The organism is Nocardia sp. NPDC058640 (genome assembly GCF_042716995.1).
In the GTDB taxonomy this organism is placed as follows: domain Bacteria; phylum Actinomycetota; class Actinomycetes; order Mycobacteriales; family Mycobacteriaceae; genus Nocardia.
In genome coordinates this window covers 55628-218163 of sequence record NZ_JBHXRG010000007.1, presented here as the reverse complement: position 1 = coordinate 218163, position 162536 = coordinate 55628, and the positions used below count along the sequence as shown (strand labels likewise).

170 protein-coding genes, 1 tRNA gene, 2 pseudogenes and 1 riboswitch (1 of these 174 cut by a window edge) are annotated in these 162536 nt (G+C 66.9%); of the genes and pseudogenes, 117 read left to right on the top strand and 56 right to left on the bottom strand.

Going from position 1 to position 162536, the window contains the following annotated elements; all coding sequences use genetic code 11:
* Nucleotides 1–570 (top strand): SRPBCC domain-containing protein (locus ACFWU5_RS12760; protein WP_379267246.1); only part of this gene is annotated, 570 nt, incomplete at its 5' end.
* A gap of 10 nt (nt 571–580) precedes the next feature.
* Here the strand turns inward: ACFWU5_RS12760 and ACFWU5_RS12755 are convergent.
* Genes ACFWU5_RS12755 through ACFWU5_RS12745 form a run of 3 tightly spaced genes read right to left on the bottom strand, consistent with a single transcriptional unit; the run spans nt 581 to nt 3605 of the window.
* The gene (locus ACFWU5_RS12755; RefSeq protein WP_379267252.1) at nt 581–1612 is read right to left on the bottom strand and encodes an ABC transporter substrate-binding protein; all 1032 of its coding nucleotides are present in this window, start codon (nt 1610–1612) and stop codon (nt 581–583) included.
* Nucleotides 1612–2577: an ABC transporter ATP-binding protein gene (locus ACFWU5_RS12750; protein ID WP_379267245.1), complete on the bottom strand. Its 966-nt coding sequence runs from the start codon at nt 2575–2577 to the stop codon at nt 1612–1614. Before ACFWU5_RS12750 ends, ACFWU5_RS12755 begins: the two co-directional genes overlap by 1 nt.
* The gene (locus ACFWU5_RS12745) at nt 2574–3605 is read right to left on the bottom strand and encodes a FecCD family ABC transporter permease (protein ID WP_379267244.1); all 1032 of its coding nucleotides are present in this window, start codon (nt 3603–3605) and stop codon (nt 2574–2576) included. Before ACFWU5_RS12745 ends, ACFWU5_RS12750 begins: the two co-directional genes overlap by 4 nt.
* Before the next feature lie 55 nt (nt 3606–3660).
* A riboswitch (cobalamin riboswitch) is annotated at nt 3661–3724 on the bottom strand.
* A 160-nt stretch (nt 3725–3884) separates the two neighbouring features.
* Between ACFWU5_RS12745 and ACFWU5_RS12740 the strand changes: the two genes are divergently transcribed.
* The 6 genes from ACFWU5_RS12740 (at nt 3885) to ACFWU5_RS12715 (ending at nt 9658) form a co-directional block, all read left to right on the top strand.
* Entirely contained in the window at nt 3885–4016 is a 132-nt protein-coding gene (locus ACFWU5_RS12740; RefSeq protein WP_379244355.1) for a hypothetical protein, read from the top strand.
* A gap of 124 nt (nt 4017–4140) precedes the next feature.
* A complete protein-coding gene (locus tag ACFWU5_RS12735; RefSeq protein ID WP_379267243.1) occupies nt 4141–5232 on the top strand; it encodes an ABC transporter substrate-binding protein in 1092 nt (363 codons plus the stop codon).
* A complete protein-coding gene (locus tag ACFWU5_RS12730; protein ID WP_379267242.1) occupies nt 5232–6092 on the top strand; it encodes an ABC transporter permease in 861 nt (286 codons plus the stop codon). Before ACFWU5_RS12735 ends, ACFWU5_RS12730 begins: the two co-directional genes overlap by 1 nt.
* Nucleotides 6068–6832 carry an ABC transporter ATP-binding protein gene (locus tag ACFWU5_RS12725; protein ID WP_379267241.1) on the top strand — a complete coding sequence of 255 codons (765 nt, stop codon included), beginning with the start codon at nt 6068–6070 and terminating at the stop codon, nt 6830–6832. Before ACFWU5_RS12730 ends, ACFWU5_RS12725 begins: the two co-directional genes overlap by 25 nt.
* Nucleotides 6829–8178 (top strand): LLM class flavin-dependent oxidoreductase, encoded by a 1350-nt coding sequence (locus ACFWU5_RS12720; RefSeq protein ID WP_379267240.1) that lies wholly within the window; start codon nt 6829–6831, stop codon nt 8176–8178. The genes ACFWU5_RS12725 and ACFWU5_RS12720 overlap by 4 nt, the downstream gene beginning before the upstream one ends.
* A 253-nt stretch (nt 8179–8431) precedes the next feature.
* Nucleotides 8432–9658: an MFS transporter gene (locus tag ACFWU5_RS12715; protein ID WP_379267239.1), complete on the top strand. Its 1227-nt coding sequence runs from the start codon at nt 8432–8434 to the stop codon at nt 9656–9658.
* A gap of 29 nt (nt 9659–9687) precedes the next feature.
* Here the strand turns inward: ACFWU5_RS12715 and ACFWU5_RS12710 are convergent, their stop codons facing one another.
* Nucleotides 9688–10260 (bottom strand): TIGR03086 family metal-binding protein, encoded by a 573-nt coding sequence (locus ACFWU5_RS12710; protein WP_379267238.1) that lies wholly within the window; start codon nt 10258–10260, stop codon nt 9688–9690.
* A gap of 61 nt (nt 10261–10321) precedes the next feature.
* Between ACFWU5_RS12710 and ACFWU5_RS12705 the strand changes: the two genes are divergently transcribed.
* On the top strand, nt 10322–11071 hold the full coding sequence (locus ACFWU5_RS12705) for a DUF6597 domain-containing transcriptional factor (RefSeq protein ID WP_379267237.1): 750 nt from the start codon (nt 10322–10324) through the stop codon (nt 11069–11071).
* Nucleotides 11072–11122: 51 nt separating this feature from the next.
* Nucleotides 11123–12259 carry an alpha/beta fold hydrolase gene (locus tag ACFWU5_RS12700; protein WP_379267251.1) on the top strand — a complete coding sequence of 379 codons (1137 nt, stop codon included), beginning with the start codon at nt 11123–11125 and terminating at the stop codon, nt 12257–12259.
* Here ACFWU5_RS12700 and ACFWU5_RS12695 read toward each other — a convergent pair whose 3' ends face one another.
* Nucleotides 12260–12844 (bottom strand): TetR/AcrR family transcriptional regulator C-terminal domain-containing protein, encoded by a 585-nt coding sequence (locus tag ACFWU5_RS12695; RefSeq protein WP_379267236.1) that lies wholly within the window; start codon nt 12842–12844, stop codon nt 12260–12262.
* A gap of 151 nt (nt 12845–12995) precedes the next feature.
* Between ACFWU5_RS12695 and bioB the strand changes: the two genes are divergently transcribed.
* From bioB to ACFWU5_RS12665, 6 genes are all read left to right on the top strand, one after another.
* Complete coding sequence (bioB, locus tag ACFWU5_RS12690) at nt 12996–14009, top strand: biotin synthase BioB (RefSeq protein WP_379267235.1); 1014 nt, start codon at nt 12996–12998, stop codon at nt 14007–14009.
* An 81-nt stretch (nt 14010–14090) separates the two neighbouring features.
* On the top strand, nt 14091–14321 hold the full coding sequence (locus tag ACFWU5_RS12685) for a hypothetical protein (RefSeq protein WP_379267234.1): 231 nt from the start codon (nt 14091–14093) through the stop codon (nt 14319–14321).
* An 11-nt stretch (nt 14322–14332) separates the two neighbouring features.
* On the top strand, nt 14333–14971 hold the full coding sequence (locus ACFWU5_RS12680; RefSeq protein WP_379267233.1) for a DUF2567 domain-containing protein: 639 nt from the start codon (nt 14333–14335) through the stop codon (nt 14969–14971).
* A gap of 70 nt (nt 14972–15041) precedes the next feature.
* The gene (locus tag ACFWU5_RS12675; RefSeq protein WP_379244377.1) at nt 15042–15575 is read left to right on the top strand and encodes a DUF1353 domain-containing protein; all 534 of its coding nucleotides are present in this window, start codon (nt 15042–15044) and stop codon (nt 15573–15575) included.
* Nucleotides 15576–15659: 84 nt separating this feature from the next.
* Nucleotides 15660–16757 (top strand): AI-2E family transporter, encoded by a 1098-nt coding sequence (locus tag ACFWU5_RS12670; protein WP_379267232.1) that lies wholly within the window; start codon nt 15660–15662, stop codon nt 16755–16757.
* A gap of 97 nt (nt 16758–16854) precedes the next feature.
* On the top strand, nt 16855–17010 hold the full coding sequence (locus tag ACFWU5_RS12665; RefSeq protein WP_379267231.1) for a hypothetical protein: 156 nt from the start codon (nt 16855–16857) through the stop codon (nt 17008–17010).
* 6 nt (nt 17011–17016) lie between these two features.
* Here ACFWU5_RS12665 and ACFWU5_RS12660 read toward each other — a convergent pair whose 3' ends face one another.
* Nucleotides 17017–17505, bottom strand: coding sequence for a nitroreductase/quinone reductase family protein (locus ACFWU5_RS12660; protein WP_379267230.1), 489 nt, complete (start codon nt 17503–17505; stop codon nt 17017–17019).
* Nucleotides 17506–17552: 47 nt separating this feature from the next.
* The gene (locus tag ACFWU5_RS12655; RefSeq protein ID WP_379267229.1) at nt 17553–17948 is read right to left on the bottom strand and encodes a hypothetical protein; all 396 of its coding nucleotides are present in this window, start codon (nt 17946–17948) and stop codon (nt 17553–17555) included.
* Nucleotides 17949–18163: 215 nt separating this feature from the next.
* Between ACFWU5_RS12655 and ACFWU5_RS12650 the strand changes: the two genes are divergently transcribed.
* Nucleotides 18164–18616 carry a helix-turn-helix domain-containing protein gene (locus tag ACFWU5_RS12650; protein ID WP_379267228.1) on the top strand — a complete coding sequence of 151 codons (453 nt, stop codon included), beginning with the start codon at nt 18164–18166 and terminating at the stop codon, nt 18614–18616.
* A gap of 42 nt (nt 18617–18658) precedes the next feature.
* Nucleotides 18659–19135 (top strand): hypothetical protein, encoded by a 477-nt coding sequence (locus tag ACFWU5_RS12645; protein ID WP_379267227.1) that lies wholly within the window; start codon nt 18659–18661, stop codon nt 19133–19135.
* Nucleotides 19136–19174: 39 nt separating this feature from the next.
* Here the strand turns inward: ACFWU5_RS12645 and ACFWU5_RS12640 are convergent, their stop codons facing one another.
* Nucleotides 19175–19891, bottom strand: a complete 717-nt coding sequence (locus ACFWU5_RS12640; RefSeq protein ID WP_379244391.1) for an NUDIX domain-containing protein — start codon at nt 19889–19891, stop codon at nt 19175–19177.
* 77 nt (nt 19892–19968) lie between these two features.
* Here ACFWU5_RS12640 and nadA point away from each other — a divergent pair, with 77 nt between their 5' ends.
* The 4 genes from nadA to ACFWU5_RS12620 are packed head-to-tail and all read left to right on the top strand — an operon-like array spanning nt 19969 to nt 24712.
* Complete coding sequence (nadA, locus tag ACFWU5_RS12635) at nt 19969–21006, top strand: quinolinate synthase NadA (protein ID WP_379244393.1); 1038 nt, start codon at nt 19969–19971, stop codon at nt 21004–21006.
* A 31-nt stretch (nt 21007–21037) separates the two neighbouring features.
* Nucleotides 21038–22660 (top strand): L-aspartate oxidase, encoded by a 1623-nt coding sequence (locus tag ACFWU5_RS12630; protein ID WP_379267226.1) that lies wholly within the window; start codon nt 21038–21040, stop codon nt 22658–22660.
* Nucleotides 22660–23520, top strand: a complete 861-nt coding sequence (gene nadC, locus ACFWU5_RS12625) for a carboxylating nicotinate-nucleotide diphosphorylase (RefSeq protein WP_379267225.1) — start codon at nt 22660–22662, stop codon at nt 23518–23520. The genes ACFWU5_RS12630 and nadC overlap by 1 nt, the downstream gene beginning before the upstream one ends.
* 58 nt (nt 23521–23578) lie before the next feature.
* Complete coding sequence (locus tag ACFWU5_RS12620; RefSeq protein ID WP_379267224.1) at nt 23579–24712, top strand: hypothetical protein; 1134 nt, start codon at nt 23579–23581, stop codon at nt 24710–24712.
* Nucleotides 24713–24759: 47 nt separating this feature from the next.
* Here ACFWU5_RS12620 and ACFWU5_RS12615 read toward each other — a convergent pair whose 3' ends face one another.
* From ACFWU5_RS12615 to ACFWU5_RS12605, 3 genes are all read right to left on the bottom strand, one after another.
* On the bottom strand, nt 24760–25953 hold the full coding sequence (locus tag ACFWU5_RS12615) for a type II toxin-antitoxin system HipA family toxin (RefSeq protein WP_379267222.1): 1194 nt from the start codon (nt 25951–25953) through the stop codon (nt 24760–24762).
* Nucleotides 25950–26150, bottom strand: a complete 201-nt coding sequence (locus ACFWU5_RS12610; RefSeq protein WP_379244403.1) for a helix-turn-helix domain-containing protein — start codon at nt 26148–26150, stop codon at nt 25950–25952. Before ACFWU5_RS12610 ends, ACFWU5_RS12615 begins: the two co-directional genes overlap by 4 nt.
* 165 nt (nt 26151–26315) lie before the next feature.
* Entirely contained in the window at nt 26316–27494 is a 1179-nt protein-coding gene (locus ACFWU5_RS12605) for a winged helix DNA-binding domain-containing protein (protein WP_379267221.1), read from the bottom strand.
* A 119-nt stretch (nt 27495–27613) separates the two neighbouring features.
* Here ACFWU5_RS12605 and ACFWU5_RS12600 point away from each other — a divergent pair, with 119 nt between their 5' ends.
* From ACFWU5_RS12600 to ACFWU5_RS12545, 12 genes are all read left to right on the top strand, one after another.
* Nucleotides 27614–29689, top strand: a complete 2076-nt coding sequence (locus ACFWU5_RS12600; RefSeq protein ID WP_379267220.1) for a TRAP transporter permease — start codon at nt 27614–27616, stop codon at nt 29687–29689.
* A 47-nt stretch (nt 29690–29736) separates the two neighbouring features.
* Nucleotides 29737–30720: a TAXI family TRAP transporter solute-binding subunit gene (locus tag ACFWU5_RS12595; protein ID WP_379267219.1), complete on the top strand. Its 984-nt coding sequence runs from the start codon at nt 29737–29739 to the stop codon at nt 30718–30720.
* Between the two features lie 176 nt (nt 30721–30896).
* Complete coding sequence (locus ACFWU5_RS12590; RefSeq protein ID WP_379267217.1) at nt 30897–31745, top strand: arylamine N-acetyltransferase; 849 nt, start codon at nt 30897–30899, stop codon at nt 31743–31745.
* A 139-nt stretch (nt 31746–31884) separates the two neighbouring features.
* Nucleotides 31885–33912 carry an acyltransferase family protein gene (locus ACFWU5_RS12585; RefSeq protein ID WP_379267216.1) on the top strand — a complete coding sequence of 676 codons (2028 nt, stop codon included), beginning with the start codon at nt 31885–31887 and terminating at the stop codon, nt 33910–33912.
* 67 nt (nt 33913–33979) lie between these two features.
* Nucleotides 33980–35722: a penicillin-binding transpeptidase domain-containing protein gene (locus ACFWU5_RS12580; RefSeq protein ID WP_379267214.1), complete on the top strand. Its 1743-nt coding sequence runs from the start codon at nt 33980–33982 to the stop codon at nt 35720–35722.
* A gap of 88 nt (nt 35723–35810) precedes the next feature.
* Nucleotides 35811–37409 carry a serine/threonine-protein kinase gene (locus tag ACFWU5_RS12575; RefSeq protein ID WP_379244417.1) on the top strand — a complete coding sequence of 533 codons (1599 nt, stop codon included), beginning with the start codon at nt 35811–35813 and terminating at the stop codon, nt 37407–37409.
* Between the two features lie 143 nt (nt 37410–37552).
* A complete protein-coding gene (gene hisD, locus ACFWU5_RS12570) occupies nt 37553–38890 on the top strand; it encodes a histidinol dehydrogenase (protein ID WP_379244419.1) in 1338 nt (445 codons plus the stop codon).
* Nucleotides 38887–40008 (top strand): histidinol-phosphate transaminase, encoded by a 1122-nt coding sequence (locus ACFWU5_RS12565; protein ID WP_379267213.1) that lies wholly within the window; start codon nt 38887–38889, stop codon nt 40006–40008. Before hisD ends, ACFWU5_RS12565 begins: the two co-directional genes overlap by 4 nt.
* Before the next feature lie 23 nt (nt 40009–40031).
* Nucleotides 40032–40646, top strand: coding sequence for an imidazoleglycerol-phosphate dehydratase HisB (gene hisB / locus ACFWU5_RS12560; protein ID WP_056824871.1), 615 nt, complete (start codon nt 40032–40034; stop codon nt 40644–40646).
* On the top strand, nt 40643–41272 hold the full coding sequence (hisH, locus tag ACFWU5_RS12555) for an imidazole glycerol phosphate synthase subunit HisH (RefSeq protein WP_379267212.1): 630 nt from the start codon (nt 40643–40645) through the stop codon (nt 41270–41272). Before hisB ends, hisH begins: the two co-directional genes overlap by 4 nt.
* Before the next feature lie 58 nt (nt 41273–41330).
* On the top strand, nt 41331–41600 hold the full coding sequence (locus ACFWU5_RS12550) for a DUF1778 domain-containing protein (RefSeq protein ID WP_379244425.1): 270 nt from the start codon (nt 41331–41333) through the stop codon (nt 41598–41600).
* Nucleotides 41601–41603: 3 nt separating this feature from the next.
* Nucleotides 41604–42116, top strand: coding sequence for a GNAT family N-acetyltransferase (locus ACFWU5_RS12545; RefSeq protein ID WP_379267211.1), 513 nt, complete (start codon nt 41604–41606; stop codon nt 42114–42116).
* 62 nt (nt 42117–42178) lie between these two features.
* Here ACFWU5_RS12545 and ACFWU5_RS12540 read toward each other — a convergent pair whose 3' ends face one another.
* From ACFWU5_RS12540 to ACFWU5_RS12530, 3 genes are all read right to left on the bottom strand, one after another.
* Nucleotides 42179–42541, bottom strand: a complete 363-nt coding sequence (locus ACFWU5_RS12540; protein WP_379267210.1) for a VOC family protein — start codon at nt 42539–42541, stop codon at nt 42179–42181.
* 194 nt (nt 42542–42735) lie between these two features.
* Nucleotides 42736–43668, bottom strand: coding sequence for an alpha/beta fold hydrolase (locus tag ACFWU5_RS12535; protein WP_379267209.1), 933 nt, complete (start codon nt 43666–43668; stop codon nt 42736–42738).
* A gap of 52 nt (nt 43669–43720) precedes the next feature.
* On the bottom strand, nt 43721–44353 hold the full coding sequence (locus ACFWU5_RS12530) for a helix-turn-helix domain-containing protein (RefSeq protein WP_379267208.1): 633 nt from the start codon (nt 44351–44353) through the stop codon (nt 43721–43723).
* 309 nt (nt 44354–44662) lie between these two features.
* Here ACFWU5_RS12530 and ACFWU5_RS12525 point away from each other — a divergent pair, with 309 nt between their 5' ends.
* From ACFWU5_RS12525 to ACFWU5_RS12495, 7 genes are all read left to right on the top strand, one after another.
* The gene (locus ACFWU5_RS12525; protein WP_379267207.1) at nt 44663–45220 is read left to right on the top strand and encodes a TetR/AcrR family transcriptional regulator; all 558 of its coding nucleotides are present in this window, start codon (nt 44663–44665) and stop codon (nt 45218–45220) included.
* Nucleotides 45217–46047: an SDR family oxidoreductase gene (locus ACFWU5_RS12520; RefSeq protein ID WP_379267206.1), complete on the top strand. Its 831-nt coding sequence runs from the start codon at nt 45217–45219 to the stop codon at nt 46045–46047. Before ACFWU5_RS12525 ends, ACFWU5_RS12520 begins: the two co-directional genes overlap by 4 nt.
* The gene (locus tag ACFWU5_RS12515; RefSeq protein WP_379267205.1) at nt 46044–46625 is read left to right on the top strand and encodes a hypothetical protein; all 582 of its coding nucleotides are present in this window, start codon (nt 46044–46046) and stop codon (nt 46623–46625) included. The genes ACFWU5_RS12520 and ACFWU5_RS12515 overlap by 4 nt, the downstream gene beginning before the upstream one ends.
* Nucleotides 46626–46858: 233 nt before the next feature.
* Nucleotides 46859–47719 carry a DUF3137 domain-containing protein gene (locus tag ACFWU5_RS12510; protein ID WP_379267204.1) on the top strand — a complete coding sequence of 287 codons (861 nt, stop codon included), beginning with the start codon at nt 46859–46861 and terminating at the stop codon, nt 47717–47719.
* The gene (locus ACFWU5_RS12505) at nt 47716–48330 is read left to right on the top strand and encodes a LemA family protein (RefSeq protein WP_379267203.1); all 615 of its coding nucleotides are present in this window, start codon (nt 47716–47718) and stop codon (nt 48328–48330) included. The genes ACFWU5_RS12510 and ACFWU5_RS12505 overlap by 4 nt, the downstream gene beginning before the upstream one ends.
* Nucleotides 48331–48400: 70 nt before the next feature.
* Nucleotides 48401–48646 carry an AbrB/MazE/SpoVT family DNA-binding domain-containing protein gene (locus ACFWU5_RS12500; RefSeq protein WP_379267202.1) on the top strand — a complete coding sequence of 82 codons (246 nt, stop codon included), beginning with the start codon at nt 48401–48403 and terminating at the stop codon, nt 48644–48646.
* On the top strand, nt 48643–49071 hold the full coding sequence (locus ACFWU5_RS12495; RefSeq protein WP_379267201.1) for a PIN domain-containing protein: 429 nt from the start codon (nt 48643–48645) through the stop codon (nt 49069–49071). Before ACFWU5_RS12500 ends, ACFWU5_RS12495 begins: the two co-directional genes overlap by 4 nt.
* 35 nt (nt 49072–49106) lie before the next feature.
* Here ACFWU5_RS12495 and ACFWU5_RS12490 read toward each other — a convergent pair whose 3' ends face one another.
* The gene (locus ACFWU5_RS12490) at nt 49107–50339 is read right to left on the bottom strand and encodes a DUF2786 domain-containing protein (protein WP_379267200.1); all 1233 of its coding nucleotides are present in this window, start codon (nt 50337–50339) and stop codon (nt 49107–49109) included.
* 212 nt (nt 50340–50551) lie between these two features.
* Here ACFWU5_RS12490 and ACFWU5_RS12485 point away from each other — a divergent pair, with 212 nt between their 5' ends.
* Nucleotides 50552–51154, top strand: coding sequence for a maleylpyruvate isomerase family mycothiol-dependent enzyme (locus ACFWU5_RS12485; protein WP_379267199.1), 603 nt, complete (start codon nt 50552–50554; stop codon nt 51152–51154).
* Here the strand turns inward: ACFWU5_RS12485 and ACFWU5_RS12480 are convergent.
* From ACFWU5_RS12480 to ACFWU5_RS12470, 3 genes and pseudogenes are all read right to left on the bottom strand, one after another.
* Nucleotides 51147–51476: a hypothetical protein gene (locus ACFWU5_RS12480; protein ID WP_379267253.1), complete on the bottom strand. Its 330-nt coding sequence runs from the start codon at nt 51474–51476 to the stop codon at nt 51147–51149. The genes ACFWU5_RS12485 and ACFWU5_RS12480 overlap by 8 nt on opposite strands.
* 101 nt (nt 51477–51577) lie before the next feature.
* Nucleotides 51578–51799: pseudogene (locus tag ACFWU5_RS12475) on the bottom strand (methyltransferase domain-containing protein); the annotation flags it as partial.
* 19 nt (nt 51800–51818) lie between these two features.
* Nucleotides 51819–52709, bottom strand: a complete 891-nt coding sequence (locus tag ACFWU5_RS12470) for an RNA polymerase sigma-70 factor (protein WP_379267198.1) — start codon at nt 52707–52709, stop codon at nt 51819–51821.
* Nucleotides 52710–52875: 166 nt separating this feature from the next.
* On the opposite strand from ACFWU5_RS12470, the gene ACFWU5_RS12465 reads away from it, so the two are divergent.
* The gene (locus ACFWU5_RS12465) at nt 52876–53361 is read left to right on the top strand and encodes a carboxymuconolactone decarboxylase family protein (RefSeq protein WP_379267197.1); all 486 of its coding nucleotides are present in this window, start codon (nt 52876–52878) and stop codon (nt 53359–53361) included.
* A 40-nt stretch (nt 53362–53401) separates the two neighbouring features.
* On the opposite strand, the gene ACFWU5_RS12460 is transcribed toward ACFWU5_RS12465, so the two are convergent.
* The gene (locus ACFWU5_RS12460; RefSeq protein WP_379267195.1) at nt 53402–54322 is read right to left on the bottom strand and encodes a LysR family transcriptional regulator; all 921 of its coding nucleotides are present in this window, start codon (nt 54320–54322) and stop codon (nt 53402–53404) included.
* Nucleotides 54319–55212, bottom strand: a complete 894-nt coding sequence (locus ACFWU5_RS12455) for a LysR family transcriptional regulator (RefSeq protein WP_379267194.1) — start codon at nt 55210–55212, stop codon at nt 54319–54321. The genes ACFWU5_RS12460 and ACFWU5_RS12455 overlap by 4 nt, the downstream gene beginning before the upstream one ends.
* 191 nt (nt 55213–55403) lie before the next feature.
* Here ACFWU5_RS12455 and ACFWU5_RS12450 point away from each other — a divergent pair, with 191 nt between their 5' ends.
* The 4 genes from ACFWU5_RS12450 (at nt 55404) to hisF (ending at nt 59336) form a co-directional block, all read left to right on the top strand.
* Entirely contained in the window at nt 55404–56864 is a 1461-nt protein-coding gene (locus ACFWU5_RS12450) for an MFS transporter (protein ID WP_379267193.1), read from the top strand.
* Nucleotides 56865–56977: 113 nt separating this feature from the next.
* Entirely contained in the window at nt 56978–57709 is a 732-nt protein-coding gene (priA, locus tag ACFWU5_RS12445) for a bifunctional 1-(5-phosphoribosyl)-5-((5-phosphoribosylamino)methylideneamino)imidazole-4-carboxamide isomerase/phosphoribosylanthranilate isomerase PriA (protein ID WP_379244445.1), read from the top strand.
* 8 nt (nt 57710–57717) lie between these two features.
* On the top strand, nt 57718–58548 hold the full coding sequence (locus tag ACFWU5_RS12440) for an inositol monophosphatase family protein (protein ID WP_379244447.1): 831 nt from the start codon (nt 57718–57720) through the stop codon (nt 58546–58548).
* Nucleotides 58545–59336: an imidazole glycerol phosphate synthase subunit HisF gene (gene hisF, locus ACFWU5_RS12435; RefSeq protein WP_379244449.1), complete on the top strand. Its 792-nt coding sequence runs from the start codon at nt 58545–58547 to the stop codon at nt 59334–59336. Before ACFWU5_RS12440 ends, hisF begins: the two co-directional genes overlap by 4 nt.
* A 1-nt stretch (nt 59337) precedes the next feature.
* On the opposite strand, the gene ACFWU5_RS12430 is transcribed toward hisF, so the two are convergent.
* The 6 genes from ACFWU5_RS12430 to ACFWU5_RS12405 form a co-directional block, all read right to left on the bottom strand.
* Nucleotides 59338–60483, bottom strand: a complete 1146-nt coding sequence (locus ACFWU5_RS12430; RefSeq protein WP_379267192.1) for an acyl-CoA dehydrogenase family protein — start codon at nt 60481–60483, stop codon at nt 59338–59340.
* A gap of 138 nt (nt 60484–60621) precedes the next feature.
* Nucleotides 60622–61878 (bottom strand): ABC transporter substrate-binding protein, encoded by a 1257-nt coding sequence (locus ACFWU5_RS12425; RefSeq protein ID WP_379267191.1) that lies wholly within the window; start codon nt 61876–61878, stop codon nt 60622–60624.
* On the bottom strand, nt 61868–62914 hold the full coding sequence (locus ACFWU5_RS12420) for a branched-chain amino acid ABC transporter permease (RefSeq protein ID WP_379267189.1): 1047 nt from the start codon (nt 62912–62914) through the stop codon (nt 61868–61870). The genes ACFWU5_RS12425 and ACFWU5_RS12420 overlap by 11 nt, the downstream gene beginning before the upstream one ends.
* Nucleotides 62911–63789, bottom strand: coding sequence for a branched-chain amino acid ABC transporter permease (locus ACFWU5_RS12415; protein ID WP_379244457.1), 879 nt, complete (start codon nt 63787–63789; stop codon nt 62911–62913). The genes ACFWU5_RS12420 and ACFWU5_RS12415 overlap by 4 nt, the downstream gene beginning before the upstream one ends.
* Nucleotides 63786–64511 carry an ABC transporter ATP-binding protein gene (locus tag ACFWU5_RS12410; protein WP_379267188.1) on the bottom strand — a complete coding sequence of 242 codons (726 nt, stop codon included), beginning with the start codon at nt 64509–64511 and terminating at the stop codon, nt 63786–63788. Before ACFWU5_RS12410 ends, ACFWU5_RS12415 begins: the two co-directional genes overlap by 4 nt.
* Nucleotides 64508–65266: an ABC transporter ATP-binding protein gene (locus ACFWU5_RS12405; RefSeq protein ID WP_379244461.1), complete on the bottom strand. Its 759-nt coding sequence runs from the start codon at nt 65264–65266 to the stop codon at nt 64508–64510. Before ACFWU5_RS12405 ends, ACFWU5_RS12410 begins: the two co-directional genes overlap by 4 nt.
* Nucleotides 65267–65425: 159 nt before the next feature.
* Between ACFWU5_RS12405 and ACFWU5_RS12400 the strand changes: the two genes are divergently transcribed.
* A complete protein-coding gene (locus ACFWU5_RS12400; RefSeq protein WP_379244463.1) occupies nt 65426–66697 on the top strand; it encodes a PucR family transcriptional regulator in 1272 nt (423 codons plus the stop codon).
* Nucleotides 66694–67038, top strand: a complete 345-nt coding sequence (hisI, locus tag ACFWU5_RS12395; RefSeq protein WP_379244465.1) for a phosphoribosyl-AMP cyclohydrolase — start codon at nt 66694–66696, stop codon at nt 67036–67038. Before ACFWU5_RS12400 ends, hisI begins: the two co-directional genes overlap by 4 nt.
* Here hisI and ACFWU5_RS12390 read toward each other — a convergent pair.
* From ACFWU5_RS12390 to ACFWU5_RS12375, 4 genes are all read right to left on the bottom strand, one after another.
* Entirely contained in the window at nt 67035–67499 is a 465-nt protein-coding gene (locus ACFWU5_RS12390) for a MarR family winged helix-turn-helix transcriptional regulator (protein WP_379267187.1), read from the bottom strand. The two genes, hisI and ACFWU5_RS12390, sit on opposite strands and share 4 nt — an antisense overlap.
* Before the next feature lie 144 nt (nt 67500–67643).
* Nucleotides 67644–68225 carry a permease gene (locus ACFWU5_RS12385; protein ID WP_379267186.1) on the bottom strand — a complete coding sequence of 194 codons (582 nt, stop codon included), beginning with the start codon at nt 68223–68225 and terminating at the stop codon, nt 67644–67646.
* A gap of 66 nt (nt 68226–68291) precedes the next feature.
* The gene (locus tag ACFWU5_RS12380; RefSeq protein ID WP_379267185.1) at nt 68292–68762 is read right to left on the bottom strand and encodes a peroxiredoxin; all 471 of its coding nucleotides are present in this window, start codon (nt 68760–68762) and stop codon (nt 68292–68294) included.
* A gap of 65 nt (nt 68763–68827) precedes the next feature.
* The gene (locus ACFWU5_RS12375; protein WP_379244473.1) at nt 68828–69103 is read right to left on the bottom strand and encodes a hypothetical protein; all 276 of its coding nucleotides are present in this window, start codon (nt 69101–69103) and stop codon (nt 68828–68830) included.
* 132 nt (nt 69104–69235) lie between these two features.
* Here ACFWU5_RS12375 and ACFWU5_RS12370 point away from each other — a divergent pair, with 132 nt between their 5' ends.
* The 11 genes from ACFWU5_RS12370 to ACFWU5_RS12320 all read left to right on the top strand — a co-directional run bounded on the left by ACFWU5_RS12370 (nt 69236) and on the right by ACFWU5_RS12320 (nt 80584).
* Nucleotides 69236–70774, top strand: coding sequence for an anthranilate synthase component I (locus ACFWU5_RS12370; RefSeq protein ID WP_379244475.1), 1539 nt, complete (start codon nt 69236–69238; stop codon nt 70772–70774).
* Entirely contained in the window at nt 70771–71445 is a 675-nt protein-coding gene (locus ACFWU5_RS12365) for a TIGR02234 family membrane protein (protein WP_379244477.1), read from the top strand. The genes ACFWU5_RS12370 and ACFWU5_RS12365 overlap by 4 nt, the downstream gene beginning before the upstream one ends.
* Nucleotides 71446–71583: 138 nt before the next feature.
* Complete coding sequence (trpC, locus tag ACFWU5_RS12360; RefSeq protein WP_379244479.1) at nt 71584–72405, top strand: indole-3-glycerol phosphate synthase TrpC; 822 nt, start codon at nt 71584–71586, stop codon at nt 72403–72405.
* The gene (gene trpB / locus ACFWU5_RS12355) at nt 72402–73667 is read left to right on the top strand and encodes a tryptophan synthase subunit beta (protein WP_379267184.1); all 1266 of its coding nucleotides are present in this window, start codon (nt 72402–72404) and stop codon (nt 73665–73667) included. Before trpC ends, trpB begins: the two co-directional genes overlap by 4 nt.
* Nucleotides 73664–74464 (top strand): tryptophan synthase subunit alpha, encoded by an 801-nt coding sequence (gene trpA, locus ACFWU5_RS12350; RefSeq protein WP_379244483.1) that lies wholly within the window; start codon nt 73664–73666, stop codon nt 74462–74464. Before trpB ends, trpA begins: the two co-directional genes overlap by 4 nt.
* A 222-nt stretch (nt 74465–74686) precedes the next feature.
* Complete coding sequence (gene lgt, locus ACFWU5_RS12345; RefSeq protein WP_379267182.1) at nt 74687–75808, top strand: prolipoprotein diacylglyceryl transferase; 1122 nt, start codon at nt 74687–74689, stop codon at nt 75806–75808.
* Nucleotides 75809–76012: 204 nt separating this feature from the next.
* Nucleotides 76013–76573, top strand: coding sequence for an NINE protein (locus ACFWU5_RS12340; RefSeq protein WP_379267181.1), 561 nt, complete (start codon nt 76013–76015; stop codon nt 76571–76573).
* Nucleotides 76574–76747: 174 nt separating this feature from the next.
* A complete protein-coding gene (locus ACFWU5_RS12335; protein WP_379244512.1) occupies nt 76748–77500 on the top strand; it encodes an amino acid ABC transporter substrate-binding protein in 753 nt (250 codons plus the stop codon).
* Between the two features lie 3 nt (nt 77501–77503).
* A complete protein-coding gene (locus ACFWU5_RS12330; RefSeq protein WP_379244514.1) occupies nt 77504–78175 on the top strand; it encodes an amino acid ABC transporter permease in 672 nt (223 codons plus the stop codon).
* Between the two features lie 88 nt (nt 78176–78263).
* A complete protein-coding gene (gene pyk / locus ACFWU5_RS12325; RefSeq protein WP_379244516.1) occupies nt 78264–79682 on the top strand; it encodes a pyruvate kinase in 1419 nt (472 codons plus the stop codon).
* Between the two features lie 2 nt (nt 79683–79684).
* Entirely contained in the window at nt 79685–80584 is a 900-nt protein-coding gene (locus tag ACFWU5_RS12320) for an acyl-CoA thioesterase (protein ID WP_379267180.1), read from the top strand.
* A 31-nt stretch (nt 80585–80615) separates the two neighbouring features.
* Here ACFWU5_RS12320 and ACFWU5_RS12315 read toward each other — a convergent pair whose 3' ends face one another.
* A complete protein-coding gene (locus ACFWU5_RS12315; RefSeq protein ID WP_379267178.1) occupies nt 80616–81038 on the bottom strand; it encodes a hypothetical protein in 423 nt (140 codons plus the stop codon).
* A gap of 105 nt (nt 81039–81143) precedes the next feature.
* Nucleotides 81144–81764 carry a low molecular weight phosphatase family protein gene (locus ACFWU5_RS12310; RefSeq protein ID WP_379244522.1) on the bottom strand — a complete coding sequence of 207 codons (621 nt, stop codon included), beginning with the start codon at nt 81762–81764 and terminating at the stop codon, nt 81144–81146.
* A gap of 361 nt (nt 81765–82125) precedes the next feature.
* Here ACFWU5_RS12310 and ACFWU5_RS12305 point away from each other — a divergent pair.
* The 11 genes and pseudogenes from ACFWU5_RS12305 (at nt 82126) to polA (ending at nt 93030) form a co-directional block, all read left to right on the top strand.
* Nucleotides 82126–82212, top strand: a tRNA-Leu gene (locus tag ACFWU5_RS12305).
* A 168-nt stretch (nt 82213–82380) separates the two neighbouring features.
* On the top strand, nt 82381–82992 hold the full coding sequence (locus ACFWU5_RS12300) for an ANTAR domain-containing response regulator (protein WP_379267177.1): 612 nt from the start codon (nt 82381–82383) through the stop codon (nt 82990–82992).
* Nucleotides 82993–83198: 206 nt separating this feature from the next.
* On the top strand, nt 83199–84422 hold the full coding sequence (locus tag ACFWU5_RS12295) for a branched-chain amino acid ABC transporter substrate-binding protein (protein WP_379267176.1): 1224 nt from the start codon (nt 83199–83201) through the stop codon (nt 84420–84422).
* A gap of 72 nt (nt 84423–84494) precedes the next feature.
* Nucleotides 84495–85532, top strand: a complete 1038-nt coding sequence (locus ACFWU5_RS12290; RefSeq protein WP_379267175.1) for a branched-chain amino acid ABC transporter permease — start codon at nt 84495–84497, stop codon at nt 85530–85532.
* Nucleotides 85529–86974: a branched-chain amino acid ABC transporter permease gene (locus ACFWU5_RS12285; protein WP_379267174.1), complete on the top strand. Its 1446-nt coding sequence runs from the start codon at nt 85529–85531 to the stop codon at nt 86972–86974. The genes ACFWU5_RS12290 and ACFWU5_RS12285 overlap by 4 nt, the downstream gene beginning before the upstream one ends.
* A gap of 107 nt (nt 86975–87081) precedes the next feature.
* Nucleotides 87082–87921 (top strand): annotated as a pseudogene (locus ACFWU5_RS12280) (ABC transporter ATP-binding protein); the annotation flags it as partial.
* A gap of 144 nt (nt 87922–88065) precedes the next feature.
* Complete coding sequence (locus ACFWU5_RS12275; RefSeq protein ID WP_379244757.1) at nt 88066–88761, top strand: ABC transporter ATP-binding protein; 696 nt, start codon at nt 88066–88068, stop codon at nt 88759–88761.
* Between the two features lie 144 nt (nt 88762–88905).
* Nucleotides 88906–89349, top strand: coding sequence for a MarR family winged helix-turn-helix transcriptional regulator (locus tag ACFWU5_RS12270; protein WP_379267173.1), 444 nt, complete (start codon nt 88906–88908; stop codon nt 89347–89349).
* 78 nt (nt 89350–89427) lie between these two features.
* Complete coding sequence (locus ACFWU5_RS12265) at nt 89428–89748, top strand: DMT family transporter (protein WP_379244531.1); 321 nt, start codon at nt 89428–89430, stop codon at nt 89746–89748.
* A 42-nt stretch (nt 89749–89790) separates the two neighbouring features.
* Nucleotides 89791–90189 (top strand): DMT family transporter, encoded by a 399-nt coding sequence (locus ACFWU5_RS12260; protein ID WP_379267172.1) that lies wholly within the window; start codon nt 89791–89793, stop codon nt 90187–90189.
* A gap of 108 nt (nt 90190–90297) precedes the next feature.
* Nucleotides 90298–93030, top strand: a complete 2733-nt coding sequence (gene polA, locus ACFWU5_RS12255; RefSeq protein WP_379267171.1) for a DNA polymerase I — start codon at nt 90298–90300, stop codon at nt 93028–93030.
* A gap of 66 nt (nt 93031–93096) precedes the next feature.
* On the opposite strand, the gene ACFWU5_RS12250 is transcribed toward polA, so the two are convergent.
* Complete coding sequence (locus ACFWU5_RS12250) at nt 93097–93441, bottom strand: LGFP repeat-containing protein (protein ID WP_379244537.1); 345 nt, start codon at nt 93439–93441, stop codon at nt 93097–93099.
* 192 nt (nt 93442–93633) lie between these two features.
* A complete protein-coding gene (locus ACFWU5_RS12245) occupies nt 93634–93999 on the bottom strand; it encodes a group 1 truncated hemoglobin (protein ID WP_379267170.1) in 366 nt (121 codons plus the stop codon).
* 251 nt (nt 94000–94250) lie between these two features.
* Between ACFWU5_RS12245 and ACFWU5_RS12240 the strand changes: the two genes are divergently transcribed.
* Both ACFWU5_RS12240 and ACFWU5_RS12235 read left to right on the top strand, forming a co-directional pair.
* Entirely contained in the window at nt 94251–95009 is a 759-nt protein-coding gene (locus ACFWU5_RS12240) for an acyl-[acyl-carrier-protein] thioesterase (RefSeq protein ID WP_379267169.1), read from the top strand.
* Nucleotides 95010–95342: 333 nt separating this feature from the next.
* On the top strand, nt 95343–95762 hold the full coding sequence (locus ACFWU5_RS12235) for a 2-keto-3-deoxygluconate kinase (RefSeq protein ID WP_379267168.1): 420 nt from the start codon (nt 95343–95345) through the stop codon (nt 95760–95762).
* A 69-nt stretch (nt 95763–95831) separates the two neighbouring features.
* On the opposite strand, the gene trxA is transcribed toward ACFWU5_RS12235, so the two are convergent.
* Nucleotides 95832–96209 (bottom strand): thioredoxin, encoded by a 378-nt coding sequence (gene trxA, locus ACFWU5_RS12230; protein WP_379244545.1) that lies wholly within the window; start codon nt 96207–96209, stop codon nt 95832–95834.
* Between the two features lie 196 nt (nt 96210–96405).
* Between trxA and ACFWU5_RS12225 the strand changes: the two genes are divergently transcribed.
* The 4 genes from ACFWU5_RS12225 (at nt 96406) to ACFWU5_RS12210 (ending at nt 100230) form a co-directional block, all read left to right on the top strand.
* A complete protein-coding gene (locus ACFWU5_RS12225; protein ID WP_379267167.1) occupies nt 96406–97479 on the top strand; it encodes an isocitrate/isopropylmalate dehydrogenase family protein in 1074 nt (357 codons plus the stop codon).
* 168 nt (nt 97480–97647) lie between these two features.
* On the top strand, nt 97648–98511 hold the full coding sequence (locus ACFWU5_RS12220) for an ABC transporter substrate-binding protein (protein ID WP_379267250.1): 864 nt from the start codon (nt 97648–97650) through the stop codon (nt 98509–98511).
* Between the two features lies 1 nt (nt 98512).
* Entirely contained in the window at nt 98513–99451 is a 939-nt protein-coding gene (locus ACFWU5_RS12215; RefSeq protein WP_379244551.1) for an ABC transporter permease subunit, read from the top strand.
* 26 nt (nt 99452–99477) lie between these two features.
* The gene (locus ACFWU5_RS12210; protein ID WP_379244759.1) at nt 99478–100230 is read left to right on the top strand and encodes an amino acid ABC transporter ATP-binding protein; all 753 of its coding nucleotides are present in this window, start codon (nt 99478–99480) and stop codon (nt 100228–100230) included.
* Between the two features lie 52 nt (nt 100231–100282).
* Here the strand turns inward: ACFWU5_RS12210 and ACFWU5_RS12205 are convergent, their stop codons facing one another.
* Complete coding sequence (locus tag ACFWU5_RS12205; protein WP_379267166.1) at nt 100283–100903, bottom strand: MerR family transcriptional regulator; 621 nt, start codon at nt 100901–100903, stop codon at nt 100283–100285.
* 119 nt (nt 100904–101022) lie between these two features.
* On the opposite strand from ACFWU5_RS12205, the gene ACFWU5_RS12200 reads away from it, so the two are divergent.
* Both ACFWU5_RS12200 and ACFWU5_RS12195 read left to right on the top strand, forming a co-directional pair.
* Entirely contained in the window at nt 101023–101973 is a 951-nt protein-coding gene (locus ACFWU5_RS12200) for a hypothetical protein (RefSeq protein WP_379267165.1), read from the top strand.
* Nucleotides 101970–102428 carry an ABA4-like family protein gene (locus ACFWU5_RS12195; protein WP_379267164.1) on the top strand — a complete coding sequence of 153 codons (459 nt, stop codon included), beginning with the start codon at nt 101970–101972 and terminating at the stop codon, nt 102426–102428. Before ACFWU5_RS12200 ends, ACFWU5_RS12195 begins: the two co-directional genes overlap by 4 nt.
* Nucleotides 102429–102504: 76 nt before the next feature.
* Here the strand turns inward: ACFWU5_RS12195 and ACFWU5_RS12190 are convergent, their stop codons facing one another.
* A complete protein-coding gene (locus ACFWU5_RS12190) occupies nt 102505–103347 on the bottom strand; it encodes an oxidoreductase (RefSeq protein ID WP_379267163.1) in 843 nt (280 codons plus the stop codon).
* Between the two features lie 90 nt (nt 103348–103437).
* Between ACFWU5_RS12190 and ACFWU5_RS12185 the strand changes: the two genes are divergently transcribed.
* Nucleotides 103438–104346, top strand: coding sequence for a LysR family transcriptional regulator (locus tag ACFWU5_RS12185; protein WP_379267161.1), 909 nt, complete (start codon nt 103438–103440; stop codon nt 104344–104346).
* Here the strand turns inward: ACFWU5_RS12185 and ACFWU5_RS12180 are convergent.
* Both ACFWU5_RS12180 and ACFWU5_RS12175 read right to left on the bottom strand, forming a co-directional pair.
* Nucleotides 104333–105880, bottom strand: coding sequence for an acyl-CoA carboxylase subunit beta (locus tag ACFWU5_RS12180; protein ID WP_379244761.1), 1548 nt, complete (start codon nt 105878–105880; stop codon nt 104333–104335). The two genes, ACFWU5_RS12185 and ACFWU5_RS12180, sit on opposite strands and share 14 nt — an antisense overlap.
* Before the next feature lie 112 nt (nt 105881–105992).
* On the bottom strand, nt 105993–106925 hold the full coding sequence (locus tag ACFWU5_RS12175) for a LysR family transcriptional regulator (RefSeq protein WP_379267160.1): 933 nt from the start codon (nt 106923–106925) through the stop codon (nt 105993–105995).
* Between the two features lie 71 nt (nt 106926–106996).
* On the opposite strand from ACFWU5_RS12175, the gene ACFWU5_RS12170 reads away from it, so the two are divergent.
* From ACFWU5_RS12170 to ACFWU5_RS12160, 3 genes are all read left to right on the top strand, one after another.
* On the top strand, nt 106997–108346 hold the full coding sequence (locus tag ACFWU5_RS12170) for an FAD-binding oxidoreductase (protein ID WP_379267159.1): 1350 nt from the start codon (nt 106997–106999) through the stop codon (nt 108344–108346).
* A 65-nt stretch (nt 108347–108411) separates the two neighbouring features.
* Nucleotides 108412–109299: an SPFH domain-containing protein gene (locus ACFWU5_RS12165; protein ID WP_379244567.1), complete on the top strand. Its 888-nt coding sequence runs from the start codon at nt 108412–108414 to the stop codon at nt 109297–109299.
* 8 nt (nt 109300–109307) lie between these two features.
* Nucleotides 109308–109478, top strand: coding sequence for a toxin-antitoxin system HicB family antitoxin (locus ACFWU5_RS12160; protein ID WP_379244569.1), 171 nt, complete (start codon nt 109308–109310; stop codon nt 109476–109478).
* A gap of 4 nt (nt 109479–109482) precedes the next feature.
* On the opposite strand, the gene ACFWU5_RS12155 is transcribed toward ACFWU5_RS12160, so the two are convergent.
* Nucleotides 109483–109977: a LuxR C-terminal-related transcriptional regulator gene (locus ACFWU5_RS12155; RefSeq protein WP_379267158.1), complete on the bottom strand. Its 495-nt coding sequence runs from the start codon at nt 109975–109977 to the stop codon at nt 109483–109485.
* 295 nt (nt 109978–110272) lie between these two features.
* Here ACFWU5_RS12155 and ACFWU5_RS12150 point away from each other — a divergent pair, with 295 nt between their 5' ends.
* Nucleotides 110273–110566 carry a hypothetical protein gene (locus tag ACFWU5_RS12150; protein ID WP_379244572.1) on the top strand — a complete coding sequence of 98 codons (294 nt, stop codon included), beginning with the start codon at nt 110273–110275 and terminating at the stop codon, nt 110564–110566.
* A 60-nt stretch (nt 110567–110626) separates the two neighbouring features.
* Nucleotides 110627–111208 (top strand): hypothetical protein, encoded by a 582-nt coding sequence (locus ACFWU5_RS12145; RefSeq protein WP_379267157.1) that lies wholly within the window; start codon nt 110627–110629, stop codon nt 111206–111208.
* Here the strand turns inward: ACFWU5_RS12145 and ACFWU5_RS12140 are convergent.
* Complete coding sequence (locus tag ACFWU5_RS12140) at nt 111205–112053, bottom strand: class I SAM-dependent methyltransferase (protein ID WP_379267156.1); 849 nt, start codon at nt 112051–112053, stop codon at nt 111205–111207. The two genes, ACFWU5_RS12145 and ACFWU5_RS12140, sit on opposite strands and share 4 nt — an antisense overlap.
* 101 nt (nt 112054–112154) lie before the next feature.
* Here ACFWU5_RS12140 and ACFWU5_RS12135 point away from each other — a divergent pair, with 101 nt between their 5' ends.
* Nucleotides 112155–112949 (top strand): DUF6585 family protein, encoded by a 795-nt coding sequence (locus ACFWU5_RS12135; RefSeq protein WP_379267155.1) that lies wholly within the window; start codon nt 112155–112157, stop codon nt 112947–112949.
* Nucleotides 112950–113166: 217 nt separating this feature from the next.
* A complete protein-coding gene (gene rpsA / locus ACFWU5_RS12130; protein WP_379235224.1) occupies nt 113167–114645 on the top strand; it encodes a 30S ribosomal protein S1 in 1479 nt (492 codons plus the stop codon).
* Between the two features lie 83 nt (nt 114646–114728).
* Here rpsA and ACFWU5_RS12125 read toward each other — a convergent pair whose 3' ends face one another.
* The gene (locus ACFWU5_RS12125) at nt 114729–114944 is read right to left on the bottom strand and encodes a hypothetical protein (protein ID WP_379267154.1); all 216 of its coding nucleotides are present in this window, start codon (nt 114942–114944) and stop codon (nt 114729–114731) included.
* 149 nt (nt 114945–115093) lie between these two features.
* On the opposite strand from ACFWU5_RS12125, the gene coaE reads away from it, so the two are divergent.
* Both coaE and ACFWU5_RS12115 read left to right on the top strand, forming a co-directional pair.
* Nucleotides 115094–116296: a dephospho-CoA kinase gene (gene coaE / locus ACFWU5_RS12120; protein ID WP_379267153.1), complete on the top strand. Its 1203-nt coding sequence runs from the start codon at nt 115094–115096 to the stop codon at nt 116294–116296.
* Nucleotides 116297–116416: 120 nt separating this feature from the next.
* The gene (locus ACFWU5_RS12115) at nt 116417–116842 is read left to right on the top strand and encodes a hypothetical protein (RefSeq protein WP_379244583.1); all 426 of its coding nucleotides are present in this window, start codon (nt 116417–116419) and stop codon (nt 116840–116842) included.
* A 53-nt stretch (nt 116843–116895) separates the two neighbouring features.
* On the opposite strand, the gene ACFWU5_RS12110 is transcribed toward ACFWU5_RS12115, so the two are convergent.
* Complete coding sequence (locus ACFWU5_RS12110) at nt 116896–117414, bottom strand: DUF402 domain-containing protein (protein WP_379244585.1); 519 nt, start codon at nt 117412–117414, stop codon at nt 116896–116898.
* Between the two features lie 103 nt (nt 117415–117517).
* On the opposite strand from ACFWU5_RS12110, the gene uvrB reads away from it, so the two are divergent.
* The 4 genes from uvrB (at nt 117518) to ACFWU5_RS12090 (ending at nt 121146) form a co-directional block, all read left to right on the top strand.
* On the top strand, nt 117518–119695 hold the full coding sequence (uvrB, locus tag ACFWU5_RS12105) for an excinuclease ABC subunit UvrB (protein WP_379244587.1): 2178 nt from the start codon (nt 117518–117520) through the stop codon (nt 119693–119695).
* Nucleotides 119696–119701: 6 nt separating this feature from the next.
* Nucleotides 119702–119911 (top strand): hypothetical protein, encoded by a 210-nt coding sequence (locus tag ACFWU5_RS12100; RefSeq protein WP_379267152.1) that lies wholly within the window; start codon nt 119702–119704, stop codon nt 119909–119911.
* Nucleotides 119912–119998: 87 nt separating this feature from the next.
* Complete coding sequence (locus ACFWU5_RS12095; RefSeq protein WP_379267151.1) at nt 119999–120427, top strand: hypothetical protein; 429 nt, start codon at nt 119999–120001, stop codon at nt 120425–120427.
* Nucleotides 120428–120693: 266 nt separating this feature from the next.
* Entirely contained in the window at nt 120694–121146 is a 453-nt protein-coding gene (locus tag ACFWU5_RS12090) for a universal stress protein (RefSeq protein ID WP_379244593.1), read from the top strand.
* A gap of 173 nt (nt 121147–121319) precedes the next feature.
* Here ACFWU5_RS12090 and ACFWU5_RS12085 read toward each other — a convergent pair whose 3' ends face one another.
* Genes ACFWU5_RS12085 through ACFWU5_RS12075 form a run of 3 tightly spaced genes read right to left on the bottom strand, consistent with a single transcriptional unit; the run spans nt 121320 to nt 125354 of the window.
* Nucleotides 121320–123623 carry a HelD family protein gene (locus ACFWU5_RS12085; protein ID WP_379267149.1) on the bottom strand — a complete coding sequence of 768 codons (2304 nt, stop codon included), beginning with the start codon at nt 123621–123623 and terminating at the stop codon, nt 121320–121322.
* A 56-nt stretch (nt 123624–123679) separates the two neighbouring features.
* On the bottom strand, nt 123680–124015 hold the full coding sequence (locus tag ACFWU5_RS12080) for an antibiotic biosynthesis monooxygenase family protein (RefSeq protein WP_379267147.1): 336 nt from the start codon (nt 124013–124015) through the stop codon (nt 123680–123682).
* Nucleotides 124016–124028: 13 nt separating this feature from the next.
* Complete coding sequence (locus ACFWU5_RS12075) at nt 124029–125354, bottom strand: diguanylate cyclase domain-containing protein (RefSeq protein WP_379244599.1); 1326 nt, start codon at nt 125352–125354, stop codon at nt 124029–124031.
* A gap of 98 nt (nt 125355–125452) precedes the next feature.
* Here ACFWU5_RS12075 and ACFWU5_RS12070 point away from each other — a divergent pair, with 98 nt between their 5' ends.
* Nucleotides 125453–126646 carry a beta-ketoacyl synthase N-terminal-like domain-containing protein gene (locus ACFWU5_RS12070; protein ID WP_379244601.1) on the top strand — a complete coding sequence of 398 codons (1194 nt, stop codon included), beginning with the start codon at nt 125453–125455 and terminating at the stop codon, nt 126644–126646.
* 45 nt (nt 126647–126691) lie between these two features.
* Here ACFWU5_RS12070 and ACFWU5_RS12065 read toward each other — a convergent pair whose 3' ends face one another.
* Complete coding sequence (locus ACFWU5_RS12065; protein WP_379244603.1) at nt 126692–128515, bottom strand: GAF domain-containing protein; 1824 nt, start codon at nt 128513–128515, stop codon at nt 126692–126694.
* 187 nt (nt 128516–128702) lie between these two features.
* Here ACFWU5_RS12065 and ACFWU5_RS12060 point away from each other — a divergent pair, with 187 nt between their 5' ends.
* Nucleotides 128703–129485, top strand: a complete 783-nt coding sequence (locus ACFWU5_RS12060) for a sigma 54 modulation/S30EA ribosomal C-terminal domain-containing protein (RefSeq protein ID WP_379244605.1) — start codon at nt 128703–128705, stop codon at nt 129483–129485.
* Between the two features lies 1 nt (nt 129486).
* On the opposite strand, the gene ACFWU5_RS12055 is transcribed toward ACFWU5_RS12060, so the two are convergent.
* Nucleotides 129487–130119 (bottom strand): response regulator, encoded by a 633-nt coding sequence (locus ACFWU5_RS12055; protein WP_379244607.1) that lies wholly within the window; start codon nt 130117–130119, stop codon nt 129487–129489.
* Between the two features lie 228 nt (nt 130120–130347).
* Here ACFWU5_RS12055 and uvrA point away from each other — a divergent pair, with 228 nt between their 5' ends.
* Together uvrA and ACFWU5_RS12045 are read left to right on the top strand one after the other, a co-directional pair.
* On the top strand, nt 130348–133323 hold the full coding sequence (uvrA, locus tag ACFWU5_RS12050; RefSeq protein ID WP_379267145.1) for an excinuclease ABC subunit UvrA: 2976 nt from the start codon (nt 130348–130350) through the stop codon (nt 133321–133323).
* A 270-nt stretch (nt 133324–133593) separates the two neighbouring features.
* Nucleotides 133594–133716, top strand: a complete 123-nt coding sequence (locus ACFWU5_RS12045) for a hypothetical protein (RefSeq protein WP_379267144.1) — start codon at nt 133594–133596, stop codon at nt 133714–133716.
* 76 nt (nt 133717–133792) lie between these two features.
* Here the strand turns inward: ACFWU5_RS12045 and ACFWU5_RS12040 are convergent, their stop codons facing one another.
* Nucleotides 133793–134134 (bottom strand): DUF1844 domain-containing protein, encoded by a 342-nt coding sequence (locus ACFWU5_RS12040; protein WP_379244611.1) that lies wholly within the window; start codon nt 134132–134134, stop codon nt 133793–133795.
* 334 nt (nt 134135–134468) lie between these two features.
* On the opposite strand from ACFWU5_RS12040, the gene infC reads away from it, so the two are divergent.
* The 4 genes from infC (at nt 134469) to ACFWU5_RS12020 (ending at nt 136758) form a co-directional block, all read left to right on the top strand.
* Nucleotides 134469–135197: a translation initiation factor IF-3 gene (gene infC, locus ACFWU5_RS12035; protein ID WP_379244763.1), complete on the top strand. Its 729-nt coding sequence runs from the start codon at nt 134469–134471 to the stop codon at nt 135195–135197.
* Between the two features lie 30 nt (nt 135198–135227).
* The gene (rpmI, locus tag ACFWU5_RS12030; RefSeq protein ID WP_056824456.1) at nt 135228–135425 is read left to right on the top strand and encodes a 50S ribosomal protein L35; all 198 of its coding nucleotides are present in this window, start codon (nt 135228–135230) and stop codon (nt 135423–135425) included.
* A gap of 113 nt (nt 135426–135538) precedes the next feature.
* Nucleotides 135539–135925, top strand: coding sequence for a 50S ribosomal protein L20 (gene rplT / locus ACFWU5_RS12025; protein WP_019046423.1), 387 nt, complete (start codon nt 135539–135541; stop codon nt 135923–135925).
* Nucleotides 135926–135960: 35 nt separating this feature from the next.
* Complete coding sequence (locus tag ACFWU5_RS12020; RefSeq protein ID WP_379244613.1) at nt 135961–136758, top strand: TrmH family RNA methyltransferase; 798 nt, start codon at nt 135961–135963, stop codon at nt 136756–136758.
* 21 nt (nt 136759–136779) lie between these two features.
* Here the strand turns inward: ACFWU5_RS12020 and ACFWU5_RS12015 are convergent, their stop codons facing one another.
* Nucleotides 136780–137349 (bottom strand): TetR/AcrR family transcriptional regulator, encoded by a 570-nt coding sequence (locus ACFWU5_RS12015; protein ID WP_379244615.1) that lies wholly within the window; start codon nt 137347–137349, stop codon nt 136780–136782.
* A gap of 101 nt (nt 137350–137450) precedes the next feature.
* Here ACFWU5_RS12015 and ACFWU5_RS12010 point away from each other — a divergent pair, with 101 nt between their 5' ends.
* From ACFWU5_RS12010 to pheT, 4 genes are all read left to right on the top strand, one after another.
* Entirely contained in the window at nt 137451–138878 is a 1428-nt protein-coding gene (locus tag ACFWU5_RS12010; protein WP_379267143.1) for a DHA2 family efflux MFS transporter permease subunit, read from the top strand.
* A gap of 922 nt (nt 138879–139800) precedes the next feature.
* A complete protein-coding gene (locus ACFWU5_RS12005) occupies nt 139801–140373 on the top strand; it encodes a Uma2 family endonuclease (RefSeq protein ID WP_379267142.1) in 573 nt (190 codons plus the stop codon).
* A gap of 211 nt (nt 140374–140584) precedes the next feature.
* Complete coding sequence (gene pheS / locus ACFWU5_RS12000) at nt 140585–141646, top strand: phenylalanine--tRNA ligase subunit alpha (RefSeq protein ID WP_379244623.1); 1062 nt, start codon at nt 140585–140587, stop codon at nt 141644–141646.
* Nucleotides 141647–141665: 19 nt separating this feature from the next.
* On the top strand, nt 141666–144167 hold the full coding sequence (gene pheT / locus ACFWU5_RS11995; RefSeq protein ID WP_379267141.1) for a phenylalanine--tRNA ligase subunit beta: 2502 nt from the start codon (nt 141666–141668) through the stop codon (nt 144165–144167).
* A gap of 106 nt (nt 144168–144273) precedes the next feature.
* On the opposite strand, the gene ACFWU5_RS11990 is transcribed toward pheT, so the two are convergent.
* On the bottom strand, nt 144274–145227 hold the full coding sequence (locus ACFWU5_RS11990) for a nucleotidyl transferase AbiEii/AbiGii toxin family protein (RefSeq protein WP_379244627.1): 954 nt from the start codon (nt 145225–145227) through the stop codon (nt 144274–144276).
* Nucleotides 145217–145786: a type IV toxin-antitoxin system AbiEi family antitoxin domain-containing protein gene (locus ACFWU5_RS11985; RefSeq protein ID WP_379244629.1), complete on the bottom strand. Its 570-nt coding sequence runs from the start codon at nt 145784–145786 to the stop codon at nt 145217–145219. Before ACFWU5_RS11985 ends, ACFWU5_RS11990 begins: the two co-directional genes overlap by 11 nt.
* A 209-nt stretch (nt 145787–145995) precedes the next feature.
* Here ACFWU5_RS11985 and ACFWU5_RS11980 point away from each other — a divergent pair, with 209 nt between their 5' ends.
* From ACFWU5_RS11980 to ACFWU5_RS11945, 8 genes are all read left to right on the top strand, one after another.
* The gene (locus ACFWU5_RS11980) at nt 145996–147309 is read left to right on the top strand and encodes a TerD family protein (RefSeq protein ID WP_379267249.1); all 1314 of its coding nucleotides are present in this window, start codon (nt 145996–145998) and stop codon (nt 147307–147309) included.
* Nucleotides 147306–148070: an alpha/beta hydrolase gene (locus ACFWU5_RS11975; protein ID WP_379267140.1), complete on the top strand. Its 765-nt coding sequence runs from the start codon at nt 147306–147308 to the stop codon at nt 148068–148070. The genes ACFWU5_RS11980 and ACFWU5_RS11975 overlap by 4 nt, the downstream gene beginning before the upstream one ends.
* Nucleotides 148071–148165: 95 nt before the next feature.
* On the top strand, nt 148166–148663 hold the full coding sequence (locus tag ACFWU5_RS11970; RefSeq protein ID WP_379267139.1) for a PspA/IM30 family protein: 498 nt from the start codon (nt 148166–148168) through the stop codon (nt 148661–148663).
* Between the two features lie 50 nt (nt 148664–148713).
* Nucleotides 148714–149739, top strand: coding sequence for a hypothetical protein (locus ACFWU5_RS11965; protein ID WP_379267138.1), 1026 nt, complete (start codon nt 148714–148716; stop codon nt 149737–149739).
* 363 nt (nt 149740–150102) lie between these two features.
* Nucleotides 150103–152652: a nitrate- and nitrite sensing domain-containing protein gene (locus ACFWU5_RS11960; protein WP_379244637.1), complete on the top strand. Its 2550-nt coding sequence runs from the start codon at nt 150103–150105 to the stop codon at nt 152650–152652.
* Between the two features lie 41 nt (nt 152653–152693).
* Nucleotides 152694–153077, top strand: a complete 384-nt coding sequence (locus ACFWU5_RS11955; RefSeq protein ID WP_379244766.1) for a roadblock/LC7 domain-containing protein — start codon at nt 152694–152696, stop codon at nt 153075–153077.
* Nucleotides 153074–153508 (top strand): DUF742 domain-containing protein, encoded by a 435-nt coding sequence (locus tag ACFWU5_RS11950; RefSeq protein ID WP_379267137.1) that lies wholly within the window; start codon nt 153074–153076, stop codon nt 153506–153508. Before ACFWU5_RS11955 ends, ACFWU5_RS11950 begins: the two co-directional genes overlap by 4 nt.
* Before the next feature lie 31 nt (nt 153509–153539).
* Nucleotides 153540–154085 (top strand): ATP/GTP-binding protein, encoded by a 546-nt coding sequence (locus ACFWU5_RS11945; protein WP_379244768.1) that lies wholly within the window; start codon nt 153540–153542, stop codon nt 154083–154085.
* A 164-nt stretch (nt 154086–154249) separates the two neighbouring features.
* Here ACFWU5_RS11945 and ACFWU5_RS11940 read toward each other — a convergent pair whose 3' ends face one another.
* Together ACFWU5_RS11940 and ACFWU5_RS11935 are read right to left on the bottom strand one after the other, a co-directional pair.
* Nucleotides 154250–154897 carry a DJ-1/PfpI family protein gene (locus tag ACFWU5_RS11940; protein WP_379267136.1) on the bottom strand — a complete coding sequence of 216 codons (648 nt, stop codon included), beginning with the start codon at nt 154895–154897 and terminating at the stop codon, nt 154250–154252.
* A 173-nt stretch (nt 154898–155070) separates the two neighbouring features.
* Nucleotides 155071–155994 (bottom strand): LysR family transcriptional regulator, encoded by a 924-nt coding sequence (locus tag ACFWU5_RS11935; protein WP_379267135.1) that lies wholly within the window; start codon nt 155992–155994, stop codon nt 155071–155073.
* A 163-nt stretch (nt 155995–156157) separates the two neighbouring features.
* Here ACFWU5_RS11935 and ACFWU5_RS11930 point away from each other — a divergent pair, with 163 nt between their 5' ends.
* Entirely contained in the window at nt 156158–157924 is a 1767-nt protein-coding gene (locus ACFWU5_RS11930) for an adenine deaminase C-terminal domain-containing protein (RefSeq protein ID WP_379267134.1), read from the top strand.
* A gap of 31 nt (nt 157925–157955) precedes the next feature.
* A complete protein-coding gene (locus ACFWU5_RS11925; protein WP_379244645.1) occupies nt 157956–158645 on the top strand; it encodes a DUF6198 family protein in 690 nt (229 codons plus the stop codon).
* A 56-nt stretch (nt 158646–158701) separates the two neighbouring features.
* Here ACFWU5_RS11925 and ACFWU5_RS11920 read toward each other — a convergent pair whose 3' ends face one another.
* Both ACFWU5_RS11920 and ACFWU5_RS11915 read right to left on the bottom strand, forming a co-directional pair.
* Nucleotides 158702–160087: a lipase family protein gene (locus ACFWU5_RS11920; RefSeq protein WP_379267133.1), complete on the bottom strand. Its 1386-nt coding sequence runs from the start codon at nt 160085–160087 to the stop codon at nt 158702–158704.
* A 78-nt stretch (nt 160088–160165) separates the two neighbouring features.
* Entirely contained in the window at nt 160166–160801 is a 636-nt protein-coding gene (locus ACFWU5_RS11915; protein WP_379267132.1) for a TetR/AcrR family transcriptional regulator, read from the bottom strand.
* A gap of 44 nt (nt 160802–160845) precedes the next feature.
* Here ACFWU5_RS11915 and ACFWU5_RS11910 point away from each other — a divergent pair, with 44 nt between their 5' ends.
* The 3 genes from ACFWU5_RS11910 to ppc form a co-directional block, all read left to right on the top strand.
* On the top strand, nt 160846–161403 hold the full coding sequence (locus ACFWU5_RS11910; RefSeq protein WP_379267131.1) for a sugar O-acetyltransferase: 558 nt from the start codon (nt 160846–160848) through the stop codon (nt 161401–161403).
* Between the two features lie 65 nt (nt 161404–161468).
* Complete coding sequence (locus ACFWU5_RS11905; protein WP_379244651.1) at nt 161469–161897, top strand: VOC family protein; 429 nt, start codon at nt 161469–161471, stop codon at nt 161895–161897.
* A 68-nt stretch (nt 161898–161965) separates the two neighbouring features.
* Nucleotides 161966–162536 carry the start of a phosphoenolpyruvate carboxylase gene (gene ppc / locus ACFWU5_RS11900; RefSeq protein ID WP_379267130.1) on the top strand. 2201 nt of this gene lie beyond the right edge of the window, so only the first 571 of its 2772 coding nucleotides appear in the window; the start codon lies at nt 161966–161968; its stop codon lies beyond the right edge, outside the window.

The following is a 162536-nucleotide window of genomic DNA, read 5'->3' as shown; positions in this document are numbered from 1 at the left end:
ACTGCACTCGACAGGGTGTGGGAGAGTAGGACACTGCCGGAACATCATTGCGAAAGGCCCCCAGCATTGCTGGGGGCCTTTTTGCGTTCCCTGTACTGTGAATCCATGGCGACGACCAGGATCGGCACGCACATCAACGCGCCTCGTTCGACCGTCTATCGACTGCTGATGGATGGCGATTCGGTGGCTGCCTGGATGATGCCTGACGGAATGTCCATCGAGGTGCATCGGTTCGAGCCGGTGGAGGGCGGATCGTTCTCCCTGACGCTCACCTATGACCAGCCCACCGAGGCGGGAATCACGCAGCAGCACGATGCGTACTTCGGGAAGTTCCGCTCGTTGGTCCCGGACGAGCAGGTGGTCGAGGTGCTGGAATTCGTGACCGAGAAGCCGGATATGACCGGGGCGCAGACCATTACCTTCACCCTGGCCGACGCCGACGGCGGAACCGCGCTCGATATCGTGCACGAAGACGTTCCGGCGGGTCTCAGCGCCGCCGACAACGAAGCGAGCTGGCAGATGGCATTGACGAAGTTGGGGGCCATGGCCGAGCGGAGCGCGCTCGACTGAGCGCACTCGATCAGCGCACGGCGTCGTCCGCGCGGGGCGTGATGCCCGAGGCGGGGACGAGCTGCCAGGCTTCTAGCTGCCGGCGAATCTGTTCCGCGGCATCGATATTGAGCGGTCCGCTGGTCCACAGCGCGTACGGCAGGGTGAAGAATCGGCTGTCGCGGACCGCGCGCAGCGTGTTGATGCCCGGCTTCGAACGCAGTAGGTCGACCTTCTGAGCGTAGGTCTGGCCGGGGTAGTCCACGAACATGATCGCGTCCGGGTCGGCGGCCGCGAGGCGCTCCCAGGAGACCTTGGTCCAGGTGTCGTCGACGTCGTCGAGGACATTGCGCGCGCCCGCTGCTTCCAGGATTGCCTGCGGCGCACCGTATTTGCCGCTGGAGAAGATCGTGTCGGTGCCGCTGTCGAACAGGAACACCGTCGGGTCCGTGGCCGGTTTCGGGGCGGCGGTCAGGGCGGCGAGTCTACGGTCGAGGTCGGCGGTGACCTCGGTGGCGCGGTCCTGTCTGCCGGTGATCGTGCCGAGGTCGGTGAGGTCGGTGCGCAGGGCGGTCCACGGTTCGACAGTGCCGCGGGCGGGCGCGCCGTCTTGCTGGCGGCAGCTTTCGGTGAGGACGTAGGCGGCGATGCCGTCCTTGCGCAGGGTCGCGGGGGTGAGGTTGCTCGCCTCGTCGTAGCCGTAGCTCCAGCCGGCGACCATGACGTCGGGGCGTTGGGCCAGCACGGTTTCGCGTGAAGGATATTCGGGGGCAACAGAGTTCAGGCTGTCGACGATCTCGGCGCCGTAGTGGGCGCGCAGGGTGTCCGCGTCGCGCTGGATGCTCGAGACCGCGGCGACCTGGTCCTGTGCGCCCAGTGCCAGCACCATCGAGATGAGGTTGCCGTCGTTGGCGAACAGCCGCTGCGCGGGGGAGGGGAACGGGGATTGCTTGCCGCAGTTGGTGATCGGGATCGTGGACGCGGATGGCGGGGTGCTGCCGGTGCAGGCGGTGAGCACGACCGCGAGTGCGGTGCTGGCCAGGATCGGGCCGGTCGTCTTCATCATCGAGCCTCTCGCGCAGTGATCAACAGGTGGTGGTCGCCGGTCACGGGATGCCGCACGCGGGTCGCGTCGACGCCGAACACCTCGGCGACGAGCTCGGGTGCCAGGGCCTGCGACGGCGGTGCGGGTGGTCGGGCGGAACCGTTGTGCAGCACGATGATTCGGTCGCAGTATCGGTCGGCCAGTGCGAGATCGTGCAGGGCGGCGACGACGGTTCGGTTCAGGGTTCGCATCAGCGTGAGCAGTTCGAGTTGATGGGTGACGTCGAGATGGTTCGTCGGCTCGTCGAGCAGCAGGACCGGAGTGTCCTGAAGCAGCGCCCTGGCCAGCAGAACCCGCCGCCGTTCGCCACCGGACAACTGATGCACCTGCCTGCCCGCGAAACCGGCGAGATCGACCGTCGCCAAAGCCTGTGCCATCCGATGTTGTTCACGCGGGCCACCCAGACCCCACGGCGGCAGATAGGGCGTCAGGCCGAGCGCGACCACTTCGCCGACCAGCATGTCGGCGGGCGGAGTCTCGTCCTGCGCCACCAGTGCCACGGCCGAAGCCCGTCGCCGAGGGCGCAGCGCGTGCAGCACCTGCCCGTCGACGAGGACCTGGCCGTGTTTCGGCTTGTCGACCCCGGCGAGCACCCGCAGCAAGGTCGACTTGCCGCTGCCATTGGGCCCGACGATGCCGACGACCTCGCCGGGCCTGATCGAGAACTCGGCATCGACGACGATATTTCGATGCCCGATCGCGCAGGTGAGTGCGACGGCTCGCAGTTCGCCAGGTCGCCCCGCCGTGCCTGTGTGCGCCGGTGCCTCCTCTGTTCGGGAATCGGCGTTGCCTGCGGTGCCGTCCGTCGCCGTCTTGTCGACATCGCAGTCGGGCGCGTTCGGTGCGAGAAGGGGTCGTGGTGTGGCGTCACCTGCTGCGCGGTTCGCAGCTGGTCGATCGAACACGCGCAGCCAGCCGCTCATGAGGTCCCGAACTGGTAGCGGCGCCTGCCCATCAGCAGCAGGAAGATCGGGGCGCCGATGAGGCCGGTCAAAACGCCGACGGGTATTTCGGTGGGACGCACCAGGATTCGGGTGGCCGCATCGGCGATCACCAGGAACAGCGCACCGCCGAGTGCGCAGGCAGGCAGCAGGTTGCGGTGGCGGGGGCCCACGATCATGCGCGCGGCGTGCGGGACGACCAGGCCGACGAAGCCGATGCCGCCCGATACCGCGACCAGAACCCCGACGAGCACTGCCAGCAGCACGAACAGGCCGATCCGAAGGTGCCGCACCGGCACTCCGACCGAGGACGCGGTATCGGCGCCGAGGGTGAGCGCGTCGAGCCAGCCGGTGATCGCCATCAGAATGGCACCGCATGTCACGACGACGGTGAAAGGCAGGGCCAGGGTCGTCCAATCGGCACCGGCGAGACTGCCCAGCAACCAGAACAGCACCGACTCCGCCGCGGCGGGATCGGTGCTGCGAAACACCAGGAAGCTGCTGAACCCGGCGAAGGCGGATCCGAGCACGGTGCCGGTGAGAACCAGTCGCAGCGGGGTGAGCCCGCCCTGCGCGAGCGCGATCAGGAAGACCAGGGACGCCGCACCGAGCGCGCCCAGTAGCGCACCACCCGACAACGCCCAGATGCCCGCGCCCGCGAACAACCCGGAGGTGATCACCGCGGCCGCGCCGACCCCGGCACCCGAGGAGACGCCGAGCAGGAAGGGGTCGGCCAGTGGATTGCGCACCAGCGTCTGCATCGCCGCGCCCGCCAGTGCCAATCCGGCGCCGACGATCGCGGCCAGCAGGGTGCGTGGCACCCGGAGCTGCCAGACGATGGTGTCGATGCCGAGGTCGGTCGGTGTCGCGCCGGTGAGCCGGGCGGTGAGGGCGTCCAGCACCGCGGACACAGGAACGATCTCCGCACCGAAGCCGGTGGCGGCGATCATCGCTGCCGACAGCAACGCCCCGAGCAGGGGTAAGGCGAGCGAGACCCGCGCACGGGTCATCGCGAAATCTCCACAGGCAAGGCGCGGCCCTTTCAGAGGGTGTCCCGGCGAGGGAGGTCTGACTTTCGCCGTGAGGCGATCACAGTGGCGCGACCGTTCCGGAGTTACACCGGATTCCCGCACCCGCCGGGGATGACACCGTGACTGTACAAGGCACGCGGTGCCACCTGGAAGCGGGACGGGACCAGTCGTTCCGAGGAATTTCGTGAGCGAGGTTAACGTTGCTGGGGGCGAACACGATTCACGCTTGTCCGACAATTCGTACGAAGGAGAACGCTCATGGGTTCCACTGACCTGATGGCTTGGATCAGCGAGGGAATGCTCGCCGGGGACCCGGTGCGATCGGCGCTGTTCAGGGTGCTCTACCTGCCGATCATGATGTTGGGTCTGCTCAGCGGGCAGCCCTTCTGAGTTCAGGGTCTCGGCCTTCCCGCGAGCGGACGCCACGCGCGTCCGCCGCGGGAAGCCGCCCGTGGTTCGAATCACGGGAAAGCTAAAGGTATTCGGCGCGGGGCGTGGTTGATTCAATCCCTGTATGTACCGACCGAACACCTTCCTGCCCGGCCTGCGAGGCCGCACCACCGCCGCACTGCTCGCGGTGGCAACCGTTGCGACGTTGGGCCTGAGCGGCTGTGCCAGTGGCAAGGACGCACCGGTCGGCACGCCTGATGTCGCCCTGCCGACCGAGGTTCCGCCGGGGACCACGCTGATCGTGGCCGATCAGCAGGAGCGGCTGCAATCGGCGCTGCGACTGTCCGGTGAGCTGGACAAGTTGCCGTTCAAGATCGAGTTCGCGAACTTCGTCGGTGGCCCGGCCATTCTCGAGGCGTTCCGGGCCGGCGCGGCCGATGTCGGGCAGGTCGGCGATGTGCCGCCGATTCACGCGTTGGCGGCGGGGCAGGACGTGCCGATCATCGGCTCTTATCAGGTCAACCCTCAGGCGATGAAACTCGCTGTCGCACCGGGCCGTTCGATCACCAAGCTCGCAGACCTGAAGGGCAAGAAGATCGCCTATGCCGAGGGGACGGCCCAGCAGGCCTCGGTGTTGAAGGCGCTCACGAAGGCCGGTTTGAAACCCGCTGATGTGCAACTGATTCGGTTGCAATTGGGCGAGTTTCCCGACGCGGTGCGCACCGGTCAGGTCGATGTGGCGCCGCTGATCGAACCGAACGTGACCCGGTTCCTGCGAACCCAGGGCGCCTCACTGATCCCGGATTCGGAAACCACGGGCATCTACAGCGGCCTCGCCTACCTGTACGCGCGTCGCGCGGTGGTCCAGGATCCGGCGAAGGCCGCGGCCACTCGTGCCCTGGTCGGCGCGTTCGTGCGGGCCTGGCAGTGGACCAACACCCACCGCGAGGAATGGGCGACCCGCTATTACGTCGACAGCCAGAAGGTCAGTGCCGACGACGCCAAGCGGATCGTCGAATCGCTGGGCACCTACACGTTCCCGCACCTGGACCAGCAGCTGATCGCCCGTCAGCAGTCCACCATCGACGCGATCGACGCCGTGGGTGAACTGCCGAAGAAGATCAAGGCCGTCGACGGGTTCGACCTGCGGTTCGACGCCGCGGTCACCGAGGCCGTCACTACCAGCGGGGCGGCGTTCGCGCCGGCGGCGAGCTGATGGCCACCCTCGACGCCGGGGTTCTGCGGCGTATCCAGTCCAGCACCGCACCCGTCGAGGTGCTCGCACCGCGCGGGCGCGGCAAGCGCCGACTCGGACCTGGCAAGCCGATCCCGTTCGGCTTCGCGATCGGTCCGGCCCTGCTCATCGGCGGCTGGGTGCTCGGATCACTGTCGGGCGCAATAGATCCCGAGACACTGCCCGCGCCGTGGACAGTCGCGGCGACCGCGGGGGAGCTGATCGCCGACGGCCGGTTGCAGTCCAACCTGCTCACCTCCTTGCAGCGTGCGGTGATCGGACTCGTGCTCGGTGTGGCGATCGGTGTGGTGTTGGCGCTGGTGTCCGGGTTGAGTCGGCTCGGTGAGGCAGTGGTCGATGGTCCCGTGCAGATCAAACGGGCCATTCCGACGCTGGCGCTGATCCCGCTGTTCATCGTCTGGTTCGGCATCGGCGAGGAAATGAAGCTGATCGTCATCACCACCAGCGTGCTCATTCCGATCTACCTCAATACCCACGCCTACCTGCGCAGTGTCGACGCGCGCTACGTGGAACTGGCCGAGACCGTCGGACTGTCGCGGTGGGGATTTCTGCGGCGGATCGCGTTGCCGGGTGCGCTGCCGGGCTTCTTTTTGGGATTACGGCTGGCGGTGACCATTTCGTGGCTGGCGCTGGTGGTGGTCGAACAGGTCAACGCGACCAGCGGCATCGGCTACCTGATGACGCAGGCGCGCACCTACGGCCAGATCGACGTGATCGTGGTCGGACTGGTGATCTACGGACTGCTCGGACTGTTCGGCGACCTCGCCGTGCGGGCAACGGAACGAAAGGTGCTGGCATGGCGACAGACACTGGGCGACTGAGCCCCGACGAGCGGGTCGTCGTGCGCACCCGCGCGCTGACTCGCGGCTTCGGCAAGCGAATCGTGTTGAACGGCATCGACATCGAGATCCGGCGCGGTGAGTTCGTCGCGCTGCTGGGTCGCAGCGGTTCGGGCAAGAGCACGCTGCTGCGGGCGTTGGCCGAATTGGATTCGGAGGTACCGGGTTCCGGTGAACTGACGGTGCCCGAGCAGCGTGCGGTGGTGTTCCAGGATTCGCGGCTGCTGCCGTGGGCGCGGGTGCTGGACAATGTGGTGCTCGGGTTGACCGGGCGTGACGCGCAGCAGCGGGGACGATCGGCGCTGGCTGAGGTCGGGTTGGCCGGGCGTGAGAAAGCTTGGCCGCGTGAGCTTTCCGGTGGCGAGCAGCAGCGGGTGGCGTTGGCCAGGTCGCTGGTGCGTGAGCCGGAACTGTTGCTGGCCGACGAACCGTTCGGTGCGCTGGACGCGCTGACCCGGATTCGGATGCACGCGCTGTTGCAGGCGCTGTGCCGGCGACACCGGCCCGCGGTGCTGCTGGTGACCCACGATGTGGACGAGGCGGTGCTGCTCGCCGATCGGGTGCTGGTGCTCGACGAAGGCGTGATCACGATCGACCAGCGGATCGACACGCCCCGCCCGCGCAGGCACGCGCATCCCGAGTTCGTCCGGTTGCGTGAGGTGCTGCTGGCCGGACTCGGTGTGGACACAACGGAATTCGAGAAAGTGAAGCAGGCGTCATGAGTGCACCGCGGCAACTGAGTCTCAACGCGTTCATCTATCCCTCCGGGCATCACGAGGCGGCGTGGCGGCATCCCGACAGCAGCCCCGACCGCATCTACGACGTGTCCTACTACCAGGAGATCGGGCGCACGGCGGAGGCGGCGAAACTGGACGCGGTGTTCTTCGCCGACGGTCCCGCCCTGCGCACCGACGTGCGGCACAATGCGGCGCCCGGCCTCGAACCGATCACCCTGCTCACCGCGATCGCCTCGGCGACAACACATCTGGGTCTGATCGCGACCGCGTCGACCACCTACTACGAGCCCTACAACCTGGCGCGACTGTTCTCGTCGCTCGACCACATCTCCGGCGGTCGGGCGGGGTGGAACATCGTCACCACCGGAACCGACCTGGCCGCAGCCAATTTCGGGCTTGCCGCCCATCCCGATCATGCCGAGCGGTATGCCCGCGCACGGGAGTTCGTGGATGCGGTGGTGGGGCTGTGGGACAGCTGGGAGGACGACGCGATCGTGCTCGACCGCGCCGCCGGTGTCTACGCCGACCCCGACAAGATCCATCCGATCGACTTCGTCGGCGAACATCTCAGCGTGCGTGGACCTTTCAACGCCGCGAGAACACCGCAGGGACGTCCGGTGCTCGTGCAGGCGGGTGCCTCGAACGAGGGTCGCGCGTTCGCCGGCAAGTACGCGGAGGCAATCTTCACAGCGCACCAACGACTTTCGGACGCGCAGATCTTCTATGCCGATATCAAGTCCAAGGCAGCCGAGTTCGGGCGCACCGCCGACGAGGTGAAGATCCTGCCGGGGATCAGCCCGTTCATCGCCGACACCGAGGCTGCCGCACAGCGTTTGGAGCGCGAGTTCAATGAACTGACCGTGCCCGAATACGGCATCAAGCAGCTGGAATCGATCACCGGGACCTCGCTGCGCACGCTCGCGCTGGACGAGCCGGTGCCCGTGGAGGTGTTCGCGGGGGCGGGCGATGTCACCGATAACGCGCGCAGCAGGTTGCAGGTGGTGGCGGGGATCGTCGAACGGGAACGGCCGACCCTGCGCGGGTTGCTGCATCGGTTGGCGGGGGCGCGGGGTCACCGGGTGTTCGCGGGGACACCCGAGCAGGTGGCTGACACGATCGAGCAGTGGTTCACCCAGGGCGCGGCCGACGGATTCAACGTGATGCCGCCGTATTACCCCGGCGGGCTGGAGGTCTTCACCGAGACGGTGGTGCCGATCCTGCAGGAACGCGGTCTGTTCCGCACCGAATACACCGGCACCACGCTGCGCGACCACTTCGGACTCGCTCGGCCGCAGAGTCAGTACGCGCAGACGCCCGCTGCTGTCGGATGAGTGCTGGATCCGGCGAATGTTGTTGTCGCGGCGGCGAGAATTGCGGCCGACCGCATCACGTTGACGCTCCGCTGACCGATCGATCGGGGTGCAGTAGGCCACGGCGGCAGAGTGGGTTAGCGCGACCCGTTGTCAGCAGGGCGTCAGAGTCGCAGGGAGATAGCGAAAAGGACGTAGGCGCCGAGGGTTTCGGTACACGCGCGACACCGGAGACTTCACGGCATCTGGTCTTCTGCCGCGCGGGTGGCCGACGATGAGCGCAGGCACCCTCGACACCGAACCCCTGCAGTTACGTTCGCTGATCTGGCCGGTGTTCGCACCAATGGCCTTGTACGGCACCGGAGCTGGTGCGGCAGCGCCGATGTATGCCTGGCGTGCACTGGATCTCGGTGCGTCGGCGGGCATGGCCGGGCTGATCGTGGCACTGGGCGGGCTCGGGATGGTGCTCGCCGACCTGCCCGCGGGACGGATCGTCGCCCGGATCGGCGAGCGGGCGGCGATCGGGGTCGGCAGTGTGCTGGGCACCGTCGGAGTGCTCGCGGCGATCTTCGCACCGAATCTTGTTGTCCTGGCAGTGGGTTTGCTGCTCAACGGCGCGGCGGGTGCGGTGTGGGGGTTGGCGCGGCAGACCTATCTGGTGTCGGTGGTCGCGCCCGATCAACGCGGGCGCGCCATGTCGACGCTGGCCGGTTCGCACCGGCTCGGGTTCTTCTGCGGGCCCTTCCTCGGCGCGGCACTGGTGCACGGAATGGGGCCGGTCGGCGCGCTGTGGCTGCAGTTGGTCACCACACTGGCGGCCGCGGCGGCGATGGTGGCGATCCGTTCCAGCGAGATCGGTGACCCGGCGGCGCTGCGACCTGTGCACACAGTGCTGTCCGAAAACCGCAGGGTCTTAGGAACTCTCGGACTCGCCGCGGTCGCGGTCGGTGCCGCGCGAGCATCTCGCACAGCCCTGCTGCCGCTGTGGGCCGCGCACCTCGGAATCGACGCCGCGACAACGAGTTTGCTGTTCGGCCTGGCAGGCGCGGTCGACGTGCTCATGTCCTATCCGGCCGGCGTATGGCTGGACCGCGCGGGCAGCCGCGTCACCGGCACCGCCTGCGGAATCTGCTTCGCCCTTGGCTACGCGGTCCTGCCGTTCACCGGTTCGGTGCTCACCATGGGTGCCGCGACCATGCTGCTGGGCCTGGCCAACGGCCTGAGCAACGGCCTGATCATGACCGTCGGCGCGTACGCCGCACCACCGGACCGCCGCGCGGAATTCCTCGGCGCCTGGCGCCTGACCCACGACGTCGGTGCCTTCGCGGGCCCGGTCGCGGTCGGTCTGGTCGGTGCGCTGGCCGGGCTTGCCGCCGCGGGCGCACTGATGGCCTTCGGTATCGGTCTCGGCGCGCTGGCGATGTACCGCTGGTTCCCCGCACGCCCGGTTGTGGTGCCACCGGGCCTGATCAAACCCCGAGATCCGGTGGACAGCAACTGAATCGGCGCCACGCGTGCACCTGCGAGAGCTCAGACCGGGTCGCGTCCGGTGAGTCCGAGGATGCGATCCAGCAGGGGCGCGGTGGTGGGGACCGGGACGTCCGGGCCGTAGATGCCCATCGCACGTCCCTGTTCGGCGGTGGCGGCGGTGTCGTCATAGGTCTGGCGCAGCAGGTCGTCGTCCCAGTGCACGGTGGTGCGCAGGGCGCGAGCCAGGTCCCAGCCGTGGACGATCAGCTCGCCCACGACCATGCCGCCGACCAGCGACGCGGGCAGTTCCATGGGGCCGCCCATGTGGGTGGTGCCCTGCCACGCGGCGGGGTCACGCCAGGCGGTGGCGAGGGCGTCCAGGTGCGAATCCAGGGCGGCGGCCCAGTCGCCCGCGGTGAGATCGACCTCGGATTCGGTGGCTGCCGGGGGTGCGACGGCCTCCTTGCGCGCCGCGCCGACCAGCGACGGACCCCAGAACAGCAGGTGGTTGAGCAGAGCGGCGACATCGAACTCCACGCAGGGCGTCGGAGCCGACAACTGCGCGGGATCGATCGTGCGGATGAGCTCGGCCAGCGGCGCCGCGGCGCGCGCCACGCGTTCGGTTTCGGACATGCACCGAGGTAACCACCGCGACGCGGCGTTGTCTTGAACAAACGCGACATAGACTCACCGGGTGCAACGCGATCCGCGCGAACTGGGCGGTGCCTGGCAGTCGTCGCAGCGTCACACGTTCAACGCGCCGTCGGGTGAGCTGGCGCGGTATGTCGACCGGTACTGGGCCGTGACCTGGGACTATGAGCGGCCGTATCGGCAGTTGATCGTGCCGCTGCCGAACGTGCACCTGACCTTTCGCAACGGTAGCGCCGAACTGCACGGCCCCTCGTCTTCACACGTCTACCGGGAGCTTGCGGGCTCGGGTTCGGTGTTCGGTGTCGCCTTCCGGCCTGGTGTCTTCCGCCCGTTTCTCGACGGTCCGGTCGCGCGCCTGCGGGATCGAAAGGTCGACGCGACAACAGTTTTCGGCCCGGAGATTCCTGATCGGGCTGACGTCGCCTCGGTCGAAGGGTTGCTGCGTGCGCACCTTCCCGAAGCCGACCCGGAATCCGAGAGCGCGGCGCGGATCGTGGCGATGATCGCCCAGGACACCAGCATCCTCACCGTCGACGCGCTCGCGCGGCGATGCGACAGCAGCGTCCGGCGCGTACAGCGGTTGTTCGCCGAGCACGTCGGCATCGGGCCGAAATGGGTGATCCGCCGCTACCGCCTGCGCGAGGTCACCGAGCGGCTCGCCGCGGGCCACGACATCGACTGGGCAGCACTGGCCGCCGACCTCGGTTACGCCGACCAACCGCATCTCAGTCGCGACTTCCGCAAGATCTTCGGCGAACCACCGACCAGCTACGCACAGCGGTACGCGCGGTAGCGGTAGCCGAGGGCACTCGGCCCGCGCCCCTACAGTGGGGGAATGTCGTCAATGGATCGGCATCCGTCTACCGTCGCGGACTTCGACGATGTTCGTCGGCGGGAACGGTTGCGGGAAACGCGGGTCGGGCACGGGTGGCGTCGGTGGCGCCGGACCAGGCTGGCGGTGTTGCGGGTTGTCGGGGTGCTGGTGGTGGCGCTGATGGTGTTCGGGCAGTACTGGGTGCACGATGTCGCGCCTGAGCGGGAGCGGTTGGCGCGCACCGCGCCGGAGTTGCTGCCCGCGCACCTGCCCGCCGACTCGCGGGACTGGGATACCGCGGTGGTCGACATGGTGGGTCTGGGAGGCGTCAACGCGGTGCCCACCGCCTCGGCGTTGCCGGTGCTGAACCAGATCGGGGTGGTGTGGGCGGTGCGGTACGACAACGCGGGTATCGACACCAAGGTCATCGCCGACATGATCGTGCGGGCGGCCACCTACGGCGGGGTGCGCAATATCGTGCTGGTCGGGCACAGCATGGGTGGGGTGATCGCGCTCGAGGTGGCCCAGCACATCCACTTGCACAGCGATCGGCGGTTGGTGGCGGTGGTGTTGGATTGCACGCCGTTGGACCTGGATGCGGTGCGGCCCGAAAGTCGCAGTCGGGGAACCGATCTGGTGCGGTGGTTGCGCTGGCTGCCCGGTGCCAGGGAGAGTCGGCTGCTGCGCTTCACTGTCGAGATGTCCGCTCGGCGTGAACGTTTCCAGCTGTGGCACGGCTTGTTGCCCGACATCGACCTGGACGCTTTTCGTGACGTGGCCTCAGAAGTGCTGCGGGACAAGATCTTCTCCCGCGACGCCGCCAGCAACGGGTTGATCGAAGCGCAGTTCATGGCGATCGTCGCCAGTGGCGGCACCGGCGACCTGGACGCGCTCGGCGAACCCCATCCGAAGAAGCGAAACCCGGCGATCGTATTCATCCGGCCGCGCGACGCCAGCCGCGATTCCGTTGTCGACGTGGAGTATTCGCACCGGATGCTGATCGAACACTCCGGCGGTGTCGACGGATCACTGCTGGTGGTGCGGCCCAGTCGGATCGAGCACGCCAACCCGATTCAGCGCCCGCACGAATACAACGCGGTCATCGAATCGCAGGTGCTGCCGTTCATCGCGCGATACCAGGACGCCAACCGCAACGACCCGCCCTGATCAGCGCACCCGCGCACCGAGAATGGTGCGCACGCCCGCGATGAACAACTGCAGACCGAAGTCGAAACGGGCTGTGGGATCGGGGGTTTCGAGCAAGGGGGTATCGTCCTGCGGCAGCGCGCCGACCGAATCCATCTGCATCCGCGACTGCTCGTCGACGGTCTGGCCGAGTACGTAGTAGAGCAGGGTGTAGGCCGTGAGATCGGCTTCCTCCCTGGTCATTCCGGCGCGAATGACAATGCCGGCCAGGCGTTCCCGCGCCTTGCTCGTGGTCAGTCGGGAGGCGTAGGTGGCCGAAACCAGTTCTGCGCCATCGCGATAGGCCAGCAGGCAGTCGCGCAGGCGATGCGCCAACTCGGTGAGCTGGGCAGGCCACTCGGTGGCCGTGATCGGCTGGTCCATCGGGGCGAGAATCCGGTCGGCCACCGCGCCCAGCAGTGACTGCTTGTCCTTCACGTGCCAGTACAGCGCGCCCGGCTGCACCTGCAGCGAACCCGCCAGGCGGCGCATCGTCAGATCGGCGAGCCCGTACTGATCCAGGATCGCGATGGCGGCATCGACCACATCCGTCTTCCGCAGTTGCACGCGCGTCCTTCCGAACAGATTTTCCGACCCGAGTGTCGTGACTCACTTATAGCCGCTACCCTATCCTGAACACCGTTCAAGTCGCACGGCCACGCCGGGTGGATCACACCCACGGCTCGTGCGCACACCCCCGTCGAAGGGACATCACGACGTGACGCAGGCACCCGTCCAGACCGATATTCTGGCCATCGCCCGTGAGCAGGTACTCGAGCGCGGCGAAGGCCTCACCGAGCAGCAGGCCGTGGAGGTCCTTCGGCTGGGCGACGACCGCCTGGAAGCATTGCTCGAGCTCGCCCACGAGGTGCGGATGAAGTGGTGCGGCCCGGAGGTCGAGGTCGAGGGCATCATCAGCCTCAAGACCGGCGGCTGCCCCGAGGACTGTCACTTCTGCTCGCAGTCGGGCCTGTTCCAGTCGCCCGTGCGCGCGGCCTGGCTCGACATCCCCAGCCTGGTCGAGGCGGCCAAGCAGACCGCCAAGACCGGCGCCACCGAGTTCTGCATCGTCGCCGCCGTGCGCGGGCCCGACGAGCGGCTGATGGCGCAGGTCGCCGCGGGCGTGGAGGCCATTCGCAACGAGGTCGACATCCAGGTCGCCTGCTCGCTGGGCATGCTCAACCAGGAACAGGTCGACCAGCTCGCCGCCATGGGCGTGCACCGCTACAACCACAACCTCGAGACCGCCAAGTCGCACTTCCCGAAGGTCGTCACCACCCACTCCTACGAGGAGCGGTTCGAGACCCTGCGAATGGTCCGCGAAGCGGGCATGGAGGTGTGCTGCGGCGGCATCCTCGGCATGGGCGAGACCATCGAGCAGCGCGCCGAGTTCGCCACGCAGCTGGCCGCGTTGAGCCCCGACGAGGTTCCGCTGAACTTCCTCAACCCGCGTCCCGGCACCCCGTTCGGTGACCTCGAGGTGCTGCCCGCCGCCGACGCGCTGCGTGCGATCGCCACCTTCCGTCTCGCGATGCCGCGCACCATCCTGCGTTTCGCCGGCGGTCGCGAGATCACCCTCGGTGATCTGGGCGCCAAGCAGGGCATGCTGGGCGGCATCAACGCCGTCATCGTGGGCAACTACCTGACCACGCTCGGCCGTCCCGCGGAGTCCGATCTGGATCTGCTCGGCGAGCTGAGCATGCCGATCAAAGCGTTCAACGACACGCTGTAAAGCGCTGTGTACGATCGAGAATCGACCCAGGTCGAAGCACCCGCGACGGTTCGGTCGCACTTCACGGAGGCGGTAACTGCGTTGGACGAGCACGACGCCCGGTTCGCCGAGCGCTACAACCCGTTCACCGGCAAACGGATCGTGCCGGGAATCGACGACCCGACGCCCGCCTCGGCCGCGCTGGGGCTGGAACCGCCGCGATTCTGCGAACAGTGCGGTCGCCGGATGGTCGTGCAGATCAGCCCCGACGGGTGGTGGGCCAAGTGCTCGCGGCACGGTGTCATCGAATCGGCACAGTTGGAACGCCGGTAGTGCTGGGCAGCGTGCAGCGCCCAGAAGTGTTGCGGCGCGAGGTGATCGGTGTCGGCGTCGTCATGGCGGTGGTGCTGGCGGCCAGTGCCGTGGCCGGGGTGGTGTGGGGTGTGCTCGCGCCCACCGAGCGGTTGCGGGTGACCCAGCCCGGTCGCGCCGCGGTGCTCACCGGCGAGAGCCTGCACCTGTTCGACGCGGTCGGGATGTTTCTGTGCATCGGCGCGGTGGTGGCGGTGTTGAGCGCGGTCGGGGCGTGGCGGGTGCGCGTCGCGCGCGGGCCCGCTCTCGTGCTCGGCGTGCTGTTCGCCTCCGGCCTTGGTGCCGCGGTGATGATGTGGATCGGGGAATGGGTTGCCGGCGTTGCCCATCCGCGACCCGACGATCCGGTGGTCGGCCAGATCGTCGCGCTGCCCGCCGAAGTCGGCACCTCGCTCGCGCTGGTGGTTCAGCCGTTCCTGGCCGCGCTGGTGCTGCTGTTCCTCGCCGCGCTGCACCCGCGGATCGATCTGGGATCCGGTGCGATGGGGCTGCTGGGCGACCTGCGGCCCGCGGAGTACGCCGACGATCTCGAGGTCTATCGCGTGCCCTACGGTGCCGAACAGTCTCGGCCCAGCGGCGATGTCGACCAGAGTTCGCAACCGCATGGTTGAATCGTCCACTCGCGCTATCCTGTGTCATAGCAGCAGGTAGGGGGCTTCTTGCGGCGCGAGAGGAACGGTCGTGGCATTCATCGGTGGTGGTCCGGTCGTCGAGGAACTCGACGCGAAATTCTGGCGCCTGGTGCAACCGCTGACCTATCAGGGCGCGGTCGAAATATTCACCGTCCCTGAGGGATTCCGCACCGACTTCGCCTCGGTTCCCCGCGCGCTGGTGTGGTTGATTCCGCGCTACGGCGACTACACGCGCGCCGCGATCCTGCACGACTACCTGTGTCGCACAGGCGAAGTCGGGCCCGCCGACGCGGACGGGTTGTTCCGGCGCAGTCTGCACGAGGCCGGGGTGTCGGTGCCGCGGCGCTGGATGATGTGGGCGGCGGTGCGGTTGGGCAGTCGGTTACGTGGGGCGCGGGCGGTCGACGTGCTCGGCTGGTTGTTGATCGCGGTGCCGTCGCTGATCTTTCTCGCCGTGCCGGTGATCGTGGTGACGGTGGCGCTGGTGGTGTTCTGGGTGGTCGAGTTGATGTTCTGGGCGGTGCGACGGCTGACTCGGCGCACCGCGGCACCGCCGCCGAAGCCGCAGATGAAAACCGCCTGATCTGGTCCCGAACTCGCCCGGTCGAAGGCGCGGCAGACGGTATAGCGGCAGGTAGCGTCGAAATCCTCGAGCTGAGGAGCGCCGATGGACACGTCACGTCACGACACCGAGGGTCGCGCCACCGAGGACTGGTCGATTCCGCGCGGACTGATCGTGCTGCTGGCGGTGGCCGCCGCGGTGGTCGCCATCGCCGGAATGAAAGCGTTCGCCGGGGTGATCGGGCCGGTCTTCCTCGCGCTCATGCTCACCATCGCGGTGCAGCCGATTCAAGGATGGGCCCAACGACGCGGATGGCCTGCCTGGATCGGGATGTTCGGCGCGCTGATCTCGGTGGTGGCGATCCTGGTCGGGATCGGCGGTGCGTTGGTGCTGTCGGCAGCGCAATTGGTGACCCTGCTGCCCGAATACGACGACAAGCTCAACGACCTGCTCGACAGCGGCCGCGGGTGGCTGTCGGACCAGGGCGTGGGCGACGAGCAGATCCAGAAGGCGCTCGACGGAATCGACGTCGGCCAGGCGGCAGGCGTCGTCGAGCAGGTGCTGGGTGGGGTGCTCGGTCTGTTCTCCAATCTGTTCTTCGTGTTGGCGCTGCTGCTGTTCATGGCGTTCGACGGGATGAGCATGGGGCAGCGGATGCAGGTGGTCAGCCGGGATCGGCCCGCCATCGCGCAGGCGCTGCGCTCTTTCGCGGCGGGCACGCGGCAGTATCTGGTGGTGTCGACGGTGTTCGGTGCGATCGTGGCGGTGCTCGACGGTGGGGCGCTGTGGGCGATGGGGGTGCCGTTGCCGGTGCTGTGGGCGGTGCTGTCGTTCATCACCAACTACATCCCCAATGTCGGGTTCATCATCGGGGTGATCCCACCCGCGTTACTGGCCCTGCTCGACAGCGGGCCGGTGCTGATGATCTGGGTGATCGTGGTCTATTCGGTGATCAACTTCGTGATCCAGTCGATCATTCAACCCAAGTTCGTCGGTGACGCTGTGGGGCTGGGGATCACGGTCACGTTCTTGTCGCTGGTGTTCTGGGGGTGGGTGATCGGGGCGCTGGGTGCGTTGCTGGCGATTCCGTTGACGTTGCTGGTGAAGGCGTTGCTGTTGGATATGGATCCGTCGACGCGGTGGGCGGATGTGTTGATCGGGGCGCCGTTGAAGAAGTCCGATCCGCAGCCGACCGCGGAATAGTGGCTCGCGCGCAACGGTTCACACTCGAAAACCAGTGGAACGTGGGTGTGCCCGTTCCTTATCCTGGGAGCATCGCGTTTCGGGGGAGGACCTGATCATGAAAACCGAGAACAAGCAGGCAGTGGAGCGGCCCGATCTGGTCGCCTGGCGCCGCCGCCATGCCCTGCGCAGCTCGTCCGCGGCCACCGCGGTACCCAGCGGACGCACCTACCGGCGCACACCCAAGCACCGCGATCGCCGCCACGAATCCTGAGTCCGGTCACGGGGTTCGAGTCAGCACCACCAACGGCAACGGCTTGTCGACCTTGGCCTGATACTCGGCCAGCAACGAGTTCTCCGCGAGCGCCCACGCCGCGAACTCGTCATACCGCTCGCCGGTCAGCACCTCGGCCTTCGCCGCGAATTTCTCGCCGCCCAACTCGATCGTGACCTGCGGGTCAGCCTTGGCATTGTGGTACCAGGCCGGGTACTGCCCTTCGATGAACGAACTCACATACAGGGTGTCGCCCCGATACAGCGCCCCCAACGGAACCACATGCGGCTTACCGCTTTTGGCTCCGGTCGTGGTCAGCAACAACAACGTCGCCCCCGCGTAGTCACCGCCGACCTGCCCGTCGTTACCCCGGAACTCGGCAATGACCCCGTCGTTCCACCCGGCCATCTCATCGGCCGAGTACTCCCGGTTCCACGGTGCATCCGGGTCATCGTAGGAGATGGTCTCTTTCGCGTCCGCTGCGTTGTTGTCCATGCCATGCAGTGTGACACCGGCCACCGACAACTTTCGGTGCGCGCGCGTCACTGCGTGGGGTCGGGTGGTGTCGAGGCGCGCTGTTCGGCGATCCGGCGCTGGATCTCGTCCCAGGGCAGGGGCAACTCGTCGGCCGGTGCCGTGAAGAACACGAAAGTCGCGTCCCGCATGACTTTTCGCTTGCGCTCGACGGTGGACTTGTGGGGTTCGGCGCTCGCGTAGGCGTAGATGGACGCTTTGTTCTCCCACGCCGAATACGTCCAGAACGTGCGCTTCGACAGCTGCGCCTTCAAGGTCACGCCGAGCGCTCCCGGCGAACGTCGCGCCTGCCGCCACAGCGCCAGCGACGCGATCAGGAAACCGGGCGCGTCACGCAAGGACTTCACCTCGAGCCGCGAGGCCATGCACTGCACCTCGGGCGTGGTGGGCGTGCCGACGGTCATCCACGGAATCGTGGGCAAGGGCCGCTCTTTTCGATCAGAAGGATGTCGGCGAACTCACCGACCGATCCCACCATGTTCCACTGTGGGATATACGTTGTCAACAGTATTCGGCACCGCATACGCCTTTCGCTTGTAACTGTAAAGTTGTTGTAGTTATAAGTGGAGCAAGCTAGGCTTTTGGTGTCTATCAGCGACGCAGTCGAATCGGAGGAGCCATGGACCCCCTGCTACGTGGTGATCGCGCAACCGTGTCGGTCACTGCGCGCGAGGTCGAGCAGGCCGGGAATATTCGCGAATTCCTTGGCGATGAGCGGCCGACGCTCTCGATCCGGGGCGCAGGAAGCCCCGAGACATCTCTGACGGTTCCCGCCGAGCTGACCTCTGTGATTCTGCAGTTGGTCGACTTGGTCGGGCGGGGCTGCACTGTCACAGTGGGCAGTATTCCGGCGGAGGTGACGACAACGGTGGCCGCGCAGATGCTGAACATCTCCCGGCCGACGCTGATGAAACTCGTACGCGAACAGCGGATCCCGTCTCACAAGGTGGGCGCGCATACCCGGCTGTCCAGCCGGGACGTGATCGACTACCGACGCGCTCAATTGGCCCGCCAGAGCAAGGCTTTCGACGAACTGCGAGCGCTGGAGGAGCAATGGGACATTACGGATTGAGTAGGCAGCGGGATGTTCCAGATATACTGGACCGAAGACATCATGGCGGAGGCGCTGTACAACCTGCGGAGGAAGAACCCGTTCCTCGCTGAGCAGCAGGTCGGTGGAATCCGGCGCTCGATCATCGAGACGTTCGGCGACAACAGTCAAATCCTCGGGTATGCGGTCGATCGCAACGTCGCGTATCCCGATGTCTTCGATGCGCATGTCCATTGCGCCGCAGTCCATGGGGACGTCGACATAGTACTGACGGCCAACCATGAAGATTTCGAATTCGACGGCATCGACGACCTGACCTACGAGGTCTACGGTGCCGACGCCTTCTTCGAACTTGTCGATGACTCCAAGCCCGCGCTTGTGCGCGCGGTGGTGCGTGAACAACTCGTCTATTGGGTCGGCCGCAAGGGCAAAGCCCTGCCGGAGGCCTTACGTTCGGCCGGGGCCGACAATTTCGCCGAGCGGGTTCGTTTGCATCTGCAAACGCTGGATGTCGGCGAGATCTTTTCGCCCAGTCCGTGATTCGGGGAGGCGGGCCGCGAATCGGTTCGGGGGCACATTTCAGTTCGGGGGGCGTAGGGCGGCGAATTCGTCGGTGACTCGTAGGCCTGAGTCGGTGAAGCGGTAGAGGGCGGCGGGGCGGCCTCCGGTTCGGCCGGAGGGGGCGGTGGCGCCGGTGGGGGTGATTACCTTGCGGCGGGACAGGACTCGTTGGAGGTTGGTGGTGTCCACGTCGTAGCCCAGTGCTGCGCAGTAGATTTCGCGCAACGTCGACATGGTGAAGGTGTCGGGGGTCAGGGCGTAGGCGATGTTGGTGTAGGAGAGTTTGGCGGCCAGGCGGGTGCGGGCGTGGTCGACGACGGTGCGGTGGTCGAAGGACATGTCGGGCAGGTTCGACACGGGGTGCCAGGTGGTGTCGGGAGGGAGTTCGGGCTCGGTGGTCAGCGGGACCAGGCCGAGGTAGGCCGAGGCGATGCGGCGGGGGGCGGGCACGCGGTCGGGGTTGCTGAACACCGACAGCTGTTCGAGGTGGTGCAGGTCGCGCACGTCGACCTTTTCGGCGAGTTGGCGGCGGGCGGAGGTGTCCAGGTCCTCGTCGTCGCGCAGTCGGCCGCCGGGCAGCGACCATGTGCCTTTCTGCGGATCGAGCGCGCGTTCCCACAGCAAAACGGCCAGCTCGGGGTGCTTGGCGCCTCTACCTGCGGAAATGCTGGCAGGGAAGTGGCGAACCTGGAACACCGCGGTGAGCGATTCGTGGATGGTGTTACTATGAGGCACGTTTTCGATTGTAAGTCGAAAACCTGGTTGGTGCGAATCACGGCGATGCGGCCGCTCGCACGAGAAAGGGAGCCACCATGGCGACGACGACTGCACAGCAGGCGCTGATGGGTGCGGTATTCGACGGACCCACGGGCTACGCGGGTGTCGAGGCGACGCCGGAATGGGCGCAGGAGGTGCGCCGCCTGGCGCGCGAACGCAATGCGACCATCCTCGCGCACAACTACCAGCTGCCCGAGATCCAGGACGTGGCCGACCACGTCGGTGACTCGCTCGCGCTGTCGCGTATCGCGGCCGAGGCCGAAGAGGACACGATCGTGTTCTGCGGCGTGCACTTCATGGCCGAGACCGCCAAGATCCTGAGCCCGGCCAAGACCGTGCTCATCCCGGACCAGCGCGCGGGCTGCTCGCTGGCCGACTCGATCTCCGCCGACGAGCTGCGCGCCTGGAAGGCCGAGCACCCCGACGCGATGGTGGTGTCGTACGTGAACACCACCGCCGAGGTGAAGGCGCTCACCGACATCTGCTGCACCTCCTCCAACGCCGTCGACGTGGTCGACTCGATCGACCCCGACCGTGAGGTGCTGTTCCTGCCGGACCAGTTCCTCGGCGCGCACGTGAAGCGCGAGACCGGCCGCGAGAACATGCACATCTGGGCGGGTGAGTGCCACGTGCACGCCGGTATCAACGGCGACGAGCTCACCGAGCAGGCCCGCACCCACCCCGACGCCGAGCTGTACGTGCACCCGGAGTGCGGTTGCGCCACCTCGGCGCTGTACCTGGCCGGCGAGGGCGCGTTCCCGGCCGAGCGGGTACACATCCTGTCCACCGGCGGCATGATCGACGCGGCGAAGGCGTCGACCTCGAACCAGGTGCTGGTCGCCACCGAGGTCGGGATGCTGCACCAGCTGCGCAAGGCCGCGCCCGGAATCGACTTCCAGGCCGTCAACGATCGTGCCTCCTGCAAGTACATGAAGATGATCACCCCGGCCGCACTGCTGCGCTGCCTGGTCGAAGGCGCCGACGAGGTGCACGTGGACCTGGCGATGGCCGAGGCCGGTCGCGCGTCGGTGCAGCGGATGATCGCCATCGGCAACTCCGGCGGTGGCGAGTGACCGGCGCCGTTACGGCGAGCCGGTAACGACCATGACGGTGTCCTGGGAGGCCGAGGTCGACCTGGTGATCATCGGCGGTGGCGTCGCGGGACTCACCGCGGCGCGCACCGCGTCATTGCGTGGGCTGCGGGTGCTCATCCTGAGCAAGGGTGGGCCGACCGACACCTCCACGCAGTACGCGCAGGGTGGCATCGCTGTTGTTGCGCCGCAAGGCGATTCGGTCGACTCGCATGTGCGTGACACTGTTGAAGCCGGGGCCGGACTCTGCGAGGTCGACGCGGTGCGTTCGATCGTCGAGGGTGGACAGGCCGCGGTTGCGGCGCTGACCGATCTCGGTGCGGTGTTCGATCACGGTCGCGACGGACAGATCTCGCGGACTCGCGAGGGCGGGCACAGCACGCGCCGCATCATTCACGCCGGCGGGGACGCCACCGGCGCCGAGGTGCAGCGGGCGCTCAACGCGGCGGGCTTGCCGGTGATGTTCGGTGCCGCCGCCCTGCAGGTGGTCACCGGGCGTGACGGTGTGCAGGGCGTTGTCGCGGTGTCGGACAACGGTTTCGGTGTCGTGCACACTCCTTCGGTGCTGCTGGCCACCGGCGGGCTCGGGCAGCTCTACGCGCTCAGCACCAATCCGCCCGGAGCGACCGGTGACGGTGTGGCGCTGGCCTTGTGGGCCGGAGCGGCCGTCGCCGATCTCGAATTCGTGCAGTTCCATCCGACAGTGCTCTACACGCCCGGTGGAGTGGGACGACGACCGTTGATCAGCGAAGCCGTGCGCGGCGAGGGTGCCGTTCTCGTTGACTCCCAAGGGAACTCGGTGACCGCAGGTGTGCATCCGCGCGGTGACCTGGCACCACGCGATGTGGTGTCGCGGGCGATCGCGGAGCGGATGCGGGCGCTGGACACCGACCATGTCTTCCTCGACGCGCGTGCTGTCGACGGGTTCGCCCGGCGGTTCCCGACGATCACCGCCTCCTGCCTCGCCGCGGGGATCGACCCTGTGACGCAACTGATTCCGGTCGCGCCCGCCGCGCACTATCAGTGCGGTGGAGTGCTCACCGATACCCACGGGCGCACCGGTGTCGCGGGGCTCTACGCGGCCGGCGAGGTCGCCAGGACCGGTCTGCACGGTGCGAATCGGTTGGCGTCCAACAGTTTGCTGGAAGGGCTTGTCGTGGGCGAGCGGGCCGGTGCGGCAGCTGTCGAGCGGGTCGGCGTGCGTGCTCGGATCGACGAGTTCCCCTCTTGGACACTGGAACGCGCCGATCGTGCGGTGGTACAGCAGGCGATGACCGAGCACGCTTCGGTCGTGCGCGACGGTGCCGGGCTTGCCGGCGCGATGAAGCGGATCGACGCTGAAACATCGGAAGTGCCTGTGCCACGCGCTGATTCAGCGGCACGGCACCTTCGCGAGATCGAAGACGCGGCACTGACCTTGACCGCGCGTGTGCTGCTGACGGCGGCGGCCGCGCGGACCGAGAGCCGCGGATGTCACACCCGCGCGGAGTACCCGAACCCGGTCGACGACCGACAACACAGCACGGCCATTCGACTGCTGCCCGACGGCGCGCTCGAAATGTCCACCGTGCCAGACGATTCCCGTGAAGAAGAAGCGACCCGGCGCACCTCGCGCCCGAGAACAGGAGTGCAGTGATGGCACTGGACGCCACCCTGGACCGCGATGAGCTGCTCACGCTGATCCGTACCGCCCTCGACGAGGACCTGCGCTACGGACCCGACGTCACCACGGTCGCCACCGTCCCCGAAGACGCGGTGAGCAAGGCCTCGGTGGTCTCGCGCCAGGACGGGACCGTCGCGGGTATCGATGTCGGGCTGCTCGTGCTCGACGAGGTTCTGGGCGCGGGCAACTACGAGATCGCCGCGCGCGTCGCCGACGGCACCCGGGTGGAGCCGGGCACCTCGGTGCTGAGCATCGTCGCCCCCACCCGCGGGCTGCTCACCGCCGAACGCACGATGCTCAATCTCGTGTGCCACCTGTCCGGCATCGCGACCGCGACCGCCGCGTGGGTCGACGCCGTCGAAGGCACCGACTGCAAGATCCGCGACAGCCGGAAAACCCTGCCAGGCCTGCGCGCGCTGCAGAAGTACGCGGTTCGCGTCGGTGGTGGCGTCAACCATCGCATGGGTCTGGGCGATGCCGCGCTGATCAAGGACAACCACGTCGTGGCCGCGGGTTCTGTCGTCAACGCCCTGCGTGCGGTGCGTGAACTGGCACCCGATATCGCGTGCGAGGTCGAGGTCGACAGCCTCGAACAACTCGACGCGGTCCTCGCCGAGAACGTCGAACTGGTGCTGCTGGACAACTTCCCGCTGTGGCAGACCCAAGCCGCGGTACAGCGTCGCGACAACACCGCTCCCGACACGAAACTCGAGTCCTCCGGCGGACTCTCGCTGGAACAGGCCGCGGAGTACGCGGGCACCGGCGTGGACTACCTCGCCATCGGCGCACTCACCCACTCGGTGCGGGTGCTGGATCTGGGCCTGGATATGTGAGAGGACATGCGGATCGGCCCTGCGCTGATCGGTGGTAGCTGACCGGTAACCTCGGCGAATGAGTCGCTGGCATCAGTACGGACTGCCGGTTCTGCTGGCGCTGTGCTCGACGCTGCTGGTCACCGTGATGGGGCTGGTCGCCGAGGATCTGCTGCCCGCAGCGGTGCTGCAGATCGTGGTGTTCTTCGCCCTGCTGGTGTTGTTCCTGCTGGCATCGGTGATGCAGTTGCGGTACCTGTGGCGGCGGAACACGTCGGGCACGCTGTACTACCTGCGCGCCGACAGCAGTCGGGTGCCGTCGCTGCACCGCGCGGCCATTACCGCGGCGGCCACCGAGACGCAGGACCTGTGCGCGGTGCGACGAACCTTCTCGACCGCCACACCGGACGGGGTCGTGGATCTACGCGGCACGGTCGGCGAGGTTCGCGCGGCGTTCGATGCCGCGCTCAACGCCGACAGCAGTGACTCCGGGTACTCGGTGGTGCCCGATTTCGCCTGGCCCGTAGCGGTTTCCATCGGCTACGACTGGTTGCCGCGACCGGGCACCAGGATCCTCGCTGTTGATGACGACGGACCGCCCGCGGCGTTCTCGTACCCCGCATCCGACCCGCGACACGCGAATTCCTTTGCGCCGCTTCCCGTTCTGCGTCACGCCGCGATCATCGACGGCGCACCGATCTTGCTTCCCGACGGACCTGCCGAAGATGCTGCCGCCCAACGTATCCGGGTCCTGATCGCGGTCTCCCGAGGCGACATGGCCGACGTAGTCGACCTGACAGCCCACGCCGGCCGACGCCTCGGCGCCACCGAACTGGCCGACACCGGCGGCCGCACTCCCGTCTTCGCCGTCGGCTACGGCACAGTCGACCAGGAACAATCCCTCGACCTGCGCGGCGACGGCAACGGCGGCCACGACCTACGCGCCGCCGCCGACCAACTCACCGCCGCCATCCGCGGCTACCTCGACCGCTTCCCCCACGCCCACATCGAACTGGTTCTCGACGCCCCCGACGTAGTCTCCCTCGCCGTCGGCTGGCGCCTGGCCAACCCACCCGACGCGGGAATGCGCTCCCGAATCTGGGAATTCTGGGACCGGGTGGTGCCCCTGTACGGCGACGTCGGACCCGGCGGCGAACCCCGCGTCGTCGCACTCTGGGTCCACCAGGCCCAGGCCGAGCCGACGCTGCGCTGAGTGCCCGCAGCCCAGATCTGGGTTCGCTCTATTCGCCCGGTCATTGTTCACGAGTCCAGTGCCTGTGCCAACTCACCACGGCGTAAGCGCAGCTCACGTTGTGTTCTGTGCAGCGGTGAACCGGTGAACGGTAGCTGGTCGAAATCGACCGTCGCGGATGCTCGGAGTGCGAGTTTCTGAGCGGAGGTCGCGGCTTTGGCGGGCAGGCCGATTTCCGCGGCGAAGGCAGCCCAGTGTCTTGCTCGGAGCCCTTTGGTGCGTCCGGCGATCGGCAGCGCCATCGAATCATCGTCGTAGACCAGGGTGCAGGGAATGTCGTAGAGGGGGGCGATGTTCCAGCGGTTCTCGCTGTCGCGGAGCACGCCGATGTTCTTACCGTGTAGGTCGCCGTTGCCGGTCAGCCATGCGAACAGGAACTGCAAGTAGAGATTTCGTGCCGCTACCGCAGGTGCGCGAACCATGCCGGTGAGTGCTTGGACGACCTCGACCGCGTCGACGTTGTACTTCGCGGACGGCGGCAATCCGAGCACCTGGGTGGCATCTTCGAACGCGAGACGACGCCACGTATCGCCCACCCGGACACGGTCGAAGCGGCGGACGAGCAAGCCGGGCTTTCCGGACTTGTCGTGCACGAGATCCGAACCGGCGACCGGAAGCTTCAACGTCCGGGCCGCGGCCAGATGCGCGGCTTCGTTCTCGATCAGGTGGGGATATCCCGACTGAGACAGCTTCAGAATGAATCGACCGAAGCCGGCGGCGATCGGGGTGCTGATCATCGACGCGCTCGCCTTGTTCTGGACCCCCGGGATCGCCTGTCGATCGACATCGTCTATCAGACGGTCGAATTCGAGCTCGTCTGCGGATTCGCAGTCGACGAGCGTGGGAACGTCAACAGGGGCCGTGCCGCCGGGAAACACCTGGACGTCGCCCGGTGCGTCCGCTCCTACTGCGAGAAGCAGGCTGAGTTCGTCATCAGCGCTGGTCTTCACCGCACGACGGAGCACCGTCAAGCGGTGCCCTTCCGGCAGCAGGCCCGCGAAGAACGGCGGGACAGACCCCGACCCGCCGGTGACCGGTTCGACGCCGAGCGGCAGGGTGGAAGCGACGGGATCACCGGAATACCCTGGTACGTAACGAAATTCGGTCCCGCCATCCGTGGTCCTGCTGATCGTGGCAGCGATGCGTCCGGCCTTGTAGACGTCCGCTTCGTCGACTCGCCGAAACAGCTCGAAGTCTGTCACGGTGCCACGATCAGGGTCAGGCCCAGCACGTCGGCCACGGCGGCGACCGTCGCGATACTGGTCGAACCTCGGCCGTGCTCGATATCGCGGACCGTGCGTGTGGAAGTGTCGGCAACTTCGGCAAGCTGCTCCTGGGTCAGTCGATGGCGGCGTCTTTCCGCGCGAACCTTTGCGCCGATGTCTTTCAGGACATCCACCACCGCACCTCCGATCGGCAGGATCTTGCCGAATTGACCTCTTTGGTCACCAGGCTACGCCCGAATTGAGCTAATCGGCAATATTCTGCCGATCTATGCAATTTCGGTCCCATTCAAGGTCGTCATGCGATGAAAACGGCAGGATATTGCCGAAATTGCAGTTGGTCAGGTGGTGAGTTCGCGTTGTAAGGGGGTTCGGAAGCGGGGGATGGCGCGGGTGTCGCCGAACCAGGTTGTGGTGCGGGCTGTTTCGGTGTCGATGAGTTTTTGGGTGTCGGGGGTTACGGGTTCGAGGAGGCGGGTGACTACTTCGCCGTCGGGGCGTTGGGCCCAGCCGCCGACTATGTGGCCGTTCGCCCAGATGGTGGGGCCGATGTTGCCGTTGGTGTCGAACAGGGCGGGGGCGTGGGGGCCGAGGAACCAGTCTCGGGATTTCCAGCCCATGGGGGTGGGGTCCAGTGCTGGGAGCAGCGCTGCCCAGGGTTCGGGGGTGGGGACGGGGGTGAGGTCGTCGGCGAGGATTATTCCGGGGGTGCCGTCCAGGTCTACTTCGGTGATGTCCAGTTCTGCCAAGGCTTTTCGGACTTCGCCGAGGGTCCAGCCGGTCCACCATTTCAGGTCGGTGATCGGGGCCGGGCCGAAGGCGTACAGCCATTGACGTACCAGCTCTACGCGGGCTTCTGCCGCAGGAAGTGGTGAAAACCCTTCGGGTAGCCAGGTTTCCACGGGTGCCCAGGTGTACTGGCTGCTGGCCCAGCTGCCGTTCGGGCGGCCGCGCACGATCCGACCCTCGGCGCCGAGTACGACCAGCACCCAGGTGGTGATGCTGGTGGGTTTGGAATAGGGCTTGCCGGGGGCGGTGTCGATCTGGGTGCGCAGGCGCGGCACGTCTTTGCTCAGCTGAGCACCGGTTGCCGCGCCGCGGGTCAGCAAGGCCGCGTGGGTTTCCGCTTCGACCTCGGCAAGCCACGTCTCGATATCACCGTCGACCACGTCGGCCTGCTCGATGTAGCGGCCGTAGGTGCGACGCTGCTTGTGGGCCAGCGCATCACAGGTGGAAGCCTGCAGCACGGGCAGTAATTCGGTCGGCGCGACGAACATCGTGCGGCGCATGGCCAGCATTCGCAGCAGCGTGCGGTCGTCGTAGAGCGCCTTCTCGACATCGCCCGGAGTCAGATCCACACCACGAGCGCCGACCGAGAGAAACACTGTCGCGGGGTCGGTGGCGTGCAGGACCACCATCGAACGCGCGATGTCGACAGGGTCGTTCGAGCGAGCCGACGGCGCGAGTCGATGCCGGGTGGCCAGCCGGGCGCGACGCTGCGCAGTATCGATCGAGATCATGCACGGATCGTAGGCATAGCCACCGACAAACTCGACGCGGCGATACTGACCATTTTGTGCACACCGCGCGGTTGCCGGTTTCGCTCCCAGGGCGCGAATCCCGTTGCTATCGTCCGCTCATGAGCGCTGCACCACCGGTTGTTACTGCGGCTGAGCTGGGGGTGGATGACGAGGAGCGGCCTGCTCGGGTGCTGTCGGGGTTCCCTGCGCGGATGGTGGGGATCGTCGCGCTGGCGTTGGCGTTGTTGTCGGTGTGGCAGGTGTTTCGGCCGTTGGCGCAAGGTAGTCAGTACTACCTGGTGGTCTTTCTCGCGGTCGCGTTGCCGCTGGTGTTTCTGAGTTATCGGTCGTGGTGGGGGCCGTTGGATCGGGCCGATGGGCCGTCGGTGCTGGACTGGGTGTTGGCGGCGGTCACGCTGGTGGTGTGTTTGTATCCGGTGCTGCCGTTTGTGATCGGTGACGCGGGTGGGGGATACGACGCGTTTCTGGACCGGCAGGGGATGTTGGCGCCGCTGGATGTGGTGATGGGTGGGTTGCTGTTGGTGTTGGTGCTCGAGGCGTGTCGGCGGACCACCGGGGTGATCTTGCCGGTGGTGTGTCTGGTGTTTCTGGGCTACGGGTACTACGGCGGGCTGTTGCCGCAGGATTGGTCGATCGCGCACGCTGGTCTGGATATCGATCAGATCGTGGACGCGCTGTACAACTCGGGCAGTGGGTTCTACGGGACGCCGTTGGACGTGGCTGCCAGCTACATCGTGCTGTTCACGCTGTACGGGGCAGTACTCGAATTCTCCGGTGCCGCACGGTTCTTCGTAGATCTGTCGGTGTCGTTGTTCCGACGCTCGCACAGTGCGGCGGGGCGCACGGCGGTGGCGTCGGGGTTCCTGCTCGGCACGGTCTCGGGGTCGGGAACCGCGACCGCGGTCAGTACCGGTGCGGTGACCTGGCCGATCTTGCGCAAGGCGGGCTATCGGCCCGAGCAGGCGGGCGGGATGCTCGCCGCGGCGGGTGTCGGTGCGATCCTGTCGCCGCCGACATTGGGCGTCGCTGCGTTCATTGTTGCTGAGTACCTTGATGTTTCGTATGTGACGGTGTTGGGCTGGGCGTTGATCCCGACGATGCTGTACTACCTCGGGATCCTGCTCTCGGTCGAAATCGATGCGCGGCGGATTCATGCCGAGGGGCGTGCGCCGGTCGATCTGGCCGATGGCCCGCTGCCGACGCCGTGGTGGAAACTGCTGGGGCGCTTCGGCTATCACTTCTCGTCGCTGATCGTGATCGTGGTGCTGTTGTTGGCGGGGATGAGTGCCACGCGTGCGGTCGTGTATGCCACCGTACTGGCGCTGCTGCTGGCCATCCCGGATCGAATGCTGCGCACGTCAGCGGAGACCGACGCGCATCGCTGGACGCGAAAGACCGTGATGCGGTTCGTGATCGAAGCGCTGCGTTCACTGTCGCTGGGAATGCGGTCGGCGCTGCCGGTTGTCGCGGTGTGTGCGGCCGCGGGCGTGATCACCGCGATGACCACCAAGACCGGCCTCGGCGCGCAACTGGCCGCGCTGCTGGTCAAGGCGGGTTCGGCGCTGTCGGACAACCCGGCCGTCATCCTGGCGACCACCGCCGTGCTGGCGGCGATCGCGTTGTCGCTGCTGGGTCTTGCGGTCCCGGTGACCGCGTCGTTCGTGATCGGCTGGGTGATCATCGGCCCCGCGCTGCTGGACCTGCATGTCGCCGCGCCCGCCGCCGCCATGTTCGTCTTCTACTTCTCGGTGCTGTCGGAAGTGACGCCGCCGACCGCGCTGGCGGCGGTCGGCGCGGCCGCGGTGACCGGCGCGAAAGCCATGCCGACGATGTGGCACGCCCTGCGTTACGCGCTGCCCGCCTTCCTGGTGCCGTTGATGTTCGTGCTCACCGATTCGGGTCAGCACCTGCTCGGACGCGGACCGCTGCTCGACGTGCTGTGGGTCAGTGCCGCCGCGTGTGTGGGTGTGGCGGCGTTGGCGGCGGCGACGGGCGGGTGGCTGTTCGGGATCGGGGCGATCGGACCGATTCCGCGTGTACTGGCCGCCGCGGCGGGTTTGACTCTGCTGTACCCGAATCCGGTCGCCACCGGGATCGGGCTCGGATTGCTGGTCGTGGCCGCGGTCGCGGGCCTGGTCGACCGGGCCAACAGAACTTCCACGGACACACCGTGATTCGCGGAAATCGGCAGGCGGCGTGGCCGTCGACGAAAGGGAACCTCATGGTCAGAACACTTGTCGCCGTGGTCGCGGCCGCGGCACTGCTCACCGGCTGCGGTGGCGGCAGACAGGACACGCCCACCGCCGACGCGGGTGGTGAGGTGACCTGTGAAGTGAAGCAGGACACCAGGATCGGCATCGCCACCGGCAACGCGACCGGCGTGTACTTCGCGCTGGGCAACGCCTACGCCGAGCAGATCTCGGCCGCCACCAACGGCACCGTCAAGGCCACCGCCGCCGAAACCGGCGCCTCGGTGCAGAACATCCAGCAGGTCGTGGGCGGCACCTACCAGGTCGGCTTCTCGCTGGCCGATTCCGCGGCCGACGCGGTCGCGGGCAAGGGCAGCTTCACCACCGCGCAGCCGATCCGCGCGCTGGCCCGGCTCTACGACAACTACACCCAGGTCATCGTGCGCACCGACGCCGGCATCAACTCGCTGGCCGACCTGCGCGGCAAACGCGTCTCCACCGGTTCGCCCAAATCGGGCACCGAGGTGATCGCCCAGCGCGTGCTGCAAGCCGCCGGGCTCAACCCCGACAGCGACGTGTCCGCCCAGCGCCTGGACCTGACCAAGACCGTCGACGGGCTCAAAGACGGCTCCATCGACGCCATGTTCTGGTCCGGCGGCCTGCCCACACCGGGCATCACCGACCTGTTCACCACCGCAAAGGACAAGGTCCGCTTCCTCGACATCACCTCGGTGCTGCCGAAACTGAAGGAGATCAACCCGGTCTACGAAACGGGTTCGATCCCGGCCGCCACCTACGGCCTGTCCGCCGACGCTCCGACCATCGTGGTGCCCAACCTGCTCGTGGTCCGCGAGGACCTCGACGCGAACCTGGCCTGCGTGCTCACCAAGACCCTGATGGATCGCAAACCCCAACTGGAACAGGCGAACCCGGCCGCCAAGGGGATCAAGCCCGACACCGCCGGCAAGACCGCGCCGGTGCCGCTGCATCGCGGGTCCGAGGTCGCGCTGCGCTGATCCCACCTCGATAAGAACGCCCCGCGCCGACACGCGGGTTGTCACGGTCCCCGCACACCTGCTCGTAGGGTGGCGGGGACCGCGGCATGTGCGGGCTGTGTTCGGGTGCGGGAACAACGGTCGCGATGACGCGGTTGTGCGAAGCAGATTCAGTAGGCGACCGAAAAGAGGACGAGATGACCGACGATCACGGCTGGCTGGGAGCCGAGCTCGACCTCGACGCCTACCTGGCGCGCATCGGCTACGACGGCCCGCGCACCGCATCGGTGGACACCCTGCGCGCCCTGGTCCACGCCCACACCACCACGATCCCGTTCGAAAACCTGGAGATCATCCTCGGCCGCGGCATCCCGCTGGACCTGAACACCCTGCAGGACAAGATGGTCCGACACCGCCGCGGCGGCTACTGCCACGAAAACGTCGGCCTGTTCGCCGCCGCCCTCGAACGGTTCGGATTCGGCGTCACCGGCCTCGGCGCACGCGTCACCTACGGCATCGTCGACACCGGGGCCCTGCGACCCGCGACCCACGCCTTGCTGCGCGTGACCACCCCCGACGACGACCGCGTCTGGATCTGCGACGCCGGTTTCGGCTTCGGACCCCTCGAGCCGTTCGAATTGGTCGACAGCGCAGGAGAATTCGCGTTGGGCGACTGGCGGTACCGGTTGGAGCGCCGACCCGACGACCTGTGGGTGCTGTTCCAGTTCGACCGCGACGGCTGGCTCGACCGCTACACCTTCACCGAGAACCCGCAGTTCCGCATCGACTACGCGGTCGGCAACCACTTCGTGTCGACGTCACCGCGCTCGCCGTTCGTCACCCGACCTTTCGTCCAACGCTTCCTGCCCGATGCCCACCACGTGCTCGACGATCTCACCCTGACCACGGAATATCCCGACGGCACTTCCACTTCGCGCGAACTCGAACCCACCGAACTGACCAAAATTCTGACCGAAGTGTTCGATATCGAACTGGACGACACCGACGCGGCCGCCCTCACCACAACCCCCTGGCGAACCCGATAGTTCACCTGCCCCCACGGCATGGCAGTTTGCTTCCTGAGTGTCGCTACGGCAAATTAATGGTTACTTGCCGGGAAACAAAGACACCGTGGGGGCCGATTCTGTGGGTTTGTTGCTGCCGAATACTCGGTCCGCATCACGGGTGCAACCGGATGCGGTGGTCGGCGGCACTGTCTCCAGACGGAACGACCTGGACGGGCTACGCGGCGTAGCGATCGCGTTGGTGGTGGCGTTCCACGTGTGGGCGGGACGCGTTTCCGGCGGTGTGGACGTGTTCCTGGTGCTGTCGGGGTTCTTCTTCACCGGCGCGGTGGTGCGCGGGGTCGAGCGCAGCGGGTGGGTGTGCGCGAAGGAAACCGCGCGGCGGACCGTGCGCAGGCTGATGCCCTCGCTGGTCATTGTGTTAGCGGCGGTTCTGCTCGCCACGGTGGTGTTGCGGCCCTACACCCAACTGGGCGAAGCGGCCTCGCAGACCCTGGCCTCGATGTTCTACAGCCAGAACTGGTACCTGGCCAACGCCGAACTGGACTACCTGTCACCCGATGCCTCGGTGAGTCCGCTGCAACACCTGTGGTCGATGTCGGTGCAGGGGCAGTTCTATCTGGCGATTCTCGCGCTGCTGGCGGGCTGGGCCTGGTTGCGCAGGCGTGGTCACGCCGGGCGGTTCACGCTGGTGATCGTGCTGGTCGGGCTGGGAACGCTGTCGTTCTGGTACGCCGCGTCCGGGCACGCACAGCATCAAGCCTGGACCTATTACGACAGCATCGCGCGCGGCTGGGAACTCCTGGCGGGCGCGGTGCTGGCGGTCGCGGCGCCGTGGCTTCGGATACCGAACCGGTTGCGCTGGCTCGCCGCCGCGGTCGGCGTGGCGATGGTCCTGTCCTGTGGGCCACTGTTCGACGGCGCGAATCAGTTCCCCGGCGTGGCCGCGCTGTGGCCGGTGGCGGCCGCCTGCCTGGTGATCGCCTCGGGTTTCGGGGGAGCGCGGGCATGGCCGAATCGGGCATTGGCCGGGCGGTTCTGTACCGAACTCGGCACGCTGGCCTACCCGCTGTACCTGTGGCACTGGCCGATCCTGATCTTCTATCTCGGGGAGACCGGACGCGCGCACGCCGGCATCGTCGATGGGCTGGTGGTGATCGGGGCCTCGCTGACCCTGGCCTACGCGACCACCCGGTTGATCGAGACGCCGCTGCGAATGCCCCCGCGCGGACAGAAGGCCGAAAACCACCGGGGGACAGGGGTGTTGGTGTTGGCCACGGCTGTCGTCGTGGTGGTCGCCTCGCTGGGCTGGCAGGTGGTGTTGCGCACGATTCCCACCGAACCGTTGCAGGCCTTGGACACCCGCCTGTATCCCGGTGCCGCCGCGCTGGTCTCCGGCGCCGAATTCTGGCCGGAACCCATGCGCCCCACCATCTTCGAAGGACCGTCGGATACACCGGCCGCGACCTCCGACGGCTGTATCACGCCCAATCGTGAAGTGCGAGTGTGTACTTACGGCGATCAGGCCGCCACCCGCTCGATCGCGCTGGTCGGCGGTTCACACTCCGAACACTGGCTGCCCGCCCTGGAAGTTCTCGGTGCCGAGCGCGGGTTCCGGGTGGTGTCGTACTTGAAGGAAGGGTGCCCGGTCGTGCTCGCCGACCAGCCCTCGTACGCCGAGTTCCCGTTCCCCGAATGCCACGAATGGTCCGTGGAGGTGCTGGACCGGCTGGCCGCGGAATCGCCGGACTGGGTGCTGACGCTGTCCACCCGCTACCGCATGAACGGCCTGGGCGACGAGGTGCCCGCGGAGTACCTCGAGGTGTGGTCGGCGCTGCAGGACCGCGGACTCAACGTGCTCGCGCTGCGTGACACCCCTCGGCTGCGCCGCGACGGCGTGCTCTACCGGGCCACGGACTGCCTGGCTCACCGCGGCGATCCCGACAGCTGCGGACTGGATCGCAACGACGCCCTCGACGCCCACAACCCGGCCGAGGAACCGGCGTCGAGCTACCCGAACGTCCATTCTCTCGACCTGACCGACGCCGTGTGTCGACCGCAGCGCTGCCGGGTGGTCGAAGGCAATGTGCTCATCTATCGCGACGAACACCACCTCACCGCCAGCTACGCCCGCTCACTTGCCCCGGAACTCGGCCGCCAGATCGGGACGATCACCGGCTGGTGGTAGCGCGCCGGTTCGTCCCAGCAGCAACGAGAACCCCACGGGCATCACAGATCCCGCTACTCTCGGACAAGTGCGCATTCCACGGAAGGCATCGGTCCTGCTCGTCGCGCTCGCTGCGCTGCCCGTCGCGTGCTCGTCGGGTCCTGACCAACCGCAGACGGTCGTCGAGTCTTTCGCCGCCGCGCTGACCAGCGGAGACGCTGCCGCCGCCGCGGCGTTGACCGACGCGCCAGAGCAAGCCCGGCCGGTCCTGACCGCCCTGTTCGACAACCTCGGCCACAACGACACCGTCGAGTTGACATCGACCGACGGTAAGTCGTTCACGCTGGAATCCACCTGGAAGTTCGGCCCCGACGGTCGTCATGTGTGGTCGTACTCGAGCGCCGGGACCACCACCGGTGCCGACGACTGGAAGATCGCCTGGCAGCCGACCACGGTCGCACCTGGCCTGGACCTCGGCCCGCTCAGCTACAGCCCGGTCCCGGCGAAACCGGCCCGCGTGCTCGACGCGTCCGGCGGTGAGCTGATGACGCAGCAGGTGGTGACCTTGGTGAATGTGGCACCCGATGCCGATCTGGCGGGTGTTGCCTCGTTGCTCGCGCCGCAAGGTGTCACCAAGACGACGCTGCGCACGGATCTGGCTGCGGCACAAGGCAAACCGATCACCGCAGTCGCCCTGCGTGAAGCCGATATCGCCCCGGTGCAGCAGGCCCTGAGCGGGGTGCGCGGCGTGACGCTGGCACCACAGCCGCGCCTGCTCACCGTCGACAAAACCCTCGCCGGACCCACTACAGCCGGATTGGCGCAGGTGTGGCAGGAGCAAGCCGACGCCGCCGCGGGCTGGGCCATTCGCGCACAGACCCCTACCGGCACCCAGCGCATCGCCGGACCCGACGCGACACCGACCACCGACATCGCCAGCACCCTCGACATCGACCTGCAGAACGCAGCCGAAGCCGCACTGACCCCCGTCGCCACCCCGGCCACCATCGTCGCGCTGCGCCCCTCCACGGGCGAGGTGCTGGCCGTGGCCCAGAACGCACCCGCGGACGCCCAGGGCCCGATCGCGCTGACCGGTCTCTACCCGCCGGGTTCCACGTTCAAGACCGTCACCGTCTCCGCGGCCCTGCAGGCGGGCGGTGTCACCCCCGACACGGTGCTGCCGTGCCCCGGCCGCGCCACCATCGAAGGACGCACGATTCCCAACGACAACGGCTTCGACCTGGGTATGGTGCCACTGCACACCGCGTTCGCACGCTCGTGCAACACCACGATGGCCGAGTTGGGAGTGAAGTTGCCTGCCGACGCGTTGACCGCGGCCGCCCAGCAATTGGGTCTGGGAGTGGATTATGTGACACCCGGCTTGACGACTGTCACAGGGAAGGTTCCGCCCGCGGACAACCCCGCGCAACGGGTCGAATCCAGCATCGGGCAGGGCACGGTGACCGCCTCCCCGTTCGGAATGGCACTGGTCGCGGCCTCGCTCGCGCACGGTTCCGCGCCCGCGCCCAGCATTATCCGAGGTCGTGCGGGCACCGCAGACCGGCCGTCGGCGCCGGTGCCCGCGACGGTGACGTCGCAGATAGAGACCATGATGGGCGAGACCGTGAGCTCGGGAACGGCCACCGCATTGCGCGATATCCCCGGCCTGCTCGGCAAGACCGGCACCGCCGAATACCTCGACGACACCCACGCACACGGCTGGTTCGTCGGCATCAAGGACGATCTGGCGTTCGCGGTGTTCATCGCCGACGCCGGGAGCTCCGGTCCGGCGGTCGAGGCAGCGGGCCGCATGCTGCGTGTGACACCATGAGACGTTCTTCCCTCCGCAGGCGAGCAATCCCCCCGCTGCCGCACGCGGTCATCACTGCGCCAGCTACACTCGTGCGCGGACCATATCCATGGTCAATACGCGGGATGTCACAATTTCGAGAAGGTTCGGAGTAGGCGCCATCGATACCGGTCAGAAGATCGCGGAGCATTACCGCCTGGTCGAGCGTATTGGTAGCGGCGGCACAGGCGTTGTATGGCGCGCTGTCGACGAACGCCTCCAACGCTCAGTGGCAGTGAAGCAGATCCACATCAAACCGAGCTTGCCCGAGGGTGAGCGGGATGTGTTGCGCCAGCGCGCGATTCGGGAAGCCCGCAACGCCGCGCGCTTCCAGCATCCCAACGCCATCGTGGTATTCGACATCACCGAGCACAACGGTGACCCGTGCCTGGTGATGGAGTACCTCAAGTCGGTCAGCCTCGCGGGTGAGCTGGGTCAAAAAGGCCCGCTGCCGCTGCTCGAGGTCGCCCGCATCGGCGAGAAGGTCGCCTCCTCGCTGATCGCCGCCCACCAGGCCGGCTTGGTGCACCGCGACGTGAAACCGGGCAATATCCTGCTCGGCGACCACGGTGAGGTGAAAATCACCGACTTCGGCATCTCCCGTGCCGCGGGTGACGTGACGCTCACCGAGACCGGGCTGATCTGCGGTACTGCCGCCTATCTCGCACCCGAAGTGGCGCGCGGCTCCGATCCGACGCCTGCCGCCGACGTATTCGCCCTGGGCGCAACGCTTTTCCACGCGCTGGAAGGCGAACCGCCCTACGGCGCCAACGCCAACCCCCTCGCGGTGCTCTACGCCGCCGCCAACGGCCAGGTCCGCGAACCGCACAACGCCGGCCCGGCCACCGACTTCCTGCTCGATCTGCTCAGCCCGGACCCCCTCGACCGTCCGACGATGACCGAGGCCCGCGACGCGCTGGCCCACTTCGCCGAGGACGACAACTCCGTGCCGGCCGGATTCGTCCCTGCCAGTGAGGCTTTCGGCCGACGCAACTCCGCGGCGACCACCCAGGTGATCCGGCAATCCGGGCGTCGCGCCTCGCACGCAGGCGCTTCGACCGCCACCACCCGCCAGATCCGCTCGAACCCGCGTCCCGCGCCCCGCCACGACACCGCCGCCCACCCGCGCACCCAAGCCCAGCCCGCCCCCGTGCACCGCAAACAGGCCGGCAAGGGACGTGCGGTGCTGATCGGTTCCGGCGTGGGTGCGGTGGTCGCGGCGGTCGCCGTGGCGATCAGCGCGTTCAGTGCCTCGGACTCCGATTCGCCGCAGGTGCAAGCGGGTCCGTCGACCTCGGTGCAGGCCACAGTGGCACCCAAGCCCAGCGCGGCCACCCCCGCACTGGGTCAGGCCAGCAATGTGGGTACGGTCGACATCGGCTCGGCCGGTCAGCTGGTCGAAGCGTTCTTCAGTGACCCCGCCAGTTCCTGGTCGCTGCTGACCCCCGCCGCCCAGCAGGTCTACGGCAGCGAGTCCGCGTTCCGCGAATACTGGAGCGACCGCTCGATCCAGAGCTTCGCCAGCATCACCGCCGTGAGCGGCAACAACGCCGACGGATCCACCAACATGCGCCTGGCCAGCATCACCATCAACGGCTCGACCAAGGCCATGGTCATGCGCGTGGTGAACTCCGGCGGCAGTCTGCGCATCGACGGCGACACTCGCTGAAACCGCTGGTCCGCCCGATGAGCGAGGGCGGATCGGCGGGTACGCCGCGCACGGGCGGGATGTGGGTGGAAATGCGCTGGCGGGCGACCACTAGGCTGGTAGCTGACCTTCAGGCCCAGCGTAGAACAGGACCGTACCCCGATATGACATCCCGCATCGAGCTCGCCCGCGTCGATCTGCGCGGTCGTACTCCTTCCGCTGCCGAGCTGCGTACCGCGCTGCCGCGGGGAGGGGTCGACGTGGATTCGGTGCTGCATCATGTGCGGCCGGTCGTGGAGGACATTCGCGATCGGGGTGCCGCCGCGGCGCTGGACTACAGCGAGAAGTTCGATGGTGTGCGGCCCGCTGTGGTGCGGGTTCCTGTCGCTGAGCTGGACAAAGCCCTCGCTGAATTGGATCCCGCTGTTCGGGCCGCCCTGGAAGTCGCCATCGAGCGGACCCGGAAGGTGCACGCGGATCAGCGACGCACCGACACGGTGACCGAGGTGGTGCCCGGCGGCACTGTCACCGAGAAGTGGCTGCCGGTGGAGCGGGTCGGGCTGTATGTGCCCGGCGGCAACGCCGTGTACCCGTCCTCTGTGGTGATGAATGTGGTGCCCGCGCAGGCCGCGGGAGTGGAGTCGTTGGTGGTGGCGTCGCCGCCGCAGGCGCAGTTCGGTGGGCTGCCGCACCCGACCATCCTGGCCGCGGCCGCGATGCTGGGCGTCGATGAGGTGTGGGCTGTCGGTGGGGCGCAGGCGGTGGCTTTGCTGTCCTACGGCGGTGTCGATACCGATGGTGGGGCGCTCGAGCCTGTCGACCTGATCACCGGGCCGGGCAATATCTACGTCACCGCCGCCAAGCGACTGTGCCGTGGGCTGGTCGGGATCGATGCCGAGGCCGGGCCGACCGAGATCGCGGTGCTCGCCGATGCGACTGCTGATCCGGTGCATGTGGCGGCTGATCTGATCAGCCAGGCCGAGCACGATGTGCTGGCCGCGAGTGTGCTCGTGACCGATTCCGTGGCGTTGGCCGATGCGGTCGATGCCGCGGTGAATGCTCAACTGGGCGTGGTGAAGCACAACGATCGGGTGCGGGAAGCGTTGTCGGGCAAGCAGTCCGGGATCGTGCTCGTCGACGACATCGCGCAGGGGCTGCTGGTTGTCAACGCCTATGCGGCCGAGCACCTCGAGATCCAGACTGTCGACGCCGCCGCGGTGGCGGGGCGGGTGCGCAGTGCGGGTGCGATCTTCGTCGGGCCTTGGGCGCCGGTGAGTTTGGGTGACTACTGCGCGGGGTCCAACCACGTGCTGCCCACCGCCGGGTGCGCGCGGCACTCCTCGGGGCTGAGTGTGCAGACGTTCCTGCGCGGCATCCACATCGTGGAATACACCGAGGCGGCGTTGAAGGATGTCGCCGGACATGTTGTGGCACTTGCCAATGCGGAGGATCTGCCCGCGCACGGTCAGGCTGTGCAGGCGCGTTTCGAGGCGCTGTCATGAGCACTGTGCCCGGCGCTTCGGCGACGTTGGATCAGTTGCCGCTGCGGGACAATCTGCGGGGCAAATCCCCTTATGGCGCACCGCAATTGACGGTTCCGGTACAGCTCAATACGAACGAGAACCCGCATCCGCCGAGCAAGGCGTTGATCGACGACGTCGCGGAATCCGTGCGGGCGGCCGCTGCTGACCTGCACCGGTACCCGGATCGCGATGCGGTGTCCCTGCGAACCGACCTGGCGCAGTACCTGACTCGACAGACCGGCGTTGCCGTCGATGCCTCGAATGTGTGGGCGGCCAACGGGTCCAACGAGATTCTGCAGCAGTTGTTGCAGGCTTTCGGCGGGCCCGGTCGTAGTGCGCTGGGTTTTGTGCCTTCGTACTCGATGCACCCGATCATCTCCGAGGGCATCGATACCGAATGGGTCGCGGCACAGCGCAGCGCTGATTTCTCGCTCGACATCGACTACGCGGTGGCGCAGATTGTCGAGCGTCAGCCCGATGTGGTGTTCGTGACGAGTCCGAACAACCCCACCGGACACAGCATTCCGATCGACGAACTCGAACGGATTCTCGAAGCCGCACCCGGCATCGTCGTCGTGGACGAGGCGTATGGCGAGTTCTCGGCGGCACCGAGCGCGATCACTGTGATCGACCGGTTCCCGACCAAGCTCGTGGTCACCCGCACCATGAGCAAGGCGTTCGCGTTCGCGGGTGGGCGTCTGGGCTACCTGGCCGCTTCGCCCGCGGTGATCGACGCGATTCTGCTGGTGCGGTTGCCGTATCACCTGTCGGTGGTCACCCAGGCCGCCGCGCGTGCGGCTCTGCGGCACGCCGACGAAACCCTCGGCAGCGTCGCGGAATTGGCGGCTCAGCGCGATCGAGTCGCGGCTTCGTTGGTTGCACTCGGTTTCGACGTGATCCCCAGCGACGCCAACTTCGTGCTGTTCGGCCGCTTCACCGACGCCGGGCAGGCCTGGCAGCACTACCTCGACGCCGGCGTGCTGATCCGCGACGTCGGCATCCCCGGCTACCTGCGCGCCACCATCGGCCTGGCCGCGGAGAACGACGAATTCCTGCGCGTGAGCCGCGACATCGCGGGCACCGACCTTACTCACTGAATCCGCCTGTGGAGGAGCACATCATGAGCAGAACAGCGCGGGTGGAACGCGTCACCAAGGAATCTTCGATCCTGGTGGAGTTGAACCTCGACGGCACCGGGCAGACCGAGATCTCCACCGGTGTGCCGTTCTACGACCACATGCTGACGGCTTTGGGCGCGCACGCCGGGTTCGACCTGGTCGTGCGGGCCGAGGGTGACATCGAGATCGAAGCCCACCACACCGTCGAGGACACCGCGATCGTGCTGGGCCAGGCGCTGGGCCAGGCGCTGGGCGACAAGAAGGGCATCCGCCGCTTCGGCGACGCCTTCATCCCGATGGACGAAACCCTCGCGCACGCCGCCGTCGACGTGTCCGGTCGGCCGTACTGTGTGTTCACCGGCGAGCCGGAACACCTGGTGCACACCATCATTCCCAGCGCGGGCCCCGGCGCCTCGTACTCGACCGTGCTCAACAAGCACGTGTTCGAGTCGATCGCACAGAACGCCCGCATCGCTTTGCACGTGCGCGTGCTCTACGGACGTGACCAGCACCACATCACCGAAGCCGAATTCAAGGCTGTCGCAAGGGCTTTGCGCGCTGCCGTCGAAATCGACCCGCGCGTGAGCGGTGTGCCGTCCACGAAGGGTGTGCTGTGAAATCCGTTGTGCTGCTGGACTATGGCTCCGGCAACCTGCACTCCGCCGAGCGCGCGCTGGTGCGTGCGGGTGCGCAGGTGGAAGTCACCGCCGACCCCACCGCGGCCCTGGCCGCCGACGGCCTGGTCGTCCCCGGCGTCGGCGCGTACGCGGCCTGCATGGCCGGACTGCTCGAGGTGCGCGGCGACCGGATCATCGGCCAGCGCCTCGCCGGCGGACGTCCGGTGCTGGGCATCTGCGTCGGCATGCAGATCATGTTCGACCGCGGCGTCGAGTTCGGCGTGGAGACCGAAGGCTGCGGTGAATGGCCGGGCGTCGTCGCAGGCCTGGACGCCCCCGTTCTCCCCCACATGGGCTGGAACACGGTCAAGGCCCCCGCCGACAGCACCCTGTTCGCCGGCATGGACGCCGACACCCGCTTCTACTTCGTCCACTCCTACGCCGCCCAACAGTGGGAACTTCCCGAAAACGAGCACATCGCACCCCCCAAACTCACCTGGGCCGACCACGGTGTGCCGTTCCTGGCCGCCGTCGAGAACGGGCCGTTGTCAGCTACTCAGTTCCACCCGGAGAAGTCCGGGGATGCGGGTGCGCAACTGCTGCGGAACTGGATCGGGTCGCTCTAAGCTGAGTTCCCGATAAATCTGTACGGTAAATATCCGTACAAGTGGCTACACTGGGCCTATGGGAGCCAAGACCGAACGCGCGGAGTTCCGCGTCGACGACGCGCTGCGCGCCAAGATGCAGCGTGCCGCGGAGTTGGTGCACGAGCAACAGTCGGAGTTCATCCGTCGCGCGGTGTTCGAGCGTGCCGAGCGAATTCTGGCGCAGGAACTGATCACGGTCATGTCCGCGGAACAGTTCGACGCACTGCTGGATTCGCTCGACGAAGCCGATGCCGCTCCGGCGCTCGCCGAGCTGGCCCGCCGTCCACGCGTGTTCAAGCGGCGGTGATCGGTGACCGCACAGTTCGTTTCGACGCGATTGGCGGAAGACCACGATCTGTCGACATTCGACAGCGGGCATGCGACGTTGGATGACTGGTTGCGTTCGATGGCGCAGCGGGCATGCGTGTCGGGCACTGCCCGGGTGTACGTGTGGACCCCCGAGGGTGAGCAGAAGGTCGTCGCGTTTTTCGCGCTGACGCCCACGCTGGTCAATCGAGACGAAGACGGGGTGCCGAGCGGGGCCGCCGGCGGGGTATCGAGGATTCCGGGCTACCTGATCGGGAGGTTGGCACTGGATCGCTCGTTCCACGGGCAAGGATTCGGGGCCGAACTGCTCTACGACGCAGTCTCCAAAGCCGTCGCGGCCGCGGAAGTCGGCGGTGGCCGACTGATCGTCGTAGACGCGATCGACGACGCGGCCGCGCAGTTCTACCGCAAATACGGTTTCACTCCAGTGCGTCACACGCCGCGCCGGTTGGTCATGAAGATCGCGACTGCTCGTAGCGCGCTCGGCATCGGCTGAAACGCTGCTGCCTGGCCTGAGCGCGACGGCGTCGACCGGGGGATGCCGTCACGCCGGTGATGTCAGGAAGACGTCAGGCAGAAGGGGTGGCCGGCTGGATCCAGGAGTACTCGCCAGCGTCCGTTGCCGGGCTGATGGTTCGGTTTGGTTGCGCCGAGTTTCAACGCCAACTGTTCCGCCGCATCGAGGTCGTCGGCGCGGAAATCCAGGTGGAGCTGTTGTGGGACATCCTGGCCCGGCCACTGCGGAGGTCGGTATCGGTCGACCCGCTGGAATCCCAGATCGCAGCCGGAGTCGTTCGTCAGCGCGACGAACTCCGCCGTACTGAAGAGTTCGCGCATCCCGGTCAACGCACCGTAGAAGCCCGCCAGCGTCTGCGGGTCGGCACAGTCCAGCGTCACCCCGCGCAGTTCAACACCTGGCACTATCGGCTCCTTCGTGTCCGGCCGTTTGTCTCCGTAAGCCGCCGCTGGTCATGATCACCGGCCCACCGGCCCACCGTACTCGCCAGGTCCGCCGCTGAAGTAGCAGTTTTACGCTCTGCCTCAACGGTTGACAGGATTTCGTCCGTCGATTCCCGGTCTCACCCGGAGTGAGGAACATGTCCACAACAGGGTTGTCAGTGCTGCTGGGCAGGATGGTCGGCCAGGAAATCTCGGACCAGTGCTGCGCAGCGCGGTGCGTCGTCGAACCAGGGGGCGTGGCCGCCCGGAACAGCGGTGAGGTGTGCGCGGGGGATTTTCGTGACGGAGGGTCTTGCCTGGGCGGGGGAGCAGAAGACGTCGTCTTCGCCCCAGACGAACAGGGTTGGAGTGTCGATGCGGGCGAGTTCGACTGCGGTGAGGACGTTTTCGGGGCGTGCGGTTCGGCCTTGAATCAGGCGGCGCAGGAGGGCTCGGTAGGAGGCGGCTTGGCCTGGCAGGCGTAGGGGGAGGCGGTGTAGGTCGAGCATGTCGTTCGACATCGCGCGGGCCGCGTTCGCTCCGATTGCCTCGGTGAGGGCGAAGCGGGCGAGGAATCGAGGGGATGGGAGTTGCATGAGGGTCTGGTCGAGTCGGCCCCGGGTCGGGGAGGTCAGGGATTCGAACTCGGCGATGATGTGGGAGCCGGGTAGGGCGGTGGCGGGGGTGGCGATGATCGCTGCTCGCGAGATGCGGTCCGGTGCGTCGAGCATTGTCCAGAGGGTGAACAGTCCGCCCAGAGAGCTGCCGACGAACGCGGCCTGTTCTATGTCGAGCGCGTCTAGAGTTCCGGTGACCACGTCGACCGCCAGTTCGCGGACTGGTTGCCCCTGCCAGCTGTAGGGCGGGGCGAGGCTGTGGCCGGGGAGGTCGATCAGGATGTGGTGGAAGCCGGGCAGGTCGGCGATCAGGGGTGCCATGCCCATGGCGGGTGCTGAAATGCCGTTGATGTGGACCAGCGGGTCACCCTCGCCTGTGGTCAGGACGCGAACCGCTGGGTTGCGCTGCGTCAGGAGGTGTTCGGTGATCGTCAGTCCATAGGAGGCGGCGGCGCGTTGTTCGGCCGCGCGGATCCGTTGCTCGAGTCCCATGCCATTACTGTCCGGCTCGCGGCGAGCGGCGTCTTGGACGAATGTTCGCCGATCAGCTCGTCGCGAGTGCGCCGGGGGTGACTCCGGCGAAGGCCGATATATCGCGATGGAGGTGCGATTGGTCCGAATATCCGCACGCCACGGCGACTTCGGCGACGGATCGACCAGCCAGCAGTAGGTCGAACGCGCGTCGGAATCGGACCACCATCGCGGCTCGTTTGGGCGTCACCCCGACCTGCGCGGTGAACCTCGACCACACGCGTTGCCGACTCCACCCGGTCAGCTCGGCCAGTTCCCTGACCTGCACGGCACCCTTGTCCGCGACGATCCGCTCCCAGCACGCGACGACCTCGGGATCGACCGTCCTGGTCGTTTCCCTGGCGGCGAGAAACTTGGTGGTCACCGCGAATCGTTCTGCCCACGTTGCGGTTTCGGACAACTGCTCACGCAACAGTGCTGCCCCCGAACCCCAGATATCCGCTAGCCCGGCCACCGTGCCGTCCAGGTCGGCCGGACCGACACCGAGCAGGCGGTAGGCGGCGATCGGCGACATCCGCAACTCGACGCACTCGACGCGCTCCGCACGGACATGACGAATACCGGGGACGAGACCAGCGACCAACCCATCGAATACAGGCTGGTCAGGGTCTTCCACGGTCAACGGACTGTTCCCGAACTGGATCACGACAGTGACCTCCGGCCGAGCGAAAATCCGCATATCGCACCCCACGGACCCCCGATCACGAAACCCGTCCATCGAGACGCCAGCCATCGTCATCGCTGTCGACCTCGCCAGGTCCCAGCCGCCATCCAACTCCCGTTCGGACATGATCGGCCGCACATACCGAGCGTACGAGCGAAGTTGCGGGCCTGGCAACAAGCCCCAGCCGCCGAAATTCCGTATCCTCTTACCGTATGGTGATACGGTAAGAGGATGACGATAGCTGCAGAGGGATCGCGTCGCCGTCGTGCTGGTGGTGAAAGGCGGCAGCGCGTGCTCGACACCGTGGTCGACATTGTCGTTGCGCGCGGGTTCGCGAATACCAGGTTCAGCGATGTCTCCGAGGCGAGCGGCGTCGCCGTGAGCACCCTGCAGGGTTACTTCGGTTCTCGTGAGGACATGCTGGTCGAGGCATTGCGTCGATCGACAGCCCTGGAAGTAGCGGAGATGGAATCGATGACCGCGGGCCTGGACAACGATCCATGGGCACGGTTGGTGGCGTTGACCGAGCGTGGGCTCGGCACTCCGGTGCCGGTCTGGCGGATGCTGATGGAGTTCTGGACGGCGGCGGCACACGACGACGAGCTGCGCGAGCATGCCGCCGGGCTGGCCGCGCTCTATCGACGGCCATTCGACGAAGCGGTCGCCGACGGCATCGCCGGTGGCATGTTCCACTGCCGCAGAAGCGCCACCGCGATAGTCGACGTTGCAGTCGGTGCGATGGACGGACTGTTGTACCCGCGTGTGCTCGGGCACATGCGTACGGAGCCGCAGGAGTACACGGAAGTGGTGTTGGACCAGCTCGCGGCTTGTCTTGGGGTGACCCGTTGACGATCTTGGTCACCGGCGCCACGGGCAAGGTCGGCCGCCACGTCCTCGCCCAACTGACCGAGTCGGGATACCCGACGCGGGCAGCATCGCGGCGGGCGCCTATCGGGTTCGACTGGACCGAACCCGACACGTGGGGGCGAGCGCTCGCCGGTGTCGAAAAGATCTTCACGGTCGTACCCGGCGGGGACGACGGACATCGATCCGTGCGCGGGCTCGGTGCACGCACCTGCGCTTTCCTGGATATGGCACAGGACGCCGGTGTCACCACCGTGGTGCTGATGACAGCGATGGGAATGCAGTACGCGCCGACATCCGTCGAACAGCGCGCCGTGGAACTCCACCTGCAGAACACCGATATGCGGTGGACGATCCTGCGACCCAACTGGTTCTTCCAGAACCTCACCGAGGGTCCGCTCCGCGACTTGGCGACTGCGGGAGACGGTGTGCTGCGGCTGCCCACCGGCGGCGCGAGGGTGAGTTTCATCGACGCCGAAGATATTGCGGCATGCGCTGTTACGGCCCTCGTCGGTGACCACAGTGCGCGCGAGTTCGACCTGACCGGCGCCGAAGCGTTGACGTTCTCCGAAGTCGCCGCGCTCACAGCCCGATCGCGAATCCCCCTCTCCGGCTACGAGGATTCGACTGTCCAGCAGTTTCACGCTCTCGCCTCGCGATTGGGCTGGCACCGCGAATACATCACCACCCTCGCCGGGCTGTTCGACGCCATCGCTTCCGGCGCCAACGCGCCGGTCGCTCGGGACGCTTCCGACCTGCTGGGCAGGCCGACTCGTCGGCTGTCGCAATTCGTCGCCGAGGTCGCAGCATGATCCTCACACGGCAAATCGCTGCGAAAGTCGCGGACGGCCAGGTCGACCGCGTATTTCGACGCTGGGCAACCGCGCGCGTCCACCCCGGGCACCGTTTTCGTTCCACGGCCGGCATCATCACCGTCGACCGCATCGACACGATCGATCCGAACCACATCACCGATGTCGATGTACACGCCGCAGGCGCCGGCAGTGTCGATGAGATCGTGTCGAGTTTCCGTGGGAGCGAAGACAATCCCGTGTTCAGGATCGGCTTGTCGTGGGTCGGCCCTGACCCGCGCTCCGCATCGGCAGCCCAGACGACCCTCTCGCCGGTGGAGTTCTCGGAGGTAGCCGATGCGCTCCAACGCCTTGACAGCCATGGTCGCCCCGGCCCGTGGACGATGCGGCTGCTCGACCTGATCTCTGAACACCCCGGCGTCCGGGCCGCCGAACTCGCCATGCGCACACGCGAAGACAAGGACAAGCTCAAGCGCGACGTCCGGAAACTGAAGAACCTCGGCCTGACACTCAGCCTCTCGACCGGCTACCGACTCTCGGCCCGCGGCGTTACCTACATGGCACACAGAAAGCCGTAGTCGGGCCTGCCTCTCGGCGCGCCGAGGTGTCAGTCGAGGAGTTCGACCACTGCGGCGATCGCTTCGAAATCTGAAGTGGTCACTGGATCATGGTGTGCCGCAGTCATCATCCACCTCCTGATTCGTGATGCTACCTGCGCTGATGCTCGGGCGGCCCTGGATAAAGGTTGGCGAAAGAAGTCTGCAAGCGGGCGCTGCGATCGTTCACGTGTCCTCTTCTCGGAGGTGCGTCGATGGTAGGAGAGATTGTGGGCGAGACGGTTGGTGGTCGGCAGGCGGGCGGGAGTGATCCGTTCTGGGCGGGGCCGCGGTTCCTCAATGTGGTGACGGCGGTGACCTTTGTTGTCCTGGCGATCCTGCAGTACGTGTGGTGGCGCGACCACGGTCGCCCGTTCTCGTGGGTCTTGCTTCTCGCGACACCGGCGTTGGCGTTCCTGCCTGCGGGGATCGTCGTGAAGGCTTTTCGCAAGCGCTGGACCGCGCGGTGGGCCGACGAGCACGGATTCGTGTATCACCGCGCGACCGGATGGGCGGTGCCCGAGTGGGACTTTCCGCCGTTCACTATCGGTCGGGCACGGCGCTTTCGGGTCCGTGACGGGATGCAGGGCAGGATCGGCAACTATCCCGCCCGCCTGTTCCATCTGACGTGGCTCAACAACAACAAGATCAACGTCAGCACCCACTACCGCAATGTGTTCATCCTCGATCTTCCCGCGGCGCTGCCCCGCCTGACGATGGGGCCGACGTTGGACACGTCCACCGGTGATCAGGTGGAGTTCGAATCCGCGGACTTCAACAAGCACTTCTCGGTGCATTCGTCGAATCCGGCGTTCGCACACGCGGTTTTCACCCCGCGCACGATCGAGCAACTGGTGAACCTCGGGACGTACCTGCCGACGGCGGCACTGACCAAGTTCGAAATCGTCGGCAACCAACTGGTGGGGGTCAGCATCCTCGGCAATCGAACCCGCGAGATCGACACAGTGTTCGAGGCGATGCGGATTGTCGCCGAGGGCATCCCCAGATTCGTCTGGACCGACTACGCAACCCCGGCCTATCTGGCGGAGCACGTCAGAGAACGGAATTTCGCATGAGTACCGGTGTCATCATCGCTGTTGTCGTCGTGGGGCTGATCGTGGTCCTGTGGTATTTCGCCGCCTACAACGACTTCGTGCGGCTGCGGAACCTGGTCGCCGAATCGTGGAAACAGATCGACGTCGAGCTGCAGCGACGCCACGACCTGGTGCCGAATCTGGTCGCCACCGTGGAGCGGTCCGCGGCCTTCGAGCGCGGCACCTTGGCGGCGGTGATCGAGGCCCGCAAGCGGGCGCGGGCGCTCGTCGGCACCGCGAAGACCGGTGTCGAGGCGGGGGATATTGCCTCGGTCGCCGACGCCGAGAACGCCCTGACCACGGCGCTGGGGCGCGTGCAGATGCTCGCCGAGCAGTATCCCGAGCTGGGAACCGTGCGCAACTACGCGGCACTACAGCGCGAACTGGCCGACCTCGAAGACCGGATCGCGGCGTCCCGGCGCCTGTACAACGCGAATGTCCGTGCCCTCAACACCAAGGTCGGATCCGCGCCCGCCATGCTGGTCGCTTCGCTGCATCACGTGTCCGCGGGCGAGTACTTCGAACTCAGCGACCCCCAGACGCGCACTGTTGTCGACGTCGACCAGCTGTTCAGCGATGGGATGTACCAGTAGCGACAAGTCTGTCGATGGGCGCAGACATTACATCTTCCGTGGTGTAATGGGTTGGCGTAAAGTAATGGACATGGATGCATCCATTACGGTCACGAGCAAGGGGCAGACGACGTTGCCGGTGGCGATGCGTCGAAGGCTCGGCCTCGCCGACACCGGGGGGACCCTGCACGCGCATCTCGACGAGGAGACTGGCCACCTCGTCCTCAGTCGGCCGCCATCGCTTCGGGAAATCAATAAGCGATTCAGCCGCTACATCAAATCGGGGACACCTCCACTGCAGAACGTCGACGAGTATTACCAGTCTGAGCGGGGATGACCGCCGCCCAGCCGCTCTCCCCGGGCTCGCTTGACGCCAACATTGTCTTACGCCTGCTCCTCGACGATGTCCCTGAGCAATCCGAGGCTGTCATCACGCTGCTCGAAGACGCGGCCTCGCCGTTTGTCATTTCCGATATTGCCGTGGTCGAGGTGGTGTTCGTGCTGTGCCGCCACTACCAATTCACCCGCGCTGAAGCTGCTGAAGCCATCGAGACGCTGATGACGGTAGCTGAGGTCGAGGTCAACGAAAGGCTCTTCCGACGGGCACTGCCGCTATTCGTCGAATGTCCGAAGCTGTCCTTCGAGGACTGCTGCCTTGCCGCGCTTGCGGAACTTGCCGATGCGGTTCCGCTCTGGACTTTCGACAAAAAGCTGGCGAATCAGTCTGAGTCGGCCCGTTTACTTGTCCCCTCGCAGCCGTAGTCGACGTTCGCCTCGGGCCATTGGTTGGGATCGGGTCAGGGATTGTCGAAGCGGGCTTGGTCGGCGGCTTCGGTGCCTGCGGTCCAGCCTTCGGCGCTGCGGATGGTGATGCCTCGGGAGCGGACGGTGGGGAAGTAGGTGTTGAAGGCTTGGTCTACTCGTTGTTGGTGGGAGGCGAGGACCGGGAGTAGCCGGTTGGGGGCGTCGGCGATGGTGGCTTCGGCGGCTTTGGTGAGGAGTTCGCCGATTCTGGTGGCGTAGGCGGTGAGGAAGGCTTTGCGGTAGTGGCGGGTGCGGGATTCTTCGGTGGTTGCGTTGTCGATCATCGCGCGGGTGGCTTGGACCAGAAGTGACGTGGACAGGATTTCTACCGCGTCGAGGTCGGTGTCGTCGCCGACGACGGTGACGAAACCCCAGTCGGCTACGAAGATCGCGCGGGCGCGGTTGGCGCGGGTGACCATGTCGATCAGGAGGGCTTTGGCGTCGGTGTAGGGGGTTTCGAGCCAGATTCTGCGGGCTGCGGGGAGATCGGGGTCGGTGTGCTCGGTGTGGAGCAGGGCTCGGTCGATGGCGTATTTGGTCATGAGTTCCTGCGCCTTCGCGGAGAGGGTTTCGGCTTCTTCGGCGAAGGCGGTGGACTCGGCTTTGGCCAGCAGGCCACGGACTCGGCCGAGGGTTTTCTCGTCGACGTGGTGGTGGGTGGTGTGACGGCGGGTGCCGGGCAGTGGGGCGATCTGCTCGAGTTTCGGGAGTTGGATCAGCAGGGCGAAGGCGCTCAGGGCTGCGGTGAGAGCCTCTTCGGGGGTGAGTAGGGCGCGGTCGGCCCACTGGTCGAGGTGGGGTTGCGCGGGTGTCCACCACACGGCGGCGGCCAGTTCGGTCAGTTGCGACTGCCAGATCTCGTCGACGGATTCGGCGGGGAAACCGGCGCGATGCTCGGCCATCAGGTCGGTCAGGTACGCGGTGGCGAACTCGTCGACCCGCCTGCGCGCGGCCTCGTGGATGTCGGCGGGGAGCCAGCCGAAGTCGAAGGCGCGGGCGATGATTCGCTGTCCGGCGAGCTGAACGCCTGCGGCCAACTCCGCGCCCGTCACCTGGTCGACGAAGCGATCGATCGCGTTCTTGTTGCCCTGGGCAGCGAGGAAGGCGACGGTCGCGATGGCGTCGGCGACCTGTGCTGGGTCACCGGAAAGCGCTTCTTCGACCGGAAGTCCGGGAGCTGCTGCCGGTTTACGGCCGGTGCGACGTCGACGATTCTGCTTGGCCAAGGGGTGCGGGGTCCTGTTCGTGGGGTGCTACCCGCGATGGGTGGCGGCGCGACGTTCGCGGCGTCCATTGTCGCGCATCGGCCTCGGTGGAGTCGCACGTCGTGCCCGCGATGTCGTCGCGCCGGATCGCCCACGCTGTCATCGCTTCCGGGTCAAGGAAATCCGACTGTAGGCGGATTCGGCGGGTGCCCAGGGGTGCCTAGAGTTGCGATATGAGCTATCGGGGGATGTTGGCCGCGGAACGGGCCGAGATGATCGAACTGCTGCGCGGGCTGACCGTCGAAGAATGGGAAACGCCGTCGCTGTGTGACGGCTGGCGAGTGCGTGATGTCGTCGGGCACCTGCTGACCGACACGGTCGGACCGATGCGGTATCTGGCCGCCGCGGTGAAGAACCGCGGATCGGTCGATCGCCTCAACAACGCGATCGCCGCCTCGTTCGCCGACCTGCCGACCACCCGGCTGGTGGACGAATTCGAGCACAACGCGGGCCGCCTGTCGAAGTTCGCCCCGCGACTGGGCCTGTCGGACCTGGTGGTGCATCAGCAAGACATCCGCCGCCCACTCGGCCGCCCCCGACCAATCCCCGCCGATCGCCTGATCGCGGTTCTGTCCTACCCCGACCCCTTCGCCTTCCCCGGCAGATTCACCAAGGGCCTGCGCTTCACGGCCGCCGACGTCGCATGGACCTCGGGCGTCGGCCCGGAAGTCCGCGGTCCGGGCGAGGCCATCGCCCTGGCCGTCGTCGGCCGCACCGTCGCCCTCGACGACCTCACCGGCGACGGACTTCCCGAACTCCGCCGTCGAATCAGCTGAGACCGCTGGGCTTGTCGAAGATGAGGGTGTAGCGCCAGAACAGTCGACGGCGGATCCGGGAACCTGGGAGTTCCGCGGCTGCGGCGGCCCGGATTTCGGCCAGAGTTTCCGTCGGATCTGTGGTGGGTGCGGTCATGTGGAGAGGTGTCGATGTCGCGCGGGTCGGGTGCTTGATCATGCCCATGACGGGGTTGGCGACGACGGCGGGGAGTGTGGCGAGGAAGTCGGCGGGGCTCGCTGCGCGGTAGCAGCCGACGATGACAAGGCGTCCTGCCGGCGTGAGGCTGTCACGCAGTTCGCGCAGCGTCGAAACCAGTGGCATGTGGTGCAGGACCGCGACCAGGGTGATCGGTCCCAGCGCTGCATCGGGTCGCGTCCGCCGAAATCCGTGCGACAGATGGTTACAGCGGGGTCATCGGCGAAGCGGTCGGCCGCCACGGCACAGGTCGCCGGATCGGGCTCGATTCCTGTCACAGTGACGGCGTTATCGCGCAGTCCGGCAATGAGATTGCCTGTCCCGCAACCGACATCGAGGACATCACGAGCTCCGGCGGCCGCGACGCGGTCGGCAACCCAACCGCCGTAGTGATCGTTGTGACTCCACGGATGCCGCTGGTTCAACGTCCTCAGCTGGGATACGAGCATGCCGACCATCGTGCCGGACTCAGCGTTGCAGGGTGGTCGCAATCTCGGTTCGTGACAGCTTTTCGGGGTTGCGGACGGAGTAGAGGCCGGTGATCAGGCCGTGGTCGATGCGGACCGCGAAGATCGTGTCGATGGTGCCGTCGAGGCGCAGGATCAGGGCCGGGTGGCCGTTGAGGTGGGCCGGTTCGACGGTCATTTCGGCGCCGATTCTGGGGACGCTGGCGGTGAGCAAGGCGGCGACCAGGGCGGCGCCGACGAGGGGGGTCAGGGCGGCCTGTTTGATGCCGCCGCCGTCACCGAGGAAGACGACGTCCGGGGCCAGGAGGTCGAGCAGGTTCTGTAGGTCGCCGGTTTCGATCGCGTGTTGGAATGCGGCGAGCGCGTCTCGGGACTCGGTCGCGGAGACAGGCCCGCGTGGGCGGCGGGCGGCGACGTGGGCGCGGGCGCGGTAGGCCAGTTGGCGGACGGCGGCGGGCGTTTTGTCGACGGCGTCGGCGATCTCGTCGTAGTCGAGGTCGAATACTTCGCGGAGTACGAAGACCGCTCGTTCGATCGGGGCGAGGGTTTCCAGGACCAACAGCATCGCGATCGAAACGCTCTCGGCCAGTTCGACGTCATCGGCTACGTCGGGCGTGGTCAGCAGTGGTTCGGGGAGCCACGGGCCGACATAGGACTCCTTGCGTCGGCCGAGCGTGCGCAGGCGGTCAAGGGACTGGCGGGTGGTGATCCGGACCAGGTAGGCGCGCTGGTCGAGCACCGTGTCGAGGTCGACGCGCACCCAGCGCAACCAGGTTTCCTGCAGCACGTCTTCGGCGTCGGCGGCCGAGCCGAGCATTTCGTAGGCGACCGTGAACAGCAGGTTGCGGTGGGCGACGAACACCGCGGTGGCCGGGTCCGGTGCTTGGTCCATGGTGGGCTCCTGTTCCGCTCGGATGTGTCGCCCATCAGACGTCGGCCGGGGCGGTTTCGTAACACCGCTCCGCAGTGGCGTGGATCACCTCGAGCAAGTGTTACGGGGATCGGGTCGCCGACGTCTCATGGTCGTCCGGATCAGCACTACCAGTGAGGAATACGTCATGGAGCCCCGATTCAACCTTTTCGAGACCGAGGTCGGCGCCAAGTTCAGCAAGCGATTCGGCAACGCCAGCATGGTGCCGCTGCAGTCGAGCCTGCCGAAAGCCACCCAGGATCTGGTGATGTTGCGCGTGAGCCAGATCAACGGGTGCGGCTACTGCACCGACGTGCACAGCAAGGATCTCGCGCGCGCCGGAGAGTCGGCGACGCGGATCGATCTTGTTGCCGCATGGCGTGAGTCGACCGTGTTCACCGACGCGGAACGGGCGGCGCTCGACTTGGCCGAGGAAGGCACCCGCATCGCCGATGCCGCAAAGGGCGTCTCGGACGAGACCTGGGCGCAGGCGCGCGAGCACTACGACGACGAACAACTCGCCGCTCTGGTCGCGGTGGTCGTCCAGATCAACGCGGCCAACCGGCTCGGCGTCATCCTGCGGCAACCGGGCGGAGCCTATGAGCCGGGCATGTTCGAGGCCACCGCCAACTGATCGCCATCGTGACAGGCCCGCCGCACGGGATCCGGGCCTGTCACAGACGGTCGGCGGGGCGGCCGCTGTCGTCGAGTAGCGGCGTCACGACCTCGGTGAGGGCGGCGGCGAACGCTGCTCCCGGGGTGGGTAAGCCCGATGCTCGCCAGACGAGGCCGTATTCGACGGGTGGTTGGTCGGTGAACGGGAGGCAGATCAGGTTCGGGCGGGGGTAGTAGTGCTCGGCCTGTTCGGCGGCGACGGCCACGCCGTTGCCCGCTCCTATCTGGAGCTGGACCTCTTGCCAATAGAGCATGGTCATCGTGCGGTGGATCGGGTGTCCCGATGCGGTGTGCGCGGGGAGGTGGTGGTCGACGAAGTAGTCTTCCAAACCGCCTGGGAAGAACAGGGTTTCGCCGGCGAGGTCGTCTGCGCACACCGTGTCCCGGTCGGCGAGGCGGTGGGTGCGGGCCAGTACGAGGACTTTTCGGTTGCGTAGCAGTACCGGGCCGCGGATCAGGTCGGGTTCCTCGGCGGGGAACTCGAGGAAGACCAGATCCAGTTCGTCGCGGCGGAGCGGGCCGAAGCGGTCCGACAGGTGCACTTCGCGGATCTCCACCGCGCACCCTGGGTGGCGGGTTCGGAACAGTGCGCTCGCCGAGGTCAGCAGTTCAGCGCCCAGCGGGTGGGTGAAGCCGACCCGCAGCACCCCGCTGATGCCGCGTGCGTTGTCGGCGGCCCTTGCTACGGCGGCGAGGATCCCGTGGTGGTGCGGTCCGAGGGCGTCGCGTAATTGAGTTCCCAAGGGGGTCAACGTCACTCGGCGGCTGGTGCGTTCGAACAAGGGCGCCCCGACGCGGCGTTCCATCGCCTGGATCATCTGACTCACCCGCGCGCGTGACACCGCGAGCCGGTCGGCCACCCGCCCGAAATGCAGTTCCTCGGCCAGCGTGAGGAACGCCTCGTGTTCCTGCCAGTTCATCGCCCACCGACCGGCGAGGTCTCGACGGCGGCGCGGACGAAAGCGGACGCCAGTGTCGACATGCCCGACGCGCGCCACTGCAGGCCGTAGCGGATCGGGGTGGCATCGGTGAACGGGATATAGGCCAGGTCGGGCCGTGGGTAGTAGTGGATGCCCTGCGCGGCGGTGACCGTGACCCCGGCATCGGCCGCGACGTGCGCGAGCAGTTCCTGCCAGGACGCCGTGGTCGCCGACCGGTGGATCGGCGCACCACCCGGGGTGTGGGCAGGAATCACCTCGTCGAGGAAATAGCCGGGCACGCCGCCGATGAACAGTACTGTCTCCCCGACGAGGTCATCGATGGTGACCGTGTCGCGGGTCGAGAGCGGATTGCGGGTGGAGACCGCGAGCACCCGGGGATCGAGTATCAGCACCGGGCCACACACCAGATCCGGTTCCGTGGCGGGGAATTCGATGAGTTGCAGGTCCAGTTCACCCGAGCGCAGCCCGCTGTACCGGTCCGACAGTGGCACCTCTCTGATGTCGACTGCGCACCCCGGATAGCAGCTCCGGAATGCCTCGCGTGCGGCGATCAACAGCTTGCTGGCCAGCGGACTCGAGAAGCCGACGCGCAGCACGCCGTCGATACCGCGCGCGGTATCGGTCGCTTGCGCCACCGCCGTCAGCACACCGCGGTGATGCGGGATCAGATCGTCGCGAAGCTGTATTCCCAACGGTGTCAACGACACTCGTCGACTGGTTCGCTCGAACAGCGAGGCGCCGACCCGGTCCTCCAGACTCTGGATCATCTGACTCACCCGCGCACGCGAGAGCAACAGCCGGTCGGCGGTACGACCGAAGTGCAACTCCTCGGCCAGCGCCAGGAACGTTTCGATTTCTTGCCAGTTCATCCCTCACCTCTCATCGGTAAAACACGCTTACCGACCGGTGAGTATTTTGCCGTTGTTCGCTCGCGCCCGCGCGGACAGACTCGAAAGTGCCCGCCCCAGACGGGGGCTAGGCATCAACCCTCCCGCAGTCGGCCGTGTCCAGACGGTTGATTCGTGCTGCGCGGAGGAAGGCAAGAGTGAGGAAAACCATCATGTCTCGTCCGACGACTCTGCTCACCCCACCCGCGGAGGCGGTGCCCGATCCACGGCGATGGCGGGCGCTGGCCCTGCTGGTGGCCGCGTTCTTCATGGTCATCGTCGATTCGCAGATCGTGATGCTGGCCATGCCCGCGATCGAAACCGAACTCGGCTTCGCGCCGGGCGGTGTGCAATGGGTGATGAGCGCGTATCTGCTGGCCTTCGGCGGTCTGCTCATGTTCGGTGGGCGCACCGCCGACCTGCTGGGTGGGCGCCGGATGTTCCTGATCGGGACCGCGCTGTTCGGCGTCGCCTCGGTGCTGTGCGGACTGGCCTGGTCCGACGAGGTGCTCGTCACCGCGCGTGTGCTGCAGGGCATCGCCGCCGCGGTGATGACACCGACCGCCATGGCCGTGCTGATGCACAGCTTCGCCGAAGGGCCCGAACGCAACAAGGCACTGGGCATCTGGACCGGTGTCGGTGCGTTCGGCGCCACCGCCGCGCTGCTGATCGGTGGTCCGATCACCGACGGGCTCGGCTGGGAATGGATCTTCTTCATCAACGTTCCGGTCGTGGCCGTTGTGCTGCTGTTCGGACCCGGGCTGCTGGTCCAGACCCCGGTGCGGGCGGGCAAGCGCCGGTTCGACCCAGCAGGCGCGGTCACCATCACCGCGGCCATCGGCGCACTGGTGTACGCGGTGTCGGAAGCGCCACTGGTCGGCTGGGGTAGTGGGCGCACGATCGGCATGCTCGTCGCCGCGGCGGTACTGCTGGTGCTGTTCACCGTGATCGAGGCGCGTTCGGCCGACCCGCTGGTGCCGCTGCGGATCTTCCGCTCGCCGAGCGTGGTCGGCGGCAATGTGCTGATGATCATCGTGGCGATGACCGTGTACGGCGGCGCGCTGATCACCTCCCTCTATGCCCAGCAGGTGCTCGGCTACAGCGCGGTGAAGTTCGGGCTCAGCACGGCGGTGTACGCGATCATGTCGATCATCGGCGCCAATGTGAGCGCGCGGTTGGTCGCCCGGATCGGGTATCAGCCGGTCGCCATCATCGGCATGGCGCTGCTGTTCGGTGGGCTGCTGCTGCTCACCCAGATCGACGCGGACGGCGGCTACTGGAGTGATCTGTTCTTCGGGTTGGTGATCTTCGGTTCGGGCATCGGCACCACCAATGTTGCCGCCTCCATCGCGTCGCTGACCGGCGCGCGACCGGAGGAATCGGGTCTGGTCTCCGGCATCAACAACGCCGTGTTCCAGATCGGTGCGGCGCTCGGTATCGCCGTCGCCTCCTCGGTGGCCTTCGCGTTCACGCCCGGTCCCGGTGTCGCCGATCGCACCGACGGGTTCCAGGCGGGGTTCGCCGCCACGGCGATCTTCGCCGCGGTCGGTCTGCTCACGGCGCTGCTGTTGCTGCTGACCCGCCGCGCGAACACTGCCGTCGTCGACGAGCGTCCGGTGTCGGCCGGACACTGAGGTGGACACGCCCGTCCGGCCATGTCACGGCCGGGCGGGCGCACGCGCATCGACACGGCGTGGCGGTAGAGGCGTTGCGGAGACGCCGGGGCAGACCTACTAGTCTGGTCGGCGTGAGTCTTGTGTTGTTGCCCGCTGTCGATGTCGCCAATGGTGAGGCCGTGCGCCTTGTGCAAGGGGAGGCCGGTAGCGAGACCAGTTATGGGTCGCCTCGGGATGCGGCGTTGGCGTGGCAGCAGGCGGGGGCCGAATGGGTGCATCTGGTGGATTTGGATGCTGCCTTCGGTAAGGGGAGTAATCGGGAGCTGATCGCGCAGGTGGTCGGTGAGCTCGATGTGAAGGTTGAACTTTCCGGTGGTATCCGGGACGACGATTCGTTGAAGGCCGCGCTGGCTACCGGGTGTGCGCGGGTCAATATCGGGACCGCGGCGATCGAGGATCCGCAGTGGTGTGCGCGGGTGCTCGGCGAGTACGGCGACCGGATCGCGGTGGGGCTGGACGTGAAGCAGATCGACGGGCAGTGGCGGCTGCGGGGGCGTGGATGGGTCACCGATGGCGGGGACCTGTGGGAGGTGCTCGAGCGGCTCGAGCGGGACGGGTGTTCGCGGTATGTGGTCACCGATGTGTCCAAGGACGGCACGTTGACCGGGCCCAACCTCGAACTGCTCAGCGAAGTCGCCAATGCGGCCGAGGCGCCGGTGGTCGCGTCGGGCGGTATCTCGGTGCTCGAGGATCTGGTCGCGATCTCGAAGCTCGTGCCCGAAGGTGTGGAGGGCGCGATCATCGGTAAGGCGCTGTACGCGGGGCGGTTCACGCTGCCCGAAGCCCTGGCCGCGGTGCGCTGACACCGCCGATGACTGCCGCGCTGAGCACCGCCGAACTGACCGACCTGTGCAATGTCGCCACCCAGATTCTGGACTCGGTGGTGCCGCGATTCGTCGAAGGGCTCGGGGCGCCCAGCGCGGTCACCAAGGGCCGCAACGACTTTGCCACCGAACTCGATCTCGAGCTCGAACGCACCATCTCCGCGGAACTGCGGCAGCGCACCGGAATCGCCGTGCACGGTGAGGAATTCGGCGGGCCCGCGCTGACCTCGGGCACGGCCTGGGTCCTGGACCCGATCGACGGAACCTTCAATTACTCGTCGGGACACCCGATGTCGGGGATCCTGCTGGCGCTGGTGCACGAAGGCGAACCGGTGATCGGTCTGACCTGGCTGCCCATGCTCGGACGCCGGTACGCCGCGGTGATCGGCGGGCCGGTGTATCTGGACGGGGTCGCGTTGCCGCCGCTGGAACCGGCCAAACTGTCCGATTCCATGATCGGGTTCGGTGCGTTCAACCTGGACTCGGCGGGCCGCATCTCCGGGCAGTTCCGGTTCGACCTGCTCGGGGCATTGAGCCGGCTGTCCTCGCGGGTGCGCATGCACGGCGCCACCGGCATCGACCTGGCCTTCACCGCCTCGGGTGTGCTCGGTGGTGCGGTCATTTTCGGGCATCACCCCTGGGACAACGCCGCGGGAGTCGCGCTGGTGCGCGCCGCGGGGGGCGTGGTCACCGACCTGGCCGGCGCGCCGTGGACGATCACGTCGGGTTCGGTGTTGGCCGCCGCGCCGGGCGTGCACGAAGAACTCCTTGACATGATCTGCACGGTCAGCGAAGAAGAACGAGGGACACCATCATGAGCAGCACCGCGCCCAGCACCCTGGCGGTCCGGGTGATCCCCTGCCTGGACGTGGACGCGGGCCGCGTGGTCAAGGGCGTGAACTTCCAGAACCTGCGCGACGCGGGCGACCCGGTGGAACTGGCCGCGACCTACGACGCCCAGGGCGCGGACGAGCTGACCTTCCTCGACGTCACCGCCTCCACCGGCGACCGCGGCACCATGCTCGACGTGGTGACCCGCACCGCCGAACAGATCTTCATCCCGCTCACCGTCGGCGGTGGCGTGCGCACGGTCGAAGACGTCGACCGGCTGCTGCGCGCGGGCGCGGACAAGGTGTCGGTGAACACCGCCGCCATCGCCCGCCCCGAAGTGCTCTTCGAGATGTCGCAACGCTTCGGCGCCCAGTGCATCGTGCTCTCGGTCGACGCGCGCACCGTGCCCGACGGCGAACCCGCCACCCCGTCCGGCTGGGAGGTCACCACCCACGGCGGCAAGCGCGGCACCGGCATCGACGCGGTCGAATGGGCCATCCGCGGCGCCGAACTGGGTGTGGGCGAGATCCTGTTGAACTCGATGGACGCCGACGGCACCAAAGCCGGTTTCGACCTGCCGATGATCACCGCCGTGCGGGCCGCGGTGAGCGTGCCGGTGATCGCCAGCGGCGGCGCGGGCGCGGTGGAGCACTTCCCGCCCGCCGTGCACGCCGGCGCCGATGCGGTGTTGGCCGCCAGCGTGTTCCACTTCGGCGATCTGACCATCGGTCAGGTGAAGGACGCGATGCGCGCGGACGGCATCACCGTCCGCTGAACTACAAACCCATGTCGGCGGCGATCACCGTGCGCAGTACTTCGCTGGTGCCGGCCTGGATGCGGTCGATGCGGTGGTCGGCGTACAGGCGCGCGATGGGGGAATCGGCCAGATAGCCGAAGCCGCCGTGCAATTGGAGTGAGCGGTCGATGATGCGGCCCGCGGTTTCGGTGCAGAACAGTTTGACCGAGGCGGCGTCGGCGGCGGTGAGTTCGCCACGATCGTGGGCGTGCAGGGCGCGGTCCACCATGGCCTCGATGGCGTCGAGTTCCGCACGGCAGGCGGCCAATTCGAACTTGGTGGTCTGAAATGCGGTGGCGGGGCTGCGTTGTGCGGTGTGTCGGCAGGCGAAGCGGATGGCGGCCTTGGCCTGGGCGTAGGCGCCCACGGCGATGCCGAGACGTTCGTGGGGGAGTTGGGCGGCAAGATGATTCAGACCCAGGTCGGCGATGCCGAGGCGGTCGGTCACGGGTACGCGCACGTCGGTGAAGGTGAGTTCGGCTGTGTCGGAAACCTTGCGGCCCAACGTATCCAGGGCGCGGCCGACACGGAAGCCGGGGGCGTCGGTGTTCACGACCAGCAGCGACAGTCCGTAGGTGGGGTCGTCGGCGCGCGGGGGTGCGGTGCGCGCGCACACGATCACGCGGTCGGCGTGCACACCGCCGGTGACGAAGGTCTTGGAACCGTTGAGCAGGTACTGCGTGCGGTCCAGCGACAACGGGGCGGTGGTGCGCATCCCCGCGGCCTCCATGCCGGTGCCGGGTTCGGCCACCGCCAGCGCGAACATCGTTTCGCCGGTGACGAATCCGGGCAGCCAGCGCGCCCGCTGTGCTTCGGTGGCCAGATCTTTCAGCAGTGGCAGGCAGCGAGAGACATGCGCGCTGGAACCACCGAAAGACACTGCGGCGCGGGCGATCTCCTCGGCCAGTACCGCGCGATGCAGGTACGAGTCGATGCCCGAACCGCCGTATTCGACGGGCACCTCCAAGCCGAGAATCCCGAGTTCGCCCAGCCGGTAATAGAATTCGCGCGGCACCAGCCCGTCGTCGAACCACCGGGTGAAGCTCGGCACGACCTCGGCCTCGATGAACGCGCGCACCGTCGCCCGAAAGGTGACGTGCTCGGCACCGAAAACTGTTCTGCGCATGGGAAATTCCTTACCGGCCGACAACGGCCACGAGCCGACCCGCCCGACGAGATGATCGGGCGGGCCGGCGAAACGGCGGTGCGTACTTCCCGGCGGTGCGCGCACGCTGGAATGCGCTGCGCAACGAGGGAGCGGCTGCTACTTGCCCGCGGTGGTGATGACCTCGTCGCTGACCGTCCAGTGGTCACCGGTGAAGGTCATCATGCCGATGGCTTCGAGCGGGAAGCCGTCTGTGGCACTGGTTTTCATGGACACGCCCGGCAGCATGAGATCGACGGCGACGTTGTCGATCGAGCGCATCGCGTCGCGCAGGCCCTCGCGGGTCTTGCACTTCGCCGCTGCCATGGTCTTGTGGAAGCTCTCGGCCATGGCCCAGCCGGTCATCAGGTGTCCGTTGCCGGTGTCGGCGCCGGGGGAGTACTGCGCGACCTTGGTCTTGAAGGTCTGCATGCCGTTGTCGGCGGTCCAGCGCGGGTCGCCCGGATCCTTGAGGAAGGCCGCGCTGACCACGCCCTGCACGTTCTGGAAGCCGACCGGCTTCATGTTGGTGGAGGTGTTGGACACCTGCGCCAGCACGTGCTTGGGGTTCCAGTCGATGTTGCGCACGTCCGCGGCCAGGGCCTGCAGCGCGAACTTCGGCGTCGAGAAGTTCAGGAACACATCGGCTTTGGAGTTGGCCAGGTTGCGGACCTGCGCGTCGACGGTGGGGTCGGTGACCTCGTAGCTCTGCTCGGCGATCACCTTCACGCCGCTGCCGGCGATGCCCGCGGTGAAGGCGTTGAGCAGGTCCTTGCCGAAGTCGTCGTTCTGGTAGAGCACCGACACGGTCGCGTCGGCCTTCAGCTTCTTGACGTACTGCGCGTAGGCGGTGGCCTCGGTGTGGTAGCTGGGCTGCCAGCCGATGGTCCACGGGTTCTTCGCCGGGTCGGCGCCGAACTTGTTGGCGCCGGTGGCCACGAAGATCTGCGGGACCTTGCGCTGGTTCAGGTAATCCCACACCGCCGAGGAGGTGGCGGTGCCCAGGGTCTGGAACACCGCGAAGACCTGATCCTGTTCGACCAGTCGACGGACCTCCTCGACGGTCTTGGGCGGCTGGTAGCCGTCGTCGCGCACCAGGTACTCGACCTTGCGGCCGTCGATGCCGCCCTGTTCGGCGTTGATGTAGTCGAAGTAGGCCTTGGCGCCCTTGGGGATCTCCGCGTAGGCCGAGGCAGGACCCGACAGGGGGTAGGACCCACCGAGTTTGATGGAGGTGTCGGTGATGCCGGTGGTCTGCTGACCCTTGCAGTCACCTTGCCCGACGGAACCGGCTTCCTCGCCACGACCACCGCAGGCGGTGAGCGTGGCAAGCAGTGCCGCCGTCATGCCGATGGTGCGAATTGCCTTAATGCGCATGAGATTTCCCTTTCCGGACACGTTGTCCGAGCCACTGCGTCCACTGGGTGGCCAAGCCGGCCAGTCCCTTGGGCGCGAGGTACATGACCGCGATGATCAGCAGTCCGAAAATGACGCCGGGGGCGGCTTTGTTGACGTCCTGGGCGAAGCTGGGCACGAACATCATGAACAGTCCGCCGATCACCGGCCCCCAGGTCGTGCCGAGCCCGCCCACGACCAGCGCGGCCAGCAGGGTGATCGACAGTGCCAACGCGAACGAGTCCGGCGAGACGTAGGCGATCACCCAGGTGTAGACGCAGCCCGCGATGCCGGCCAGCAGTGCACTCCAGGCGAACGCCAGGGTTTTGTAGTGGGCCAGGTTCACCCCGAGTACTTCGGCGGCGGTTTCGTTGTCGCGCACCGCGTGCAGTGCGCGACCGACCCGGGAGCGCAGCATTCCGGCGACGAACACGAAGCTGAGCACGGCGGTGACCAGGGCCAGGAAGTACAGCCACTGGTCCTCGGCCAGGCCGGTCCAGGCGGGCGGTTGCGGCTTGGTGACCGTGAGTCCCATCGAACCGCCGGTCAGGCCGTCGAAGTGCTTGAGCAATGGGACCAGGAAGATCGCGATCGACAGGGTGACCAGGGCCAGATACAGGCCGCGCAGCCGCAGGGCAGGCACGCCCAGGGCGAAGCCGAGCACGAAGGTGATGGCCGCCGCGATCGGGATCGTGGCCAGATACGGCAGGTCCCACTGCACGATCCCCACCGCCGCGGTGTACGCGCCGATCGCGAAGAAGGCGCCGTGGCCCAGCGAGATCTGGCCGGTGTGGCCCACCAGCAGGTTCAAACCCAGCAGCGCGACCGCGTAGATCATGGCCATGGCCAGCTGGAAGGTGTGGAAGGGCACCAGTTGGAAGGGGGCCACGGTGGCCACCAACACGACCGCGATGGTCGCGATCAACGGCCAGCGCAGGGCGCTGAGCCGATCGGTGATCGATTTCGATTGGGGGGCAACCGAAGTCGTCGCCGGGGCCGCAATGTTCAACTCGCTCATACTCGTTCCACCACCGCGTGTCCGAACAGACCTTGCGGGCGCAGCAACAGCACGCCCAGGATGATCACCAGCGGCACACCGATTTTGAGCTCGGTACCGATCCAGTCGACGTACGCGCCGGTGAGAGTTTCGGCGACGCCGACGATCAAACCGCCCGCCACCGCGCCGCCGGGGGAGTCCATGCCGCCCAGGGTCGCCGCGGCGAACGCGTAGATCACCACGCCCGCCATCATGTTGGGCTCGAGGAACAGCAGCGGTGCCGACAGCACGCCCGAGACCGCTCCGACCAGTGCGGCCAGACCCCAACCCAGTGCCAACACGGTGCCGACTCGAATGCCGACCAGCTTGGCGGACTGCGGATTACACGCCACCGCCCGCATCGCCAGCCCGATCCGGGTGTACCGGAACAGCAGATACAGCAGAGCCATCACCAGCGCGACCACGATCAGAATGCCGAGGCTGCCGTAACCGATGCTGAGGCCGCCGCCGCGTAATGCGCCCTCGGGGAAGGGATTCGGGAACGACTTGGTCTGATACGACCAGATCCAACCCGCGATGGCGTTGATGGTGAAGAACAAGCCGATGGTCACGATCACCAGGGTGATCTCGGGTGCGCCCTCGACCGGGCGGATGACCACCCGTTCGATCAACATGCCGCCGGCGAAGGAGATCACCAGGGTCAGCGGCAGGGCCGCCCAGAACGGCATGACCTGGCTCAGTTGCCAGGCCAGGAACGCCGAGAACATGGCCAGCTCGCCCTGGGCGAAGTTGACGATGCCGGTGAACCGGTAGATCAGGACCAGCGCCAGTGCCAGGCCCGCGTAGATGGCGCCCGCGGACAGGCCCTCCACCAGTTGCTGCAGGAATTCGATCACGGCTTCACCGTGATGCCCAGGTAGGAGCGGGTGACCTGCTCATCGGCGCGGATCTGTTCGGCGGTGCCCGACAACACGATGCGTCCGGTTTCCAGGACGTGCGCTTGCTGGGCCACACTCAGGGCCAGGTGGGCGTTTTGTTCGACGACGATCACCGTGGTGCGTTCCTCTTCGTTGATGGTGCGAACGATCCCGAACAGCTCCTGGGTGACCAGCGGCGACAAACCCAGCGAGGGCTCGTCCAGCAGCAACATGCGGGGGCGCAGCATCAGGGCTCGGCCGATGGCCAGCATCTGCTGCTGGCCACCGGACAGGCCGCCTGCCGCGTCGCGCTGTTTGTCGCGCAGGATCGGGAAGTAGTCGTAGACGCGAGCCAGGTCGGTTTCCACCGCGGCACGGTCGCGTCGGGGATAGGCGCCCAGGCGCAGGTTCTCTTCGACGGTGAGCGGGGTGAAGGTGCCGCGGCCCTCGGGGACATGAGCAACGCCCATGCGCGCCATGGCTTCTGGGGCGCGACCGGCCACTTCGTCGCCGTCCAGCAGCAGGCTGCCGCGGACTTTGATCATCCCGCACAGCGCGCGCAGCAGGGTGGTCTTGCCCGCGCCGTTGGGGCCCAGGATCGCGCAGACGGTGCCCTTCTCGACCGAAAAGCTGACGCCATGAAGGACTTTCGCGGCACCGTAACCCGCGTGCATGTCGGTGATCTTCAAGAACTCGCTCATGCCGCAGCCCCTAGATACGCACGGATAACGGCCGGATTCTGCTGGACCTCTTCGGGTTTGCCCTCGGCGATGACCTGACCGAACTCCAGGCAGATCACCCGATCGCAGGTGCCCATGACGAAGCCCATGTGGTGTTCGACCACGATCACGGTCAGTTTCAGGTCGGCCTGCAGGGCGCGCAGCCGCTGCGCGAACTCGTCGACTTCGCCGTGGCTCAGGCCGTTGACCGGCTCGTCCAGCAGCAGCAGTTTCGGCCGCACCGCCAGCGCCCTGGCCAGTTCGATGCGCTTGAGCGTGCCGAACGGCAGGCCGGCGGCGGGGTGGTCGGCGACCGCGGTCAGGTCGAGGCGTTCGAGCAGTTCGTCGGCTTCGGCGCGCAGCAGTTTCTCCTCGCGGCGGACCTTGGGCAGTCGCAGGCCCGCCGACACGAAACCCGCGCAGGCCCGGTGGTGGGCGCCGATGAGTACGTTGTCACGCACCGACAGGCGCTGGAACAGGCCCAGGTTCTGGAAGGTGCGCGCGATGCCGAGGCCTGCCAGGGCATCGGGGCGCACGCTGCCCAGGTCGGTGTCGAGGTAGCGCATGGTGCCCGAGGTCGGGCGGTTGCGGCGGGTCATGCAGTTGAACAGCGTGGTTTTTCCCGCGCCGTTGGGTCCTATCAGGCCCACCATCTCGCCGGGCGCGACCGTGAACCCGACGTCCTGCAACGCGGTGATGCCGCCGAAGCGCACCGTCAGGTTGGATATCTCGAGCATGGCGCCAATATTAAATTTGCAGGTCACAGCCCACATTGGACGCTGTGGACCAAGTTTTGCGGCAGGGATCGTCCGCTGCGGACAGTGTGACGTAGTTGACACTCTGAGTGGTGTCATGCACACTCCCCGACTATGTCGCCTGGGTCACAATTGCCTTTTTTGTCCGAATCTGAATCGGTGCAGGCAGAGCGGCAACGGATCGCCGGATGCGCCTATGACGACGCCGAGGTGATCGCCGACGATGTGATGGCCAAGATCCGCGTGCAGCTGCCCGGATACGCCACCGCCGACCCGGTCGTACTCCAGGACGTGCACGATCAGCTGGCTCGGCTGAGCCGCACGGGTCTGGGTGCTCTGCTCGAACATCGCCGTATCTGTCCGTCCGATATCGCCTATGCCCGTCGGGCTGCCGCGCGCCGGGCTCGCGCCGGGCTGCCGCTGTCGGATTACATCGCGGCGTTTCGCTTAGGCCAGCAGGCCATTTGGAAATCGCTGCTGCGCCACGCCGGCGACACCGAGGCCGGGCGCGAGGCGGTGCTGTCGATGGCGGGGCCGCTGGCCCGCTACACCGACCTGGTCAGCAGTCAGGCCACCGACGCGTACCTGGACTTCCAGCAGTATGTGGCCGCGGAATCCGGGCGCGACAGTCAGGCGCTGATGAACGCGCTGCTCGACGGTGCGTTGCCCGCCAGCGGTCCGCATCTGTCGGTGGCCACCGCGCACGGCATCGGCGCCGAACGGGTCGCGCCCGTGGTTGTGGTGACCGCGGTGGTGCTCGATACCGCCGAACACAGCGGCGACACCGCCGAAAAGCTCGGTGAGGCAAGGCAATTGGTCGCGGCGGCGGTGGCGCGCTGCACGGTCAACGGGTTGCGGACGATGTCGGTGGTGCGCGGGTCGGAGATCGTGGCCGTGCCCGCCCTGATGAAAGACGGCCCGGCCGACGGGCTGTGCGAGCGGTTGCGCGAACTGCGCGACAAGCTCGCCGCCGAGGGCGTCACCCTGGCGATCGGGGTGAGCACCGCCGTCACCGAAGTCGCGCAGATTCCGCGCGCCTACCGGCAGGCGCAAGCGGCGTTGGCCCTGCTGCCCGAAGGCGGGGGAGTGCTCGCGCTGCCGCAGCTCACCCCGTTCAAATACCTGCTGTTGCGCGCCGACGAGACCACCCGGCAACTGGTTGACCCGCGAATCAGCAGCGCCCTGGCCGAAGATCGCGCGCGGTGCGGCTCGCTGGCCGAGACCATCCGCGCGTTCGCCGCCGCGGACATGAACCTGCGCGAAGCCGCCGACGCGCTGCACATCCACCTCAATACGGCCAAATACCGGCTGGGGCGCATCCAGGAACTCACCGGCCGCAATGTGCGCAGCGTCAACGACCTCGTCGAACTGCTGGTGGCCATCGAACTGCAGACTGTTATAAACGAGGCATGAGCCTTGACCCCGCAATCGCCGACCGCCTCAAGCGCACCGAGGACGGACTGATCGCCGCGATCGCGCAGGAGAAGGCCACCGGTGACGTGCTGATGATGGCGTGGATGGACGACGAAGCCCTCGCGCGCACGCTGGAAACCCGGAAGGCGACCTACTTTTCGCGATCGCGTCAGCAGTACTGGGTCAAGGGTGAGACCTCCGGGCACACCCAGTACGTGCACGAAGTGCGCTTGGACTGCGACGGCGACACGCTGCTGCTGATCGTGGACCAGGAGGGCGCGGCCTGCCACACCGGCACCCACACCTGCTTCGACACCGACGTGCTGCTGGCCGCGAACTAGTCGTCGTCGACCAGGATCCGGTTCAGCCGCTCGGACATGGTCTCGCCGAGCACCGCCAGTTGCGCGGTCTGCTTGTCGGACAGACCGTCCAGGACCAGTCCGCGCACCGCGGCCACATAGCCCGGCGCCGCGGCGATCACCTTCTCGAAACCGTCGTCGGTGAGCACCGCGTACACCCCGCGTCGGCCCGCGGTGGTGTCGCGTCGCGCCCAGCCCAGGCGTTCCAGTTTCGACACCACATGGGACAGCCGCGATAGCGACGCGTTTGCTTTATGGGCCAGGTCACTGAGCTGCAGGCGATGGCCCGCCTCCTCCGAGAGGATGCTCAGCACCCGGAACTCGAAGTGGGTCAGGCCGGACTCGCGCTGCAGTCGGGTGTCCAACGCGCCCGGAATCCGGGTCATGAGCGCCACGATCGCCTGCCATGCGCGCTGTTCGACGGGGTCGAGCCACTGGGTCATCGCCGGAACTGCCTCGCGGCGCGGCGACGGATAACAGGGAGTGGGGCGCGCACCTCACCGAGTTTGCCACGACGTCGCTGTGACGTCCGCCAGATCGCGACGGTCGTGAGCTCACTCACACCGTCGCGCGGCTGTGCGGTGGTGCTAGCGGTCGCCGGTCATCGGCGGAGTGGTGCGCTGTGGCTGCTGCTGCGCGGCCTCGGCGGCCTTGGCAGCCTTGTGACGGCTGAGTCCACGCTTGCCCATCAGGCCCAGCACCAGCGCGAACAACAGCGCGGCGATGATCGCGCCGACCAGATTGGCACCGCGGAAAGCGGGCGCGTCGACGTCGAGAATGCGTTCGCCCGCGTGTGCGGCATTGTTGCCACCGAACACGATCGTCAACGTCATCAGATTCGGCAGCGCGCACACCAATGCCACGATCGCCGCCGCGCCCGCGAGGAACTTGCCGCCCTTCTTCTTCCACACCCGTATCGCGAAGATCAGCAGCAGCAACGGCACCAGCGTGAACACGATGCCGTACACCAGGCCCCACCAGATGCCCGAACTGAAACTGCCGTGCACGGTGTTGGCCAGGCGCTGCGCCCACCATCGCGGAATGAACGAGGCCAGGATGAAGTAGGCGGCCACCAGCACCACGATCGTGGCCACCACCATGATCGCCCGGTTACGCCACACGATGGCGGTGGACTTCTGACCGTTCGACTGCACCTCGCCGGTTGTCATTGCCCCAGGGTAAAGGCGTGCGGGGTGCCGGGCGTCGATCCGTGGCCCGGCGTTTCGCCGACGGTGCTACTCGGGGGTGGTGGTGCGTTCGCGCAGGAACGCCAGCGCCTCGTCGGCGTGCACGTTCGCGCGGATCTCGCCGGTGACGATCTTCAAGATCGTGCGATCGGTGTCGATGACGAAGGTGTGCCGTTTGACCGGGGCGATCTTGCCCAGCAGGCCACGCTTCACACCGAACGCGGCCGCCACGGCACCGTCGGCATCGGACAGCACCGGGTAATCCAGGCGCTGCTTGGTGGCGAATCCGGCCTGTACCTCGGTGCTGTCGGTGCTGATGCCCACGCACGTGGCGCCCAACGCGGCGAATTCGCCACTGAGATCACGGAAGTGGCAGGCCTCCGCCGTGCACACGGGGGTGTTGGCGGCAGGGTAGAAGAACAGCACGACCGGGCCGTCGGCGAGCAAGCCGTCCAGCGAACGAAGTTGTGCGGACTGATCGGGGAGCTCGAACCGCGGAGCGGGCTGGCCTGGCTGCATACCCCGACCCTAGCGGGTGAAAAGGGCCCCCGTCCGCGCGTGCGAAGAAGGGCCCTTCCGTGCACCTACTGCGAGAACAGCGCCGCGATATCGGGATTGCGGATCTGCATCACGTCGAGAATGCCGTGCGCGCGCAACAACGGTTCCAGCTCCCGGAGGCGGTCGCTGTGCCCGGCGTACTCGTCGGGGAAGGTCTTCTTGTCCAGATCCTGAATAGCCTTGGCGTAGGTGACGAACGAATTGAGCGCGCTGCGGGCCGACTGCTGGCCGGGACCGTAGTGCTGCTGCGACGGGACGACCACACGGCCGTCCTGTGCGCCCTGGTGCGAGGGGTACAACATTGCTCCTCTCGGGAAGGGGATAGCGCATTCGACATGGAACGCGCGCGAGTGTAGTGAGCCCGGTCACGCCGCGATTGCGCGCGGGGTCGGGTCCGCGCGCACCGAGCACGGCACGCCTGGGATGATGGGCGCATGCAGGGCGCGTCGACACCAACCACCACGACCCGCGAACAGTTCCGGCTGCTCGCCGCCGAGCACCGGGTCGTCCCGGTGACCCGAAAAGTGCTGGCGGACTCCGAAACTCCGCTGTCGGCCTATTCGAAGCTGGCCGGTGACCGGCCCGGCACCTTCCTGTTCGAATCCGCCGAGAACGGACGGTCGTGGTCGCGCTGGTCGTTCATCGGCGCCGGCAGCCCGTCGGCGTTGACCGTGATCGACGGCGAAGCGGCCTGGTTGGGCGCGGTGCCCGCCGACGCACCCACCGGCGGTGACCCGCTGCGCGTGCTGCACGAGACCCTCGAACTGTTGCGCACCGAACGGCTGCCCGGCCTGCCGCCGCTGACCGGCGGCATGGTCGGCTACCTCGGTTACGACGCGGTGCGCCGCATCGAACGGCTGCCCGAACTGGCCGCCGACGATCTGCGGCTACCCGAACTGGTGCTGATGCTGGCCACCGATCTGGCCGCGTTCGACCACCACGAGGGCGCGATCACGCTCATCGCCAACGCGGTGAACTGGGACGGCACCGACTCCAACGTCGACGCCGCCTACGACGACGCGGTCGCGCGCCTGGACAAGATGACCGCCGCATTGGCCACCCCCGCGCCGTCGACGGTGGCGGTGTTCGACCAGCCCGAACCGCAGTTTCTGCGCAGGCGCACCACCGAGGAATTCGGTGCGGGCGTGCGTCGTCTGATCAAGGAGATCGAGGCGGGCGAGGCGTTCCAGGTGGTGCTGTCGCAGCGCTTCGAAATGGATTACACCGGGTCGCCGCTGGCCGTGTACCGGATGCTGCGGGCGTCGAATCCCAGTCCGTACATGTACTTGATGCACATTCCCGACGGGCAGGGTGGCACCGCGTTCTCGATCGTGGGGTCCAGTCCTGAATCGCTGGTGACCGTGAAAGATGGTGTGGCCACGACACATCCGATCGCGGGCACGCGGTGGCGAGGACAGACCGCCGAGGACGACATCCTGCTCGAGAAGGATCTGCTTGCCGACGACAAGGAGAACGCCGAGCATCTGATGCTGGTGGACCTGGGGCGCAACGATCTGGGGCGGGTGTGTCAGCCTGGCACGGTCAAGGTCACCCAGTACCGGCACGTCGAGCGGTACAGCCACGTGATGCACCTGGTGTCGACGGTGTCCGGGCACCTGGCGAAGGGCAAGGTCGCGCTCGACGCGGTGCGGGCCTGCTTCCCGGCGGGGACGCTGTCGGGGGCGCCGAAGGTGCGGGCGATGGAACTGATCGAGGAACTGGAACCGACCCGGCGCGGGATCTACGGCGGGGTCGTGGGCTACCTCGACTTCGCCGGTGACGCCGACACGGCCATCGCTATTCGCACGGCGCTGCTCAAGGACGGGACCGCGTATGTGCAGGCGGGTGCGGGGGTGGTCGCGGATTCCGATCCGATCGCCGAAGACACCGAGGCCCGGAACAAGGCCATGGCGGTGTTGAAGGCGATCGCCGCGGCGCAGACGCTGCGGACCTATGAGGGTGGCGAGCTATGACAGACGCGCCCGCAAGGTCTACCGCAGCCAAGCCGGTCGTCCCTGTCGTGCTGTTGGCATTGGCCGCAGGCGGTTTGTGGGCGGCCTCGCGGATGACGTGGGTGACCGTGCACTCCGCCGACGGGCTCACCGAACCGCGCACCGACAACCTCAACGGTGGCGTGTGGTTCGGCGCGCTCACCCCGCTCGCACTGGTGCTGCTGGCCTCGATCGCGGCCGCGTTCGCGGTCAAAGGCGTGGTCAGGCAACTGCTCGGGGTCGTGATCGCGGTGATCGCGGCGGTGGCCGCGGTGCCGGGGTTCGCGCTGACCGTCGGCGCGGGCAGAACCGCCGAGCGGGCGGGCACCCTGGCCGAGCTGCCGGTGCGCGCGGTCGTGGACAGCGCGCAGGCGCACCTCGGTCCCGCGCTGCTGTCGATCGCCGCCGCGTGTTGCGCCTTGGCCGCGGGCATACTGCTCACCCGTCGCACCGACGAACGCGCCGCCGACACCGGCAAGTACGACAACCCGGTGTTCCGTCGCGCCGACGCCAGCGCCGCGGTGGGCAAGCAGACCACCGCCGCACCGCTTTCCGACCGGGTGCTGTGGGATGCCCTGGACGCGGGCACCGACCCCACCGACCCCGCGCCCGAAACCAGCGACAACAGCAAGCCCGGCGACCACAGACCGTGACCCGGCGACAGTGACCCCCGGCACCCCCGCCGCATCCACACGTGCGGGCGACCCTTATTCTTGATCAGCATCGGTGAGACAGCGCCTGAGGGGACTCTCAGGCGAGAAGTGCGTCTCCCCAGAAAGGATTCGAGCCAGATGACGGTACTCGACTCGATTCTCGACGGGGTCCGGGCGGATGTTGCCGCTCGCGAAGCCCTCCTCGATTTTCAAGCGATCAAAGCTGCTGCCGCCGCGGTCAAAGGACCGCTGGACGCACACGCCGCGCTGCACGAGGACGGTATCGGCGTGATCGCCGAGGTGAAGCGTGCCAGCCCGTCCAAGGGTGCGCTCGCCGATATCCCCGATCCCGCCGTGCTCGCCAAGGCCTATGAAGAAGGTGGCGCGCGGATCATCAGCGTGCTCACCGAGGGCCGCCGCTTCGGTGGCTCGCTCGACGATCTCGACGCCGTGCGCGCCGCGGTGAACATCCCGGTGCTGCGCAAGGACTTCGTCGTCGGCCCGTACCAGATCCACGAGGCCCGTGCCCACGGCGCCGACGTGATCCTGCTGATCGTGGCAGCGCTCGAGCAGGACGTGCTCGCGTCGCTGATCGACCGCACCGAATCGCTGGGCATGACCGCCCTGGTGGAAGTGCACACCGAAGAAGAGGCCGACCGCGCGCTGGAAGCCGGCGCCTCGGTGATCGGCATCAACGCACGCAACCTCAAGACCCTCGAGGTCGACCGCGACGTGTTCGCGCGGATCGCGCCCGGCCTGCCCTCGGAGGTCATCCGGGTGGCCGAGTCCGGCATCCGCGGCACCGCCGACCTGCTGGCCTACGCCGGGGCGGGCGCCGACGCCGTGCTCGTGGGCGAAGGCCTGGTCACCAGCGGGAACCCGCGTGCGGCGGTGTCGGAGCTGGCCACCGCCGGTGCGCACCCGTCCTGCCCGAAGCCCGCGCGCCGGAGCATTCGGTGACGGTGCTGCCCCCGGCGAGCGCCGGTGTCGCCGAGTACTCCGACTACGAACCCGACGCGGGCGGCCACTTCGGCGTCTACGGCGGACGGCACGTGCCCGAAGCGCTGATGGCCGTGATCGAAGAGGTCACCGCCGAGTACGACAAGATCCGCACCGACCGCGGCTTCCTCGACGAACTCGACCGGCTGCAGCGCGACTACTCCGGCCGCCCCTCGCCGGTGTTCGAATGCACCCGGCTGGCCGAACATGCCGGTGGCGCAAGGATCTTCCTCAAGCGCGAAGACCTCAACCACACCGGTTCGCACAAGATCAACAATGTGCTGGGCCAGGCCCTGCTGGCCAAGCGGATGGGCAAGACCCGCGTCATCGCCGAGACCGGGGCGGGCCAGCACGGCGTGGCCACCGCGACCGCGTGCGCGCTGCTCGGCCTGGACTGCGTGATCTACATGGGCGCGGTCGACACCGCCCGCCAGGCTCTGAACGTGGCCCGGATGCGGTTGCTCGGCGCGAAGGTGATCCCGGTGACCTCGGGTTCGCAGACGCTCAAGGACGCGATCAACGAGGCGCTGCGCGACTGGGTCAGCAACGCCGACGACACGTTCTACTGCTTCGGCACCGCCGCCGGACCGCACCCGTTCCCGCTGCTGGTGCGTGACTTCCAGCGCGTGATCGGCCTCGAGGCGCGCGAGCAGATCCAGCTCCCGCAGCAGGCCGGCAGGCTGCCCGACGCCGTCGTGGCGTGTGTGGGCGGTGGGTCCAATGCCATCGGCATCTTCCACGCGTTCATCCCCGACGCCGCCGTTCGCCTCGTCGGTTTCGAAGCAGCCGGCGACGGTGTCGAAACTGGAAGGCACGCAGCCACTTTCACCGGTGGCACGCCAGGCGCGTTCCAGGGCGCCTACTCGTACCTGCTGCAGGACGAAGACGGCCAGACCATCGAATCGCATTCGATCTCGGCCGGTCTGGACTACCCGGGTGTTGGCCCCGAGCACGCCCATCTCAAGGACATCGGCCGCGCCGAATACCGGCCCATCACCGACACCGAGGCCATGGACGCGCTGCTGCTGCTGTCGCGCACCGAGGGCATCATCCCCGCCATCGAGTCCGCGCACGCTGTCGCGGGCGCGTTGAAGCTGGGTAAGGAACTGGGCGAGGGTTCGGTCATCCTGGTCAACCTGTCCGGTCGTGGCGACAAGGACATGGACACCGCCGGGCGCTGGTTCGGTCTGTTCGATGACGACGCACAGGAGCACAACCAGTGAGCCCGCAGTCCCGCCTCGCCAACACCTTCGCTACCGCGCGCAGTGAAGGCCGGGCCGCCCTGATCGGCTACCTGCCCGCGGGCTTCCCCGACCTCGCCGGTTCCATCGCGGCCTGCCGTGCGCTGGTCGAATCCGGTTGCGACATCGTCGAAGTCGGCGTCGCCTACTCCGACCCGGTGATGGACGGCCCGGTCATCCAGGCCGCCGCCGAGCAGGCGCTGCGCAGCGGCGTGCGCGTGCGCGACGTGTTCTCCGTGGTCTCCGCGATCGCCGACGCCGGTGGTCAGGCCGTGGTGATGAGCTACTGGAACCCGGTGCTCAAATACGGCGTGGACACCTTCGCGCGCGACTTGGCCGCCGCCGGTGGCGCGGGCATGATCACCCCGAACCTGATCCCCGACGAGGCCGACGACTGGTTCGTCGCCTCCGCGACGCACAACCTGGACCGCATCTTCCTGGTCGCCCCGTCCTCGACGGAAGAGCGTCTGGTCAAGACCCTCGGAGCCTCGAGCGGCTTCATCTACGCGGCCTCGACCATGGGCGTCACTGGTGCCCGCGACGCGGTCTCGTCGGCCGCCCCCGCCCTGTGCTCGCGCATCCGCGCCCACTCCGACATCCCGATCGGCGTCGGCCTCGGCGTCCGCTCGGGAGCCCAGGCCGCCGAGATCGCCGCCTACGCCGACGGCGTCATCGTCGGATCGGCCCTGGTCTCGGCCGTGCCCGAGGGCCTCGACGCGGTACGCGCCCTGACAGCGGAACTCGCCGAAGGCGTCCGTTCGGCGACCGTCCGGTCATAGCCTGACCAACGATGCCCCCGCCGCCGATGCGCGGTCGGGTCTGGCGGCCGTACACGCGGGCTCGTCCCGTTGGACAGTTGATCACCACGCTCTGGTCGTGGTCCCTTCTCGGGCGATGGCTCGCTGAGAGCGTGGTGATCATTCGTCCAGATGGTGTGTGGTCATGTTTTAGACCTGGATGGTTCGGGCCACGGTCACTCCTCGGTACGGCACTGAACTAACGTGGTGGCCGTGAACTCAGTCCTGGCTTACATTCCGAGTCCGCCCCAGGGGGTCTGGCAACTCGGACCCTTCCCGCTTCGGGCGTACGCACTGTTCATCATCCTCGGCATTGTCGTGGCCATCTGGTGGGGTGAGCGCCGGTGGCGCGAGCGTGGTGGGCAGCCGGGGGCGATTCTGGATGTCGCGATGTTCGCGGTGCCGTTCGGGCTGGTCGGCGGCCGGATCTACCACGTGGCCACCGACTGGCAGAAGTACTTCGGCGAGGGCAAGCACCCGATCGAAGCGCTGTATATCTGGCAGGGCGGCCTCGGTATCTGGGGTGCGGTGTTCTTCGGCGCCATCGGTGCCTGGATCGGCTGCCGGATGTACAAGATCCCGCTGCCCGCGCTGGGCGACGCGGTCGCACCCGGCGTGCTGCTGGCCCAGGCGATCGGCCGACTCGGCAACTACTTCAACCAGGAGCTCTACGGTCGCCCCACCGACGTGCCGTGGGGTCTGGAGATCTACGAACGGTTCGATCCCGAAACCGGGGCGCGCGACATGATGAACGGGGTGTCGACCGGGCGGGTGCTCGAGGTCGTGCAGCCCACGTTCCTGTACGAGCTGGTCTGGAACGTGCTGATCGTCGTGCTGCTGGTGCAGGTGGACAAGCGCTTCAAGATCGGCCACGGCCGACTGTTCGCGCTCTACGTCGCCGGCTACAGCTTCGGCCGGTTCTTCGTGGAACTGCTGCGCAGCGACGAGGCCACCCACATCCTCGGCATCAGGATCAACTCGTTCACCGCGGCGCTGGTATTCCTCGGCGCCATGGCCTATTTCGCGTTGGCGACGAAGGGGCGCGAGACGCCCGCGCAGCTGCAGCCCGACGGTGAGCCGCGCCCGTGGCCGTGGCAGCTCTCCGCGCTGCGTGCTGCCGGTGTGGCCGACAACGCCGCCGCGGCATCCGACTCCGGCACGACTGTCGACGTCAGCAAGAAGGCGGATTCGGCTGCCACTGAACAAGATTCGGCACAGTCCGACGAAGCGACCGCGGTGATCGCCGCGACCGACCCCAAGTCCGCGCCCCCCCCCCCCCCCAAACCGGGCCCGACGACGTCCTCACCCACCCCTTTTTCCGTGTAAGCGGCGGGCCCCCGCCACCATGCCGGCCCCCCGCCGCGATATTTCGAACAGGTGGCGGGCTGTGATCGGCTCGCCCCCGACAAGACAGCGGCAAGGTCCACCGACCACAATGGCCGGTGATCGTCGCGCGCGCACCGCCGTTCGGCCGATCGCGCACCGGCCGGGGGCCACGACGGGTACCCGCACGAATGATGGAGGACATGAGTGACCGACCCCTATAACCCCAATCCCCAGTACGGCCCCGACTTGAACAAGCCGCAGGACGCAGGCTCCCAGCCGCAGTACGGCCAACCCGCCTACGGTCAGCCCTCGGACCCGTACGCGCAGCAGCCGCAGCCGGGTTACGGTCAGCCCTCCGACCCCTACGCGCAGCAGGCGCAGCCCGGTTACGGCCAGCCGCAGTACGGTGCCCCGCAGCCGCAGTACGGCCAGCCGGTCGACCCGTACGCGCAGCCGGGTTACGGTCAGCCGTACGGCGGCATGTCGCACGGGTACAACCCGAACGATCCGGAAGCGCCCTACGGCCGCGACATGTACGGCGTGCCGTTCTCGGACAAGCAGAAGCTGACCGCCGGCCTGCTGCAGATCTTCCTCGGCGGTTTCGGCGTCGGCCGTTTCTACCTCGGCCACACCGGCATCGCCATCGCCCAGATCGCAGTCACGTGGTTGACCTGTGGTTTCGGTGGCATCTGGCCGCTGATCGACGGCATCATGATGCTCACCGGCAAGGTGCCCGATGTCGAAGGCCGCCCGCTGCGCGACTGATCGCCACGCACACACGACAGGAAACGGGCACTCCACCGAACGCGGGGTGCCCGTTTCGTTCGTCGCAGCGGAGTTCCGATCATGATGAGCGATACTCTGTGTCGGTCCGTGGCGGCGCCGTAGCGTCGCTGAGCCTGCGCGTGCTGATACGCGCAGCGGAGAAAGGGATTGTCCGTGCGCAAATTTGTTGCCGCCGCTGTACTCGCTGTCGTTGCCGCGACGGGTCTGTCGGCCTGCTCGTCCGCGTCCGACCCCAACGTGCTGAAGGTGGGTACCGAGGGCACGTACGCGCCGTTCAGCTACCAGGAGAACGGCACGCTGACCGGCTATGACGTCGAGGTGGCGCGCGCGGTCGGTGAGAAGCTGGGCAAGAAGGTCGAATTCGTGCAGACGCCGTGGGACTCGATCTTCGCGGGGCTGGAGTCCAAGCGGTTCGATCTGGTCGCCAACCAGGTCACGGTGAACCCTGAGCGTGCGGCGAAATACTCGCTGTCGCAGCCGTATACGACGTCGGAGGGTGTGATCGTGACCAAGTCCGACAACACCTCCATCACGTCGCTGGCCAGCCTCGCGGGCAAGACCACCGCGCAGTCGGCCACCAGCAACTGGAGCAAGGTCGCCTCGGGTGCGGGCGCCAAGGTCGAGGCGGTGGAAGGTTTCGTGCAGGCCGTGCAGCTGCTCAAGGCAGGTCGCGTGGACGCCACGGTCAACGACACCCTCGCGGTGGGCGAGTACACCAAGAAGACCGGTGACACCGGCATCAAGATCGCCGCGCAGACCGGCGAGACCAGCAAGCAGGCCTTCGCCGCCCGCAAGGACGACACGAAGCTGACCGCCGACGTCGACAAGGCGCTCGAGGAACTGCGTGCCGACGGCACCCTGGCGAAACTGTCGGAGAAGTACTTCGGCACCGACGTCAGCAAATAGCGGATGGATCCCGCTACCTGGGAGCTGATCCGGCACAACCTGGTGCCGATGCTGAAGGCCACGGTGACGATGACGTTGCCGCTCACCGCCATCAGCTTCGTCATCGGCCTGGCCATCGCGGTCGGGGTGGCGTTGGCGCGGATGTCGTCGCGGCGGGCACTGTCGGTGCCCGCCCGCTGCTACATCTCGATCATCCGCGGCACCCCGCTGCTGGTGCAGCTGTTCATCGTGTTCTACGCGCTGCCGCAGTTCGGGATCGTCATCGACCCGTTCCCGGCGGCGGTGATCGCGTTCAGCCTCAATGTCGGCGGATACGCCGCGGAGGTGGTGCGCTCGTCGATTCTGAGCGTGGCGCACGGGCAGTGGGAAGCCGCGGAATCGCTGGGCATGAATTACGTGCAGACCCTGTGGTACATCGTGTTCCCGCAGGCCGCGCGCATCGCCGTGCCGCCGCTGTCGAACACGTTGATCTCGCTGGTCAAGGACACATCGCTGGCCTCGACCATCCTGGTCACCGAACTGCTGCGCACCGCCCAACTCGCGGCCGCGCCCACGTTCGACTTCTTCGCCCTCTACGGCGTCGCGGCGATCTACTACTGGGTGATCTGCCTGATCCTCGGCTTCGGCCAAACCCGCCTGGAAACAAGACTTTCCAGACATGTCGCTGTTCGGTGACGCGTGTTCTCGTGAACAGAAGTAGAACGAAACGTACAACCCCCTAGGCGAAAAGACTCGGCGGTTCCCGAGTACTAGGGTGGGGGGCGTGATGCGACGGACGAAGATTGTGTGCACCCTGGGGCCGGCCACTGCCACCCAGGATCGTATTCGGGAGCTCGTCGAAAGCGGCATGGATGTGGCGCGGCTGAACTTCAGCCACGGCGACCACGCCGACCACGCCGACAACTACAAGATGGTCCGCGCGGCGTCGGACGAGACCGGCCGCGCGGTCGGCATCCTCGCCGACCTGCAGGGCCCCAAGATTCGCCTCGGCCGTTTCACCGACGGCAAGACCGTGTGGGCCACCGGCGAGCAGGTGCGGATCACCGTCGACGAGGTCGACGGCACCCACGATCGCGTGTCCACCACCTACAAGGAACTCGCGCAGGACGCCAAGCCCGGCGACCGCCTGCTCGTGGACGACGGCAAGGTCGGCCTCACCGTGGAAGCGGTGGACGGCAACGACGTGGTGTGTCGGGTCACCGAGGGCGGGCCGGTCAGCAACAACAAGGGCCTGTCGCTGCCGGGCATGAACGTGTCGGTGCCCGCGCTGTCGGAAAAGGACATCGCCGACCTGGAATTCGCGCTGGCCCTGGGCGTGGACTTCATCGCGCTGTCGTTCGTGCGCTCGCCGTCGGACATCGAGCTCGTGCACGACATCATGGACCGCGTGGGTCGTCGCGTCCCGGTGATCGCCAAGCTGGAGAAGCCCGAGGCGATCGAGAATCTCGAGGCGATCGTGCTGGCGTTCGACGCGGTGATGGTCGCGCGCGGTGACCTCGGTGTCGAGCTGCCGCTGGAGCAGGTGCCGCTGGTGCAGAAGCGCGCGATCCAGATGGCGCGCGAGAACGCCAAGCCGGTCATCGTGGCCACCCAGATGCTCGAGTCGATGATCGAGAACTCGCGCCCCACCCGCGCGGAAGCCTCCGATGTGGCCAACGCGGTGCTCGACGGCGCCGACGCGGTGATGCTGTCGGGCGAGACCTCGGTGGGCGCCTGGCCGATCGACGCGGTGCGCACCATGGCCCGCATCGTGACCGCGGTGGAATCGGAAACGTCGCGGGTACCACCGCTGACCCACGTGCCGCGCACCAAGCGCGGCGTGATCTCCTACGCCGCGCGCGACATCGGCGAGCGCCTCAACGCCAAGGCCCTGGTCGCGTTCACCCAGTCCGGCGACACCGTGCGCCGCCTGGCCCGACTGCACACCCCGCTGCCGCTGCTGGCGTTCACCCCGATCCCCGAGGTGCGCAGCCAGCTCACGTTGACCTGGGGCACCGAGACGTTCATCGTGCCGATGGTGGACACCACCGACGCGATGATCCACCAGGTGGACCAGGCGCTGCTGTCGCTGGAGCGTTATCGCAAGGGTGACCTGGTGGTCATCGTCGCCGGTTCGCCTCCGGGTACCGTCGGTTCCACCAACCTGATCCACGTGCACCGCATCGGCGAAGAGGACCACTAGTAGTGAACAGCTCGATCGAACTCGAAACCACCCAGGGCGAGCCGACACCCGATCTGCGGGTGTTGCTCGACCTGCTCGATCTCGAGTCGATCGGCGAGGACACCTTCTTGGGCAACCATCCCGAGAAGGTGTGGAGTCGCACCTTCGGCGGGCAGCTGGTGTCGCAGGCGATCATGGCGGCGGGCCGCACGGCGGGGGAGCGGCCCTTGCACGCGATCAACGCGCATTTCGTGCGCGGCGGTGATGTGAAGAAGCCGATCGAGTACCACGTGCAACGGCACCGCGACGGTCGCGCGCTGGCCAACCGCACGGTCACCGCCAGCCAGGACGGCCAGGAACTGTTCGTGATGCTGGCCGCGTTCCAGGACTTCGGCAAGGGCCTGGAACACTCGCACGACGGCCCCGACGTTCCCGATCCCGAAACGCTGCCGCGGATCGAGGAGAGCTTCGTGGGCTTCGAGGACAAGCTCGAGATGTTCATCAACGCCCCGCACCCGATCGACATGCGCTACACCAACGATCCGGCGTGGATTCTCAAGGGCACCGGCGAGAAGCTCAACCACAACCGGGTCTGGATGCGCACCGACGGGATGCTGTCCGACGATCCGCTGCTGCACACCGCGGCACTGGGCTATTCGTCGGACACCACGGTGCTGGATTCGATCATCACCACCCACGGTTTGTCTTGGGGGCTGGACCGAATTCTGGCGGCGACGGTGAATCACTCGATCTGGTTCCATCGGCCGTTCCGCTTCGACGAGTGGGTGCTGTACTGCACCGAATCTCCCGTGGCGGCGGGTTCGCGGGGACTGGCCACGGGCCGGTTCTATTCGCGCACAGGCGAATTGATCGCCACCACCGTGCAAGAGGGTGTCATCCGGCACTTCCCGGCTCGCGGCTGAGCAGGGTCGTACGGGCCGCAGTCCTACCGGCTCAACGCAATTCGTGGTCCAGCTGTGGGGCAACCACGTCGGTGCGTTGATGCGCGCGCAAGAGGAACGGCACGCCGTGGCCGGGTTGTGGTGGGGTGGCGCCGTATACGGCCAGCGCGAGACCGTGTTCGAGGTCGGCGATGTCGGCGTCGGTGAGATCGTCGGGTGCGCCGACCAGACTCAGCGCGATCTCGTACGTACTCTGCGAATCAGGGTCGAGGCCGGGATGGTCACCGCGCCACTGTGATTCGAGGTCGTGATGGACCGGATCGTTCGCGTCGACGGGCAGGGTGAACCGCCAGGCGTACACGTCGCGGTCCTGGACGTGGTCGTGCACCGCTGTGCGGACATCGGCGACGATGCGGTCCAGGGTCTCCGGCGTCACGTACACGTGCAGCGAAACATCCGAAATGCGTTTCGGCAAGTCTGTCGTCCCGTCGTGTGTCGAACCTGCAAGGGGTAACCGCCACGTTCGCGCCGAAGTGTAATCCCTGCGCGCCGTGGCGAACAGGCCTTCGTCGGTCCTTCGTCAGCGCCTGCGCTGGGCGGCGAGGAACGCCGACAGCGGTCCCTGCTGATCGGGTCCTATCACCAGGCCGCCGCGGTCGTCGCCGCCGGACAGTTTCGTCTGTTCGTGCGGGGCCAGCGCACCCAACACGGGAAACAACAATTCGGCGATACGGTCGCCCACCTCGAGAAAGGCCTGCGGGGAAAGTCCGATCGGGTCGGCGATGTTCTCCCGGCTCACATAGGCCAGGTTGTCGCGCGCGTGATGCAGCGCGGCAATGGATTTCGCGCCGGTGACTTTGGCGATGCGGTGCGCCTCGGCCAGCGTGAAGGTGCGCGGTCCGGTACCGAACGCCATTTCGCCGACTTGATCGCGCAGCGAATCGGTCATCGTCAGCACCAGGTCGGCGCGATCGACCATCTCCGGCTTGAGTTTTCGCGCCTTGAAGCCGGTGGTGTCGCCGCCCAGACCCGCGATGGTCTCGGTGGCCAGTGGCTCGGGCGGAAAGCCCACCAGCGCACGGGTGCCCGCGCTCTCCGCGGTGAGGCCGGGTAATCCGTGCTCCGCCGCGAACGCCACGGTGAGCCGTTCGGCGATCACGGAACGGCAGACATTGGAGTTGCAGACGAACAGCACGTGCATACCGCTACCGTAATCGGGTCGATTGTCACGCAGTAGGTCGGAATTGTAACCATCACAAGCGCGGTACTACTTATTCACCTTTCGGTTGGATGCCGTACATGAATCGTGATGCGCAAATCTGTTGTGTGTGACCGTGATACCCGTGAGATATGGTCTGGAAACCTCCCAGTGATATGTGTTGGTCGTCACTTCTTCCGATCGCGATAATGCTGTTCGGTAATAACTGCCGCCGCGACCGTGGGAGGGTGGCGCCGGAGGCCGTGGGCAGGGCGCCCGGCGGGGTCGTCGAACGGCTCCGTTCGCCGCGCGGAGCAGGCGGTTCGCGTCTCGGCGCGTCGACACGCTATAGTGACCGCGGTGCGCCGGGTTGGCGGAATTGGCAGACGCGACGGTCTCAAAAACCGTTGTCCGAAAGGACGTGTGGGTTCGATTCCCACACTCGGCACCAAGGGCGGAAGCGCGGGATCTGCTCCGCGCTCCGCGGGGGAGTAGCCCGCGCCCAGTGTGCGCGATCTCATCGCAGGCGCAGTCTGAAGCGCGGTCGCGAAAGGTACTGTTTACAACGCCCGGTCGTGGTGTGATCGACGGGCATCTCCAATCCAGAGGGGTCGAACCTATGAGCACCAGTGCAGCCGGCGCCACCCGTGAGACCGCGGCCAAGCGGGTCGTCGTCGCGGAGGACGAGGCCTTGATCCGGATGGATCTGGTCGAGATGCTCAAAGAAGAGGGCTACGACGTCGTCGGTGAAGCGGGCGACGGACAGCAAGCCGTCGAGCTCGCCGAGGAACTTCGCCCCGATCTGGTCATCATGGACGTGAAGATGCCGCGCCGTGACGGCATCGACGCCGCCGCCGAGATCGCGTCCAAACGTGTTGCGCCCGTGGTGATTCTGACCGCGTTCAGTCAGCGCGATCTGGTCGAGCGGGCCCGCGACGCCGGTGCGATGGCGTACCTGGTGAAGCCGTTCACCAAATCCGATCTGGTGCCCGCGATCGAACTGGCCGCGAGCCGTTTTCACGAAATCACCGCGCTGGAAACAGAAGTCGCGAATCTGTCAGACCGTTTGGAGACGCGCAAACTGGTCGAGCGGGCCAAGGGTGTGCTCATGCAGACGCAGGGTTTGTCGGAACCGCAGGCGTTCAAGTGGATTCAGCGCACCGCGATGGATCGCCGCACCACCATGAAGGCGGTCGCGGAGGTCGTGTTGGAGAACCTCACCCCGCAGTAACGCGCTTCTGCTCTTACTGCCGCAGGGTCCGAAAGCAGAAAATGTTTACGTAAACGAAACAATAACGTTAACTATTGCTGGACACGAAGCGTCCGACATGATGCGAATGTTATGCGGATCTAACACAGCGGCGATATGTTCTCTGCGGGCTGAACGTGGTCAGCCCCCCCGGCGAACCCGGGGAGCACAGGACATAGAGGTGAGACGTGCTCAGTTCGACATGGCGCAGTCGTTCGACGCGAGGAGTTCTGGTAATCGGAGCTGCCGCGTCGTTGGTGTTGTCCGGATGTAGTGACAAGTCGTCCGATGGTGGCGGTGGCGGCAACACCGATCTCTCGATCCAGTCGGTTGTACAGCTCGATACCAAGGGCAAGGCCGTCGCGACGGGCGACGCCGGTACCGCCGCGGATCCCGCAGGCGATGGCAAGGCCAAGTGCGCGCCGGTGAACCTGGCCATGGCGGGCCCGCTGACCGGTGGCAACGCCGCGCTCGGCATCAACATCATCATGGGCGTGAAGGTTGCGCTGGACAAGCACAACAAGGCCAACCCGGATTGCCAGGTCTCGGTGAAGCAGTTCGACACCGAGGGCAAGCCGCAGGTCGCGACCAATGTGATCCCGTCCATCGTCGCCGACCCCAGCATCGTCGCGCTGATCGGCCCGACCTTCTCGGGTGAGACCAAGGCGACCGGCCAGATCCTCAGCGAAGCGGGCATGCCCACGCTGACGGCGTCGGCCACCAACCCCTCGTTGACCACCAACGGCTGGAAGACCTTCTTCCGCGGCCTGGGCAACGACGACTCGCAGGGTCCGGCCGTGGCCAACTACCTGACCGGCGAAAAGGGCTTCAAGAAGATCTGCGTCGTGCAGGACAACACCGATTACGGTGTCGGCCTGGCCAAGGCGTTCACCACCGCCGCGGGTTCCGCGGTCGATCCCTCGTGCGCGACCAACATCAAGGAAGGTGACAAGGACTTCTCCGCAGCGGTTTCCCAGCTGTCCGCGGCCAAGCCTGACGCCATCTTCTTCGCCGGCTACTACGCCGAGGGTGCGCCCTTCGTGCAGCAGCTGCGTTCGGGCGGCGTGACCGCGACGTTCGTGTCCGCCGACGGCACCAACGACCCCGAGTTCGTCCGGCAGGCGGGTGCTTCCTCGAAGGACGCGCTGCTGTCTTGCCCGTGCAGCCCGGCGCCGGAGAAGTTCGCCGCCGATTACAAGGCGCTCAACGGTCAGGCGCCCGGCGTCTACTCCGTCGAGGGCTATGACCTGGCCACGATTCTGCTCAAGGGCATCGACTCGGGTAAGGTCACGCGCGCTGAGCTCGTCGACTACGTCCGTAGCTACAGCGGCACCGGCCTCGCCCGCAACTACAAGTGGAGCGAAACCGGCGAACTGGACAACATCCAGATCTGGATGTACCAGGTCAAGTAGTACATACGACGTGTGCACCGGTGCGCGTGGCAGCAATGCCGCGCGCACCGTTGTCCTGACGCGAGAGAAATCATGACATCAGCGGCTTCGCTCGGTGTGGCCCTGTTAGCCGAGGGCTCCATCGATTTCAACGTCACCGGGGTGATCGACCAATTCTGGCGATTGACCGTTGACGGCCTTACCTACGGCTCGATCTACGCCTTGGTCGCGGTGGGCTACACCCTGGTCTACGGCGTGCTTCGCCTGATCAACTTCGCCCACTCCGAGATCTTCATGCTCGGCATGTTCGGCACCTATGTGGGCCTGGAACTGTTGGGCTTCGCGCCCAGCGGCAACGTGTATTCCCAAGGTGTGCTGCTCACCGTGCTCTATCTGGGCGTGGCGATGCTGTTCGGCATGATGGTCTCCGGCATCGCCGCGGTGGGCCTCGAGCGAATCGCCTACCGACCGCTGCGCAAGCGTGGCGCGAAGCCGCTGGCGTTCCTGATCACCGCGATCGGCATGTCGTTCGTGATCCAGGAGTTCGTGCACTACATCCTGCCCAAGATCAAGCCGGGGCTGGGCGGTTCCAACGCGCAGACCGGTATTCGTCTGGTCGAGCCGAAGGTGCAGTTCTCCTTCCTCGGCGCGCAGGTCACCAACGTCGCGCTGGTGATCTTCGCCTCGGCGATCGTGCTCGCGGTGAGCACCGAGATCGTCATCAACCGCACCAAGTTCGGCCGGGCCATCCGCGCGGTGGCCCAGGATCCCGACACCGCGACCCTGATGGGTGTCTCGCGGGAGAAGGTCATCGTGTTGACCTTCCTCATCGGCGGTCTGCTCGCCGGTGCAGCGGCGATGCTGTACACGCTCTACATTCCCACCGGCATCGTCTTCTCGGGCGGCTTCATCCTCGGCATCAAGGCGTTCAGCGCCGCGGTGCTCGGCGGCATCGGCAACCTGCGCGGCGCACTGCTGGGCGGGCTGATCCTCGGTGTGTCCGAGCAGTACGGCCAGATCCTGTTCGGCACCGAATGGCGTGACGTGGTCGCGTTCGTGCTGCTGGTGACCGTGCTGATGTTCCGACCGACCGGCATCCTCGGCGAGAGCCTGGGGAGGGCACGCGCATGACCGACCTGACAAAAGACTCGAAAACCCCGGAAACCCCGAAAGCTCCTGTGGCACAGCAGGATCGACGCGGTCTCGGCGACGCGCTGCGCGTGTGGTGGGACGGCCTGTCGCGTCCGGCCCAGTGGGCTGTGGGCGTGCCGATCCTGGCGGTGCTCGCGCTGCTGCCGCTGTTCCCGCCCCCGCTGCTGGACACCCCTGGTGTGAGTTTCGGCGGCGTGATGGCGCAGTTCGCCATGTACGCGCTGATCGCCATCGGCCTGAACGTGGTGGTCGGCCAAGCCGGTCTGCTCGACCTGGGATACGTCGGCTTCTATGCCGTGGGCGCCTACACGGTCGGTCTGCTGACCAGCCCGAACAGCCCGTGGAACCAGACCGACGCCAACGGTTGGCTCACCTCGGGCTGGGCCTGGCTCGCCTGCCTGCCGATCGCGGTCGCGCTCACCGCGCTTGCCGGTCTGATCCTGGGCGCGCCGACCCTGCGCCTGCGCGGTGACTACCTGGCGATCGTGACGCTGGGCTTCGGCGAGATCGTGCGGCTGATGGCCGACAACCTCGGCGACCTGACCAACGGCAGCCTCGGGCTGTCCAAGATCGCCTACCCGGAGGTCGGTGAATCCGAGAAGCACCCCGGCGGGTTCTTCTCGCCCGGCAACCTCGGCGACCCCAGCAGCTGGAACCCCCTCGACCGGGCGAGCAACGGCACCTGGTGGTTCTGGCTGGGCATGGTCCTGGTGATCGTGGTGCTGCTGATCGTGGGCAACCTCGAGCGCAGCCGCGTCGGCCGCTCCTGGGTCGCCATTCGCGAGGACGAGGACGCCGCCGAGATCATGGGCGTGCCGACCTTCAAGTTCAAGCTGTGGGCGTTCGTGATCGGCGCCTCGGTCGGCGGTCTGTCGGGTGCGATGTACGCCGGTCAGGTCACCTACGTGAACCCCCGGCAGTTCGACGTCGTGCTGTCGATGCTGTTCCTGTGCGCGGTCGTGCTCGGCGGTTCGGGCAACAAGCTCGGCGTGATCGTGGGCGCGTTCCTCGTGGCCTACCTGCCGATGCGCTTGCAGTCGGTGCAGCTGGTGTCCAACGAGTCGACCGGCTACCTGCTGCTCGGCCTCGACGTGGCGCTGCTGGTCGGGCTGTGGCTGCTGTGGCGCTGGCGCAAGGACGTGCTCGGCGTGTGGGCCAAACGCTCGGTGGTCGGCGCGATGGTCGCCGCGGCGATCTTCGGCCTGCTGCTGCTGGGCAGTGTGCTGCTGTTCCGCAAGGGCGGCGCGCAGAACCTCGGTGACCTGAAGTACCTCTACTTCGGCATCGCGCTCGTGGTGATGATGATTCTGCGGCCACAGGGCCTGTTCCCTGTGCGGCAGAAGCTGCTCGCTTACGGCAGACAGGTGTACCAGGCCGTCGTGCGTAAGCCGGCGACCGAATCGATCGGAGCAGGGCAATGACGGGGCCGGGCGCGGGAGACGCGCTGTACGACAACGACGACATGGCGGCGGGCTACCAGCCCCCGCCCGAGGTCGAGCCCGTGGGTGAGGTCGACGTCACCGCGGTGATGCCCGAGCTCGCCGATGCCGAGACCGTGGCCGAGGTGGTCGCGCCGCATCGCGCGATCGAAACCGCCGTGGGCGAGCCGCTGCTGGTCACCGACGGTCTGACGGTGAAGTTCGGCGGTCTGACCGCGTTGGACGACGTCAGTTTCGAGATCCGCCGCGGCGAGATCCTCGGCTTGATCGGCCCCAACGGCGCGGGCAAGACCACCTGCTTCAACGCGATCACCGGCGTCTACAAGCCGTCGGGCGGCACGGTGACCTTCGACGGTCAGCCGTTGGCCAAGACCAAGCGCAACGAGATCACCCGCATGGGTATCGCGCGCACGTTCCAGAACGTGCGACTGTTCGGCGAGATGACCGCGCTCGAGAACGTGGTCGTGGGCACCGACGCGCGCCACACCACCTCGGTGCCCGGCGCGGTGTTCCGTACGCGCAAGTTCAAGCGTGAGGAGCGTGATGCCATCGAACGCGGCATGGCGCTGCTCGAGTTCGTCGGCATCGCACCGCGCGCGGTGGAGAAGGCCCGCAACCTGTCGTACGGCGATCAGCGCAGGCTCGAGATCGCGCGTGCGCTGGCCACCGAGCCCAAACTGCTGTGCCTGGACGAGCCGGCCGCCGGATTCAACCCCAGCGAGAAGTCGGCGCTGATGGACCTGATCCGCAAGATCCGCGACGACGGCTACACCGTGCTGCTCATCGAGCACGACATGCGCCTGGTCATGGGCGTGACCGACCGGATCGTGGTGCTGGAATTCGGCCGCAAGATCGCCGACGGCCTGCCCGCGCAAGTGCGTGAGGACCCGGCCGTGATCGCGGCCTACCTCGGCGTGCCCGACGCGGACACCATCGAAGAGGTGCGCGAGGAATCCGTCACCGCGGCTGAAGAGGGCGCTACCCCGCCGCCGATTCCGGCGACCGTGGTGGTCGAGACGGCCGAGGACGAGGTCGTGGTCGAGAAGCCGGTGCCGCTGCTCGAGGTGCAGGACATGGTCGTGAACTACGGCCGTATCGAAGCGCTGCACGGCATTTCGCTGTCGGTGGCCGAAGGCGAACTGGTGACCCTGCTCGGTGCCAACGGCGCGGGCAAGACCACCACCATGCGGGCGCTGTCGGGTCTGCTGCCGTTGACCTCGGGACGAATCCTGTTCCAGGGCAAGGACATCTCCGCGATGAAGGCGCACGACCGGGTGGTCGAGGGTCTGATCCAGGCGCCGGAGGGTCGCGGTGTGTTCCCCGGTATGACCGTGGCGGAGAACCTCGATATGGGTTGCTACGGCAGGCCTTTCGAGACCAAGGCCGAGTACCAGCAGACGTTGGACTGGGTCTTCGAACTGTTCCCCCGTCTGGCCGAACGGCGCAAGCAGGTCGGCGGCACCATGTCGGGCGGTGAGCAGCAGATGCTCGCGATCGGCCGTGCGCTGATGGCGCGGCCGAAGCTGCTGCTGCTGGACGAACCGTCGATGGGCTTGGCGCCCATGGTGATTCAGCAGATCTTCCGGATCATCAGCGAGATCAACCGCCAGGGCACCACGGTGCTGCTGGTGGAGCAGAACGCCCAGCAGGCGCTCACGCGCAGCGATCGCGCGTACATCCTGGAAACCGGTGAGGTCACCAAGACCGGTCCGGGTGCGGCGCTGCTGACCGACCCCGCGGTGATGTCGGCCTACCTCGGCGTCGACTGATCTTCGGCTGTTATCTGCCGTTCCGGCCCCGCACTGCTCATCGAGTGGTGCGGGGCCGGAACTGTATTCGGTGCTTGTGCGCGCTGTGTCCGCGTGCTAATTTAAGTGTATGCACATACAGATACCTACCGGGGAGGTGACGCGATGAGCCGCGAGGTGAGCGCGGATTGGTCTCGAGTGGCAGCCTTCGCGGCCGCGGTGGACGTGAGTCTGGGCAAGTGGCTGGCGGATCAGCACGGCATCGGACTGACCGAGTATCGCGCCGTCGCGCACCTGAGTGCCGCCGCCGACAAGGAATTGCGGGTCAACGACCTCGCCGTGCAGGTCGGGCTGAATCAGAGTTCGGTCACCCGCCTCGTCTCGCGGCTCGAGGCCAAGGGGCTGGCGATTCGGGACCTGTGTCCCGACGACCGTCGCGGGGTGTACGCGGTCATCACCGAAAAGGGGGAGTCGCTGCTCCACGATTCCCGCGCCGCCTATGACGAGCAGGTTCGCGAGCTGCTGGGCAACGCGGACAAGCACTTTCCGCAATTCGACCTGATCCAACTGCGTCGGTCGCTGGCCGCAGTCGGTGACTTGATTCCCTGATCGGCCTCATGCCGATCCTGTCGGGAACCCCTACCCATATACATGCATGTACATACAGTAACTAGAGAGGAAATCATCATGAGCTGGATCTACCTGGGCATCGCCGTGATCTTCGAAGTCATGGTCGCCCTGGCCGCGAGCAACGCCAAAGGCTTCACCCGCGTCGGCTGGACCGTGGCCACGCTGATCAGCGGCTCGATCGCCACCTTCTTCCTCAGCCTGGCGCTGCTGACCTTCGACGTCGGCGTCGGCTACGCCCTGTGGACCTCGATCGCGGGCGTCGGAATCGTCGTGGTCGGCACCCTGTTTCTCGGGCAACGGCTGGACTGGAAGAAGCTGCTCGGCATCGCGATCGTCGTCGGCGGCGTCGTGGGCCTGCAACTCAGCGGCGCAGCGTAAAGCACCCCTCATACTCCCGATTCCAGCGATAGGACACCTCTCATGACTACTTCCACGAACAACAACACCGGCGCCTGGCTGATGATGCTGCTGGCGGGCGTGTTCGAAGTCGGCTACGCCCTCAGCGTCGGTGGCAGCGAGGGATTCACCGTGCTGCCCTGGTCGATCTCGGCAGGCGTCTTCTTCCTGCTGACCCTGTTCGCCCTGAGCGTGGGCCTGAAGACGATCGACGTCGGCATCGGCTACGCGGTCTGGGCCGGCATCGGCGCGGTCGGCGCCGCCCTGCTCGGGCCGGTCTTCTTCGATGAAACCCTGACCCCGATGCGCGCGTTCTGGCTGGCGGTCATCGTCGGCGGGGTGGTCTGGCTCAAGCTCGCCGACAGCATCGGACAGTCCGACGACATCGGTGTCGGGGCCGAGCCCGCGCTCGCGGCACGATAGCCGCTGCACGGCAGCATCCCAGGTCAGGCCACGGAGCCGACCTGGGATCGTGCTGTTGGACCTGCCGCGCCACACGTTCTGTCAGTGGTGGTCCCTACACTCATTCCCGTGAGTTCACCGACGACTGCGCAGGCATCGACAACGACCACTGCTCCCGACGGCGAGCGGCCCACGCTGCTGCTGCTGGACGGACATTCGATCGCCTATCGCGCGTTCTTCGCGCTACCGGCGGAGAACTTCAAAACCGTCACCGGGCAGACCACCAACGCGGTGTACGGGTTCACCTCGATGCTGATCAATCTGCTGCGCGACGAGAAGCCCAGCCACGTGGCCGCGGCATTCGACGTGTCCCGCAAGACCTTCCGCACCGAGGCCTACCCGGAATACAAGGCCAACCGCAGCGCCACCCCCGACGAATTCCGTGGCCAGGTCGAACTCACCAAGGACGTGCTCGGCGCGATGGGCATCCCCGTGATGGCCATCGACAACTACGAAGCCGACGACGTGATCGCCACCCTCACCACCCAGGCGATGGCCCAGGGGTACCGGGTCCTGATCGTCACCGGCGACCGCGACGCGATCCAGCTGGTCAACGACGACGTCACCGTGCTCTATCCGAAGAAGGGCGTCTCGGACCTGACCCGGTTCACCCCGGCCGAGGTGGAGTCCAAGTACGGCCTCACGCCCGCGCAGTACCCCGACTACGCGGCCCTGCGCGGCGATCCCAGCGACAACCTGCCCGGTATTCCCGGCGTGGGGGAGAAGACCGCCGCCAAGTGGATCCGCGAATACGGTGACCTGGCCACCCTGGTGGACCGCGTGGATCAGGTGAAGGGCAAGGTCGGCGACTCGCTGCGCGCGAACCTGTCGAGCGTGGTGCTCAACCGCCAGCTCACCGAGATGGTGCGCGAAGTGCCACTGCCCTACACCCCCGACCAGCTGGCCAAGGCGCCCTGGGATCGCGACAAGATCCACCAGCTGTTCGACGACCTCGAATTCCGGGTGCTGCGCGACCGGTTGTTCGACACCCTCGGTTCCCCCGAGCCCGAAGCCGAATCGGGTTTCGAGATCAGCGGTGCGGCGCTCGAGCCGGGCACGGTCGCCGACTGGCTCATTGAACACGCCAAAACCGGTGCGCGCCACGGGCTTTCGATTGTCGGCACCGGCACGCCCGTGCACGGCGACACCCGTGCGGTGGCCATCGCCGCCGCCGACGGTGAAGGCGCCTACATCGACCTGACCACGCTGACCCCCGAGGACGAAACTGCGCTGGCCGCGTGGCTGGCCGACCCCGCCGTCGGTAAGGCCTTACACGAGGCCAAGTCCGCGGGCCATGCCCTGCGCGGGCGCGGCTTCACCCTGGGCGGCCTGGTCACCGACACCGCGCTGTCGGCCTACCTGGTGCGCCCCGGCCAGCGCAGCTTCAACCTCGACGACCTGTCGTTGCGGTACCTCAAGCGCGAACTGCGCGTGGAAACCGGTGACACGGGCCAGATGTCGCTGCTGGACGACGAGGACACCCTCGCCGCCGATGTCGCCCGCGAGGAGATGCTGCGCGCCCGTGCGGTCGCCGACCTGGCCGTGGCGCTGGACACCGAACTGGCCGCCATCGAATCGACCCCGCTGCTCGAGGAGATGGAGCTGCCGCTGCTGGGCGTGCTCGGCCAACTCGAGGAAGCCGGCATCGCCGTCGATGTGGCCCAGCTGGAAAATCTGCAGCAACAGTTCGCTGACCGCGTCGCCGAGGCCGCCAATTCCGCCTACGACGTGATCGGCAAACAGATCAACCTCGGCTCGCCCAAACAGCTGCAAGTGGTGCTGTTCGACGAACTGGATATGCCCAAAACCAAGCGCACCAAAACCGGGTACACCACCGACGCCGACGCGCTGGAATCGCTGTTCGAGAAGACCGGTCACGCCTTCCTCGAACACCTGCTCGCCCACCGCGACGCCACCCGCCTCAAGGTCACCGTCGACGGCCTGCTCAAGTCGGTGTCCGACGACGGCCGCGTGCACACCACGTTCAACCAGACCATCGCCGCCACCGGTCGCTTGTCCTCGACCGAGCCGAACCTGCAGAACATCCCGATCCGCACCGACACCGGCCGCCAGATCCGCGACACGTTCGTCGTGGGCCCCGGCTTCGCCGAACTCATGACCGCGGACTACAGCCAGATCGAGATGCGCATCATGGCGCACCTGTCCGGTGACGCGGGCCTGATCGAAGCGTTCAATTCCGGCGAGGACCTGCACACCTTCGTCGCGTCCAAGGCCTTCGACATCCCCATCGCCGAGGTGAGCCCGGAGCTGCGCCGTCGCATCAAAGCCATGTCCTACGGCCTGGCCTACGGTCTGAGCTCCTACGGCCTCAGTGCCCAGCTCAAGATCAGCACCGCCGAGGCCAAAGAGCAGATGGACGTGTACTTCGACCGTTTCGGCGGCATCCGCGACTACCTGGCCGACGTGGTCGACCAGGCCCGCAAGGTCGGCTACACCCAGACCCTGTTCGGCCGCCGCCGCTACCTGCCCGACCTGGACTCGAGCAACCGTCAGCGCCGCGAATCCGCCGAACGGATGGCACTGAACGCCCCCATTCAGGGCACCGCCGCCGACATCATCAAGGTCGCGATGATCAACGTGCAGAACGCGATTCGTGAAGCCGGTCTGCAGTCGCGCATGTTGCTGCAGATCCACGACGAACTCGTGTTCGAGGTGGTCGAGGGCGAACGCGAAGCGTTGGAAGCCCTTGCCCGCGAACAGATGTCGGCCGCGATCGACCTGTCGGTCCCGCTGACCGTGTCGGTGGGCACCGGCCGCAGCTGGGACGCCGCCGCGCACTAGCGCTGGACACAACGATGGGCACCACCCTGAAAAGGGTTGGTGCCCATCGTCGTCAGGTAACGCGGATTACGCGTTGACCGTCACCGCGACCGCGTCGTCGGCGATCGAGTAGCTGATCGAGCCGTTCTCGAAGTGGCTGATCTTGCCGCCTTCGATGTCCTGCTCGTCGGAGGTCGGGTAGCCGAGACGGCCGCCCGCGCCGCCTTCGGCTTCCCAGGCCTGGCGGATGGCGCCGTAGACGATCCAGGTGCCGGTCGGGAGCGAGAAGTAGATGACGCCGCCGGTGAACTCCTGGAACTTGCCGCCGTTGGGGGCGTCCTGCTCGGCCGAGATCGGCTCACCCAGCGGGCTGGACGCGCCACCGGCTTCGTTGTAGTGATCGCCGATGGTCCCCGTGACTTCAAATGCCATGTCGAACAATTCCTTTCACGCAGAAACAAGTGGTCTAACGGCCGCGACCGTACCGCGCGCGGCCCCGTTTGTGGCGGCGACGCGCGGGAGATTCACGATATGGTCACATTGTGTTAGCCACGCGGTTGCTCCACGCGAAAAGTGGCACCACCGCACCATTCAGCTACCTACCAGCGTGTATTGCCTTGTCGCTCAGGCGTTTCGCATACTGACGATGTCGCCCGCCAAAGCTGCTACGGCACCGGTGATTTCGGCCACCAGCTCCTCGGGAACGCCAGCGTCGGTCAGTGCCGCGACCAGATGTCCGGCCACCCGATCGAAGTCGTCCTGCGAAATGCGCAGTCCCGCATGGGCGGCCCGCATCGGCTTGCCGGTGTAGGCCGCGGGACCACCCAGCGCTTCGGCGAAGAACGCCACCTGCTGCTTGGTGATGTGGTCGTTGTCCACCTCGGTGAAGAACCCCCGCAATACCTCGTCGGCCAGGATGCGCGCGTACAGATCGTCGACCACGGTCACCAGGGCCGCCTCGCCGCCGATCTGCTCATAGATGCTGGTCATGGAAATCTCCTCCCGCGGAACCCATCCCACTGGGCCCCAGACCATTCACGCTAGGGCGCAAGCGAACTCGCGCACGGCGGGGAGATCCGAACGTGTCCGGGACGTGATCGGACAGACGCTGGTCCACGCACAGCGGTGCGCCGGTGGACAACCTTCGCCACGGACAACCGATCCGATGCCCGCAACTGTGATCTGAACAGGGTTGCGGGCACCTCCCAGCGACCGCGCGCAACTGTGGCAGCATCGGGCCGATGACCGCCCCCGTCATCGCGACCCCACTGCCCGACTGCCTCGACATCGAGCAGGCCTTCGCGAGGTCGTGGCCGGTACGCCTGGGTGATACCGACGGCGACGACCGTCTGCGCCTGGACGCGGTCGCGCGCTACCTGCAGGACATCGGCTTCGACCACCTCGACGCGGTGGCGGACGGCGACACCCATCAGGCGTGGATCGTGCGCCGCACCGTTATCGACGTGTACGAACCGATCATGTTCGGCGACCGTGTGCAGCTGCGCCGCTGGTGCGACGCGCTGTCGAATCGCTGGTGCGACATGCGCATTCAGCTCCGCGGCGAGAACAGCGGCCACATCGAGGCCGCCACGTTCCTCATTCACATCGACCCCGTCGCGGGCCGCCCCGCCCGCATGAGCGACGCGTTCATGGCACCCATGCTGGCAAGCACCACCGAACACCGCCTGCGCTGGAAAGCGGCACTGTCGGAGCTCGACGACCCCGACACCGAGGTCGTGCCGTTCCCGCTGCGCGTTACCGACGTCGACCGGCTGGGTCACGTCAACAACGCCGTGTACTGGGAGGCGGTCGAGGAGGCGCTGTCCGCGCACCCGGACCGCCACCGGCTCCCGTATCGGGCGATCGTGGAGCATGTGGGTCCGGTGATGATCAGCGACAAGGTCGAGTTGCGTACCAGGCGTGGGCCGGACGGGTTGCGGCTGCAACTGGACGTGGACTCCTCGGCGCGCGCACTGGGTTCGGTGCACCCGCTGGCGTGAGGTGCTCGCCGCCGCGTGAACCGATCCTGAGCTGCGGTGATGGTACTCACGAGTAGACACGGCGTAGGGGGAACCAGGTTGCGGTTTCGCGACGATCGCCCTATCCTCGACAGCGTGCCGAATCCCGCCCGCTTTGCCGCGTCGCTAGTCGCTGACCGCGACCGCGCGGTCGCTGCTGCGCAGACCGCGCCGGCAGCCGCACGGCAGATTCTCGTAGTACTTCGCCGTAGCGGGGTCTGATTCGGACCAGCCCCTACGCTGCGGGCTGATTTTTCATCGTTTAGCTGGTCCCATCCTGCCAACGAAGACATCTTCGGGAAGACCTCACCTGCAATGACGCTGACACTGGACCATGCCCTGCTCGCCGCCGCCCCCAAGGGTCTGCGCACCGAGCTCCTCGACCTCGACCCCGCCGCCTTCCAGGACCGGTACACCCGCACCGAGGGACCCATCACCCTCGGTGAATGGTCTTGTTCCGGAACGGATTTCACCGCCACCCTGGAACTGGCCGACCACCTGCGCACCGTCATCGCCACCGGAAGCCCGGTCGCGGCGATGACGTCGGCGCTGTACGACGAGGGCTACCCCCTCGAGATCCTGCACTTCCACCAGCGCCCGACCGCCGACGGCACCGCCACGTTCGTGCAGTGCGAGGTCAACGGCCGTCGCCGCTGGGCGGTGGCCACCGCCGCCACCGGCGCCGAGTCGACCGTGCGCGCGATGATCGCCGGTGTCAACCTGCTCGCGGGCTGACACCCGCACCAGCACACGCAGGGCCCGTTCACCTCGAAAGGTGAACGGGCCCTTGAAGTTTCGGCGTTCTTACTCGGCGGGTGTGGATTCCGCCTGCTCGGCGATCTGCTTGCGCACCTGCTCCATGTCCAGGCCCTTGATCTGCGTGACCAGGTCCTCGAGCGCGGCGGGCGGCAGCGCGCCCGGCTGCGCGAACACGAGCACGCCCTCGCGGAAGGCCATGATGGTCGGGATCGACTGGATGTTGGCGGCGGCGGCGAGTCCCTGCTCGGCCTCGGTGTCGACCTTGCCGTAGACGACGTCGGGGTGCTTCTCCGACGAGGTCTCGAAGGTCGGCGCGAAACTCTTGCACGGGCCGCACCAGGCGGCCCAGAAATCGACGAGGACCACGTCGTTTCCGGTGATGACTTCGTCGAAGTTCTGCTGGGTCAGCGTCTGGGTAGCCATGACGTCCTCTCCTTGTCGGTGTCCTCGGCTGTAACGCCGCGGCGTGCCTCTATCTTCCCCCGATCACCACGTGCTGCGACTTCCCCGTCGCGCCCAGTCGGCGAATCCCCACTACAACGGCCGGAAATTAGCGAACGGCCGCGTGTCAACTGCCCCGCGCGACCGCCGCCCACGCCGCAGGCGCGAAGATGATCGGGTGAACGCGACGAGCCTGCGACTGGGAGTCATCGACGGCGACGGCATCGGCCCCGAAGTGGTGGCCGCGACCCGAGCGGTGGTCGACGAGGCCATGGGCGCGGCCGGACTGCCCCCGGTGACGTGGGTGCCGCTGCTGATCGGCCACGACGCCATCGCCGCCTACGGCAATCCGCTGCCCGAACAGACCCTGGTCGCTCTCGAAGACCTCGATGCCTGGATCCTCGGCCCGCATGACAACGCCTCCTACCCGACGGACATGCGCGTGGCACCGGGCGGCGCGATCCGCAAACGCCTCGGGCTCTACGCCAACATCCGCCCCGCCGCCGCGTTCGCCGGGGTGCGCGCGATGTCGCCCGCGATCGACCTGGTGATCGTGCGCGAGAACAGCGAGGGCTTCTACGCCGACCGCAATATGTTCGCCGGTTCGGGGGAGTTCCGCCCCACCGAGGACGTGGCGATGGCGGTCGCGGTGATCACCCGCAAGGCCTGCGAACGGATCGCGCACCAGGCCCTGCGGCTGGCGCAGGGTCGACGCAAGCGGGTCACGATCGTGCACAAGGCCAATGTGCTGCCCATGACAACAGGGCTGTTCCGTGATGTCTGTTACGAAGTCGCGGCGCAGTATCCGGATGTGACCGTCGACGACGAACACGTCGACGCGATGGCCGCGCACCTGGTCCGCGACGCGAGCGGGTTCGACGTGATCGTCACCGAGAACCTGTTCGGCGACATCCTGTCCGATCTGGCCGGTGAACTCAGCGGCTCGCTGGGGATGGCGGCCTCGCTGAACTGTTCCGACACGCGCGCGATGGCACAGGCCGTGCACGGCGCGGCGCCGGGTCTGGCCGGACGCAATCGCGCCAACCCCGCCGCACTGCAACTGTCGGCGGCAATGTTGTTGCGGTGGTTGGCCGTTCGCGACAACGACCGACCGCTGCACGATGCCGCCGACCGCATTACCCGCGCGGTTGCTGCGACGCTGCAGGCCGGGATCGCGACCGCGGATCTGGGCGGTCTGGCTTCCACCAGCGAGTTCACCGAGCAGGTCAGGGCGCGCGTACACCGTAGGTGAAACGACCCCTTTCACATTCGCTGATTAATCTTCGGTTACTGTCGCACCACGCTGTGTCCGGTTCGCATACATTGCCAAACAGGCGCTGACACGTGGCCGGCGTCGACGTGAAATGTGGAGGCTCCTTTGTCTGTTCGTACTGTCCTCGGCCGTAGCGCCGTGCGGCTGATGTGTACCGTCGCCGGCGGTGCTCTGTTGTTGACCGGTTGCACCCAGAACACCGAGGGTGACGGCACCACGGTGGAAACGGTGTCGGCGGAGAAGGTCGACGCGCTGGCCGCGGCGGTCCCCGACAAGGTGAAGCAGGCAGGCAAGTTGGTCGTCGGCGTGAACGTGCCGTACCAGCCCAACGAGTACAAGGACGCCAGCGGCAAGATCGTCGGCTTCGACGTCGACCTGCTCAACGCGGTCGCCGCGACCCTGGGTCTGACCGTGGACTACGTCGAGTCCTCGTTCGAGAAGATCATCCCCGCCATCCAGGCAGGCACCTACGACGTGGGCATGTCCTCGATCACCGATTCCAAGGAACGCGAGCAGCAGGTCGATTTCACGACCTACTTCTCCGCGGGCATCCAGTGGGCCCAGCAGTCCGGTAAGGCGATCGACCCGAACAACGCGTGCGGCAAGAAGGTCGCCGTGCAGTCCACCACGGTCGAGCACACCGAGGAGATCCCCGCCAAGAGCGCCAAGTGCGTGGCCGAGGGCAAGCCCGCCATCGACATGAAGGCCTTCGACGAGCAGAGCGCCGCGACCAACGCGCTGGTGCTGGGCCAGGTCGACGCGATGTCGGCCGACTCCCCGGTGACCGCGTACGCGATCAAGCAGAGCGGCGGCAAGATCGAGTCCGCGGGCCCGCTGTTCGACTCCGCGCCCTACGGCTGGGCCGTGCAGAAGTCCTCGCCGCTGGCGGTGTCGCTGCAGAAGGCGCTGCAGCACCTGATCGACAACGGCAAGTACGGCGAGATCACCACCAACTGGGGTGTGCAGGACGGTCAGATCAAGACCTCGGTGATCAACGGTGCAGTGAGCTGACGTGACCGACAGGAAAGACACGGGGCAGGTGCCCGGACCGGGCACCGAACCCGAACCGATCAAAGCGGTCCCGCTGCGCAGGCCGGGCCGCTGGATCGCGGCGGCACTCATCCTGATCCTGGTGGGGTTGTTCGTCTACGGTGCTGCCACCAATCCCGCCTACCGGTGGGACACCTACGGCAAGTACCTGTTCGACAGCCGCATCACCCAGGGCGCGATCGTCACCTTGGAACTCACCGTGCTCGCGATGGCGATCGCGGTGGGTCTGGGCACGGTCCTCGCGGTGATGCGTCTGTCGCCGAACCCCGTGCTGCGCACTGCGGCCTGGGTGTACCTGTGGGTCTTCCGCGGCACCCCGGTCTACGTGCAGTTGGTGTTCTGGGGCCTGGTGCCCTCGATCTACAAGCAGATCGACCTCGGCGTGCCGTTCGGTCCGCAGTTCTTCCACTTCGACGTGCAGAACCTGCAGGCCGCGTTCCTGTTCGCGGTGATCGGCCTGGGTCTCAACGAGGCCGCGTACATGGCCGAGATCGTGCGCGCGGGCATCAACTCGGTGGGCGAAGGTCAGCGCGAAGCGTCGGTGGCGCTCGGCATGTCGTGGACGCAGACCATGCGCCGCACGGTGCTGCCGCAGGCCATGCGGGTGATCATCCCGCCCACGGGCAACGAACTGATCGGCATGCTCAAGACCACCTCGCTGGTCACCGCGATTCCGCTGAGCACCGACCTGTTCGGCCGCGCGCGTGACATCTACGGCGTGAACTTCCAGCCGATCCCGCTGCTGCTGGTCTGTGCCACCTGGTACCTGGCGATCACCAGCATCCTCATGGTCGGCCAGTACTACTTGGAACGCCATTACTCGCGCGGTGCCACCCGGCAGCTCACGGCCAAGCAGCTGCAGGAACTGGCCACGGCGCAGGCGGCGGTGAAGGCGAAATGACCGAACCACAAGTGCTCGTCCCGCCGATGGTGCTCGCGGACCGGGTGTGCAAGAACTTCGGCGCGCTGCAGGTCCTCAAGGGCATCTCCCTGGAAGTACAGCGCGGCAAGGTACTCACCCTGGTCGGGCCGTCGGGCTCGGGCAAGTCCACCTTCCTGCGGTGCATCAACCACCTCGAGCAGGTCAACGCCGGACGGCTGTACGTCGACGGCGACCTGGTGGGCTACCGGGAGAAGAACGGCAAGCTGTACGAAATGCACGAACGCGACGCCGCGCTGCAGCGTCGCGATATCGGCATGGTGTTCCAGCATTTCAACCTGTTCCCGCACCGCACGGCCCTCGAGAACGTGATCGAGGCGCCGATCCAGGTGCGCGGGCTGCCCAAGGCCGAGGCGATCGCCCGGGCCGAGGAACTGCTCGAGCGGGTCGGCCTGTCGGCCAAGCGCAACGCCTACCCGGCGCAGCTGTCGGGCGGTCAGCAGCAGCGGGTGGCCATCGCGCGCGCGTTGGCGATGGACCCCAAGCTGATGCTGTTCGACGAGCCGACCTCGGCACTGGACCCCGAACTGGTCGGTGAAGTGCTCGCGGTGATGCGCGAGCTGGCCGATTCGGGCATGACGATGGTGGTGGTGACCCATGAGATGGGGTTCGCCCGCGAGGTCGCCGATGAGCTGGTGTTCATGGATGCCGGTGTTGTGGTGGAGTCGGGTCCGCCGCGTGAACTGCTGGCCAATCCACAGCACGAACGGACGCAGGCTTTCTTGTCTCGCCTGCTCTGAAAAGTCTGTAGACAGCCCCGCGAATCTTCGGATTCGCGGGGCTGTTTCGTGTTCAGTCGGCGTTTTGCAGGCGTTCCAGGGAGACCTGGGCCTGGGCGATGCGGCGGATCGCGGCCAGGGCGGTGTCGCCCAGGACCGTATGGACGACCACCGCGTCGATGATGTCGTCGCGGTCGCCCGCGGACAGTGCGGCCGGCACATCGGCTTCCGCCACTCTTCGCGCGCCGTCGAAATAGCTGGGCAGAGCATCGTCGGCCCAGGTGTCGTAGCCGAGTTGCGCGAAACGAACGATCACGCCGGTGAGCGTGTCGATGGCCTGGGGGCTGGGATTGATGTCCCAGCCGCGCCGGTCCATCTCCGCGCACACCGCCGCGTAGGCGCGATCCCACTCGGCATCCCTGGTGGCGGGCACGGCGGTGGCCAGGCTGTCCTGCGCCACGCCGAGCACGTTGAACAGGGACATCTCGGGGGAGTCGATCGCGGCGATGACCTCGCCGACGGTGGCGATCGGTATGCCACCCACCTCGATCATGGCGCGGACCAGACGTAACCGGCGCAGGTGCTCTTCGCCGTAGCTGGCCTGGTTGGGGCTGGTGCGTTCACCCGGTGGCAGCAGGCCCTCACGCAGGTAGTACTTGATGGTTGCCACCGCGATGCCGCTGCGTTCGCTCAACTCCGAGATCCGCACTGTCGCCTTTCGATTCGGTTCCTACCCCTTGCCTACGCCACCCATAGCGGATAGTCTAGCTATCCATAACGGATAGTAAAACTATCTATACAGGGGAGATTCGCATGTCCGTCCTGACAGCCGCCGATCCATTGCCCAGCCGACGTGCGCCGATGCACCGTCCGCTGCTCTACTTCGCCGCCGCCAATGCCGTGCTGCTGGTGGTCGCGCTGGTCGGGATGCTGGTCGACGACCGGACCATCGCCGGGTCCACCGCGTGGTTCAAGCCGGCCAAGTTCGCGATGTCGTTCGTGCTCTACAGCGTCGCGCTGGCGTGGTTGATCTCGTTGCGGCCCAAGCCTTCTCGGCTCACCTCGTGGACGGCCACGGTCATCGTCACCGCCGGAGTGATCGAGATGGTGATCATCGTGGGGCAGGTGGTGCGTGGCGAGCGCAGCCATTTCAATATGACCAACACGTTCGACTCGGTGCTGTGGGTGATCATGTCGGCCACCATCGTGGTGCTGTTCCTGGCCACCTTGGTGATCGCGGTCGGCCTGTCGCGCAGTCGAATCGGCGATGCCGCGATCACCTGGTCGATCCGACTGGGGCTTGCCATCTCGCTGGTCGGCTTGGCGCTGGGCAATCTGATGCCGCAGCAAGAATCCGGGGTCGAGGGGATCGCGGGCGCGCATACCGTCGGCGCACCCGACGGGACGCCGGGAATGCCGTTGACCGGGTGGAGCACCACCGACGGTGACCTGCGAATTCCGCACTTCGTCGGCATGCACGCGCTGCAGTTGCTGCCGTTGTTCGCGGCGCTGCTGGTGGTGCTCGCGCCACGGATTCCGTTGCTGCGGGAGGTGCGGGTTCGGCTGGGGTTGATCATCACCGCGTCGGCGGGGTACGCGGCGCTGGTCGCGCTGGTCACCTGGCAGGCGCTGCGTGGTCAGCCGTTGATCCACCCTGATCAGGCCACGCTGACTGCTGCGGCCGTGATCGTCACCGGAGTCGTTGTCGGAGTGTTGATCTCGGTCGCGAGCGCGGTCGGTGTTCGAAAGGCGGCCACCGCATGAGCACGCTGTTCGATCTGGTCTTCTATGTCACGGTGCCGTTCTGGGCGTTGATGATCTTCGCTCCGACCTGGCGCTGGACCCGCACCATAATCTCGTCGCCGTGGATTGTGTTGGTGCCCTTGGTGATCTGGGCGATTGTGGCGATCCCGGTCCTCGGACCGATCTGGTCGTTGGTCACCTCGCCGTCGCTGGACGCGATCACCGACGCCGCCGCGGATCCCGCCGTGCTCACCGCCCTGTGGGCGCAGATCATCGCCTGGGATCTGTTCCTGGGGCGGTGGATCTACCTCGACAGTCGGGAACGCGCCGTGCACCCGCTGCTGATGGGGCCGGTGCTGGTCGGCACGATTCTGTTGTCGCCCATCGTGTTTCCGATCTACCTGCTGATCCGCGAATTCGCTCGGCGATCGACACCGAGTGCTCCTGCGACACAAGGTGTTCCGGTCAGTACCTGAAAAGTGGCCAGATCGCCGACCCCGCGGGTCGGGACGTGAGCCGGACTTCCGAGTCCGGCTCACGTCTGCGAGTGGCTCAGCCCTCGTCGAAAGTCGTATCGCGCGAAACCTTTTCCCAGGCGAGTACATCCGCACGCACGGCATCGAGATGATCGAGCACGGCATCCACCGAGTCCGAGCCCAACGGCAGGCGCAACGGCGTCTTCTCCGCGGCCAGTGCCGCGCGAATCGCGGCAGCGGCCTTGGCAGGGTCGCCGGGCTGGGTGCCGTCGCCGCCCTCGACCATGCGCCGAGTGGCACCCGCGGTCTCGGCGTAGACATCGGACTCGGGACTGAACGCTGCCGCACCCGGCCCGAACAGCCCCGTGCGGAAGGCGCCCGGTTCCACGATCAACACCTTGATCCCGAACGGTTCCACCTCGGCGGCCAACGCCTCTGACAGCCCTTCCAGCGCGAATTTCGTCGCGCTGTACGCGGAGAACCCGGCGAACGACAGCTGCCCGCCGACACTGCTCATCTGCACGATCGCACCGCCGCGCTGTTCGCGCATGTGCGGCAGGACCGCGCGGGTCAGCGCGGCGGGGCCGAACAGGTGCAGGTCGAACAGGGCACGCAGTTCGGCCTCGGTGGTCTCCTCGACGGCACCGACATGCGTGCGGCCCGCGTTGTTGACCAGTACGTCGATGCGGCCGTGCCGGGCCACGACATCGGCCACGACCTCGTCGATCCGCGCGATGTCGGTGACATCCAGGGCGATCGCCTCGAGCTGATCGGGGTGCGCGGCGACCAGATCGTCGAGGGCGGCGGTGCGGCGGGCGACGGCGACGACGATGTCGCCCGCGTCGATCGCCGCCTGCGCGATGGCCCGGCCGAAGCCGCTGCTCGCACCGGTGACCAGCCAGATCTGCGGGACGCTCATCAGGTTCTCCTTGTGTCCGTTGAGGTTTCGTCTTCGATCCTGCCGCCGCGTCGACGTGCCGTCCAAGACCCTGTGTGATAACCATCAGTTATGGATGTGCACGGGCGAGACCTGCGGTACTTCGTCGCGGTGGCCGACCACCTGAGCTTCACCGCCGCCGCCGAAGCCCTGTACATCTCGCAGCCCGCGCTGAGCAAACAGATCCGTTCACTCGAAAGACAGGTGGGTGCTGAGCTTTTCGTGCGAGACTCGCGCACGGTCGCGCTGAGTCCCGTCGGCACCGCGCTGTTGCCGCACGCGCTGCGGCTGCTCGCGACCTGGGAAATGGCCGAGCTCGCCGTAGAGTCGGCCAAAGCCGCCCAGGGAGCCGCGCTGGCGATCGGCATCAGCACCAGCCCCGGACGTGGACTGCTCCCCGCCGTACGCTCCCGCTTCACCACCGCCTTCCCCGACGCGAAACCGGTGCTGCGCCTGGTGGGTTGGGACGATCCGACCGCGGGACTGGCCGACGAATCCGCCGACGTCGCGTTCGTGTGGCTGCCGCTGAACGACAGCGACCGCTACCACTGCCTCGTGGTCGCGACCGAACCCCGCGTTGTCGCCCTGCCGCAGTCGCACCACCTCGCCGACTGCGAGCACCTCGACTTCACCGACCTGCTCGACGAACCCTTCCTCGCGCTCCCGACTTCGGCGGGCGTGCTGCGCGACTACTGGCTCGCCCTGGACGCACGCGCAGGCCGCGCCCCGATCATCGGCGCCGAGGTGTCCAGCACCGAGGAAACCTACGAGGCACTGGTCAACGGCGACGGCATCGTGCTGCTCGCCACCGGCAACGCGCCGCTGGTGACCCGCGACGGCGTGGTGACCAGGCCCGTACACGGCGTGCCCCCGTGCGAACTGGCATTGGCCTGGCGGCGCGACGACAAGCGCCCACTGGTGCGCGGCTATGCGCAGGCGTGCGCGCTCGTCGTCGGCGAGGGGGCGCCTACAACGGCATGAGGTGGTGTTTGCACGGCGCTTGCTCGACGTGCTTGTCGCCCAACAGCCGCAACGCCTTTCGCAGTTCCAGCCGGGTACTGGACGGCTCGATGACCGCGTCGATGTACCCGCGCTCGGCGGCGATCCACGGGGTCGCGATCGCGGCATTGTAGAAATCGACCATCTGCTGCCGCACCGCAGGCCGTTGCGCCTCCGGGACGGCCGCGAGTTGCTTGCGCTGCGTCAAACCCACCGCGGCCTCCGCGCCCATCACCGCGATCCGCGCGGTCGGCCAGGCCAGATTGATATCGCCGCCCAGTTGCTTGCAGCCCATCACCGCATATCCGCCGCCGTACGCCTTGCGCACCACCACGGTCACGATCGGGACCGTGGCCTCGACCACCGCGTAGAAGAACCGGCCACCGCGTTTGATGACACCGATCTTCTCCTCCTCGACACCGGGCAGCACGCCCGGCGTGTCGACGATGAACACCAGCGGAATGTCGAACGCGTCGCACAGGCGGATGAAATGCGCGGCCTTGTCCGAACACCGTGCGTCGATCGCGCCACTGGACACCAGCGGTTGATTGGCGATCACGCCGACACTGCGCCCGTCGATCCTGGCGAACCCGGTGATCAGGTTGCGGGCGGCGCCGTCGCCGATCTCGTGGAATTCCCCGTCGTCGAAGATCCGCAGCAGCACGTCGTACATGTCGTACCCGGTGCGGTCGGAATCGGGGATGAGCGTGTCGAGTTCACGATCGGACTCGGTGAGTTCCGGTTCCAGACCCGGGTTCACCAGCGGCGCCCGCTCGAAACAGTTCGACGGCATGAAACTCAAATACGTGCGCACCCACTCGAACGCGGCCTTCTCATCCGCGGCCACGTGATGGATATTGCCGTTGTGCGCCTGGTTGAACGCGCCGCCCAGCTCGTCGAGGGTGACCTCTTCGCCGGTGGTCTCGCGAATGACCTCGGGCCCGGTCACGAACATGTACGCCGACTCGGTCGCCACCAGCACATCGGTGTTGATCGGCGAATACACCGCGCCCGCAGCACATTTGCCCAACATCACCGACACCTGCGGCACCACCCCCGACAGCCGCCGCTGCCGCCTGCTCATCTCCGCGTACCAGGCCAGCGACGTCACCGCGTCCTGCACCCGCGCGCCGCCGGAGTCGTTGATCGCCACGAACGGGCACCCGATATCGGCCGCGCGATCCATGGCCATGGCGACCTTGCGCCCGAACATCTCACCCACCGAACCGCCGAACACGGTCTGGTCGTGGGCGATCACCACCACCGGCCGCCCATCGATGCGCCCGTGCCCGGTCACCACACCGTCGCCATACAGCGCGTCGGCCGCACCGGGCTGCTTCACCAGGGCGCCGATTTCGATGAAACTGTGCTGGTCCAGCAGTATTTCGATGCGTTCGCGCGGACTCGGAATTCCTTTCGCCGCCCGCTTGGCGACCCCCGCACCCCCCGCCGGTTCCCGCGCCGCCGCCAGATTGTCCCGCAGCTCTTGCAGTTTCGCAGCAGTCGTCGACTCCACCACGCACGCCCTTCCCTCGTCCTGGTCGAGCTCTCCTTCATCGGTTAGCCACAGCGTAACCCGACGGTGTGACAGCAATCACCGGCACCGCGATCCTGTCGCCGCGGTGTGCTCACGAATCGCGGTCCGGGTCCGATTCGTGGGAGCCGAAGGCAAGGCGGAATTGGCCGAGCAGCACCTTGGCGGCGGGGCTCAGGGGGCGGTCGATGCGCCAGGCCAGGGCCAGTCGACCGTGGATCGCCGGCTCGACGATGTCGAGGGTTCGGACGCCGAAGGCGGTGGCCTCGGCCGGTGTCAGGGCCGGGACGATGGCGGTGCCCAGACCACGGGCGGCGAGTTCGAGCAGCAACGGGGGAGCGGCGGCTTCGAAAGCGACAGTCGGCGTGAAACCTGCTGCGGCACAGGACTGTTCGAACACACCGCGGATGCCGGTGCCCTTCGTGAGGCAGATCAACCGGCGGTCGACCAAGGACGCCAAAGCGATCGTGCCCGCGGACTCCGCCGGATCGATCGGTGCGTCGGAGGCGACAGCGGCGACCAACGGCGTCTGCAGAACCACCTGGACACCGAGGCCGGAACCCAGTGGCGCACCGGTCAATCCGGTCAGGGCGATGTCGAGCTCATCGTGTTCGACTGCGGCCAGCATCTTTTCGGCCGTGTCCTCGGTGAGACTGATCCCGACCTGCGGATGATCATGGTGAAAATCGGCCAACACCCCCGCGACATCGAACGTCTCCGACGCGGCCCCCGAGATCATGCCCACCCGAACATGCCCCCGCAGCAACCCGGTGAACTCCTGCACCGTGTCCCCGATCCGCTCCGCGGCGACCAACGCGGCCCGCGCGTGCTCGAGCACCGCGGCACCGACCTCGGTGAGCGTCACCGCGCGAGCACCCCGATCGAGAAGACGCTGCCCGAGTTCACGTTCGAGCTGCCGGATCTGGGTGCTGAGCCCCGGCTGCGTCAAGTGCAACCGCTCCGCCGCCTTCGTGAACCCGCCCTCGTCGACGACCGTCACGAAATACCGCAGCTGCCGCAATTCCATAACTGTTGATTATAGGGAGTAGAAGATCTATCTCTTGGACTTATCGCACGAGCCCGCGCAGAGTCGAAGGCATGACGAATACCGCACTGCAGTCGAACTTCGCCGGGCCCGTGTTCACTCCGGGCGATGCCGGATATGCCGAGGAAGTCGCCGGGTTTCAAACCGCGTACACCCACCGTCCGGCGTTCGTGGTCGGCGCCCTGCACGCCGAGGATGTGCGGGCGGCGGTGGAATTCGCTGGAAGGCAAGGGCTTCCGGTTGCCGTGCAGGCGACGGGGCACGGGTTATCGGTGGCCGTCGAAGGTGGAGTGCTCATCACGACCGGGCGGATGGCCGGCATCGTCATCGATCCGGGGGCGCGGATCGCGCGCGTGGGTGCCGGTGTGCGGGCGGGAGCGTTGGTCGAGGCTGCCGCTCGGTACGGGTTGGCGCCGTTGAACGGGTCGTCGCCTTCGGTGGGGGTGGTGGGGTATGTGCTCGGGGGTGGGATGGGGTTGTTGGCGCGCGAATTCGGTTATGCCGCAGATCATGTGCGGTCCATCGACCTGGTGACCGCTGACGGCAGAATGCGCACGCTGCACCCGGAAGACGAATTGTTCGGGGCGGTACTGGGTTCGGGCGGCAACTTCGGGGTGGTGACCGGACTGGAACTGGACTTGATGCCCGTCGCCGAAATCTATGGCGGGCAACTGGTTTTCGACACACCGCTGGTCGACGCTGCCCTGGAAACGTGGCGTCGGTGGACCGTCGCCGTGCCGAGCGCGCTGACCTCCACGATCGCGGTGGTGACCTACCCCGACATCCCGCCGGTCCCGGAATCGTTGCGTGGCCGCCACATTGCCTCGATCCGGATCGCCTTCGACGGGTCGGACGAGGACGGCGAACGATTGGTGGCCCCGCTGCGCGCGATCGGGGATCGGCTGCGCGACGACCTGCGCACCATGCCCTACGCCGAATCGCACACCATTCACAGCGACCCGCCCTTCCCGCACGCCTACGCCGCGACCAACGCGCTGCTGTCGGAGCTGACCCCGCAGGCGCTGGCCGCGCTGCGAGCTCTGACCGCTCCCGGCGGACCGGTTTCCGCGGTGATCGACATCCGCCACCTCGGCGCGGCGCTGCGCCACGGCGGGCCCGCCTCGATCGACCATCGCGACGCCGAATACATCGTGCGGGTGATCACCGATCCGGGCGAGGCAGACGCTGCGCCCGAAAGGCTGGCGATGGTACGAAATACCTTGGCGCCGTGGACAATCGGACACAACCTTGCCTTCCTCTACGGTGCGGGCGGAGCTGCCGACCCGGCCCAAACCGCCGCCGGATACTCGCCCGACACCTACCGATGGCTGGCATCGGCGAAAGCGAAGTACGACCCGCACAACATGTTCCGTGCCAACCGCAACATCGTTCCGGCCACCTGAGATCCATTGCCGAGCTCGGAGACATCTACTATCGTGGTGATATCACTGAGATATCGGAGGATGTCATGGAGCTACGGTCCGCGTTCCGCGTCAACGGGTTCGTTGTGTTACTGGGGTGGCTGGTGTTCATCGTGCTGTTCGGGGTCGCCACCGTCCTCGCGTTCATCTCCGCCACCGAGCACGGCGGTGGCGCACTCGCCTGGGCCGGTGCGATCGCGGCCGTCGTCGCGATGCTGGTCGTGTCGTTGCTCGCCACCGGGCTGACCATCGTCAACCCCAACGAGGCCAAGGTCGTCACCTTCTTCGGCCGGTACATCGGCTCGGTCAGCGACCCCGGCTTCTTCTCGGTGGTCCCCCTGGCCGACCGCAAATCCATCTCCCTGCGGGTGCGCAACTTCGAAACCCAGAAGCTCAAGGTCAACGACGCCGACGGCAACCCCGTCGAGATCGCGGCCGTGGTCGTCTACAAGGTCGTCGACAGTTTCAAAGCCGCCTTCGCCGTAGACGATTACGAGGAATACGTCGCCACCCAGTCCGAAGCCGCCGTGCGCCACCTCGCCACCACCCACCCCTACGACGCCCACGACGCCACCCGCACCAGCCTGCGCGACGGCGCCGAGGTAGCTGAAGAACTCACCGTCGAACTGGGCGAACGCACCCTCACCGCCGGCATCGAAGTCATCGAAGCCCGCATCACCCACCTGGCCTACGCCCCCGAAATCGCCCAGGCCATGCTCGTACGCCAACAGGCCGCCCAGGTCGTGGCTGCCCGCACCCAGATCGTCGAAGGCGCCGTCGGCATGGTCGCGCTGGCCCTGGACCGCCTCGCCGAACAGGGCACCGTCGAACTCGACGAGGAACGCAAAGCCAACATGGTCTCCAACCTGCTGGTGGTCCTGTGCGGCGACCGCGCCGTCCAACCCGTGGTCAACACCGGATCCCTCTACGCCTGAGCCACCCCATGACCCCGCCGAAGAAGGACCCCAAAAAGATCCTGCTGCGGCTCGACCCGGCCGTCCACGAAGCCCTGGCCAAGTGGGCGGCCGACGACCTACGCAGCGTCAACTCCCAAATCGAATACGCCCTCCGCCTCGCCCTGGAACAGGCGGGCCGAAAACCCAAGCGCGACTAGCGGATCAGCCGACGCCGAGCACGCGCGACAGCAGACGCTGGCGGGTTCGGGTGTCGGACTTGGCGAGCACGGCTTTGACGTGGTCGTTGATCGTGTGTTCGGACAGGAACAGTTCGGCCGCCAGTTCGTGGGAGTCCAGGCCGGTCGCCAGCAGGGTCAGGACCTGGGATTCTCGGGTGGACAGGGCGTGGGCTCGGGCGAACAGATCGAGGCGTTCGATGGCGGTGCTCGGCTCGAGGGCTACGGCGATGTCGGTGCCGAGACGGTCGGCTTTCACGGTCAGCCAGCGGTTGCCGCCCAGGTGGACGCGGGAGGTGGCGGGGCCGAGCGGGGTACCCGCCTCTATGGCGAGCACGGCGGCGGCCGCGTTGTAGACCGAGGCGGGCACCGGTGGGATCGGTTCGTCCGGGGGGAGCAGGCGCAGCAGGGAATCGGCGGCGGCGGCGGTCTGGGACCGCACCCGCAAGGTGTTGTCGACGAGCACGACAGCGGGGCCCAACCGAAGTCCAGGCCGGGCACATCGGCCAGCGGTGCCGTCGCGACCGCGGTGACGGGGTCGGTGAGCGCGAAGACATGACCGGTGAACGGGATCGTCGTGCGGATCTCGGCCAGGACGAGTTCGCGCAGTCGTTTGGCGGAGTGCGCGGTCTGGCACACACGGCCGATCCGGTCGGCCAAAGAACTCGGCACCCGTCCAGCCTACGGCGGAAAACCCCCCAGGATCAGGGATGTCGGTAGTACCCGTGACCGGCCGATGATCGAGGTACCCCATCGGCACGGCTACGGAGGCCATCATGACCGTCACCCTGCACATCGACAACACCGTTCGCGACTACGACGAGTGGAAGTCCGCGTTCGACCAGTACGAGCGGTTCCGCGCCGACAACGGCGTGCGCACCTATCGCGTCGGTCGCGTCGACGGCACCCCGGAACGGATCCTGGTCGACCTCGATTTCGACGACCGCCCCACCGCCGAGGCGTTTCGCACCGCCCTGGCCACCGTGTTGGCCACCCCGCGCAGCCGCGCAATGGTGACCAGTCACCAATCCTGGCTCGTCGACTTGGTCGAGGAGCGCGTACCTGCCTGATCGACGCGCCAAACGACCCAGCGGCACAACCGAACTCGACACCGCCGGTAAATTGGTTCGGTGCCCATCTCGTTCGACATTCCTGGAATGCAACAGTTGGACGACACGACCTGGGGGAATCCGGCCACTCGTGACGTCGTCGCGTTGAACTATGTCAACGGCGCGCCCGATCTGCCCGCGCGACTGGATGACCTGAAGCGACTGCGCCGGCGGCTGTCGGAGCACCACGCGCGCACCGGATGCCTGATCGAGGCGTTCGTGGTGTGGGTGGATCGGTTGCCCGCGTTGTTACGGGTGGAGAAGACGCAAATGCCCGGGCCGCGGGGGGAATTGGTGTTCGCGGCATCGATCGTGGTGCCCAAGGATCGGTGTTCGGCGGTGTTCCAGATCATCTGCCCGGAGACCGGGGTGCCGGGGGCGCGGGAGACCGCGGTGGGGCGGCGGTTCCGGCGCGACCAGATGACGCCGCCGCACCCGTACGCGCCCGGCCTGCGCGGGCGGTTGCCCTATCTGCTGTCCGACGACGTCCGCTTCGACGCCGAATTCCCCCAGCACGCGCTGACCAGGGCCCGCCGCTGGGTCGCCGACACGGTGCCCAGCGTGCGGGTCGACCCGTCGTTCGCGGCGCTGCCGCCGTTCTAGGGCTTCTCGGCGATGAAGATGGCGGTGCCGGGGAAGATCTGCCCGCGCAGCGGCGACCACTGACCCCATTCGCGATCGAGCCACTCCGGCCAATCCGGTTCGACGATGTCGACCAGGTGCAGGCCGGCGCCGACGATCTCGCGGACCCGGTCACCGATCGTGCGATGGTGCTCGGCGTAGGTCGGCACGCCGTCGGCGTCCACCTCTACATAAGGAGTCCGGTCGAAGTAGGGGATCGTGGCCGTCAGCCCGGCCTCGCCCGGATCATCGGGGAAAATCCAGCGCATCGGATGGTTCACCGAGAACACCCAGCGCCCACCGGGCCGCAGAACTCGCGCCACCTCGCGCATCACCAACGCCGAATCGGCCACGAACGGCACCCCGCCGAACGCCGAACAGGCCAGATCGAACGACGCGTCCGCGAACGGCAACGCCTCGGCCCCGGCCTGAACCAGCGGAACCCGCGGCCCACCCAGCTCCATCGCGGCCACGCCACGCTCGAGCATCCCCCTCGACACATCCAGCCCGACCGGCAACGCCCCGTGCCCGGCCAACCACCGCGAACACGGCGCCGAACCACAGCCGATCTCGAGCACGGTCTTGCCGACGATGTCACCGAGAAACCCCATGTCACCCTCGTGCAGCCCCTCCGGACACCACACGAACTCACCACCGGGGGAGTCCACCCCGAGGAAGTCGGCGTGCGTCTGGTGATACTGCTCGGCATCGGCGTCCCACCAGCGCCGATTCGCCCGCTCGCTGTCGCGCGAGTCGATCTTGGTACGGGCGATCGCTGAAGTACCCAGCAGCGCGTTGGCCTGCGCGTGGCGTTCGTCGTCGGACACGGCCCAAGCCTAGCGAGGCCCGAGACGGCCGATTCGACCGCCGAACCCGAACGAATCGCCGTACGATTCAGGCGAAGTAGCAAGGTTCGGGGGATCGCGTGATGACCAGTCAACCGCTGTCGACCAACGCGACCCTGGCCGCGCGGATTCACGCCGTAGCCGAGCGGGCGGGTCTCGGCGCGCAAAGGTCCATACACCGGGCCGCGCCCCCGTCGCTGTGGCGCATCGCGAAGTTCGCCCTGCCGTTCATCGCGCTCGGCGCGTTGGCGATCTACCTGTACTTATACGGCCCCGAGGGCTCGTTCTGGGTGATGGGGTTGTTCTTGATGACACCCTGGCTGGCCTGTGGCGCCGTGGTCGTCACCCTGGGGTATCGGCGCCTGACCTATGGGTCGAAATCACGACTGGACCTGTTCGACCATGGCGTCGTGCACTGCCTGCGAGGTCAGCCCCGAGCGGTTCGGTACGACGCGACCCGACTGTTCGAGCGGACCCAGCCACGACGGCACTCGACGACGGGGGAGAAGGTCGTCACCCTCACTCTCACCGGCAGCGATGGCGACGAGATCGAGGTGACCGAGATGTACGAAGGTCAGCGAGCATGGGCGCCCGCCATCCGGGCCGCGGTGTTGGTCAGTCAACTGCCGACCGCCCTCGCGACGATCGAATCGGGCCGTCGGGTGGAGTTCGGGGATCTGTGGCTGACCGCGACCGAGGTCGGCGACCGCAAGAAACGAGTGCCCATCGCCGAGCTCACGGCGACGTCGGTAATCCTCGACGACATCCTCTTCATCGAGGCCGGCCGGCGGAAGTTGAACGGCTCGGTCATCAGCAAGACGCCCAACTACGTGGTGTTCCGTGCCCTGCTCAACCACTTGCACGGCGGCCCGATCTAGCGGTCGCGCGTCGTGTCGGTGTGGCGTGGGGGGTGGTTTGCCCGTGTCCGCGACGGTCGCGTACGCTGATGCACGCTGAGTTGATCTAGCGGCAAGTGCGGCGGTCCGTGCGATACTTACCCGTATCCCTATCGTCGCATCATCGCGGTGATCTCGCAGCGTACCGAAAGTTCCAATGTCCGCAACCGACCACAATCCGTCCGGAGCAAACCCACATATGCCCACCACCGTCACCTCGCCGCAGGTAGCCATTAACGACATTGGCTCCGCCGAGGACTTCCTGGCCGCCATCGACGCAACGATCAAGTACTTCAACGATGGCGACATCGTCGAAGGCACCATCGTCAAGGTCGATCGTGACGAGGTCCTGCTGGACATCGGTTACAAAACCGAAGGCGTCATCCCCTCCCGCGAGCTCTCCATCAAGCACGACGTCGACCCCAACGAGGTCGTTTCCGTGGGCGACGCGGTCGAGGCCCTGGTCCTCACCAAGGAGGACAAGGAAGGCCGCCTGATCCTGTCCAAGAAGCGGGCGCAGTACGAGCGCGCGTGGGGCACGATCGAGGAGCTCAAGGAGAAGGACGAGGCCGTCAAGGGCACCGTCATCGAGGTCGTCAAGGGCGGCCTGATCCTCGACATCGGCCTCCGTGGCTTCCTGCCCGCCTCGCTCGTCGAGATGCGTCGTGTCCGCGACCTCCAGCCGTACGTCGGCAAGGAGATCGAGGCCAAGATCATCGAGCTCGACAAGAACCGCAACAACGTGGTTCTGTCGCGTCGCGCCTGGCTCGAGCAGACCCAGTCCGAGGTTCGCTCCGAGTTCCTGCACCAGCTCCAGAAGGGCCAGGTCCGCAAGGGCGTCGTGTCCTCCATCGTCAACTTCGGTGCCTTCGTGGACCTGGGTGGCGTCGACGGCCTGGTGCACGTCTCCGAGCTCTCTTGGAAGCACATCGACCACCCGTCCGAGGTTGTCGAGGTCGGCAACGAGGTCACCGTCGAGGTTCTCGACGTCGATCTGGACCGCGAGCGCGTCTCCCTGTCGCTCAAGGCGACCCAGGAAGACCCGTGGCGTCAGTTCGCCCGGACCCACGCGATCGGTCAGATCGTGCCCGGCAAGGTCACCAAGCTGGTTCCCTTCGGTGCCTTCGTGCGCGTCGAAGAGGGCATCGAGGGCCTGGTCCACATCTCCGAGCTGGCCGAGCGCCACGTCGAGGTCCCGGACCAGGTTGTGGCCGTCGGCGACGACGCCATGGTCAAGGTCATCGACATCGACCTCGAGCGTCGTCGTATCTCGCTGTCGCTGAAGCAGGCGAACGAGGACTACAACGCCGAGTTCGACCCGTCGAAGTACGGCATGGCCGACAGCTACGACGATGCGGGCAACTACATCTTCCCCGAAGGCTTCGACCCCGACACCAACGAGTGGCTCGACGGGTTCGACAAGCAGCGTGAAGAGTGGGAAGGCCGTTACGCCGAGGCCGAGCGTCGCCACAAGATGCACACTGCTCAGATGGAGAAGATGGCAGCCGACGCTGCCGCCGAGGCCGCCGCTGGTGGTCCCGTCGCGGGCAACTACTCCTCCGAGACCGGTGGCGCCGCTCCTGCGTCCACCTCCGGTCCGGCCGAGACCACGGGCGGCTCGCTGGCCAGCGATGCCCAGCTCGCGGCTCTGCGGGAGAAGCTCTCCGGCAACGCCTGATTCAGGCACAAGCAATAAACCGAAGGCCCCGATCCGATTGGATCGGGGCCTTCGGCCTTTGTGTCAAGAAGCGTGCGGTCGGATCAGTTAGCGGCGGCGGCGGGTGCCCAATACACCGAGGCCAGGTACGGACGTTTGCGCATCGCGGCGAAACTGTGTCGGGCGGGGGAGAGCAGGGCACTGAACCAGGACCGGCGGTACTGAGCCAAAGTCGTTGCCACCGCGGGGTATTCGATGCAGTGCACACCGCCCGGCATACCGAGGCGGTGGCGAGCCGTCCGCTGATTCCTGGTACCCATGATCATCCCGTCGGTAGTCGTGCGGCCTTGACGCCTGGGCCGAAGATTAATCCACGCGACGCGCCCGAGTGGGGACCTGCGCCGTTGTGCGCGTGGGCGTGTCGAGGTAGGTGCCCCGGCGTGGGCGGCGGGATGCGAGACTGGGGACCATGTTGCGGATCGGCCTCACCGGAGGCATGGGAGCGGGTAAATCCACAGTGGCGCGGGCCCTGGTCGACCTCGGGGCGGTGCTCATCGACGCCGACGCGATCGCCCGCGAAGTCGTCGCGCCCGGCACCCCCGGACTGGCCGCGCTGGTCGAGGCCTTCGGCGAGCAGATCCTGTGCGCCGACGGCAGTCTGGACCGGCCCGCGCTGGCAGCTGTCGCCTTCGCCGACGATGTATCGCGCGGCAAACTCAACGCCATCACACACCCGCTGGTCGGCGCCCGCACCGCGGAGCTGATCGGTGACGCCGCCGCCGATGCCATTGTGGTGCAGGATATTCCGCTGCTGGTGGAGAACGGGCTCGCGCCGCTGATGCAGCTGGTGGTGGTGGTCGGCGCCGAAGAACAGACCCGGCTGCGCAGGCTGGTCGAGCATCGCGGGGTCGACGAAGCCGACGCGCGCGCCAGGATCGCCGCGCAGGCCACCGACGATCAGCGACGCGCGGTGGCCGATGTGTGGCTGGACAACAACGGCGCACCGGAAGTGATCCAGGCGCAGGTGCGGAACCTGTGGGAACAGCGGTTGGTGCCCTTCGAACGCAACCAGCGCGACGGTGTGCGCGCACGCGCGGCGTACGAACTGGTCACCGACCCGGAATGGGATGTGCAGGCGCGCAGGCTCATCGCCCGGTTGCACCTGGCCTGCGGGGCCGCCGCGGTGCGCATCGATCACGTCGGCTCGACCGCGGTGCACGGCCTGCCCGCCAAGGACATCATCGACATCCAGGTCACGGTGCCCGATCTGGCGACCGCCGAATCGCTGACCGGCACACTGACCGCGGCCGGTTTCCCGCTGGCGGCAAACGTGACCCACGACAATCCCAAGCCGGGCCCCGACGATCCCGACGGCACCGACCTGGACCTGTGGGGAAAACGCCTGCACGGCAACGCTGATCCCGGCCGACCCGCCAATATCCATCTGCGCGTACAGGATTCACCGGGACAGCGGTTCGCCCTGGACCTGCGCGATTGGCTGCGCGCCGACGACAGCGCGCGTGCCGAGTACCTGGCGGTCAAGCGCGGCGCCGAACTCGCGGCGGCCGGACTGGACGTCGACGCGGCCGGTGCAGCCTATTACGGTGTCAAGGAGCCGTGGTTCGACGCGGTGTATCCGGTGGTGACCCAGTGGGCTCGCGCCCGCGCGTGAACCACCCGCACATCTGTTAAACATCAATGTTTCGGAAAACGTCCGCACGCGTCGCGCGCTGTGTAAGTTGTGCGAAGTCACTAAACGGTGACTCGATTCACAGGGGAAGTTGTAGCGCGTATGACAACACAACACCGTCAGTTCGGCCGTGCGGGCTTCGGCATCACCGCCCTCGGTGCCGTCGCCGCCAGCATCGTGCTGGCCGCTCCGCAGGCCTCGGCCTGGGTGGGCAACCTCGGCGTGGCCGGAACCGACCACAAGGTCGGTTGTAGCTACAAGCTGACCGCCGCGGTCGAGGTGGACCGGCTGACCTCGGTGAAGTTCACCGACAACGGCGTGGACATCCCGGGCAGCCCGGTGTCGCCGTCGGTGCTGTCGGGCACGGTGAGCATCACCTGGGAGCCGACCACCGCGGGCCAGCACAAGCTCGAGGCGCGTCAGCTGCTGATCAGTGACTCGATCACGGTCACCGTCGGCGAAGCGGCTGCCACGGGCAGCGCGGGCTGCGGCGGCGGCCTCGCCGACCTGCTCGGCAACCTGTCCTGAGCTAGTACCTTCGCACCGCCCGGACCCCGCGTGGGTTCGGGCGGTGCGTCGTTTCAGCGCCAGGTCAGGTTCATGCCGAGGGTGGCCAGCCAGTCCTCGAAGCTGTAGTTGTGCGCGGCGATGCCGTCCACCGCGGCGGTCGCGTGTTCGATCGCGGCCTGGCAGTCCGCGGTGTCGAGCAGGCCGGTGGAATGCGCGACCAGCAATTCGTCCACGTCCACGAGCCGGACATCGCGGTGGGTGCGCACCAACAGGTCCAGGTAGTGATCGACCCCACGGATCAGCGTGGGCGACTCCCAGGTGAACGAGCCGACGTCGACGTAGACGTCCTGCCACTGCTCCACGCCCGGGTTGTAGTGCAGCTTCGACGCCCGCAGCGACAGTTCCGGCAGCACCCACGACTCGAGGTAGTGGAAGCTCGCGTGATCGGAGTGGCGACCCATATACAGCCCCCACGGCAGTTCCCGGTAGATCTCCACCGGTCGCACGAAGCCCTTGGGGTCGGTGTTGGTCCGTGCGGCGACGTCGAAGTACTCGACCTTCGGTGGATGCACGGTGGCTGCCTGCGTCATGAGCGCAGAATCTACCGGCTGACCGCCCGTGTAGCGCGCCCGGTGAGTGCGGGGGAATCGTCGGCACTCAGAATGTGTCAGTGGTCGCGCCTAAGCTTGGTCCATGGCATTCGCAACCGAGATCCCGGCGGAAGGGTACGAAGAGCGGGGTCACCCGATCGCCCATTCCGAGCACCGTCCTGTCGGCGACATCGAGCGCGCGGGCAACAAGTTCGAGGTGGTCAGCGAGTACAAGCCCGCGGGCGACCAGCCCGCGGCCATCGCCGAGCTCGAAAAGCGGCTGAACGCGGGCGAGAAGGACGTAGTCCTGCTGGGTGCCACCGGTACCGGTAAATCCGCGACCACGGCCTGGCTGATCGAGAAGTTGCAGCGCCCCACTCTGGTGATGGCACCGAACAAGACCCTGGCCGCCCAGCTGGCCAACGAGTTGCGCGAGATGCTGCCCAACAACGCGGTCGAGTACTTCGTGTCGTACTACGACTACTACCAGCCCGAGGCGTACATCGCCCAGACCGATACCTACATCGAGAAGGACAGCTCGATCAACGACGATGTCGAGCGGCTGCGGCACTCGGCGACCTCGAGTCTGCTGTCGCGTCGCGATGTCGTGGTGGTCGCGTCGGTGTCGTGCATCTACGGCCTGGGCACCCCGCAGTCGTACCTGGATCGGTCGGTGCAACTGGAAGTCGGCGGCGAGATCGACCGCGACGCGCTGCTGCGTCTGCTGGTGGACGTGCAGTACACCCGCAACGACATGTCGTTCACCCGCGGCTCGTTCCGGGTGCGCGGCGACACCGTCGAGATCATCCCGTCCTACGAGGAGCTGGCGATCCGCATCGAGTTCTTCGGTGACGAGATCGAAGCGCTGTACTACCTGCACCCGCTCACCGGAGATGTTGTGCGACAGGTGGATTCGGCGCGAATCTTCCCCGCCACGCACTATGTCGCGGGACCCGAGCGGATGGAGCGCGCGGTCGCCGACATCGAGGCCGAACTGGCCGTGCGGCTCGAGGAACTGGAACGGCAGGGCAAGCTGCTCGAGGCGCAGCGGTTGCGGATGCGCACCGAGTACGACCTGGAGATGATCCGGCAGGTCGGGTTCTGCTCGGGCATCGAGAACTACTCACGGCACATCGACGGTCGACCGGCCGGTTCGGCGGGCGCGACGTTGATCGACTACTTCCCCGACGACTTCCTGTTGGTGATCGACGAATCGCATGTCACGGTGCCGCAGATCGGTGGCATGTTCGAAGCGGACATGTCGCGTAAGCGCAACCTGGTCGACTTCGGCTTCCGCCTACCGTCTGCCATCGACAACCGCCCGCTGACCTGGGAGGAGTTCGCCGGTCGGATCGGTCAGGCGGTGTATCTGTCGGCGACGCCGGGCAAGTACGAGCTTGGGCAGGTCGGTGGCGAGGTCGTCGAACAGGTCATCCGCCCGACCGGGTTGGTCGACCCGAAGATCGTGATCAAGCCGACCAAGGGTCAGATCGACGACCTGGTGCACGAGATCCGCGAACGGGCCGAACGCAACGAGCGCGTGCTGGTCACCACGTTGACCAAGAAGATGTCCGAGGACCTCACCGACTACCTGCTCGGTCTCGGCATCAAGGTTCGCTACCTGCACTCCGAGATCGACACCCTGCGCCGCGTGGAACTGCTGCGCGAACTGCGCCTGGGCGAATTCGACGTACTCGTGGGCATCAACCTGCTGCGCGAGGGCCTCGACCTGCCCGAGGTATCGCTGGTCGCGATCCTGGACGCCGACAAGGAAGGCTTCCTGCGATCGAGCACCAGCTTGATCCAGACCATCGGCCGCGCGGCCCGCAACGTGTCCGGCGAAGTGCACATGTACGCGGACAAGATCACCGACTCCATGCAGCACGCGATCGAGGAAACCGACCGTCGCCGCGCCAAACAGGTCGCCTACAACGAAGAACACGGCCTGGACCCGCAACCGCTGCGCAAGAAGATCGCCGACATCATGGACCAGGTGTATCGCGAGGCCGAAGACGAAGTGGCCGTGGGCGGTTCGGGCCGCAACGCCAGCCGCGGCCGCCGTGCGCAGGGCGAGCCGGGCCGCGCCAGTGCGGGTATCTACGCCGATCGCGACGTGAAGTCGATGCCGCGCGCCGAACTGGCCGCGCTGGTCACCGAACTCACCGCGCAGATGATGAACGCCGCGCGCGAACTGCAATTCGAGTTGGCGGGTCGATTACGCGACGAGATCGCCGACTTGAAGAAGGAGTTGCGCGGCATGGACGCCGCGGGGCTGAGCTGACGTTCGATGCCGACCCCGCGGCGCGGACCGTCAGCCCTGCTCCGCCATCCAGGCGGCGACGCGGCGGTCGTGAACTCGGCTATTTCGACCAGGGCCCGCGAATTCGCCGCCGAGATCGGATTGCCACCACTGGAATACGCCCGCACGGCACAGGCATTGCGGGCGATCCCCGCCGTCCGCGTCCAGACCCCAGAAATATGTGGTGTGAAGTATTGACGTTTCGGACAATGTCGAAAGGATCGCTCGATAGGGTCACCGCATTCGCAGCAGTCGCTGCTGCGTGGAGTAGTCAGGAAACCAACGGTGACAACAACTGTTTCTCGCACCCCTCGCGCCGCCGGTCTCGGGGCTGTGTTCGCTACCGCGCTGGCCGCGGCAGTGGTATTCGCGCCCAACGCGCACGCTTACTCCACGCCGGTGTTCGTCGCCGGAGATGATCATCGGGTCGGCTGCTCCTATCGCGGAGGGGCGTCCATTCCCGGATTGAGCTCCGGGTTCGCGGGATCGACGGTGCACTTCTACGACGACGGTGTCCTGATCGGCACCGGCGCGGTGCCCTCGTTCGCCGGCGATACGACAACCACGTGGTGGCCTGCCACCGCCGGCGCGCATCAGTTGACGGCCTTGCTCGGCACGTCCATCCCGCAGTGGCTCATTCCCGCCACGGTGACCGTGGATCCGTCGACCGGAACCGGAAGCGCCGCCTGTGGATTGCCCAGCTTTTCAGGGTGATGTGACCGAAGTCCCAGTCGCACAGCATCGTTGATCGTGTTGTGATAGGCCACAGTTTTGCCGGTAGCCGGACATGTTGTCGCAGGTACGTCTGTTTGCCGGTGGTCAGGATCGCGCGGACAGTGCACAGTGCGGTCGACACTCCCGATGTGATCTGTTGCGATTTCTGATAAATCGGCCCGAATTGGCGTTAGGGTCGAGCCGATTGCCGCGCTGACGCTCGATTCCCGAGTGCCGCAGTGGGGCACTGACCAGTTGGAGGAGAGATGACCGCCTACCGGACCATTGTCGTCGGTACTGATGGCTCGGATTCGTCGTACGTGGCAGTGGAAAAGGCCGCGGCTCTGGCCGGGGACGCGGACGCGACTCTCGTGCTGGCCTGCGCCTACTTCCCGACCGACGACCGCGATGTCGCAGCCGCCGCCGATGTGCTCAAGGACGAGGCCTACCAGGTCCGTGGCTCGGCCCCGACCAACGAGATCCTGATCGTCGCTCGGGAGAAGGCCATTGCCGCCGGTGCGAAGAACATCGTCGACCGCGCGATTGTCGGCGAGCCGGTCGATTCGCTGCTCGACCTCGTCAACGAGGTCAAGGCAGACCTGCTCGTGGTCGGTAACCGAGGCCTGAACACCCTCACCGGCCGCCTGCTGGGCTCCGTCCCCTCGGACGTGGCCCGCAAGTCCCGTTCGGACGTGCTGATCGTGCACACCGTACGGTAACCGCCTCCCCGCGCCTCTAGGCCAGACCTAGGTGGAAGTCGAGACCGTAGGCGGCTGGAGGTAGGGCGAGGGGAAGGTCGGCCAGTCCCCGGTGAGTTACCCATGTGCTCGCGAAATCAGGGGAGACTCGCACAAAGAGTGTGGCGTCGCGGATCAGCGCGACGCCACATTCTTTATGTGGCGAAGTGCGCGGCGAGGCTCTCGGGCAGCTTGTCGGTGTGCACGACGGACAGTCGCTGCGTGGCGCGCGTCAACGCGACGTACAGATCGTTGAGCCCGCGCGGTGACTCGTCCAGGATCGCCTGCGGCTCCACCAGATACACGCGGTCGAACTCGAGCCCCTTCGCATCGTGCACGGTGAGCACCTGCACGGATTCGCCTGCCAGCGAAGACAATTCGGGAACCAGGGCAGCAGGCGCGAGGACCGCGCCGGTGCCGGGACCGTGTTCCTCCTCGATCAACCGCGCCAACCGCCCCGCGACCTCGGCGGCCGAAACCTTATATGCGCGTGGGGGATTGCCGGTTTCACGCACCGAACGCGGCACCTGGGAACCGGGATCGATCGCGGCGAGCACATCGGCCGCCACTGCCATGATCTCGGCGGGCGTGCGGTAGTTGACCGTGAGCTCGGTGAGCTTCCACCGTTTGGCCACATAGGGTTCCAGCACCTGCTGCCACGACGACGCGCCCGCCGGGTCACCGGTCTGCGCCACGTCGCCGACCACGGTGATCCACCGATTGGGGATGCGCCGCATCACCATTCGCCACGCCATCTCCGAAAGTTCCTGTGCCTCATCGACGATCACGTGCCCGTAGGTCCAGGTGCGGTCGCCCGCGGCACGTTCGGCGGTGGTCTGCCGGTTGGTGAACTCCTGGCGCTGGGCCAGCTGGGAGGCGTCGATCAGGTCGTAGGCCATCAGGATCTCGGGGTCCAGTTCGTCCTCGATGTCCTGCGGTGCGGAACCGGTGAGGATGTCCAGTGCGTCCTGGGCTTCCTCGATCTGGGCCCGCCAGCGACGCCGTGACCGTTCGCGTTCCTCGGTGTCGTCCACGCCCAGCAGTTCGGCCAGTTCGTCGAGCAGCGGGGCGTCGGCCGCGCCGAAAGTGCCGTCGTCGGACCGCACCAGTTCCGCGCGATCTTCCGGGCTCAGTGTCTTGGCGGCGCGGTCGAGGCGCGCGGGGTCGGCGAGCAGATCGGCGAGCACGTCCTGGGGTGACAGCACCGGCCACAGCGCGCTGATCGCCGCCTGCACCTGCGGGTCGGCGCGCATCTCGTCGCCGATCTCGGTGAGGTCCGCGGAGCTGAGCAGGCTGGTCCCGCCCGACAGATCCGAACCCATCGTGGCGGCGAGCTGGTCGGTGAGCGCGTCGATCACCGACGACGCGAAGATCGGCCGGGCCAGGTTGTGCGGGCGCCGCGACGACCGCGCCCGGCCGCGCGCCCGGGTGGCGATCTTGCGATCCAGCAGCACCGGATAGCCGTCGAAGCTCAGCCGAATCGGTTCCGTGGGCACTTCCTGCCGGTCGCGCACCGCCTGCTTGAGCACCTCGAGCATGTCGAGGGAGCCCTTGATCTGTCCGGCGCGCAGCGAATCCTCGCGCACCGCCTTCACGCCCGGATACAGGTCGCCGATGGTCGACAGCAGCACACCGGTCTCACCGAGCGAGGGCAGCACCTGGCCGATGTAGTCGAGGAAGGTGGCGTTGGGGCCGATGATCAACACACCGGCCTTGGCCAGCTGCTGCCGGTAGGTGTAGAGCAGGAACGCCGCGCGATGCAGCGCGACCGCGGTCTTGCCCGTGCCCGGCCCACCCTGCACCACGAGCACGCTCTTGTGCTCGGACCGGATGATCGCGTCCTGCTCGCTCTGGATCGTTTCGACGATGTCGTTCATGTGCCCGGTGCGCGCGGCATTGAGCGCCGACAGCAGCGCGCTCTCGCCACCCACCCCGTCGTCGGTGCCGACCACCCCGTCGCGTTCGGCGGTGTCGAGATCGAGGTACTCGTCGTTGATCGCGGTCACCGAGCGGTTGCGCGAACGGATGTGCCTGCGCCGGGTGACGTTCTCGGGGTTGGCGGTGGTGGCCAGGTAGAACGGGCGGGCCAGGGGAGCGCGCCAGTCCAGCAGCAGCGGCTCGTAGTCGTTGTCCTCGTCGAGGATGCCGAGTCGACCGATGTAGCGCGCGTCGTCGTCGGTGTTCTCCAGGTCGATGCGGCCGAAGCACAGACCGTGCTCGGCGGCGTCGTATTTGGCCAGGTCCTCGTTGTAGAGCTGGCTGAACGACTCGCGCTCACTGCGCGCCTGCGGGGTGCCACCCGATTCCAGCAGCACCGTTTTCAGCCGGTTCTGGGCGTAGCCACGCATGGCGTCCAGGCGGTCGTAGAGCACCGAAAGGTGCTGCTGCTCCTGTTCGATCTCGCGGTTGTGCGCGCCGGGTGTGGCGGCGGCACGATCTTCGGCGAGGCGGTCGGGCAAAACAGGACTCCTTTATTCGCCGGCATGTCACCGCGTTGAGAACAGAGTTGTCGAGTCTACGTGTCCGCGGCAGCGTCGGGTGCTACCGGGAAGACTTCGTCGCCCAGGATCGGCGTGAAGTGCTCGACCACCGGGAAGGGCTCATAGAAGTGATGCAACAGCGCACGCCAGCGCAGATATTCCGGTGACTGTCGAAATCCCACGGTGTGGTCGGCCAACCGTTCCCACCGCACGAGCAGCAGGTACGTCTCGGGCCGTTCGACGCACCGCGACAACGACAATCCGCCGAAACCGGGCATCGCGGCGATGATCGGATACGCCTGCGCGAAGGCCGCTTCGAAGGCGGCGTCGGCACCGGGGCGAACGGGCAGCAGCGCGTGTTCGACGATCACGCCGACCAGTCTGTCAGGAGGCGTGGGTGTTGTTCGCGCGTCGATTCGCACCGAGACCCAGCTCACGGTGCGCCGACGGTTTGTCGCGGTACATCGCCAGGTCGGCGTCGTGCAGCACGGCCTCGGGGGTGCGGTTCTCGTGCGGGCCCAGTTCGGTGATGCCCACCGACGCGCTGACTTCCAGGCGATGGCCCTTGGCGATGATCGGCTCCGACATCGTGACCCGCAGCCGTTCCACCAGCGCGGGCAGATCGGCGCGATCGGGATGACCCGCGAGCAGTACCAGGAATTCGTCGCCGCCCAGCCGCCCGACCAGATCCTCGCTGCGCAACGCCTGCTGCAATCGCTGCGCCACGATCTGTAGGACCATGTCGCCGATGGCGTGCCCGAGGGTGTCGTTGATGGCCTTGAAACCGTCGAGGTCGATGAACAGCACCGTGGTGACCAGGGTGCCGCCCTCATCGGCCAGCGCCGCCGACAGCTGCGACAGGATCAGCGAACGGTTCGCCAACCCCGTGAGCGCGTCGTGGGTGGCCTGGTATTCGAGTTGGCGCCTGCTGGCCCGGAACGCGGTGATGTCGGCGAACGACGACACCCCCGCCGACTCCGGACTGTCGGGAGTGAGCAGTCGACAGTTGCACGACAGCCACACCTGTTGCCCGTCGGCGCGATCGACACCGAACACGAACTGGGTCACCGCCTCGCCGGTGGCCAGGGTGTGCGCCATCGGGTGCTTGCCCGGCGACAGCGGCTTGCCCTCCCGGTCGATCATCGTCGCCGGCAATTCGTTGATGTGCAGGCCCAGCACCGGCTCGTTCTCGTCGATGCCGAGGATGCGCCGACCCGCGGGGTTCAGCGATTCCAGGCGACCGTGCTGGTCGACCACCAGCACCCCTTCTTCCAGCTGCGACACCACGGTCGTGAAATACGCTTCGGCCTGCCGCGCGGACGCTTCGGCGGCGCGTTGCGCGGTGAGATCGTGCACCACCACCTGGAACGCGAGTTTTTCCTGCCACACCGTGAGCACCGACACCGTCTGCACCGGCACCGTGCGCCCGTCGACGCGAATGAGATCCATTTCGGTGGGTGGGGACGCCGAGCCCGCCGCGGTGAGCTGGTTGATCCGTTCGAGCATGGGCGCCACAGAATCGGGATGAACAAACGTGGTGATAGACAGCCCGAGCAGCTCCTGCGCCGACCGTGCGTGCAGCAGGCGAACCATGGCCGGGTTCACGTAGACGATGGTGCCGGATTCGTGCACGCAGATCGCGTCGGGAGTGTGTTCGACCAGCGACCGATAGCGCATCGCGAGCTGTTCGGCGCTCGCCGCGTCGGTCATGTCTTCTCCCACTGCGAAAACCCCCGTTCTGGGCCTGGTCTGCGTACGGCATCCCGGACTAGTCTGGTGATCCTTCATGAAGATCCGCGAGGAGCGATGTGAAACCGGATGTGCTCACAGGCGGCATGGCCCACCGACCCGATTCTATGTCGATCGCGGGGATCGGTGTCGTGTCCGGTTACGGGTGGGGTCGCGAGTACCTGTGGCAGGGACTCATGGGGGTCAAACCGGCCGCCCGTTTGTACCCCGGTTACGGGCCTGGACGCGATGAACACGCCTGGGTCGGGCGCATTCCCGACGGCGGCGACCCGGCGCACGGGACCGGCCTGTTCGGGCGTGCCGTGTACGCCGCGGCCAGTGAGGCGATCGCCGACGCGCACGCGCGCGGCTGGCGTGACCAGGGCCGCACCGTCGGTCTGATCCACGCGTTCACCTTGGGCGATGTGGCGGATTGGCGAGATTTCTACCTGCTCGACGACGGCCATCGCCGGTCCCGCGACTACCTGCGAATGCTGCCGTCCACGCCGATCTCGGTGGTGATGCAGGAGTTCGGTTTCCACGGCCCCGCGATGAACGTGTCCGCGGCGTGTAGTTCCGGCAATGTCGCGCTGCTGACGGCGAAAATGTGGCGTGACACGGGTGTGGTCGACGATGTGTTGTGCATCACGACCGACCTGTCCGCCACCCCGGACATGCTCGAACACTTCGTCGGCATGGGTGCCGCGGTCGCGGACGCGGACCCGTTCACCGCGTGCAGGCCCTTCCAGGACGACACCCTCGGATTCACCATGTCGGAGGCGTCGGTGGGGTTGCTGCTCACCGACGCGGTCGACCGGCCGTATGCCCGCGTGCTGGGCGGCGCGATGACCAACGACGCCTTCCACGTGGTGTCGGTGGATCCCTCCCACGCCCAGATCATCGCCTGCGTGCGACGCGCACTGGAGGTGACCGGGATCGACCCCGCCGACGTGGCGTACTTCAACGCGCACGGCACCGGCACCCGGCAGTGCGATGCCGCCGAACGCGACGTGATGACCACGGTGTTCGACGACCGCCCGGCCATCACCGCCCTCAAACCGCTGGCGGGACACTGCCAGGGCGCTTCGGCGGCGATCGAGGTCGCCGCGGTGGCGATGTCGTACGAGCGGGGAATCGTCGCCTCGGCCCCGATCGTGGCGCCCGCGCACCCGCGTCTGCTCGACGGTCCGACCCCGATGAACGACGGTCTCACGCTGAAGCTGTCGATGGGAATGGGCGGTAACAACGCGGCGGTCGTGTTGGCCCCGGCCTGAGCAGTGTCCGTCGCCTGAGCGGTCTCGGTCCTCGCGTGAGCGCTGTCAGTCCTCGGCGGCGTCGGGTCCGGCAGCGAGGGCGAACCCGCCGATCGTGGGTGTGTCTTGCGGCAGCGGCACCGCCCACCGCAACTGGGTGCCCGTCATCTCCGGGTGCTTGCCGTCGGCATCGGGATGCGCCGCCGGACCCACCTCGAAATACCCGCCCGCCTCCTGCGCCCGCTGTTCCAGATTGCGCAGCCCGCTGCGGATGACGTGGTTGGGGATGCCCCACCCGTTGTCGGACACCATGATCACCAGATCGTCGGCCACCTCGATCACGATCGCGACGGTATCGGCCCCGGAGTGGCGCACCGCGTTGCTCACCGCCTCGCGCACCACCGCCTCGGCGTGATCGGCCAGTTGCGGATCCAGCACCGACAGCGGACCCGACACCTGAATCGTGGCGCGCAGCGCGATATCGGCGGTCTGCCGTCGAATCGCCACCTCGAGGCGCTGCTGCAACCCTTCGCTGTGGCCGGGGCCGCTGGCGTGCAGGTCGAAGATGGAGGTGCGGATCTCCTGTACGACTTCCTGCAGATCCATGATCACCGTCGAAAGTCGTTGTCGCACATCGGGAACCACGGCTTTTGGCATGGTCGCTTGCAGGGTCAGGCCGATCGCGAACAGGCGCTGGATCACGTGGTCGTGCAGGTCGCGCGCGATCCGGTCGCGGTCGGCGACGATGTCGAGTTCGCGCATGCGTCGTTGCGCGTCGGCAAGACGAACGGCCAGCGCCGCCTGATCGCAGAAAGCCGCTGTCAGCTCCAGCATTTCGTCGGTGTACGGCGCGAAACCCGGCGGTCGCACCGTCACCAACACACCGAGCGTGGCGTCGGAGGTGCACAGCGGCAACACCAGAACCGGTCCCGCACCGAAGGATTCGGCACCGGGGATCTCCACGCCCAAGGTCACCGTCGCGGCATCGTCGTAGCGCAGCGGGGTGCGTCTGCTGAACGCCTCGCCCATGGCCGTGCCCGCGATCGGCACGGTCTGCCAGTCCTGCCCGGCATCGGGTCCTGTCCACTGCGTGATCACCAATTCGGTGATCTCCCCGGGCAATTCGTCGGGCACGGGCACCGACGCCAGAAACGCCTGATGCGAGCCGGTCAGCTTGCGCGCGTGGTCCACGACATGGGCGAGCACCCGATCGGATTCGGTGCCTGCCAGGAACTCGGTCGCAATATCGCGGGTGGCCTCGATCCACGCCTGCCGGGTGCGGGCCTGCTCGTAGAGCTGCGCGTTGTCGACCGCGATGCCCGCCGCCGCGGCCAACGCCAGCACCAGGACCTCGTCCTCCTCGGTGAACGGCTGCCCGTCGACCTTCTCAGTGAGGTAGAGGCTGCCGAACACCTTGTCCCGAATGCGTACCGGCACACCGAGAAACGTGTGCATGCGCGGATGACCCGCGGGAAAACCGGCGGCCGCGGGATGGGTGGTGACGTCGTCCAGGCGCAGCGGCGCGTTCTCGGCCAGGATCGGGTCGAGCACGCCGTGCCCGACCGGCACCTCCTTGATCAGGTGCCGCAGGTGTTCGGGAATGCCCTCGTCGATGAACTGCGCGACCTGCTGATCATGTCCGCGCACGGCAAGCCCGCCGTACCGCGCGTCGACCAGATTCATCGCCGTGCGCACGATCGAGCGCAGCGTTTCGTCCAGGTCGAGGCCCGCGGTGACGGTGAGCATGGCCTCCACGAGGCCGTCCATCCGATCGTGCGAACCGATCATCACATCGACTCGATCGGCCACCTCGCCGAGCAGTGTCCGTAATCGCTGCTCTGATACGGTGCGGCCCACCGAATTGCGGCCGTTGCGACCGTCATTCGTCATCGCCGTTTCCCGTCGCCACTTTCTCGTCGAAACAAGTTATGGCGAAGTCTAGTCCGCGTGGCGTTGCGGCACCGGCGGTGTGTGAAGCTGCGAAGGCCCGCACGGGTTCAGTGACTTTCGGCCCTTCACCGGGCGGTTCAACAGTGGTGGCATTGGGCACCGGGAATTGGATCGAGAAGTGGGGCACATGATGAATTCGTTGTCGAGCACCCAGCACTGGACGACCGCCGCGGACCCGGAGCTTGCCGTGACCACGCGTGGCGAAGTGCCGGCCCAGGATGTCACCCGTGCTGTTCGCGCTATCACCCGTGTCATGCGCAGGCACCACCTCGACAGTCCGGCCAGGGTGCGCGTCACCGCGCCGGAGGGTTGCGAGGAGCAGACCCTGGTGCAGGCCAACATCCGCACCAACGACACGTTGACCCGCGTGCAGGTCACCGGCCCCGGCGGTTTCGCGGTCACCTTCGCCGCCGAACGCCTCGACCGTCAGCTGGCCCGTCGCGCGGGCAAGGAATCGCGCGGCGCGTGGCCCGATCCGGCGCGTCGCCCGTTGGCCCAGGTCACCGAGACCCGGTCGATCATCCGTCGCAAGGACTGCGCCCTGATGACCGGCACCCCGCTGGAAGCCAGCACCGTGCTCGACGCGATGGACTACGACGCCTACCTGTTCATCGACGCCGACACCGGCGAGGACGCCATCGTCACCTGGGCCGACCCGCACGGTGTCGCCCTGGCCAGGCAGCGCCACACCGCCGCGGCCTTCGGTTCGGTGGATTTGCCGCTGACCGCGAGCGCGATGCCGGTGCGGGTGGTCCAGGACGCGGCGCCGGTGTACGCCGAGGACGAAGCGTCCAACGCGCTGTGCACCGCCGGGCTGCCCTACCTGTTCTTCACCGACAGCCACACCGGTCGCGGCAACCTGCTCTACCGCCGCTACGACGGGGACCTGACCATCGTCGTCCCGTCCTGATTCACGGCTCGCGCAGTTTGGTCGCCAGCACCGCGGCCTGGGTGCGACGTTCCACCCCCAGTTTCGCCAGCAGTCGCGAGACGTAGTTCTTCACCGTTTTCTCCGCCAGGAACATCCGCGCGGCGATCTGCCGGTTGGTCAGGCCCTCGCCCAGCAGTTCCAGCAGTCGGCGTTCCTGGTCGGTGAGCCCGGCCAACGGCCCGGACGGCTCGGCGCTGCGGCGCAGCCGGGCGCGCAGGGCGTCGGCGGCGCGGGTGTCGAGCAGGGAATGGCCCGCGCCGACCTGTTTGATCGCGTCGGCCAGCTTCATCCCGTCGATGTTCTTGACCACGTACCCGCTGGCCCCGGCCAGAATCGCGTCGAGCATGGCGTGCTCGTCGGAGAACGAGGTCAGGATCAGACAGTGCAGGTCGTCGAATTCCGCGAGCAGGTTGCGGCACAGTTCGATGCCGTTGCCGTCGGGCAGCCGCACGTCCAGGACCGCGACGTCGGGGCGGGTTTCGCGAATGCGCACCATCGCCTCGGCGACGCCGCCTGCCTGACCGATCACAGTGAGTTCTGGATCACCCTCGAGTAGATCGATCAACCCACGCCGCACGATCTCGTGGTCGTCGACCAGAAACACCTCGAGCACACCGGCTCCTTCATCATGTCGAACGATCCACCCTTGTGGTCCAACATAATCCGCGCATCCGGGTTGTGGGGGGTGGTCGGCGAACGCGGTTCGTCTCGCGTCTCGCGCGGATGTCCGGTTCATGGGCCTTCACGTTCGCGTACCGAAACTTGTCAGACCCTCGGCCTAGCATTGTTCAAGGGGGAATATGTCCGGTCGGCGGATGACGATGGAGAAGGGATTCACCAGGTGGCGGAACGCCTCACTGTGCGCGGAGCTCGGGAACACAACCTGAAAGGTGTGGACCTGGATTTGCCGCGCGACAGCCTGATCGTGTTCACCGGTCTGTCCGGTTCCGGGAAGTCGAGCCTGGCGTTCGACACGATCTTCGCCGAGGGGCAGCGCCGCTATGTCGAATCGCTGTCGGCCTACGCGCGACAGTTCCTCGGACAGATGGACAAGCCCGATGTCGACTTCATCGAGGGCCTGTCGCCCGCGGTGTCGATCGACCAGAAGTCGACCAACCGCAACCCGCGGTCCACGGTCGGCACCATCACCGAGGTCTACGACTACCTGCGCCTGCTCTATGCCCGCGCCGGTACGCCGCACTGCCCGGTGTGTCACGAGCTGATCGCCAAGCAGAGCCCGCAGCAGATCGTCGACCAGGTCCTTGCCATGGACGAGGGCCTGAAATTCCAGGTCCTGGCGCCGGTGGTGCGTACTCGCAAGGGCGAGTTCGTCGACCTGTTCGACCAGCTCAAGACCCAGGGCTACTCGCGAGTGCGGGTCGACGGCGTGGTGTATCCGCTGTCGGATCCGCCGAAGCTGAAGAAGCAGGAGAAGCACGACGTCGAGGTGGTCGTGGACCGTCTGTCGGTCAAGGCCGCCTCCAAGCAGCGCCTCACCGACTCGATCGAAACCGCGCTGCGCCTGGCCGACGGCATCGTCGTGCTCGATTTCGTCGACCGCGACGAACACGCGCACGACCGCGAGCGCCGCTTCTCCGAACGCCTGGCCTGCCCCAACGGCCACCCCCTCGACATCGAGGACCTCGAGCCCCGCTCGTTCTCGTTCAACTCGCCCTACGGCGCCTGCCCCGACTGCACGGGTCTGGGCATCCGCAAGGAGGTCGACCCGGAACTGGTCGTGCCCGACCCGGACCTGAGCCTGGCCGAGGGCGCGATCGCCCCGTGGTCACGCGGTCAGACCGCCGAGTACTTCAACCGGTTGCTGTCGGGTCTGGCCGAAGCGGTCGGCTTCTCGATGGACAAGCCGTGGCGCGAACTGCCCGCCAAGGCCCGCAAGGCGGTCCTGGAAGGCAGCTCCGACCAGGTCCACGTGTCCTACACCAACCGCTACGGCCGCAAGCGCTCCTATTACGCCGATTTCGAAGGCGTGATGCCGTTCCTGCAGCGGCGCATGGACAACACCGAGTCCGAGCAGATGAAAGAGCACTACGACGGCTACATGCGCGACGTGGCCTGCCCGGTCTGCGACGGTTCGCGCCTGCGCCCGGAGATCCTGGCCGTCACCCTGGCCGCGGACGGCACCGACAAGTCGATCGCCGAGGTCAGCGAACTGTCCATCGGCGACTGCGCGCACTTCCTGAACTCGCTGACCCTGGGGGAGCGGCAGACCGCGATCGCCGGTCAGGTGCTCAAGGAGATCCAGGCACGCCTCGGCTTCCTGCTCGACGTCGGCCTGGAATACCTGACCCTGTCCCGCGCCGCCGCGACCCTGTCCGGCGGCGAGGCCCAGCGCATCCGCCTGGCCACCCAGATCGGTTCGGGCCTGGTCGGTGTCCTGTATGTCCTGGACGAACCGTCGATCGGCCTGCATCAGCGCGACAACCGCAGGCTCATCGAAACCCTGCTGCGTCTGAAGAAGCTGGGCAACACCTTGATCGTGGTCGAACACGACGAGGACACCATCCGCGCCTCGGACTGGGTGGTCGATATCGGCCCCCTGGCCGGCGAGCACGGTGGCCGCGTGGTGCACAGCGGGCCGTACGAGGATCTGCTCAACGAACCCGAATCCCTCACCGGCGCATACCTTTCCGGCCGCGAGCAGATCGAGTTGCCGCTGGTGCGCCGCGCCATCGACAAGAAGCGCAAGCTCACCGTCGTCGGCGCCACCGAGCACAACCTGCAGAACGTGGACGTGGCGTTCCCGCTCGGCGTGCTCACCGCGGTCACCGGTGTCTCGGGCTCGGGCAAGTCGACCCTGGTCAACGACATCCTGGCCACCGTCCTGGCGAACAAGCTCAACGGTGCCCGTCAGGTGCCCGGCAGGCACACCCGGATCAACGGCCTCGACAACCTCGACAAGCTGGTCCAGGTCGACCAGTCGCCGATCGGTCGCACCCCGCGCTCGAACCCGGCCACCTACACCGGCGTCTTCGACAAGATCCGCACCCTGTTCGCCTCCACCACCGAGGCCAAGGTGCGCGGCTACCAGCCGGGCCGGTTCTCGTTCAACGTCAAGGGCGGCCGCTGCGAGGCCTGCTCGGGCGACGGCACGCTCAAGATCGAGATGAACTTCCTGCCCGACGTGTACGTCCCGTGCGAGGTCTGCCACGGCGCCCGCTACAACCGGGAAACCCTCGAGGTGCACTACAAGGGCAAGACCATCGCCGAAGTCCTGGACATGCCGATCGACGAGGCCGCGGACTTCTTCGAGGCGATCGGCTCGATCCACCGCTACCTCAAGACCCTGGTCGAGGTGGGCCTTGGCTACGTGCGCCTGGGCCAAAGCGCGCCGACCCTGTCCGGCGGTGAGGCACAGCGCGTGAAACTGGCCGCCGAACTACAGAAACGCTCCGCCGGGCGCACCATCTACATCCTCGACGAGCCGACCACCGGCCTGCACTTCGAGGACATCCGCAAGCTGCTCAAGGTGATCAACGGGCTGGTCGACAAGGGCAACACGGTGATCGTGATCGAGCACAACCTGGATGTGATCAAGACCGCCGACTGGGTCATCGACATGGGTCCCGAGGGCGGTTCCGGCGGTGGCACCGTGGTCGCCACCGGCACCCCCGAGGACATCGCCGCGGTGTCCGACAGCTACACCGGACAGTTCCTCAAGGAGGTCCTTGCCGCACCGGCGCCGAAGAAGCCCGCCGCGAAAAAGGCAGCCAAGAAGGCCGCCCCCGCGGCGAAGAAGGCGCCCGCCGAAACCGCTGCGGCCAAGCGTGCGTCGCGAAAGGCGGCCGCGCTGCGTTGAGTCGGGCTACGGTTGGCGGTGATCTTGTCGAAACCGCTACGAACTGAAACACCGGTGGGTAACATTGCGCGCACCGTCCCCGGAGCACCGGACAGTAGCGGTTTGTCGACGGCTCGATCGTCGTGTAGTTCGAAAGGAACGTCCTCATGGATGAAGCCACCACGGCGCTCATCGGCCAGATTCTCGGTTTCCTCGCAGGCGGGTCTTCGTTGGCTTACGAGCCGACCAAGCCCACCGCCTGATTTCCACGCTCGAAAGGAAACGCCTGTAATGGATACCGGAAGCGCGGCGCTGTTCACCGCACTCGCCAACATGATCTCCTCCGGCTCGGCCGTGTCGGTCACCCCCGGTGGCCCCGCCCCGACCCCGACCCCCCCGGTCCCCGTGGTCTGAGTCGCGACCTCGCGGCTATAAGCGAAGATCCGCCGACGCACACCCAGCGTCGGCGGATCTTTTCGTTGAACAGGACTCAGTGCACCGGACCGGTGTACTTCTCGCCCGGACCCTGGCCCGGCGCGTCCGGCGTCGAGGACGCCTCGCGGAACGCGCGCTGCAGCGACTGCAGTCCGTCGCGGATCGGACCCGCGTGCGGACCCAGGTACTCCACCGACGCCGTGACCAGCCCGGCCAGCGCCGTGATCACCCGACGCGCCTCGTCCAGGTCCACGTTGGTGCCCGCACCGGGGCGCTCCTCGGCCAGGCCCAACTTCTCCGCGGCCGAACTCATCAGCATCACCGCGGCCCGGCTGATCACCTCCACAGCGGGGATGTCGGCCAGGTCGCGCACAGGAGGATCGAGCTCGTCAGTCATGCTGATCAGGCTATATCGACGCCGATCACGCGGGCCAACGCCAGGCCGATTCGGTGATAGCCGCACACCATGCTAGACTTTTCGCTGACGACCGCCCCTGGATGTGTCATGCATCCGTGGGGCAGATAAGTGGAGCCCGACTCCCACCGTTACCGGCGAGCAATCGTACTGGATAAACGGTCCCGGTCACCCGTTCATTGTGACGGGTTTCCCGTGTGCCTCGGCATGTGGGGGTCGATGATCGAGCCCAGCAGGGCACGGTTGTCGGCGATCGGTCGACATCGGGCCCCGTAGTGGAGAAATCCGCGACGGGGCTTTCGTGTTGAAACAGGGGTTGCAGTTATTGCGTGCGGTCGTTAAGACGACACCGCTTGACCTAGGAGGCCCCATCAGCACTGAGACCCGCATCAACGATCGCATCCGAGTTCCCGAGGTTCGTCTCATCGGACCCGGCGGCGAACAGGTTGGGATCGTGCGTGTTGAAGATGCACTACGCGTCGCGCTCGAAGCCGATCTCGACCTCGTCGAGGTAGCACCCGATGCCCGTCCGCCGGTCTGCAAGATCATGGACTACGGCAAGTTCAAGTACGAGACCGCGCAGAAGGCGCGCGAGTCCCGTAAGAACCAGGTCCAGACCGTGATCAAGGAGCAGAAGCTCCGTCCCAAGATCGACGACCACGACTACGAGACCAAGAAGCGCAACGTCGTTCGCTTCCTCGAAGCCGGGTCCAAGGTCAAGGTCACGATCATGTTCCGTGGTCGCGAGCAGTCGCGTCCCGAACTCGGCTTCCGGTTGCTTCAGCGTCTGGGCTCCGACGTGGCAGAACTCGGCTTCGTCGAGACCTCGGCCAAGCAGGACGGCCGCAACATGACCATGGTCCTCGCCCCGCACAAGGGCGCGAAGACGCGGGTGAAGGCTCAGCAGGACTCTTCGGCGCCGGCGGCAGTACGCCAGCCGCTGCCGACCGGTCCCGTCAGTGCCGAACCGGCCGCGCTGGTCGAGTCCGCACCGGTCGAGCAGGCCGCGCCTGCCGAGCAGGTTGCGCCGGCCGACCCGCAGTAAAACGATTTCAACGACTAGATAGAGGAATCCATGCCGAAGAACAAGACCCACAGCGGCGCCAAGAAGCGATTCAAGGTGACCGGCCGGGGCAAGCTGCTTCGCGAGCAGGCGAACCGTCGCCACCTCCTGGAGCACAAGTCCTCTCGCCGGACTCGTCGTCTGGAAGGCACGGAGTCCGTCGCTTCCGTCGACGTCCCCCGCGTGAAGCGGCTGCTCGGTCTCGCCTGATTTTCAGGCTGTAGACCGTCGCAACCCGACGATTGCGCGGCCGGGATAACCGGACGCCGACAACTACCGAATTCGGGCGCCGCCGCGCCCCCCAATGATCAAGGACTACCACAGTGGCACGCGTCAAAAGGGCCGTAAACGCTCAGAAGAAGCGCCGTTCCATCCTCGAGGCCTCCAAGGGCTACCGGGGTCAGCGTTCGCGTCTGTACCGCAAGGCCAAGGAACAGCAGCTCCACTCGCTGACCTACGCCTACCGTGACCGTAAGGCACGCAAGGGTGATTTCCGCAAGCTGTGGATCGCTCGTATCAACGCCGCCGCGCGTCTGAACGACATCACCTACAACCGCTTCATCCAGGGCCTCAAGGCCGCTGGTGTCGAGGTGGACCGCAAGATCCTCGCCGAGCTCGCTGTCTCCGACGCCGAGGCCTTCGCCGGCCTGGTGGCTGTCGCCAAGGCTGCGCTGCCCGCCGATGTCAACGCCCCGGCCACCGCTGCCTGAGGTTGACAACACACAGTGATCTGTCGGAACGACCCGTGGACGCGCTCTCCGAGCGCAATCCGCGGGTCGTTTCCGCTGTCAAGCTCCAGCGCGCGGCCCAGCGCCGCAAATCCGGCCTCTTCCTGGCCGAGGGTGCCAACGCCGTCTCCGCCGCTCTGGAGACCGGCCGAGTCCGCGAGATCTTCTATTCGCTGGCCGCCGCCGGACGCGACAACGCGCTGATCGCCGGCGCCACCGCCGACGGCGTTCGCACCACCCTGGTCACCGATCGCGCCGCCGAACACCTCGGCGAAACCGTGACGGCGCCGGGTCTGGTCGCGGTCTGCGAGACCCTGGACGTGCCGCTGGGTGAGATCCTCGACCGCGGCCCGCGCATGCTCGCCGTCCCCGTCGAAATCGCCGAACCCGGCAATGCGGGCACCCTGATCCGGGTCGCCGACGCGGTCGGAGCCGACGGCGTGGTGCTGGCGGGGGAGACCGTCGACCCGCACAACGGCAAGTGCGTGCGTGCCAGCGCGGGCTCGCTGTTCCACGTCCCGGTCGCCCGCAGCCGCGATATCACCGCGACCCTCGACGCCCTGTCCGCGGCAGGCATCACCATTCTCGCCACCGCGGCCAACGGTGAAGTCGACCTCGAAGACGCCGACGAAATCCTCGCGGGCCCGGTCGCCTGGTTGTTCGGCAACGAGGCCCACGGCCTCGACCCCGCCGTCGCCGCGCGGGCCGACCACCGCATTCGCATCCCCATCCACGGCCGCGCCGAAAGCCTGAATCTCGCTGCGGCAGCGGCGATCTGCCTCTACGCGAGCGCGCGCGTGCAGCACGCGAAGTAGGTCGCGCCCGGCTGGCTCCGCTCAGTCGGGTGCGGCGACGCCGCGAAGATCGGTGAGGATCTCGGTGGCCCAGGGCAGGGGGATCGCGTTGCTGCCCGCGACCTGCATCGCGGTCATGATGGTCAGCAGCATCCCGGTGGCGACGAACTCGCGGCAGGCCGCGGTGTCGGCGCCGGTGAGGTCACCGATCAGCTGATACATGCGCCCGAATCGCTCGCGCATGTGGTCGCCGATGATCGGATCGGCGCTGGCGGCCACGCCGTGCAAAAGGACCAGAGGTAGTTCGCGTTCGGCCAGGAAGACCTCGAAGCCCTTGCCCAAGGCGTGCAGTGCCTGCGTGGGATCGGCATCGGGGGCGATCTCCGCGCCACGGAACACCTCTTCGATGCGGGCGCAGACCTCGAGCAGGCAGGCGACGAACAGTTGCTGCTTGGTGCCGAACAGTCGGATCACATACGGCTGCGAGACGCCAGCGAGCCGGGCGATCTCATCGGTTTTCGTTGCGGCGTAACCGGATTCGGAAAACGCCTGGATCGCCGCTTCGAGCACTTGCGCGCTGCGTTGCGACGCGGTCATCCGGGTTCTCGTCACGCGGTCTCCACCTCCTCGATCGATTGCCTCTTGACATGTTATCAGTCGATGCATAACTATGGACAGGGTAGTTATCAGTCAATAACAACTTAGGGCTGGACATGACGCAAACACTCGAATCCGGCGACGCTGCCGCAGTAGCGCCGATCTCCGGGGCGAAGGCCAAGCCGCTGGGCGCGGTCATCGCCGCCGTCGGCATCCCGATGTTCATGGTGACGCTGGACAACCTGGTGGTCACGAACGCCCTCCCGGTGATCAAAGCCGAACTGGGAGCATCACTGTCGGACCTGCAGTGGTTCATCAACGCCTACACGTTGTCTTTCGCGGCCCTGCTGCTGTCGGCGTCCGCGCTGGGTGACCGGATCGGCCGTCGGCGCGTTTTCCTGGCCGGAATCGGCATCTTCGTCGTTGCCTCCGCGGCCTGCGCGCTGGCTACCGAACCGTGGATGTTGATCGCGGCCCGCGCGGTGCAGGGCGTCGGTGGCGCGGCGGTGATGCCGCTGTCGCTGACCCTGCTCGCCGCCGCGGTTCCCGCGAAGATGCGCAGTGCCGCGATCGGCATCTGGGGTGGCATCGCGGGCCTGGGTGTCGCGGTCGGTCCGGTGGTCGGTGGGGCAGTGGTCGACGGTCTGAACTGGCAGTGGATCTTCTGGCTCAATGTGCCGATCGGCCTGCTGGCATTGCCCTTCGCCGCCCGGATGCTCACCGAATCACGCGGTGCCGCAAGGAAACTCGACTATCTCGGCGTGCTGCTGTCCGCCGGTGGTGTGCTCGCGCTGGTGTGGGGCGTCATCCACGGCGCCGACGACGGTTGGACCGCACCGCAGGTACTCACCGCGCTGATCGGCGGTGCCGCGCTGCTAGTGGCGTTCGTCGTCTGGGAAACCTACGTCACCGACCCGATGCTCCCGCTGCGCCTGTTCACATCCCGCGGCTTGAGCCTGAGTTTCATCGTGTCGTTCGGTTTCTCCTCGGGCGTGTTCGGTTCGATCTTCCTGCTGGCCCAGTTCTTCCAGGTGGTTCAGGGCTATTCGCCGCTGGAATCCGGCATCCGCACGATGCCGTGGACGATGGTCCCGATGGTCGTCGCACCGCTGGCCGGCCTGATCGTCGACCGGGTCGGTGCCCGCACGCTCATCGCGACCGGCCAACTCTGCCTTGCGATTTCGCTGGCCTGGATGGCGATGATCACCACCGCCGACGTCCCGTACCTGGCCTTCGTCGCCCCCTTCGTGCTCGGCGGCATCGGCATGGGCCTGACCTTCGCCCCCTCCTCGACCATCGTCATGGCCAGCGCTTCCCCCGCCGACCAGGGCATGGCCTCGGGAATCAGCAGCACCGTGCGCGAAGTGGGTGTGGCCATGGGCATCGCCGTGCTGGCCTCGGTCTTCGCCTCCTACGGCTCCTACACCGACCCGCAGGCCTACGTCGACGGCCTGGTCCCCGCGGTCTGGGTGGGCGCCGCGCTGGTCGCCTGCGCGGCAGTGGTGGCGGCGTTCCTTCCCCGGCATAGCAAGCCCGCGGAATAGCCGCTGACCGGTTCCCGTAGCAGGTGGTTGTCGCGCAATGGCACGACAACCACCTGCTGCGCATCCTCATAAATAACGTCCCCCGGCGTCGCGGACTCCACCCGCTCCCATGCCACCCCGTGCGCATCGAGAATCGCGAGATACCCCGCCACCCGCTCGATCATCCCCACCGCACTCGCCTTGAACCACGAGGCCGCCCCCGGATGCAATTCCCGGTCGTACACCCGAGGATCCACCTCGCTCGGATCCACCAAATGCTCACTGAGCCAATCATTTCCGACCCGCCGAAACCGCACTTCCTCCGCACTGAGCTGCCCCTGCGCCCACAACCCGTTCACCATCCCGAACACCCCCGGAAACCGCCCATGCCGATCGGCCCGCGCAGCCTGGAACCGAACAAACAGCCGGTCACCACGCGATTCACCCCCACGGCCGTTCATCCGACGCTATCCGGATGCTGCCCCTGCTCCGGAGCCGCCTGCTGCCCGGGCCGCTGCGCACACAACCCCGCCGCCCGCTGCAACGGCCGCCGCCCCGCAGGCCGAATCCCGTACCCACACAACGCAAGTCCGCTCCCCGCCACGGTAAGCCGACCACGCCGCCCCTGCGGCGACGTCGAATCGCAAGTCTGTTCAGCCATCGAGTCATCCTGTTCTCGAGTCGAACACGCTGGTGCATTTGCTCATTAGGACGCACCCCAACCCCATTCGGTTCCCTCGATTTCCGATTACTTTTCGATTGCCCCGAGAATCGGGCGATTTCGGGCACAAAGCCGGTCCCGGCGCGTGTGCGCGGACGGACGTGCCTGTCGACGCGGTGGGATGTGGCGTCGGCACCTCGCCGAGATGAGTTGGTCGATCACCGGTCCGGCCAGGTCGCGGTATCGTTGACCACGGCAGTCCGCACGAATGGAGCTAGGCGCATGTCCCTTCCCGCGATGCATCCCCGGCCCGGCAACCTCCGTGAGGTCGCCGAGGAGATCGAGCGCGCGACCGGTCTGCGCGTCGAGATTCTGGGAGGGGCGCTCGTGATGTCACCGACCCCGCGTGGGAAACACGCGGGTTCCATCCGTCGACTGCGTCAGCAGTTGGAAGCATCAATGCCCGACGGGCTGGCCGCGTATGAGGTCACCTCGATTGCGATGCCCGATGATGTCGACGACTACTGCACCCCTGACCTGGTAGTTCTTCCCGACACCTGGGACAACGACGATGACTGGCTCGCCGACCCGCTCGATGTCGAACTCGCCGTCGAAGTGATCTCGAAGTCGGAGCGGGCGGCGCAGATCAACGGCAAGAACGGCTGGTATGCCGCAGCGGGCGTGCGGGTGCTGCTGGTGATCGACCCTCGTGTCGGTCGGTGGGCACTGTTCGCCGGGCCCGCCGCAGGAGGCTACGCCGAACTGATCGAAGGCGAGTTCGGCGACCCGATCGCTCTTCTCGGCCCGTTGACGATGGCGCTCGACACCGCTTGTTTGCCTCGATACGACCAGTAGTCGGCCCTCGCGGCCCCACCGGCGTGCGGAGGCCGAACCCGATTCACCCGGACCGGTCAGTCCACATCCAGACCCCGTCGACCTGCGCTGATCCCTCCGCGAGTAATCCGGATGAATCGCGCGAACCCCATCCCATAGGATTTACGCAGCACCGATGCGGGATGGCAATGACGCGCCCGCGAACCGATCCCCAGGGGAGAGTCGAACAATCGTGGCCGACGACAACAGTGGAGTCGAGCAGAGTGCCTCTTTGACCGAGGAGGCGCTGGCAGCAGCGGCGGCCGAGGCGGAGAAGGCGTTCGCGGCGGCGGGCGACCTGGATGCGCTGGCGGTCGCCAAGACCGACTACATCGGCGGTAAGTCGCCGATCGCGTTGGCGCAGCGTGGGCTGGGCAGTGTGCCCAAGGAGGAGAAGGCCGAGGCCGGTAAGCGGGTCAACGTCGCGCGTAAGCGGGTCTCCGACGCGTTCGAGGCACGCCGTGCCGCGCTGCTGGAAGAGCGCGATCAGGCCGTGCTGGTGTCGGAGAAGATCGACGTCACGCTGCCCGCGCGCCGTGCACCCGTGGGCGCACGGCACCCGATCACCGTGATCTCCGAGCAGATCGCCGATTTCTTCATCGGCATGGGCTGGGAGGTCGCCGAGGGTCCAGAGGTCGAGACCGAGCACTTCAATTTCGACGCGCTGAACTTCCTGCCCGATCACCCGGCGCGCACCATGCAGGACACCTTCCACATCGCCCCCGAGGGTTCGCGCCAGGTGTTGCGCACCCACACCTCCCCGGTGCAGGTGCGTTCGATGCTCGAGCGCGACGTGCCGATCTACATCGCGTGCCCCGGCCGCACCTTCCGCACCGACGAGCTCGACGCCACTCACACCCCGGTGTTCTCCCAGGTGGAGGGTCTGGCCATCGACAAGGGCCTGACCATGGCGCACCTGCGCGGCACCTTGGACGCGTTCGCGCGCGCCATGTTCGGGCCTGACACGCGAACTCGTATGCGCCCCAACTACTTCCCGTTCACCGAACCGTCGGCCGAGGTCGACGTGTGGTTCCCGAACAAGAAGGGCGGCGCGGGCTGGATCGAGTGGGGTGGCTGCGGCATGGTCAACCCGAAGGTGCTCATCGCCAGCGGTATCGACCCCGAGGTGTATTCCGGGTTCGCGTTCGGCATGGGCATGGAGCGCACCCTGCAGTTCCAGACCACGATCTCCGACATGCGCGACATCGTCGAGGGTGACGTGCGGTTCACCCTGCCGTTCGGCATCCGGTCCTGAAGAGAGAGCGAAACGTCAAGTGCGAGTAGCGCAGTCCTGGCTGACCGAGATCCTGCAGCGCACCACTCCCGAGTGGTCGGTGTCCGCGGAAGAGCTCGACGCGGGCTTCGTCCGGGTGGGTTTGGAAGTCGAAGAGGTCGACAAGCTCGAGCCGATCGGCGGCAGTATCGACAAGCCCCTGGTGGTCGGCCGTGTCGCGGAGATCACCGAACTGACCGAGTTCAAGAAGCCGATCCGCTTCTGCAAGGTCGACGTCGGCAACCCCGATCTGCAGGAAATCGTGTGCGGTGCACGTAATTTCGCGGTCGGTGACCTCGTGGTCGTGGTGCTGCCCGGCGGCGAACTGCCCGGCGGTTTCAAGATCTCGTCGCGAAAGACCTACGGGCACACGTCGAATGGCATGATCTGCTCGGTCGCCGAACTGGGCATCGGCAAGGATCACGACGGCATCTTGGTGCTCGAGCCCGGTTCCGCACAGCCCGGCGACGACGCGAATGTGCTGTTGGGCACCGATGACACGATCATCGAGCTCAACATCACCCCCGATCGCGGCTACTGCTTCTCCGTGCGCGGTCTGGCTCGCGAGCTGGCGTGCGGTTTCGACCTCGAATACGCCGACCCGGCCGTGCGCACGCTGCCCGAGTCCGACGCGCTCGCCTGGCCGGTTCGACTCGAATCCGATTCGGACTGCACACGTTTCGGCGCGCGCCGCGTCACCGGCATGAACCCGAACGCGGTGAGCCCGCTGTGGTTGCAGCGCAGGCTGATGCTGTCGGGGATGCGCCCGATCTCTCCGGCCGTGGACGTCACCAACTACGTGATGCTCGAACTCGGCCAGCCGCTGCACGCCTTCGACGCCGCAAAACTGCACGGCGGCTTGGTCGTTCGCTCCGCGCACAAGGGTGAGACCCTGCGCACCCTCGACGACACCGAACGCACCCTCGACGCCGAGGACGTGGTGATCGCCGACGATTCCGGCGTGATCTCCCTGGCCGGTGTGATGGGCGGCGCGAGCACCGAGGTCGGCGCGCAGACCACCGATGTGATCCTGGAAGCCGCCACCTGGAACCCGCTGCGGATCTACCGCACCTCGCGCAGACACAAGCTGTCCTCGGAAGCGGGCAAGCGCTACGAGCGCGTGGTCGACCCCGAGATCAATATCGCCGCCCTGGACCGTGCCGCGACCCTGCTGGCCGAAATCACCGGCGGCACCATCGAATCCGTGCTCACCGACATCCGGGTTCCCCTGGAGCCGGTCGCGCCGATCGCGATGGATATCGACCTGCCCGACCGTGTCGCCGGCGTCACCTACCCCGCGGGCACGTCCGTGCGTAGGCTGGCTCAGATCGGCGCGACTGTCGATATCGAGGTCAACGACGCGGGCAAGACCCAGGTCCTGGTGACCCCGCCGAGCTGGCGTCCCGATCTCGCCCAGCCCGCCGACCTGGTCGAAGAGGTGCTGCGGCTGGAAGGTCTCGAGCAGATCCCGTCGGTGCTGCCGACGGCCCCCGGTGGTCGCGGGCTGACCGCGCTGCAGCAGCGTCGTCGCGCGGTGAGCCGGGCACTGGCCTTCGCCGGTGCTGTCGAGGTGCCGCCGCCGGCGTTCCTGCCCGGTGGCGTGTTCGACGTGTGGGGTCTGGACGCCGACGACCCGCGGCGCAACACCACCCGCGTGCTCAATCCGCTCGACAGCGACCGCCCGGAACTGGCGACCACGTTGCTGCCCGGTCTGCTGGAAGTGGCCGCGCGCAACATCTCTCGCGGTTCGCGCGATCTCACCATCTACGGGATCGCGCAGGTGGTGCAGCCCGACGAGCAGACGCACGCGATCGACGCACTGCCGGTGGACCGTCGTCCCACCGACGAGCAGATCGCCGAGTTGAAGGCCTCACTGCCCGCTCAGCCGGTGCATGTCGCCGCGGTGCTCAGCGGCAAGCACGACCCGCGTGGTCCGTGGGGCCAGGGCCGCCCGGCCGAAGCCGCCGACGCCTTCGCCCTGGTCGACGACATCGCCGACGCGGCCGGTGTCACCATCGAACGCCGTGCGGCGGTCTACCTCCCGTGGCACCCCGGCCGCTGCGCCGAACTGCTGGTCGACGGCGTAGTCGTCGGCCACGCAGGCGAACTGCACCCCGCCGTCCTCGAACGCGCGGGCCTGCCCCCCCGCACCTGCGCGCTGGAAGTCGACCTCGACGCCCTGCCCCTGAACCAATCCCTGCCCGCCCCAACCATTTCGGCCTTCCCCGCAGTCCTGCAGGACGTCTCGATCAGCGTCGATAAAACCGTCCCCGCCGCCCGGGTCGAGTCCGCCCTGCGCACCGGCGGCGGCGACCTGCTCGAGAACATCACCCTGTTCGACGTCTACGAAGGCACCCAAGCAGGCGAGGGCCGCAAATCCCTCACCTACGCCCTCCGCTTCCGCGCCCCCGACCGCACCCTCACCGAAGACGAAGCCAGCGCCGCCCGCGACGCCGCCGTAGCCTCGGCCACCACCGCTGTCGGCGCCGAACTGCGGGGCTAGTTCCTCCCTCGACACCGAAGGCCGCCCGGTTCCACCGGGCGGCCTTCGTCGTGAGCGGTTGTCCCTCAGCCGATTTCGCGCATGCCGAGGATCACCTGGTGATCTTTCAATTCGACTCGTGGATCGTGGTGATCCACGAGTTCACTTCGGAGACAGCGTCGCCGAGGGAGAGTTCGATCCCGCCGGAGGCCGCGGCTTTCGCGAAGTCGTCCTGCCAATGCGGATAGGTCGTAATGGTCGGCGGCCACGAGCGAGTGGGCAGCCCGAGATGTCGAGCTTCGTGGGCACGTGCCTCGAACACCGCGGTTCCCGCAGCGCGGATCTCCGAAAGGGTCGGACATCCGGTGTCGGCCGCGAGGTCTCGGATAAGGAGCAAGTCGACGACGTCGCGGGGGCGATCGTTGACCGAGGTCGGTGGGTTGTGCGGGTCGGAGGCGGCGTGGAACTTCTGTGCGATCTGGAAACGCATGGCGATCCCGACGAGGTGGTCAGGGTCTGGCAGGCCGAACCCGCTCAACGGTGGTGGTTCGATCGCCTCGAAGTCGTCGCCGATGCCTGCCTCGTCTGGTGAGACTTCGAACTGGATGCGACGCCAGGTGGTACCGCGGATCTCCAAGATGATGTCGAATCGACGCGGCTTGATCAGCTTGGTGGGCACGTCGATCACTTCGACTTCGCCGCGCCGCAGCGTCAGCGGTCCCCACGGATCGGCGAGGGCCTGTTCGAGCGACAGGATGAACTCGTCCAGGTCGCCTCGGACGAGCCCGTCGACGTCCTTGGTCGCGCGAGCGGTCACGTCCAGCCGATGCTGAAGTAGCGTTCCGCCCTTGAGTAGGAACAATTGTCGCCCGTCGGCGTCGAGCGCGCGCTGGACTGCGGCAATCGCCACCGACGACGCGACCAGCCAACCGAGGCGTCCGGCTCTGGCATCGCTACCGAGTTTGCCTTCGGCCTGGTTGATCCAGTTGTTGAGTACCGTTGTATTGACCGGACCCTTCGGCTTGGGTGTCAGGGTCCGCAACATCGTGGACAGTGGCGAGCTGGTGTGTTCATCGGGCATGGCGTGCCTCCAATGCGTCGGTCAGAGCAACTCGTTCGGTGGTGGTTATGCGGCCCTGCGCATGTCCGCGCTCGATCGCCTGCCGTAGTAGATAGGTCGGCGTTCCCGTGGCGATGCATTGTTCGATCGCGGTTTTCGGCGTGACCGTGGGGATATCGTGGGCCCACCCGATCTGGGATTCGGAGAGGTCCTGGTTGTGGATGACGTAGTCGTCACCACCGGCCCGACGTAAGCGACGCTGTCTGCCGACGGTGATATGTACCTGGTGAGGATTGACGTCGCTGATGCCGTACAGATCTAGTGCGGTTTCGTGACTCAGGCACGCCTCGGGCGCCCGCGTCCACAGCGCGGCGAGCATGAGTCCGTCGTACTCACCGGCTGGGTATTTGGGGAAGCGGTACACGCCATGGGCGACGCGCGTCAGCGTGCCTCGGTGCACGAGCATCTGCAGTCCGTGCTTGCTGAGCTCGAGATCCGCGGCTTGTCGAGCTGTGACGAACCCGTGCTGCGTGGTCGCGATGTCCCACAGCTGGTCCCTGGCCAACTCCCTGGGTGCCATGCCAATAGTGTAACGCAACCATTACACTATTGGCGCACAGATCCGCAGGGAGTGTCTCTGAACTCCGCCTGGATTTCGGCATTGTTGGTGGTTGGTCGGATTCGACACAAGGCGGTCGGTCGTTGTGTTGTGCGCGACGCGAACTTTGGTGAGTTGGGGGCGACGGGTTGGGCTGGGTGGGTGCTCGGGATAGGTTGGTCGATGTGTCGATGATGAAAGGTGCCAATGTTGCGGTGCCTGCCTCTGCGGTCCGGGTCGAATTGGGTTGGCTGTCGGGGCCGGGGGTGCCCGATGCTGATGCTTCCGCGTTGTTGTTGGCGGGGGCGAAGGTGCGGTCCGATGACGACTTCGTGTTCTACAACCAGGCCGTGCATCCTTCGGGGGCGGTTCGGCATGAGGGAAAGCAGCAGGGGCACACCGTTGTCGACGCGTTGACGGTGAATCTGGGGCAGGTCGAGTCGCAGATCGAGCGGATCGTGCTGGCGGCGTCGGCGGACGGGGGCACGTTCGGTCAGTTCCGGGGGCTCTACATTCGGGTGATCGATGCCGCGAACGGGGCGGAGGTCGCGCGGTTCGACAGCAGCGGGGCGACCACCGAGACCGCGTTCGTGCTGGGTGAGTTGTATCGACGGCAGGGTGCGTGGAAGTTCCGGGCGGTCGGGCAGGGGTATGACAGCGGGTTGGCCGGGCTGGCAACCGATTTCGGCATCTCCGTCGACGACGCACCTTCGCCGCCGGCCCCACACCAGCCGATGCCGGCTCAGCAGCAGTCCTACCCCACCCCGCCGACCCCGCCGTTCATCCCCACACCCCCGCCGGTGCGCCCACAGCAGCCCACACCCCAGCCCCCGCACCACAATCCCCAATTCGCCCAGCCCACAACACCTCCCGTGAACTTGGCGAAGGTTTCGCTGACCAAGGAAGCACCCAGCGTCTCGCTGACCAAACACGGCGCTACCGGCGGTGTGATGCGGGTGAACCTGAACTGGACGTCGATGGCGGCGACGGGGAGTCTGTTCGGCAAACTGCGCGGCAAGAACATCGACCTGGACCTGTGCTGCTTCTTCGAATTGTCCAATGGCGCAATCGGTTCGGTGCGCGCGCTGGACCGCCGGTTCGGCGCGCTGTTCGAACCCCCGTTCATCCACCTCGACCAGGACGACCGCACCGGCGCCAGCATCACCGGCGAGAACCTGTCGATCAACCTCGACTACACCCAGTTCTTCCGTCGCATCCTCGTGTTCGCCTCGATCTATGAGGGCGCCAAGGACTTTCGCAATGTGCACGCCACCGTCACCCTGCACCCGGTGAACTCCGCACCGATCGAGATGACCCTGGACGGCTGCACCGACAACTCCCGCGACGCGGTGCTGTTCGCGGTGGACAACGTCAACGGCGAGTTCGTGGTGCGGCGCGAGGGCACCTTCGTGCGTCCGCCCGCCGGTCAACCCGGCGGGGGCGTGGTGGAGATCGCGCGACTGTTCAACTGGGACTTCGGTTTCCAGGCGGGCCGCGGCAAGTGATCCGCCACCCCGCGACCCGTGTGCTGAACGCGCTGGTCTACCACCCCGACAAGCACCTCGCCCAAACCCCCGAGGCGCTGGGCCTGGACTACCGCGATCTCACCCTGCGCACCGCCGACGGCGTGGACATCCACGGCTGGTTCGTGCGCGCGGACCGCCCCCGCGGCCACATCCTGTACGCGCACGGCAACGCGGGCACCATCGGCGACCGGGTCTCGATCATCGCCCTGCTGGTCGACGCCGGTTTCGACGTGCTGGCGTTCGACTACCGCGGCTTCGGCCACAGCGCGGGCACCCCGAGCGAACACGGCACCTATCTCGACGCCAGAGCCGCCCGCCAAGCCCTGCTCGACCAACCCGAAGTCGACCCCGACAAGGTCTTCTACCTGGGCAAATCGCTGGGCGGGGGAGTCCTGCTCGAGCTGGCGGCGCAGTTCCCGCCCGCGGGCATGATCCTGATGTCCACGTTCAGCGGGATGCGCGCGGCCGCCCGTTCGGTCTACCCGCTGCTGCCCGCGCCGCTGATCCCCAACGCCTACCCGAGCCTGCGCCACATCGCGAAGCTGCGCGTGCCGGTGCTGATGATGCACGGCGACCGCGACGAACTGCTCCCGATCACCCACGCGCAACGCCTGTACGCCGCCGCGCGGGAGCCGAAACAGCTGATCGTGGTCCCCGGCGCGGGCCACAACGACGTGATCGACACCCTCGGCCCGCAGTGGGCGAAAATCATCGGCGACTGGGTCGACAACTCCGTGTAGCCCGCCAGATCCCGCGTAGCCCGCAGGACCCCGCGCGATTTCGAGAAGTCCGCACGATTCCGCGTCGCGGGCCAGATTCTGCGTAGCCTGGCGGTATGAGCGAAACGAGCGAACTCCTGGGTCGCATGGCTGCGCTGCCCGACGACGAGCTGGTTTCGGTGCTGCGCGCCGCCGTCGCGTCCCGCCCCGGACTCGGCGCGGTGGCCGCCGCACTGGCCCAGGCCGAAACCAGTCATTCCGACACCGGCACCCCTGTGACTCTGGACACGACCGTCATCGACGCCGATGTGGTCCCCGTCGCATCCGAGCAGGTCGCGGGCACATTGCCGGTACCGCCGGTACCGTCCGGGCTGCCGGATACCGTCGCACCCACTCCGACCGGCGGGTATTCCACATCTGGCGTGCCGACATTCGACTCCGTTCGGGATAAGGTCGAGCAGCGCTTCGGCACCGCGCAGGGGATGGACGAGCTGGACCGGCACACTCCCGCGGGTCGCAGCGTGGACGAACAGTGGGAGGCGCGGCAGAATTCCGCGCGACAGCGTCTGGATGAGATCCGGAAATCGGTGCACGGCAACGATTCCGACACCTGAGCCAAGCGTCCTCCCCTCGAAGCAACGACCGTGATGGGTGGACACAGACAATGACGCAGGCGCGCCAAATCGCCGACCGACTACTCGACGCGCAGGTGGACTTCCTGCTCGCCGAGGTGACCGGTGAACGGTTCGCCGAGGTGATCGCTCGCGACGTGGCCGCGGTGCTCGCGGTGGGCGAGACGATCCGTTTCGGCGACGTGGTCTCCCTGGAACAGGGCAACGACACTGTCGCGACGGTGTTCGATCGCATCGGCGGCAGCCCGGTGATCGCCGATACCGTCGGCGTGTTCGCCGATGCGATCTACGACCACATCGCGGCCGACACCGACTACACCCTCGGCGATGTCGTGGACCGTGAACCGGTGGAAGCGTTGCTGGAGAAGATCTTCGGGATGCACCAGGCGCAGGAACGCATCCTGGACCGCCTGACCGAGAGCCCGCTGGTGGCCACGGTGGCGTCGCGTTTCGTCGACAAGTTGATCGGCGATTTCATGCAGGCCAATCGGGAACGCGCGGAGAAGATTCCGGGTGTGTCCTCGCTGATGTCGCTGGGCCAGTCCGCCGCGAACCGCGCCAAGAAGGTCGCCGCCGACAGCACCTTCGTGGGTGACCTGGCAGGCAAGGGCGCGCTGTTCGCGCTCAAGCGCACCAACAACGCCATCCGCGACATGCTGCGCGACGCCCCCGTGCACTCCGCGGCCATGGAGTTCTGGGACCTGCACGCCGACGAGTCGGTCTCGGGCCTGCGCGACTACCTCACCCAGAAGGACCTGCACGAACTGGTCCAGATCTGCTACGAGATCGCGGTGACGACCAGGGAGAAGGAGTACTTCGGACTGCTCGTGCGCGAGTGTGTGGAGGTGTTCTACGCCAGGTACGGCAACCACACGCTGTCGGCGATGCTGCCCGAACTGGGCTTGAGTGCCGAGGACGTCAGCACCGAGATCCTGCGCTACGGGCCCGCGGTGATCGAGTCGGCCAAGCGCAATGGTGTGCTGGCCGGGCTGATCCGGGAACGTCTCGAGCCGTTCTTCTACTCCGAGCAGGTGCTGGAAATTCTCGGCGGCGAGTAATTCCGCACGAATTTATTGACACGCCTGCGTTTCTCACTTGTGCGCAGGAATATCGCGACCGGTTGTGATGTCCGTCATTCCGGTCGCGATTGTCGTATGCCGACATGAAACATGTTGTGCGTCACAACATCTGGTGACCTGTATGTATACGGCAGTGAAACACGCCGCCACCTCGTCAGCAGTCCCGCTGTGAGGCTTCGGCTACATAGAAGCCGTTGCATTACCGGCATGTTGAGATCACTGCACGAATACCTGTTTTACACCGTTCCGAATTGACCGCGAAGCGCGCGCGGTGCAAGTTTGCACCTGACTTTCCCTGGGCCACCACAAAATTCATCGCGGTGGCAATACAAAGGAGCAGGTGTGCGCGCACGTTCCCGGCCGACCCCGACCGGAACCCGATCCGACGACGGTGCTGCCACCGCGGGCGCCGGGCTGATCCGGCCGCGCACGATTTCCGGTCAGCTCGGCCGGATCCTGGCGGTGTCGCTGGTGCTGGTGCTCGGACTGCTCGGGTTGACGATGTCCACCCAGGTCAGCGCTTACCGGCGCAGCGGGGAGACCGTGGACGCGGTGGCGGTGGCGCTGGCCGCGCAGGATCTGGTGCAGCAGGTGCAACGCGAGCGTGGGTTGAGCAACGGTCTGCTCGGTGGTGATCAGCGACTGAGTCGACCCGTCACCGACCAGCGGGTGGGCACCGACGCGGCGCTGCGCGCGGTGGTGAACACCCTCTCCGACAACCCGCCCGGCGCCGGCGAGGTGCGGTCGGCCCTGGGGCACGTGGCGGGACTGCCGTCGATTCGCTCGCAGGTCGACAATCGCACTGTCACCCGGCAGGCGGCGTTCCAGTTCTACACCGACGGCATCGACGCGCTCAATCGCCTCTCGCTGGGGCTGGATCAGGCGCGCGACCCGGCCGTTCGGCACGGGCTGCAGGCTCTCTATGCCCTGGGTGACGCCAAGGAATTCGCCGCTCGCGAACGCGGGTTCTTGAACGGGGTGTTCGCCGCGGGGGAGTTCGCGCCGGGGGAGTACGTGCAGTTCCTCGACATCCGCGCCGCGCGCAATGCCGCGCTGCTCGCGTTCGGCCGTGACGCGACCTCCGACCAGCAGGCGCGCCTGGACGCGGTGCTGGCGAGCGAGAATGCCACGCGGGCAACCAGTTCCGAGAACATCGCGATCGCCTCGACGTTGGGGCCGCTGGTCGAAACGGTCGATCCGGCGGTGTGGTGGGCGCAGATGACCGCGGTCATCGACGAGCAGCGCACCGTGCAGCAGACCATCGGCGACGACATCCGGGCGCGCGCGGCGGACCTGCGCCGCGTCGCCGCGCTGACACTGGCCGGATTCGCGCTGGCCGCGTTGCTCGCGATCGCCGCCGAAGTCGCCCTGGTCTTCGCCGCCATTCGCGCGATCGTGCGCCCGCTGGCGCGACTGGCCACCGAGGCCGACGATGTCGCGTCGGTGCGACTGCCCGAGGTGATCGCGGCCTGGCACGGTGGCGCCGACGCCGCCCCCGACCCGCCCGCGCCGGTGCGCACACCGCCCGGCGCCAGCGTCGAAATCGCCGCGGTGGCAGGCGCTTTGGACCGGGTGCAGACCACCGCGTTCGAGCTCGCCTCCGAGCAGGCGCTGGTGCGGCGCAACACCACCGAGTCGATGGCCAACCTGGCCCGGCGCAATCAGAACCTGGTGCGCCGCCAGTTGGGGCTGATCAGCGAATTCGAACGGGAAGAACTCGACCCGAAGGCGCTGTCGAACCTGTTCGAACTGGACCACCTGGCCACCCGGATGCGGCGCAATGCCGAGAGTCTGTTGGTGTTGGTCGGGCAGGCCAGTCCGCGCCGGTGGGCCGAACCGATCGCGCTCACCGACGTGATCCGGGCCGGACTGTCCGAGGTCGACGACTACCGGCGCGTGGTGCTGCGCCGAGTCGACGACATCGCCGTGACCGGGGCGGTTGTCAGCGAATTGGCGCACATTCTGGCCGAACTCATCGAGAACGGGTTGGCGTTCTCGCCGCCTGATCTCGAGGTCGAGGTGTATGGGCGCAAGGTCGCCGGGGGTTACCTGCTCGCCGTCGTCGACCACGGCGTGGGGATGCCCGCCGAGCAACTGGCCGAAGCCAATGCGCGGCTGCGCGGCGAGCAGGATTTCATCGTGGCCTCGACCCGATACCTGGGTCACTATGTGGTGGGTCGGTTGGCGGGGCGCCTGGGCATCGAGGTCGAGCTCAACACCTCGCCGGTCAGTGGGATCGTGGCGCGGTTGCTGTTGCCACCGAATCTGCTTGCCGACGAAAGTAATTCGGTCGAACCGGGTACGCGCGCTACGGAAGCGCCTGTCAGCCATCACGCGGTGCAGCAGCCGGGCGTTGGCGCACACTCTGCTCGCGTGGAGCGGTCGGGAAGTGCGCCCGCTGACCACGTGCAGCAGTTGGGAGATGCGCCCGCTGATCACGTGCAGCAGGTGGGAAGTTCGGGTGCTGATCACGTGCGCCAGTTGGGAAGTGCGCGCCCTGATCAATCGGCCGTTCCCGCGCACTCAGCTCACCGAGCGCAGCCTGTCGCCGCCGTGCGCTCCGTGCCAGTAACACCAACGGACGAAACCCCCTACACCGCACTGATTTCCGGCCGCAATGGCCACGCAGCAGGACCCTCGGACACCCCCTCCATCGAGCGCACCCGCAACGGCCTGGTCAAACGCAGCAAACGAACCAAGATCACCGGCTCCCCGGACCGCCCCCGCCGAACGCAAGCCGATCGCCCGCCGACCCCCGAACGCACCCCCGACCAGACCCGCACCATGCTGTCGTCCTTCCGCACCGGCCACGAACGCGGCGGTGCACCCGAAACTGCTTCCATCCCAGTCGATCCCACCACCGATCGGACCCGACCCCAGGAGCTACGGTGACCACCCACCTACCCACCGCCGACCCGCACACCTTCAACTGGATGCTGGGCAACTTCGTCCGCAACACCGACGGCGTGCGCGACACCGTCGCCGTCTCGTCGGACGGCTTGCTCATCGCGATGTCCGACGGCCTGGACCGCACCGGCGCCGACCGCCTGGCCGCGATGGTGTCGGGCCTGTCGAGTCTGGGCCGAAGCGCTTCGCGCAGTTACGATTTCGACGGCCTGAAGCTGATCATGATCGAGATGAAACGCGGCTTCCTGCTGGTCTCGGCACTGGGCGACGGCAGCTGCCTGGGCGTGATCGCTGACGGCGGTTGCGATGTCGGCCTGGTCGGCTACGAGATGGCGGTGCTCGCCGAACGCGCGGGCGCTCTGCTTGACCCGCTGCTGATCAGTGAACTGCGCGAGACCCTGCGCAGATGAGATATCCCGACGGCCCCCGGCTACCCGACCCGCGCATGATCCCGGTCACCCACGCCACGGGTTGGCGCGACACCTCGGCCCCGCACGACCCGGCCGACATCGACGACAGCCAGGACAGTTTCGTGCGCCCGTTCGTGATCACCGCGGGCCGCACCGTCCCGGTTCTGGACGGTCTGCGCATCGAAACCCTGGTGCACGCACCACCTTCCGCGCTGTCGGCGCCGCTGCGCTTCGAGGAACGCACCGTGGTCACACTGTGCCTGAGACCCCACTCCATCGCCGAAATCGGTGCCGCGCTGCGGGTTCCGATCGGCATCGCCAAGGTGATCGTCAGCGATCTGGCGGCGGCGGGGCATGTGACCGTCCGTGACGCGCCGGAACTGTCGACCGCCGCCATCGAGAGGATCCGCGACCTTGTCCGCGCACTCTAACGCCCCCGCCATGCCGTCCTCGGTGAAGATCGTGGTCAGCGGCGGTTTCGGCGTCGGCAAGACCACCTTCATCGGCGCCATCTCCGAAATCGAACCCCTGGTCACCGAAGCCGCGATGACCGAGGTCTCCGTCGGCATCGACGATCCCGGCCGCCGCGCCGAGAAGACCGCCACCACAGTGGCTTTGGACTTCGGCCGGATCACCCTGGACCAATCGCTGATCCTGTACCTGTTCGGCACCCCCGGCCAGGACCGCTTCGTGTTCCTGTGGGACGACCTGGTCGACGGAGCGCTCGGCGCGGTCATCGTCGTGGACACCAGCCGCGTCGAAGACTGCTACCCGGTCCTGGACTACTTCGAAGAACACCACACCCCGTTCGTGGTGGTGGTCAACCGCTTCGACGACGCCCGCCACTTCGACCTCGACGAAGTCCGCGAAGCCCTCGGCCTGGACGACTGGACCCCCGTGCTGCACTGCGACGCCCGCAACCGCGATTCCGTGCGCGACGTGCTGGTAGCCCTGCTGGAACAGGTCCTGCTGCACCGAGTCCAACCCCGCCACCGCGAGGTGAGCTGACCAGCGAGTACGCACCACCGGCCGATCAGTTGCCGGTGAACTGTTCTGGCAGCTTCGCACCATTCGTGGCCCACGCCACGCACTGGATCGTGGCTGATTTTCGCCACGACGTGGCGTCGGATGCGGTGCGTGTTCGCTGTCGCCGCAATCGATCCGGTGGCTGGTCACCGCCAGCTACCAGCCGGGTCATCGCGGTCGGGGACCCACTCTGTGTCGGTGGGAGGCTCGGGGTCGTACTGAACGATCCGTCGGACCTGCCGTGCACGCTGGATTCCCGCGAGTCGCACGACGAGCCCCAGCGCCATATCTGTGCCGGCGGAAACGCCCGCGGCGGTGATGATGTCCCCGTCATCGACCCACCGATCGCCGCGACGGACCTCGATCGTCGGGTCCAGTGTTTCGAGACGTTCCAACGACCGCCAATGCGTCGTTGCCGGGCGTCCTGCCAGCAAGCCTGCGGCGGCGAGCACCAGTGAACCGGTGCACACACTGGCTATCAATGGCGTCGTCTCACGCTCGGCCCGAACCCACGCTAGATGGTCGGAATCTATGATCAGAGAACGAGTTCCACGCCCGCCGGGGTAGATCAGTACGTCCCGGGCAGGCGCATGGTCGAGACGGTGCTGCGGGCTGATCGTCATGCCCTTCGCACAGTCGACCGGTTCGCCGTCGAACGAGAAGGTGAAGACCTCGAACCCGTCTCCTGGAAAGAACTGAGTCCAGCACGACAGGATTTCCCATGGCCCGACAACGTCCAACTCCTCCACGCCCGGGAACAATAGAATCCCAATCCGCTTCTTTCGATCGGTCATCGCGACACCCTCCATTCGCGGGGTCGCCCCCTCCTGCCGGCCACCACGATCACATTCGACACTCTCCCTCGGAGTCAAGATTGACGAGTTTTCGCGGGTCGAACTCGGCGAGTTGAAGCCCGCCGCTAGGCGAGCGACTCATGTGTCCGCTTGTCTCAACGGTCCACGGGACACTATCCGCCCGAACCGCCCGTCGACCGCGACTCCACCGGGCGCAACGCCGCCACGATCTCGTCGGTGAGCAGGATGCCCGCCAGTCCGTGCGCGTGCTTTTCGCGGCGGACCAGGGAGACGACGTTGTTGCTGAAAGCGTCGCGGACCGGGCGGAAGGCCAGAGTGCCGTCGCGCAGTTCCTCGGCGGCGTCGAACTCGCTGAGGAAGGCGATGGCCTCGCCGGAGGTGGCGAGGCGCTTCATCGTTTCGATGGAGTTGGTGTGGAACGCCGGCTGGATGTCCAGGTCCGCGTTGGCGAAGGCCTCGGCGACGATGCCGTGGATCACCATCGAGCGGTCGGCGAAGATCAGTGGGTAGGGCGCGCACTGGGCCAGCGGCACCGTGTCCATGCGCAGCAGCGGGTGGTGCGGGCTCACGACCACGCCCAGGCGGGTGTTCATCTGCCAGCAGACCTCGACCTGCGTCGAGGTGGGGATGTTGAACGCCAAGCCCAGGTCGGCTTCGCTGTTCTCGACCGCGTGCAGCACCTCCAGCGTGGTCATGGTGCGGATCGAGATCCTGACCTGCGGGTGGCGGGCCCGGAACGACGTCGCCGCCGCCGCGACCACGCTGCTGGCCAGGCCGGTCATCGTGGCGATCACGACCTCACCGCTGCCCAGCGCGTGCAGATCGCGGATGTCGGCGACCGTCTCGCGGTATTGCTGCAGGGTCCGGCGAATGTGTGCCAGCAGTGCTTCGCCGGCGGGGGTGGGGCGCATCCCGCGCGGCAGCCGTTCGAACAGCTGCTGATCGAGTTCTGCTTCCAGCAACAGGATTTGACGATTGATCGCCGAGGGCGCCACGTGCAACCGCGCCCCGGCCGCGCGAATGGACCCCAGCCGCGCGACCTCATCGATGTACTGCAGTAACCGCGAATGCAACACCGTGCACCTCCTGCGGCAAGTGTACGAAAAATCAGTACACCTCGTGCAAAAACGGATGCTTGTCAGCAACGGTACCCATGGCGTTCTATCAATACAGACGAGTGAAGCCGGTCACATCGACTGGTCGGCTCGCAGGTACGAGAACACAGACGTGAGGACCACCATGCTCGAGCAGAATTCGACGACCGGCACCGCGCCCGCGGGTGACAGCGACGTTGCGGACCAGGACGATCACGTGCGCACGATCTTCGCCATCCTGGAAGGCGAACACGAAGCCGACCTGTTGCTGCACAACCTCAACATCCTCGATGTTCATAGCGAAACCGTCTATCCCGGATCGCTTTTGGTACACGGGGACCGCATCATCGCGCTGAACCCCGACGAAGCGATCGTGCGGGTGCGCGAAACCTTCGACGGGGAGGGCCTTTACGCGATCCCGGGCCTGATCGACGCGCACCTGCACTTCGAATCCCAGCTCGCGCACCCGGCCGCCTTCGGCGAGGCGATCGTGCCCAGCGGCACCACCACGGTGTTCGGTGAGACACTCGACTTCGCCAGTGCCGCAGGCGATGAGGCCGTCGCCGCCGCCGAGGCGCTGTTCGCCAACCATGAGAAACTGCCGTACCGGCTGTACGCGTTCGCGCCGGGCAAGAAGTCCACGCCCGAGGTCACCGAGGCGATGCTGGCGATGGAGCCGGTGATCGGGCTGGGCGAGCTCGCGCACCTGTCCTACATGACCGGCAATGCCGAGGACTTCCGCAAGTCCGCACTGGGCCGGGCGCGCGCGGGCGTGGTGAACTGCCACTGGGGTGTCACCTCGCTGTCGGACATGCTGCTGAACTACATGCCCGCGATCGGCGTGGACAACAACCACGACGTGTGGAACGAAGCCGACATCGAGAAGAGCATCCGGTACGGCCTCAACACCCAGATCAAGTTCGGTGTCGGCAGCCCCGAGGTGATCCGAACCATGTTGCGCGCCATCGTGAAACGGCGCTGGCCCGCCGAGAACTTCCAGCTGTGCGCGGACAACATCTCCGTGAACCGGGTGCTGCGCCAGGGTCACATCGACTGGGTCATCTCCCTGGCCATCGAGATGGGCATGCCGCCGATCACCGCGATCAAGATGGGCACGCTGTACACCGCGCGCTCGTTCCACAAGGACCGCGATCTGGGCTCGCTGAGCCCGGGCCGGTTCGCCGACATCGTGCTGACCGACAGCCTGTCCAAGATCAATCCGCGGTACGTGTTCAAGGGCGGCCAGCTGGTGGCCAAGGATCGCAAGCTCGTCGCCGAAGTGGACATCGACTACTCGGTGCTGGCCAAGCAGCCCAAGCCGGGTCTGGCCGATCTGCGCGTGGACCAGCTCGAACTGACCCCGATCGAGATCTCCACCGACGGCACGCAGGCGAAGGTGCTGCTGTTCGACGTGTACGGCCGCGGCCATCTCAAGTTCGCGCAGGAGATCTGGGTGCCGTTCCGCGACGGTGCTGTCGTGCCCGAATACGAAGGCGCGCTGCTGAATCGGATCTCGGTGGTGCAGCGCTACGCCGACGGCGAGCGGCACACGGTCAACGGCCTGTTCAAGGGAGTGTCGATCGACCGTGGCGCGGTCTCCACCTTCTGGCCGGCCCCCAAGGCCTACTTCGTGTCCGTCGGCACCGACCCCGCCGAGATGCACGGCAATCTGCAGCAGCTCGACGCGCTGGTCGGCGGTTGCATCGTCACCGAGGACGGGGAGGCGAAAGCGACACTTCCGCTGGATTTTTATGGCGTAATGGCCGACATGAACCTCGCCGAGCTCGTCGAAGCCACCCGGTCCATCGACGACGCGCTGGCGAAGTTGGGCAATCACAACGAAGGCGAAGCGGTGGTCAACAAACTCCTGACGCTGTTCATCTCCCTCGACCGCTTCGGGTTCATGAAGTAGCCCGGAAAACAGATCAAGGGACGAGAGCGTTATGCAACACGATAAAGCCGCAGATGTCGTGGACACCGGCAACAAAGTGCGCCGCTGGATCATCTACGTGCTCGGGATCTATATCCTGACGCTGGGTCTGAGCTTGGCCATCAGGGCGGGGATCGGCATTTCCCCGCAGAGCAGCCTCACCCGAACGATGACGTTGATCTTCCCCGAGTTCACCCAGGGCAATTTCAACCTCATGCTCGAAATCATCATGCTGCTGCTGACGTTCTTGATCGCCCCCAAGGCGTTCAAGGCCGTGCACCTGCTGTCGATGATCCCGGCGTTGGTGCTGGCCCTGCTGCTGGACTTCAACCTGGGCATCACCGCGTGGATCAAGCTGGAGCCGTATCAGGCCGACGTGGCGCTGCTGCTGCTGGCCGACGCGATGCTGGCACTGGGCCTGTTCATGATGATCAGGGCCAACCTGATCCTGATGCCGATCGACCTGTTCGTCAACACCATTCAGCAGCTGACCGGCCGCAAATGGGGCAATATCAAAACCATTTTCGACTGCACCCTGCTGGCCCTGTCCGCGACCATCGGCCTGATCTGCTTGGGCTCACCGCATTTCATCCGCGAGGGCACGCTCATCAACGCCATTCTGGTCGGACAGTACGTGAAGTTGTATTTCTTCCTGTACGGGAAGTACACGGCACGAAAGGCAGCCGTTCCGGCTGTCGCCTGACCGCCCGATAAACCGCAGCCGTAAGTCCACCGAGGACTTACGGCTGCGGTCGTGTGTCAGCGACTGCCATACGGCATGCCGAACAGGGTGGCGAACTTCGCGGCGAGGGTATCGCCGAGGAAGTCCAGTGCGCCCGGGGTGGCGGCCATGGTGCCCGCGTCGTTGATGGTGCAGCCGGGGGTGGCGGGGATGCCGTCGAGTCGGTCGCGCAACCACAGCAGCGCCGCGGGCCCGCCGACGACCTCGGCGACGATGTGTTCGCTGGCGTGGTCGCGGGTGTAGGTGAGCGAGGTGGCGGGGTCGCGGCAGTAGGTGTCCACGAGGGTGTCGGTGGCGTGCAGCGGCAGGATCTCGTCCCAGGCGGAATGCCACACGAACATCGGGACGTCGGGCACGGTCTTGCCCATCCTGGTGTCGTCGAGCATCGCGGCCACCGGTGCGTCCAGCAGGGGGTCACCGTCGGCGGCGATCATGCCGGTCAGGTCGAGAAACGGCAGCAGCATCGACTGGTACTGCACGCACAGCGGTGATTTGAGCGCGGTCAGTGTCTTACCGAGCGGGTGCAGGCGCTGGTCGAGATAGGCGGCGAAGTCGGGGTATTCGCGGGTGAGTCCGATGATGGCGGCGAAGACCAGGCCCGAGGTCGCCTGGTTGTCCGACATCCGCAGTGCCGCACCGAGATCCGCGCCGACCCCGCCTTCGGCCGCGCCGACGATATTGAGCTCGGGCGCGTACAACGCGTGCAGTTCCGCGGCATGCCCGGTCGCGATGGAACCGCCGGAATAGCCGTAGAGCCCCACGGGAGCGGTCGGTCCGGCTTCGAGCGGCGCGAAACTGGTCGCGGCGCGAATGCCGTCGAGGGTGATCCGCCCCGCCAGCGGACCGGCCGCATACGCGGAGTTCGGGCCCTGATGATCGGGCACGACCACCGCCCATCCCTGCGCCAAAGCTGCTTGGGCGAACAGGAATTCAGCAGGAACGACGATCTGCCCGGCCAAGGGTGCTACCGAAAGATGTTGCAGCGCATACGAAGGCGCGCAATAGCCCGCAGTCGAGTCTTCGGCCAGCTGCACCGACAGCAGCTTGCGCGGTTGCACCGCCTGCCCGCGCGGCTTGATCAGCGTGGCCACGGCCGGGATCGCCTCGTCGCGGCTGTTGTTGGACCGGTACGACACCTGCCAGGCGTCCACATCGAGGGGCAACAGACCGAAATCGGCGACGTTGACCTGCCGGACCGCGATGATCGCGCCGGGCGCGGTGGCCGCCACCACGTGCGCGGGCGGCAGATAGAACCCGGCATCCAGTTGCGGCGGCAGCGGAATCGTCGGGGCGGGCGCGACCGGCGGCACCTGCGCGGTGGCGGGGCCGGCCATGGTCGCCGATGCCACCACGATCACCCCCGCGAACAGGGAAAACCAGCGTGCGGCAGTGCGTGATCTCATCGCGCGAAATCCTTCGTATCCATTGAGACCGCATCGTCTCAAGAGGGAACTATGGCACGCGAGTGACGCACGTCGCAATCACTTCTGAGGTCCTTCCACGGCGGTCAGCGCATTGAGCAGCGTCGAAAACACCTCTACCAGCACATCGACCGACGGTCGCGGGTCGTCCAGACTCCACTGGTGTACCGCCCCGTTGACGGCGCCGATGAACGCCGCCATCGCCACCCGCCACCCGCCGGGAGGTTCGCGCACATCGTCGCGCCCGGCCGCGATCGCGACCACGACCTCGCCCCACCGGTCGCGGATCTGCGCGCGATGCTGCTCCACCGCCGCGCTCACCCCGACGATCTCCACGAAGGCGACCTTGGCGTACCGCAGGTCGCTGGTGATGGACTGGGTATAGGCCCGGATCGCCGCATCGACCAGGTCACGATGATGGGTGCCGTCGGTGACGGCCAGCGCCGCGGCCACCGCCTCCTGCGCGCGCCCCTGCACCCAGTCGTACACCGCGACAAGCAGTTCCTCGCGGTCGGCGAACACCTCGTAGAACTGTCGACGCGACAGCCCCGCGGCCGCGCACACGTCGGTGAGCGAACTGTTGGCGTAGGACTTGTCCGCGAACACGCTCAACCCGGCCTCGATGAACAGCGCGCGCCGCTCGATCTTCCGTTCGGCCACCGAGGTGCCGCTGTAGTTGTGTCGAGTCCGGGTCACCCGCCCGACCTTACTGTTCGCGATCGGCCCCTACACTCGGCACCGTGGGCGAACAGAAACAGCGGATGCTGGCAGGGGAACTGTATCGGGACAACGACCCCGAGTTGGTCACCGAACGTCAACGCGCGCAACGGTTGTGCGATGAGTTCAACGCGACGGGGTCCGACGAGACAGGCCGACGCACGGAGTTGCTGGGGGACCTGCTGGGCAAGCTCGGGCCGGATTCGTGGATCATGCCGCGCTTCCAGTGCGACTACGGATATCTGATCGAAATCGGCTCCAACAGTTTCCTCAACTACGACGCGATCCTGCTGGACTGCGCGCCCATCATCATCGGCGACGACTGTTCGATCGGGCCGCGTGTGCAGTTGCTCACCGCCCTGCATCCGATGGACGATCACGAAAAGCGCAGGCAGCGTTGGGAATCCGCGGCGCCGATCCGGATCGGGAACAACGCGTGGTTCGGTGGCGGGGTGATCGTGTGCCCCGGCGTGACCATCGGCGACAACGTGGTGGTCGGTGCGGGCAGCGTGGTGACCCGTGACCTGCCAGACCGGGTGTTCGCGGCGGGCAATCCGGCGCGGGTGATCCGGCAACTGTAGGTTCGCTGGCTACTGTGGGAGGTCAGGCGCCCGCGCACCGCCGGTGCCCGACCCGAGGAGACCGAATGCGCCACGGCGAAGATCTCTCGCTGACCCACGTGATGCTGCTCGTGGGCGACCAGGACGAGGCTCTGACCTTCTATCGCGACCTGATCGGACTGCAGGTCCGCACCGACATGCCCTTCGGCGACAACCTGCGCTGGCTGACCGTGGGCCCCGTGGACCAGAAACACCTGGAATTCGTGCTCGAAGTGCCCGAAATGGCGCCTGACCCGGCCTATCAGGAGGCGGCCAAGGCTCGCATCGCCAGCGGCGTGCAGTCCACGATCATCTTCGCCACCGACGACCTGGACGGCACCTTCGTGCGCATCCGCGACGCAGGCGCGGAAGTCGCCCAGCCGATCGTGAACCAGCAGTACGGTCGCGACTGCGCGTTCCGTGACCCGTGGGGCAATCAGATCCGCTTCAACGCCCGCCACGCGCACCACGGCTGACCGGCGACATGCGGACCGGGCGCGGCGTCGGGTCGCGCCCGCCCGCGCGCGGCCATACCCTGGCGACCATGGGCGAATCGCGAAACGAGATGGAACCCGAAGCCACCCGGCCGCTGCGCGAGGACATTCGATTCCTCGGCGGCATCCTGGGCGACACCATCCGCGACCACGAAGGTCCGCAGGTGTTCGACCTGATCGAACGCGTGCGCACCGAGGCGTTCCGGGTGCGCCGCGAGGAAGTGCGGCGCAGCGCGGTCGCCGACATGCTCGACGGCACCCCCACCGAGGTCGCGATCCCGCTGATCCGCGCGTTCAGCTATTTCGTGCTGCTGGCGAACCTGGCCGAGGACATCCAGCGCGATCGACGCCGCGCGGTGCACGTGGCGGCGGGGGAGCCGCCGCAGGAATCGTCGCTGGCCGCCACCTACGACAAGCTCGACGCGGCCGGTCTGGACGGCGCGGTGGTGGCGGACCTGCTCACCGACGCGCTGGTGTCGCCGGTGATCACCGCGCACCCCACCGAAACCCGCAGGCGCACAGTGTTCGACGTGCAGTCCAAGATCACCGAGCTCATGCGTGTGCGCCGCCGCCTCGAGCCCGGCGATCCCGGCTTCGACGAGTCCGAACTGAAGATCCGCC

What these genes read in the sequence shown, in the direction of transcription:
- ACFWU5_RS11955 (WP_379244766.1), top strand. Translation starts at nt 152,694, where the DNA reads ATGCTGGGCAACTTCGTCCGCAACACCGACGGCGTGCGCGACACCGTC.
- ACFWU5_RS12060 (WP_379244605.1), top strand. Translation starts at nt 128,703, where the DNA reads ATGATGAATTCGTTGTCGAGCACCCAGCACTGGACGACCGCCGCGGAC.
- ACFWU5_RS12670 (WP_379267232.1), top strand. Translation starts at nt 15,660, where the DNA reads ATGGACACGTCACGTCACGACACCGAGGGTCGCGCCACCGAGGACTGG.
- ACFWU5_RS12175 (WP_379267160.1), bottom strand. Translation starts at nt 106,925, where the DNA reads ATGGAATTGCGGCAGCTGCGGTATTTCGTGACGGTCGTCGACGAGGGC.
- ACFWU5_RS12250 (WP_379244537.1), bottom strand. Translation starts at nt 93,441, where the DNA reads ATGGCATTTGAAGTCACGGGGACCATCGGCGATCACTACAACGAAGCC.
- ACFWU5_RS12500 (WP_379267202.1), top strand. Translation starts at nt 48,401, where the DNA reads ATGGATGCATCCATTACGGTCACGAGCAAGGGGCAGACGACGTTGCCG.
- ACFWU5_RS12165 (WP_379244567.1), top strand. Translation starts at nt 108,412, where the DNA reads ATGGAGCTACGGTCCGCGTTCCGCGTCAACGGGTTCGTTGTGTTACTG.
- ACFWU5_RS12040 (WP_379244611.1), bottom strand. Translation starts at nt 134,134, where the DNA reads ATGACTGACGAGCTCGATCCTCCTGTGCGCGACCTGGCCGACATCCCC.
- ACFWU5_RS11980 (WP_379267249.1), top strand. Translation starts at nt 145,996, where the DNA reads ATGATGAAAGGTGCCAATGTTGCGGTGCCTGCCTCTGCGGTCCGGGTC.
- ACFWU5_RS12630 (WP_379267226.1), top strand. Translation starts at nt 21,038, where the DNA reads ATGACGGTGTCCTGGGAGGCCGAGGTCGACCTGGTGATCATCGGCGGT.
- uvrB (WP_379244587.1), top strand. Translation starts at nt 117,518, where the DNA reads ATGGCATTCGCAACCGAGATCCCGGCGGAAGGGTACGAAGAGCGGGGT.
- ACFWU5_RS11985 (WP_379244629.1), bottom strand. Translation starts at nt 145,786, where the DNA reads ATGGCACCCAGGGAGTTGGCCAGGGACCAGCTGTGGGACATCGCGACC.
- ACFWU5_RS12385 (WP_379267186.1), bottom strand. Translation starts at nt 68,225, where the DNA reads ATGACAACCGGCGAGGTGCAGTCGAACGGTCAGAAGTCCACCGCCATC.
- ACFWU5_RS11990 (WP_379244627.1), bottom strand. Translation starts at nt 145,227, where the DNA reads ATGCCCGATGAACACACCAGCTCGCCACTGTCCACGATGTTGCGGACC.
- ACFWU5_RS12535 (WP_379267209.1), bottom strand. Translation starts at nt 43,668, where the DNA reads ATGGGACTCGAGCAACGGATCCGCGCGGCCGAACAACGCGCCGCCGCC.
- ACFWU5_RS12045 (WP_379267144.1), top strand. Translation starts at nt 133,594, where the DNA reads ATGGATACCGGAAGCGCGGCGCTGTTCACCGCACTCGCCAACATGATC.
- ACFWU5_RS12470 (WP_379267198.1), bottom strand. Translation starts at nt 52,709, where the DNA reads ATGGACCAAGCACCGGACCCGGCCACCGCGGTGTTCGTCGCCCACCGC.
- ACFWU5_RS12420 (WP_379267189.1), bottom strand. Translation starts at nt 62,914, where the DNA reads ATGAGCGAGTTGAACATTGCGGCCCCGGCGACGACTTCGGTTGCCCCC.
- ACFWU5_RS12515 (WP_379267205.1), top strand. Translation starts at nt 46,044, where the DNA reads ATGATCCTCACACGGCAAATCGCTGCGAAAGTCGCGGACGGCCAGGTC.
- ACFWU5_RS12665 (WP_379267231.1), top strand. Translation starts at nt 16,855, where the DNA reads ATGAAAACCGAGAACAAGCAGGCAGTGGAGCGGCCCGATCTGGTCGCC.
- ACFWU5_RS12565 (WP_379267213.1), top strand. Translation starts at nt 38,887, where the DNA reads ATGAGCACTGTGCCCGGCGCTTCGGCGACGTTGGATCAGTTGCCGCTG.
- ACFWU5_RS12260 (WP_379267172.1), top strand. Translation starts at nt 89,791, where the DNA reads ATGACTACTTCCACGAACAACAACACCGGCGCCTGGCTGATGATGCTG.
- ACFWU5_RS12495 (WP_379267201.1), top strand. Translation starts at nt 48,643, where the DNA reads ATGACCGCCGCCCAGCCGCTCTCCCCGGGCTCGCTTGACGCCAACATT.
- trpC (WP_379244479.1), top strand. Translation starts at nt 71,584, where the DNA reads ATGACGGTACTCGACTCGATTCTCGACGGGGTCCGGGCGGATGTTGCC.
- ACFWU5_RS12405 (WP_379244461.1), bottom strand. Translation starts at nt 65,266, where the DNA reads ATGCTCGAGATATCCAACCTGACGGTGCGCTTCGGCGGCATCACCGCG.
- ACFWU5_RS12065 (WP_379244603.1), bottom strand. Translation starts at nt 128,515, where the DNA reads ATGACGAATGACGGTCGCAACGGCCGCAATTCGGTGGGCCGCACCGTA.
- ACFWU5_RS12380 (WP_379267185.1), bottom strand. Translation starts at nt 68,762, where the DNA reads ATGCAGCCAGGCCAGCCCGCTCCGCGGTTCGAGCTCCCCGATCAGTCC.
- ACFWU5_RS12245 (WP_379267170.1), bottom strand. Translation starts at nt 93,999, where the DNA reads ATGACCAGCATCTATGAGCAGATCGGCGGCGAGGCGGCCCTGGTGACC.
- ACFWU5_RS12410 (WP_379267188.1), bottom strand. Translation starts at nt 64,511, where the DNA reads ATGAGCGAGTTCTTGAAGATCACCGACATGCACGCGGGTTACGGTGCC.
- ACFWU5_RS12650 (WP_379267228.1), top strand. Translation starts at nt 18,164, where the DNA reads ATGGACCCCCTGCTACGTGGTGATCGCGCAACCGTGTCGGTCACTGCG.
- ACFWU5_RS11920 (WP_379267133.1), bottom strand. Translation starts at nt 160,087, where the DNA reads ATGAGATCACGCACTGCCGCACGCTGGTTTTCCCTGTTCGCGGGGGTG.
- ACFWU5_RS12730 (WP_379267242.1), top strand. Translation starts at nt 5,232, where the DNA reads ATGGCCACCCTCGACGCCGGGGTTCTGCGGCGTATCCAGTCCAGCACC.
- ACFWU5_RS11905 (WP_379244651.1), top strand. Translation starts at nt 161,469, where the DNA reads ATGCGCCACGGCGAAGATCTCTCGCTGACCCACGTGATGCTGCTCGTG.
- ACFWU5_RS12660 (WP_379267230.1), bottom strand. Translation starts at nt 17,505, where the DNA reads ATGGACAACAACGCAGCGGACGCGAAAGAGACCATCTCCTACGATGAC.
- ACFWU5_RS12290 (WP_379267175.1), top strand. Translation starts at nt 84,495, where the DNA reads ATGACATCAGCGGCTTCGCTCGGTGTGGCCCTGTTAGCCGAGGGCTCC.
- ACFWU5_RS12390 (WP_379267187.1), bottom strand. Translation starts at nt 67,499, where the DNA reads ATGACCCAGTGGCTCGACCCCGTCGAACAGCGCGCATGGCAGGCGATC.
- trxA (WP_379244545.1), bottom strand. Translation starts at nt 96,209, where the DNA reads ATGGCTACCCAGACGCTGACCCAGCAGAACTTCGACGAAGTCATCACC.
- ACFWU5_RS12285 (WP_379267174.1), top strand. Translation starts at nt 85,529, where the DNA reads ATGACCGACCTGACAAAAGACTCGAAAACCCCGGAAACCCCGAAAGCT.
- ACFWU5_RS12160 (WP_379244569.1), top strand. Translation starts at nt 109,308, where the DNA reads ATGACCCCGCCGAAGAAGGACCCCAAAAAGATCCTGCTGCGGCTCGAC.
- ACFWU5_RS12750 (WP_379267245.1), bottom strand. Translation starts at nt 2,577, where the DNA reads ATGAGCGGCTGGCTGCGCGTGTTCGATCGACCAGCTGCGAACCGCGCA.
- ACFWU5_RS12595 (WP_379267219.1), top strand. Translation starts at nt 29,737, where the DNA reads ATGGTCAGAACACTTGTCGCCGTGGTCGCGGCCGCGGCACTGCTCACC.
- ACFWU5_RS12210 (WP_379244759.1), top strand. Translation starts at nt 99,478, where the DNA reads ATGGTGCTCGCGGACCGGGTGTGCAAGAACTTCGGCGCGCTGCAGGTC.
- ACFWU5_RS12655 (WP_379267229.1), bottom strand. Translation starts at nt 17,948, where the DNA reads ATGACCGTCGGCACGCCCACCACGCCCGAGGTGCAGTGCATGGCCTCG.
- ACFWU5_RS11940 (WP_379267136.1), bottom strand. Translation starts at nt 154,897, where the DNA reads ATGACCGATCGAAAGAAGCGGATTGGGATTCTATTGTTCCCGGGCGTG.
- ACFWU5_RS12440 (WP_379244447.1), top strand. Translation starts at nt 57,718, where the DNA reads ATGACTGCCGCGCTGAGCACCGCCGAACTGACCGACCTGTGCAATGTC.
- ACFWU5_RS12715 (WP_379267239.1), top strand. Translation starts at nt 8,432, where the DNA reads ATGAGCGCAGGCACCCTCGACACCGAACCCCTGCAGTTACGTTCGCTG.
- ACFWU5_RS12100 (WP_379267152.1), top strand. Translation starts at nt 119,702, where the DNA reads ATGCCGACCCCGCGGCGCGGACCGTCAGCCCTGCTCCGCCATCCAGGC.
- ACFWU5_RS12620 (WP_379267224.1), top strand. Translation starts at nt 23,579, where the DNA reads ATGAGTCGCTGGCATCAGTACGGACTGCCGGTTCTGCTGGCGCTGTGC.
- ACFWU5_RS12125 (WP_379267154.1), bottom strand. Translation starts at nt 114,944, where the DNA reads ATGGGTACCAGGAATCAGCGGACGGCTCGCCACCGCCTCGGTATGCCG.
- ACFWU5_RS12725 (WP_379267241.1), top strand. Translation starts at nt 6,068, where the DNA reads ATGGCGACAGACACTGGGCGACTGAGCCCCGACGAGCGGGTCGTCGTG.
- ACFWU5_RS12220 (WP_379267250.1), top strand. Translation starts at nt 97,648, where the DNA reads ATGTGTACCGTCGCCGGCGGTGCTCTGTTGTTGACCGGTTGCACCCAG.
- ACFWU5_RS12265 (WP_379244531.1), top strand. Translation starts at nt 89,428, where the DNA reads ATGAGCTGGATCTACCTGGGCATCGCCGTGATCTTCGAAGTCATGGTC.
- ACFWU5_RS12430 (WP_379267192.1), bottom strand. Translation starts at nt 60,483, where the DNA reads ATGCGCAGAACAGTTTTCGGTGCCGAGCACGTCACCTTTCGGGCGACG.
- ACFWU5_RS12720 (WP_379267240.1), top strand. Translation starts at nt 6,829, where the DNA reads ATGAGTGCACCGCGGCAACTGAGTCTCAACGCGTTCATCTATCCCTCC.
- ACFWU5_RS12425 (WP_379267191.1), bottom strand. Translation starts at nt 61,878, where the DNA reads ATGCGCATTAAGGCAATTCGCACCATCGGCATGACGGCGGCACTGCTT.
- ACFWU5_RS12465 (WP_379267197.1), top strand. Translation starts at nt 52,876, where the DNA reads ATGGAGCCCCGATTCAACCTTTTCGAGACCGAGGTCGGCGCCAAGTTC.
- ACFWU5_RS12135 (WP_379267155.1), top strand. Translation starts at nt 112,155, where the DNA reads ATGACCAGTCAACCGCTGTCGACCAACGCGACCCTGGCCGCGCGGATT.
- ACFWU5_RS12375 (WP_379244473.1), bottom strand. Translation starts at nt 69,103, where the DNA reads ATGTTGTACCCCTCGCACCAGGGCGCACAGGACGGCCGTGTGGTCGTC.
- ACFWU5_RS11950 (WP_379267137.1), top strand. Translation starts at nt 153,074, where the DNA reads ATGAGATATCCCGACGGCCCCCGGCTACCCGACCCGCGCATGATCCCG.
- coaE (WP_379267153.1), top strand. Translation starts at nt 115,094, where the DNA reads ATGTTGCGGATCGGCCTCACCGGAGGCATGGGAGCGGGTAAATCCACA.
- hisD (WP_379244419.1), top strand. Translation starts at nt 37,553, where the DNA reads ATGACATCCCGCATCGAGCTCGCCCGCGTCGATCTGCGCGGTCGTACT.
- ACFWU5_RS11930 (WP_379267134.1), top strand. Translation starts at nt 156,158, where the DNA reads ATGCTCGAGCAGAATTCGACGACCGGCACCGCGCCCGCGGGTGACAGC.
- ACFWU5_RS12755 (WP_379267252.1), bottom strand. Translation starts at nt 1,612, where the DNA reads ATGAAGACGACCGGCCCGATCCTGGCCAGCACCGCACTCGCGGTCGTG.
- ACFWU5_RS12745 (WP_379267244.1), bottom strand. Translation starts at nt 3,605, where the DNA reads ATGACCCGTGCGCGGGTCTCGCTCGCCTTACCCCTGCTCGGGGCGTTG.
- ACFWU5_RS12460 (WP_379267195.1), bottom strand. Translation starts at nt 54,322, where the DNA reads ATGAACTGGCAGGAACACGAGGCGTTCCTCACGCTGGCCGAGGAACTG.
- ACFWU5_RS12195 (WP_379267164.1), top strand. Translation starts at nt 101,970, where the DNA reads ATGAGCACGCTGTTCGATCTGGTCTTCTATGTCACGGTGCCGTTCTGG.
- ACFWU5_RS11925 (WP_379244645.1), top strand. Translation starts at nt 157,956, where the DNA reads ATGCAACACGATAAAGCCGCAGATGTCGTGGACACCGGCAACAAAGTG.
- ACFWU5_RS12480 (WP_379267253.1), bottom strand. Translation starts at nt 51,476, where the DNA reads ATGCCACTGGTTTCGACGCTGCGCGAACTGCGTGACAGCCTCACGCCG.
- ACFWU5_RS12510 (WP_379267204.1), top strand. Translation starts at nt 46,859, where the DNA reads ATGGTAGGAGAGATTGTGGGCGAGACGGTTGGTGGTCGGCAGGCGGGC.
- ACFWU5_RS12010 (WP_379267143.1), top strand. Translation starts at nt 137,451, where the DNA reads ATGACGCAAACACTCGAATCCGGCGACGCTGCCGCAGTAGCGCCGATC.
- ACFWU5_RS12150 (WP_379244572.1), top strand. Translation starts at nt 110,273, where the DNA reads ATGACCGTCACCCTGCACATCGACAACACCGTTCGCGACTACGACGAG.
- ACFWU5_RS12735 (WP_379267243.1), top strand. Translation starts at nt 4,141, where the DNA reads ATGTACCGACCGAACACCTTCCTGCCCGGCCTGCGAGGCCGCACCACC.
- ACFWU5_RS12115 (WP_379244583.1), top strand. Translation starts at nt 116,417, where the DNA reads ATGACAACACAACACCGTCAGTTCGGCCGTGCGGGCTTCGGCATCACC.
- ACFWU5_RS12645 (WP_379267227.1), top strand. Translation starts at nt 18,659, where the DNA reads ATGGCGGAGGCGCTGTACAACCTGCGGAGGAAGAACCCGTTCCTCGCT.
- ACFWU5_RS12590 (WP_379267217.1), top strand. Translation starts at nt 30,897, where the DNA reads ATGACCGACGATCACGGCTGGCTGGGAGCCGAGCTCGACCTCGACGCC.
- ACFWU5_RS12310 (WP_379244522.1), bottom strand. Translation starts at nt 81,764, where the DNA reads ATGCACGTGCTGTTCGTCTGCAACTCCAATGTCTGCCGTTCCGTGATC.
- ACFWU5_RS12370 (WP_379244475.1), top strand. Translation starts at nt 69,236, where the DNA reads ATGCAGGGCGCGTCGACACCAACCACCACGACCCGCGAACAGTTCCGG.
- rpsA (WP_379235224.1), top strand. Translation starts at nt 113,167, where the DNA reads ATGCCCACCACCGTCACCTCGCCGCAGGTAGCCATTAACGACATTGGC.
- hisI (WP_379244465.1), top strand. Translation starts at nt 66,694, where the DNA reads ATGAGCCTTGACCCCGCAATCGCCGACCGCCTCAAGCGCACCGAGGAC.
- nadA (WP_379244393.1), top strand. Translation starts at nt 19,969, where the DNA reads ATGGCGACGACGACTGCACAGCAGGCGCTGATGGGTGCGGTATTCGAC.
- ACFWU5_RS12200 (WP_379267165.1), top strand. Translation starts at nt 101,023, where the DNA reads ATGTCCGTCCTGACAGCCGCCGATCCATTGCCCAGCCGACGTGCGCCG.
- ACFWU5_RS12575 (WP_379244417.1), top strand. Translation starts at nt 35,811, where the DNA reads ATGGTCAATACGCGGGATGTCACAATTTCGAGAAGGTTCGGAGTAGGC.
- ACFWU5_RS12330 (WP_379244514.1), top strand. Translation starts at nt 77,504, where the DNA reads ATGGATCCCGCTACCTGGGAGCTGATCCGGCACAACCTGGTGCCGATG.
- ACFWU5_RS12185 (WP_379267161.1), top strand. Translation starts at nt 103,438, where the DNA reads ATGGATGTGCACGGGCGAGACCTGCGGTACTTCGTCGCGGTGGCCGAC.
- ACFWU5_RS12300 (WP_379267177.1), top strand. Translation starts at nt 82,381, where the DNA reads ATGAGCACCAGTGCAGCCGGCGCCACCCGTGAGACCGCGGCCAAGCGG.
- ACFWU5_RS12005 (WP_379267142.1), top strand. Translation starts at nt 139,801, where the DNA reads ATGTCCCTTCCCGCGATGCATCCCCGGCCCGGCAACCTCCGTGAGGTC.
- ACFWU5_RS12605 (WP_379267221.1), bottom strand. Translation starts at nt 27,494, where the DNA reads ATGATCTCGATCGATACTGCGCAGCGTCGCGCCCGGCTGGCCACCCGG.
- ACFWU5_RS12235 (WP_379267168.1), top strand. Translation starts at nt 95,343, where the DNA reads ATGACGCTGACACTGGACCATGCCCTGCTCGCCGCCGCCCCCAAGGGT.
- ACFWU5_RS12270 (WP_379267173.1), top strand. Translation starts at nt 88,906, where the DNA reads ATGAGCCGCGAGGTGAGCGCGGATTGGTCTCGAGTGGCAGCCTTCGCG.
- ACFWU5_RS11970 (WP_379267139.1), top strand. Translation starts at nt 148,166, where the DNA reads ATGAGCGAAACGAGCGAACTCCTGGGTCGCATGGCTGCGCTGCCCGAC.
- ACFWU5_RS12700 (WP_379267251.1), top strand. Translation starts at nt 11,123, where the DNA reads ATGGATCGGCATCCGTCTACCGTCGCGGACTTCGACGATGTTCGTCGG.
- ACFWU5_RS12740 (WP_379244355.1), top strand. Translation starts at nt 3,885, where the DNA reads ATGGGTTCCACTGACCTGATGGCTTGGATCAGCGAGGGAATGCTCGCC.
- ACFWU5_RS12275 (WP_379244757.1), top strand. Translation starts at nt 88,066, where the DNA reads ATGGTCGTGAACTACGGCCGTATCGAAGCGCTGCACGGCATTTCGCTG.
- ACFWU5_RS12365 (WP_379244477.1), top strand. Translation starts at nt 70,771, where the DNA reads ATGACAGACGCGCCCGCAAGGTCTACCGCAGCCAAGCCGGTCGTCCCT.
- nadC (WP_379267225.1), top strand. Translation starts at nt 22,660, where the DNA reads ATGGCACTGGACGCCACCCTGGACCGCGATGAGCTGCTCACGCTGATC.
- ACFWU5_RS12170 (WP_379267159.1), top strand. Translation starts at nt 106,997, where the DNA reads ATGACGAATACCGCACTGCAGTCGAACTTCGCCGGGCCCGTGTTCACT.
- ACFWU5_RS12505 (WP_379267203.1), top strand. Translation starts at nt 47,716, where the DNA reads ATGAGTACCGGTGTCATCATCGCTGTTGTCGTCGTGGGGCTGATCGTG.
- ACFWU5_RS12710 (WP_379267238.1), bottom strand. Translation starts at nt 10,260, where the DNA reads ATGTCCGAAACCGAACGCGTGGCGCGCGCCGCGGCGCCGCTGGCCGAG.
- ACFWU5_RS12110 (WP_379244585.1), bottom strand. Translation starts at nt 117,414, where the DNA reads ATGACGCAGGCAGCCACCGTGCATCCACCGAAGGTCGAGTACTTCGAC.
- ACFWU5_RS12450 (WP_379267193.1), top strand. Translation starts at nt 55,404, where the DNA reads ATGTCTCGTCCGACGACTCTGCTCACCCCACCCGCGGAGGCGGTGCCC.
- hisF (WP_379244449.1), top strand. Translation starts at nt 58,545, where the DNA reads ATGAGCAGCACCGCGCCCAGCACCCTGGCGGTCCGGGTGATCCCCTGC.
- ACFWU5_RS12240 (WP_379267169.1), top strand. Translation starts at nt 94,251, where the DNA reads ATGACCGCCCCCGTCATCGCGACCCCACTGCCCGACTGCCTCGACATC.
- rpmI (WP_056824456.1), top strand. Translation starts at nt 135,228, where the DNA reads ATGCCGAAGAACAAGACCCACAGCGGCGCCAAGAAGCGATTCAAGGTG.
- ACFWU5_RS12455 (WP_379267194.1), bottom strand. Translation starts at nt 55,212, where the DNA reads ATGAACTGGCAAGAAATCGAAACGTTCCTGGCGCTGGCCGAGGAGTTG.
- ACFWU5_RS12600 (WP_379267220.1), top strand. Translation starts at nt 27,614, where the DNA reads ATGAGCGCTGCACCACCGGTTGTTACTGCGGCTGAGCTGGGGGTGGAT.
- ACFWU5_RS12485 (WP_379267199.1), top strand. Translation starts at nt 50,552, where the DNA reads ATGAGCTATCGGGGGATGTTGGCCGCGGAACGGGCCGAGATGATCGAA.
- hisB (WP_056824871.1), top strand. Translation starts at nt 40,032, where the DNA reads ATGAGCAGAACAGCGCGGGTGGAACGCGTCACCAAGGAATCTTCGATC.
- ACFWU5_RS12550 (WP_379244425.1), top strand. Translation starts at nt 41,331, where the DNA reads ATGGGAGCCAAGACCGAACGCGCGGAGTTCCGCGTCGACGACGCGCTG.
- ACFWU5_RS12190 (WP_379267163.1), bottom strand. Translation starts at nt 103,347, where the DNA reads ATGAGCGTCCCGCAGATCTGGCTGGTCACCGGTGCGAGCAGCGGCTTC.
- ACFWU5_RS12075 (WP_379244599.1), bottom strand. Translation starts at nt 125,354, where the DNA reads ATGACCGACGCGGCGAGCGCCGAACAGCTCGCGATGCGCTATCGGTCG.
- ACFWU5_RS12090 (WP_379244593.1), top strand. Translation starts at nt 120,694, where the DNA reads ATGACCGCCTACCGGACCATTGTCGTCGGTACTGATGGCTCGGATTCG.
- ACFWU5_RS11965 (WP_379267138.1), top strand. Translation starts at nt 148,714, where the DNA reads ATGACGCAGGCGCGCCAAATCGCCGACCGACTACTCGACGCGCAGGTG.